224 protein-coding genes, 1 tRNA gene, 1 other RNA gene and 1 riboswitch (2 of these 227 running past the window's edge) are annotated in these 230,686 nt (G+C 42.2%); of the genes, 204 read left to right on the top strand and 22 right to left on the bottom strand.

Annotated elements, in window-relative coordinates; all coding sequences use genetic code 11:
• The 5 genes from dnaG to DW125_RS05355 form a co-directional block, all read left to right on the top strand.
• On the top strand, positions 1-1,262 hold the 3' portion of the coding sequence (gene dnaG / locus DW125_RS05375; protein WP_021860699.1) for a DNA primase. 508 nt of this gene lie to the left of the window's left edge; the window shows 1,262 of its 1,770 coding nt (coding positions 509-1,770); its start codon lies beyond the left edge, outside the window; the stop codon is at positions 1,260-1,262.
• 38 nt (positions 1,263-1,300) lie between these two features.
• The gene (gene rpoD, locus DW125_RS05370; protein ID WP_021860698.1) at positions 1,301-2,413 is read left to right on the top strand and encodes an RNA polymerase sigma factor RpoD; all 1,113 of its coding nucleotides are present in this window, start codon (positions 1,301-1,303) and stop codon (positions 2,411-2,413) included.
• Between the two features lie 13 nt (positions 2,414-2,426).
• The gene (locus tag DW125_RS05365) at positions 2,427-3,140 is read left to right on the top strand and encodes a tRNA (adenine(22)-N(1))-methyltransferase (protein ID WP_021860697.1); all 714 of its coding nucleotides are present in this window, start codon (positions 2,427-2,429) and stop codon (positions 3,138-3,140) included.
• A gap of 102 nt (positions 3,141-3,242) precedes the next feature.
• Positions 3,243-4,043, top strand: coding sequence for a Nif3-like dinuclear metal center hexameric protein (locus tag DW125_RS05360; RefSeq protein WP_021860696.1), 801 nt, complete (start codon positions 3,243-3,245; stop codon positions 4,041-4,043).
• A 57-nt stretch (positions 4,044-4,100) separates the two neighbouring features.
• Positions 4,101-5,756 carry a nucleoside kinase gene (locus tag DW125_RS05355; protein WP_021860695.1) on the top strand — a complete coding sequence of 552 codons (1,656 nt, stop codon included), beginning with the start codon at positions 4,101-4,103 and terminating at the stop codon, positions 5,754-5,756.
• A gap of 38 nt (positions 5,757-5,794) precedes the next feature.
• On the opposite strand, the gene aroC is transcribed toward DW125_RS05355, so the two are convergent.
• A complete protein-coding gene (aroC, locus tag DW125_RS05350) occupies positions 5,795-6,907 on the bottom strand; it encodes a chorismate synthase (protein ID WP_021860694.1) in 1,113 nt (370 codons plus the stop codon).
• Between the two features lie 214 nt (positions 6,908-7,121).
• Between aroC and DW125_RS05345 the strand changes: the two genes are divergently transcribed.
• The 13 genes from DW125_RS05345 to DW125_RS05285 all read left to right on the top strand — a co-directional run bounded on the left by DW125_RS05345 (position 7,122) and on the right by DW125_RS05285 (position 23,758).
• The gene (locus DW125_RS05345) at positions 7,122-8,813 is read left to right on the top strand and encodes a L,D-transpeptidase family protein (RefSeq protein ID WP_021860693.1); all 1,692 of its coding nucleotides are present in this window, start codon (positions 7,122-7,124) and stop codon (positions 8,811-8,813) included.
• 85 nt (positions 8,814-8,898) lie between these two features.
• Positions 8,899-10,032: a tRNA guanosine(34) transglycosylase Tgt gene (tgt, locus tag DW125_RS05340; protein ID WP_117537419.1), complete on the top strand. Its 1,134-nt coding sequence runs from the start codon at positions 8,899-8,901 to the stop codon at positions 10,030-10,032.
• A gap of 91 nt (positions 10,033-10,123) precedes the next feature.
• A complete protein-coding gene (gene yajC / locus DW125_RS05335; protein WP_021860691.1) occupies positions 10,124-10,429 on the top strand; it encodes a preprotein translocase subunit YajC in 306 nt (101 codons plus the stop codon).
• Between the two features lie 297 nt (positions 10,430-10,726).
• On the top strand, positions 10,727-12,979 hold the full coding sequence (gene pflB / locus DW125_RS05330; protein WP_117537326.1) for a formate C-acetyltransferase: 2,253 nt from the start codon (positions 10,727-10,729) through the stop codon (positions 12,977-12,979).
• A 40-nt stretch (positions 12,980-13,019) separates the two neighbouring features.
• On the top strand, positions 13,020-13,757 hold the full coding sequence (gene pflA / locus DW125_RS05325) for a pyruvate formate-lyase-activating protein (RefSeq protein ID WP_021860689.1): 738 nt from the start codon (positions 13,020-13,022) through the stop codon (positions 13,755-13,757).
• 139 nt (positions 13,758-13,896) lie between these two features.
• A complete protein-coding gene (gene udp / locus DW125_RS05320) occupies positions 13,897-14,685 on the top strand; it encodes a uridine phosphorylase (protein ID WP_117537325.1) in 789 nt (262 codons plus the stop codon).
• A 14-nt stretch (positions 14,686-14,699) separates the two neighbouring features.
• The gene (cdd, locus tag DW125_RS05315) at positions 14,700-15,110 is read left to right on the top strand and encodes a cytidine deaminase (RefSeq protein ID WP_117537324.1); all 411 of its coding nucleotides are present in this window, start codon (positions 14,700-14,702) and stop codon (positions 15,108-15,110) included.
• A 184-nt stretch (positions 15,111-15,294) separates the two neighbouring features.
• Positions 15,295-16,380, top strand: coding sequence for a 3-isopropylmalate dehydrogenase (gene leuB, locus DW125_RS05310; protein ID WP_021860686.1), 1,086 nt, complete (start codon positions 15,295-15,297; stop codon positions 16,378-16,380).
• A 33-nt stretch (positions 16,381-16,413) separates the two neighbouring features.
• Entirely contained in the window at positions 16,414-18,087 is a 1,674-nt protein-coding gene (gene ilvD / locus DW125_RS05305) for a dihydroxy-acid dehydratase (protein WP_021860685.1), read from the top strand.
• 46 nt (positions 18,088-18,133) lie between these two features.
• Entirely contained in the window at positions 18,134-19,810 is a 1,677-nt protein-coding gene (gene ilvB, locus DW125_RS05300; protein WP_117537323.1) for a biosynthetic-type acetolactate synthase large subunit, read from the top strand.
• A gap of 30 nt (positions 19,811-19,840) precedes the next feature.
• A complete protein-coding gene (gene serC, locus DW125_RS05295; RefSeq protein ID WP_021860683.1) occupies positions 19,841-20,923 on the top strand; it encodes a 3-phosphoserine/phosphohydroxythreonine transaminase in 1,083 nt (360 codons plus the stop codon).
• Between the two features lies 1 nt (position 20,924).
• Positions 20,925-22,088 carry a phosphoglycerate dehydrogenase gene (locus DW125_RS05290; protein ID WP_117537322.1) on the top strand — a complete coding sequence of 388 codons (1,164 nt, stop codon included), beginning with the start codon at positions 20,925-20,927 and terminating at the stop codon, positions 22,086-22,088.
• Positions 22,089-22,267: 179 nt separating this feature from the next.
• Complete coding sequence (locus DW125_RS05285; protein WP_117537321.1) at positions 22,268-23,758, top strand: polysaccharide deacetylase family protein; 1,491 nt, start codon at positions 22,268-22,270, stop codon at positions 23,756-23,758.
• Positions 23,759-23,916: 158 nt separating this feature from the next.
• On the opposite strand, the gene DW125_RS05280 is transcribed toward DW125_RS05285, so the two are convergent.
• Positions 23,917-25,110, bottom strand: a complete 1,194-nt coding sequence (locus DW125_RS05280; protein WP_117537320.1) for a ribose-phosphate pyrophosphokinase — start codon at positions 25,108-25,110, stop codon at positions 23,917-23,919.
• 166 nt (positions 25,111-25,276) lie between these two features.
• On the opposite strand from DW125_RS05280, the gene DW125_RS05275 reads away from it, so the two are divergent.
• The 11 genes from DW125_RS05275 to rnpB all read left to right on the top strand — a co-directional run bounded on the left by DW125_RS05275 (position 25,277) and on the right by rnpB (position 33,810).
• Positions 25,277-26,596 carry a DUF512 domain-containing protein gene (locus tag DW125_RS05275; RefSeq protein ID WP_117537319.1) on the top strand — a complete coding sequence of 440 codons (1,320 nt, stop codon included), beginning with the start codon at positions 25,277-25,279 and terminating at the stop codon, positions 26,594-26,596.
• Positions 26,597-26,642: 46 nt separating this feature from the next.
• On the top strand, positions 26,643-27,971 hold the full coding sequence (gene der / locus DW125_RS05270; RefSeq protein WP_021860677.1) for a ribosome biogenesis GTPase Der: 1,329 nt from the start codon (positions 26,643-26,645) through the stop codon (positions 27,969-27,971).
• A gap of 2 nt (positions 27,972-27,973) precedes the next feature.
• Complete coding sequence (gene plsY, locus DW125_RS05265) at positions 27,974-28,618, top strand: glycerol-3-phosphate 1-O-acyltransferase PlsY (protein WP_021860676.1); 645 nt, start codon at positions 27,974-27,976, stop codon at positions 28,616-28,618.
• Between the two features lie 19 nt (positions 28,619-28,637).
• On the top strand, positions 28,638-29,645 hold the full coding sequence (locus DW125_RS05260; protein WP_117537318.1) for an NAD(P)H-dependent glycerol-3-phosphate dehydrogenase: 1,008 nt from the start codon (positions 28,638-28,640) through the stop codon (positions 29,643-29,645).
• Between the two features lie 172 nt (positions 29,646-29,817).
• Positions 29,818-30,303 (top strand): sporulation initiation factor Spo0A C-terminal domain-containing protein, encoded by a 486-nt coding sequence (locus DW125_RS05255; protein ID WP_021860674.1) that lies wholly within the window; start codon positions 29,818-29,820, stop codon positions 30,301-30,303.
• 86 nt (positions 30,304-30,389) lie between these two features.
• Entirely contained in the window at positions 30,390-30,563 is a 174-nt protein-coding gene (locus DW125_RS13990) for a hypothetical protein (protein WP_158549888.1), read from the top strand.
• 21 nt (positions 30,564-30,584) lie between these two features.
• Complete coding sequence (locus DW125_RS05250; RefSeq protein WP_117537317.1) at positions 30,585-30,803, top strand: hypothetical protein; 219 nt, start codon at positions 30,585-30,587, stop codon at positions 30,801-30,803.
• Between the two features lie 83 nt (positions 30,804-30,886).
• Positions 30,887-32,359: a stage IV sporulation protein A gene (gene spoIVA / locus DW125_RS05245; RefSeq protein ID WP_021860672.1), complete on the top strand. Its 1,473-nt coding sequence runs from the start codon at positions 30,887-30,889 to the stop codon at positions 32,357-32,359.
• Positions 32,360-32,434: 75 nt separating this feature from the next.
• A complete protein-coding gene (locus tag DW125_RS05240) occupies positions 32,435-32,905 on the top strand; it encodes a MogA/MoaB family molybdenum cofactor biosynthesis protein (RefSeq protein WP_021860671.1) in 471 nt (156 codons plus the stop codon).
• 7 nt (positions 32,906-32,912) lie between these two features.
• Positions 32,913-33,386, top strand: a complete 474-nt coding sequence (gene rnhA, locus DW125_RS05235) for a ribonuclease HI (RefSeq protein ID WP_021860670.1) — start codon at positions 32,913-32,915, stop codon at positions 33,384-33,386.
• Between the two features lie 75 nt (positions 33,387-33,461).
• Positions 33,462-33,810: RNase P RNA component class A (gene rnpB / locus DW125_RS05230), an RNA gene on the top strand.
• Positions 33,811-34,066: 256 nt separating this feature from the next.
• On the opposite strand, the gene DW125_RS05225 is transcribed toward rnpB, so the two are convergent.
• The 3 genes from DW125_RS05225 to DW125_RS14460 form a co-directional block, all read right to left on the bottom strand.
• Positions 34,067-34,510 (bottom strand): aspartate carbamoyltransferase regulatory subunit, encoded by a 444-nt coding sequence (locus tag DW125_RS05225; protein WP_021860669.1) that lies wholly within the window; start codon positions 34,508-34,510, stop codon positions 34,067-34,069.
• Positions 34,511-34,529: 19 nt separating this feature from the next.
• Positions 34,530-35,447, bottom strand: coding sequence for an aspartate carbamoyltransferase (gene pyrB / locus DW125_RS05220; protein WP_117537316.1), 918 nt, complete (start codon positions 35,445-35,447; stop codon positions 34,530-34,532).
• A gap of 70 nt (positions 35,448-35,517) precedes the next feature.
• Positions 35,518-35,874, bottom strand: a complete 357-nt coding sequence (locus tag DW125_RS14460; RefSeq protein WP_334294206.1) for a putative ABC transporter permease — start codon at positions 35,872-35,874, stop codon at positions 35,518-35,520.
• Between the two features lie 118 nt (positions 35,875-35,992).
• On the opposite strand from DW125_RS14460, the gene pheA reads away from it, so the two are divergent.
• The 3 genes from pheA to DW125_RS05200 all read left to right on the top strand — a co-directional run bounded on the left by pheA (position 35,993) and on the right by DW125_RS05200 (position 39,829).
• Positions 35,993-37,123 carry a prephenate dehydratase gene (pheA, locus tag DW125_RS05210; protein WP_021860667.1) on the top strand — a complete coding sequence of 377 codons (1,131 nt, stop codon included), beginning with the start codon at positions 35,993-35,995 and terminating at the stop codon, positions 37,121-37,123.
• A gap of 86 nt (positions 37,124-37,209) precedes the next feature.
• Positions 37,210-38,499, top strand: a complete 1,290-nt coding sequence (locus DW125_RS05205; protein ID WP_117537314.1) for an ATP-binding protein — start codon at positions 37,210-37,212, stop codon at positions 38,497-38,499.
• Between the two features lies 1 nt (position 38,500).
• Complete coding sequence (locus DW125_RS05200; RefSeq protein ID WP_117537313.1) at positions 38,501-39,829, top strand: MATE family efflux transporter; 1,329 nt, start codon at positions 38,501-38,503, stop codon at positions 39,827-39,829.
• A gap of 71 nt (positions 39,830-39,900) precedes the next feature.
• Here DW125_RS05200 and DW125_RS05195 read toward each other — a convergent pair whose 3' ends face one another.
• The gene (locus DW125_RS05195) at positions 39,901-41,640 is read right to left on the bottom strand and encodes an Rqc2 family fibronectin-binding protein (protein ID WP_117537416.1); all 1,740 of its coding nucleotides are present in this window, start codon (positions 41,638-41,640) and stop codon (positions 39,901-39,903) included.
• 144 nt (positions 41,641-41,784) lie between these two features.
• On the opposite strand from DW125_RS05195, the gene DW125_RS05190 reads away from it, so the two are divergent.
• The 22 genes from DW125_RS05190 to DW125_RS05085 all read left to right on the top strand — a co-directional run bounded on the left by DW125_RS05190 (position 41,785) and on the right by DW125_RS05085 (position 64,157).
• Positions 41,785-42,666, top strand: a complete 882-nt coding sequence (locus DW125_RS05190) for a YicC/YloC family endoribonuclease (RefSeq protein WP_021860663.1) — start codon at positions 41,785-41,787, stop codon at positions 42,664-42,666.
• Positions 42,667-42,685: 19 nt separating this feature from the next.
• Positions 42,686-43,306 (top strand): guanylate kinase, encoded by a 621-nt coding sequence (gmk, locus tag DW125_RS05185; protein ID WP_021860662.1) that lies wholly within the window; start codon positions 42,686-42,688, stop codon positions 43,304-43,306.
• Between the two features lie 3 nt (positions 43,307-43,309).
• Positions 43,310-43,552, top strand: a complete 243-nt coding sequence (gene rpoZ, locus DW125_RS05180) for a DNA-directed RNA polymerase subunit omega (protein WP_021860661.1) — start codon at positions 43,310-43,312, stop codon at positions 43,550-43,552.
• A gap of 100 nt (positions 43,553-43,652) precedes the next feature.
• Positions 43,653-44,975 (top strand): 30S ribosomal protein S12 methylthiotransferase RimO, encoded by a 1,323-nt coding sequence (gene rimO, locus DW125_RS05175; RefSeq protein ID WP_117537312.1) that lies wholly within the window; start codon positions 43,653-43,655, stop codon positions 44,973-44,975.
• Positions 44,975-45,517, top strand: coding sequence for a CDP-diacylglycerol--glycerol-3-phosphate 3-phosphatidyltransferase (pgsA, locus tag DW125_RS05170; protein WP_117537311.1), 543 nt, complete (start codon positions 44,975-44,977; stop codon positions 45,515-45,517). Before rimO ends, pgsA begins: the two co-directional genes overlap by 1 nt.
• 1 nt (position 45,518) lies before the next feature.
• The gene (locus tag DW125_RS05165) at positions 45,519-46,766 is read left to right on the top strand and encodes a competence/damage-inducible protein A (protein WP_117537310.1); all 1,248 of its coding nucleotides are present in this window, start codon (positions 45,519-45,521) and stop codon (positions 46,764-46,766) included.
• Positions 46,767-46,773: 7 nt separating this feature from the next.
• The gene (locus DW125_RS05160; protein ID WP_117537309.1) at positions 46,774-48,399 is read left to right on the top strand and encodes a GNAT family N-acetyltransferase; all 1,626 of its coding nucleotides are present in this window, start codon (positions 46,774-46,776) and stop codon (positions 48,397-48,399) included.
• Between the two features lie 154 nt (positions 48,400-48,553).
• The gene (locus DW125_RS05155) at positions 48,554-49,246 is read left to right on the top strand and encodes an iron-sulfur cluster assembly scaffold protein (protein WP_021860656.1); all 693 of its coding nucleotides are present in this window, start codon (positions 48,554-48,556) and stop codon (positions 49,244-49,246) included.
• Between the two features lie 55 nt (positions 49,247-49,301).
• Positions 49,302-50,312, top strand: a complete 1,011-nt coding sequence (locus tag DW125_RS05150) for a GGGtGRT protein (protein ID WP_117537308.1) — start codon at positions 49,302-49,304, stop codon at positions 50,310-50,312.
• Between the two features lie 375 nt (positions 50,313-50,687).
• A complete protein-coding gene (locus tag DW125_RS05140; protein ID WP_117537307.1) occupies positions 50,688-51,527 on the top strand; it encodes an AraC family transcriptional regulator in 840 nt (279 codons plus the stop codon).
• A 112-nt stretch (positions 51,528-51,639) separates the two neighbouring features.
• Positions 51,640-53,007 carry an MFS transporter gene (locus tag DW125_RS05135; protein WP_117537306.1) on the top strand — a complete coding sequence of 456 codons (1,368 nt, stop codon included), beginning with the start codon at positions 51,640-51,642 and terminating at the stop codon, positions 53,005-53,007.
• A complete protein-coding gene (locus tag DW125_RS05130) occupies positions 53,000-54,658 on the top strand; it encodes a glycoside hydrolase family 43 protein (RefSeq protein ID WP_117537305.1) in 1,659 nt (552 codons plus the stop codon). The genes DW125_RS05135 and DW125_RS05130 overlap by 8 nt, the downstream gene beginning before the upstream one ends.
• A gap of 328 nt (positions 54,659-54,986) precedes the next feature.
• Entirely contained in the window at positions 54,987-55,178 is a 192-nt protein-coding gene (locus tag DW125_RS14200) for a hypothetical protein (protein ID WP_021860651.1), read from the top strand.
• Positions 55,179-55,180: 2 nt separating this feature from the next.
• The gene (locus DW125_RS05125) at positions 55,181-55,765 is read left to right on the top strand and encodes a coiled-coil domain-containing protein (RefSeq protein WP_242992895.1); all 585 of its coding nucleotides are present in this window, start codon (positions 55,181-55,183) and stop codon (positions 55,763-55,765) included.
• 4 nt (positions 55,766-55,769) lie between these two features.
• The gene (locus DW125_RS05120; RefSeq protein WP_117537304.1) at positions 55,770-56,543 is read left to right on the top strand and encodes a LytR/AlgR family response regulator transcription factor; all 774 of its coding nucleotides are present in this window, start codon (positions 55,770-55,772) and stop codon (positions 56,541-56,543) included.
• Positions 56,533-57,837: a sensor histidine kinase gene (locus DW125_RS05115; protein ID WP_117537303.1), complete on the top strand. Its 1,305-nt coding sequence runs from the start codon at positions 56,533-56,535 to the stop codon at positions 57,835-57,837. Before DW125_RS05120 ends, DW125_RS05115 begins: the two co-directional genes overlap by 11 nt.
• An 87-nt stretch (positions 57,838-57,924) precedes the next feature.
• On the top strand, positions 57,925-59,937 hold the full coding sequence (locus tag DW125_RS05110; RefSeq protein WP_117537302.1) for an ABC transporter permease: 2,013 nt from the start codon (positions 57,925-57,927) through the stop codon (positions 59,935-59,937).
• Positions 59,934-60,686 carry an ABC transporter ATP-binding protein gene (locus DW125_RS05105; protein WP_021860646.1) on the top strand — a complete coding sequence of 251 codons (753 nt, stop codon included), beginning with the start codon at positions 59,934-59,936 and terminating at the stop codon, positions 60,684-60,686. The genes DW125_RS05110 and DW125_RS05105 overlap by 4 nt, the downstream gene beginning before the upstream one ends.
• 50 nt (positions 60,687-60,736) lie before the next feature.
• Positions 60,737-61,618 (top strand): radical SAM protein, encoded by an 882-nt coding sequence (locus tag DW125_RS05100; RefSeq protein WP_021860645.1) that lies wholly within the window; start codon positions 60,737-60,739, stop codon positions 61,616-61,618.
• 127 nt (positions 61,619-61,745) lie between these two features.
• Positions 61,746-62,276, top strand: coding sequence for an acetolactate synthase small subunit (gene ilvN, locus DW125_RS05095; protein ID WP_021860644.1), 531 nt, complete (start codon positions 61,746-61,748; stop codon positions 62,274-62,276).
• 92 nt (positions 62,277-62,368) lie between these two features.
• Complete coding sequence (gene ilvC / locus DW125_RS05090) at positions 62,369-63,388, top strand: ketol-acid reductoisomerase (RefSeq protein ID WP_117537301.1); 1,020 nt, start codon at positions 62,369-62,371, stop codon at positions 63,386-63,388.
• A 124-nt stretch (positions 63,389-63,512) separates the two neighbouring features.
• Positions 63,513-64,157 (top strand): hypothetical protein, encoded by a 645-nt coding sequence (locus DW125_RS05085; protein ID WP_021860011.1) that lies wholly within the window; start codon positions 63,513-63,515, stop codon positions 64,155-64,157.
• 122 nt (positions 64,158-64,279) lie between these two features.
• On the opposite strand, the gene rpsT is transcribed toward DW125_RS05085, so the two are convergent.
• Entirely contained in the window at positions 64,280-64,543 is a 264-nt protein-coding gene (gene rpsT / locus DW125_RS05080) for a 30S ribosomal protein S20 (RefSeq protein ID WP_021860010.1), read from the bottom strand.
• A 194-nt stretch (positions 64,544-64,737) separates the two neighbouring features.
• Between rpsT and gpr the strand changes: the two genes are divergently transcribed.
• The 56 genes from gpr to DW125_RS04795 all read left to right on the top strand — a co-directional run bounded on the left by gpr (position 64,738) and on the right by DW125_RS04795 (position 125,071).
• Complete coding sequence (gpr, locus tag DW125_RS05075) at positions 64,738-65,658, top strand: GPR endopeptidase (RefSeq protein ID WP_117537414.1); 921 nt, start codon at positions 64,738-64,740, stop codon at positions 65,656-65,658.
• Positions 65,659-65,755: 97 nt separating this feature from the next.
• Entirely contained in the window at positions 65,756-66,910 is a 1,155-nt protein-coding gene (gene spoIIP, locus DW125_RS05070) for a stage II sporulation protein P (RefSeq protein WP_021860008.1), read from the top strand.
• A 102-nt stretch (positions 66,911-67,012) separates the two neighbouring features.
• On the top strand, positions 67,013-68,935 hold the full coding sequence (locus DW125_RS05065) for a DNA gyrase/topoisomerase IV subunit B (RefSeq protein WP_021860007.1): 1,923 nt from the start codon (positions 67,013-67,015) through the stop codon (positions 68,933-68,935).
• 12 nt (positions 68,936-68,947) lie between these two features.
• Entirely contained in the window at positions 68,948-71,188 is a 2,241-nt protein-coding gene (locus DW125_RS05060; protein WP_021860006.1) for a DNA gyrase/topoisomerase IV subunit A, read from the top strand.
• Between the two features lie 16 nt (positions 71,189-71,204).
• The gene (gene nudC / locus DW125_RS05055; protein WP_021860005.1) at positions 71,205-72,086 is read left to right on the top strand and encodes an NAD(+) diphosphatase; all 882 of its coding nucleotides are present in this window, start codon (positions 71,205-71,207) and stop codon (positions 72,084-72,086) included.
• Positions 72,087-72,549: 463 nt separating this feature from the next.
• Positions 72,550-73,017, top strand: coding sequence for a ribosome maturation factor RimP (rimP, locus tag DW125_RS05050; RefSeq protein WP_117537300.1), 468 nt, complete (start codon positions 72,550-72,552; stop codon positions 73,015-73,017).
• Between the two features lie 18 nt (positions 73,018-73,035).
• Positions 73,036-74,229 (top strand): transcription termination factor NusA, encoded by a 1,194-nt coding sequence (gene nusA, locus DW125_RS05045; protein ID WP_117537299.1) that lies wholly within the window; start codon positions 73,036-73,038, stop codon positions 74,227-74,229.
• Between the two features lie 32 nt (positions 74,230-74,261).
• Positions 74,262-74,516 carry an RNase P modulator RnpM gene (gene rnpM / locus DW125_RS05040; protein WP_117537298.1) on the top strand — a complete coding sequence of 85 codons (255 nt, stop codon included), beginning with the start codon at positions 74,262-74,264 and terminating at the stop codon, positions 74,514-74,516.
• Positions 74,517-74,526: 10 nt separating this feature from the next.
• Positions 74,527-74,817 (top strand): L7Ae/L30e/S12e/Gadd45 family ribosomal protein, encoded by a 291-nt coding sequence (locus tag DW125_RS05035; protein ID WP_186855643.1) that lies wholly within the window; start codon positions 74,527-74,529, stop codon positions 74,815-74,817.
• Between the two features lie 24 nt (positions 74,818-74,841).
• Complete coding sequence (infB, locus tag DW125_RS05030; protein ID WP_117537297.1) at positions 74,842-77,598, top strand: translation initiation factor IF-2; 2,757 nt, start codon at positions 74,842-74,844, stop codon at positions 77,596-77,598.
• 20 nt (positions 77,599-77,618) lie between these two features.
• Positions 77,619-78,002 (top strand): 30S ribosome-binding factor RbfA, encoded by a 384-nt coding sequence (gene rbfA / locus DW125_RS05025; RefSeq protein WP_021859999.1) that lies wholly within the window; start codon positions 77,619-77,621, stop codon positions 78,000-78,002.
• Complete coding sequence (locus DW125_RS05020) at positions 77,992-78,939, top strand: DHH family phosphoesterase (RefSeq protein ID WP_117537296.1); 948 nt, start codon at positions 77,992-77,994, stop codon at positions 78,937-78,939. The genes rbfA and DW125_RS05020 overlap by 11 nt, the downstream gene beginning before the upstream one ends.
• 2 nt (positions 78,940-78,941) lie before the next feature.
• Positions 78,942-79,862: a tRNA pseudouridine(55) synthase TruB gene (truB, locus tag DW125_RS05015; protein WP_117537295.1), complete on the top strand. Its 921-nt coding sequence runs from the start codon at positions 78,942-78,944 to the stop codon at positions 79,860-79,862.
• A gap of 18 nt (positions 79,863-79,880) precedes the next feature.
• On the top strand, positions 79,881-80,780 hold the full coding sequence (locus tag DW125_RS05010) for a bifunctional riboflavin kinase/FAD synthetase (protein ID WP_021859996.1): 900 nt from the start codon (positions 79,881-79,883) through the stop codon (positions 80,778-80,780).
• Between the two features lie 12 nt (positions 80,781-80,792).
• Positions 80,793-82,436, top strand: coding sequence for a Na/Pi cotransporter family protein (locus DW125_RS05005; RefSeq protein WP_117537294.1), 1,644 nt, complete (start codon positions 80,793-80,795; stop codon positions 82,434-82,436).
• Positions 82,437-82,568: 132 nt separating this feature from the next.
• Positions 82,569-82,835: a 30S ribosomal protein S15 gene (gene rpsO / locus DW125_RS05000; protein WP_021859994.1), complete on the top strand. Its 267-nt coding sequence runs from the start codon at positions 82,569-82,571 to the stop codon at positions 82,833-82,835.
• 236 nt (positions 82,836-83,071) lie between these two features.
• Positions 83,072-85,159 carry a polyribonucleotide nucleotidyltransferase gene (locus tag DW125_RS04995; protein WP_021859993.1) on the top strand — a complete coding sequence of 696 codons (2,088 nt, stop codon included), beginning with the start codon at positions 83,072-83,074 and terminating at the stop codon, positions 85,157-85,159.
• 139 nt (positions 85,160-85,298) lie between these two features.
• Positions 85,299-86,291 (top strand): stage III sporulation protein AA, encoded by a 993-nt coding sequence (spoIIIAA, locus tag DW125_RS04990; protein WP_021859992.1) that lies wholly within the window; start codon positions 85,299-85,301, stop codon positions 86,289-86,291.
• Complete coding sequence (locus tag DW125_RS04985) at positions 86,276-86,794, top strand: stage III sporulation protein AB (protein ID WP_021859991.1); 519 nt, start codon at positions 86,276-86,278, stop codon at positions 86,792-86,794. The genes spoIIIAA and DW125_RS04985 overlap by 16 nt, the downstream gene beginning before the upstream one ends.
• 11 nt (positions 86,795-86,805) lie before the next feature.
• A complete protein-coding gene (spoIIIAC, locus tag DW125_RS04980) occupies positions 86,806-87,000 on the top strand; it encodes a stage III sporulation protein AC (protein ID WP_021859990.1) in 195 nt (64 codons plus the stop codon).
• A gap of 15 nt (positions 87,001-87,015) precedes the next feature.
• On the top strand, positions 87,016-87,402 hold the full coding sequence (spoIIIAD, locus tag DW125_RS04975; RefSeq protein ID WP_021859989.1) for a stage III sporulation protein AD: 387 nt from the start codon (positions 87,016-87,018) through the stop codon (positions 87,400-87,402).
• Positions 87,399-88,613: a stage III sporulation protein AE gene (locus DW125_RS04970; RefSeq protein ID WP_021859988.1), complete on the top strand. Its 1,215-nt coding sequence runs from the start codon at positions 87,399-87,401 to the stop codon at positions 88,611-88,613. The genes spoIIIAD and DW125_RS04970 overlap by 4 nt, the downstream gene beginning before the upstream one ends.
• A gap of 8 nt (positions 88,614-88,621) precedes the next feature.
• Entirely contained in the window at positions 88,622-88,972 is a 351-nt protein-coding gene (locus tag DW125_RS04965) for a stage III sporulation protein AF (RefSeq protein WP_021859987.1), read from the top strand.
• Entirely contained in the window at positions 88,956-89,549 is a 594-nt protein-coding gene (locus DW125_RS04960) for a hypothetical protein (protein WP_021859986.1), read from the top strand. The genes DW125_RS04965 and DW125_RS04960 overlap by 17 nt, the downstream gene beginning before the upstream one ends.
• Before the next feature lie 18 nt (positions 89,550-89,567).
• Positions 89,568-90,191, top strand: coding sequence for a SpoIIIAH-like family protein (locus tag DW125_RS04955; RefSeq protein ID WP_021859985.1), 624 nt, complete (start codon positions 89,568-89,570; stop codon positions 90,189-90,191).
• A gap of 120 nt (positions 90,192-90,311) precedes the next feature.
• Complete coding sequence (locus DW125_RS04950) at positions 90,312-91,916, top strand: peptide chain release factor 3 (RefSeq protein WP_021859984.1); 1,605 nt, start codon at positions 90,312-90,314, stop codon at positions 91,914-91,916.
• A gap of 120 nt (positions 91,917-92,036) precedes the next feature.
• Positions 92,037-92,420, top strand: coding sequence for an Asp23/Gls24 family envelope stress response protein (locus DW125_RS04945; RefSeq protein ID WP_117537292.1), 384 nt, complete (start codon positions 92,037-92,039; stop codon positions 92,418-92,420).
• Positions 92,421-92,822 (top strand): transcription antitermination factor NusB, encoded by a 402-nt coding sequence (gene nusB, locus DW125_RS04940; RefSeq protein ID WP_021859982.1) that lies wholly within the window; start codon positions 92,421-92,423, stop codon positions 92,820-92,822.
• A gap of 12 nt (positions 92,823-92,834) precedes the next feature.
• Entirely contained in the window at positions 92,835-94,046 is a 1,212-nt protein-coding gene (gene xseA, locus DW125_RS04935) for an exodeoxyribonuclease VII large subunit (RefSeq protein ID WP_117537291.1), read from the top strand.
• Positions 94,039-94,254 (top strand): exodeoxyribonuclease VII small subunit, encoded by a 216-nt coding sequence (gene xseB, locus DW125_RS04930; protein WP_021859980.1) that lies wholly within the window; start codon positions 94,039-94,041, stop codon positions 94,252-94,254. The genes xseA and xseB overlap by 8 nt, the downstream gene beginning before the upstream one ends.
• Positions 94,238-95,140, top strand: coding sequence for a polyprenyl synthetase family protein (locus DW125_RS04925; protein ID WP_021859979.1), 903 nt, complete (start codon positions 94,238-94,240; stop codon positions 95,138-95,140). Before xseB ends, DW125_RS04925 begins: the two co-directional genes overlap by 17 nt.
• A 15-nt stretch (positions 95,141-95,155) precedes the next feature.
• Positions 95,156-97,024 carry a 1-deoxy-D-xylulose-5-phosphate synthase gene (dxs, locus tag DW125_RS04920; RefSeq protein WP_021859978.1) on the top strand — a complete coding sequence of 623 codons (1,869 nt, stop codon included), beginning with the start codon at positions 95,156-95,158 and terminating at the stop codon, positions 97,022-97,024.
• Positions 97,021-97,827 (top strand): TlyA family RNA methyltransferase, encoded by an 807-nt coding sequence (locus DW125_RS04915; RefSeq protein WP_021859977.1) that lies wholly within the window; start codon positions 97,021-97,023, stop codon positions 97,825-97,827. Before dxs ends, DW125_RS04915 begins: the two co-directional genes overlap by 4 nt.
• Positions 97,828-97,841: 14 nt before the next feature.
• On the top strand, positions 97,842-98,675 hold the full coding sequence (locus tag DW125_RS04910; RefSeq protein WP_021859976.1) for an NAD(+)/NADH kinase: 834 nt from the start codon (positions 97,842-97,844) through the stop codon (positions 98,673-98,675).
• A gap of 5 nt (positions 98,676-98,680) precedes the next feature.
• A complete protein-coding gene (argR, locus tag DW125_RS04905; RefSeq protein WP_117537290.1) occupies positions 98,681-99,130 on the top strand; it encodes an arginine repressor in 450 nt (149 codons plus the stop codon).
• An 8-nt stretch (positions 99,131-99,138) separates the two neighbouring features.
• Positions 99,139-100,815, top strand: a complete 1,677-nt coding sequence (gene recN, locus DW125_RS04900) for a DNA repair protein RecN (protein ID WP_021859974.1) — start codon at positions 99,139-99,141, stop codon at positions 100,813-100,815.
• A 149-nt stretch (positions 100,816-100,964) separates the two neighbouring features.
• Positions 100,965-102,023, top strand: a complete 1,059-nt coding sequence (gene spoIVB / locus DW125_RS04895) for a SpoIVB peptidase (RefSeq protein WP_117537289.1) — start codon at positions 100,965-100,967, stop codon at positions 102,021-102,023.
• Positions 102,024-102,168: 145 nt separating this feature from the next.
• On the top strand, positions 102,169-102,960 hold the full coding sequence (spo0A, locus tag DW125_RS04890; protein WP_021859972.1) for a sporulation transcription factor Spo0A: 792 nt from the start codon (positions 102,169-102,171) through the stop codon (positions 102,958-102,960).
• Positions 102,961-103,028: 68 nt separating this feature from the next.
• Positions 103,029-104,465 carry a glycogen synthase GlgA gene (gene glgA / locus DW125_RS04885; protein ID WP_021859971.1) on the top strand — a complete coding sequence of 479 codons (1,437 nt, stop codon included), beginning with the start codon at positions 103,029-103,031 and terminating at the stop codon, positions 104,463-104,465.
• A 232-nt stretch (positions 104,466-104,697) separates the two neighbouring features.
• Complete coding sequence (metF, locus tag DW125_RS04880) at positions 104,698-105,570, top strand: methylenetetrahydrofolate reductase [NAD(P)H] (protein WP_021859970.1); 873 nt, start codon at positions 104,698-104,700, stop codon at positions 105,568-105,570.
• 12 nt (positions 105,571-105,582) lie between these two features.
• Positions 105,583-106,230, top strand: coding sequence for a vitamin B12 dependent-methionine synthase activation domain-containing protein (locus tag DW125_RS04875; RefSeq protein ID WP_021859969.1), 648 nt, complete (start codon positions 105,583-105,585; stop codon positions 106,228-106,230).
• A gap of 26 nt (positions 106,231-106,256) precedes the next feature.
• A complete protein-coding gene (locus DW125_RS04870) occupies positions 106,257-108,656 on the top strand; it encodes a homocysteine S-methyltransferase family protein (RefSeq protein WP_021859968.1) in 2,400 nt (799 codons plus the stop codon).
• Between the two features lie 64 nt (positions 108,657-108,720).
• The gene (gene asnA, locus DW125_RS04865) at positions 108,721-109,728 is read left to right on the top strand and encodes an aspartate--ammonia ligase (RefSeq protein WP_021859967.1); all 1,008 of its coding nucleotides are present in this window, start codon (positions 108,721-108,723) and stop codon (positions 109,726-109,728) included.
• Between the two features lie 114 nt (positions 109,729-109,842).
• Positions 109,843-111,354 (top strand): 4Fe-4S dicluster domain-containing protein, encoded by a 1,512-nt coding sequence (locus tag DW125_RS04860; protein ID WP_021859966.1) that lies wholly within the window; start codon positions 109,843-109,845, stop codon positions 111,352-111,354.
• Positions 111,355-111,443: 89 nt separating this feature from the next.
• Complete coding sequence (alaS, locus tag DW125_RS04855) at positions 111,444-114,083, top strand: alanine--tRNA ligase (protein WP_117537288.1); 2,640 nt, start codon at positions 111,444-111,446, stop codon at positions 114,081-114,083.
• Between the two features lie 237 nt (positions 114,084-114,320).
• A riboswitch (glycine riboswitch) is annotated at positions 114,321-114,416 on the top strand.
• A gap of 141 nt (positions 114,417-114,557) precedes the next feature.
• Complete coding sequence (gene gcvT / locus DW125_RS04850) at positions 114,558-115,646, top strand: glycine cleavage system aminomethyltransferase GcvT (protein ID WP_021859964.1); 1,089 nt, start codon at positions 114,558-114,560, stop codon at positions 115,644-115,646.
• Between the two features lie 87 nt (positions 115,647-115,733).
• Positions 115,734-116,114 carry a glycine cleavage system protein GcvH gene (gene gcvH, locus DW125_RS04845; RefSeq protein ID WP_021859963.1) on the top strand — a complete coding sequence of 127 codons (381 nt, stop codon included), beginning with the start codon at positions 115,734-115,736 and terminating at the stop codon, positions 116,112-116,114.
• 37 nt (positions 116,115-116,151) lie between these two features.
• Positions 116,152-117,462, top strand: coding sequence for an aminomethyl-transferring glycine dehydrogenase subunit GcvPA (gene gcvPA, locus DW125_RS04840; protein ID WP_021859962.1), 1,311 nt, complete (start codon positions 116,152-116,154; stop codon positions 117,460-117,462).
• A gap of 3 nt (positions 117,463-117,465) precedes the next feature.
• Positions 117,466-118,896 (top strand): aminomethyl-transferring glycine dehydrogenase subunit GcvPB, encoded by a 1,431-nt coding sequence (gcvPB, locus tag DW125_RS04835; protein WP_021859961.1) that lies wholly within the window; start codon positions 117,466-117,468, stop codon positions 118,894-118,896.
• A 24-nt stretch (positions 118,897-118,920) separates the two neighbouring features.
• Positions 118,921-119,919: a lipoate--protein ligase gene (locus DW125_RS04830; RefSeq protein WP_021859960.1), complete on the top strand. Its 999-nt coding sequence runs from the start codon at positions 118,921-118,923 to the stop codon at positions 119,917-119,919.
• A 25-nt stretch (positions 119,920-119,944) separates the two neighbouring features.
• Positions 119,945-121,348 (top strand): dihydrolipoyl dehydrogenase, encoded by a 1,404-nt coding sequence (gene lpdA, locus DW125_RS04825; RefSeq protein WP_021859959.1) that lies wholly within the window; start codon positions 119,945-119,947, stop codon positions 121,346-121,348.
• 155 nt (positions 121,349-121,503) lie between these two features.
• Positions 121,504-122,130: a cyclodeaminase/cyclohydrolase family protein gene (locus DW125_RS04820; protein ID WP_117537412.1), complete on the top strand. Its 627-nt coding sequence runs from the start codon at positions 121,504-121,506 to the stop codon at positions 122,128-122,130.
• A 16-nt stretch (positions 122,131-122,146) separates the two neighbouring features.
• Positions 122,147-122,998, top strand: coding sequence for a bifunctional 5,10-methylenetetrahydrofolate dehydrogenase/5,10-methenyltetrahydrofolate cyclohydrolase (locus DW125_RS04815; protein ID WP_117537287.1), 852 nt, complete (start codon positions 122,147-122,149; stop codon positions 122,996-122,998).
• A 7-nt stretch (positions 122,999-123,005) separates the two neighbouring features.
• Positions 123,006-123,245 (top strand): hypothetical protein, encoded by a 240-nt coding sequence (locus DW125_RS04810; RefSeq protein WP_117537286.1) that lies wholly within the window; start codon positions 123,006-123,008, stop codon positions 123,243-123,245.
• Positions 123,246-123,388: 143 nt separating this feature from the next.
• Positions 123,389-123,565, top strand: coding sequence for a 30S ribosomal protein S21 (gene rpsU / locus DW125_RS04805; RefSeq protein ID WP_004054229.1), 177 nt, complete (start codon positions 123,389-123,391; stop codon positions 123,563-123,565).
• 264 nt (positions 123,566-123,829) lie between these two features.
• A complete protein-coding gene (locus DW125_RS04795) occupies positions 123,830-125,071 on the top strand; it encodes an aspartate aminotransferase family protein (protein ID WP_021859955.1) in 1,242 nt (413 codons plus the stop codon).
• Here DW125_RS04795 and DW125_RS04790 read toward each other — a convergent pair.
• Positions 125,068-125,646 (bottom strand): Maf family protein, encoded by a 579-nt coding sequence (locus DW125_RS04790; RefSeq protein WP_021859954.1) that lies wholly within the window; start codon positions 125,644-125,646, stop codon positions 125,068-125,070. The two genes, DW125_RS04795 and DW125_RS04790, sit on opposite strands and share 4 nt — an antisense overlap.
• A gap of 224 nt (positions 125,647-125,870) precedes the next feature.
• On the opposite strand from DW125_RS04790, the gene DW125_RS04785 reads away from it, so the two are divergent.
• The 11 genes from DW125_RS04785 to DW125_RS04735 all read left to right on the top strand — a co-directional run bounded on the left by DW125_RS04785 (position 125,871) and on the right by DW125_RS04735 (position 135,290).
• Positions 125,871-126,413, top strand: coding sequence for a prolyl-tRNA synthetase associated domain-containing protein (locus DW125_RS04785; protein ID WP_021859953.1), 543 nt, complete (start codon positions 125,871-125,873; stop codon positions 126,411-126,413).
• A 14-nt stretch (positions 126,414-126,427) separates the two neighbouring features.
• A complete protein-coding gene (locus DW125_RS04780) occupies positions 126,428-127,141 on the top strand; it encodes a pentapeptide repeat-containing protein (RefSeq protein WP_242992894.1) in 714 nt (237 codons plus the stop codon).
• A gap of 2 nt (positions 127,142-127,143) precedes the next feature.
• Entirely contained in the window at positions 127,144-128,844 is a 1,701-nt protein-coding gene (locus DW125_RS04775) for an ABC-ATPase domain-containing protein (protein ID WP_117537284.1), read from the top strand.
• Positions 128,811-129,551: a tRNA (N6-threonylcarbamoyladenosine(37)-N6)-methyltransferase TrmO gene (gene tsaA, locus DW125_RS04770; protein WP_242992893.1), complete on the top strand. Its 741-nt coding sequence runs from the start codon at positions 128,811-128,813 to the stop codon at positions 129,549-129,551. Before DW125_RS04775 ends, tsaA begins: the two co-directional genes overlap by 34 nt.
• Positions 129,552-129,632: 81 nt before the next feature.
• Positions 129,633-130,145, top strand: a complete 513-nt coding sequence (locus DW125_RS04765) for a GNAT family N-acetyltransferase (RefSeq protein WP_117537282.1) — start codon at positions 129,633-129,635, stop codon at positions 130,143-130,145.
• 108 nt (positions 130,146-130,253) lie between these two features.
• Positions 130,254-130,553 carry a metal-sensing transcriptional repressor gene (locus DW125_RS04760; protein WP_021859948.1) on the top strand — a complete coding sequence of 100 codons (300 nt, stop codon included), beginning with the start codon at positions 130,254-130,256 and terminating at the stop codon, positions 130,551-130,553.
• 19 nt (positions 130,554-130,572) lie between these two features.
• Complete coding sequence (locus DW125_RS04755; protein WP_117537281.1) at positions 130,573-133,149, top strand: heavy metal translocating P-type ATPase; 2,577 nt, start codon at positions 130,573-130,575, stop codon at positions 133,147-133,149.
• Positions 133,150-133,452: 303 nt separating this feature from the next.
• Positions 133,453-133,947, top strand: a complete 495-nt coding sequence (gene infC / locus DW125_RS04750; protein WP_021859946.1) for a translation initiation factor IF-3 — start codon at positions 133,453-133,455, stop codon at positions 133,945-133,947.
• A gap of 34 nt (positions 133,948-133,981) precedes the next feature.
• Positions 133,982-134,179 carry a 50S ribosomal protein L35 gene (gene rpmI / locus DW125_RS04745; RefSeq protein ID WP_021859945.1) on the top strand — a complete coding sequence of 66 codons (198 nt, stop codon included), beginning with the start codon at positions 133,982-133,984 and terminating at the stop codon, positions 134,177-134,179.
• Between the two features lie 33 nt (positions 134,180-134,212).
• Positions 134,213-134,569 (top strand): 50S ribosomal protein L20, encoded by a 357-nt coding sequence (gene rplT, locus DW125_RS04740; protein ID WP_021859944.1) that lies wholly within the window; start codon positions 134,213-134,215, stop codon positions 134,567-134,569.
• A 184-nt stretch (positions 134,570-134,753) separates the two neighbouring features.
• A complete protein-coding gene (locus DW125_RS04735; RefSeq protein WP_117537280.1) occupies positions 134,754-135,290 on the top strand; it encodes a cysteine hydrolase family protein in 537 nt (178 codons plus the stop codon).
• Between the two features lie 18 nt (positions 135,291-135,308).
• On the opposite strand, the gene DW125_RS04730 is transcribed toward DW125_RS04735, so the two are convergent.
• The gene (locus DW125_RS04730; protein WP_117537279.1) at positions 135,309-135,788 is read right to left on the bottom strand and encodes an S-ribosylhomocysteine lyase; all 480 of its coding nucleotides are present in this window, start codon (positions 135,786-135,788) and stop codon (positions 135,309-135,311) included.
• Between the two features lie 177 nt (positions 135,789-135,965).
• Here DW125_RS04730 and DW125_RS04725 point away from each other — a divergent pair, with 177 nt between their 5' ends.
• From DW125_RS04725 to DW125_RS04710, 4 genes are all read left to right on the top strand, one after another.
• A complete protein-coding gene (locus tag DW125_RS04725) occupies positions 135,966-136,595 on the top strand; it encodes a histidine phosphatase family protein (protein ID WP_117537278.1) in 630 nt (209 codons plus the stop codon).
• Positions 136,596-136,946: 351 nt separating this feature from the next.
• The gene (locus tag DW125_RS04720) at positions 136,947-137,465 is read left to right on the top strand and encodes a hypothetical protein (RefSeq protein WP_117537277.1); all 519 of its coding nucleotides are present in this window, start codon (positions 136,947-136,949) and stop codon (positions 137,463-137,465) included.
• A gap of 12 nt (positions 137,466-137,477) precedes the next feature.
• Positions 137,478-137,978, top strand: a complete 501-nt coding sequence (locus DW125_RS04715) for a hypothetical protein (RefSeq protein ID WP_117537276.1) — start codon at positions 137,478-137,480, stop codon at positions 137,976-137,978.
• Between the two features lie 146 nt (positions 137,979-138,124).
• On the top strand, positions 138,125-138,337 hold the full coding sequence (locus DW125_RS04710) for a hypothetical protein (RefSeq protein WP_147323692.1): 213 nt from the start codon (positions 138,125-138,127) through the stop codon (positions 138,335-138,337).
• 212 nt (positions 138,338-138,549) lie between these two features.
• Here the strand turns inward: DW125_RS04710 and DW125_RS04705 are convergent, their stop codons facing one another.
• Positions 138,550-140,181, bottom strand: coding sequence for an ABC-F family ATP-binding cassette domain-containing protein (locus DW125_RS04705; RefSeq protein ID WP_021859937.1), 1,632 nt, complete (start codon positions 140,179-140,181; stop codon positions 138,550-138,552).
• 477 nt (positions 140,182-140,658) lie between these two features.
• On the opposite strand from DW125_RS04705, the gene DW125_RS04700 reads away from it, so the two are divergent.
• Positions 140,659-141,516 (top strand): patatin-like phospholipase family protein, encoded by an 858-nt coding sequence (locus DW125_RS04700; RefSeq protein WP_021859936.1) that lies wholly within the window; start codon positions 140,659-140,661, stop codon positions 141,514-141,516.
• A gap of 1 nt (position 141,517) precedes the next feature.
• On the top strand, positions 141,518-142,132 hold the full coding sequence (locus DW125_RS04695; RefSeq protein ID WP_117537274.1) for an HD domain-containing protein: 615 nt from the start codon (positions 141,518-141,520) through the stop codon (positions 142,130-142,132).
• 161 nt (positions 142,133-142,293) lie between these two features.
• On the opposite strand, the gene truA is transcribed toward DW125_RS04695, so the two are convergent.
• Positions 142,294-143,070, bottom strand: coding sequence for a tRNA pseudouridine(38-40) synthase TruA (gene truA / locus DW125_RS04690; RefSeq protein WP_021859934.1), 777 nt, complete (start codon positions 143,068-143,070; stop codon positions 142,294-142,296).
• A 93-nt stretch (positions 143,071-143,163) separates the two neighbouring features.
• Between truA and DW125_RS04685 the strand changes: the two genes are divergently transcribed.
• Positions 143,164-143,640, top strand: a complete 477-nt coding sequence (locus tag DW125_RS04685; RefSeq protein WP_021859933.1) for an acyl-CoA thioesterase — start codon at positions 143,164-143,166, stop codon at positions 143,638-143,640.
• A 7-nt stretch (positions 143,641-143,647) separates the two neighbouring features.
• Here DW125_RS04685 and DW125_RS04680 read toward each other — a convergent pair whose 3' ends face one another.
• The 4 genes from DW125_RS04680 to DW125_RS04665 form a co-directional block, all read right to left on the bottom strand.
• Complete coding sequence (locus DW125_RS04680; protein ID WP_117537273.1) at positions 143,648-143,923, bottom strand: hypothetical protein; 276 nt, start codon at positions 143,921-143,923, stop codon at positions 143,648-143,650.
• Between the two features lie 15 nt (positions 143,924-143,938).
• Entirely contained in the window at positions 143,939-144,352 is a 414-nt protein-coding gene (locus DW125_RS04675; protein ID WP_117537272.1) for a hypothetical protein, read from the bottom strand.
• A 120-nt stretch (positions 144,353-144,472) separates the two neighbouring features.
• Positions 144,473-144,733 carry a chorion class high-cysteine HCB protein 13 gene (locus tag DW125_RS04670; RefSeq protein ID WP_117537271.1) on the bottom strand — a complete coding sequence of 87 codons (261 nt, stop codon included), beginning with the start codon at positions 144,731-144,733 and terminating at the stop codon, positions 144,473-144,475.
• A gap of 73 nt (positions 144,734-144,806) precedes the next feature.
• Complete coding sequence (locus DW125_RS04665) at positions 144,807-145,439, bottom strand: J domain-containing protein (RefSeq protein WP_021859809.1); 633 nt, start codon at positions 145,437-145,439, stop codon at positions 144,807-144,809.
• 152 nt (positions 145,440-145,591) lie between these two features.
• Between DW125_RS04665 and DW125_RS04660 the strand changes: the two genes are divergently transcribed.
• The 17 genes from DW125_RS04660 (at position 145,592) to DW125_RS04580 (ending at position 156,548) form a co-directional block, all read left to right on the top strand.
• Positions 145,592-146,470 carry a S8 family peptidase gene (locus DW125_RS04660; RefSeq protein WP_117537270.1) on the top strand — a complete coding sequence of 293 codons (879 nt, stop codon included), beginning with the start codon at positions 145,592-145,594 and terminating at the stop codon, positions 146,468-146,470.
• Positions 146,471-146,584: 114 nt separating this feature from the next.
• Positions 146,585-146,929: a YlxM family DNA-binding protein gene (gene ylxM, locus DW125_RS04655; protein WP_021859807.1), complete on the top strand. Its 345-nt coding sequence runs from the start codon at positions 146,585-146,587 to the stop codon at positions 146,927-146,929.
• Positions 146,930-146,933: 4 nt separating this feature from the next.
• The gene (gene ffh / locus DW125_RS04650) at positions 146,934-148,286 is read left to right on the top strand and encodes a signal recognition particle protein (protein ID WP_117537268.1); all 1,353 of its coding nucleotides are present in this window, start codon (positions 146,934-146,936) and stop codon (positions 148,284-148,286) included.
• Between the two features lie 78 nt (positions 148,287-148,364).
• Entirely contained in the window at positions 148,365-148,610 is a 246-nt protein-coding gene (gene rpsP, locus DW125_RS04645; RefSeq protein ID WP_021859805.1) for a 30S ribosomal protein S16, read from the top strand.
• A gap of 24 nt (positions 148,611-148,634) precedes the next feature.
• A complete protein-coding gene (locus DW125_RS04640; RefSeq protein WP_021859804.1) occupies positions 148,635-148,865 on the top strand; it encodes a KH domain-containing protein in 231 nt (76 codons plus the stop codon).
• A 76-nt stretch (positions 148,866-148,941) separates the two neighbouring features.
• Positions 148,942-149,448: a ribosome maturation factor RimM gene (gene rimM / locus DW125_RS04635; RefSeq protein WP_117537267.1), complete on the top strand. Its 507-nt coding sequence runs from the start codon at positions 148,942-148,944 to the stop codon at positions 149,446-149,448.
• 26 nt (positions 149,449-149,474) lie between these two features.
• The gene (trmD, locus tag DW125_RS04630) at positions 149,475-150,221 is read left to right on the top strand and encodes a tRNA (guanosine(37)-N1)-methyltransferase TrmD (RefSeq protein WP_117537266.1); all 747 of its coding nucleotides are present in this window, start codon (positions 149,475-149,477) and stop codon (positions 150,219-150,221) included.
• A gap of 114 nt (positions 150,222-150,335) precedes the next feature.
• The gene (rplS, locus tag DW125_RS04625) at positions 150,336-150,683 is read left to right on the top strand and encodes a 50S ribosomal protein L19 (RefSeq protein WP_021859801.1); all 348 of its coding nucleotides are present in this window, start codon (positions 150,336-150,338) and stop codon (positions 150,681-150,683) included.
• Between the two features lie 65 nt (positions 150,684-150,748).
• Positions 150,749-151,411, top strand: coding sequence for a signal peptidase I (lepB, locus tag DW125_RS04620; RefSeq protein ID WP_117537265.1), 663 nt, complete (start codon positions 150,749-150,751; stop codon positions 151,409-151,411).
• A 6-nt stretch (positions 151,412-151,417) separates the two neighbouring features.
• On the top strand, positions 151,418-152,269 hold the full coding sequence (ylqF, locus tag DW125_RS04615; RefSeq protein WP_117537264.1) for a ribosome biogenesis GTPase YlqF: 852 nt from the start codon (positions 151,418-151,420) through the stop codon (positions 152,267-152,269).
• Positions 152,263-152,823, top strand: a complete 561-nt coding sequence (gene lepB / locus DW125_RS04610) for a signal peptidase I (RefSeq protein WP_117537263.1) — start codon at positions 152,263-152,265, stop codon at positions 152,821-152,823. Before ylqF ends, lepB (DW125_RS04610) begins: the two co-directional genes overlap by 7 nt.
• 93 nt (positions 152,824-152,916) lie before the next feature.
• Positions 152,917-153,483, top strand: coding sequence for a signal peptidase I (gene lepB, locus DW125_RS04605; protein ID WP_117537262.1), 567 nt, complete (start codon positions 152,917-152,919; stop codon positions 153,481-153,483).
• Entirely contained in the window at positions 153,476-154,147 is a 672-nt protein-coding gene (locus DW125_RS04600) for a ribonuclease HII (protein ID WP_117537261.1), read from the top strand. The genes lepB (DW125_RS04605) and DW125_RS04600 overlap by 8 nt, the downstream gene beginning before the upstream one ends.
• Positions 154,148-154,173: 26 nt before the next feature.
• Positions 154,174-154,527, top strand: coding sequence for a YraN family protein (locus DW125_RS04595; protein ID WP_021861164.1), 354 nt, complete (start codon positions 154,174-154,176; stop codon positions 154,525-154,527).
• A 10-nt stretch (positions 154,528-154,537) separates the two neighbouring features.
• Positions 154,538-155,374: a peptidoglycan editing factor PgeF gene (gene pgeF, locus DW125_RS04590; RefSeq protein WP_117537260.1), complete on the top strand. Its 837-nt coding sequence runs from the start codon at positions 154,538-154,540 to the stop codon at positions 155,372-155,374.
• A gap of 58 nt (positions 155,375-155,432) precedes the next feature.
• A complete protein-coding gene (locus DW125_RS04585; protein WP_117537259.1) occupies positions 155,433-156,320 on the top strand; it encodes a mechanosensitive ion channel family protein in 888 nt (295 codons plus the stop codon).
• A gap of 155 nt (positions 156,321-156,475) precedes the next feature.
• A tRNA-Thr gene (locus tag DW125_RS04580) sits at positions 156,476-156,548 on the top strand.
• Between the two features lie 144 nt (positions 156,549-156,692).
• Here DW125_RS04580 and DW125_RS04575 read toward each other — a convergent pair.
• Complete coding sequence (locus tag DW125_RS04575) at positions 156,693-157,490, bottom strand: ABC transporter permease (RefSeq protein WP_442873173.1); 798 nt, start codon at positions 157,488-157,490, stop codon at positions 156,693-156,695.
• The gene (locus DW125_RS04570; RefSeq protein WP_117537257.1) at positions 157,483-158,250 is read right to left on the bottom strand and encodes an ABC transporter ATP-binding protein; all 768 of its coding nucleotides are present in this window, start codon (positions 158,248-158,250) and stop codon (positions 157,483-157,485) included. The genes DW125_RS04575 and DW125_RS04570 overlap by 8 nt, the downstream gene beginning before the upstream one ends.
• Before the next feature lie 136 nt (positions 158,251-158,386).
• On the opposite strand from DW125_RS04570, the gene DW125_RS04565 reads away from it, so the two are divergent.
• From DW125_RS04565 to asd, 3 genes are read left to right on the top strand one after another with little or no spacing between them, the layout of a single operon-like run.
• Positions 158,387-159,001: an epoxyqueuosine reductase QueH gene (locus DW125_RS04565; protein ID WP_117537256.1), complete on the top strand. Its 615-nt coding sequence runs from the start codon at positions 158,387-158,389 to the stop codon at positions 158,999-159,001.
• 41 nt (positions 159,002-159,042) lie between these two features.
• The gene (gene argH / locus DW125_RS04560) at positions 159,043-160,440 is read left to right on the top strand and encodes an argininosuccinate lyase (RefSeq protein ID WP_117537255.1); all 1,398 of its coding nucleotides are present in this window, start codon (positions 159,043-159,045) and stop codon (positions 160,438-160,440) included.
• Positions 160,441-160,465: 25 nt separating this feature from the next.
• Positions 160,466-161,551 (top strand): aspartate-semialdehyde dehydrogenase, encoded by a 1,086-nt coding sequence (asd, locus tag DW125_RS04555; RefSeq protein WP_021861157.1) that lies wholly within the window; start codon positions 160,466-160,468, stop codon positions 161,549-161,551.
• On the opposite strand, the gene DW125_RS14565 is transcribed toward asd, so the two are convergent.
• The gene (locus DW125_RS14565; RefSeq protein ID WP_117537410.1) at positions 161,539-161,721 is read right to left on the bottom strand and encodes a hypothetical protein; all 183 of its coding nucleotides are present in this window, start codon (positions 161,719-161,721) and stop codon (positions 161,539-161,541) included. The two genes, asd and DW125_RS14565, sit on opposite strands and share 13 nt — an antisense overlap.
• A gap of 182 nt (positions 161,722-161,903) precedes the next feature.
• Between DW125_RS14565 and ppk1 (DW125_RS04545) the strand changes: the two genes are divergently transcribed.
• The 14 genes from ppk1 (DW125_RS04545) to DW125_RS04480 all read left to right on the top strand — a co-directional run bounded on the left by ppk1 (DW125_RS04545) (position 161,904) and on the right by DW125_RS04480 (position 177,243).
• On the top strand, positions 161,904-164,021 hold the full coding sequence (ppk1, locus tag DW125_RS04545; RefSeq protein WP_117537254.1) for a polyphosphate kinase 1: 2,118 nt from the start codon (positions 161,904-161,906) through the stop codon (positions 164,019-164,021).
• 16 nt (positions 164,022-164,037) lie between these two features.
• Positions 164,038-166,074 (top strand): DNA topoisomerase, encoded by a 2,037-nt coding sequence (locus DW125_RS04540; protein ID WP_117537253.1) that lies wholly within the window; start codon positions 164,038-164,040, stop codon positions 166,072-166,074.
• A 70-nt stretch (positions 166,075-166,144) separates the two neighbouring features.
• On the top strand, positions 166,145-166,816 hold the full coding sequence (locus tag DW125_RS04535; RefSeq protein WP_021861154.1) for a hypothetical protein: 672 nt from the start codon (positions 166,145-166,147) through the stop codon (positions 166,814-166,816).
• An 18-nt stretch (positions 166,817-166,834) separates the two neighbouring features.
• A complete protein-coding gene (locus DW125_RS04530) occupies positions 166,835-167,308 on the top strand; it encodes a methylglyoxal synthase (protein ID WP_117537252.1) in 474 nt (157 codons plus the stop codon).
• A gap of 452 nt (positions 167,309-167,760) precedes the next feature.
• Positions 167,761-169,290, top strand: a complete 1,530-nt coding sequence (locus DW125_RS04525; RefSeq protein WP_117537251.1) for a sodium:solute symporter family protein — start codon at positions 167,761-167,763, stop codon at positions 169,288-169,290.
• 163 nt (positions 169,291-169,453) lie between these two features.
• Positions 169,454-171,442 carry a 2-isopropylmalate synthase gene (locus DW125_RS04520; RefSeq protein WP_021861151.1) on the top strand — a complete coding sequence of 663 codons (1,989 nt, stop codon included), beginning with the start codon at positions 169,454-169,456 and terminating at the stop codon, positions 171,440-171,442.
• A 352-nt stretch (positions 171,443-171,794) separates the two neighbouring features.
• A complete protein-coding gene (locus DW125_RS04515; protein ID WP_117537250.1) occupies positions 171,795-172,328 on the top strand; it encodes a hypothetical protein in 534 nt (177 codons plus the stop codon).
• A 6-nt stretch (positions 172,329-172,334) separates the two neighbouring features.
• The gene (locus DW125_RS04510; RefSeq protein ID WP_117537249.1) at positions 172,335-172,559 is read left to right on the top strand and encodes a hypothetical protein; all 225 of its coding nucleotides are present in this window, start codon (positions 172,335-172,337) and stop codon (positions 172,557-172,559) included.
• Between the two features lie 358 nt (positions 172,560-172,917).
• A complete protein-coding gene (locus tag DW125_RS04505) occupies positions 172,918-173,424 on the top strand; it encodes a hypothetical protein (RefSeq protein WP_117537248.1) in 507 nt (168 codons plus the stop codon).
• Positions 173,425-173,471: 47 nt separating this feature from the next.
• Positions 173,472-174,401 carry a hypothetical protein gene (locus DW125_RS04500; RefSeq protein ID WP_021861146.1) on the top strand — a complete coding sequence of 310 codons (930 nt, stop codon included), beginning with the start codon at positions 173,472-173,474 and terminating at the stop codon, positions 174,399-174,401.
• Between the two features lie 87 nt (positions 174,402-174,488).
• Complete coding sequence (locus DW125_RS04495; protein WP_021861145.1) at positions 174,489-174,830, top strand: nucleotidyltransferase domain-containing protein; 342 nt, start codon at positions 174,489-174,491, stop codon at positions 174,828-174,830.
• Between the two features lie 208 nt (positions 174,831-175,038).
• Positions 175,039-175,686: a hypothetical protein gene (locus tag DW125_RS04490; RefSeq protein WP_117537247.1), complete on the top strand. Its 648-nt coding sequence runs from the start codon at positions 175,039-175,041 to the stop codon at positions 175,684-175,686.
• Positions 175,687-175,702: 16 nt separating this feature from the next.
• A complete protein-coding gene (locus tag DW125_RS04485; protein ID WP_117537246.1) occupies positions 175,703-176,980 on the top strand; it encodes a M16 family metallopeptidase in 1,278 nt (425 codons plus the stop codon).
• A complete protein-coding gene (locus DW125_RS04480) occupies positions 176,977-177,243 on the top strand; it encodes a hypothetical protein (RefSeq protein WP_117537245.1) in 267 nt (88 codons plus the stop codon). The genes DW125_RS04485 and DW125_RS04480 overlap by 4 nt, the downstream gene beginning before the upstream one ends.
• A 275-nt stretch (positions 177,244-177,518) precedes the next feature.
• Here DW125_RS04480 and DW125_RS04475 read toward each other — a convergent pair whose 3' ends face one another.
• Complete coding sequence (locus DW125_RS04475) at positions 177,519-179,306, bottom strand: aminopeptidase P family N-terminal domain-containing protein (protein ID WP_117537244.1); 1,788 nt, start codon at positions 179,304-179,306, stop codon at positions 177,519-177,521.
• A gap of 249 nt (positions 179,307-179,555) precedes the next feature.
• Here DW125_RS04475 and DW125_RS04470 point away from each other — a divergent pair, with 249 nt between their 5' ends.
• A complete protein-coding gene (locus tag DW125_RS04470; protein ID WP_117537243.1) occupies positions 179,556-179,927 on the top strand; it encodes a hypothetical protein in 372 nt (123 codons plus the stop codon).
• A 122-nt stretch (positions 179,928-180,049) separates the two neighbouring features.
• Here DW125_RS04470 and DW125_RS04465 read toward each other — a convergent pair whose 3' ends face one another.
• Positions 180,050-181,405, bottom strand: a complete 1,356-nt coding sequence (locus DW125_RS04465; protein WP_117537242.1) for a peptide MFS transporter — start codon at positions 181,403-181,405, stop codon at positions 180,050-180,052.
• A gap of 346 nt (positions 181,406-181,751) precedes the next feature.
• Between DW125_RS04465 and DW125_RS04460 the strand changes: the two genes are divergently transcribed.
• The 23 genes from DW125_RS04460 (at position 181,752) to DW125_RS04350 (ending at position 205,047) form a co-directional block, all read left to right on the top strand.
• Positions 181,752-182,351, top strand: a complete 600-nt coding sequence (locus tag DW125_RS04460; protein ID WP_117537241.1) for a hypothetical protein — start codon at positions 181,752-181,754, stop codon at positions 182,349-182,351.
• A gap of 300 nt (positions 182,352-182,651) precedes the next feature.
• On the top strand, positions 182,652-184,091 hold the full coding sequence (locus tag DW125_RS04455; RefSeq protein WP_117537240.1) for an acyl-CoA carboxylase subunit beta: 1,440 nt from the start codon (positions 182,652-182,654) through the stop codon (positions 184,089-184,091).
• A 14-nt stretch (positions 184,092-184,105) separates the two neighbouring features.
• Positions 184,106-184,891: an OadG family transporter subunit gene (locus tag DW125_RS04450; RefSeq protein ID WP_242992892.1), complete on the top strand. Its 786-nt coding sequence runs from the start codon at positions 184,106-184,108 to the stop codon at positions 184,889-184,891.
• A 21-nt stretch (positions 184,892-184,912) separates the two neighbouring features.
• Positions 184,913-185,287 (top strand): biotin/lipoyl-containing protein, encoded by a 375-nt coding sequence (locus DW125_RS04445; RefSeq protein WP_117537238.1) that lies wholly within the window; start codon positions 184,913-184,915, stop codon positions 185,285-185,287.
• 46 nt (positions 185,288-185,333) lie between these two features.
• A complete protein-coding gene (locus DW125_RS04440; protein ID WP_117537237.1) occupies positions 185,334-186,482 on the top strand; it encodes a sodium ion-translocating decarboxylase subunit beta in 1,149 nt (382 codons plus the stop codon).
• Positions 186,483-186,538: 56 nt separating this feature from the next.
• The gene (locus DW125_RS04435) at positions 186,539-187,954 is read left to right on the top strand and encodes an oxaloacetate decarboxylase subunit alpha (RefSeq protein ID WP_021861133.1); all 1,416 of its coding nucleotides are present in this window, start codon (positions 186,539-186,541) and stop codon (positions 187,952-187,954) included.
• Between the two features lie 290 nt (positions 187,955-188,244).
• The gene (locus DW125_RS04430; RefSeq protein WP_158549887.1) at positions 188,245-188,967 is read left to right on the top strand and encodes a LytR/AlgR family response regulator transcription factor; all 723 of its coding nucleotides are present in this window, start codon (positions 188,245-188,247) and stop codon (positions 188,965-188,967) included.
• On the top strand, positions 188,967-190,133 hold the full coding sequence (locus DW125_RS04425) for a sensor histidine kinase (protein ID WP_117537235.1): 1,167 nt from the start codon (positions 188,967-188,969) through the stop codon (positions 190,131-190,133). The genes DW125_RS04430 and DW125_RS04425 overlap by 1 nt, the downstream gene beginning before the upstream one ends.
• 30 nt (positions 190,134-190,163) lie before the next feature.
• Entirely contained in the window at positions 190,164-192,812 is a 2,649-nt protein-coding gene (locus DW125_RS04420; protein ID WP_117537234.1) for an FtsX-like permease family protein, read from the top strand.
• Positions 192,805-193,569, top strand: a complete 765-nt coding sequence (locus DW125_RS04415; RefSeq protein WP_117537233.1) for an ABC transporter ATP-binding protein — start codon at positions 192,805-192,807, stop codon at positions 193,567-193,569. Before DW125_RS04420 ends, DW125_RS04415 begins: the two co-directional genes overlap by 8 nt.
• Positions 193,570-193,580: 11 nt before the next feature.
• Complete coding sequence (locus tag DW125_RS04410; RefSeq protein ID WP_117537232.1) at positions 193,581-194,336, top strand: ABC transporter ATP-binding protein; 756 nt, start codon at positions 193,581-193,583, stop codon at positions 194,334-194,336.
• A 69-nt stretch (positions 194,337-194,405) separates the two neighbouring features.
• A complete protein-coding gene (locus DW125_RS04405) occupies positions 194,406-195,344 on the top strand; it encodes a MurR/RpiR family transcriptional regulator (protein ID WP_021861127.1) in 939 nt (312 codons plus the stop codon).
• Positions 195,337-196,575 (top strand): NAD(P)/FAD-dependent oxidoreductase, encoded by a 1,239-nt coding sequence (locus DW125_RS04400; protein WP_117537231.1) that lies wholly within the window; start codon positions 195,337-195,339, stop codon positions 196,573-196,575. Before DW125_RS04405 ends, DW125_RS04400 begins: the two co-directional genes overlap by 8 nt.
• A gap of 132 nt (positions 196,576-196,707) precedes the next feature.
• Positions 196,708-197,364, top strand: a complete 657-nt coding sequence (cmk, locus tag DW125_RS04395; RefSeq protein WP_117537230.1) for a (d)CMP kinase — start codon at positions 196,708-196,710, stop codon at positions 197,362-197,364.
• Between the two features lie 9 nt (positions 197,365-197,373).
• Positions 197,374-198,231 (top strand): 4-hydroxy-3-methylbut-2-enyl diphosphate reductase, encoded by an 858-nt coding sequence (ispH, locus tag DW125_RS04390; protein WP_117537229.1) that lies wholly within the window; start codon positions 197,374-197,376, stop codon positions 198,229-198,231.
• Positions 198,212-199,303, top strand: a complete 1,092-nt coding sequence (gene rpsA, locus DW125_RS04385; RefSeq protein ID WP_021861123.1) for a 30S ribosomal protein S1 — start codon at positions 198,212-198,214, stop codon at positions 199,301-199,303. Before ispH ends, rpsA begins: the two co-directional genes overlap by 20 nt.
• 208 nt (positions 199,304-199,511) lie before the next feature.
• A complete protein-coding gene (gene rsxC, locus DW125_RS04380) occupies positions 199,512-200,834 on the top strand; it encodes an electron transport complex subunit RsxC (protein ID WP_117537228.1) in 1,323 nt (440 codons plus the stop codon).
• Positions 200,835-200,860: 26 nt separating this feature from the next.
• Positions 200,861-201,811, top strand: a complete 951-nt coding sequence (locus tag DW125_RS04375; RefSeq protein ID WP_021861121.1) for an RnfABCDGE type electron transport complex subunit D — start codon at positions 200,861-200,863, stop codon at positions 201,809-201,811.
• The gene (locus DW125_RS04370; protein WP_021861120.1) at positions 201,811-202,395 is read left to right on the top strand and encodes an RnfABCDGE type electron transport complex subunit G; all 585 of its coding nucleotides are present in this window, start codon (positions 201,811-201,813) and stop codon (positions 202,393-202,395) included. The genes DW125_RS04375 and DW125_RS04370 overlap by 1 nt, the downstream gene beginning before the upstream one ends.
• A gap of 12 nt (positions 202,396-202,407) precedes the next feature.
• Complete coding sequence (gene rsxE, locus DW125_RS04365; RefSeq protein ID WP_021861119.1) at positions 202,408-203,127, top strand: electron transport complex subunit RsxE; 720 nt, start codon at positions 202,408-202,410, stop codon at positions 203,125-203,127.
• A 13-nt stretch (positions 203,128-203,140) separates the two neighbouring features.
• Complete coding sequence (gene rsxA / locus DW125_RS04360; protein WP_021861118.1) at positions 203,141-203,716, top strand: electron transport complex subunit RsxA; 576 nt, start codon at positions 203,141-203,143, stop codon at positions 203,714-203,716.
• Between the two features lie 13 nt (positions 203,717-203,729).
• Positions 203,730-204,521, top strand: a complete 792-nt coding sequence (locus tag DW125_RS04355; RefSeq protein WP_021861117.1) for an RnfABCDGE type electron transport complex subunit B — start codon at positions 203,730-203,732, stop codon at positions 204,519-204,521.
• A gap of 49 nt (positions 204,522-204,570) precedes the next feature.
• Positions 204,571-205,047 carry a DUF2752 domain-containing protein gene (locus DW125_RS04350; protein ID WP_117537227.1) on the top strand — a complete coding sequence of 159 codons (477 nt, stop codon included), beginning with the start codon at positions 204,571-204,573 and terminating at the stop codon, positions 205,045-205,047.
• Between the two features lie 96 nt (positions 205,048-205,143).
• Here the strand turns inward: DW125_RS04350 and DW125_RS04345 are convergent, their stop codons facing one another.
• Complete coding sequence (locus tag DW125_RS04345; protein WP_117537226.1) at positions 205,144-206,436, bottom strand: nucleotidyltransferase; 1,293 nt, start codon at positions 206,434-206,436, stop codon at positions 205,144-205,146.
• Positions 206,437-206,561: 125 nt separating this feature from the next.
• On the opposite strand from DW125_RS04345, the gene mgtE reads away from it, so the two are divergent.
• The 17 genes from mgtE to ppk1 (DW125_RS04260) all read left to right on the top strand — a co-directional run bounded on the left by mgtE (position 206,562) and on the right by ppk1 (DW125_RS04260) (position 228,263).
• The gene (gene mgtE / locus DW125_RS04340; RefSeq protein ID WP_021861115.1) at positions 206,562-207,923 is read left to right on the top strand and encodes a magnesium transporter; all 1,362 of its coding nucleotides are present in this window, start codon (positions 206,562-206,564) and stop codon (positions 207,921-207,923) included.
• Positions 207,924-208,067: 144 nt separating this feature from the next.
• Entirely contained in the window at positions 208,068-209,069 is a 1,002-nt protein-coding gene (pta, locus tag DW125_RS04335) for a phosphate acetyltransferase (protein ID WP_117537225.1), read from the top strand.
• Between the two features lie 20 nt (positions 209,070-209,089).
• Positions 209,090-210,280, top strand: coding sequence for an acetate/propionate family kinase (locus DW125_RS04330; RefSeq protein WP_021861113.1), 1,191 nt, complete (start codon positions 209,090-209,092; stop codon positions 210,278-210,280).
• 262 nt (positions 210,281-210,542) lie between these two features.
• Complete coding sequence (locus DW125_RS04325; RefSeq protein WP_147323691.1) at positions 210,543-211,859, top strand: hypothetical protein; 1,317 nt, start codon at positions 210,543-210,545, stop codon at positions 211,857-211,859.
• A 125-nt stretch (positions 211,860-211,984) separates the two neighbouring features.
• Complete coding sequence (locus tag DW125_RS04320; RefSeq protein ID WP_117537223.1) at positions 211,985-213,271, top strand: hypothetical protein; 1,287 nt, start codon at positions 211,985-211,987, stop codon at positions 213,269-213,271.
• Between the two features lie 572 nt (positions 213,272-213,843).
• Positions 213,844-214,377, top strand: coding sequence for a YceD family protein (locus DW125_RS04315; RefSeq protein ID WP_021861110.1), 534 nt, complete (start codon positions 213,844-213,846; stop codon positions 214,375-214,377).
• 3 nt (positions 214,378-214,380) lie between these two features.
• Positions 214,381-214,560 carry a 50S ribosomal protein L32 gene (gene rpmF, locus DW125_RS04310; protein WP_005332600.1) on the top strand — a complete coding sequence of 60 codons (180 nt, stop codon included), beginning with the start codon at positions 214,381-214,383 and terminating at the stop codon, positions 214,558-214,560.
• A 142-nt stretch (positions 214,561-214,702) separates the two neighbouring features.
• Positions 214,703-215,710: a phosphate acyltransferase PlsX gene (gene plsX, locus DW125_RS04305; protein WP_021861109.1), complete on the top strand. Its 1,008-nt coding sequence runs from the start codon at positions 214,703-214,705 to the stop codon at positions 215,708-215,710.
• Between the two features lie 41 nt (positions 215,711-215,751).
• The gene (gene acpP / locus DW125_RS04300; RefSeq protein ID WP_021861108.1) at positions 215,752-215,985 is read left to right on the top strand and encodes an acyl carrier protein; all 234 of its coding nucleotides are present in this window, start codon (positions 215,752-215,754) and stop codon (positions 215,983-215,985) included.
• Positions 215,986-216,043: 58 nt separating this feature from the next.
• Positions 216,044-216,739, top strand: coding sequence for a ribonuclease III (gene rnc, locus DW125_RS04295; protein WP_117537222.1), 696 nt, complete (start codon positions 216,044-216,046; stop codon positions 216,737-216,739).
• 7 nt (positions 216,740-216,746) lie between these two features.
• Positions 216,747-220,304, top strand: coding sequence for a chromosome segregation protein SMC (smc, locus tag DW125_RS04290; protein ID WP_117537221.1), 3,558 nt, complete (start codon positions 216,747-216,749; stop codon positions 220,302-220,304).
• 23 nt (positions 220,305-220,327) lie between these two features.
• The gene (gene ftsY / locus DW125_RS04285) at positions 220,328-221,269 is read left to right on the top strand and encodes a signal recognition particle-docking protein FtsY (RefSeq protein WP_117537220.1); all 942 of its coding nucleotides are present in this window, start codon (positions 220,328-220,330) and stop codon (positions 221,267-221,269) included.
• A gap of 13 nt (positions 221,270-221,282) precedes the next feature.
• Complete coding sequence (gene ilvA, locus DW125_RS04280; RefSeq protein ID WP_021861104.1) at positions 221,283-222,503, top strand: threonine ammonia-lyase; 1,221 nt, start codon at positions 221,283-221,285, stop codon at positions 222,501-222,503.
• Between the two features lie 263 nt (positions 222,504-222,766).
• A complete protein-coding gene (locus tag DW125_RS04275) occupies positions 222,767-224,158 on the top strand; it encodes a 2-isopropylmalate synthase (RefSeq protein WP_117537219.1) in 1,392 nt (463 codons plus the stop codon).
• Between the two features lie 28 nt (positions 224,159-224,186).
• Entirely contained in the window at positions 224,187-224,840 is a 654-nt protein-coding gene (locus DW125_RS04270; RefSeq protein ID WP_117537218.1) for a GntR family transcriptional regulator, read from the top strand.
• 44 nt (positions 224,841-224,884) lie between these two features.
• Positions 224,885-226,090, top strand: a complete 1,206-nt coding sequence (locus DW125_RS04265) for an NADP-dependent isocitrate dehydrogenase (RefSeq protein ID WP_117537217.1) — start codon at positions 224,885-224,887, stop codon at positions 226,088-226,090.
• Between the two features lie 88 nt (positions 226,091-226,178).
• On the top strand, positions 226,179-228,263 hold the full coding sequence (gene ppk1 / locus DW125_RS04260; protein ID WP_021861100.1) for a polyphosphate kinase 1: 2,085 nt from the start codon (positions 226,179-226,181) through the stop codon (positions 228,261-228,263).
• A gap of 157 nt (positions 228,264-228,420) precedes the next feature.
• Here the strand turns inward: ppk1 (DW125_RS04260) and abc-f are convergent, their stop codons facing one another.
• Positions 228,421-230,346: a ribosomal protection-like ABC-F family protein gene (gene abc-f / locus DW125_RS04255; protein WP_117537215.1), complete on the bottom strand. Its 1,926-nt coding sequence runs from the start codon at positions 230,344-230,346 to the stop codon at positions 228,421-228,423.
• A 134-nt stretch (positions 230,347-230,480) separates the two neighbouring features.
• Between abc-f and DW125_RS04250 the strand changes: the two genes are divergently transcribed.
• A protein-coding gene (locus DW125_RS04250; protein ID WP_021861098.1) for a redox-sensing transcriptional repressor Rex crosses the window boundary here: on the top strand, positions 230,481-230,686 show its 5' portion. The gene runs 451 nt beyond the window's last position; 206 of the gene's 657 nt are visible here — the first part of the coding sequence; its start codon is at positions 230,481-230,483; its stop codon lies off the right edge, out of view.

Here is a 230,686-nt window from a genome sequence, read left to right as displayed (position 1 = left end):
TGAAAGAAAGAGGATATAAGGACGAGATGATTGCGAAGGCTGGTTTGATCAGTATTGATGAGCGGCATGGTGCGCATGACAAGTTCTGGAACCGTGTGATGTTCCCAATCATGGATGTGAACAGCCGTGTGATTGGATTTGGCGGTCGCGTGATGGGAGATGCGAAACCAAAATATCTGAACTCTCCGGAGACACTGATTTTTGACAAGAGCAGGAACTTGTACGGATTGAACCGTGCAAGAAGCACAAGAAAGCCATATTTTCTTCTGTGCGAAGGGTATATGGATGTGATTTCGTTGCATCAGGCAGGATTTACCAATGCGGTCGCATCTTTAGGAACTGCATTGACACCGGGACATGCTTCACTGATCAAGCGTTACGTGAAGGAAGTATATCTGACTTACGACAGTGATGAGGCAGGGACGAAAGCAGCACTGCGTGCAATCCCGATTCTTAAGGATGTAGGGATTACGGCAAAGATTATCCGTATGGAACCTTACAAAGATCCGGATGAATTTATCAAGAATCTCGGAGCGGAAGCTTTTGAAGAACGGATTGGCAGAGCAAGGAATGGATTCATGTTCAGCCTGGAAGTTCTGGAGCGGGATTATGATATGCATTCACCGGAAGGAAAGACTGATTTTATGCGGGAAGTTGCAAGACGGCTTGGAGAGTTTGAAGAAGAGATTGAGCGCAATAATTACATAGAAGCTGTTGCGCAGGCATATCACGTGGGATATGAAGAGCTTCGCAAATTAGTTGTGAAGACTGCCGTACAGCAGGGACTGGCAAAGCCGGTTTCCAGACCGAAACAGACACGAAAAGAGAAGAAAGAAGATGGGAATATTACGTCCCAGAAGGTGCTTCTGACGTGGCTGATCGAAGATGAGAATATATTTTCACAGATCTGTAAATACATTTCACCGGAAGATTTTACCGGCGATATATATCGGACAGTTGCTTCTATATTGTATGAACAATATGAGAAACAGCAGGTGAATCCGGCACAGATCATGAATCATTTTACGGATGAGGAAGAACATCGCGAAGTTGCGAGTCTGTTCCATACGAAAATCAAGGAACTGACAACTCTTGGGGAGCAGGAGAAAGCATTGAAAGAAACAATCATCCGTGTGAAGAACCACAGCATTGAAGAGGCAGCAAGGAATCTTGCGCCGACAGATATTGCAGGACTGCAGCGTCTGATGGAAGCAAAACGTCAGCTGCAGGACCTTGAGAAACTGCATATTTCCATTAATTAGGGATAAAATATAAACAAGCAATGAGAGGATGGCATTACATGGACGAACACATGGCAAAATTTGAAGAGAGATTAAAAGAACTGGTGAAGCTTGGAAAGAAGAAAAAAGGGATTCTTGAGATTCAGGAAATCAATGACTTCTTCCATGATATCGATCTGGATTCTGAACAGATGGAGAAAGTATTTGAATATCTGGAAGGACAGAATATCGATGTGCTTCGTATCAGCTCCGATGATGACGATATTGATGATTCGGATATTGTAATCTCAGACGAGGATGAAGTAGATGTTGAGAAGATTGACCTGTCTGTTCCGGATGGAGTCAGCATTGAAGATCCGGTCAGAATGTATCTGAAAGAGATCGGTAAAGTTCCACTTCTGACAGCGGAAGAAGAAGTAGATCTTGCAAAACGTATGGCAGAAGGCGATGAGAGCGCCAAGAAGAGACTGGCAGAAGCGAACCTTAGACTTGTTGTCAGCATTGCAAAGAGATATGTTGGACGAGGCATGTTGTTTCTTGACCTTATTCAGGAAGGTAACTTAGGTCTGATCAAAGCAGTAGAGAAATTCGATTATCATAAAGGATTTAAGTTTAGTACGTATGCAACATGGTGGATCCGTCAGGCGATTACAAGAGCAATTGCCGATCAGGCAAGAACGATCCGTATTCCAGTGCATATGGTAGAGACGATCAACAAATTGATCCGTGTTTCCAGACAGTTATTGCAGGATTTAGGACGTGAACCTACGCCGGAAGAGATCGCTGCTGAGCTGGACATGCCGGTAGACAGAGTGCGTGAGATCCTTAAGATTTCCCAGGAACCGGTGTCACTGGAAACTCCGATCGGTGAAGAGGAGGACAGTCATCTTGGTGACTTTATTCAGGATGATAATGTACCGGTGCCGGCAGAGGCAGCAGCACAGACTCTTCTGAAAGAACAGCTTGACGAAGTACTGGACACGCTGACAGAGAGAGAACAGAAAGTATTGCGACTGCGTTTTGGTATGAATGACGGACGTGCACGTACACTGGAAGAAGTTGGTAAGGAATTTGACGTTACGCGTGAGCGTATCAGACAGATTGAAGCAAAAGCACTTCGGAAGCTTCGTCATCCGAGCCGCAGCAGAAAATTAAGAGATTATTTAGACTAAGAAAGAGGCGCCTATGGAACTATCAAAAAGACTGTACGCAGTTGCAGCTCTTGTGACAGAGGGCGCCTCTGTTGCAGATGTTGGAACTGACCATGGCTATATCCCGATTTATCTGATACAGGAGAAGATCGCATCACGGGTAATCGCTATGGATATTAATAAAGGACCGCTTGAGCGGGCGAGAATACATATTGAAGAACAGGGACTGTCGGATCGGATTGAGACAAGATTGTCGGATGGTACACAGGCACTTGTTCCGGGAGAAGCAGATACGCTTATCACCGCTGGAATGGGTGGTGGACTTGTGATCCATATTCTGGAAGAGGGTAAAGATGTGATCAATCAGATGAAAACCTGTATTTTACAGCCACAGTCAGAGATTGACAAAGTACGACGGTATCTTACGCAGGAACATTTTTTGATCGTCGATGAGGATATGGTGGAAGAAGATGGCAAATACTATCCGATTCTCAAAGTGGAGCATGGAGAGTCGGAAACCTATGAAGAGTATGAATTCTATTATGGAAAGAAATTACTTGAAAAAAAGCATCCGGTGCTAAGGGATTTTCTGTTGCGGGAATGTGCGATCCAGGAGAAGATTTTGAAGCAGTTAAATAAACAGGCAGACAGTACAAGTATTCGGGTGAGGAAAGCAGAGCTTGCAGAAGAGATGCTAAGAACAAAAGAAGCACTGGAACGAATCACGGATGTGCATAATGCAGAATAATCTGCAAGTATTATAGCCGGAGATATCTGATTAACAGCATATTATAATAGAAAATAAATGAGCAACCCGGAAACGGGAATACAGGAAACAGAGGTGAATAGTATGCTCTGTAAAGAGATCATGGAAAAAATAGAAAATGTATATCCAAAGGATGCGGCGCTCTCCTGGGATAATGTCGGACTTCTTGCCGGAAGAGACGATAAAGAAGTCCGTAAAATCTACGTTGCGCTGGATGCGACAGATGAAGTGGTGGAGGATGTGATCTGTCAGAAAGCAGATATGCTTGTAACACATCATCCGTTGATTTTTGGCGGTATGAAACAGATCAACAACCGGGATTTTATCGGCAGACGTCTGTTACAGCTGCTCGGTAATGATATTTCTTATTATGCAATGCATACAAATTACGATGTATGCAGGATGGCTGAGCTTGCAGGCAATCTTCTGGGGCTCAATGATACAGAAGTACTGGATGTTACCGGAATGCGCATACAGCCGGAAACAGGTGAGGAGTATCCGGAAGGCATTGGTGAGATTGGCAGCTGGCAGAAACCGGTAACTTTAAAAGAATGCTGTGATAAAGTAAAGAAAGCATATGGGGTTCCGCAAGTGAAAGTATTTGGTGATCTTGCTCAACAGGTATCGCGGATCGCTCTCTGTCCGGGTTCCGGAAAAAGCGTGATCACACAGTCGCTGGCAAAAAAAGCGGATGTGTTGATTACCGGAGATATCGGTCATCACGAGGGGATTGATGCAGTTGCACAGGAACTTGCAATCATTGATGCAGGACATTATGGTGTGGAACACATTTTTATAGAAGATATGAAGAATTATCTGCAGGAAGCGTTTCCGCAGACAGCGGTTATAAGTGCTGCCATCCATCATCCGTTTACGGTGGTATAGGAATGGCAGATATTGCACAGACATTTTCGGACAGATGCAAAGAAAGGATGATGTGAAATGTATCAGGTAAAAATCCATGACGAGATCAGACAGTATGAAGCCGGAACAACCTATCTGGAGATCGCAAAAGAATATCAGAAAGAATATTCCCATGATATCGTACTTGTCACGGTTGATGGTAAATTACAGGAACTTCACAAGAAAGTAAACAGAGACTGTACACTTAACTTTGAGACAACAGCATGTGACAGTGGGCACAAAACATACAAAAGAAGCATGAGCCTTTTGCTTGTCAAAGCAATTTATGATGTGGCAGAACACGAGAATGTTGATAAAGTCCGGATCCACTATTCCGTCAGTAAGGGATATTATTGTACAATTGAAGGCAATGTTGTACTGGATCAGCAGTTCCTGGATCAGGTAGAAGCACGGATGCATCAGATGGTAGAGGCAGATCTTCCAATCAATAAGAAATCTGTAAATACCGATGATGCGATTGCGACATTTGCCAGATACGGTATGCATGATAAGGAGAAGTTGTTTGCGTACCGCAGGGTTTCCAAAGTAAATATCTACAGCATTAATGAATTTGAAGACTATTATTATGGATATATGGTTCCGAGCACCGGGTATTTAAAATACTTTAAATTGTATCTTTATGATGACGGATTTGTGCTCCAGATGCCGGAACAGAAGGAACCAGAAATTGTTCCGCCATTTGAGCCGCAGAACAAATTATTCCATGTATTAAAAGAATCCACAAGTTGGGGTGATATGCAGGGGATTGAGACTGTTGGTGCACTGAATGACAGGATTACCAAAGGTGATGTGCGGGAGACAGTACTCGTCCAGGAAGCATTACAGGAGAAAAAAATTGCGGAAATAGCTGCAACGATCGCTGCCAGACCGGAATTAAAATTTATCCTGATCGCCGGTCCGTCATCATCCGGAAAGACAACATTTTCCCATCGACTGTCAGTACAGCTTCGTGCCTGTGGTCTGGTGCCGCATCCGATCGCGGTAGATAATTATTTTGTAGAACGGGAAGAGAATCCGGTGGACGAGAATGGAGATTTTGATTTTGAATGTCTGGAAGCAGTAGATGTGGAGTTATTTAACAGACAACTGGGAGATCTGCTTGCAGGAAAGGAAGTTGTTCTTCCAAGGTTTAATTTTGTGACCGGACATAAGGAATACGGACCGGACGTGAAGAAGCTGGGAAAAAATGATGTTCTCGTCATCGAAGGAATCCACTGCCTGAATCCGAAACTGACGCAGAGTCTTCCGGATGAAAATAAATTCAAGATCTATATCAGTGCACTGACACAGCTGAATATTGATGAGCATAACCGGATTCCGACAACAGACGGACGTCTGCTCCGGAGAATTGTCCGGGATGCAAGAACAAGAGGCGCTTCGGTTGCGCGGACAATCAATATGTGGCCATCTGTAAGAAAAGGGGAAGAGAAGAATATTTTCCCATATCAGGAAGAAGCGGATGTGATGTTCAATTCGGCGTTGATTTATGAACTTGCTGTATTGAAACCATATGTGGAAGCACTTCTGTTCGGAGTGGACAGAAAAGCACCGGAATATGTAGAAGCAAAACGATTGTTAAAATTCCTGGATTATTTTGTGGGAATCGGAAGTGAAAACGTTCCAACGAACTCCCTACTGCGGGAATTCATTGGAGGTGGATGTTTTCAAATTTAATTCTTGACCATATGATTTGAGATAATTGCTGTGATAATTTAAGAACGATAGAATTTGATGAGGCTGTCCAGTCGGGAACTCATGTTGTGCATGAGCAGATCCAGTACTGTGACAGCTGTCATTGCTTCTACGACAACGACAGCGCGGGGAACAATGACAGGATCGTGGCGCCCGGTAATCTCAATTGTAGTATCTGTAAGCTCCTGACAGTCTGTTCTCATGACGGTATCCTGTGGCTGGGAGATAGATGGCGTTGGCTTGACTGCCGCCCGCAGTATGATCGGACTGCCGTCGCTCATACCTCCGAGTGTACCGCCAGAGTGATTTGTTGCTTTGGTAAGCTTACCAGCGTCAAGACGGAAAGAATCGTTGTTGTTACTTCCAAGTGCGGCAGCAGCCTGGAAACCGTCGCCAATCTCCACACCTTTGACTGCACCGATGGACATAACCGCACTGCAAAGTGCAGCGTCCAGTTTATGAAATACGGGCTCTCCGATACCGGCAGGTACACCGGTGATCGCACATTCGATCATGCCGCCTGAGGAGTCCTGCTTTCTGATACATTCAGCAAGGTAGTCAGAAGCCCTGGCTGCGTAATCGTTATTTGGCATATAGAGTGCATTTTCTGTAATCTGATCGTAATGATATTCATTTTCCGGAATGACAATATCTCCGATGGAACGGGTATAAGCTGTAATGGTGATACCGAGTTGTCTTAATATCTTTGCGGCGATTGCTCCGGCTGCAACACGTCCGATCGTTTCGCGACCGGAAGAACGTCCGCCGCCACGGTAGTCGCGAAAACCGTACTTGGCATCAAAAGTGTAATCTGCATGTCCCGGACGATAGCAGTCTTTGATCTTGCCATAATCTCTGGAACGCTGGTCTGTATTCTCGACCATGATGGAAATTGGCGTTCCGGTTGTATGACCTTCAAAAACGCCAGATAAAATACGTGCTTTATCGGACTCTTTTCTTGCAGTTGTAAAGCGGCTCTGTCCCGGTTTTCTGCGGTCGAGATAGATTTGAATATCTTCTTCATCTAAAGAAAGTCCCGCAGGACATCCGTCTATAACAACCCCGATTGCGGCACCGTGTGACTCGCCCCAGGTTGTGATTGTAAATAAATTTCCTAAAGTTGAACCTGCCATAGTTGTTCTCCATTTCTTCTATAATATGTAGTCTTTGAAATTGTTCGGTATGTAAAACGTTACAACTTATTATATAGGAAGCAGGAGAAAAGCGCAACGGATGAATAAGGGCGGATATTCAAAAATTCTTCATATTTTCCTTAAAATTTAGTCTGTACTTTTATGGATATGCATATTATAATGGGACATGTGAATAAAAAAGGAGTAAGCGCTTATGAGTAAGAATGACAAAAGAGCCGATGAGATTATCGAAGAAACAATGCGGGAATTATATGGTGATCTTCATAAGTCTGAGATCCGTGATTCAATAGATGAAGATGATTTCGATGAAGATGGATTCGAAGAATTTGATGAAGATGATTATGAAGAAATCAGCCACAGAAAAGCAAAGAAAACTCATGCGGCAGGTTATGATGAAAAACCGGATTATGAGGACTTTGAGGACTTTGAGGGTGAAGAAGGCGAGGTAGAGTCGGACGCAGTAAAAGAGGCATCAAAAGCATACAAGAAACGCAGACGTAAGAAAAAAGCAGGAAAAGTGATCGGAACTATCGTGGGGATCCTCGCTGTAGTTTATATTGGAATTGCACTTTATTTTGGAAGCCATTTTATGTTCTATACGAAGATCAATGGCAACGATGTTGCGCTTAAGAGTGTAAGCCAGGTGGAGAGCAAGTTAAAGAAAGATGTCGGAGATTATGTACTTACATTGAAAGAATCTGACGGAAGTACAGAAGAGATTGACGGATCTGACATTTCCCTGGAGTATGTGCAGTCTGATGAACTTGCGAAATGTATAAAACAGCAGAACAATTTCCTGTGGATCATATCACTTTGGAATCATCCGCAGATTGAGGCTTCAGTTGGTGTAAAATACGACAAAGAAGCACTGGCAGATGAGGTCAGTGGTCTGAATTGTATGGATAAGAAGAACCAGACTAAATCAAAAAATGCATATCCGAAATTCATGGATACCCGATTTGAGATTGAACCGGAAGTTATCGGCACAGAGATTGATGAAGATGCGTTCAATGAAGCAATTAAGGAAGCATTAGACGGATTCCAGTCAGAACTGGATCTTACAAAAGAGGGATGCTATATTAAGCCGGATTATACAAAAGACTCACAGGAAGTCAAAGATGCGGCTGAGAAGATGAACAGTTATCTCGGAGCAAAGGTTACATATGATTTCAGTCCGAAGACAGAAGTCGTAGATTCTTCTGTTATTTCACAATGGGTGAAAGTAAACAAGAAGATGAAAGTGAAGTTTGACAAAGATGCGGTGAAGAAGTATATTCAGAGTCTTGCGTCCAAATATAATACCAGAGGAAAGACACGCACTTTCAAAACCGCAACCGGAAACACAGTCAAAGTGGATGGCGGAGATTATGGCTGGTGCATAGCGCAGGACAGCGAATACAAAGAGCTGACAAAGAATATCAAAAAAGGTGAGACAGTCACCCGTGAACCGAAATATTTAAGTAAAGCAGCATCCCATGATACGATGGATATGGGAGATACTTATGCAGAGGTAGACTTAACGAATCAGAGAGCATACTTTATTAAGAAGGGTAAAGTTGTGCTCAGCACAGATGTTGTAACCGGTAATCCGAACAAAGGCAATGCAACACCTCCGGGCGTGTATTCTCTGACATATAAAACAAAGAATGCAACACTTCGTGGTGAGAGAAGACCGGATGGTACTTATTCCTATGAGACGCCGGTTAAATATTGGATGCCTTTCAATGGAGGAATTGGATTTCATGATGCTTCATGGCAGCCGACTTTCGGAGGAAGCCGTTATAAATCACACGGTTCCCATGGTTGTGTCAATTTACCGCCATCAGTTGCACCGAAGATGTATGAACTGGTATACAAAGATGTGCCGGTTGTATGTCATAATTAGAAAAGTGCTGCTGGCAGCAATTAAGGAATAAAGAGATAATAAGCAGTAAATGATGAAAATCACAGAAAGCAATGAGGATAAGATCATGTATGAATTAATTAAAAAAGATGGTCTTGCCAAAAGAGGAAGATTGCATACAGTGCATGGTGTTATAGAGACACCTGTATTTATGAATGTGGGAACGGCGGCCGCGATCAAGGGCGCAGTTTCCACAGATGACCTCCAGCAGATCAAGACGCAGGTGGAACTTTCAAATACGTATCATCTCCATGTGCGTCCGGGAGATGAAGTTGTGAAAAAGCTGGGCGGTCTTCATAAATTTATGACCTGGGATAAGCCAATCCTTACAGATTCCGGCGGGTTTCAGGTTTTTTCTCTGGCAGGACTCAGAAGAATCAAAGAAGAAGGAGTTTATTTCAACTCCCATATAGACGGGCACAAGATTTTTATGGGACCGGAGGAAAGTATGCAGATTCAGTCTAATCTTGCGTCTACAATAGCAATGGCATTTGATGAATGTCCGTCGAGTATTGCAAAAAGAGATTATATGGAAAAATCGGTTGACCGGACAACCAGATGGCTGAAACGCTGTAAGGCAGAGATGAACCGTCTGAACAGTCTTCCGGATACGATCAATAAGCAGCAGATGCTTTTTGGAATTAACCAGGGTGGCGTCTATGAAGATATCCGTATCCGCCATGCACAGGAGATTGCACAACTTGATCTGGATGGTTATGCGATCGGCGGACTTGCGGTCGGAGAAACACATGAAGAGATGTACCGGATTCTGGATGCGGTTGTACCGCATCTGCCTGAGAACAAACCGACGTATCTGATGGGAGTCGGCACACCGGCAAACATTCTGGAGGCGGTTGACCGTGGAGTAGACTTCTTTGACTGTGTATATCCAAGCCGTAACGGAAGACATGGACATGTCTATACGAATCATGGAAAACTGAATCTTTTTAATGCCAGATTTGAACTGGATGATAAGCCGATCGAGGAAGGATGCCAGTGTCCGGCATGCCGTTCCTATTCCAGAGCGTATATCAGACATTTGCTGAAAGCAAAAGAGATGCTCGGCATGCGGCTCTGCGTGCTTCACAATCTGTATTTCTATAATACGATGATGGAAGAAATACGGGATGCTATAGAAGCGGGAAGATATAAGGAATATAAGAAATGGAAACTGGACGCAGTTTCGGGGAATAATTCGTAAAATTTCTATGAAATTGTGGGAAATAGCTTGCTAGAGCCTGCATTATTGTGTATGATAGCAATAGTGTTTAAAAATATTAGGAGGAAGAAATATGTTTACATTAGCAGCACAGAGTTCACCGGTAAACGGGATTGTTTTAGTTTTAATATATGCATTGATCTTTGGTGGATTCTGGTTTTTATTCATCAGACCACAGAAGAAAGAACAGAAGAGAGTACAGGCTATGATCGCAGAGATGGAAGTTGGAGATACAGTACTCACATCAAGCGGTTTTTACGGTGTGATCATCGACATCAGTGATGATGATCTGATCGTGGAATTCGGTAACAACAAGAATTGCCGTATCCCGATGCAGAAAGCAGCAATTGCACAGGTCGAGAAGGCATCTGCTGAATAAGAGATATAATTGAAGAAGATATCAGAAAGGGATGTCCGTAGAGGGCGTCCTTTTTTATATATTCTTGATGTTAGCATATTGCATGCACCTATATAGATATAGAAAAACTATATAAAAAAGACCAGTTTTGTACGTGCGAAAATACAATATAAGGCGCAAAAACAGGCAAAATTGCACAAAATCATGTACAAGCGTTGTAATGAGAACGATTATCAAAAATATGCTTGCTATTTTATTCACAAGATGATATACTTTGCAACGAAAAACAGAAAACGAAGGATGAAAGGAGTATGTGCGATGACACAGCGTGAACAGTGGGAAGGCTTCTCCGGAGAGAACTGGAGACATTCCATAGACGTAAGAGATTTTATTCAGGAAAACTACACACCATATGAGGGAGATGAGTCCTTCCTGGAAGGTCCTACAGAAGCAACCAACACATTATGGGAAAAGCTTCAGGAACTGCAGAAAGAAGAACGTGCCAAAGGCGGAGTCCTTGATATGGAGACAGAAGTTGTATCCGGACTTACAGCTTATGGACCGGGATACATCAGTGAGGAAACAAAGGATCTTGAAAAAGTAGTTGGTCTTCAGACAGACAAACCGCTTAAGAGAGCGTTTATGCCATATGGTGGTATTAAGATGGCTGAGCAGGCATGTACAACTTACGGATATCAGCCAAGCGAAAAGCTGCATGAGATTTTCACAAAATATCATAAAACACACAACCAGGGAGTATTTGATATCTATACACCGGAGATGAAAAAAGCAAGACATAACAAGATCATCACAGGTCTTCCGGATACTTACGGAAGAGGACGTATCGTAGGTGATTACCGTCGTGTTGCATTGTATGGTGTCGATTTTCTTATTGAAAAGAAACAGTATGATTTTGAGCGTTATGCAAGACATGGTATGAAAGGAACAGATTTCCGTCTCCGTGAAGAGCTTGCAGATCAGATCAAAGCGTTGAAAGAGATGAAGGAAATGGCTGCTGCTTACGGATTTGATATTTCAGAGCCGGCAAAAGATGCAAAAGAAGCAGCACAGTGGCTGTATTTCGGATACCTTGCAGCAATCAAGACTCAGAACGGAGCTGCAATGAGTGTCGGACGTATTTCTACATTCCTTGATATTTATATTGAAAGAGACTTAAAAGCCGGAAAACTGACGGAGAAAGAAGCTCAGGAACTGATCGACCATATGGTAATGAAGTTCCGTATGGTTAAATTTGCAAGAATCCCATCTTACAACGAGCTGTTCTCAGGAGATCCGACATGGGCAACACTGGAAGTAGCTGGCCTTGGACAGGATGGACGTTCTATGGTAACAAAGAATGATTATCGCTTCCTGCACACATTGAAGAACATGGGACCGTCACCGGAGCCAAACCTTACAGTATTATATTCTTCAAGACTGCCAGAGAACTTTAAGAAGTTTGCAGCTTTGATTTCCGTAGAGACAAGCTCAATCCAGTATGAGAACGATGATGTTATGCGTCCGGTATGGGGCGATGACTATTCAATCTGCTGCTGCGTATCGGCAACAGAGACAGGTAAAGAGATGCAGTTCTTCGGAGCACGTGCAAACCTTGCTAAGTGTCTGTTATACGCAATCAACGGTGGTATTGATGAGAAGAACAAAGTTCAGGTAGGACCTGCTTACCGACCAATCACATCGGAATATCTTGACTTCGATGAGGTGATGGAAAGATATGACGAGATGATGGAGTGGTTAAGCAAGCTGTATGTTGATACACTGAACATGATCCACTATATGCATGACAAATATTACTATGAGTCAGCACAGATGGCACTGATCGATACAGATGTAAAACGTTCTTTCGCAACTGGTATTGCAGGATTCTCTCATGTAGTAGATTCCCTTTGCGCTATCAAATATGCAAAGGTTAAACCAATCCGTGACGAAGACGGAATTACAACTGACTTTGAGATCGAGGGAGACTTCCCAAGATATGGTAACGATGATGACCGTGCAGATGACATGGCAATCTGGCTTCTGAAGACATTTATGCACAAGCTGAACAAATGCCACACTTACAGAAATTCTGTACCGACGACATCTATCCTTACAATTACTTCTAACGTTGTATATGGTAAAGCAACAGGATCTCTTCCGGATGGAAGAAAAGGTGGCGAGCCGTTATCACCAGGTGCTAACCCGTCATACGGCGCAGAGAAGAGCGGTTTGTTAGCTTCACTGAACTCCGTAGCTAAACTTCCATATGAGCTGGCACTGGATGGTATTTCCAATACACAGACAATCAGTCCGAGCGCACTTGGACACAGCGATGATGAAAGAAAAGAAAACCTTGTACATGTTATGGATGGATACTTCGACCGCGGAGCACATCATCTGAATGTCAATGTATTTGGTGTAGACAAACTGCGTGATGCTATGGAACATCCGGAGAAACCGGAATACGCAAACTTTACAATCCGTGTATCCGGATACGCTGTTAAGTTCATTGACCTGACACGTGAGCAGCAGTTAGACGTAATCGCAAGAACATGCCACGAGCAGATGTAGTCTGAACATTTGATTTGAAAAATACTAAAGGAGCAAAACAATGACGAAAGGATATATCCATTCTCTGGAAAGTTTTGGTTCCGTTGACGGACCGGGTGTACGGTATGTGATCTTTTTATCTGGCTGCGCAATGCGCTGTCAGTTCTGTCACAATCCGGACACTTGGAATATGCAGGCAGGAACGCCTTACACAGCAGATGAACTGCTTGAAAAAGCATTGAGATACCGCTCTTACTGGGGAAGTAAGGGCGGTATTACCGTCAGTGGAGGAGAACCACTCCTGCAGATTGATTTTCTGCTGGAGCTGTTTACAAAAGCGAAAGAAAAAGGAGTTCACACAACTCTAGATACCTGTGGTAATCCATTTACAAGAGAAGAACCATTCTTTTCTAAATTTGAAAAGCTGATGGAAGTAACAGATCTTGTAATGTTAGATATTAAGCATATGGATGAGGAGCAGCATGTGCTTCTGACCGGACAGAAGAATGACAACATTCTTGATATGGCAAAATACCTGTCGGATACAGGTAAATCTATGTGGATTCGTCATGTACTGGTGCCGGAAAGAAGTGACAGGGACGACTATTTATGGAAACTGCATGATTTCATAGAGAAACTTGATCACGTAGAACGTGTGGAAGTGCTTCCATATCATACGTTGGGAGTATACAAGTGGAAAGAACTTGGTATCCCTTACGGACTGGAAGGCATCGAACCTCCGACGCAGGAAAGAATTCAGAATGCGAATGAGATTCTGAAGACTGCATCATATTTATAAAAGTATATGAAAATACTGGAATGTGCCAAGGCACATTCTTTTTTTGTGATGAGGAAAATGCTGTGACAAATGGCAGCTATGGAGCTATCCGGGAAAACATGATATAATAAGAAGAAAAATGATAAGGGAGGATTTGGATATGGTGAATTATTCGGAAGATCCAAACAGACAGTATCATATACAGGTCGCACCCGGTGAAGTTGGAAAGTATGTTATTCTTCCGGGAGATCCAAAACGCTGTAAGAAGATTGCAGAACATCTGGATGATGCAAAACTGGTTGCAGACAGCCGGGAGTTTGTAACTTATACCGGAACACTGAACGGAGTAAAGGTCAGTGTCACATCTACCGGAATTGGAGGTCCTTCGGCGGCAATTGCTCTGGAGGAATTAGTAAAGGCAGGAGCAGATACATTCATCCGTGTCGGTACAAGCGGAGGAATTGATCTTTCCGTAAAAAGCGGAGATCTGGTTATTGCAACCGGAGCAGTCCGCATGGAAGGAACAAGTAAAGAATATGCGCCGATAGAATATCCTGCTGTAGCAGATATAGAAGTCGTGAATGCATTAATCGGAGCGGCGAAGGAGATGTGCGTTCCCTATCATGCCGGGGTAGTGGAAAGTAAAGATTCCTTTTACGGACAGCATACACCGGAGAGCAAACCGGTAAGCTATGAGCTGCTGAACAAATGGGAAGCATGGAAGAGAATGGGTTGCCTTGCGTCTGAGATGGAATCTGCTGCATTATATATAGTAGGAAGTTATCTTCGCGTGCGGATAGGAACCGTGCTTTTGGTGATGGCAAACCAGGAACGCGCAAAAGAAGGTCTGGACAATCCGGTAGTTCATGATACGGAACTTCCAATAAAAACTGCGGTTGAGGCAATCCGTAGCCTGATAAGAGAAGATCGGAAAAAACAGAAAATATAAGGAAGGAGCGACAGATGGACAGTATACAACAACTGATCAGAGAAGCTTTTTCTGCGCTTGAATATGCCTATGTACCGTATTCGGGATTTAAAGTCGGTGCGGCGCTTCTTACAGAGAGTGGAAAAATCTACACCGGATGTAATATTGAAAATGCCGCATATACGCCAAGCAACTGTGCGGAGAGAACGGCATTTTTCAAAGCGGTCAGTGAAGGAGAACGACATTTTACAAAGATCTGTATAGTGAATGAAGATACAAAAGGTATGCATACTTATTGCCCGCCATGCGGAGTGTGCAGACAGGTGATGCAGGAGTTCGCAGATCCTGATAAATTAGAGATTATTCTGGCAAAAAGTCAGGATGAATATGTAACTTACAGCCTGAAAGAATTATTACCACTTGGTTTCGGCGCAGACAATTTGTAATTTTAGCGTATTAAAGTCTTGAAAGCTGTAAGAAAATAAGATATTATAGGATGTATATTATTTATATTAACAGAGCACACTCTGTTTTAAGTGATATAACATTCGAAAGATTTTGCCGGTGGCAGGTTCTTATAGATACGTGAGTGCGTTGAAAGATATATTTACACAGGAAGGAAGAGCGATTATGAATTTAAATATTGGTGTGATCAAAGGGGATGGAATCGGACCGGAGATTGTAACAGAAGCAATGAAGGTTCTCGACAAAGTTGCAGATGTTTACGGACATACATGCAATTACACACAGCTTCTGATGGGTGGAGCTTCTATTGATGTACACGGAGTACCGCTTACGAGTGAGACAGTTGCACAAGCAAAAGCAAGTGATGCAGTGCTGATGGGATCCATCGGAGGAGATGCAAAGACTTCACCTTGGTATCAGTTAGAGCCGTCCAAGAGACCGGAAGCAGGACTTTTAAAGATTCGTAAAGAACTGAATTTATTTGCTAACTTAAGACCGGCGATTCTTTATGATGAACTGAAAGGCGCATGCCCATTAAAAGAAGAAATCACAGAAGGCGGATTTGATCTGATGATCATGCGTGAACTGACAGGAGGTCTCTATTTCGGTGAGAGAAAGACCATAGAAGAAGACGGCGTGATAACTGCGCACGATTCACTTACATATAATGAAAATGAGATCCGCAGAATTGCAAAGCGTGGTTTTGACATTGCTATGAAGCGCAGAAAGAAGGTAACAAGTGTAGACAAAGCAAACGTACTTGATTCTTCCAGATTGTGGAGAAAAGTTGTAGAAGAAGTTGCAAAGGATTATCCGGAAGTAACACTGGAACATATGCTCGTTGACAACTGTGCAATGCAGCTTGTCAGAGATCCGAAACAGTTTGATGTAGTTCTTACAGAGAACATGTTTGGAGATATTTTATCTGATGAAGCAAGTATGGTAACCGGTTCCATCGGAATGCTGGCAAGTGCGAGCCTTAATGAAACCAAATTTGGCCTGTACGAGCCAAGCGGCGGTTCTGCGCCGGATATTGCAGGAAAAGGAATCGCAAACCCAATCGCAACAATTTTATCTGCGGCAATGATGTTAAGATTCAGCTTCGATCTGGATAAAGAAGCAGATGCAATTGAGAATGCGGTTGAAAAAGTATTAAAAGAAGGATATCGTACGATTGATATCATGTCAGAAGGAAAGACACAGGTTGGAACTGAGAAAATGGGAGACCTGATCGCAGGATATATCGAATAGGAATGTCAATAAGGTTACAGGAGGGAAAGAAACATGAGAAGTGATACAGTAACAAAAGGAAAACAGCAGGCACCGCATCGTTCATTATTTAATGCACTTGGTCTTACACAGGAAGAGATGGAAAGACCACTGGTCGGAATCGTAAGTTCATATAATGAGATTGTGCCGGGACATATGAATCTGGACAAAATCGTTAATGCGGTAAAACAGGGAGTTTCCATGGCAGGTGGAACACCGATTGTATTTCCGGCAATCGCTGTGTGTGACGGAATTGCAATGGGACATATCGGAATGAAATATTCCCTTGTAACAAGAGATTTGATCGCAGATTCTACGGAAGCAATGGCAATGGCACATCAGTTTGATGCACTGGTTATGGTGCCGAACTGCGATAAGAATGTACCGGGACTTCTGATGGCAGCGGCAAGAATTAATGTGCCGACAGTATTTGTAAGTGGCGGTCCTATGCTTGCAGGTCATGTAAAAGGACAAAAGAGAAGTTTGTCCAGCATGTTTGAGGCGGTTGGAGCCAATGCAGCAGGAACAATGACAGATGAAGATCTGTGTGAATTTGAAAATAAAGTATGTCCGACATGTGGATCCTGTTCCGGAATGTATACAGCGAACAGCATGAATTGTCTGACAGAAGTGCTTGGAATGGGACTCCGCGGTAACGGAACAATCCCGGCCGTATATTCTGAGAGAATCCGCCTTGCAAAACATGCAGGTATGAAAGTTATGGAGATGCTTGAGAAGAATATCCGCCCAAGAGATATTATGACAAAAGAAGCAATCTTAAATGCATTGACTGTAGATATGGCACTGGGATGTTCTACAAACAGTATGCTGCATCTGCCGGCAATCGCTCATGAGATCGGTATGGATTTTGAAATCGATTTTGCAAATGGCATTAGCGAGAAGACACCGAACCTCTGCCATCTGGCACCGGCAGGCCCGACTTACATGGAAGACCTGAATGAAGCCGGCGGTGTATATGCAGTTATGAACGAGCTGAATAAAAAAGGCTTACTGCATACAGAGTGTATGACGGTTACAGGTAAAACCGTCGGAGAAAATATTAAAGAAGCAGTCAACAAAAATCCGGAAGTTATCCGTCCAATCGACAATCCATATACACCAACAGGCGGACTTGCAGTATTGAAAGGTAATCTTGCACCGGACGGAAGTGTTGTAAAACGCTCCGCAGTTGTAGATGAGATGCTGGTACATGAAGGACCGGCAAGAGTATTTGAATGCGAAGAAGACGCAATCGCAGCAATCAAGGGTGGCAAAATTGTAAAAGGTGATGTAGTTGTAATCCGCTATGAAGGACCGAAAGGTGGACCGGGTATGCGTGAGATGCTGAACCCGACTTCTGCAATCGCAGGAATGGGACTTGGTTCCAGTGTTGCCTTAATTACAGACGGACGTTTCAGTGGAGCATCCAGAGGAGCATCCATCGGACATGTTTCACCGGAAGCCGCAGTTGGCGGACCGATTGCGTTAGTTGAAGAAGGAGATATTATTAAGATTGATATTCCGAATCTGAAACTGGAACTGGATGTATCTGATGAAGAACTGGCTAAGAGAAAAGCAGCATGGACACCGAGAGAGCCGAAAGTTACAACCGGTTATCTGGCAAGATATGCTTCTATGGTAACATCCGGAAACAGAGGAGCTATTCTGGAAGTTCCAAAACAGTCATAAGACAAGACATAAGAGAGTAAGGTTACAGAACAGGAGAAAGATAGGTATGCAGTTGACAGGATCAGAGATTGTCATCGAATGTCTGAAAGAGCAGGGCGTAGATACTGTTTTCGGATATCCGGGAGGCGCAATTTTAAATGTCTATGATGAATTATATAAACACAGTGATGAGATTACTCATATCCTGACTTCCCACGAACAGGGCGCAGCACATGCAGCGGATGGATATGCGAGAGCAACCGGTAAAGTTGGTGTATGTTTCGCCACCAGCGGACCGGGTGCTACGAATCTTGTGACAGGAATCGCTACCGCATACATGGATTCTATTCCGGTAGTAGCGATCACCTGTAATGTAGGAGTGTCACTTCTTGGAAAAGACAGTTTTCAGGAAATTGACATTACCGGTATTACAATGCCGATCACAAAGCATAATTATATTGTAAAAGATGTGGCCAATCTGGCTGACACGATCCGTAAAGCGTTTGTGATCGCCAAATCCGGAAGACCGGGACCGGTCCTTATTGATATTCCGAAAGATGTTACAGCAAATAAGACAGAATATATAAAAGAGGAGATCAAACCGGTAGAACCATCTGATAAGATTTCAGAAGAAGAACTCGCGGAAGCATTGGAATTAATTAAAAAATCTAAGAAACCGTACATATTTGTAGGTGGAGGAGCTGTCCTTTCCGAAGCAAGTGAAGAATTATATACATTTGCGAAGAAAGTAGATGCGCCAGTAACGGATTCCCTTATGGGAAAAGGTGCATTTCCAGGAAACGATCCGGCATATACAGGAATGCTTGGAATGCATGGAACAAAAGCATCCAACTACGGAGTCAGCGAGTGTGATCTTTTGATCGTAGTGGGTGCAAGATTCAGTGACCGTGTAACAGGAAATGCAAAGAAATTTGCAAAGAATGCAAAAATCTTACAGTTTGATGTGGACGCAGCAGAGATGAACAAAAACGTGCTGATCACAGAAGGTGTAGTTGGAGATATCAAAGTAATTCTTGAAAAAATAAATGCAAAATTAGAGCAGCAGAGCCATCCGGAATGGATGAAGAAAATTATGGATTACAAAGAAAAATATCCACTGACTTATCATCCGGAAGCGCTTACAGGTCCGTTCATTGTAGAGGAGATTTACCGCCAGACAAATGGTGAAGCAATTATTTCCACAGAAGTTGGACAGCATCAGATGTGGGCAGCACAGTATTACAAATATACGAAGCCAAGAACACTGCTGACATCCGGCGGACTTGGAACGATGGGATATGGACTTGGAGCTGCTCTTGGAGCTAAGACCGGAAGACCGGATAAGACTGTTGTCAACATTGCAGGAGACGGATGTTTCCGTATGAATATGAATGAGATTGCGACAGCAACCCGACATAACATTCCGGTGATTCAGGTTGTTATCAACAACCATGTACTTGGTATGGTACGCCAGTGGCAGAATCTGTTTTATGGACAGCGTTATTCAGCAACTGTACTGAATGATGCAGTAGATTTTGTAAAACTGGCAGAAGCAATGGGTGCCAAAGGTGTTCGCGTAACAACACAGGCGGAATTTAAAGAGGCGTTCAAAGAAGCGTTAGCATCAGGGAAACCTGTTGTGATAGACTGTCAGATCGATCAGGATGATAAAGTATGGCCGATGGTAGCACCTGGAGCTGCGATCAGCGAAGCTTTTGACGAGACCGATCTGGAAACAAAATAACATATAAATTAGCTAGATGGAGGAACGACTATGAAAAGAGTGTACAATTTTTCAGCAGGACCGGCAGTTTTGCCGGAAGAGGTATTAAAAGAAGCAGCAGACGAGATGTTGGATTACAATGGAACCGGCATGTCGGTAATGGAAATGAGTCATCGTTCGCAGTCGTTCCAAGAAATTATTGACACTGCAGAAGCGGATATTAGAGAACTGATGAACATTCCGGATAACTATAAAGTGCTCTTTTTACAGGGTGGTGCATCACAGCAGTTTGCCATGATCCCGATGAACCTGATGAAGAACAGAGTGGCAGATTATATTATTACCGGACAGTGGGCAAAAAAAGCCGCAGCAGAAGCAGAAAAATACGGAAAAGTAAACCGTATCGCATCTTCTGCTGATAAAACATTTTCTTATATCCCAGATTGCAGTGATCTCCCGGTTTCTGAAGATGCAGACTATGTATATATTTGTGAAAATAATACGATTTATGGAACAAAATACAAAACATTACCGAATACAAAGGGCAAGACGCTGATAGCAGATGTATCTTCCTGCTTCCTGTCCGAACCGGTAGATGTAAGCAAATATGGTGTGATCTATGGCGGTGTCCAGAAGAACATCGGACCTGCAGGAGTAGTGATTGTGATCATCCGTGAAGATCTGATCACAGAAGATGTACTGCCGGGTACACCGACAATGCTGACTTACAAGACACAGGCAGATGCAAAATCTCTGTATAACACACCACCGGCTTATGGCATTTATATTTGCGGAAAAGTATTTAAATGGCTGAAAAAACAGGGCGGTCTGGCTGCCATGAAAGAGCGTAATGAAAAGAAAGCAAAGATCCTGTATGATTATCTGGATCAGAGTAAACTGTTCAAAGGAACAGTTGTAAAAGAAGATCGTTCTCTGATGAATGTTCCTTTTGTTACAGGAGATGAAGAACTGGATGCGAAATTTGTAAAAGAAGCAAAAGCTGCAGGACTGGAGAATCTGAAAGGACATCGTACAGTCGGAGGTATGCGTGCAAGTATATACAATGCAATGCCGATTGAAGGCGTAGAAGCATTAGTTGCATTTATGAAGAAATTTGAAGAGGAGAATCTGTAGTATGTATAAATATCATTGCCTGAATCCAATCTCTCAGGTGGGGCTGAATCAGTTGACAGAAGAATATACACCTGTAAACGAGGCGAAAGAAGCAGATGCGATTCTGGTCAGAAGCGCTGTTATGCATGAGATGGAATTTTCAAAAGATCTGAAAGCAGTGGCAAGAGCCGGAGCCGGCGTGAATAACATTCCATTGGAGCGATGCGCAGAAGAAGGTATTGTTGTATTTAATACACCGGGTGCAAACGCAAACGGAGTTAAAGAACTGGTGCTGGCAGGCATGCTGCTCGCATCCAGAGATATCATTGGCGGTATTGGCTGGGTACAGGAAAATGAAGAAGACGGCAATATTGCCAAAGACGCAGAAAAGGCGAAGAAAGCATTTGCAGGCTGTGAGCTGGAAGGAAAGAAACTTGGAGTGATCGGTCTTGGAGCAATCGGAGTTCTGGTTGCCAATGCAGCGACACACCTTGGCATGGATGTGTATGGATATGATCCGTATGTGTCTGTTGATTCTGCATGGAGACTTTCCAGAAGTATCCATCATGCTAAGACAGTGGATGAGTTATACAGTGACTGTGATTATATTACGATTCATGTTCCGGCACTGGACAGCACAAAAGGAATGATCGATAAGCATGCGATTAGTCTGATGAAAGACGGAGTAGTAATACTGAATTTTGCAAGAAATATTCTTGTAGATGAAGAAGCAATGGTAGATGCACTTGTATCCGGACATGTGAAACATTACGTGACAGATTTCCCGACACCTACAGTGACAGGAGTAAAAGGTGCAATTGTTATCCCACATCTGGGAGCATCTACAGAAGAAGCAGAAGACAATTGTGCAGTAATGGCAGCAAAACAGCTGAAAGATTATCTGGAAAATGGAAATATAAAAAATTCTGTCAATTATCCGGACTGTGATATGGGCATTCGTGGAGAGAATACGAGATTATTGCTTCTGCACCACAATGTACCGAATATGATCGGCCAGTTTACAACGATTTTGGCAAAAGATAATATGAATATTGCAGATCTTACAAATAAGAGTAAAGGTAAATATGCATATACAATGATCGACATTGATTCACCGGTGCCGGCAGGTGTTGTAGAAGAATTAAAAGCGGTAGGAGAGGTACTCCGGGTTCGTATTCTGGCTTAAAATTATAGGACAGATGATGCAATCCCCTTGATTTTCAGTAATTGGAATTCAAGGGGATTTTTGTAACAATCTTAAAGGATTCTTAATAAAAAAGTAATATTACTTTCATTGCGAATTATGTCGAAGAAGAGTATACTGAATAAGTGTTGAAAAAGATTATGGAATGAGGGGGAATACGAATGAGTGGCACAAGGCATCAATACGGAATTAAGCAACATGAGCAGAGACGAAAAAGGGATCGGCAGATGCGCTGTCTGATTACAATTGTCGCAGTATGTATCGTATTAATTCTTGCATATATGATAGCCGGAGTTCTTCGTAAAAAAGCTGTACTGACACTGCAATTTGAGAATGTTGCAATATTGCAGGGAGAAGATGTTCCAACATTGAAGGCGAAGGTAAAAGTTGAGAAGGATGATGGACCTACGTTGGACAAGAAAAGCAAATATACATCAAAGGATTTTATCAGAGATCTGAAAAAGGGAAAAGGCTATAAGATTATCTGTAAAGTTGATCCGAAGACAGAGGGAAGTTATAAAGCAACAATTAAGCTGAGTGAGTCCTTACAGAAGAAGCTGGATGATGACTGGAGTAAGAAAATACAGCTTACAGTCAAGGACGGAAAAGTCCGTGTAAAGAATAAAGTCGGACGGTGGGAGAAGAATAAATTTAAACGTTACGATGGTACTTATGTCAAATCTGATTTTGTTGTATCCCGTGGTGATACTTATTATTTTGATGAGAATGGCAAGATGGCGACTGGCTGGCATACAATTAAAAGTACAACATATCATTTCAATAAAAAAGGAATCATGCAGACCGGCTGGCAGAAGAATGGCTCGGATAAGTATTATATGACGAAGTCCGGAGGAGCAGTAACCGGCTGGCAGAAGATTGGAAAGAATACATATTATTTTGAAAATGATGGAAAGATGGTAACCGGCGAAGTGAATATTGGTCTGTCTGTCTGCAAATTTGACAAAAAAGGTAATCTGATTTCTAAAAAAGCGGGAAAAGTTGATCCGAAGAAACCTATGGTAGCGCTTACATTTGATGATGGCCCGGGACCAAGAACGCTGGAGCTGTTGAAGGCATTGGAGAAGTACAACGCACATGCAACATTCTTTATGGTCGGACAGAATGTTTCTATTCATAAAGATGCATTGAAGAAGATGAAAGAGATTGGTTGTGAGTTGGGAAATCATTCTTATAATCATGCGAATCTTTCAAAACAGGATGCCAAGGGCCTGAAGGATCAGGTAGATAAGACCAATGATCTGATAAAAGGAATAGTCGGAAGAGGAGCAACTGTGCTTCGACCTCCATATGGAGCAATCGGTGGTGTTATGCATGAGAAGGTTAAGATGCCGATGATCCTGTGGAATATTGATACTTTAGACTGGAAGACAAGAAATGCGCAGAAGACGATTGAAACGGTTATGAACAATGTAGGGGATGGTGATATCGTCCTGATGCATGATATTCATACAGAAAGTGTGGATGCTGCATTGAAACTGATCCCGAAACTGGAAAAAGAGGGCTATCAACTTGTGACAATTTCTGAGATGGCAGAAGCCAAAGGTCAGAAGCTGGAGAATGGTGAGAAGTATTGTGACTTTACGGCAAAGACACTAAGCAGAGCAAAAGAAAATCAGGAATCAGAAGAATAGAAGTTATAAATAAAAAGGAAAGATGATTCGCAGAGTATGCAAGTCACCTTTCTTTTTTTGCTGTTGTTGTATTAGTATAAATTGCCGATAACAGATTCTCCCAGGTATTATAATAATTTGGAAGAATTGTTATCATCATTTTATAATCTATGTAAGAATTAAATAATATGTCTGGCAGCAAGATCAGTGTTATGTCTGTCGAGCAGTTTGTGAATCTTATCTGTCGGAACGAGTACGGAACTCATTGTGATATCATGATTCAGAGAATCGATGATCAGCGCAATGAATTTACTCATATCGGCAACTACGAAATAAGGCTTCTCAAGTGCAGTCGGTGGAAGATAAGTAAGGTTTGTTGTAATTACGCGGTCGATATACCCTGCTTCATAATATTCATCAAACTTCTCAAAGCCTTCTGTAAATAAGCCGAAAGTTGTGCAGACAAATACACAGCGGGCGCCACGCTCTTTGATCTGTTTTGCAACGTCTAACATACTCTCACCGGAAGAAATCATATCATCAATGATGATAATGTTCTTGCCCTTGATATCTGTACCGAGAAATTCGTGGGCAACGATCGGGTTTTTCCCATTGACGATGGTAGAATAATCACGGCGTTTGTAGAACATTCCCATATCTACACCAAGTACGTTTGAAAAATAAACGGCACGATGCATTGCACCTTCATCCGGGCTTACGATCATCAGATGATCTTTGTCTACAATCAGATCCGGTTCAGCGCGGAGCAGTGCTTTCATAAACTGATACGGTGGGTTGAAACTGTCAAATCCGTGTAATGGAATTGAATTCTGTACACGTGGATCATGAGCATCGAAAGTGATGATATTGCTGACACCCATATCGATCAGTTCCTGAAGTGCGAGTGCACAGTCCAGAGATTCTCGTTTGGTACGTTTATGCTGTCTGCTCTCATACAGAAATGGCATGATTACATTCACACGGTGTGCTTTTCCGTTTGCAGCAGAAATGATTCGTTTCAGATCCTGATAATGATCATCTGGTGACATATGGTTCAAATGACCACTTACAGTATAGGTTAAACTGTAGTTGCAGACGTCAACCATTACAAAAAGATCTTTTCCACGGATGGATTCACCAAGAAGTCCCTTGGATTCACCAGTGCCGAAACGTGGACAGTCACAGTCAATCAGATAGTTGTCGGTACTGTACGCACGGAATAAAGGAGAAGTGTGATTCTCTGTCAGTGTGTTCTGGCGAAAAGAAACAATATAATCATTTACTTTCTTTCCGAGATCAATACAACTTGCATGTGCGGCAATCTTTAACGGTGCTACCGGTAAAGAGGATTCCATTAATTTTATGTTTGGCATAATAATCTCCTTAAGTATATTTTTTCGCTTATAGCTCTTACTTATTTATACCACTATTTATAGGAACAGGTCAATCTTTCCAAATGACTATTTTTCCTCTTCTTGTCAATTCTGTCTATGTAAGTTATAATAATATAGTTAAAGAGAAAGGAAACAGGGCGTATATATGAAACATGTACACATTGTTGATAAAGTTCTTCCGGGAAGTATCGCAGAAGAACTGGAAATTGAAAAAGGAGACAGGCTGATTTCGATCAACGGACAGGAGATCGGGGATGTTTTTGACTATCACTTTCTGGTAAATGATGACTTTCTGACGGTGCTCATTGAAAAGTCGACGGGAGAACAGTGGGAACTGGAGATTGAGAAAGATTACGAGGATGATCTGGGAATTGAATTTGGACAGGGACTGATGGATGAATATCGTTCCTGCAGGAATAAATGTATGTTTTGCTTTATTGATCAGATGCCGAAGGGGATGCGCGAGACATTATATTTTAAAGATGATGATTCTAGACTGTCTTTTTTACAGGGGAATTATATCACCCTGACGAATATGAGTGATGATGATGTGGACCGTATCATACGGTATCATCTGGAGCCGATCAATATATCCTTTCATACGACGAACCCAGAACTTCGCTGTAAGATGCTGCATAACCGGTTTGCAGGTGAAGCACTTAAGAAGATCGACCGGCTGTATGAAGGTGGAATTACGATGAACGGTCAGATCGTATTATGTAAAGGTGTGAACGATGGCGAGGAGCTGGAGAGGAGCATACGTGACATGATGAAGTATCTTCCGTGTCTTCAGAGCGTGTCGGTTGTACCGGTTGGGCTTACGAAATACAGAGAAGGACTGTATCCGCTGGAATCATTCACGAAGGAAGATGCGAAAGAAGTGCTGTCCATTATCCATAAATGGCAGAAAAAGGCATATGATGAATATGGTTATCATTTCATTCATGCCGGAGATGAATGGTATATTCTCGCTGAAGAAGAGATGCCGGAAGAGGAACGCTATGATGGTTATCTGCAACTGGAGAACGGTGTTGGCATGATGCGGCTTTTACAGAATGAATTTGCAGAAGAATATGCCGGGCTGGAGGGGGATGACACAGAACGTGAAGTGTCAATTGCGACAGGAGTGCTGGCGTATCCATTGATTTGTAAGATGGCATCGGCGATTGAAAAGAAATACACAAAGACAAAGATCCATGTCTATGGTATACGCAATGATTTCTTTGGAGAGAAGATCACCGTGTCAGGGTTGATTACCGGAAGAGATCTGATCAGCCAGCTTACGGATCAGCCGCTTGGAACATGTCTGCTTCTTCCATGTAATATGGTGCGTATACAGGAGCAGGATTTTCTGGACGATCTGACAAGAGATCAGGTAGAAGAGGCTTTACAAGTAAAGACAGATATTGTAAAATCAAGCGGGCGAGATTTTATAGAAGCCGTTTTGAAACACGAAAAAGAATAACAGATAACAAAAGATTCATAAAGATATAAAGTATAGGAGATAAAAGATGAGTAAACCAGTAGTGGCTATCGTAGGAAGGCCGAATGTAGGAAAGTCAACGCTTTTCAATGTGCTGGCAGGCGAGAAGATATCGATTGTAAAAGATACTCCGGGAGTAACAAGAGATCGTATTTATGCAGACACCAGCTGGCTTGACAGAGACTTCACATTAATCGATACCGGTGGTATTGAACCAGAGAGCAAGGATATTATTATTTCACAGATGAGAGAACAGGCGCAGATCGCAATTGATACTGCGGATGTGATCATTTTCATTACAGATGTAAGACAGGGACTGGTGGATGCCGATTCGAAAGTAGCAGATATGCTCAGACGTTCCGGTAAACCGGTCGTGCTTGTTGTCAATAAAGTGGACAGTTTTCAGAAATTCATGGCAGATGTATATGAGTTTTATAATCTGGGAATCGGTGATCCACATCCGATTTCTGCATCTTCACGTCTCGGGATCGGCGATATGTTAGATGCTGTGATCAAGTATTTTCCGAAACATACCGGGGAAGAGGAAGAGGATGAACGTCCACGCGTGGCAATCGTCGGCAAGCCGAATGTTGGAAAGTCTTCGATCATCAACAAGCTGGTCGGAGAAGACCGTGTAATCGTATCAGATATTGCCGGTACAACAAGAGATGCAATTGATACGAACATTATTCATAATGGAAAAGAATATGTATTTATCGATACAGCAGGACTCCGCCGCAAGAATAAGATCAAAGAAGAACTGGAACGTTACAGTATTATCCGTACAGTAACTGCGGTGGAACGTGCAGATGTGGTGCTGATCGTGATCGATGCAGAAGAAGGCGTGACAGAACAGGATGCGAAGATTGCCGGGATCGCACATGAGAGAGGAAAAGGCATCATTATTGTTGTGAATAAATGGGATGCAATTGAGAAGAATGATAAGACAATGCGTGAGTATGAGAATGAAGTTCGAAGAATTCTTTCATTTATGCCTTATGCAGAGATTATGTATGTGTCTGCAAAGACGGGGCAGAGACTTCCGAAATTATTCGATATGATCGACATGGTGATCGAGAATCAGACACTTCGTGTTGCTACAGGTGTCCTGAATGAGATCATGTCAGAGGCGGTTGCCATGCAGCAGCCACCGTCAGACAAAGGAAAACGTCTGAAGCTTTACTATATTACGCAGGTTGCGGTTAAGCCGCCGAGTTTTGTCATCTTTGTAAATGACAAAGAGCTAATGCATTTTTCATATACCAGATATCTGGAGAATAAGATCAGGGAAGCTTTTGGTTTTAAGGGAACTTCACTGAAGTTTTTTATTCGTGAGCGAAAGGAGAAAGACCGTTAGTTATGGAACGTATCGTATGTTTGGTGATCGGCTATATATTTGGACTGTTCCAGACCGGTTATCTCTATGGAAAGGCACATCATGTAGATATCCGCAAACAGGGAAGCGGCAACGCAGGAACAACGAATGCACTCCGCACAATGGGCTGGAAAGCAGGAGCGGTGACATTTTTAGGTGATTGCTTCAAATGTGTATTCGCAGTAGTGGTCGTGCATCTTCTGTTTGCGAAAAATTATGGAGACATTCTTCCGCTTCTTTCTATGTATGCAGGAATGGGTGCGGTGCTTGGACACAACTATCCGTTTTACATGCATTTTAAAGGAGGCAAGGGAATTGCGGCTACGGCAGGTCTTCTTGTCAGTACAACAAATGTATGGATGGTACTGATCTGTCTTGTGTCTTTCGTTTTGATCGTAGGAGTGACCAGATATGTATCACTCGGATCACTGGCAGTTGTTATCATTTATCTGATAGAGATTATTGTATATGGGAAGATGGGCGGATTTGGAATGCAGGGTGCGCATTTAATGGAAATGTATATTATCGCTGCACTTCTGATGCTGTCTGCATTTTACAAGCACAAAGAAAATATTAAACGTCTGTTAGCCGGTACAGAGAACAAACTCAGTGTCGGTAAAAATAAATAAAATGTTAGGAGGAGGTATTATGGTAAAAGTAGGTATTATGGGAGCCGGAAGCTGGGGAACTGCACTGGCACTTTTGCTTCATTCCAACGGGCATGAAGTGACAGTATGGTCGATCAGTGAAGAGGAAGTGCAGATGCTTTCGGAAAAAAGAGAACATGAATCAAAACTTCCGGGTGTTAAGATTCCGGAGGATATGCTCTTTACTTCCGATATGGAGTCTGCAATCAAAGGAAAAGATTTTCTTGTTCTTGCGGTTCCGTCTAAATTTACAAGAAGCACGGCACGGAGTATGAAACCGTATGTTGCAGATGGGCAGATTATTGTCGATGTTGCAAAGGGTATTGAGGAAGATACGCTGATGACGCTGTCACAGCAGATCGAGGAAGAAATCCCGCAGGCGGATGTGGCAGTTTTATCCGGACCGAGTCATGCAGAAGAAGTTGGACGCGGACTTCCGACAGCAGTCGTAATCGGGGCAAAGACAGAAGAGACAGCCGCTTATCTGCAGGATAAGTTTATGAATAAAGTATTCCGTGTGTATATCAGTCCGGATATGCTGGGTATGGAGCTGGGAGGTTCTCTGAAAAATGTAATCGCTCTGGCTGCAGGTATTGCAGATGGACTTGGCTATGGCGATAATACAAAAGCTGCGCTTATTACAAGAGGAATTGCTGAGATTGCCCGGCTTGGTGTAAAAATGGGCGGAAGTATCGAGAGTTTTACAGGCCTTACCGGAATCGGTGATTTGATCGTAACCTGTGCCAGTGTACACAGCCGTAACCGTAAGGCGGGCTATCTGATGGGCCAGGGAATGTCCATGCAGGAAGCGATGGATGAAGTGAAGATGGTAGTTGAAGGTGTATACTCAGCGAAAGCTGCTGCAAAGCTTGGAAAGAAATACGATGTGGCACTTCCAATCGTTAATAAAGTGAATGAAGTGCTGTTTGAAGGAAAAGATCCGAGAGAAGCAGTAGATGAACTGATGCTGCGTGACAGCAAAACAGAACATATGACATTAAAATGGTAAAAATATAAATATGACATTTGTTGCGAAGAGCCACTTGATTGTGTGTGTCAAGTGGCTCTTCGCAACAATATATGTAAATACTCTGTAGAAAACAGGGAAAAATACCGATATAATAGAGTTAAGTTAATAGCAGTGGTTGAAAACGGCTGGCTGAAGTATCATAGGGGAACTTATGGACGAGAGTAGAGGAAAAAGTATCAATGTAAACCTGAAACTGGAACTGCAGTACGGAGAAAGAAATTGCTTCCTGGAAGGAAACTTTCAAATAAGAACGGACAAAGAAAATGGCTTTATTATCCGGGAAGATTACAGACAGAGTATCAGAAAAGAATTACAAGGATTAGGATTCCCATCCAGTGCCTGTGGCACGATTTATCTGGAAGAGGGGATCTTTTATTTTATCCAGAAACAAAAACGACAGATCAGCATTACAAAAGAACTGTATCCGGCTGTGGCGGAAAAATACAGCACGAATGCAGCAAATGTAGAGAGGAATATAAGGACAACAATTGAAAAAGTCTGGACGAGAGGAAATTTACAGAGACTGGATGACTTTGGCAGTGGGATGATCGAGTATAAGACAGGACGGCCGACAAACGGAACCGTCATTCATACACTGGCAAGAAAAGTGCAGGAGTCATCCGTGCAAGGTCGATAAAGGTCGATAAACAGGTGGAAAAAACGAATACTTTCAGGAAATGAATGTGCTATGTTTAAAACAAAAACAGATGGGGGAGTAAATTTATGGCTTTAGCACATCAATTTATAGTAAGGGGAATGAAAGAAGAATTATTGATTCCGTCGGAACAAGAGTATATTTTTGTATCGGATCACCTGATGCGGTATATTCAGGATAGTATGAGATGGATTCATACAAGCTGGAATGACCAGATCGAGCTGGAAGGATTCCCGGACTAGGGATTCGCTGTAATCACGGAAATGGAAGTAGAGCGGATACTGGAGATCATACGACCGTGGAAGGCATTGTTTCTTGCGTCGCCGGAAAATTTCTGCCTGACGATACAGGAAGATTCGGATATCTGTTACCGGGAAGTACCGGTGACAAGACGGGAAGTTATAGAAGAGATGGAAGGATGGATCGGGATCTGCGATCTTGCATTAAAACAACACAGCCAGCTTGTTTATCAGGGACTGTGAAAACAAAAAAACAAAGAGAAACGTGTTCTAAACGGATGTGTTGGCGGCATAAACTGTTATCAGCATAACAAGGGGGTATTCATATGGACACGTTTCAGATGTACGAGGATATAAAAGCAAGAACGAACGGAGAAATCTATATAGGTGTGGTCGGACCTGTGCGGACCGGAAAATCTACATTTATCAAGAGATTTATGGATGTGCTGGTGCTGCCTTATATGGAGGATGAGCATGCAAAGGCACGGACAAGAGATGAATTGCCACAGTCCGGTTCCGGAAAAACAATTATGACAACCGAACCGAAATTCGTTCCAAAGGAAGCGGCAGTCATTCATTTGCAGGAAGACCTGAACCTGAAACTCCGGCTGATCGACTGTGTAGGCTATATGGTAAACGGGGCAACGGGGCATCTGGAAGAAAATGCACAACGGATGGTGAAGACTCCCTGGTTTGAAGAAGAGATCCCGTTTACACATGCAGCGGAAGTGGGCACAAGAAAAGTGATCCATGAGCATGCGACGATCGGGATTGTAGTAACAACAGATGGAACAATCACAGAAATAGACAGAGAGGCATATCTGGAAGCAGAACGAAAGACGATCATGGAATTACAGAACATTGGCAAGCCGTTTGTTGTATTGGTAAATTCAAAGAAACCATATGCAAAAGAGGCGCAGGAAACAGCCGAGTGGCTGGAAGAAACTTATGGTGTCCGTGCGCTGACTGTGAACTGTGAAAAGTTAAAACCGGAGGATATTACAAAAATCATGGAGACAGTTCTCTATGAATTTCCAGTTTCAGAAATCGAATTTTTTGTCCCGAAATGGGTGGAGATGTTGCCGGCGGATCATGAGATCCGGAAAGAAGTAATCAGCTATGTCCGAAAAATTCTTGATATGTACGGTCGGATACAGGACGTGGCAGGAAAAGTGCCGGAATGGGACAGCAGTTACATAGATCGTGTACATATACGGAATATTGAGACAGACACAGGCCGCATACAAATACAGATCGACATTGGCGAGAGTTATTATTATGAGTGGATGACGTCTCTTACAGGAACACCGATCCGTGGTCAGTATGAACTGATCGATGCAATGCGAAAGCTTACGAAGCTGAAAGAAGAATATGAAGGAATCCGGGATGCGCTTGCGTCTGTACGGATGCGTGGGTATGGCATGGTGAGTCCAAGGAAAGAAGAAATCGAACTGGATGAGCCGGAACTGATCCGGCAGGGAAATAAATTCGGTGTAAAGATCCACACGCAGGCGCCATCGATCCATCTGATCCGAGCCAATGTGGAGACGGAGATCGCGCCGATCGTTGGAAATGAGCAGCAGGCACAGGATCTTCTGAAATATCTGAAAGAGCAGTCTGAAGAAAAAGAAGGCATCTGGGAGACAAATATTTTCGGAAAATCAGTAGAAGAGCTCGTAATGGACGGCATGCGCGGGAAAATGGCGGCGATCAACGAAAAGAGTCAGGAAAAACTACAGGATACAATGAAGAAGATCGTAAATGACAGCAATGGCGGAATGGTCTGTATTATAATTTAAGGATTGCATTCTTGTATCAAAAGCGTTAAAATTCTACTATATGGACAACAGAAAGAGGTTTTATGGAGGTACGATATGAAAGTAGCAATTTTAACTGCAAATACGCAGGTATATAAAGAACAGGAAGAAGATAAAGGCGGAAAGGTTATCCGCAAGATTGTGGAAGAAGCAGGACAGCATGTGATCTTTGCAAAAGCACTTCCTGTAGATAAGAAGGTATTATCTACAGTTATGCAGAGAATGGCAGATGGTAATATGGCAGACATTATCCTGACAACAGGCGGAGCCGGATGCGCAGCGGGAGATGTTACACCGGAAGCAACAACAGAGATTCTTGACAGACCAGTACCGGGGATTCCGGAAGCAATCCGTATGCACTTGATGCATCTGACAAAACGTTCTATGTTAAACCGTGGTGTTGCCGGATTCAGAGGTAATACACTGATCGTGAACCTTCCGGGAAAAGCAGGTGCAGCCAAAGAGTCTCTGGAATATATTCTTCCAGAAATTGTTCATGCAGCAGAATTAGGCCAGAAAGAGAATTAGGAATCATATGCAGGTAAAGATATATACAGACGGTGCGGCGAGGGGAAACCCGGACGGACCGGGAGGATATGGAGCAGTGCTTGAGTATGTAGATCCGAAAGGAACACTGCATACGAAAGAACTGTCACAGGGATATAAAAAGACAACGAATAACCGGATGGAATTAATGGCAGTGATCGTGGCACTGGAAGCGTTAAACAGACCGTGCGAGGTGGAATTATATTCGGATTCCAAGTATGTTGTAGATGCTTTTAACCAGCATTGGATCGACAGCTGGCTGAAGAAGGGATGGAAGCGCGGCAAGAATGAGCCGGTGAAGAATGCAGATCTCTGGAAACGTCTGTTGAAAGCAAAAGAACCTCACCAGGTTACATTTATCTGGGTGAAGGGACATGACGGACACCCGCAGAATGAACGGTGCGACACACTTGCCACAACTGCGGCAGATGGAAATGACCTGATTGATGATACGATCCAGTAGATATAGAAGTGTAAGTAAAACAAAGAAAAATTGATATTGCAGTTCTGAAAGATATGTGTTATATTTATTAAATTGCAAGTAAGACAGGTAATCGCGGCTGTCAGGACCGAAAGGGGACAGGCGAGGAAAGTCCGGGCTTCACAGGGCAGGATGCCGGATAACGTCCGGTGGAGGTGACTCCAAGGCAAGTGCAACAGAAATATACCGCCTGTGCATGCAGGTAAGGGTGGAATGGCAGTTTAAGAGACTACCGCTTCTCTGGTAACAGCGAAGGCAGATGTAAACCCCATCCGAAGCAAGACCGGATAAAGACGATGTGGCGGCCCGTCACGTCTTAGGTAGGTCGCTTGAACCTGCCGGTAACGGCAGGTCTAGAAAGATGATTACCCAACGACATAACCCGGCTTATCGTTTTGCTTGCATATATTTATGAAACGATTTGAAAAATGTATTATAGATGATGCTATCCGTTCCAAGCTGATTTGGATTTTAGTTTGTCATCATAATAAAAAGCAGCTCGATATGAGCTGCTTTTTATGTTATGGCGACGAGGAAAACGCGTCATGCTTGATGACAGCATTGACAACCGCTAATCAGCGAACAAAACTCGCAAAGCGTGTTTTGTCGCTGTGCCAGAATGATTCAAATAAGCTATTAATGTTAGCTTTACTTGTGTTAAATTAGCCGCGTCCGTGATATTTCTCTTCGCAGTAGAGACAGCGGTATACTTCCTTTTCGGGATCAGTCAGTACGAAGACATGATCCAGTTCCTGCTCGATAGAAGTAATGCAGCGCGGATTTTTGCAACGGATCACATTTGTGATCTTCTTCGGAAGACGAAGTGCTTTCTTGTCTACGATTTGTGAGTCTTTAATAATATTTACTGTAATATTATGATCGATGAATCCGAGAATATCCAGATCCATAAAGTCGATCGGACACTCGATCTTCATAATATCTTTCTTGCCCATCTTACTGCTTTTCGCATTTTTGATAATAGCGACACAACAGTCCAGTTTGTCCAGGTGCAGATATTTATAAATATCCATGCTTCGTCCTGCCTGAATATGATCCAGAACAAAACCTTCTTCGATTTTTCCAACACTTAATGTATTATTTAACATGATTATGTATGCTCCTTTCTTATACTTCAATCTCTAACAATGTAAGGATCAGAGCCATACGGATATAAACACCGTACTGTGCCTGTTTGAAATAAGCGGCTCTCGGATCATCATCTACTTCTACGGAGATTTCATTTACTCTTGGAAGCGGATGAAGGACATACATATCTTCCGGGGCAAGCTTCATCTTAGCGGCATCCAGAATATAAAAGTCTTTCATGCGTACATAATCTTCTTCGTTGAAGAAACGTTCTTTCTGTACACGTGTCATGTAGAGAAGATCCAGTTTTGGAAGTGCATCTTCCAGACGTTCTACTTCCTCGTAAGGGATATTCTTCTTATCCAATACATCGGAACGGATGTAGCCTGGAAGTTTTAATTCTTCCGGGGAAATAAGTACAAAACGGATACCTGGATATCTTACTAATGCATGGATCAGAGAGTGTACAGTACGTCCGAATTTCAGATCGCCGCAGAGACCGATCGTCATATTATCCAGATGTCCTTTTAAAGAACGGATTGTAAGAAGATCAGTTAAAGTTTGTGTCGGATGCTGGTGTCCGCCGTCCCCAGCATTGATAACCGGGATACCGGAATGTTTGCATGCAACAGTTGCGGCACCTTCTTTTGGATGGCGCATTGCACAGATATCTGCATAGCAAGATATCATGCGGAGTGTATCGGAAACGCTTTCGCCTTTTGAGGCAGAGCTTGAACTGGCAGAAGAAAAACCTAGAACATTACCGCCAAGATTATACATCGCTGCTTCATGACTTAAACGGGTACGTGTACTAGGTTCATAAAATAAAGTTGCCAGTGTCTTGCCTGCACAGGCATGTGCGTATTTCTCCGGGGTGGCTTCAATATCGTTCGCCAAATCCATCAGTTTATCAAGTTCTCCCACAGAAAAATCCAGTGGACTAATCAAATGTCTCATAAAAAACCTCCTGTTATTTTCAAATCTATTGAAAATCTTTCATACATCATATAATAAATAAAAAAGTTTTTCAATGTCTGCAGAGAATTTTTTCAAAGAACAATCCGGTGAAAAACCATAACGGTGCATAGTCCAGCCGGATTAGTCCGCGGATCTGGAAGCGTGCATGGCTGTAATTCCACGGACATGCATGGAAGTGCCTGAGGAGGCTTCCGGTCGTATATTCTGTAAAGAAAATACAGACGGTGTAAAAGCACCCACGTACAAAGGCAGGAAAATGCTGGATCCGTCGGCAGATAGGAGAGAACAGGCATGCCATTCCGTAGATGGGGAACATCCAGATGGAAGTGTGTCCGGTTAATGTGTGGTTGTCTTTTTTCAGGGAACGAAGACCGGTATAGAGAATTTCGATACACCAGCCGAACATTCCGCATTGGAGAAATTTTCGCTTCATGGAAGATAGTATAAGAAGGAAATGTAGATTTTATACGTAAAATGTATTATAATAATTGACGGTTTATGCAAAAAAGTGAGGAGAACAGACGATGGCATCATTAGAAGAATTGAGATTGCAGTTAGATGAGATAGATGATCAGATGGTCCGCCTGTACGAAGAACGTATGAAAGTATGTGCACAGGTCGGCGAGTATAAGATCAAGAATGGGAAGAAGGTTCTGGACCGCCAGAGAGAGAAGAATAAATTACAGGCAGTGTCAGAGAAAGCTTCTTCTGAATTTAATAAAAAAGGTGTACGTGAATTGTATGAGCAGTTAATGTCCATGAGCCGTAAATTACAGTACCAGCAGCTTGTAAAGGCAGGAGCACTTGGGAGACTTCCGTTTATTGAGATGGAATCCCTGGATGCGAAAAATGCAAGAATCGTATTTCCGGGAACAGAAGGTGCATACAGTCAGGCAGCTACAAAAGATTATTTTGGTGAAAATTGCAATAGTTTTTATGTGCGGACATTCCGTGAAGCAATGGAAGCGATCGAAGATGGGGCAGCAGATTATGCCGTGCTGCCAATTGAGAATTCAACAGCCGGCTCCGTAGATGAGATGTACGATCTGCTTGTTGAGTTTGAAAATTATATCGTAGGTGAGACAATTATTCCGATCATTCATACACTGTCCGGAGTTCCGGGAGCAAAACTTACAGATATTGAGCGTGTGTATTCCAAAGGCGTTGCGTTGATGCAGGCATCACATTTTCTGGATGACCACAGCGACTGGCAGCAGATCAGTGTGGCAAATACAGCGATTGCGGCGCGTAAGATACGGGATGACAAAGATCAGGCACAGGCGGCTGTATGCAGTGCTTATGCGGCAGAGGTACACGGATTAGAAATATTAGAAGAGAATATCAATGATGATCAGACAAACTGTACACGCTTTATTGTGGTTACAAACCAGAAAGTATTTTTAAAGCACGCACAGAAGATCAGCATCTGCCTGGAACTGCCACATGAGAGCGGTTCGCTGTACAGACTGCTGTCGCATTTCATTTACAATGATCTGAATATGACACGGATTGAATCCCGCCCGATTGAGGGAAAAAACTGGGAGTATCGTTTCTTTATTGATTTTGAAGGAAATATGGCAGATCCGGCTGTGAAAAATGCAATCCGCGGACTGAGAGAGGAAAGCCGTAATATGAGGATACTTGGAAATTATTAGTTTCAGTATATATAATTTCTGCGATGTACAGGATTGTAAGAGCGAATAAAAGTGTAAGTGACAGGAGATAAGCAAGGAGCAAGAAGATGAGAACAAAAGAATTAATGCTTTACAAACATATGGAAGACGGTCAGATTCTGACGGATATGACGTTCCTGATGGAAAACTATGATAACGATTATTATAATACAGAAGATATGAAAGGTCTGCTGTTTGAGCAGATGAATGACATTTTAGAACTGTCAGCGAGTCATGGATTTGAAGGAAATCTGTGGCATACATATCTTACATACCTTCTGGCAAGCCATGAAAATGCATACAGTACTTCCTGTGAGATTACAGGAGCAATCGATGGAAGTCTGAACCAGGTTGCGTTGCATGATTTTGAGATATTCAAAGAATTATTTGATTATGATTTTAGAAAAATGGAAGAGGCATTTGGCGTGGATTGCATATCCATGATCAAAGAATATGCAGGAGACAGCAGTCACGGTAATGTATTTAACAAGCGTATCCGTGACCGTATCTGTGATCTGGCAAAGAGCCTCGCAGAAGCAGAAGACGCACAGGACTTCAAAGAGAAAATAACAGGATTTTATAAGGAATTCGGCGTTGGAAAACTGGGACTTCACAAAGCATTCCGGATTGAGCATACAGATGAGAGTGCACAGATCGTGCCGATCACCAAGATTGCACATGTACACCTGGATGATCTGGTTGGATATGAGATTGCAAAGAAGAAGCTGATTGATAATACGAAGGCATTCGTAGAAGGAAAACGTGCAAATAACTGTTTGTTATTCGGAGATGCAGGAACCGGTAAATCCACATCCATCAAGGCAATCCTGAATCAGTATTATGATCAGGGATTGCGTATGATCGAAGTGTACAAGCATCAGTTCCAGGATCTGAATGACGTGATCGCACAGATCAAAAACCGGAATTATAAATTTATCATTTACATGGATGATCTTTCTTTTGAAGAATTTGAAATTGAGTACAAATATCTGAAAGCGGTCATTGAAGGCGGTCTGGAGAAGAAACCGGATAATATTCTGATCTATGCAACATCGAACCGCAGACATCTGATCCGTGAAACATTCAAGGACAAAGAAGACAGAGACGAAGAGCTTCATACAAATGATACCGTGCAGGAAAAATTATCGCTGGTTGCCCGTTTTGGCGTTACGATTTACTTTGGAAAACCGGCGAAGAAGGAATTTCAGGAGATCGTACTTGCTCTTGCAGAAAAGAATGGCATAGATATGCCGGAAGATGAACTGCTTCTGGAAGCAAATAAGTGGGAATTAAGCCACGGCGGCTTATCCGGACGGACAGCACAGCAGTTTATTGACTATCTCCTGGGGACAAGATAACATGCAAAAAGATCTGACACATGGAAATGTACAAAGAACGATGCTTGTATTTGCAGGACCGATGATTGTCGGAAATCTTCTGCAACAATGTTACAACATTGCGGATACATGGGTAGTCGGACAATTTCTGGGAGCGGGAGCGCTGGCGGCAGTCGGGACGGCATATACGCTTATGACATTTCTGACATCTGTCTTGATCGGACTGTGTATGGGGAGCGGCAGCGTTTTTTCCTTTTACTATGGAAAAGGAGATAAAAGAAAGATGCAGGAATCGATCCTTGCGTCTTTTCTCTTTATCGGAATCATTTCTGTGATTGTAAATATTGCTGTATTTGCAGGAATGGACCTGATTCTTAAGCTGATGCGGATACCGGAAGATATCTATACATATATGAAAAAATATGTATGGGTGATCTTCTGGGGAATCTTCTTTGTATTTTTGTATAATTTTTTTGCGTATTTGCTGAGAGCAGTTGGAAATTCGGTAACGCCGCTTCTCTTTCTGGCAATCGCATCTATGCTGAATATTATTCTTGATCTTTTGCTTGTTGTGAAATGGAAAATGGGAGTTGGAGGAGCTGCGTGGGCGACCGTGATTGCGCAGATCATATCGGGAGTCGGAATCGGCTACTATCTTTGGAAGAAGGAGCCGGAGCTACGCTTCATAGGAAATGGCATTTCATTGAAGGAGGCATGTTCAAAAGAAGTACTGCCGGAAGTGGTACGGTTTTCGCTTGCCGCAAGTGTGCAGCAGTCGGTGATGAATTTCGGTATCCTGATGATCCAGGGACTGATCAACAGTTTTGGAACTGCGGTAATGGCAGCTTATGCAGCAGCAGTGAAGATTGATTCCTTTGCCTACATGCCGGCACAGGAATTCAGCAATTCGTTCTCTATCTTTACATCGCAGAATTATGGCGCAAAAGATGAAAAACGAGTGAAAGAAGGCGTGCGGGCAGCAGTGAAAACATCTCTTATCTTCTGTGGAATTGTATCTGTGCTGATCTTTTTGTTTGCAAGACCGCTGATGCTTATCTTTGTGAAAGCAACCGAAGTGAAAGTATTGCAGATTGGTGTGCAGTATTTGCGGATTGAAGGCGCATTTTACTGTGGAATCGGACTTCTGTTTCTTCTGTATGCTTATTACCGTGGAACTGGGAAACCGGAAATGTCGGTTGTGCTGACTGTGATTTCTCTTGGAACACGGGTGTTGCTTGCGTATACACTGGCACCATTACTGGGAGTGCGGATGATCTGGTGGGCAATTATAATCGGATGGTTTCTTGCTGATATAACGGGAGTTTTATATATGAAGAAAAAGAAGATATGAGTTTTTTTACACAGGACGGGATAATATAGAAAACGTTATGGGAGATATGACAGAAAAAGTCGTGCGGGGAATTAATCCTGCACGGCTTTTATATTGCTGATATCAGAGTCGATCATGAGAGAGTAGTTGGTGTAATAAACTACAAATCCCGGTCTGGCCCCATTTGGTTTTTTTACATGTTTTTTCTCTACATAATCAATCTCAACTTTATCGCTGCCACGGCTCTTGGAATAGTATGCAGCAAGTCTTCCGGCTTCTTCAAAAGTACGATCCGGAAGTTCATCCCCATTCGTTTTGACGATGACATGGGAACCCGGAGCACCTTTTGCGTGGAACCACCAGTCACCGCCATTTGCGAAAGAGAAGGTCAGTTCATCGTTCTGCAGATTGTTTTTGCCGACATAGATGTGATAACCATCGGAAGAGATATAGTGCATTGGTTTGTTTTTTAATTTCACTTTCTTTTTCGTATATTTTCGGCGGACATAACCGCTTTCAATCAGTTCTTCCTTAATTTGTGCCAGATCTGCTTCGCTTCGGGCAATATCCAGAGCGTTGCTAATCGATTCCAGATAGTGGATATCGTCACCAGTTTCTGTGAGAAGTTTTGACAGTGCTTCAAAAGTACGTTTCTGCTTATTATAACGTGCAAAATACTTCTGGGAATTCTCCTGTGGTGTTTTGAGCGGATCAAGCGGAATAGTGATCTCTTTGCCGGTGTAATAGTTAAGTGCTGTCAGTTCTTTTGTACCTGGTGCAAGATTGTATCCATAGGTATTGATCAGTTCTCCGTAAACTTTGTATTTTTCCCGGTTTTCAGTATCCTTTAACTGCTTTTTCTGCAGGTCGTATTTCTTACGTGCACGTTCTAATGCAGTCTGGACAACGTGACGCAGGTCTGCACTTTTCTGTCGGATTCTTGTCAGCGTGTTCTTCGTTGCATAGTAAATATGGAGTACTTCGCTGATCGAATCGTATTCCTGCTTTGTAAAAGTATCAAAATGTGATAACAGAAGTGCAGAAAATTCTTTTGGCGTCTCACCATCTGTGTAGATGACCGGGTGAAAATTCCCTGCTTTTACATCTTCTATATAATAAGAAAACTGACGATATAGATGGAACAGAAGATCGTCTTCGTATTCTTTTGGCGTTATACCGGAATCCATGCCGGCAAGAAAGCAGATGTCTTCTGCGATTACCGGGCTGATACCTGTGAAACTTGTATAGATCGCTTTGCCCAGCGGGCATGGTTTTTCTTTTAATGTGAAAATAAAAGTATCAGCATCTACCGTCAGAGGGTTTTTTTTACCCATTGTATCCGGAATAAAATACGGTCTGCCCGGCAATACTTCACGTACAGAACTCATTTGTGCGGAGATGTGCTTGATACTGTCGATGATCCGTCCGTCTGCATCGCAGAAAATAATATTGCTATGTTTGCCCATAATCTCAACAACCAGTGTCTTCCGGCAGAGATCACCTAAATCGTCCAGATGCTCGATCTGGATCTGTATAATCCGTTCCAGTCCCGGCTGTGTGATCCTGGTAATGCGTCCGTTTCCGATATGTTTGCGCAGAAGCATGCAGAAATTCGGCGCATTCATCGGACTTGGCTTATTCACATTTGTCAGATAAATAAGTGGTAAAGATGCACTGGCTGAGATATATAGGCGCTTTTGCCCTTGTGGTGTCTTTATTGTAAAGAGAAGCTCATCGGTTTCCGGCTGTGCGATCTTGGCAATCCGCCCGCCGGAGAGCTGCTCGGTAAGTTCTTTTGTAACTGCTGCAACAGTTGTTCCGTCAAATGCCATAAAAATAGCTCCTTTCTGTCTGATTTCAGGCTCATTTGTATAGTATATCATAGTTGACTCTGTTTTCCAAATAGCTTATAATGGACGATGGAAAACGGTCTGTAATATGTAGAGCGTTAATAAAACAGGAACGAGGTTTCTATTATGATAAAGAGTATGACGGGATTCGGACGTTGTGAAGTGACCGACGGAGAACGTAAATTTACAGTTGAGATGAAAAGCGTGAACCATCGATATCTGGATGCCAATATCCGTATGCCGAAGAAATTAAATTTTTTCGAGACATCTATCCGTAATCATTTAAAAAAAAGTGTGCACAGAGGAAAAGTCGATATATTTATCACTTATGAGGATTCTTCAGAGGGACAGGTTGTATTGAAATATAATGAGGCACTGGCAACTGAGTATCTGTCTTATTTTAAACAGATGGAAGAGAAATTCTCACTGGAGAATGACATCCGTGTATCTGCGCTTTCACGTTATCCGGAAGTCATTACGATGGAAGAGCAGGCTGTTGACGAAGAGGAACTGTGGAAGGGACTTAAGAAGGCATTGGACGGTGCTGTGAAGCAGTTTGTTGAGACGAGAACGCTGGAGGGAGAGAATCTTAAGAAAGATCTGATCGAAAAACTGGATCATCTGCTGACACTGGTTGAACAGATTGAAGAGCGTTCCCCGAAGATTATTGCGGAGTATCGTGAGAAGTTGGAAAATAAAGTAAAAGAACTTCTCGAAGATACACAGATTGAGGAGAGCAGGATCGCAGCAGAAGTTGTGATCTTCGCAGATAAGATTTGTACCGATGAAGAAGTGGTACGCTTGAGAAGTCATGTTGTACACATGAAAGAGACGCTGGAATCAGAAGACAGTGGAATCGGACGTAAGCTGGATTTCATTGCGCAGGAGATGAACAGGGAAGCGAATACAATCCTGTCAAAGGCGAATGATCTGGAGATTTCCAATATCGGAATCGAATTGAAGACAGAGATTGAAAAAGTCAGAGAACAGATTCAGAATATCGAATAAGAAGTGTGAGGAAGAGCAAATGAAAGAGAGAGGAATACTCATTGTTGTTTCCGGATTTTCCGGCTCCGGTAAAGGAACTTTAATGAAAGAACTGCTGAAGCAGTATGATAATTATGCTTTATCTGTATCAGCAACGACGAGAACTCCGAGACCTGGAGAGGTAGACGGACGGGAATATTTCTTCCATGAGATCGAAGAATTTGAAAAAATGATTGCGAAAGATGAACTGATAGAGTATGCTAAATACGTGGAGAATTACTATGGTACACCGCGTGCATACGTGGAAGAACAGTTAGAAGCAGGGAAAGATGTGATTCTTGAGATAGAAATCCAGGGTGCATTAAAAGTGAAGGAAAAGTTCCCGGAGACATTATTACTGTTCGTAACTCCGCCGAGTGCAGCAGAGCTTCGCAGACGTCTGGAAGGACGTGGCACAGAGACACAGGATGTGATCGAGAGCCGTTTAAGCAGAGCCGCACAGGAAGCGGAAGGCATGGATGCATACGATTATCTGATCATCAATGACGATCTTCAGGAATGCGTGCAGCAGATGCATGAGATCATTCAGGGAGAGCATAGAAGAAGTTTCAGAAATCACACATTTATTGAACATATGAAAGAAGAGTTGAAAGGAGAATAGTGTATGTTACACCCATCTTACACAGATTTAATGAAAGTGGTAAACAAAGACGTCGAGGAAGGCGAGACAAAGGTTGTCAACAGCCGATACTCTATCGTTATGGCAACAGCAAAAAGAGCCAGAGAGATCATCGATGGTTCTATGCCGTTAGTAGATACAAAGCCGGGAGAGAAGCCACTTTCTATCGCAATTGACGAGCTGAATCAGGCGAAGATTACAATTGCAGCAGAAGACGAGGAAGAATAGAGTCTGACAGGTAATGTATGTAAGGCAGATGCCAGATGGTATCTGCCTTTCTTCTGATAGAAGGATAAATTCTGATAAAAGAATAAGAGGAGACGTAAGAATGAATATATTATTTATCTCACTGGGCTGTGATAAGAATCTGGTAGATTCTGAGGTTATGCTGGGCCTCCTGGATGCAAAAGGATATCAGATTGTAGATGATGAGACACAGGCAGATATCATTGTGATCAACACATGCTGTTTTGTGCACGATGCAAAAGAAGAGAGCATACAGACGATTCTGGAGATGGCAGAATATAAGACGGAAGGGCGTCTGAAAGCACTGATCGTAACCGGATGCCTGGCACAGAGATATCGTCAGGAGATCATTGATGAGATTCCGGAAGTTGATGCGGTTCTTGGAACAACAGCCTATGATAAGATTGTAGAAGCAGTGGAAGAAGCACTGGCGGGTGCCGGACATGTAGAACTTGAAAATGTGAATGCACTTCCGCTTGTCGATACAAAGCGTCTGGTGACAACCGGTGGACATTATGCTTATATGAAGATTGCAGAAGGCTGTGATAAGCACTGTACTTACTGTATCATTCCGAAGCTTCGTGGAAATTACCGCAGTGTTCCGATGGAGCGGCTGATACAGGAAGCAAAAGATCTGGCTGAACAGGGCGTAAAAGAACTGATCCTTGTGGCACAGGAGACAACGTTATATGGAAAAGACATTTACGGAGAAAAATCTCTGCATAAGCTTTTACGTGAATTGTGCAAGGTAGATGGAATTCGCTGGATCCGTATTCTGTACTGTTATCCTGAAGAGATTGATGATAATCTCATCCAGGTTATGAAAGAAGAAAAGAAGCTCTGTCATTATCTGGATCTGCCGATTCAGCATGCTAACGATGAAATCTTAAAGCGCATGGGAAGAAGAACTTCCAAAGCACAGTTAGAAGAAATCATTGGAAAATTAAAACGGGAAATTCCGGACATCACACTTCGCACAACACTGATCACTGGCTTCCCGGGAGAAACAGAAGAACAGCACGAAGAGCTGAAAGCGTTTGTAGACGAGATGGAATTTGACCGGCTCGGCGTATTCACATATTCGCCGGAGGAAGACACACCGGCGGCAGAGATGCCGGATCAGATACCGGAAGAAGTCAAAGAAGACAGACAGGCTGAGATCATGGAGTTGCAGCAGGAGATTGCATTTGCACAGGCAGAAGATATGATCGGTGAAGAAGTGCTTGTCATGATCGAGGGAAAAGTTGCAGATGAGAATGCATATGTCGGACGTACTTACAAAGATGCGCCGGGCGTTGACGGATTGATTTTTATTAATACAGATGAAGAACTGATGTCGGGAGATTTCGCAAGAGTGAAAGTGACCGGTGCAGTAGAATATGATTTGATAGGAGAGTTGTTGTAATGAATTTACCAAATAAGCTGACAGTATTACGAATTATCATGGTACCTTTCTTTGTTTTTTTTATGTTGACGGACGCAGGCGGTGCAGCCAATAAATGGATCGCGCTTATTATTTTCTGCGTGGCAAGTCTTACAGATATGCTGGACGGTAAGATTGCTAGAGCAAGAGGTCTGGTTACAAACTTTGGAAAATTCATGGATCCTCTTGCAGATAAGTTGCTTGTATGTTCTGCAATGATCTGTCTCATTCCGCTTGGCAAGCTGACGGCATGGTTTGTGATCGTTATTATCGCAAGAGAATTTATTATCAGCGGATTCCGTCTGGTAGCTTCTGACAATGGCATTGTCATTGCGGCAAGTTACTGGGGAAAGTTTAAGACCGTTTCACAGATGTTTATGGTGATCGTGATGATCATGGATCTGGGCGGGGTATTTGATGTGATCGGAACAGTCCTGATGTGGGCAGCACTGATTCTGACCATTGTTTCTTTAATTGATTATATTGCGAAAAATGTTGAGGTTCTTACGCAGGGAGGAATGTAAAGTGACAGTTGAATTTATCTCTGTCGGAACAGAGATTCTGCTTGGAAATATCGTAAATACAAATGCAGCATATCTGTCTGAAAAGTGTGCAGGTCTGGGACTTTCCTGCTATCACCAGAGTGTTGTCGGGGACAATGAGAAGAGACTGGAAGATGCGCTTCGTCTGGCACTGTCAAGAAGTGATATTGTGATTCTTGGCGGTGGACTTGGCCCTACAAAGGATGACCTGACAAAAGAAGTGACAGCAAAAGTATTTGGAAAAGAACTGTACGAAGATGCACGTACAAGAGCCCGAATCGAAGATTATTTTGCACGGGTACACAACCGCAATATTACAGCAAATAACTGGAAACAGGCAATGGTTCCGGAAGGCGCGGTTGTTGTTGATAATGACAATGGAACGGCTCCCGGACTGATACTGGAAGAAAACGACAAGACAGCGATTTTGCTTCCAGGTCCTCCTAATGAACTGAAACCAATGTTTGAGTCAAAGATTGCTCCATATCTGAATGGCTTACAACCGGAAGGTATTTATTCTAAAATGGTGAAGATCTGCTCTATGGGAGAAAGCAGAGTGGAGACGGTTATTACGGATCTTCTGGAGACACAGACCAATCCGACACTTGCGCCTTATGCAAAGACAGGAGAAGTACATCTCCGTGTGACAGCCAGAGCAAAGAGTGAAGAAGAGGCAGATGCTTTAATGAAGCCGATGATGGATGAGCTGTTCTACAGATTCGGAGATAAAATCTACACAACCGAAGAAGATGTGACGCTGGAAGATGCAGTTGTGGAACTCCTGAAAGGGAAGAAGATGACAGTGACAACCGCAGAGTCCTGTACGGCTGGTCTGCTCGCAGGACGGATCATGAATGTTGCAGGCGCATCGGAAGTGTATGAAGAAGGCTATATTACTTATGCCAATCGTGCAAAGAGCAAACTGCTTGGTGTAAAAGAAGAGACACTGGAAGCATACGGCGCAGTAAGCGAACAGACTGCCAGAGAGATGGCAGAAGGTGCAGCAAAAGCAGCCGGAGCAGATGCCGCATTGGCGGTGACCGGTATTGCAGGGCCTGGGGGCGGAACCAAAGAGAAACCGGTCGGACTGGTTTATATTGGATGCTATGTAAAGGGACATACAGAAGTAAAAGAATTTCATTTTACCGGAAATCGTGCGAAAAACAGAGATTATGCCGTTGTGCGTGCTCTGACATTCCTACGGGAGGAACTGGTAAAAGAAAGGAGTTAAATCCGAAATGAATATCAGAAAAATACAGATACAGGAACTTTTGCCGGCACTGCATCTGGCGGCAGAAGTATTTGCAGAAGATGTTGCACCGGCATATACTGATGAAGGCGTCGGACGTTTCCATGAATTTATCAGCTATGACTCTTTCCGCGAGATGTTTGAACGGCAGGAAGTGACTATATTTGGTGCGTTTGAAGGTGTGCAGATTTGTGGAATGATCGCAGTTACAAACAACGGGCACATCAGTCTGTTCTTTGTACGAAAGGCATTTCAAAGACACGGTATCGGACGTATGCTTTATCTGGCAGCTGTTGCATTTGCGGCAAGAGAAGTGCATGCTTCTAAGATTACAGTAAATGCTGCGCCACAGGCTGTAGAGACATATGAACATCTTGGAATGCACAAGGTGACAGAAGAACAGGAAAAGGATGGAATCCGTTTTGTACCGATGGAAGCGGAGCTGGTGCAGAGTGCATACGGGCAGTATAGTTATCATTACGGCACCGGAAATCCGGGACAGAATACTTATGGTTACGGTGCAGGCAGTTCTTCAAGCGGCTCTTATAGTTATGGCCCGGGACCGGAAGAAAACGGGCAGGGACCAGCAGGAACATACAGTCATCAGGTACAGATGCCACAGCGGAGATCTGCAGTACCGGTCATCGTTGGAGTTGTTGCGGCGATCATACTTTTGATCGTAGCGGTCGGCGGCGCATTTTTATTTGGAAGTTTTATCTATTATAAAGCAAAAGATGACGTAGGAATCACAGAAGATCAGCCGTATGAGGATGACGGTGACAGCTGGGATGATTCGGATGATATATACGATAATGATGAGAATAATGGAAACAGTGGTTCAGACAGCCAGAACAAGACAGACGAAAGCAGTGTGTCAGGCGTTGATAAGATAGAAGCCTATAAGGCAGATAATCTTTCTTACAAGGTGAAAAATGAGACATACAGCTTCCGTGATTCGGAAAAGACTTCTACAATCATTGATTTTAATGTTGCTTATCCACAGATCAGTGGCCTGAAAGGAAAGAATGCAGATAAAATTAATAAAACAATAAAAAACTGTGCAATGTCTACCGTGGATGAGATTTATACACATCCGGATGAGAAGATCAAGCAGAAAGTAATCGAAGCAAACACACCGGCACTGATCAGTTATGTAAAATGCAAAGTGACCTATGCAACGAATGATTTTATCAGTGTTGTATTTGAAGATACAAGTGCCAGAGGTGAATACAGCGAGTATCAGACAGACCTTCGTACTGTAAATATCCGTCTTCGTGACGGGAAAATTTACGAAGTCAGAGATATTGTAAAGCTGGATGACACATTTGTAGAAAACTGGGCAAAGATCATGCAGAAAGAGACCGGTGACAGCAGTTTTCTTACTGACCTTACTACGGCTGAGATGAAAAAGGCACTGGAAGGCAATGACAAAACAGGAGCTTATGTTCCAAATTTTTTTGTGAGCAAAGACGGAATCGAGATCGGATTCAATATGGGAAGCGCTTCATCCGGTAAGCAGAGTACAAAATATGCATGGGTGACAGCACCGTATACATTCGACGAAATTAAGAGTTCCGTTGCAGATACAGCGTTCTGGAAGGGACTTGACAGGTAAAATGCAGAGAAAAGGCGCAGAAAGCGCCGGAATTTGATAAAAAGTGACAATTGACGAGTAAAAGAATTTATGAGAAAATAAAATCAAGTACGGCGTTAAACATATAACAATGCCTACAAGAGAAAACACACACATAGTTGAAAGGAGTTTTATAATGATTTATTCACATGAAGTAGAGATGATGTGTCCGGTAGCTCAGGGTGCAAATCACGGACCAGCTCCGATTCCGGAAGAGGCAAAATGGGTAAAGGCAAAAGAAGTTAAAGATATTTCAGGTCTGACACACGGTATTGGATGGTGTGCTCCACAGCAGGGAACCTGCAAACTGACACTGAATGTTAAAGAAGGAATTATCCAGGAAGCCCTTGTTGAGACAGTTGGATGTTCAGGTATGACACATTCTGCTGCTATGGCATCTGAGATCCTTCCGGGAAAGACTATTTTGGAAGCATTGAATACAGACCTTGTCTGTGATGCGATTAATACAGCAATGAGAGAGTTATTCCTTCAGATCGTATACGGAAGAACACAGAGTGCATTCTCTGAAGACGGACTTCCGATCGGTGCAGGACTGGAAGACCTTGGTAAGGGACTTCGTTCTCAGGTTGGAACTATGTATGGTACATTAGCAAAAGGTCCTCGTTATCTTGAGATGGCTGAAGGATATGTTACAGGTATCGCTTTAGATGACCACGATGAAATCATCGGATATCAGTTTGTAAACCTTGGTAAAATGACAGACTTCATCAAAGCAGGTGACACACCGAATGATGCATGGGAGAAAGCAAAAGGACAGTACGGTCGTGTTGAAGATGCAGTTAAGATCATCGACCCACGTAAAGAATAATCGCGATAGCGTACAGGTATTACATATCAGGTAAAATTTTCAGGAGGACAATTAAATGGCTTTATTTGAATCATATGAGAGAAGAATTGATAAAATCAATGAAGTATTAAACAGCTATGGCATTGCTTCTATCGAAGAAGCAGAGAAAATCACAAAGGATGCCGGACTTGATGTATACAATCAGGTAAAAGGTATTCAGCCAATCTGTTTTGAGAATGCATGCTGGGCATACACAGTAGGTGCAGCAATCGCAATCAAAAAAGGATGTAAGACAGCAGCAGACGCAGCGGCAGCAATCGGAGAAGGCCTTCAGGCATTCTGTATTCCGGGATCTGTAGCTGATCAGCGTAAAGTAGGTCTTGGACACGGTAACTTAGGAAAGATGCTTCTGGAAGAAGATACAGATTGTTTCGCATTCCTGGCAGGTCACGAATCATTCGCAGCTGCTGAAGGAGCAATCGGTATCGCTGAGAAAGCAAACAAAGTTCGTAAGAAACCTCTTCGTGTTATCCTGAACGGACTTGGAAAAGATGCTGCAAAGATCATTTCCAGAATTAACGGATTCACATATGTACAGACAGAGTATGATTACTATACAGGAGAACTGAAAGAAGTACAGAGAATTGCTTACTCTGAGGGACTTCGTTCCAAAGTTAACTGCTATGGTGCCAATGATGTTCGTGAAGGTGTTGCAATCATGCACAAAGAAGGAGTAGATGTATCTATCACAGGTAACTCTACAAACCCGACACGTTTCCAGCACCCGGTTGCAGGTACATACAAAAAAGAATGTATCGAGCAGGGTAAGAAATATTTCTCAGTTGCTTCCGGTGGTGGTACAGGACGTACACTTCACCCGGACAACATGGCAGCAGGACCGGCTTCTTACGGTATGACAGATACACTTGGACGTATGCACTCTGATGCACAGTTCGCTGGATCTTCATCTGTACCGGCTCACGTTGAGATGATGGGACTGATCGGTGCAGGTAACAACCCGATGGTTGGTATGACTGTAGCTGTAGCTGTTTCCATCGAGGAAGCTGCAAAGGCAGGTAAATTCTAAGAAACGCCCAATTTACAAGGGCTTTAGACTTAGTAGAATTGAATAAAAGCTAAGAAAAAGCGGTTGATTAGACACTTATTAGACACTGTCTATTAGTCACTCGAGTCAGCCGCTTTATTTTAATTTCTCTAGGTCATTTCTTAGCCATTCAAGATCTCGGACAGTGTAGACTGATTCGGTGATGTCCTTAATGCTGTGACCAACCATTTCTTTTATAGCATATTCATATATTTTTTCTTGATTTTTCATATTATATTTCATAAAGTATTAAAGCAGCTAATTCATGCGGCTGATGATTCATATAACATAGAATATCTTCTTTTTGTTTTTACGCAGTATGTGTTATACTTTACAAAAATGGAAAGGATTGAAATTATGCGTCACGAAATTGTATCGCGTAACCCGGATGTGGAAGTACGGTTTTATTTATCGGTAGATGAAGGAAGTTATGTCGCACCGCACTGGCATGACAGTCTGGAGTTGGTGTATATGCTGGAAGGAAGTATTATCGTGACGACCGAGAACCAGAAAAATGTGCTGCAGGCAGGAGAATTTAATATTATTAATTCCAGGGTGATGCATTCCGTATTGAGTGAGAAGAACAGGGCTCTTGTATTACAGATCCCGAAAGAGATGCTTACTAAGTACATTCCGGATATTGAATTGTATCAGTTTGAAGTGGATATGCATCCGGAAAATGAGATTGATAAGACAAGACTTCAGAAGATGAAGAAAATCTTTGAAGATATGTATATTGTCTACGATATCCGTCCGGAGGCTTATCTGCTGCGTTTTAACAGTTTGCTGTATGAACTTCTGTACACGCTGGCTCATTCTTACTCTAAAAAAATTGTAAGAAAAGAAGCAGACCGTAATCAGAAAAATCTGGAACGTGTAAATGAGATCATGGTCTACTTAAAAGAGCATCACAGAGAAAAATGTCTTGTCCCGGAGATTGCCGCACATTTTGGATACAGTGAAGATTATCTGGCAAGATTTTTCAAGAAGCAGATTGGTATGACACTGATGGAATATCTGTATGCGATCCGGATTGTCAAGGTGCATGAAGAATTACTTGCAACAGATGCTTCTATCGGAGAGATTTTCGAAGCACACGGATGTACCAATTACCGTGTTGCCATGCGTACATTCAAAGAAAATTATGGATGTACTCCCAAAGAGGCAAGAAAGAAATCGAGAGAGAAAGAAAAATAAAAAGTCGGAATCGTCCTATTTTTAGGTCGCTTTTGTTTGTTCTAAAGATAAAAAATGCCTGTTATGATAAATGCAGATAGAAAGAAAAGCATACATAAGAAGGAGAGAGAAAATGGAACAAAAAACGACGAAAATCAGTTTCTGGGAAAGATTTTCCTATGGATGCGGAGACCTGGGATGTAACATCATTTATTCCGCAATGTCAGCATTTCTGCTGTTTTACTACACAGATTATGTGCATATCAGTGCCGGTATCGTAGGAACGATCATGCTCGTTTCACGTATCTTTGACGGTGTTACGGATCTGATCATGGGAGTGATCGTAGACCGTACCAAATCCAAAATGGGTAAATGCAGACCGTGGATTTTACGGATGGCAATTCCGTTTGCAATTGCCGGAATCCTCTTATTCAGTGTACCGTCAGGACTGGGGCAGACAGCGAAGATCGCATACATTTTCATTACATATAACTTAGTATCGTCTGTGATCTATACAGCGATCAATGTACCATATGCAACCCTGAATGCTCTGATCACACAGGATCAGTACGAGAGATCTGTTTTAAGTATTTTCCGTATGATCCTTGCAACAACCGGAACGCTGATCATCACAAACCTGACACTTCCGCTTGTACAGGCATTTGGAAATAACGCATCTGCATGGACGAAAGCATTTGCAGTGTTCGGAGTACTTGCAGTTATCATATTTTTAATTACATTTACAGGAACGAAAGAGAGAGTAAAACCTTCTGAACATACAAAGCAGGAGAAGATCCCGTTCTTCAAAGGAATTCGCTTACTATTCCAGAATAAATACTGGATCATGATCACACTGACACTGGTATTTATTTTCATCATTTATTCTCTGAACGGCGGAGCTGCTGTTTATTATGCAAAAGTTGTACTGAAAAATCCAAATCTGGTCGGACCGATGAATCTTGTAGCAAGTATCGTACAGATCGTGGCAATGTTCTTTACCGCATTTATCATTAAGAAGATCGGTAAGAGAAATATGCTGATTCTCGGAGCAATCATCTATGGACTCGGATTTGCAATGTTTGCATTTGTCGGAACAAGTTATATCGGAATCATGATCGCATCTGGATTAAAAGGTGTCGGTAATGCCGGAATTTCTTCCTGCATGTTTGCGATTGTATCGGATACGATCGAATATGGAGAGTGGAAGACCGGATATCGTACAGAAGGACTGATCAACAGTGCTTCAAGCTTTGGATTCAAAGTCGGAAATGGTCTTGGATCCGCTATGCTCGGATGGATTTTGGCACTTGGAGGATATGCAGAAAAAGCGGTAGCACAGAGTGCATCTGCACTGACAGCGATCAATGCGTTATTTATCTACATTCCGGTGTTAGCAGCAGTATTGATCGTAGCGATCATGTGCTTCTACAAACTGGATAAAGAATACGATGGAATCGTAACAGACTTAAAAGAAGGAAGAGGTGTCGCGGACAATGATTAAGAATCCGATTTTCAAAGGTTTTAATCCGGATCCTTGTATTTGCAGAAAAGGAGACGATTATTATATTGCGGTATCCACGTTTGAGTGGATGCCGGGAATCCCGATTTATCATTCAAAGGATATGAAAAACTGGGAGCTGTATACACATGTGCTGACAGATGAACAGGTAGATCTGAAAAAACTTCCATCAGCAAAAGGAATCTGGGCGCCGTGCCTTACTTACTGTGAAGAGGAAGATCTGTTCTATGTCGTATATGGTGTGATGAATTCCATGAATGCAAGATATTTTGATGTAGACAATTATCTTGTAACAGCAAAAGACATTCGTGGACCGTGGAGTGAGCCGGTTTATTTACATTCCGCAGGATTTGATGCTTCTATTCTTCACGACGATGACGGAAGAAAATGGATTGTTTCTCTGGAGTGGGAGACAAGAGAAGGATATGAAAAACCGGGTGTGATCTGTCTGGTTGAGTATTCTCCCAAAGAAAAGGCAGTAGTCGGATATCCGAAACGAATCTGGCGCGGCGGTACAGACAGAGGATGTATCGAAGCACCGCATCTTACAAAGAGAAATGGTTATTATTATATTATGTGTGCGGAAGGCGGAACCGGATACAATCACTGTGTGACGATGGGAAGATCCAAAAATGTATGGGGACCATATGAAGGGGATCCGAAGAATCCGATCGTAACAAGTGTTCCGGGCGAGTCGAATGAAAGACATGATCCGGATCATCTGAAACCGAAATATTTCAATCCGGACAGCGTTCTGCAGAAATCCGGTCACGGAAGTTATGTAGAAACTTCTCTTGGCGAGGTTTATCTGGTACATCTCTGTTCCAGACCGTTTGCACCGGAGCTTCGCTGCACGCTTGGAAGAGAGACAGCAATACAGAAAATGGAGTGGACCGAAGACGGATGGCTTCGCATGGCAGATGGAGATAATCTGGCGAAAGAATATGTAGAAGAAAGCAAACTGCCGGAATATCCGGTTCCACAGATTCCGGATTTTGATGATTTTGACGGTGAGGAGCTTGGAAACTGGTATTATGCACCACGTATTATGCCACAGAGTTTTGCTGATGTAAAAGCCCGTCCGGGTTATGTGAGAATCCGCGGACAGGAGTCCAGAACATCGCTGAATAAGGTCAGTATCCTTGCAAGAAAACTGACCAGTGTCTATGCAACGGTTACAACAAAGATGGAATACAAGCCGGAAGTATACCAGCACAGTGCCGGACTGATCATTTATTACGATAATATGAATTATATTAATCTGCGTAAATATTACAGTCAGACACTGGGTGGAAGTGCACTGTCGATCATCCAGCTTGAAAATGGAGAAAAGACAGAATATCTGGATACGAGAATTGCAGTGGAGGATGTTCCGATTTATCTGAGACTTCGGATTGAGGGAAGAGAGCTTTGGTTCGAGTGGAGTTATGACGGTGAGAATTATACAAGAATCGGAAGGACATTTGACACAACGAAGTTCTCTGATGAGTATTGTAAATATGGTGAGTTCACAGGAACATTTGTAGGTCTTACATGTGCAGACCGTGTATTGCATAAACATTATGCCGATTTTGATTTTTTCTCTTACGAGGCAGATGAAGAAAAAGGAATGCCGGCACCGGAAGAAAAATAATTGAAAATAATTTCAGGAGAGAAAGCCTGCAAAATACAACTTGTGTTTTGTGGGCTTTTCTGGTAAAGTAAACACAAGTTGTATCTTATAGTTCTAAAGAGATTCTATTTGTATTAGAAAATACGAATATTCCAATGCTCCGGTTTGGAGCAAAATCCAGAAACTTTAATTTTAGAGGGAAACGATTGCTGAGTGTCATGTGAAGATGTTACGACGTCAGTTTGCCTTTGATATGTAATATTTGTTTAAATACTTAATTTGATTTTTAGTAAAAAATTAGTTCGTAACAAGATGTAAAAAGTAACGATGAAAAATGCAGGAAGGTTTTATGACTGCATCAGGAAGAGGAGCGTTTGCCATGACAAACAAATTACGTCAGTATTTTCCGGTGATCCGTTCACGGGAAGAAGTAATGAAGGATATTGAGAAGGACAAACAGTTGAAGGATATGTTTTATAGCTGGAGAGAAGAAAGAAGGAAGGAATTTCTTGAAGACTTGCAGATGAAAATAGTCTGCTGATCATGGATATGGTAGTGCAGCTGGAAGAATTTAAACACTTTCCAGATACATATATACATCGGTTTGAGCAGGAGTCAGATACTGGTCTGGAAATGAATCTGCTTCAAAAATATTTATTTGTTCCGCTTGACATTTTTCAGAAGATTCAGCACAATAAAAATGGAGAAATAAAGATTGCGAATCGTCTTGAAGCGTGGCTTGCTTTCCTATGTATGGACAGACCGGAAGAGATCATCGCAATCATTGAGAAGTATCCGGATTTTAAAGATCTGTACAGTCAGATCTATGATATGTGCCGGAATATAGAAGAGGTGATGGCTATGTTTTCAAAGGAATTACTGGAGATGGATCGTAATACAGTGCAGTTAATGATTGATGACATGCAGAAGGAATTAGATGAGACGAAGGATGAGCTGGTTGGAACGAAAGGAAAACTGGATGAAGCCCAAGGACAGCTGGATGAAACGAAAGGACAGCTGGATGAAACGAAAGGACGGCTGGATGAAACGAAAGGGCAGCTGGATGAAGCCAGAAATGAGGTGGAATTGCTTCGAAGAAAGCTGGCAGAATTAGAAGGCAACAGATAAATTTATGAGAAAAACAGAAAAGAAAAGTATAGCAGTCATAGATGATGAAGTGCAGATGTTAAAGGTTATCGGAAGATATGTAACAGAGACGCTGAAACAAAAGAATATGACAGATAAGATTAATGTGCGGTTGTTTTGTATGGCAGAAGAATTTCTGGAATCTGTGAAAAAGGATGAAAAATATCTTGCCGTATTTTCTGATATCGAGATGGATACGATGAATGGAATTGAACTCGGAAAGTGGCTGAACAAGAAACGTGCACAGGAAAAGGGGGAAGCAATTCCCCTCATTTTTATTACATCACATGAAGAGTTTGCGATTGAAAGTTACCGTCTGGATGCATATCAGTATATTCTGAAAGAAGAGATGAAAGTTCGGATACCAGAAGTTTTAAGAAATATACTGCAGCAGCGGAGAGAGGAAGAAGACTCATACCGCGTGCTTGAAACGATAGAAGGTATGCAGAAAATCCGATATGGAGATATTCTTTATATTCAGAAAGCAAAAGGAAAGAAATATGTAGAGTATTACACACAGGATAAGGTTTACAGAGAACAGATCAATATGAAAACGTTGTGGGAGGAATTACAGCACAGAGATTTTGTATATGCAGACCGTAGCTGCCTTGTCAATATAGAGAAAGTCATACAGATACACGGAATGGAACTTGAACTTTCCGGCGGTGTGAGAATAAGAATTGCAAGAAGGCATCTGATGGAATTAAAAGAATGTGTCAGACAGTACTGGGAGAGGAAGAAAAGGTATCATGGGATATAGAAGCATTATTATTATACTTGCGGTTCTGGAGGCACTGATGTCTGCATATCTGATGAAACAGGGAATGCCGGCAACGGCAGGAAAAAAAGCAGACAGATTTATATATGCCGGAAGTGTGGGAACTGTGGTTTTACTTGTGGCAGGTAAAGAGTATCCGATTGGAATGTATCTGACAGTGTTCTTACTCACACTGTGCGGCTTTATCTGTGTTGCACTTGGCACAGAGGCGTACGCATTTGCATTTGGAGTACCTGCTGTTTGCTATGGTGGTTTAAGTTTTTTGGAAGTATTTATTGCATCATGGGCAGTTCTGATGCAGGGAACAAGCCAGAATCCATCCAAGATGTGGAAATTGGACATGCTGCCAAAAACAGTAAGCTGCCTGATCGCGGGTGTAATATTTCTTGGTTATGTCTGTTTTATTTGCAAAAAGAAAACCATAAAGAGAATCGCAGAGGAATATAAAGGACTGATTGTAACATTTGGAGCAGGTTTACATATTGTAATTCTGATCTATCAGTTGATGTTGATGGGTGAAGGAACCAAATGGTATTTTCAGAATATTGTGACTGCAAATGTAATAGCGCTCCTGCTGATCTGGCTGTTATGGCAGTTCAGTAAATTTATTTTCCGCTATGAAAGCCTGCAAAGAGAGAATCAGATGATTGAATTTCAAAATACGATGATGGAAAATAATTATGCAAATCTGAAAGAAGCACTGGAAGAGAACCGGAGAATCAATCATGATATGAAAAATCATCTGCTCTTATTAAAAGAATATGAGAAGAGGCAGGACTGGAAAGAACTTCGGAGTTATCTGGATAAGATTACACCGGAGTATGAATCTGTGAAGTTCTATCCATGGACGACTTGTCAGCCACTGGATCTTCTGCTGAATCTGAAGATGCATATGGCAGAAAAAAAGAAAATTGTATGGAAAATAACCGCCTGTTCACTTGAAAAATTCGTATTGGAAGAAAATGAAATCTGTATTTTATTTGGCAATCTGCTGGATAATGCGCTGGAAGCAAGTGAAAAAGTTGAAAAAGGAGAAAAATGGATAAAAACAGAAATACAGAATCCGGGAAATATGCTTTTTATAAACATTGCTAACAGTATGGAAAAACAGCCGGTGAGGGAAGGAAAAAGATGGATTTCCCAGAAAGAGAATCAAAAATTCCATGGCTACGGTCTTATAAGTGTAGAACGCATTGTTGAAAAATATGAAGGAACAATCAGATATCTGGCCACAAAGGACAGATTCGAAGTACAGGTTTCCTTTTTCATGTCCTGAAAAATACCGTTTATGGCGAGGGTATTGCCCACTTCTGTCAGTGTGCTTATTCTTAGAAAAGGATAAGTAACTGATGGAGGTGGTTTTTTGTTATATCAGATTATTTTAAAAAATTTCAAAAGCAGTTGGAAAAATTATTTTGTCTATTTTACAGGGAACATTATAGGAGTCGCAGAATTTTTTGTGTTTTTAGGCTTGTATTCTGTATCGAAAGTAATTATGAAGGATGCATCTGCAGATTTTGGAACGATACAGGATGTTATGTTTGCATGTATTCTGGTCTGCATTTTCAGTGTGGCGATTATGACATATTCTATGCAGAAATTTATGCGGTTAAGACTCAGAGAGTATCAGTTGTTTTATGTACTTGGAATGAAACGGCGTAAAATGTATGGAATGATTCTTTTTGAGTATTTTTCAGGCTGCCTGGGAACTTTATTTGCCGGAATGCTTGCAGGACGGCTTATGCTTGGAGGTGTTTTGAAAGCATGGCATTATTTTTTTCCGGAATATATACGTCGTGTTCCGATTACAGTCTCTGTCTATATGGATACATGTAAATTAAGCGTGGCAGTATTCCTTGCGGTAGCATTTTCCCTGCTTGTGTGGGCAGATAATCATGGACTGCAGGATCTGATGAATGATGGAAAGAAGAAAGAGAAAAAACCACAGAGCAGAAAGTGGCTGGTATTTACAGTAGCAGGAGTTTTGCTTATAGCGGCAGGATATTGGATCTATGCCAGATATTCATTGGATTATGGATATCTGTATTCTCATTTATTTTTGAATTTTGGAACATTTTTTGTAGTTTTATTTGGTGGAGGGATCTTGCTAGAGATACTACATAAAAGAAGAAAATTTTATCTGAAACATCTTCTCGGATTAAATGGATTGTACAGCCGATATCAAAGTAATATGTTGTTTTTCTTAATGATATTTACCGTACAGTTTGCAGCGGTTGGTTATTGCGGTGTACAGATTGCAGAGATTCTTCCAATTTCAGGGCAGGAAAAATATTTTCCGTACGATGCAGTATGGATGGGAAAAGATACAGGAGAAAATCAAAACTTTGTAAATCAGTGTGTAAAGGAATACAAAGGAAGTGTAAAAAAATTTCCAATGATCCGGGTGAGTGGTTATAGTGTTGAATTGGTTGGAATTTCAGAGAAAACATATGAGCAGTTATCCGGAAAACAGGTTCATCTTAAGAATAAAGAGATTGTATATATTCAAAATGAATACAAAACCTACAATGGGAAAAAAGTAACCATGGGAGCGATGGATTATGGACGCAAAGGATACACATGGCTGATGCCTGGGAGCTTTGATAAGGGAAAAGATGAATATGTCAGTCCGGAGTCCAATCATCCGATTGCAAGTAAAGACTGGGATCATCTGTACAGAATGAAAAGAATCGAAGCAGGAAACTGGTTCGGAAAATACAGGATCGGTGTAGAGGCAGAGAATGTTGTAGTATTTTCTGAAAATTATTTTAATAAATGGCATGAGAAATTAAAAAAAGAAAAAGAAGAACCGGATCTGTTGTATTTATTTTCATTTCCGGATCGTACAGAAAAACAGGGAACGAAAGAATTACAGAAATATGTAAATAAATATGGAAATCAGGACTATGGACTGACAGATGAAGTACAGAAAACACTTTATGTAACTGCAACGTTTGTAACAGAGCTGGAAAAAAGCCTGCTCTTTCAATTATCAAATAAAGCGTTCTTTTTTCTTGCATTGCTTGTAAGTGGAAACTTTGCGTTATTTGTAAAGACGGCATCTGAACTGCCGGATTACAGGAAACGTTATGAGTTCCTGTCATGTATGGGGATTACAAAGAAAATGAAGAAAAGAACGCTTGCATGGGAAGTAAAACTGCTGCCGGAAATTACGGCTGTTGCTGTGTTATTGCTCTCTGCCGGTTATGTAGAGATGGAAAAAATACGGGAATCTTACCTTGGCGTTGTACATGGAAAAGAAGTATGGATTTACTGGGGCTGTCTGTCAGCAGGATATATATTGCTTACAGAAGTCATGCTTGAACTATTAAAAAAATGGGTTGCAAAGAGAGTGGAGGAAGGAAATAGAAGATGAGCGTTATAAAAGTAGAAAATCTTATAAAGAATTATAAAAAATCGACATGGAAAGAAAGTGAAGAAGATGTAAAAGTGTTAAAAGGAATTTCGTTTCAGGCAGAGCAGGGTGAATTTGTTGGAATTATGGGAAAATCCGGTTGTGGAAAAACAACACTTTTAAAAAATTTGGGTATGATTGATAAGCCGACAAATGGAAAAATACAGTTTGCGGGAGAAGATACGGATTCTCTATATGGTGATAAACTGGCAGAAATAAGAAATCAGAAGATCGGATTTGTATTTCAGGACTTTTATTTGATGGACAGCCTGTCTGTGGAAGAAAATATTATGCTCCCAATGATTTTGAAGAAAAGTCCGGTGAAAGAGATGCAAAAAAAAGCAAAAAATCTGGCAGAACAATTTGAAATTGGAAAACTGCTTCAGAAAAATCCATATGAATTATCCGGTGGAGAACGTCAGAGAGTGGCAATCTGCAGGGCACTGATCAATGATCCGGAACTGATTCTTGCAGATGAACCGACAGGGAATCTCGATTCCCATTCCGGACAACTTGTTATTGACACATTAAACCGGATTCATATGGAGTATAAAAAAACGATTATTATGGTGACACATGATCCGAAAATGGCAAGCTACTGTGACAGGATTCTTCTGTTGAAAGATGGAAAGATCCTGGAAGAAATGAAAAGAGTTAAAGAACAGGAAAGATTTTATTTCAGGATTCTCGGAAAGATGGCAGATTTATAGGAAAACATGGTATAATAATAGGCATCTGCAAAAGAAAGAGAGGGATGCATATGGAATACGAAGGTCAGATCTGCCGCGCACCGATGGAGCGTTCATCTTATATGCTGCCGGTGATGGTAGGATGCTCTTATAACCGGTGCAGGTTTTGCACATTGTTCAAACATTTAAAATTCCGTAAACTTCCACTTGCCCAGGTAGAACATGATCTGATCCGTGTGAAAGAAGCCGGAGGAAAGCCCAAAGCCGTATTTTTAGGCGATGGCAATGCATTTGATCTCCCGACGGAAGAACTGGCAGAGATCCTTAAGCTTGTCAGAAAATATTTTCCGGAAGGGCCATCTGTACGCATGGATGCAACCGTTACAGGAATCCTTGCAAAGTCACCGGAAGAGTTGGAACAATTACATAGTTTGGGAGTGGAGCATCTGTATCTGGGCATTGAGAGTGGTCTGGAAGAGGTGCTTGCTTTTATGAAAAAAGATCATACGATTTCTCAGGCGGGAAAGGCAATTGCAAGAATACAGGACGTAGGTATTGTATTTGACGCACATATTATGACAGGAGTTGCAGGACATGGAAAAGGCATGGAAAATGCCAGGGCATTAGCGGCATTCTTAAATGAGACAAAGCCGGAAAGAGTGATTAATTTCTCTATGTTTTTACATACAGATGCACCGTTATATCAGGAGATTCGGAACGGCAATTTCAAACCGGCAACAGAATTGGAGAATCTGAAAGAAGAAAAGCTGTTGCTGGAAGAGTTGGAACCAATGGATCTTGCTTATGACGGGTTTCATGATTTTATTGAATTCCGTGTGCGCGGGAACTTAAAAAAAGACAAAGAAAAGATGATAAAAAAGATTGCGGATGAGATTATCAGGCAGGAGAAAAAGGAAGAAGTAATCGCTTATATTTCGGAATCGTGGTCGTAGGAGCAGATAAATAAAAAAGAAAACAAAAAAGATATTCGTATACGCTTGACAAAAGTGACAGGTATTGCTATTATATAAAAACAGAACGCACTCTGTTTTTTAAATATAACGAAAGAGAGGTGCAGTCATGCAGAGAGTTTTTTCATTATTAGTTGACAACAATCCAGGAGTTTTAAGTCGGATTTCAGGATTGTTCAGTAGAAGGGGATACAGTATTGACAGCATTACAGCAGGCGTTACCGCTGATCCAAGGTTTACAAGGATAACAATCGTATCAAGTGGTGATGAACTGATTTTATCCCAGATTGAAAAGCAGGTCAGAAAGCTGGAAGACATTATTGAGATTAAGGTTTTGGAGCCGTCAGATTCCGTTTACCGTGAACTGATTATGGTTAAGGTAAAGGCAAACAAGTCGGAGCGTTCAGAGATCATCTCAGTAGCCGATATTTTCCGTGCGAAGATCGTTGATGTGGAGAAGGATTCCCTGATGGTTGAGCTTACCGGTACACAGTCCAAACTGGATGCTTTCTTAAATCTTCTGGGAGGGTATGATATTCTGGAACTTGCAAGAACCGGAATTACAGGTCTGAACCGTGGCATGAAAGATGTAACACTCATCGATCAGGACGGCAATGTAGAGACACTCACACAGGAGTGATACTTTATGGTATTAAACGAAAGATACTTTCGTTTAATGATATATTTATAACACAATAAAAATTTATTATATTATTTAGGAGGAATGCTAAAATGGCAGCAAGAATTTTTTATCAGGAAGATTGTAATTTATCTGTATTAGACGGACAGAAGATCGCTATCATCGGTTATGGTAGCCAGGGACATGCACATGCACTGAACTTAAAAGAGTCAGGATGTGATGTTATCGTAGGACTTTATGAAGGAAGTAAATCATGGGCAAAAGCTGAAGCTCAGGGATTCAAAGTATACACAGCAGCAGAAGCAGCAAAACAGGCTGATATCATCATGATCCTGATCAACGATGAGTTACAGGCTGATATGTACAAAAAAGACATCGAGCCAAACCTTGAGGAAGGTAACATGTTAATGTTCGCTCATGGTTTCAACATTCACTTTGGATGTATCAAACCACCGAAGAATGTCGATGTAACAATGATCGCACCAAAAGCACCGGGACATACTGTAAGAAGTGAGTATCAGGCTGGTAAAGGAACTCCTTGTCTGATCGCTGTAGAGCAGGATGCTACGGGAAAAGCATGGGATCGTGCACTTGCTTATGGTCTTGCAATTGGTGGGGCAAGAGCTGGTCTTCTTGAGACTACATACAGAACAGAGACAGAGACAGACCTCTTTGGTGAGCAGGCAGTACTTTGCGGTGGTGTTTGTGCACTTATGCAGGCTGGTTTCGAGACACTTTGCGAAGCTGGATATGATCCGAGAAATGCTTACTTCGAGTGTATTCACGAGATGAAACTGATCGTAGACCTGATCTACCAGAGCGGTTTCGCAGGAATGAGATATTCTATCTCTAACACAGCTGAGTATGGTGATTACATTACAGGACCGAAGATCATCACAGAAGATACAAAGAAAGCTATGAAACAGATCCTGACAGACATCCAGGACGGAACATTTGCAAAAGAATTCTTAGTAGATATGTCACCAGCAGGACGTCAGGTACACTTCAAAGCAATGAGAAAACTTGCTTCCGAGCATCCATCAGAGAAAGTCGGAGAAGAGATCAGAAAACTGTACAGCTGGAACGGAGAAGACAAACTGATCAACAATTAATCAGTAAGTCGAAGCGTTTAAAATCTGACTGTAAAAGAAATAACGGACGGTGTAAAGTTCATCTTTACGCCGTCCTTTTTTCGTGGTAATCTGGATATAGATTTAGAAAGGAGTGGTGAGCATCATGGATAGCAGATTAGAAGACTTAAGATCCACCAGAAATCCAAAAGCACGTATTAAAATTATGAAAGGACATTTTGCGACGAGTAACTCGCATCTGAATACATATATCGATATGTCAACAGTCAAGACTCGTCATAACAATGCAAAAGAGACAGCGAAGGAATTAGCCAATGCATATATGACGAATGCAACGATCGATACGATTGTATGTCTGGATGAGACAGAAGTGATCGGAACATTTATGGCAGAGCATCTTGCGAATTCGAGCCAGATGTCTCTGAGTGCGGGGAATAATATTTCTGTGATCACACCGGAGTACAATATGCAGGGACAGATCATGTTCCGTGATAACAAATTACGTATGATTAGGAATCAACAGGTATTGATCCTTGCTGCATCTGTTACAACCGGAAAGACAATCATGCGTGCCATTGAGTCTGTTCTTTATTATGGTGGAAATGTATGTGGAGTATGTTCGATCTTCAGTGCTGTTACAAAAGTTGCTGGAATGGAGATTAAGACAATCTTCACAAGTGCAGACGTACCGGCATATCATGCTTATGATTCGCTGAATTGTCCAATGTGCCAGAAGGGCGAGAGGGTAGAAGCGCTCGTGAACAGCTTTGGATATTCTAAGTTAGAATAGAAGTTATATTCATTAAAAACAACCTCGGCGGAACTGTCGCTGACAGTTCCTGACGGAGAAAACAGCAACAAAAAAACAGCCACATGACGGTATGGCTGTTTTTTTAATATGTCATTCTATAATTAAGCAATTCCGTTAACAGCTTTTGTTAAACGGGAAATCTTTCTGGAGCATGTATTTTTGTGATAAACACCTTTGCTTCCAGCTTTGTTGATTTCAACAATGGCATCTTTTAAAGCAGCTTTAGCTGTTTCAGCATCTTTCTTTGCTACTGCAGTCTCAACTTTCTTTACATAAGTTTTAACTTTAGATTTGATTGCTTTATTTCTAGCAGCCTTTGTTTCGTTTACTAAAATTCTTTTCTTTGCAGATTTGATGTTAGCCAATCTGTCCACCTCCGATTAAATATTTCGATCTGTTGTCGATTTTCCAGTTCGTTAGATCCGGACACGGACGTTCTAACGAAACATACGAACTTATTTTATGTCACGAAAGCTTTTCTGTCAATACATATTTATCAATTATTTGTAAAAACTAGGAAATACAGGTGAAAAAATGTAGAAGAAAGGCGGAAACAAAAATGATGGATCGATATAATGTGCGGACGGATCTTGCGCTGGAGCAGAGAGAACGATTTGTCTCGGATCAGATTGAGATTCCTGGAGTTGCTGTGGAAGAAACCTATGATGACATGTGTGAAGTGCGTGTGACGACAGTACGGATTGAGACAGAAAACGGTGCTGCAGTGATGGGAAAACCAGTAGGAAATTATATCACGCTGGAAGCACCGAAAATGGCAGAAGCAGATGAGAGCTATCACAGAGAGATTTCAGGGAAATTAATGGAAGTACTTGAGGGGTGCCTGCCAGAGAAGGAAGATGGACAGAGTATTCTGATCATTGGACTGGGTAACCGGAATGTCACGCCAGACGCACTGGGACCGCTTGTTGTTGAGCATCTGGATATTACAAGACATCTGGTGAAAGAATATGGAAAATATGCACTTGGCGGGGAGGCGGACCGGCTCGTAAGTGCAGTTGTACCGGGTGTCATGGGACAGACCGGGATGGAGACAGTAGAGATCGTGCGGGGAATTGTGGAAGAGACAGAACCGGATTTTGTAATTGCAATCGATGCTCTTGCTGCAAGAAGTGTGAGAAGGCTGAACCGGACAATCCAGATTGCAAATACCGGAATCGCGCCGGGCTCCGGCGTTGGAAATCACAGAAACGCGATCACAAAGGAGACGGTGGGGGTTCCGGTAATCGCCATTGGTGTCCCGACTGTTGTTGATGCCGCGACGATTGTAGGTGATTCTATCGAAGAATATGTTGCAAAATGCCGTGACGAAGGAATGAGAGAAAATAAAGAACATCTGATTCCGCCGTATCTGTATGGAATGTTTGTCACACCGAAAGATATCGATGAAACAATGGAGCGGACAAGCTATACAATCTCGGAAGCGTTAAATGCTCTTGCTGCCGGACAGGCACATATTTAAAAATTGCACATCATATAGTGTTAAGAAAAGATATGAGAAAAGAGAAGAGATGAAAAATTGGTGCAGAAGAACTTCCGGAAAGAGGCAGCGAAAAAGCATGGCAGTAATGGTTCTGATGGCAGTATGCCTGCTTGCCGCTGCATGGGCAGGAACTATGCTTGCCAGAAAAACAAAGTATCCATATCAAGGAAGAGAATATGTGAACCGGGAAATTTTAAAATGTGCCTGGAAGCTGCATATGCCGGAACTTATGTATATAGAAGAAACAGGAAAAGAATCCTTTGAAAAATGGCTTATCAATCAGATGGAGCTATTATTTCCAATCGGATATATGGCAAATGGGGAAGAAGAAAAGACGCTGGCGGTTGAGGATGAAGATACTTACCGTCTGATTTTAAAGAAACAGGCAGAAGATGAAAATGAAGTGCTGGAGGACGGAACTGTAAAAAACAACAAAGAGAAAACAGAAAAAACACAGACTGCAAAGATATCCGAAAAGAAGCTGAAAAATTATGCATATCTGCGCAGCCATTTTTATACCGTAGATCAGACAACAAAGACGGATGCAAAGGAGCTGGATGCCGGAAAACTTCTGAAAAAGAATATGAAGATCAGAAAAGACGGAAGCAAACCGAAGATTCTAATTTATCATACCCATTCCCAGGAGGCATTTAAAGATTCCAAAGCGGGAGATAAAAAAACATCGATTGTCGGTATGGGAGATATTCTGACGAAAGAGTTAAATGATACTTACCGGATCCCGACAATGCACCACGAAGGAGTGTATGATCTGATTGGCGGGAAAATGGATCGTAGCCGTGCATACCAGCTTGCAGAAGTAAAGGTGAGGAAAATCCTGAAAAAATATCCGTCGATTGAAGTTGTGATCGATCTGCACAGAGACGGTGTCGGAAACAACACACATCTGGTGACATCCATAGATGGAAAGAAAACCGGACAGATCATGTTCTTTAATGGACTAAGCCGGACGAAGAAGAATGGAGATATTGCTTATCTTAAGAATCCATACATACAGGATAATCTTGCATTTTCCATGCAAATGCAGCTTGCTGCCGCAAAAAAATACCCTGGTTTCACAAGAAGGATTTATCTGAAAAGTTATCGCTATAATATGCATCTGATGCCCAAATATCTGCTGATCGAGGCAGGTGCACAGACGAATACGGTAAAAGAAATGCAAAGATCGATGAAAGTCCTCGCAGACCTTTTAGATGCGGTGGTGGATCCATAAAAGTATTTACTTCGTGCCGGATTTTATGCTAATATATACAAAGTATGGAAAAGTATAGAAAAAACGGAAACATGTGGAAAAAAGAGAGAGGATATAGAAGGAATGGCGAAGAAAAACACATATGATGCGGAGAGTATTTCAGTATTAGAAGGTCTGGAAGCGGTAAGAAAAAGACCGGGAATGTATATCGGAAGCGTATCTACAAAAGGTCTGAACCATCTGATCTATGAGATTGTAGATAATGCGGTAGATGAACATCTGGCAGGATACTGCAGCGAGATTCATGTCACACTGGAAAAAGACGGTTCTGCCACGATTGCAGATAATGGACGTGGTGTGCCGGTCGATATGCATGCCAAAGGTGTGCCGGCAGAGCGTCTTGTCTATACAACGCTTCATGCCGGTGGTAAGTTCGATGACTCGGCATATAAGACAAGCGGAGGTCTGCACGGTGTAGGTTCTTCTGTTGTAAATGCACTGTCCGTATATATGGATGTGGAGATCAGCCGTGACGGCTATATCCACCATGACAGATATGAAAAGGGAAATCCGGTCGTAGAGCTGGTAGATGGTCTTCTTCCAAAACTTGGAAAAACAAGAAAAACCGGAACAAAAGTAAATTTCCTGCCGGATGGAACGATTTTTGAGAAAACAAGATTCAAGGCTGAAGATGTAAAAAGCCGTATGCATGAAACGGCATATCTGAATCCAGAGCTGACGATCGTTTTTGAAGACTTAAGAGATGGAAAAAAAGAGAAGATCACCTACCACGAACCGGAAGGAATCATCGGATTTATCCAGGATCTGAATGGAAAGAAAGAGAAGATCCATGAGCCGGTTTATTTTAAAGGAACTGCGGACGGAATTGAAGTGGAAGTGGCATTCCAGTATGTCAATGAGTTCCATGAAAACATTCTTGGCTTCTGTAATAATATTTACAACAGTGAAGGCGGAATGCATCTGACCGGATTTAAAACGACATTTACGACCGTGATCAACCAATATGCAAGAGAACTTGGAATTCTGAAAGATAAAGATGCGAACTTTACCGGAGCAGATATCCGAAATGGAATGACTGCAATCGTATCCATCAAACATCCGGACCCCCGCTTTGAAGGACAGACGAAGACAAAACTGGATAACCCGGATGCGGCAAAAGCGACAAGTAAGGTGACCGGCGATGAAATCGTGCGTTATTTTGATCGTAATCTGGAAACGCTTAAGAAAGTGATCGGCTGTGCAGAGAAAGCGGCAAAGATCCGTAAGACAGAAGAAAAAGCGAAGACCAATCTTCTGACAAAGCAGAAATATTCCTTTGACAGCAACGGAAAGCTTGCAAATTGTGAAAGCCGTGATGCATCAAAATGTGAGATTTTTATTGTCGAGGGAGATTCCGCCGGAGGATCTGCAAAAACAGCGCGTGACCGTATGTATCAGGCAATCCTGCCGATCCGTGGTAAGATCCTGAATGTAGAAAAAGCAACGATCGACAAGGTGCTTGCAAATGCGGAGATCAAGACGATGATCAATGCATTCGGCTGTGGCTTTTCGGAAGGTTATGGAAATGATTTTGATATCAGCAAACTCCGTTATGATAAGATCATTATCATGGCAGATGCGGACGTGGATGGTGCACACATTTCGACACTGCTTCTTACATTGTTCTATCGTTTTATGAAAGAACTGATCGATGAAGGACATGTCTACATTGCGATGCCGCCACTTTATAAAGCGATGCCGAAAAAAGGCGAAGAAGAATATCTGTACGATGACAAAGCGCTGGAGTGTTACCGGAAGACACACGAAGGTCCGTTTACATTGCAGCGGTACAAAGGTCTGGGCGAGATGGATGCAGAGCAGCTCTGGGAGACAACACTGAATCCGGAAACCCGTATTTTAAAAAGAGTTGAGATTGAAGATGCGAGAATGGCTTCTGCAGTGACAGAGATGTTGATGGGAACGGAAGTACCGCCGCGAAGAGAATTTATTTATGAAAATGCTGCAGAGGCAGAACTGGACGTATAAAGGAGAAGAAAGATGCAGGATTCACAGATCATAAGAACCGAGTATTCGGAAGTGATGAAAAAATCATATATTGACTATGCGATGAGTGTTATTGTTGCCAGAGCGCTGCCGGATGCACGTGACGGATTAAAGCCGGTACAGAGACGTACGCTTTACGATATGCACGAACTGGGTATCCGCTATGACAAGCCATACCGGAAATGCGCCCGTATTGTTGGGGATACGATGGGTAAATATCATCCGCACGGTGACAGCTCGATTTATGATGCACTTGTCGTGATGGCACAGGATTTTAAAAAAGGAATGATACTTGTAGACGGACATGGAAATTTTGGCTCCATCGAAGGAGACGGAGCGGCCGCCATGCGTTATACAGAAGCAAGGCTTGCGAAGATTACGCAGGAAGTGTATCTGGCTGACCTGGATAAAGATGTTATTGATTTCGTGCCGAATTTTGATGAGACAGAGAAAGAGCCGGAAGTTTTGCCGGTCCGTATCCCGAACCTTCTTGTAAACGGTGCGGAAGGTATCGCGGTCGGGATGGCAACCAGTATCCCGACACACAATCTTGCCGAGGTTGTAGATGCTGTCAAAGCATATATGAAAAATGATGATATCAGTACGAGACAGCTGATGAAATATATCAAAGGACCGGATTTTCCGACAGGAGGAATCGTTGTAAATAAAGACGATCTTGTGAGTATTTATGAAAGTGGAACCGGTAAGATCAAACTTCGTGGAAAAGTGGATGTCGAAGAGATGAAAGGTGGCAAGAAACGTCTTGTCATTTCCGAGATTCCATATACGATGATCGGAGCCGGAATTGGAAAATTCTTAAACGATGTCTGCAATCTTGTAGAGACAAAGAAGACAAGTGATATTGTAGATATTTCCAATCAGTCATCTAAGGAAGGAATCCGGATTGTTATTGAACTGAAAAAAGGTGCAGATGTAACCAATCTGACAAACATGTTATATAAGAAAACACGTCTGGAAGATACCTTTGGCGTAAATATGCTTGCTGTTGCAAATGGGCGCCCGGAGACGATGGGACTCAAAAGGATCATTGAGCATCATGTGGATTTCCAGTTTGAGCTAACAACGAGAAAATATAAAAATCTGCTTGCGAAAGAGCAGGATAAAAAAGAGATCCAGGAGGGTCTTATCAAGGCATGTGACGTCATTGACCTGATCATTGAGATCCTGCGTGGGAGCCAGTCTGTAAAAGACGCCAGAGCATGTCTGACAAAAGGAATTACGGAAAATATTAAGTTTAAATCTAATATTTCCAGAAAAATGGCGGCAATGCTCCGTTTTACAGAACGTCAGGCAAATGCCATTCTGGAGATGCGGCTCTATAAGCTGATTGGTCTGGAAATCGCAGCGCTTATGAAAGAGCATGAGACGACGCTTGCAAATATTGCAAAATACGAAGATATTCTGAATAATTATGATTCCATGGCAGCAGTGATCATGGAAGATTTAGATCAGATCAAGAAAGAATTCGGCAGAAAGAGACGGACTGTTATTGAAAATGCAGAAGAGGCTGTCTTTGAAGAGAATAAGATCGAAGAACAGGAAGTTGTCTTCCTGATGGATCGTTTCGGTTATGCCAGAACGGTAGATGCCGCAACATATGAGAGAAATAAAGAAGCGGCGGACAGTGAGAATAAATATGTCCTGCATGCGATGAATACCGGAAAACTGTGTGTATTTACAGCGGGAGGTAAGATGCATCAGATCAAAGTGTTAGATCTGCCGCACGGAAAATTCCGTGACAAAGGTCTGCCAATCGACAATGTAAGTAATTATGATAGCACCGCAGAGGAAATTGTTTATATCTGTGATGCAGAACAAACCCGTTATGCAAAATTATTATTTGCAACGAAACAGGGCATGATCAAAAAGGTAGACGGACAGGAATTCCAGGTGGCAAAGCGTACGATCGCAGCTACGAAATTACAGGCAGATGATGCAGTAGTAAGCATTCAGGTGATCACCGATAACCAGCAGGTCGTCTTACAGACAAAAGATGGATATTTTCTGCGTTTTGCGGCAGATGAAGTTTCGGAGAAGAAGAAAGGTGCAATTGGTGTGCGTGGAATCAAACTCCGGAAAGAAGACGAGCTGGAACATGTTTATCTGTTTGAAGAAGGAACCGAGACAAAGGTCATGTACAAAGAAAAAGAAGTGACATTAAATCGACTGAAAATGGCAAAACGTGACGGAACAGGAACAAAGACAAGGGCATAAATAAGGGGATGGACAAATGATACAGGAAATTGCACCACATCAGTATGATAATACATACAGACCACAGAAACCGGAAGCAGAGGATTATGTGCTTTACTATGATGGAAGAGCAGTGCTTGTGACAGAAGGAGAGATTGCATTTCCGAAAGTCGCAGAGATCTGCAAAGCGTCAGAGACTGCCGGGGAGAAACTTATTTATCTGTTCACGATTGATGAAAAAGTGTACTATCTTCTGAATCATAAGACGACAGATAAGATGGAAGTTGTAGATGATGTGAATACATCTGTGAGTGTGGAACGCCTGCAAGTAGCCGGATATGTGTGGAAGGCTGTAGAATATTTCCGCAGTGCAAAGCCAAAATATCAGGCGTTTGCAGCGATTACCGGATGGCAGTTACAGCGCTGGTATGATACGAGACGTTTCTGCGGTTATTGCGGAACGCGTATGAAAGCAGATGGAAAAGAGAGAATGCTAAAATGTCCGAAGTGCGGATTGATGGAATTTCCCAAAATCTGCCCGGCTGTGATCATCGGTGTGACTCATGGAGACAGAATCCTGATGTCCAAATACACAGGCAGAAGTTATAAAAATTATGCACTGCTTGCAGGATTTAATGAAATCGGAGAATCGATAGAGGAAACCGTATCAAGAGAAGTCATGGAAGAAGTAGGCCTGAAGGTTAAAAATATTCGTTATTACAAAAGTCAGCCATGGTCTTTCTCCGATACACTGCTGATGGGATTCTTCTGTGATCTGGATGGAGAGGAAGAAATTAATCTCGACAGAGAAGAACTGGCAATGGCAGAATGGTTTGACCGGGAGAAGATGCCGGTAGAGCGTGAAGATTTAAGCCTTACAAATGACATGATGATGGCATTTAAAGAAGGAAGAGTATAGCAGAATGAAAAAATGAATTGCAGGAACACTTATTATTGCTCTGGCTGTGATGTTATTATCACCGGCGGGACAAATTCCAATTAGATTCGAACAGCGCCTGGGAGAATCTGGAAGAGGATGAAGATTTTATACATTTGGAAGAAGAGATTTCAGAAATTGCACAAAATGCAGTAGATGCCTTCAGTTATGATCATCCTGAAGTTTTCTGGATTTATAATGTGAAGTACAGTTATCGGATTTCCGGACAATCTAAAAACAGTAAAGTCGAGACAGAAAAAACATATGCGTGCAAATTATGTATATAAAATAGGCAAAATATAAATAATTCCTTGATTTTAAAAGGAAACAGTGTTATACTGACACATAGTAACATAAGCAACCCGATGACAGAAGAGTGGACGAAAGTTCACTCTTCTTTGTTGCTACAGTATCTTACTTTAAATCAGAGAAAGGAAGTTTAGCGTTGTCAAAAAGAGAAATTTACGAACAGAAGACAGAAGAATATCTGACACCGATCGTAGAAGAATATGGATTTGAACTGGTCGATGTAGAATACGTGAAAGAAGGAAGCAACTGGTATTTACGTGCTTACATTGACAAACCGGGCGGAATCAGTGTAGATGACTGTGAGAAAGTAAGCCGCAGACTGTCAGACATTCTGGATGAGAAAGATTATATTGAAGACAGCTATATTATGGAGATCAGCTCTCCGGGACTGGGAAGACCGCTTAAGAAGGAGAAGGATTACAAACGTAATCTGAATAAGAAAGTTGAGATCCGTACTTACCGTATGATAGATAAGCGCAAAGAATTTACCGGAATCCTGAAAGCATACGATGCAGACACGGTAACAATTGAGCTTGATGATGAAACAATGAAAACATTTGAAAAAGGCGAGATAGCGCTGATTCGCCAGGCGTTCGATTTTTAGTTTAGGAGGAGGATAATCATGAACACAGAATTATTAGAAGCGTTGAATATTTTAGAGAAAGAAAAGGATATCAGCAAAGAGAGTCTGTTAGATGCAATCGAAAATTCGCTGCTGAATGCCTGCAAGAGTCATTTTGGCAAGGCTGATAACATTAAAGTGATCATGGATCGTGAATCCTGTGATTACCAGCTCTATGCTGAGAAAGAAGTTGTGGAAGATGTAGAAGATACGTTGGAACAGATCAGTCTGGAAGATGCAAGAAAGATGGATGGTAAATATGACATTGGAGATATCGTACATGTACCGATCGAATCCAAATCATTTGGAAGAATTGCAACACAGAATGCCAAGAACCTGATTCTTCAGAAAATTCGTGAAGAAGAGAGGAAAGTTGTATATGATCAGTACTTTGAGAAAGAAAAAGATATCGTAACAGGTATCGTACAGCGTTATGTTGGCAAGAATGTGAGTATTAATCTTGGTAAAGCAGATGCGATGCTGACAGAGAATGAGCAGGTAAAAGGTGAAGTATTCAAACCGACAGAGAGAATCAAATTATATATCGTAGAAGTTAAGAATACAACGAAGGGACCGAAGATCCTTGTATCCCGTACACATCCGGAACTTGTAAAACGTCTCTTTGAATCAGAAGTAACAGAAGTAAAAGATGGTATTGTAGAGATCAAGAGTATTGCAAGAGAAGCCGGAAGCAGAACAAAGATTGCTGTATGGTCCAATGATCCGGATGTTGATCCGGTAGGAGCCTGTGTCGGAATGAACGGTGCAAGAGTTAATGCAATCGTAAATGAACTCCGCGGTGAGAAAATCGATATTATCAACTGGAGTGACAACCCGGCAATCCTGATCGAGAATGCTTTAAGCCCGGCGAAAGTTATTTCCGTAATGGCAGATCCGGATGAGAAGGTCGCAAGCGTGATCGTGCCGGATTACCAGCTCTCACTTGCAATCGGTAAAGAAGGACAGAATGCAAGGCTGGCGGCAAGGCTGACCGGTTATAAAATTGATATTAAGAGTGAAACACAGGCAATTGAATCAGGAGAACTTCCGGAAAACTATATGGAACTGAGCGAAGGTGTCTTTGAAGAAGAAGTGGAAGACGGATACGAAGAAGAGACCGCAGATGTAGATATAGATCTGGATCTTGTAGAAGAAACTGAGAAACCGGAAGAAATCAGTGAAACAGAAGAATAGGTGATTGTTTGAGCGCGAATAAAAAAATACCTATGCGTCAGTGCGTAGGATGCCGGGAAATGAAGAATAAAAAAGAGATGATCCGGGTAATCCGTACTTCTGAACAGGAATTTGTTCTGGATGCAACCGGCAAGAAGAATGGCAGAGGAGCGTATATTTGTCCGAACAGAGAGTGCCTGTCACAGGCAATTAAGAGCAAAGGACTGGAGCGTTCTTTTAAGCAGGCAATTCCGAAAGAAGTGTATGAGTCGCTGGAAAAGGAGATGGAGCATCTTGAGTCACAGTAAAGCATTGTCAATGATTGGGCTTGCTACAAAAGCCGGAAAAGTTGCCAGTGGTGAGTTCAGTACAGAAAAGGAAGTAAAATCCGCAAGAGCATATCTTGTGATCGTAGCAGGAGATGCGTCTGAGAATACAAAGAAGAAATTCCGCAATATGTGTGAATTTTATCAGGTACCGATTTATTTTTACAAAGATAAAGATACCTTAGGGCATGCAATGGGAAAAGAATTTCGTGCATCCCTTGCAATTCTGGATGAAGGTCTTGCAAAGGGAATTCGCAGACATCTGGAAACGGAAGAAGAATAATTGCATAAAGGAGGTAGTTAATATATGGCAAAAATCAAAGTATATGAATTAGCTAAGGAGCTGAATGTACAGAGTAAGGATGTACTGGAGTTCCTGGAGAGCAAAAAAATAGAAGTGAAAAATCACATGAGTGCACTGGAAGAGACTGCTGCCGGTCAGGTAAAAGAACATTTCAGTAAGAACCGGAAATCTGAGGGGGAATCCGGTGAAGCACCGAAAAAGAAAAATATTGTTCATGTATTCCGGCCGCAGAATACACAGAATGGCAATAAGCATGGAAGACGTCAGGGGACGAAGCAGACCATGCCCCAGGGGCGTCCGATGCAAGTGAACAACGGAAGACCGGCAAAAGGATCGGTAAAACCGGAAGCACCGAAGACAGAAGAGAGAGTTAAAACAGCTGAGAAAGCCAAAGCAGCAGAAGTGAAGACAGCAGAGAAACAGGCAGTGAAAACGGAGATAAAGGAAGAGAATAAAGAAAAGAGAGAAGAAAAAGTAGTGAAGAATAACGAGAAACGTGTAAATAACGACAGACCGAATTCTGAGCGTACAACAAGATCAGAGCGCGGTGATAGAAGCGGTCGTAACGATAACAGAAATGACCGCGGCGGAAGAAATGATGACAGAAGAAACGACCGCAACGGAAGAAATGATGACAGAAGAAATGACCGTGGCGGAAGAAATAATGACAGAAGAAACGACGACAGAAGAAATGACCGCAGCGGAAGAAATGATGACAGAAGAAACGACCGCGGCGGAAGAAATGACGACAGAAGAAACGACCGTGGCGGAAGAAATAATGATAGAAGAAACGACCGCAGCGGAAGAAATAATGACAGAAGAAATAACGGACCTTCAATTCCGGCACCTGAGGCACCGACACAGAAGCCGCAGAGAAGTAACAAGGGCAAAGGCAAGGATGAGCATAAGAAAAAAGATTACCGCCGTGATGAAGAAGAAAGAATGCCAAAGAATAACAAGAAGCCAATGCAGAAACCACAGCCGAAGGAGCAGAAACAGGAAGAAGAGATTAAGTCTATCGTAATTCCGGAAGTTCTGACGATCAAAGAGCTTGCTGACAAGATGAAAGTTGTCCCTTCTGTGATTGTTAAAAAGCTGTTTATGCAGGGCAAAGTTGTAACAGTCAACCAGGAGATCGATTATGATACAGCAGAAGAGATCGCGCTGGAATTTGATGTATTATGTGAAAAAGAAGAAGTTGTGGATGTTATCGAAGAACTCTTAAAAGAAGAGGAAGAAGATGAGAAGAAGATGAAAAAACGTCCGCCGGTTGTATGTGTTATGGGACACGTTGACCACGGTAAAACTTCTCTTCTGGATGCAATCCGTCATACGAATGTAATAGGCGGCGAGGCCGGAGGAATCACCCAGCATATCGGTGCTTATGTCGTAGATGTTAAAGGTGAGAAGATCACATTCCTTGACACACCGGGACATGAGGCGTTTACAGCAATGCGTATGCGTGGAGCAAGCTCTACAGATATCGCAATCCTTGTTGTAGCAGCAGATGATGGTGTAATGCCGCAGACAGTAGAAGCAATCAACCATGCGAAAGCAGCCGGTGTTGAGATCATCGTTGCAGTTAATAAGATCGATAAACCAAGCGCTAATATCGAGCGAGTAAAACAGGAAATGACAGAGTATGAACTGATTCCGGAAGACTGGGGCGGAAGCACAATTTTTGTCCCGGTATCTGCAAAGACAGGAGAAGGTCTGGAAGATCTGATGGAAATGATCGTACTGACTGCAGAAGTAATGGAATTAAAGGCAAATCCAAACAGACGTGCAAGAGGACTTGTCCTAGAAGCACAGCTCGACAAAGGAAGAGGTCCGGTTTCAACAGTCCTTGTACAGAAAGGAACACTGCGTGTCGGAGATGCGATCGCAGCAGGATCTTCACATGGTAAAGTCAGAGCAATGATGGACGACAAAGGACGCCGCGTCAAAGAAGCAGGTCCGTCTGTGCCGGTAGAGATTCTCGGACTCAATGATGTACCGAATGCCGGAGAAGTATTTGTCGGATGTGCAAATGATAAAGAAGCAAGAAACTTTGCTGAGACATTTATTTCACAGAGCAAAGTAAAACTTCTGGAAGAAACAAAATCAAAACTGTCTCTGGATGATCTGTTCAACCAGATTCAGGAAGGTAACTTAAAAGAATTAAACATCGTTGTAAAAGCAGACGTACAGGGATCTGTAGAAGCAATCAAACAGAGTCTTCTGAAACTTTCCAATGATGAAGTTGTTGTAAAAATCATCCATGGCGGTGTTGGTGCGGTCAATGAATCTGATGTAAGCCTTGCATCTGCATCTAACGCGATCATCATAGGATTTAATGTACGTCCGGATGCAACAGCAAAAGAAACCGCAGACCGTGAAGGTGTAGATATCCGTCTGTATCGTGTCATCTACAATGCGATCGAAGATGTGGAAGCAGCCATGAAAGGACTTCTGGATCCGGTATTTGAAGAAAAAGTACTTGGCCATGCAGAAGTACGTCAGCTGTTCAAAGCATCCGGTGTTGGTACGATCGCAGGATCTTATGTACTGGATGGAACATTTGAAAGAGACTGTTCTGTGCGTATCACAAGAGATGGCATTGTCGTATTTGAAGGTGCACTTGCTTCCCTTAAACGTTTCAAAGATGACGTGAAAGAAGTCAGAGCAGGCTATGAGTGTGGTTTCGTATTTGCAAACTTCAATGATGTAAAAGAAGGCGATCTTGTAGAAGCATTCAAGATGGTTGAGATTCCTAGATAGGAAGAAAAGAGGAGAGCAATTTGAGAAAACGTAGCATTAAGAATACAAGAGTAAATACAGAAGTACAGCGCGAATTAAGTAGTATTATCCGGGGCGGGCTCAAAGATCCGAGAGTTGCTCCATGGACTTCTGTTGTTGCGGCAGAAGTCGCACCGGATCTTAAGACTTGTAAAGCCTATATCAGTGTGCTCGGTGATGAAAAAGCACAGAAAGATACACTGGAAGGTTTACAGAGTGCAGAAGGTTATATCCGCCGGGAGCTTGCGCATACATTAAATATGCGCAACACACCGGAGATTACATTTGTTCTGGATCAGTCGATCGAATATGGTGTAAATATGTCCAAAAAGATCGATGAAGTGACAAAAGGAATGAAAACAGAAGGTGACGAAGATGCTGAATAAGATACTGAGCGGAGCAAAAGAAATCGCAATCGGTGGTCATGTAAGACCGGACGGAGACTGTGTAGGTTCCTGTATGGGACTGCGTCAGTATATCATTGAGAATTATCCAGATAAAAAAGTGACGGTATATCTGGAAGAAATCCCAGATTCTTTTCAATTCCTGAAAGGAATTGAGGAAATCCGTTCAGAAATCCCGGAGAATAAAGTCTATGATCTCTTTATCTGCCTGGATTGTGGAGATAAGGGAAGACTTGGATTTTCAGCACCGCTTTTTGAACAGGCAGCACACACATTCTGTGTGGATCATCACATCAGCAATGTAAGCTTTGCGATGGATAATGTGATCCGGCCGGATGCAAGTTCTACATCGGAACTGGTGTATGAACTGCTGGATAAGAAGCGTATCAGCAAAGAGACGGCAGAAGCGTTGTATCTTGGAATCGTACACGATACCGGTGTATTCCAGTATTCCTGCACTTCACCGGATACGATGCGGGCGGCGGCAGTACTGATGGAAAAAGGAATCGATGCGCCGGAGATTATTCATGATACATTTTATGAAAAAACATACAACCAGAACCAGATTTTAGGACGTGCACTCTTAGAGAGTATCCTTCTCCTGGATGGACAGTGCATTGCAACTTATGTGCGGCAGAAAGAGATGGAATTCTATGGTGTAAAACCGAAAGATCTGGAAGGAATCGTAAGTCAGTTGCGCAATACAAAAGATACAAAAGTTGCGATTTTCATGTATGAATTAAAGCTGAATGAATTCAAAGTCAGTCTCCGCTCGAATGACGATGTGGATGTCAGCAAGATCGCACAGTATTTTGGCGGCGGCGGACATAAAAAAGCGGCAGGCTTTACAATGACAGGTCAGCCGTTTGATGTGTTGAACAATGTCTCCGCACAGATTGTAGCGCAGCTTGAGGAGTAACTATGATTCATGGCATTATAAATATTTACAAAGAAAAAGGCTATACATCACATGATGTCGTTGCAAAATTACGCAGAATTGTCGGGCAGAAGAAAATCGGACACACAGGAACACTGGATCCGGATGCGACCGGTGTGCTGCCGGTCTGCTTTGGTAAAGCAACAAAATTATGTGATCTTTTAACAGACAAAGATAAAACATACGAAACGGTACTGCTGCTTGGGCGGGAAACAGATACACAGGATATATCCGGAACTGTACTGAGTGAAAAGCAGACCGGTACTGTGACAGAGGCAGATGTAAGAAGTGTGGTGGCTTCTTTTGTCGGTGCTTATGCGCAGACTCCGCCGATGTATTCGGCAATTAAGATTGGTGGAAAGAAGCTCTATGAGCTTGCAAGAGAAGGAAAGACAGTGGAGAGAAAACCGCGGAATGTTGAAATTTTTTCTATTGATATTCTGGAAATGGATCTGCCGCATGTGAAGATGCGGGTGCACTGTTCCAAAGGCACGTATATCCGTACGCTTTGCAATGATATCGGTGCGAAGTTAGGATGCGGCGGCTGTATGGAAGAGCTTGTCCGTACAAAGGTGAGTTCATTTATGCTCACGGAAGCGAAGACGCTTGCAGAAGTGGAAAATTTTGTGGCAGACGGCAGACTTTCTGAAATCATAACACCGGTCGACGCAATGTTTGCACACTATCCGGCATTGTGTGTGACGGAAAAATGGGACAAATTCGCATATAATGGTAACGCACTTCCGAAGGATGCAGTGGGGGATGTGCCAGACGGGCACAGCATTTCGGACGTTCACAGAGTGAGGATCTACAATTCAAAGGAGGAGTTTATCGGTCTGTACGATTATAAGAAAAGCGAAAATAAATACAAACTTGTAAAAATGTTTTATACGCCGGATGTATAGAACATGAGAGGAAAAAATATGCAATATATAGAAGGTCTGAATGAATATACAGAAACCGAAAAGTCAGCAGTGACCTTTGGAAAGTTTGACGGAGTGCATAAGGGCCACCAGAAGTTAGTTGAAGAAGTGCTCAGATGCTGCACAAATGGAAATATAAAAAGTGTTTTGTGTGCATTTGAGATGAATAAAAAAGACATTCTTATGACTCCGGATGAGAGAAGAGAAAGAATGGACGGCAAAATAGACTATCTTGTGGAATGTCCGTTTTCAGATGAACTCCGGCACATGAGTGCGGAAGATTTTATTAAAAAGGTTATAAAGGGTGTTTTTCATGCTGAATATGTGGTTGTAGGGACTGATTTTCATTTTGGATATGGAAAAGAAGGCGATGCGCATATGCTGGAGGCGTATGCCGAAAAATATCATTATAAGGCAATCGTAGTTGAAAAAGCACGGTTTAAGCATCGGGAGATCAGTAGCAGTTTTATTAAGAGTCTGGTCAAAGATGGAAGCATTACAACCGCGAATTACCTTCTGACATATCCATACCCGGTAGAAGGAATTGTAAAACATGGAAAACATCTGGGAAGTGAGTTGGGATTTCCCACATGTAATGTAGAATGGCCGGCGCATAAAGTACTGCCGCCAAAAGGAGTGTATGTAAGCCGTGTTTATATTGATGGGGAAGTTTATGGCGCAATATCCAATATCGGAGTCAAGCCAACCGTATCAGATGAAAACAAAGTGCTGATCGAGAGTTATTTATATGGATATAGCGGAGATGCATACGGAAAAAACGTTAAAATTGAATTACTGGAATTCCGACGCCCGGAACATAAATTTTCTTCCATTAAGGAAATGCAGGTACGAGTCCGTCAGGATATACAGTATGTCAGAGAATACTTTGAAAAAGAGTAAAAGGAGAAACAGATGAATATAATAACTATATTTTCTCTGTTTGGTGGACTTGGACTGTTTTTATATGGTATGAGCCAGATGAGCGAAAGCCTTGAAAAAGCAGCCGGCGCCAAAATGAGAAGTATTCTGGCAGTCTTTACGAAAAACAGATTTATCGGACTGCTGGTAGGTATGATCTTTACAGCGATCATCCAGTCATCCAATGCTACAACAGTTATGGTCGTGAGTTTTGTAAACTCCGGACTGATGAATCTGATGCAGGCAACCGGAATTATTCTGGGAGCCAATATCGGAACTACAATCACCGGACAGTTGATCGCATTTAATCTGTCGGATATAGCGCCACTATTTGTAATCATCGGTGTGATTATGTCCATGTTCTGTAAGAACCAGAAGGTGCAGAGAGCCGGTGATGTGATTCTGGGATTTGGCATTTTGTTTATGGGGCTGAAAGTTATGGGTGAATCCTTGACCATTGTAAAACAGTCACCGGTTGTAAAAGAATTTTTAAGCTCTTTAAGCAGTCCGTTTATTGCGATCCTTGTCGGATTTATTGCGACTTCTGTTTTGCAGAGCTCTTCGGCAACGGTTGGTATTATTATTTTGATGGCATCACAGAATCTGATCCAGTTTATGATCTGTCCGTTTGTAATTCTTGGCTGTAACATCGGTTCTTGCGTGTCTGCACTTCTTGCCAGCCTGAACGGAAGAAAAGATGCAAAGAGAGCAGCGATGATTCATTTCTTATTTAACGTGATCGGATCTGCAATTATGTTTACTGTGATCTTTATATTTACCAAACCGATCACAGGTGCACTGCTTGGAATTTCCGGTGGAAATGTGGCACGTGCGGTTGCCAATACACATTCTCTGATGAAAATCATAGAAGTGGCTATGTTGTTCCCGTTTATGGGCTGGATCGTGAAGCTGACTTACAAAGTAGTTCCGGGAAATGACGATACAGACGAAGATGAGTATGAACTGAATTATATCAAACAGTCTATGATGTCACCTGCAACGGCAGTTATGGATGCAATCCATGAGATCGAGCATATGGGAAAGGTTGCAATGAGCAATCTGGAACTGTCCATGCATGCACTCTGTGAGTTGGACGGAGAAGCAATTGAAAAGGTATACAAAACCGAAAAATATATTGATTTTATGAACAGTAAGATCACGGATTACCTTGTGAGGGCAAATGAGCTGGAACTTCCGACTGCAGATGCAGATAAGCTGGGAGGACTGTTCCATGTAGTAAATGATATTGAAAGAATCGGTGATCATGCAGAAAATATGGCTGAGGCTGCAAGAGAGAGAATTGATTCCGGCGTAAAATTAAGCGACAAGGCGATACGTCAGATGAATGATATGATGAAGTCGGTACAGACACTTCTGGAATATGCATTGGATATGTTTACAAATGGAAATCAAGAACATATGCGTGAGATTCTGGAACTGGAAGATGCCATTGATGAGCTGGAAAAGAAACTGCAAAGATCACATATCAAGCGGCTGACGAAGAACAAATGTACACCGGAAGCAGGAATGATCTTTGCGGATGCAGTATCTGGTCTGGAGCGTGTAGCCGACCATGGAACCAATATCGCATTTGCGATCATGGTACCGGATGAATACAAATCTGATGAAGAAGAGTAAAATAATCCTTTACAGAGGATAAGTGTTGTGTTATACTCATCTGGTATGAACAGCCGGTGTTCGGTAACAGGATACTCCAACCGTTGCTTAATATCAGGCGATAATTAAGAGAATTAAAAGGAGGAAATCACAATGGTTTCAAAAGAACAGAAAGAACAGATCATTAAAGACTTTGGAAGAACAGCAGGAGATACAGGTTCACCGGAAGTACAGGTAGCTATCCTGACAGCAAGAATCAATGACCTGACAGATCATTTCAAAGCTAACCCGAAGGATCATCACTCAAGAAGAGGACTTCTTAAGATGGTAGGACAGAGAAGAGGACTTCTTGCATACCTGAAGAAGACAGATATCAACAGATATCGTGCTCTGATCGAGAAACTTGGACTTAGAAAATAATAATGATTTTAATAAAAATTCCGATTGCGTTATGCAGTCGGAATTTTTTGTAGAAAAAAGATATGGTGTATTTACATAAGATATGCTATAATATATTGGATTGCGGACGAGGGAGATATAATCCGAGACCACTGAAAAGGATATTGTCCGGTGGTAGCGAAAAGAGAGTGTCTTTTTCAGTAGTTTCGGTATCCTTCTTTCGCAGAACAGATGAATGAAGATAAAAGGAGAATACTATGTATAAGAAGTATGAGATGGAATTAGCCGGAAGAACACTTCGCGTAGATGTTGGTAGAGTAGCGAAGCAGGCGAACGGTGCGGTTTTAATGCACTATGGTGATACAACTGTACTTTGTACAGCAACTGCTTCTGAGAAGCCAAGAGAAGGAATCGATTTCTTCCCGTTAAGTGTAGAATATAATGAGAGAATGTATTCCGTAGGTAAGATCCCGGGAGGATTTAACAAAAGAGAAGGAAAAGCATCTGAGAATGCGATCCTGACATGCCGTGTTATCGACCGTCCGATGCGACCACTGTTCCCAAAGGATTACCGTAATGATGTTACATTGGAGAACCTGGTACTTTCTGTAGATCAGGATTGTTCACCGGAGTTGACAGCTATGCTTGGAGCAGCAATTGCGACTACAATTTCTGATATCCCGTTTGACGGACCGATCTCTACAACACAGGTTGGACTGGTTGACGGTGAATTTGTATTTAATCCGACAGCAGAACAGAAAGAAATATCTGATATGGCGCTGACGGTTGCATCTACAAGAGAGAAAGTTATCATGATCGAAGCAGGAGCGAATGAAGTTCCGGAAGCACAGATGGTCGAAGCGATTTACGCAGCTCATGAAGTGAACCAGAAAGTAATCGCATTTATCGATACAATCGTTGCAGAATGCGGAAAAGAAAAACACAGCTATGAGAGTTTTGCGATTCCGGAAGAATTATTTGCAGCAATCAAAGAAATCGTACCGCCGGAGACTATGGAGGAAGCTGTATTTACAGATGATAAACAGGTAAGAGAAGAAAATATCCGTCAGATTACAGATAAGTTAGAGGAAGCGTTTGCTGATAATGAAGAATGGCTTGCTGTTCTTGGAGATGCAATTTACCAGTATCAGAAGAAGACTGTCCGCAAGATGATCCTGAAAGATCACAAGCGTCCGGATGGAAGAGCAATCGACCAGATTCGTCCACTTGCTGCAGAAGTAGATCTGATTCCTAGAGTACATGGTTCTGCTATGTTTACACGTGGACAGACACAGATCTGTAATATCTGCACACTGGCTCCACTGTCAGAGGCACAGAGACTTGACGGACTGGATGAAAAAGAGACAACAAAGCGTTATATGCATCACTATAACTTCCCGTCATACTCTGTTGGAGAGACAAGACCATCCAGAGGACCGGGACGTCGTGAGATCGGACATGGAGCACTTGCAGAGCGTGCATTGGTTCCGGTGCTTCCGAGTGAGACAGAGTTCCCGTATGCAATCCGTACCGTATCCGAGACATTTGAGTCTAACGGATCTACATCAATGGCTTCTACATGTGCATCTTGTATGTCACTTATGGCTGCAGGTGTTCCGATTAAAGCTATGGTTGCAGGTATCTCATGCGGACTTGTAACAGGAGATACAGATGATGATTATCTGGTACTTACAGATATACAGGGACTGGAAGACTTCTTTGGTGATATGGACTTTAAGGTAACTGGTACAAAGAAAGGTATCACAGCAATCCAGATGGATATTAAGATCCACGGACTTACAAGACCGATCGTTGAGGAAGCAATCGCACGTACAAGACAGGCTCGTCTGTTCATCATGGATGAGTGTATGTCAAAAGCAATCGCAGAGCCGAGAACAGAGGTTGGTGAATTTGCACCGAAGATTATCCAGATGCAGATCGATCCTCAGAAGATCGGTGATGTTGTTGGACAGAGAGGCAAGACGATCAATGCGATCATCGAGCAGACTGGTGTGAAGATTGATATTACAGATGACGGAGCAGTATCTATCTGCGGAACAGATGCCAAGAGCATGGAAGAAGCACAGAAGCTGATTCACATCATTGTTACAGATTATGAAGCAGGACAGGTTCTGGAAGGACATGTTATCAGTATCAAAGAATTTGGAGCATTTATTGAGTTTGCACCGGGAAAAGAAGGAATGGTTCACATTTCCAAGATTTCCAAAGAGCGTGTAAACCATGTTGAAGATGTGTTGACACTTGGCGATAAAGTCAAAGTTGTATGCCTTGGAAAAGACAAGATGGGAAGATTTTCATTCAGCATGAAAGATGTTGCAGAATAAATTGCTGCGTGATACGTTGTAAAATAAAAGACAGTATGATAAATAAGGACCGTGCCGGGTTATCCGGTACGGTCCTTTGTGGATTTCAGGAATAAATAACTGTCCCGGGCATATATTGGAGATAAGAGGTGGACAAAACATGAAAGAAGAATGTATCTTATCGTTACTACCGGGGAAATTAAGAATCCAGATGCAGAAGATCGTGAAAGATTATGAAAAACTGCAGGAGATCAAAGTACGCATTGAGAAGCCGGTTTTTTATTTTCAGGATGGCAGGGAATATATGCTGAAAGATGAGTGGGGGAGACCTTATATTGCGACAAAAGAAGAAGTGCGGGAATTGCTGGAATATGTGAGCCATTATTCGCTATATGCATACGAAGAAGAGATGAGGCAGGGATTTCTGACTGTGGAGGGAGGGCACAGGATTGGTTTTGCAGGACAGGCGATTTTAGAAGGAGGGCATGTGAAGAATCTAAAATATATTTCGTCCGTAAATATCCGGATAGCCCATGAAGTGATGGGATGTGCCGATTGGATTTTTCCATATATAACACGAAACCGATCGCTTTTTCACACCCTGATCGTGTCACCGCCGGGACAGGGAAAAACAACACTTCTGCGTGATATTGTAAGGCAGATTTCGGAAGGGAATACATACATCAGCGGGAAAACAGTGGGTATTGTAGATGAACGTTCGGAAATCGGAGGATGTTATCAGGGCGTTGCGCAGAATCATGTCGGGATGCGGACAGACATCCTGGACGCCTGCCCGAAGGCAGAAGGAATGATCATGCTCATCCGTTCCATGACACCGGAAGTCGTAGCAGTTGATGAAATCGGCACGGCGCAGGATGTACATGCCATAGAGTATGCAATGCACTGTGGCTGCAAAATGCTTGCGACCGTACATGGAGAATCCATGCAGGAAGTGAAGAGAAAGCCGGTACTTGGCACATTGATCAAACAGAAGCGTTTTGAAAGATATATTGTCTTATCAGGAGAAGGAAAAGTCGGTGAAGTTGGCGGCATCTATGATGACAGGGGGAATACACTGTATTCTTTTGTCGGACAGTCCAACACAGCGGGCTATACCGGCATGGCAGGTGATGAAAAATGTGGAAAGCCATAGGCGCTTTTCTTATCCTTTTCTCGGCTTCCATGGAAGGGACAAGGCATGCACATAAGATTCGTGAGGAATACGAAGAACTGCAAAAGATACGGTATCTTATTTCTTTATTAAAAAGTGAGATCTGCTATGCCAGGTCCAGCCTGGAAGAAGTGTTTGCATCCGTTGCAGAAAAATGTGAAGATCCGTACCGTAACTGGCTTCTTATGATGAGAAATGAAATGCGATGCAAAAAAGAAAAACGATTCGTAAAAATATGGCAGGAATCGGCAGATGTCTGTCTTGTGGGTCTGATGATTTCAAGAAAAGAAAAAGAGAATCTGAAAGAAGTCGGTGCAAGACTTGGAAATCTGGATCTTAAGATGCAGATCCGTTCTCTGGAGCTGTATGAAGAGAAAGTGGAGGAATCGTTAAGGCAGATACAGAAACAGATGTACACGAAGATGAGACTTTATTATCTTATGGGGATCATGGGCGGGATTCTGACAGTCGTGCTTCTGATCTGAAGGAGGAAGAGATGGATGTAAATCTGATATTTAAGATTGCGGCTGTCGGGATTTTAGTATCGGTACTCAGTCAGGTGCTGAAACATAGTGGCAGGGAAGAACAGGCATTTTTAACAAGCTTTGCAGGACTTCTGCTTGTATTGTTCTGGATCGTGCCATACATTTACCAGTTGTTTCAGAATATCCGGCAGTTATTTTACCTGTAGGAAAGAAGGGGGCATATGAGTATCATACAGATTTGCGCAGCTGCTGTTGCAGGTATGCTTCTTGCTGTGCAGTTTAAAGCGCAGAAACCGGAGTATGGAATCTATATCAGCATAGCGCTGAGTCTTCTTATTTTCTTTTCTGTACTCGAGAAAATAGAAACAATCGCGGAAGTAATACGAAAAATCGGTACATATATATCGGTTGATGATATGTATATGGGAACATTGTTCAAAATGCTTGGAATTACTTATGTGGCAGAATTTGCATCGAATATTTGCAAAGATGCGGGATATCAGACGATTGCAAGACAGATTGAGATTTTCGGGAAACTTGCAATCATGGTGCTTAGTTTTCCGGTGCTTCTTGCGATTCTGGACACGATCCGGAAGGTGTTGTCATGAGAAGAAAGGTTAAACAGAAAAAGATGCGCTGTGGGAAAATAGTACCTGGACTTACAATCCTGTTTATACTGCTGACTGGATTTCCGGCAGGTTTTCAGATGGAATATGTGTATGCAGCAGAACCGGCATATGAAACAGGAATATCAGAAGATGCACAGACAGAGACAGAAAAATGGATACAGCAGTTTTCCTTTGATGAGATGCAGAACTACATAGATCAGATGTTTCCGGAAAAGAATTATAATTTAGAAGAGATGCTCCGGAAAATTACAGAAGGGGATTATGAAGAATTTTTAAGCCAGGCAGGAAAAATGTTAAGAGACAAGCTTTTTCAGGCTGTGGAAAGCGGAAGAAAATATCTGATTCCGATTGTATTTCTGGCATTTCTGGCGGCATTGTTTCATAATTTTTCACAGGTGTTTGAAAGCGGCCAGCTCTCAGAAACCGGCTTCTATGTTCTGTATCTTTTGCTGATCGCATTGTGTCTGAAAGTATTTCTTGCGGTAACGGAATGGGTAAGCACCGGTGTAGAAGGACTGACTGCATTTATGGGTGTATTTTGCCCGCTGTATTTTCTTGCTGTAGCGATTGCGAAAGGCAGTGTAACAGCGATCGCATTTTATCAGCTTGTGCTTTTTATTATTTATCTGGTAGAACTTGTAATTGCCAAGATCCTGCTGCCGATGATCCATATTTACATGATATTGAGACTGCTCAATTATCTTTCGAAAGAAGATTATCTGAGCAAATTTGCCGGCTTTCTGGAAATGCTTGTTTCCTGGACGCTCCGGACAATGTTGGCTGCTGTAGTCGGATGGAATCTGGTGCAGGGACTGATCGGTCCGTCCGTCGATGATGTGAAGCAGAGTCTTGTGACAAGAGGAATGGAAGCCATACCGGGTGTGGGGGATCTTCTGGGCGGCGCTGCGGAAGTGACGATTGGTACACTCGTACTGGTCAAAAATGGAATTGGAGTCGTGGGCGCACTGTTTGCGGTACTCTTATGTTTGGTTCCGCTCGTAGAAGTCGGGCTGGTCGTGCTACTTTATAAATTCACGGCGGCTCTTCTGCAGCCGGTTTCCGATGCGCGTGTGATTGGCTGTATTGAAAGTGTGGGAGACGGACTACGGCTTTTTATGCGTGTGCTGTTTACAACAGGGCTTTTATTTCTTCTGACAATTGTTGTGGTCGCAGCTACAACCGGAGAATAGGAGGGGAAATGATCGACAAAATCTATGAATGGGTGAAGAACTTAAGCTTTTATCTGGTTCTTGTAACGGCTCTTTTACAAATGCTTCCGGACAGCGATTACCGGAAATATATCCGTTTTTTTACAGGACTTGTGTTGATTGCACTGCTTCTTACCCCGGTCCTTAAGACGGTGCACGCAGGCGACTTGAAGACAGAGATTTTGCAGGATGCAGACTGGCAGGAGTTTCAGGATAAGCTTCAGAAGACAGAAACAAAAGTCCGGAAGCAGATGACGGAAACAGCAGATGCAGTAGAAAACGGGAAAGCGCAGGATGAGCAGAAAAAAATAGAGGTGAAAGAGATTGAAGTTCAGCCTTAAGATGTTAAAAGAATTGCTGTGGAAAGGGGAAAAACTGAAGAAGGACCAGCTTCTGATCCTGTTTCTTACCGGAGTACTCTTATTAGTTATTACATTGCCTGCCGGTAAGGAAAAAGAAAATAGGAAAACTGTCGGAAGCAGAACCGGGCAGAGCGTGATAACAGACCGTGAAAGTTATACAAAAGAGATGGAACAGGAACTGGAAGAAATGTTGTCGCAGATGGATGGCGCCGGAGAAGTGAAAGTGATGCTGACACTTGCATCAACAGCGGAAAAAGTGATAGAGAAAGATCGTGACACTCAGAGTGAGCAGGTAAAAGAGTCCGATCATCAGGGCGGAGAGCGTACGACAGATAAAGATTCCCTGTCTGAAGAAACGGTATATAAAAAGCAAAACAGTAATGGAGACAGCCCATATGTAACGAAAGAACTGACACCGCAGGTTGAAGGTGTTGTCGTGCTTGCCACAGGGGGTGATAATCCTGAAGTAGCTAAACATATTACGGAAGCGGTGCAGGCATTATTTGGAATAGACACGCATAAGATTAGAATAATGAAAAAGAATCAGAAACCATAAAAGGCAGGAGGAGAGAACGTGAAACGAGTGTTTAAGAAAAATCAGGTGATCATTGCAGCGTTGGCGGTGATGATAGCGGCAGCAGGATATTTGAATTATTCCGGACGCCTGTTCCCGGATAAGGAAAAATCCAGTGAGACAGGAAGTGAAGTGGCAAGTCAGGAACTTCTGGATATTTCACAGGAGGACAGTCAGAGTGCATCCTCGGATATTAAGAGTCAGGACGGGGATAATGAAGCGCAGACGAGTACGCCGGGCGAGGCGGTACTGACAGGAGGAGATGCCACATCCATCGTATCACAGGCAAAGATCACAAGAGAACAGGTGCGGGCTAAAAATAAAGAGTCCCTGCAGGAAATCATAGACAATAAACAACTGACAGGAGAGCAGAAGAAAAAAGCGGTAAATGAAATGGTTGAGCTTACAAAAATTGCAGAAAAAGAGGCAGCTGCGGAGACGATGCTTTCTGCCAAAGGATTTACAGACAGTGTAGTCAGTCTTTCCGAAGAATCCGCAGATGTTGTGGTAAATGCCAAAGAATTAAGTGAAGCAAACCGGGCACAAATTGAAGACATTGTTATAAGGAAGACCGGAATGGCAGCTGAAAATATTGTGATCACACCGGCAGGCAGTAAAAAATAGAATAAAATATATGGAAAATCCCGCAGCAGCGGGATTTTTGTTTGAGCATTTGCAGAGGATATGTTATACTGACTAACAGTGTCTATAAACGGATATACTAATGTAGGAGTGTTGGAATATATGTCAGAGATAACAAATGAAATAACAAATGAGATTAAAAAACGAAGAACGTTTGCAATTATTTCCCATCCCGATGCAGGTAAGACAACTTTAACAGAGAAGTTCCTGCTTTACGGAGGAGCCATTAACCAGGCAGGAAGTGTCAAGGGAAAGGCAACAGCAAAGCATGCAGTATCAGACTGGATGGAGATTGAGAAGGAAAGAGGTATTTCTGTAACTTCATCGGTATTACAGTTTAATTATGATGGATTCTGTATCAACATCCTGGATACACCGGGACATCAGGATTTCTCGGAGGATACCTACCGTACTCTGATGGCGGCAGACTCAGCTGTAATGGTCATTGATGCATCCAAAGGTGTAGAGGCGCAGACAAGAAAACTGTTCAAAGTATGTACGATGCGTCATATCCCGATTTTTACTTTTATCAATAAGATGGACCGCGAAGCGATGGATACATTTGAATTATTAGATGATATCGAGAACGAGCTGGGAATCGCAACCTGTCCGGTAAACTGGCCAATCGGTTCCGGTAAGGAGTTCCGCGGTGTCTATGACAGAAATACAAAGAAAGTCGAGCTGTTCTCAGATACAAGAAAAGGAACAACACAAGGTGAGGTGCGCAAGATCGACATTGACGATCCAGAGATTGCAGATCTTATTACAGCGGATCAGAAGAGCCAGTTAGAAGAAGAGATTGAACTGCAGGACGGTGCAGGAGCCGAGTTCGATCAAGAGCTGGTCAGCAAGGGAGAACTTTCACCGGTATTTTTCGGATCTGCACTTACGAACTTCGGTGTAGAGACATTCCTTCAGCATTTCCTTGCAATGACAACTTCACCGCTTCCGAGAAAATCAGATGCAGGTCTCATTGATCCGATGGAGGAAGAAGATTTCTCAGCATTTGTATTTAAAATTCAGGCAAATATGAACAAGGCGCACCGAGACCGTATCGCATTTATGCGTATCTGTTCCGGTAAATTCGAGGCAGGAATGGATGTGTTCCATATTCAGGGCGGCAAGAAGGTACGTCTGTCGCAGCCACAGCAGATGATGGCTAGCGAGAGACATCTGGTGCAGGAAGCTTATGGCGGAGACATTATCGGTGTGTTTGATCCGGGCATTTTCTCAATCGGTGATACACTGACGACTTCAGCAAAGAGGTATGCATATGAAGGTATCCCGACATTTGCACCGGAGCATTTTGCAAGAGTCCGTCAGGTAGATACGATGAAGAGAAAACAGTTTATCAAGGGGGTCAACCAGATTGCGCAGGAAGGTGCGATTCAGATCTTCCAGGAATACAATACAGGCATGGAAGAGATTATCGTCGGCGTTGTCGGTGTTCTGCAGTTTGACGTATTAAAATATCGTCTGGAGAATGAATATAACGTAGAGATCCGTATGGACAGTCTTCCATATGAATACATTCGCTGGATCGGCAATGAGGAAGTGGATATGGACAAACTTTCCGGAACATCGGATATGAAGAAGATCAAGGATCTCAAAGGAAGACCGCTGCTTCTGTTTGTAAATGAGTGGAGCATCCGTATGACACAGGAAAGAAACGACGGACTGATACTGGAGGAGTTTGGAAGATCTTAATCCGGGAGATTGTGAGAAAAGGAAGTCGGCAGATGGAAGTTTTTTGTGCTGGCTATTTGCAAAAGAATAGAAATTTGTTATAATGATAAGAACGAATAAACCAGACAGGAGGTTTCTGAAATGGGAAAAGAAGAAAGAAATGCTTATACAATAAAAAATGACGCCAACATCGGAGAAGTGAAGATTGCAGATGAAGTTGTTGCAATCATCGCAGGACTGGCTGCGATGGAAGTAGAGGGTGTTGCTTCTATGGCAGGCAATGCAACAAGAGAACTGATCAGTAAGCTTGGAATGAAGTCTCTTTCCAAAGGTGTGAAAGTAGATGTTCTGGACGGTATTGTTACAGTATCCCTGACACTCAATTTATTATACGGATATGGAGTCAAAGACATTTCTGTAAAAGTACAGGAGAAGGTCAAATCTTCCATCGAGAACATGACAGGACTGGAAGTTGCAGATGTGAATATTCGCGTTGCAGGCGTGAAAGTACCGGAGGAAGACTAAGTGAGAAGATCAGAATTAAGAGAACACATTTTCCGGATGGTTTTCGGACTGGATTTTAATGAAGGCGAAGAGATTCCGGAGCAGATCCAGCTTTATTTTGAACAGCTGGATGATGTAAAAGAAAGAGACATGGAGTACATCCGTGAGAAAGCAGAACATATTGCCGAGAAGAGAGAAGAGATTGATGCGCTGCTCAATACACATACGAAAGGCTGGAAGACAAGTCGTATGAACAAAGTAGACTTAAGCATCCTGCGTGTCGCAGTCTATGAGATGAAATGGGACGATGAGGTTCCGGTTGGTGTTGCGATCGATCAGGCAGTAGAACTTGCTAAAAAATACAGCAGTGACGAAGGTCCGTCTTTCGTAAATGGCGTGCTTGCAAAACTGGCAAAGGCGTAGAAGAGGTGTAGCATGACACAGAACGTATATACGGTCAGACAGGTAAATGCATACATTAAGAATATGTTTACGCAGGATTATATGCTGAACCGTATCTATGTAAAAGGCGAAGTATCCAACTGTAAATACCACACATCGGGACATATATATTTTTCGTTAAAGGACGAGTCCGGAACGATTGCCTGCGTTATGTTTGCCGGGCAGCGAGGCGGGCTCGCTTTTCATATGAGAGAAGGACAGCAGGTTGTTGTATTTGGCGGAATCAGTGTTTATGAAAGAAGTGGTTCTTACCAGCTTTATGCAAGAGAGATTCGTCTGGATGGCGAAGGAGTACTCTATGAACGTTTTCAGGCACTGAAACAGGAGCTTGGTGAGATGGGGATGTTCGCCCCTGAATATAAGAAAACGATTCCGTCTTTTGTGAAAACTGTTGGAATTGTGACAGCACCGACCGGCGCTGCGATCCGGGATATTATGAATATTTCTTCGCGGCGGAATCCATTTGTACAGCTGATCCTGTATCCGGCGCTTGTGCAGGGCGAAGGTGCAGTGCAGAGTATTGTTACAGGAATACAGACACTGGATGCATATGGCGTAGATGTAATGATTGTTGGACGTGGAGGCGGATCGATCGAAGATCTGTGGGCGTTTAACGAAGAAGCAGTTGCAAGAGCGATTTTTGAATGTGAGACACCTGTGATTTCCGCAGTCGGACATGAGACAGACACGACAATCGCTGATTATGTGGCGGATCTTCGGGCACCGACACCGTCTGCGGCTGCAGAACTTGCAGTTTATGACTATCGCTTGACAGAACGGACGATGATTGAATATCGTGAGAAAGCTACAAGACTTCTGGAACAGCAGATTCGTATGCAGCGTCTGCGTCTGCGGGAATATCAGACGAAGCTTATGTATCTCCATCCGGAAAATCAGGTGCGTGATTACAGACAACGCATAGTAGATTACGAAGAGAAACTGCGTCTTCTTATGGAGAACAGTCTGCAGAAGAATAAGATGCGCTTTACGGTTGATCTGGAGAAAATGAAGAAGCTGTCTCCGCTTGAAAAGCTGAATCAAGGATTTTCTTACGTAGAAACAGCAGACAGAAAAGCAGTGAAAAGAATCGGACAGGTAGACGTGGGAGATGAGCTTACAATCTATGTCACGGATGGTACGATCAAAGTATGTGCAGAAGAGACGAAGGAGGAGAGACATGGCTGAGAAAGAACAGACTCTGGAAAAGTTATTTACACAACTGGAAGATGTGATCCGGGAGATGGAGCAGGGTGAGGTCTCTTTGGAAGAAGCTTTTGCACTGTATCATAAAGGCGTGGATACACTTAAGATGTGTAATGAAAAGATAGATAAAGTAGAGAAAAAGATACTGGTGCTGGATAATGAAGGAGAAACGCATGAGTTTGAACAATAATTTTGCACAGTTACAACAGGAAAAGGTAATAGAGATAGAACAATTACTGCGGAAATATCTGCCGGTGCAGAGCGGTTATCAGAAGATTATCACGGAGGCTATGGAATATAGTCTGATGGCAGGTGGCAAGAGGCTTCGTCCGATGATGATGCAGGAAGTATTCCGGCTTTTTGGAGGAACAATGAAAGCGATCGAACCGTTTATGGCAGCAATTGAGATGATTCACACGTATTCCCTTGTGCATGACGATCTGCCGGCGATGGATAATGACGATTACAGAAGAGGTAGAAAGACTACCCATGTTGTGTATGGCGAAGATATAGGAATCCTTGCGGGAGATGCACTTTTAAATTATGCATTTGAGACTGCGTTTCACGCATTTGAGCTTTGTCCTCAGGACAGCCTTAAGATTGGAAAAGCACTTCAGGTGTTGGGGGAAAAAGCCGGCATTCATGGAATGATCGGAGGACAGGTCATTGATGTAAAAGAGACCGGAAAACAGATCGACAGGGAAGTATTGGATACGATCTATGAACTGAAGACGTCTGCACTGATCGAAGCATCTATGATGGTTGGAGCGATCCTTGCAGGTGCTACAGATGAGGAGCTTGAAAAAGTTGAGCAGATGGCATCGAATATCGGTATCGCATTCCAGGTGCAGGATGACATTTTGGATGTGACAAGTACGGAAGAAGTGCTTGGAAAGCCAATCCACAGTGATGAGAAGAATGAGAAGACTACATATGTAACTCTGTATGGTATAGAGAAAGCATCAGCAGTTGTAGAAGAAAGATCAAAAGAAGCAATTGCTCTTTTACATGAACTTCCGGGAGAGAATGATTATCTGGAAGAGTTGATCATCAAACTAATCCATAGAGTGAAATAAGAGAGGACGTTCGTGATGTTGGAACGAATTCAGAAAGCAAATGATATAAAGAATTTAAAAAAAGAGGAACTCCCGATACTGGCAGAGGAGATTCGTGAATTTCTTGTAGAGACGGTCAGCAAGACAGGTGGACATCTCGCATCGAATCTTGGCGTTATAGAGCTTACAATGGCAATGCACCTTGTATTCCAAATGCCGGAAGATAAGATTATCTGGGATGTCGGACACCAGTCTTATACCCATAAGATTCTGACCGGAAGAAAAGATGGTTTTGAAAACCTGCGTAAATACGGCGGCATGAGTGGGTTCCCGAAGCGTAAGGAGAGCGATTGTGATGCATTTGATACCGGACACAGCTCTACGTCCATATCAGCAGGCCTTGGCTATGTAAGAGCGAGAGACCTGAAAGGAGAAGACTATAGTGTGATTTCCGTGATCGGTGACGGTTCGATGACGGGTGGAATGGCGTTTGAGGCGCTTAATAATGCGTCCCAGTTGAACAGTAATTTTATTATTGTGCTGAATGACAATCATATGTCGATCTCTGAAAATGTCGGAGGAATGTCCAGATATCTGGCAAAGATCCGGACAGCAGATTTTTATACCGGGTTGAAGAAAGGCGTGACAACGACGCTTGAGAAGATCCCGAAGGTCGGGGATTCTCTGATCGAGCAGATCCGCCGGACGAAGAGCAGTATCAAACAGCTGATCGTTCCGGGTATGTTTTTTGAAGATATGGGAATTACATATCTCGGACCGGTAAAAGGACATGATCTTCCTACGCTTTGCCGTGTATTTTCCGAAGCACGGAGAATAGAAGGACCGGTTCTTGTCCATGTTCTGACGAAGAAAGGCAAAGGTTATACGCCGGCAGAAGAGCATCCAGGCAAATTCCACGGCATTAGCCCGTTTGACATTGCGACAGGTGAGGTATCAGAGAAGAAGAAAAAGGATACCTATACCGATGTGTTTGGAAAAGTTATGTGTGCAGAAGCAAAAGAGAATCCGGACATTACAGCAATTACAGCTGCAATGGAAGATGGAACCGGGTTGTCCCGTTTCCACAGTATGTTCCCTGATCGCTTTTTTGATGTAGGAATTGCAGAAGAGCATGCTGTGACATTTGCGGCAGGACTTGCAGCGGGAGGCATGCGCCCGGTTGTGGCGGTTTATTCTTCTTTTCTGCAGAGAGCATATGACCAGATTATCCATGACGTGGGACTTCAGAAGCTCCCTGTTGTATTTGCCGTTGACCGAGCAGGACTGGTCGGAAGTGACGGAGAGACACATCAGGGAATTTTTGATCTGTCATTTTTAAGCAGTATTCCGAATATGACAGTGATGTCACCTAAACATAAATGGGAACTGGCAGACATGCTTCGCTTTGCACTGAAATCTGACGGTCCGGTTGCAATCCGTTATCCAAGAGGTGCAGCGTACGATCAGTATGTTGAATATCGTGCACCGATCGAATATGGCAAAAGCGAGATGATCTGCGAGGAGAGTGGGATCGCACTCATCAGTATGGGACATATGTTTGAAGAAGCGGTAAAAGTACGAAAGAATCTCAAAGATGCAGGGTATTCCTGCACGCTCGTAAACGGACGTTTTGTAAAGCCGATAGATGAAGAATGTATTGCAAGGCTTGCAAAAAATCACAAACTGATCGTTGTACTGGAAGAAAATGTTATAACTGGCGGCTATGGAATGCAGGTGCTGGAATGTGCAGCGAGAAAACAGCTTTCCTGCCACGTTCTGCCGATTGCACTTCCGGATAATTATGTAGAACACGGAAGTGTGGAAGTGCTTCGCAAAGAGACTGGTATTGATGCACAGTCAGTGACAGAGAAAATCATGGAAACATATAAGGAGTTACAGATATGAAAGAACGTTTGGATGTCTTGCTTGTAAAGCGTAATCTGGCGGCGTCCAGAGAAAAAGCCAAGGCGATCATCATGTCCGGTAATGTCTATGTGGATGACCAGAAAGAAGACAAACCGGGAACATTATTTAAAGAAGAAAGCAAGATTGAAGTGCGCGGACATACACTGCCATACGTCAGCCGCGGCGGATTGAAACTCGAAAAAGCACTGAAGAATTTTGACGTTAGTGTAAAAGGAAAGACATGCACGGATGTCGGATCTTCAACAGGTGGATTTACAGACTGTATGCTACAGAATGGTGCAGTCAAAGTATTTGCGATTGATGTCGGACGTGGTCAGCTTGACTGGAAATTAAGACAGGATGACCGTGTTGTCTGCATGGAAAAGACAAATATCCGTTACGTGACACCGGAAGATATTGGGGAACCGGTACAGTTTTCGTCCATTGATGTGTCATTTATTTCGCTTACGAAAGTGCTTCTTCCGATCTACAATTACCTGACGGAAGACGGGGAGATTGTTGCGCTTATCAAACCACAGTTCGAGGCAGGAAGAGAGAAAGTCGGAAAAAAAGGTGTCGTAAGAGAACGAAGTACCCATGTAGAAGTCATTGAGATGGTTACGGCATATGCAGTTTCCATCGGTTTTGATGTACTGGAACTAGAATTTTCACCGATCCGCGGACCGGAGGGAAATATTGAGTACCTTGTACACTTGAAAAAAAGTAAAGGACAGGCAGAGATTTCAGAAAATTTCGATATAGAAGCAATAACAAAGCGTGCATTTGAATCCCTGACCAAATAATACAGGTAACAGATATGGAACATATATTCATTGTCACGAATGATGGAAAAGACAAAGATCATTCTGTGACAAGACACATAAAAAAAATAATCGAAGATTACGGCAAAACCTGTTCGGTTTGTCGTAAAGATGAAGAAAAGAAAATAATTGAAGAGAGTATTCCGGAGGGCATTGACTGTGTGATCGTAATTGGAGGCGATGGCAGTTTTATCGAAGCTGCAAGGATTCTGCATGACAGGGATGTTCCGATGCTTGGGGTAAATATGGGAACACTCGGTTATCTGACAGAAGTAGAGCTTGCAGATCTGGACGAATCCATTGAGAAGCTATTGAGAGGAGAATATACGCTGGAATCCAGAATGATGCTGGAAGCAGTATACGGAGCGTCTGTAAAGGACGTTGCACTGAATGATATTGTCGTATCAAGAAACGGTGGAATTCGCATCATTCATTTCCGTATATGGGTAAATGGAGAATTGCTGAACTGCTATGAAGCGGACGGAATCATTATCTCGACACCGACCGGCTCTACCGCATACAATCTCTCTGCGGGCGGACCGATCGTAGAACCGACAGCATCGCTGCTTGTAGTCACACCGATCTGTTCGCATGCACTGAATACGAGCAGTGTGATTTTATCCGGTGAAGATGAGATTGAGATTGAGATCGGAGAAGGCAGAAACGGTACAGAAGAGGAAGTGCTGGTATCCTTTGACGGAACCCAGATGCTTATGATGCATACAGGAGAGCGGATTACCATCCGCAGATCCGCTACCAGAACAGAGATCTTAAGACTGAATAAAGTCAGTTTTCTGGAAACATTGCGTAGAAAAATGAAAGGAAATTAATGGTCATGAAAGTAAACAGACATGCGAAAATTATTGAACTGATTAGTAAATTTCAGATCGAGACGCAGGAAGAACTTGCAGATCATCTGAATAAGGAAGGATTCAAAGTTACGCAGGCAACGGTGTCACGGGATATCCGTGATCTGAAGTTGACAAAAGTTCCGTCTGAAAATGGAAAGCAGTGTTATGCAATCCATCAGGGGACGGAAAATGGCATGAGTGAAAAATATATCCGTATTCTAAGAGACGGATATGTATCTATGGACATGGCACAGAATATTCTTGTGATCAAAACAGTTGCAGGAATGGCAATGGCAGTATGTGCTGCGCTGGATGCAATGAAATGGACAGAGATTGTCGGAAGTATTGCGGGGGATGATACGATCATGTGTGCAGTCAGAAGTGTGGAAGATACTGTGAAAGTGATGGATAAGATTCGAAAAATTGTCTTGTAGGAGGCTGCATGTTACAACGTTTATATGTGAAAAATCTTGCATTGATCGATGAGATCGAAGTAGAGTTAAAAGACGGACTGAATATTCTGACCGGTGAGACAGGAGCAGGTAAATCTATTATTTTAGGATCTGTCAATCTGGCGCTTGGAGCCAGATACAGCAAAGATATGCTCCGCAAAGGAGCAGAATATGGATTTGTTGAATTGAATTTTCAGATTGAAAATGCAAAGCAACTGCACAGGCTGAAAGAACTGGATGTCTACCCGGAAGATGGAATGGTAGTTCTCTCCAGACGTCTGATGGAAGGCAGAAGTGTAAGCCGGATCAATGGAGAGACTGTGACGATGACACTTTTAAAAGAAGTGGCATCGGTGCTGATAGACATTCACGGACAGCACGAGCATCAGTCACTTCTCTACAAGAAGAATCATCTGGCAATTGTGGATGCATTTGCCAAGGATGAAATCAGTGAACTGAAAAAAAAGATAACTGAAAACTACCGGGAGTACCGGAGCTGGATGAAAGAACTGGAAGAGGCAGATCAGGATGAGGCGTCCAGAGCCAAAGAGCTTTCTTTCCTGCAGTTTGAAACGGAAGAGATCGAAAAGGCAGAGCTTCGTGAAGGGGAAGATGTAGAGCTGGAGACGGCTTATCGTTTTATAGTCAACAGTAAGAAGCTCGCAGACGGGGCGGCAGAGGCCTATGCATTTACCAGCCAGGAAGAAGGAAATGCAAGCGAAAGCTTAAGCCGGGCAATCCGTGCACTTGGAGAAATCCGCGATTACGATGATACCGTGCAGGGACTTTTTGACCAGTTGTCGGAGATTGACAGTCTGTTAAATGATTTCAACAGAGATTTGTCTGAATACAGGGATTCCTGTGAATGTTCCGAAGAGGAACTTTATGAGACGGAACAGAGACTCAACGAGATCAATCATCTCAAATTAAAATATGGCAGTCAGATTTCGGATATTCTGTCATATTATGATGAGCAGCAGGAGAAAATAAAGAAGTTGGAAGACTATGAAAATTACATTCGCAGTTTGAATGAAAACTGTCAGAAAGCAAAAGAAAAGATGGAAAAGACAGCTGGAAAATTGTCTGAAATCCGCAGAAAACAGGCAAAAACGCTGGAGAAATCTATTGGGGAGAGCTTAAAAGAGCTGAACTTCGCAGATGTAAAATTTGAGATTCAGTTTCGCACTCTTGATGCATGTACTCCGGCAGGAATGGATGAAGTGGAATTCATGATTTCAATGAATCCGGGACAGCCGGTAAGACCACTTACGAATGTTGCATCTGGTGGCGAATTGTCGCGCATTATGCTGGCGATCAAAACCGTGCTGGCGGACAAAGATGACACAGAGACATTGATCTTTGATGAGATTGATGTAGGAATCAGCGGGCGCACTGCACAGAAAGTTTCCGAGAAAATGGCACTGATCGGAAGGAATCATCAGGTCATTTGTATTACACATCTTGCGCAGATAGCAGCGATGGCAGATCACCATTTCATGATTGAGAAGACAGTCGGCAATCTGGATACGACAACCGGGATCCACGAGCTTACTGAAGAAGAGTCGGTGGAAGAACTGGCAAGAATCTTAGGTGGGGCAAAAATTACAGATGCAGTCAGAGAAAATGCAAAAGAAATGAAGACACTTGCAAGACAGATGAAAGCATAGAATTGAAAAAGAAACATATACTAAGATGGATATTACATTTGTGATATCCATCTTTATTTATGTTATGAATTATGGCGATAAGTGCTGATATACGAATCGGACAGGAGTCAGCCTGCTCGATTTATTATAAATGGGAAAGGGCGAAAACTATGCGGAAATACTGGTGGCGTAAAATGTGGATCATAATACTTGTTTTTGTATTGTCAGTAGGTGGCAGCTATTCTTATATCCGATTAAGACAGAAAGATTTTGAAAAGGAGGTAAATGCCAGTCCGATGGACAAGAAGCTGGTGATACCTGGCGGGATGCCAATCGGTATTTATCTGGAGACAAAAGGTGTTATGGTGCTTGGAACAGATGCAATTGAGCGTGAGGACGGTGTGAAAGAGAATCCCTCCAGTCATCTTGTAAAGGCAGGAGATTATATTCAGAAGGTCAATAATGCAACAGTAAAGACTAAAAATGAACTGATCGAAGAGATGAAAAAACTGAAAGAAGAGGAAGTTGTCCTTACAATCCGGCGGAACCGTGAAAATATCCGGATTAAAACAAAAGCAGTCAGGGATGTAAAAAAAGAATACAAGCTCGGAATCTGGGTGAGAGATAATGCACAGGGACTTGGGACAATCACGTATCTGGATGCGGACAGCCATTTCGGAGCGCTCGGTCATGGTATTCATGATGTAGATACGAATAAGCTTTTAAGTATTTCAGAAGGCAGGGTGTATGCGACGAGTATTCGCGATATCCAGAAAGGAAAATACGGAACACCCGGCGGCATGGAAGGAATCATTGTTTACAATAACTACAATATCCTTGGAAAAATCAGTGAGAATACGGAAAATGGAATTTTTGGAAAAGTCGAACGGATTGATACGCTTTTTACGGAACAGAAGCCGGTAGAAACGGCAAAAAAAGAAGAGATCCGAAAAGGAAAAGCAAAGATCCGCTGTGCTGTAGAAGGAAAAGTCAAAGAGTATGAGGTGCGTATTCTGGAGATCAATACAAAAGCGAAAGAAGCAAATAAAGGAATACTTCTGGAAGTGACAGATCCGGAACTTCTGAAAGTGACAGGTGGCATTGTCCAGGGAATGAGTGGAAGCCCATTACTGCAAAATGGAAAAATTGTGGGTGCGGTGACACATGTACTGGTTAATAATCCGACAAAAGGTTACGCAATTTTCATAGAAAATATGCTCTCCCGGTAGAACATGGAAAATGAATGGAAAATGCAGTCGTAAACCGTCAGATTTTTACGACATTAAATTCTTGATTTACATTTTGGCACTCTTTATAATGACAATTAACAAAAAGAAAGAACCTGTGACAAACGGAAAGGGGGCATTTCGAGCAATGAATGAGATAAACGTAGCAATTGCTGATGATAATGAGAGAATTTTGGATTTACTTGGCGATATGATTGATGCGGATAAGGAATTGAAGCTGGTCGGAAAAGCCAACAATGGAGAAGATGCCTATGAAATGATCAGGCAGAAACAGCCGGATGTAGTATTACTGGATCTGATCCTTCCGAAGATGGATGGATTAAGTGTTATGGATCAGGTAAACAATGATCAGGAATTAAGAAAGCATCCGGATTTTATTGTGATCACGGCAATCGGACAGGAACGGATCACGGAAGATGCTTTCAAGAAAGGGGCAAGTTATTATATCCTGAAACCGTTCCACAACGATACGGTGATAAAAAGGATAAAAAATGCCGGAGAGAATATGACAAAAAATATAAAGCCGGTTGCGAAAGAAGGCGGTGTGCTTCCGGCACAGCCACAGATGCAGCTTGAAAACCGGGTAACAGATATGATCCATGAAATCGGAATCCCGGCGCATATCAAAGGGTATCATTACCTTAGAGATGCGATCATCATGGCAGTGGAAGATATGGATGTGCTAAATGCAATCACAAAAGTGCTGTATCCGACAGTTGCTAAGATGCATCAGACAACAGCAAGCCGCGTAGAGCGTGCAATCAGACATGCGATCGAGGTCGCATGGAGCAGAGGCAAACTGGATACACTGGATCATCTGTTTGGATATACGGTGAGCACTGGAAAGGGGAAACCGACAAATTCAGAGTTCATAGCACTGATTGCAGATACGATTCGATTGGAATATAAGAACAGATAACACTTTTCTTCCTGACAAAAATACGATATAATGATTGTATATCGTGGATCGAGAGGAAGGGAAGCAATATGAAAAAAATACTATTTGTAGCTTCAGAGTCAGTACCATTTATCAAGACAGGTGGATTAGCCGATGTAGTTGGATCACTGCCAAAGTATTTTGATAAAGATAAATATGATGTACGTGTTATGTTACCGAAGTACATGTGTATGAAAGAGACATGGAAAGAGAAGATGGAATACGTCACACATTTTTATATGGATCTGAACTGGAGAAAACAATATGTAGGAATTCTTCAGATGAAATATGAGGGAATCCTTTTTTATTTCATAGATAACGAATATTACTTTAATGGTTTCGCGCCATATGGAGATACCTATACAGATGTTGAGAAGTTCGCATTCTTCTCAAAAGCAGTTTTAAGTGCACTGCCGCTTATTGATTTCAGACCGGATATCATTCACTGTCATGACTGGCAGACAGGACTCGTTCCGGTATACCTTGATAATTTCCGCTATGGTAATGAGTGGTATAGAGGAATCAAGACGATCATGACCATTCACAATCTGAAGTTTCAGGGCACATGGGATACGAAGCGGATTCGTGACATCACGGGACTGCCACAGTATTATTTCGCGCCGGATAAGCTGGAAGCATATGAGGATGCCAATTATCTGAAAGGTGGAATTGTCTATGCAGATCGGATCACAACCGTAAGCAATACTTATGCAGAAGAGATTAAGATGCCATTCTATGGAGAACGCCTGGACGGTCTGATGAATGCAAGAGCGAACTGTCTGTCCGGTATTGTGAACGGAATCGATTATGAGGATTATAATCCGAAGACAGATCCAAGCATTGTGAAGAACTATGATGTATCGAATTTCCGGAGAGAGAAAATCAAGAACAAGACAGCGCTTCAGGAAGAACTGAATCTGGAGAAGAACCATAAGACGATGATGATCGGTATCGTTTCCAGACTGACTGACCAGAAAGGCTTTGACCTGGTAGCATATGTGATGGACGAGCTCTGTCAGGATGCTGTGCAGATCGTGGCACTCGGTACTGGCGAAGAACAGTATGAGAATATGTTCCGTCATTTTGCATGGAAGTATCCGGATAAAGTATCTGCGAATATTTATTATTCCGAAGAGATGTCGCATAAAGTATATGCATCCTGTGATGCATTCCTGATGCCGTCACTCTTTGAACCATGCGGACTGAGTCAGCTTATGAGCTTAAGATACGGAACAGTTCCGATCGTAAGAGAGACCGGAGGACTGAAAGATACTGTAGAAGCATATAATGAATATGAAAAGACAGGAACTGGATTCAGCTTTATGAATTATAATGCACATGAGATGCTTGGAACAATCCGCTATGCAGAACGTATCTATTATGATAAGAAGAGAGACTGGAATAAGATTGTAGAACGTGGCATGAAACGGGACTTTTCATGGAAGAATTCTGCAAAACAGTATGAAGACTTATATGAAAGCATGTAGAAGTTTGCAGGAGCATAGATCATGAAACATTCACAGGTATCATAGTGAATGAGTTCTAACCACAATATTATATAATAATGTATTAAAAAGAGAAAACATCCTTTCTGTTCATATGAATGAATATGAATGAGAAGGATGTTTTTCTTGCATTTTATGCAAATTTGTTTTATCGTATATAATAAAGCCTTTATAGGAATAATTATATATTTACATAGAAGGAAAAGGAGATTATATGAAGATTAAAGACATTTTAAAAGAAAAGACACCACACATATCTTTTGAAGTATTTCCACCGAAGACAGATGCCGGATTTGCAAGTGTATTATCTGCTACGGATCAGATTGGTGCATTAAAACCATCTTACATGAGTGTAACTTATGGAGCAGGTGGAGGAACCAGCAAGAATACGGTAAATATTGCATCACATATCAAGGACGACTTGGGACTTACCAGTCTGGCGCATCTGACATGCGTTTCTTCTACAAAAGAACATGTAGCACGCGTAATTGACGAGTTGAAGAAGAATAATATTGAAAATGTTCTGGCACTCCGTGGGGATATTCCGAAGGAATCTGAATTTCCACTTCCGAATCATTACAGATATGCATATGAGCTGGTTGAAGAGATCAAAAGCAAGGGTGATTTCTGCATCGGAGCTGCATGCTATCCGGAAGGTCATGTGGAAGCAGAACATAAGAAAGATGACATTTATAATCTGAAGAAAAAAGTAGACTGCGGTGTGGATTTCCTTACAACACAAATGTTTTTTGATAATACAATTTTCTACAATTTCTTATATAGAATCCGTGAAATCGGAATTACGGTTCCGGTTGTGCCAGGAATTATGCCGGTAACAAAAGGCAACCAGATGAAGAGAATCAGTGAGATGTCCGGAACAGTGCTGCCACAGAGATTCCGTGATGTACTGGATCGCTTCGGCGAAGATCCGAAAGCAATGCAGCAGGCCGGTATTGCATATGCAACCGATCAGATTATTGATCTGTTTGCAAATGGAATCAATCATGTGCATGTATATTCTATGAATAATCCGGCAGTAGCAACAGCAATTATGCACAATTTATCTGATATCGTAAAAAACGGATAGGTGTGATAGTGAATGAATAACAGAACCAAAGAAGCAATTCGCTATCTTGGATATGGAAGACAGGAAGCGGATGAACAGACGCTTGGATTGGTGGCAGATGCGTTCAGAGAACTGGATGAAACTGCGAAACCGAGAAGCATATATCGTACATTTGAACTTCAGTGGAAGCAGACAGATACGATCCGGATAGAGATGATGGAAATACATAGCAGGAATCTTTCAAAGAATCTGAAAGGCTGCCGTCAGGTCGTTCTGCTGTGCGGGACACTGGGGATTGAAGTGGACTATCTCATTAAGAGATATTCTTATACGGAAATGGCAAAAGCTGTTGTAATGCAGGCGTGTGCAGCAGCACTGTTAGAAGAGTATTTGGATGAGAGGCAGGAAGAGATACGCACAGAGATGGAAAAACAGGACTTGTATCTGCGCCCGCGATTCAGCCCGGGATACGGTGATTTTTCCATTCTTCACCAGCGAGAGATTTTAACATTGATGGAGGCATCGAAGAAGATTGGTCTGACGATGACAGAAAGCAGTATGCTCACACCGACAAAATCAGTAACCGCTTTGATCGGTCTTAGTACGACGCAGGAGAACTGTCATCAGAAAGGTTGCGAGGTCTGTGGAAAGAAGGACTGCATTTATCGCAGAGAATCATAGAAAATCAAAGATAAAGGAGCAAGAATATGCTATTAGACAGGCTGGGGAAAGAGCTTTTGTTTTTTGATGGAGGAACAGGAACTCTTTTGCAGGAAAATGGATTAAAACCGGGAGAACTTCCGGAAACATGGAGCATTGAGCATCCAGATACAATGGTTCAGATTCATAAAAAATATTATGAATCTGGAAGCGATATTGTACTGAGTAATACATTTGGCGCAAATGCATTGAAGTTTCACGATTCGCAGTATTCATTGGAAGCGATTGTGAATGCTTCTGTTGCAAATTTAAAGAAAGCGGCAGAAGAAGGTGTTACGGATGGAAGAGAAGTGTATGCAGCACTTGATATCGGACCGACCGGTAAATTATTAAAACCAATGGGAGATCTGGACTTTGAGGATGCCTATAATGCATTTAAAGAAGTTACCATTTATGGAGAAAAAGCCGGTGCAGACCTGATCCACATTGAGACAATGAGCGATACTTATGAGGTGAAAGCGGCAATACTGGCTGCAAAAGAGAATACATCACTACCTGTATTTGCAACGATGATCTTTGATGAAAAAGGAAAACTTCTCACAGGTGGAGATGTTCCGTCTGTAGTTGCGATGCTGGAAGGGCTCCGCGTAGATGCACTCGGTATTAACTGTGGTATGGGACCGGAACAGATGATGCCGATCCTTGATGAGATTTTAAAATATACTTCCGTTCCGGTCATTGTCAAGCCTAACGCCGGACTTCCGAAACAGAAGGACGGAGAAGTTTATTATGATGTAGATCCGGAAGAATTTTCCGAATATATGATAAAGATTGTTGAGAAAGGCGCTGCTGTAATTGGAGGCTGTTGCGGTACAACACCGGAGCATATCCGCCAGATGATTGCAAGCGTGAAAGCATCCGATGCATGGAGCAGAAGAAAACTGCCGGAAGTTTGTGAGAGAACGATCGTATCTTCCTACGGAAAAGCAGCATTTTTAGGTGAGAAGCCGCTGATCATCGGAGAGCGTATCAATCCAACCGGTAAGAAAAAGTTTAAACAGGCGCTCAAAGATCACGACATGGATTATATTCTGCGTGAAGCGATTTCCCAGCAGGATCATGGAGCACATATCCTGGATGTCAATGTCGGACTTCCGGATATTGATGAAGTAGAGATGATGCGTGAAGTTGTCATGAACCTGCAGAGTATTACAAGCCTGCCACTTCAAATCGATACAGTTGACCAGCAGGCAATGGAAGCCGCTATGCGTATCTATAACGGAAAACCGATGGTAAACTCCGTGAATGGAAAGCAGGAGTCCATGGATCAGGTATTCCCGCTGATCAAAAAGTATGGCGGAGCAGTAGTAGCGCTGACAATTGATGAAGACGGGATTCCACAGACAGTTGAAAAACGTGTGGAGATTGCCGGAAAGATCATTACAGAAGCAGCAAAATATGGCATCCCGAAGAAAGATATTGTTATCGATGTTCTTACAATGACGATCAGTTCAGAACCGGAAGGCGCCCGGATTACATTGGAATCTCTGAGAAAAGTCAGGGAGATATATGGAGTCTGTACGGTGCTTGGAGTATCGAATATTTCATTCGGACTTCCATACCGCCCGGCAGTCAATTCCAATTTCTACACAATGGCAATGCAGAACGGTCTGAGTGCAGGAATTATCAATCCTCTGTCAGAAGATATGATGCGTTCATACTATTCTTATTGTGCATTGATGAACTATGATGAGAACTGTGAAGAATATATCAGACAATACGGAAGCGTAAAGGCAGACAAACCTGTTGCCAAAGATACGCAGATTACGCTCAAGAGTGCAATTGAAAAAGGCTTAAAAGAAGAAGCGCATCATGCAGCCTATGAGCTTGTAAAGACGATGGCGCCGCTTGATATTATCAATGAGGAGATGATTCCGGCTTTAGACGGAGTTGGAAAAGGATTTGAAAAAGGTACGGTATTCCTTCCGCAGCTCTTGATGAGTGCAGATGCCGCTAAGATTGCATTTGCGGTATTGAAGGATGAACTGGCAAAGAGCGGCACAGAAGAAGAGGAAAAAGACAAGATCATTCTTGCAACTGTAAAAGGAGATATTCACGATATAGGCAAGAATATCGTGAAAGTACTTCTTGAAAATTACAGCTTTGATGTTCTGGATCTTGGAAAAGATGTACCGCCGGAATTGATTGTTGAGACAGCAGTAAAAGAAGATATTAAACTGGTTGGATTAAGTGCGCTTATGACGACAACTGTAGTCAGCATGGAAGAAACGATTAGACAGCTCAACAAAGAAAAGCCGGATTGTAAAGTTATGGTAGGCGGTGCAGTCCTAAATCAGGATTATGCAGACCAGATCCATGCAGATTTCTATGGAAAAGATGCAATGCAATCCGTATACTATGCACAGAAAGTATTCGGACGGGAATAGACAGATAAGAAGATTCATAACAATAGAGCAAACATAAAACAAGTCACAGCTAGGAGGAAGAAACATGGCATTAATATTACCTGAAAAATATGACCCTCATCTTTCGGTAAGAGAGACGCAGGAAGCAATCAAGTACATTCGCGACACATTTCAGAAAGAATTTGGAAAAGAGATGAATCTGGAAAGAATTTCAGCGCCTCTTTTCGTTACAAAGAAGAGCGGACTGAATGACAATTTGAATGGCGTGGAGCGTCCGGTACAGTTTGATATTGCAGGGATCAAAGGAGAAGATGTAGAAGTTGTACAGTCTCTTGCAAAATGGAAACGTATGGCCCTTCATGAATATGGCTTCAAACCAGGCGAAGGACTTTATACAAATATGAATGCAATCCGCCGCGATGAAGAACTGGATAATCTTCATTCCTGTTATGTTGACCAGTGGGACTGGGAGAAAGTAATTACAAAAGAAGAGCGTACAGTTGAGACATTAAAAGATACCGTGCGTACAATTTTCAAAGTGATCAAACATATGGAGCATGAAGTATGGTATAAGTATCCACAGGCAGTGAAACATCTGCCGGACGGAGTGACGTTTATCACTTCCCAGGAGCTGGAAGACCGTTATCCGGATAAGACACCAAAAGAACGAGAAAATCTGATTACGAAAGAATACGGTTGTGTATTTGTTATGCAGATCGGTGACAAGCTGGCAAGCGGGGAGCCGCATGATGGTCGTGCACCGGATTATGATGACTGGCAGTTAAATGGAGATATCCTATTCTGGTTTGAAAATCTGAACTGTGCACTGGAGATTTCCAGCATGGGTATCCGTGTAGATGAGAAATCTCTTGCAGAACAACTAAAAAAAGCCGGATGTGAGGAACGCAAAGAACTGCCGTATCATAAGATGCTTTTAAATGGAGAATTGCCGTATACGATCGGTGGAGGTATCGGTCAGTCAAGACTTTGTATGCTGCTTCTGGATCGTGCCCATGTTGGAGAGGTTCAGGCAAGTATCTGGCCGGAAGAAATGAAAAAGACATGCAAAGAGCATAATATCGTATTACTGTAAGTTGTATTTAATTCTGTACATGTGGGAATATTGACACTGTATTAACGATTTTTTATACTTAAAGGAGTTTATGAGAAATTCTATTAGGAAAGAGAATCAGGAGGATGTGTCAATATGATCAGAGGATTAGATACGACAGTCAAACGTTTGAGACGGAAAGTATTCGAAGAAGTTGCAAGACTTGGCTTCGAGGCAAATGATGAGACGCTTTGTGACGACATGGAAGCAATTCCATATGCTATGGTGAATGAAGAAAGCCCTGTTTACAGGGACAGCATTTACAGAGCCAGAGCAGTTGTCAGGGAGCGTCTTCGTCTTGCTATGGGATTGTCACTCCGTCCGGAGAACAAACCGGTTCATCTGACTGCCGGTGTGGAGGCAAGTAATATTTCGGACAAATACTATGAGCCGCCGCTTATGCAAGTCATACCGTCAGCGTGTGCAGCATGTGAGGAACGTGGATATGAAGTGAGCAATATGTGTAAGGGCTGTCTGGCACATCCGTGTATGGAAGTCTGTCCGAAGAGTGCGATTTCCATGGTAAATGGTAAATCTCACATTGACCAGGAAAAATGCATCAAGTGTGGAAAATGCAAATCCGCCTGTCCGTATGACGCAATCTCCTGTAAGGCAAGACCTTGCAAAATGGCATGTGGTGTAGGAGCAATTGAGTCAGATGCTATGGGAAGAGCTTACATTAACAATGATAAATGCGTATCCTGTGGAATGTGTATGGTAAACTGTCCGTTTGGTGCGATTTCTGATAAATCGCAGATTTTCCAGTTAGCGCATGCACTGAAAGATGGTGAAGAGATTGTTGCCGAGATTGCTCCGGCATATGCAGGACAGTTTGGAGATAATATCACGCCGAGAAATCTAAAAGCGGCACTCAAGGAACTTGGTTTCTCGGAATTTTATGAAGTTGCACTTGGGGCAGATATTGGTGCAGTTGCGGAGGCGCATCATTATGTGGAAAAAGTTGTGACAGGAGAACTGCCGTTCCTTCTTACATCTTGCTGTCCGTCATGGGCGATGCTTGCTAAGAAGTATTTTCCGGACCTCATTGATCAGGTATCACAGGAGTTAACGCCGATGGTTGCGACTGCACGTACGATCAAGCAGAAGCATCCGAATGCCAAAGTGGTATTCATCGGACCGTGTGCGGCAAAGAAGCTGGAAGCGATGCGCCGGGATGTGCGAAGTGATGTGGATTTTGTTATTACATTTGAAGAACTGCAGGCAATGTTCGATGCTAAGAATATTGACCTGACACAGTATGAAGCAGAATCGTCTTTCCATGATGCGACCGGAGCAGGAAGAGGGTATGCAGTAGCAGGAGGCGTTGCAGAGGCAATCGAGAAATGTATCCATGAGTATTATCCGGATGTAGAAGTAAATATCGAACATGCGGAAGGACTGGCTGAGTGTAAGAAGATGCTTGCTCTTGCAAAAGCAGGACGCATGAACGGATGCCTGATTGAAGGAATGGGATGCCCAGGAGGATGCGTGGCAGGTGCAGGAACAAATATTCCGGTTCCGAAAGCGCAGAAGAATATCAAAGAATTTGTAAAAGCATCCACGAAAAAACTTCCGCCAAAAGAATTGGCAGAGATTGAATTAAAGTAAAAAAGAAGAAATGTGTAAAGATGCCTGTCGTTGACAAACGGCGGGTATCTTATTATAATTAGGAGATAGTGAGTTTGGAGGAGGAAATTATGCAAAAATACGGAGTAAATGAATTACGTAGAATGTTCCTTGAATTTTTTGAAAGTAAAGGACATTTGGCTATGAAAAGCTTTTCACTGGTGCCGCACAATGACAAGAGTCTGTTGCTTATCAATTCCGGTATGGCGCCGTTAAAACCATATTTTACAGGACAGGAGATTCCACCAAGAAAGAGAGTGACAACCTGTCAGAAGTGTATCCGTACAGGAGATATCGAGAATGTAGGAAAGACTGCAAGACACGGTACGTTCTTCGAGATGCTTGGTAACTTTTCGTTTGGAGATTATTTTAAACACGATGCAATTCACTGGACATGGGAGTTTTTGACAGAAGTTGTAGGTCTTGATCTGGATCGTCTGTATCCATCTGTTTATCTTGAGGACGATGAAGCGTGGAAGATCTGGAATGAAGAGATTGGGATTGCACCGGAGAGAATCTTCAAGTTTGGCAAGGAAGATAACTTCTGGGAGCATGGTTCAGGTCCTTGTGGTCCATGTTCAGAAGTATATTACGACCGCGGTGAGAAATATGGTTGCGGACGTCCGGATTGTACAGTAGGATGTGAATGTGATCGGTACATGGAAATCTGGAATAACGTATTTACACAGTTTGACAATGACGGACACAACAACTACACAGAACTTGAACAGAAGAATATTGATACCGGTATGGGACTGGAGCGTCTTGCATGTATTGTGCAGGATGTAGATTCTATGTTTGATATCGATACAATGAAAGCACTGCGCGACCATGTATGCCGCATTACAGGTGTATCTTATGGAACAAGCGATGAGACAGATGTTTCTCTCCGTGTTATCACGGATCATATCCGTTCTGTCACGTTTATGATCTCTGACGGAATTATGCCGTCCAACAGTGGAAGAGGTTATGTGCTGCGGCGTCTGTTGCGTCGTGCCTGCCGTCATGGACGACTGCTTGGCATTGAGAGAGCATTCCTCGTAGAACTGGCACAGACTGTTATCGATGGTTCCAAGGATGGATATCCGGAACTGGAAGAGAAAAAAGACTTTATTTTCAATGTCATTGCAAAAGAAGAAGCGCAGTTTAACAAGACGATCGATCAGGGACTGTCTATTCTTGCTGACATGGAAGCAGATATGAAAGCAGAAGGTACAACCGTACTTTCCGGAGAGAATGCATTCAAGCTTTATGATACTTATGGATTCCCGGTGGATCTGACAAGTGAGATACTGGAGGAAAAGGGACTGACATATGATAAAGAAGGCTTTGAAAAAGCACAGAAAGAACAGCGCGCGAAGTCCGAAGGAACTTTTGGAACACACAGTTACAGTGGTACAGACGCAAGCGTTTATGATGCGCTTGATCCGGAACTGACAACAGAATTTGTCGGATATGACAATATGGAAGCAGAGTCAGAAGTTACAGCACTTACAAGTGAAGAAGAGATTGTAGATGCACTCTCTGACGGAGAAAAGGGAACGGTCATTGTAGCGAAGACTCCGTTCTACGCAACAAGCGGTGGACAGGAAGCTGATAAAGGTGTGATCCGCAGTGCAGACGGTGAATTTGTAGTAGAAGATGTTGTAAAACTTCTCGGTGGAAAATTCGGACATGTCGGTCATGTGACAAAAGGCATGATCAAAATCGGTGATAAAGTGACACTGGAAGTTGATCGTGAGAACCGTGCACTTGCTGCAAATAACCACAGTGCAACACATCTGTTACAGAAAGCACTCCGCATGGTGCTTGGAACACATGTAGAACAGGCTGGATCTCTGAACAATGCGAACAGACTTCGGTTTGACTTTACGCATTTTTCTGCTATGACAGAAGAACAGCTCAAAGAAGTAGAGGCAATCGTCAACAGAGAAATTCGTAATCATCTTCCGGTTGTTGTGCGCAACATGCCGATCGAGGAAGCAAAAAAGACAGGAGCAGCGGCTCTGTTTGGTGAAAAATACGGAGATATTGTACGTGTTGTCAGCATGGGAGATTTCTCTATTGAGTTCTGTGGTGGTACACATGTGGCAAATACCGGTGATATCATGGCATTTAAGATCCTTTCCGAGTCCGGTGTCGCAGCCGGTGTGCGCCGTATTGAAGCACTGACTTCCAAAGGACTGATGGATTATTACGAGGAACAGGAGCAGAAGCTTCACGAAGCTGCGAAGATGTTGAAGACAACTCCGGATAATATGGAAGAGAAGATCAGTCATCTGCAGGCTGAGAATAAGGCATTAAAGAGCGAAGTGGAGAGCCTGAAGGGCAAGCTTGCCAAAGATGCTATAGGTGATGTGATGAATCAGGTGACAGAGGTTGTCGGTGTGAAACTGCTCGCCGCAAAGGTAGAAGGCGTGGATATGAACGGACTCCGTGATCTTGGTGACCAGTTAAAAGACAAGCTTGGCGAAGGTGTTGTTGTGCTTGTATCGGCTACAGATGGTAAAGTCAGCCTGATGGCTATGGCTACCAAAGGAGCAATTGATAAAGGCGCACATGCAGGTAATCTGATCAAGGCTTGTGCATCATGCGTTGGCGGTGGTGGTGGTGGCCGCCCGAATATGGCCCAAGCTGGGGGCAAGAAGCCGGAAGGCATGAATGATGCACTCACAAAAGCGAAAGAAGTACTGGCTGAACAGCTTGCATAAGTGCACTTTAGAAGTATGAAAATACGCAGATAATAGTACAATAAAATACAATGAAAATAAAGAAAGATACATTTTCTACAAAAAAGTGAAAATGTATCTTTCTTTTTTATAGATAATAACTATAATGACTGTTGCAATTGCCTATAAATAACAGAAAAGTTAAAAAATAAACAATTATTGACAGATAATTTAAGGGCTGTTACAATAAGCCTGTCAAAATAAAAGAAAAGTGATCGGGTGATGAACCTAAGAGAGGTTATTAGCAATAAGCAATAGCGCCGAAGGGGCAAGAAGTAATTCGAAACTCTCAGGCAGAAGAATTGGGTTCGGACGAAGCTCTGAAAGAAAGCAGACAGGGAGGCAGAAAGTCCTGAAATAGGATATGTCTCTTATTTTTTTGCTCCGACAAACTTTTAACGGAACAAGACCCGCTGACAGAGCAGTTCATGATGAGAAAAAAGGAGGATTTTTATCATGGAATTAAAAACGCCACTCTATGATGCACATGTGAAGGCAGGAGGTAAGATCGTACCATTTGGAGGTTACCTTCTTCCGGTACAGTATGAAGCAGGTGTAATCAAAGAACATATGGCTGTTCGTACTCAGGCAGGACTATTTGATGTATCTCATATGGGAGAAGTTTTATGCGAAGGAAAGGATGCACTTGCAAATATCCAGATGATACTGACGAATAACTTTGACAATATGGTGGATGGACAGGCAAGATACAGTCCGATGTGTAATGAACATGGCGGAACAGTAGACGATCTGATTGTTTACAAACATTCCGATGATCATTACTTTATTGTTGTCAATGCAGCAAACAAAGATAAAGATTATCAGTGGATGTTAAATCATCAGTTTGGAGAAGTCAAATTTACAGACGTATCTGCTCAGTATGCACAGCTTGCACTGCAGGGACCAAAAGCAATGGATATCTTAAGAAAGCTGACAGCAGAAGAGAACATTCCTCAGAAATACTACCATGCAGTATTCGACACAGAAGTAGCCGGAATCCCATGTATCATTTCCAAGACAGGATACACAGGTGAGGATGGAGTAGAATTATATCTGCCAAGCGAGTATGCAGAGAAGATGTGGGATACACTTCTTGAAAATGGAAAAGAAGAAGGACTTATCCCGTGTGGTCTTGGAGCAAGAGATACACTTCGTATGGAAGCAGCAATGCCACTTTACGGTCACGAGATGGATGATGATGTTTCACCGCTGGAGACAGGACTTGGATTCGCAGTGAAGATGAAAAAAGATGACTTCATCGGTAAGAAAGCTCTGGAAGAACATGCAGAACTAACGAGAAAGAGAGTAGGCCTGGAAGTTATTGGAAGAGGAATCATCCGTGAACATCAGGATGTATATGCAGACGGCAAAGTGATCGGACATACAACATCCGGTACAAAAGGTCCTTTCATTGACAAGGCTGTCGGAATGGCATTACTGGAAACTGACTATACAGATGTCGGAACAAAATTACAGGTGGATGTCAGAGGACGTATGATTGATGTACAAGTTGTAGCACTTCCGTTCTATAAGAGAGCAAAATAAATATAAGGATGCCAGGGAAAAGGTCTGAAACCGAGGGTATCACAAACAGGGGCATATTATATCATAAAAGAAAAGGAGATTAAAACAATGGAATTAAGAGCAGAATTAAAGTATTCAAAATCACACGAGTGGATAAAAGAGGATGGAGACGTAAGCGTGATCGGATTAACAGATTATGCACAGTCTGAATTAGGAGATCTTGTATTTATAAACCTTCCGGAAGTTGGAGATGAAGTAACAGTCGGAGAAGCATTCGCAGATGTTGAGTCTGTAAAAGCAGTATCTGATGTATTCTCACCGGTTTCAGGTGTTGTAACAGAGATCAACGAAGAACTGTTAGATGCTCCGGAATCTATCAACGAAGCACCTTATGATGCATGGTTTGTAAAAGTTGGTGAAGTAAAAGAGACAGAAGAACTGTTAGATGCTGACGCATACAAAGCATTTGTAGAAAGCGAAGAGGCTTAATACATAAGAATGTGAAGAAAGGCGGTGGATAAAGAACATGGGTAGTTATGTTCCAAACACATTAGATGAGCGAAAAGCGATGCTGAATGAAATCGGATATGAGAGCATCGATGATTTATTCCGCCACATCCCGGAGCAGGTTAAGATCCAGGGCGGCTTAGATATTCCGGAAGGAATGTCAGAGATGGAAGTTCTGAAAAAGATGAAAGAAATCGCAAAGAAAAATAAAGTATTTCCGACAATTTTCCGTGGTGCAGGCGCATACAGACACTATATTCCGGCTATGGTAAACAATGTCATTTCAAAAGAAAATTTACAGACTGCATATACACCGTATCAGGCAGAAATCAGTCAGGGAATTCTGCAATCCATTTTTGAGTATCAGACAATGATGGCAGATCTTACAGGAATGGATGTATCCAATGCATCTGTTTATGACGGAGCTACGGCAGCAGCAGAGGCGGTTGCAATGTGTGCTGACAGAAAACGTAAGAAAGCATTTGTTTCAGCAACAGTAATGCCAAGTGTGTTAGAAGTTATTAAAACATATTGCTTCGGTAACGAATTAGAAATCAAAGTAATTCCGGAAAAAGACGGAGTGACAGATATTGATTATCTGAAAGAACATATTGATAAACAGGTAGCATGTGTGCTGATCCAGCATCCAAATTATTATGGAAGTTTGGAAGATGCACAGACAATCGGCGAAGTGGCACACGAGGCAGGCGCTAAATACGTTATGAGTGTGAATCCGATTTCTCTTGGAGCACTGAAGACACCAAGAGAGTATGGCGCAGATGTTGCAGTTGGCGACGGACAGCCACTCGGACTTCCAATTGCATTTGGCGGACCATATCTCGGCTTCATGACATGCGTGGAAAGTATGATGAGAAAGCTTCCTGGACGAGTTGTCGGAGAGACAGAAGATCACAATGGAAAGAAAGGCTATGTTCTGACATTACAGGCAAGAGAGCAGCATATCCGACGTGAGAAAGCATCCAGCAACATCTGTTCAAACCAGGCACTTTGTGCACTTGCTGTTGGTGTATATCTTTCCTGCATGGGAAATGAAGGTGTGACAAAAGCAGCCGAGCAGAGCATGTCCAAAGCACATTACATGGCAGAGAAACTTGCGGGAGCAGGATTTAAGGTGGAAAACAAACAGAATTTCTTCCATGAATTTGTAACTGTATCAGATACACCTTCTGAAAAAGTACTGAAGGCACTGGAAGACGAAGACATCCTTGGTGGATATCCACTGGATGACAAGCGGATTCTCTGGTGCTGTACAGAGATGAACACAAAAGAAGAGATCGACAAAGCAGTATCGATCTTAAAGGAGGTGTAGTGGATGCTGATTTTTGAAAAAAGCAAAACAGGAAGAAAATGCCAGAACCTTCCGGAGTGCGATGTACCAGTCGTTACTTTAGATGCAAAAGATAAAAGAGAAGTGAAATTACATCTGCCGGAGCTTTCAGAAGGCGAGCTTAGCAGACATTACACAGAACTGGCAAAGAAATCACATGGTGTGAACGATGGATTCTATCCATTGGGATCCTGTACTATGAAATATAATCCGAGAGTTAATGAAGTGGCAGCAGGATTGGAAGGATTTACAGATATTCATCCGTTACAGCCGACAGAGACTGTGCAGGGATGTCTGGAAGTATTTAAAACACTGGAATCCTATCTGTGCGAGATCGCCGGAATGAAGCGTATGACTTTCCAACCGGCAGCAGGTGCGCATGGAGAGTTTACAGGACTTCTTCTGATCAAAGCATATCATAAAAGCCACGGAGATGAAAAACGTAAAAAGATTATCGTTCCTGATTCTGCACACGGAACGAACCCGGCAAGTGCAGCAATGGCAGGATTTTCAGTAGTGAGTGTTCCTTCAGGACCGGATGGATGCGTAGATATTGAAAAATTAAAAGAAATTGCAGGCGATGATGTAGCCGGGCTTATGCTTACAAACCCGAATACAGTAGGTTTGTTTGACAAGAATATTCTTGAGATTACAAAGATTATTCATGACTGTGGCGGACTCTGCTACTATGACGGAGCAAACTTAAATGCAGTTATGGGAACAGTAAGACCAGGAGATATGGGATTTGATGTTATTCATCTGAATCTTCATAAGACATTCTCAACTCCGCACGGTGGAGGCGGCCCGGGAAGTGGACCGGTAGGATGCAAGGAATTCCTTGTTCCATTCCTTCCATCGATTCTTGTAGAAGGTGAAGACAAACTGGTTGCTGTAAAAGAAAAAGACAGTATTGGTGAGATGAAGAACTTTTATGGAAATTTCCTTGTTGTAGTACGTGCCCTGGCTTATGTTATGACACTTGGAAAAGAAGGAATTCCGGAAGCAAGCAAGAATGCAGTTCTGAACGCTAATTATATGATGAATAAATTAAAAGATCTCTATACAATGGCTTATGATGAAGTGTGCATGCATGAATTTGTTATGAGTCTTGCAGATCTGAAAAAACAGACAGGTGTATCAGCAATGGATATTGCAAAAGGACTTCTCGACTTCGAAATCCATCCACCGACAATGTATTTCCCTCTGATCGTGGACGAAGCATTAATGGTTGAGCCTACAGAGACAGAATCTAAAGAGACAATGGATGAGGCGATTGCAGTATTCCGCAAATTGTATGAGACTGCCGGTGAGGATGCAGAGAGTCTTCATAATGCTCCGATGACAACACCAGTAACAAGAATGGATGAAGTAGGAGCAGCAAGACATCCGATTCTTAGATATCAGTTTGAAGACTAATTAGAATGGCAGGAGAATAATAAAGTGGTTAATAAGTTAACATATATTGAGAGCGAGCAGTATAATCCTTATAAAAACCTGGCAGTGGAAGAATATCTTTTCTTCCACTGTCAAAAAGAAGAATGTATCTTATATCTGTGGCAGAATCAGCATACGGTTGTGATCGGCCGGAATCAGAATGCATGGGCAGAATGTCTGACAGAGAAGCTGGAAAATGAAGGTGGATATCTGGCAAGAAGATTATCCGGCGGCGGCGCAGTCTATCATGATCTTGGTAATCTGAATTTTACTTTCCTTGTAAATAAAGAAAATTATAATGTAGACAGACAGCTTGAAGTTATTCAAAAAGCGGTAGCAAAGTTCGGTGTCTGTACTGAAAAATCCGGAAGAAATGATATTCTAATTAATGGAAGAAAATTTTCCGGAAATGCATTTTACAAAGAAGGTTCACGTTGCTATCATCATGGAACAATCATGTTGGATGTAAAGCTGGATGAGATGTCAAAATATTTGACAGTTTCTAAAGAAAAATTACAGTCCAAAGGTGTAAATTCTGTAAAATCCAGGGTAGTGAATATAAAAGAGCTGGTTCCGGATATTACAGTGGACCGCATGAAAGAAGCGCTTAGAGAAGCATTCGAAGAAGTATATGGCGGGCAGGCTGAAGTGCTGTCAATGGAAAAATCAGAACCGGCTGAGGTTAATAATATTACAGAACGTCTGGGTTCATGGAACTGGAAGTTTGGGCGTAAAATTCCGTTTGACGAGACACTTACACATCGGTTTAACTGGGGACAGATATCACTGGATATGTGTGTGCAGGAAGGTAGGATTGCAGATATTATTGTGTATACAGATGCGTTAAAGCCGGCAATAGCAGAAGAAATTCCAAAATATTTAAAGGGAATCAAGTATAAAAAAGATAATATTTGTACAGAACTTGGGCTGTACTGGTCGGAAGATGACGGTGAAAACCAAATGATGAAAGACATTATTGCCTGGTTAAAAACCGTCGAATGGTAATCAGATTGTAGAGGAGATCGAGAACATGAGTGATAAATTTGATGTAATTGTTGTCGGAGGAGGACCGGGTGGCTATGTGGCTGCAATCAAGGCAGCAAAAGAAGGCATGCAGGTTGCGCTGGTAGAGAATGTCCGTGTTGGAGGAACATGCCTGAACCGCGGCTGTATTCCGGCAAAAGCAATGATTCATGCATCCTCTCTGTACAGAGAGATGAAGGAAGCAGAAAAATTTGGTGTGTCGGCATCCGATGTTTCTTTTAATTACAGTAAGATTCTGGAATACAAACAGGGAACAACCGATCAGCTTGTTCAGGGCATCGAGCAGCTCTTAAAAGCGAACGGAGTAACACTTGTATCCGGACATGGAACATTGCTTGGAAGTCATAGAGTACAGGTGGAAGGGAAAGAAATACAGGTACTTGAAGCTAGAAATATTATTCTTGCAGCAGGAAGTAAACCATTTATGCTTCCACTTCCTGGAATGGATCTTAAGGGGGTATTATCCAGTGATGAATTATTCAAGCTGGAAGAAATGCCGGAAAGTCTCGTAATTATTGGCGGCGGAGTTATCAGTGTCGAGTTCGCAACTGCATTTTCAGCACTCGGATGTAAAGTAACGATTCTTGAGGCAATGCCAAGACTTGTACCGAATATGGACAAAGAGATTTCACAGAGCCTTAAGATGCTGCTGAAAAAGAGAGATATTGATGTGCATACATCTGCCGGCGTACAGTCCGTAGAGGAAAGAGACGGCGCATACGTTTGCAAATATACCGAAAAGGAGAAAGAATGCGAAGCATCTGCCCAGTATGTTCTCTGCGCAGTCGGACGTATTCCAAATACAGAAGGATTGTTTGCGGAAGATGCTGTGCCGGAGATGGAAAGAGGTAGAATCGTTGTAGATGAACATTTCAAGACCAGCATCCCGGGAGTGTATGCGATCGGTGATCTGATCAAGGGAATGCAGTTAGCACATACAGCAAGTGCACAGGGGGTGGTTGTAATCGAATATTTGAACGGAAAAGATCCATCCATTGATTTGTCAGTTGTGCCGGGCTGTGTATATACAGAGCCAGAGATTGCTTCGGTAGGTATAACAGAGGATGATGCGAAGGCAGCGGAAATTCCGGTAAAAACAGGTAAGTTCATTATGAGCGCCAACGGAAAATCATTAATCACAAAAGAAGAGAGAAGTTTTATTAAAATTGTTGTAAATGAAGAGACAGATGTTGTTCTCGGAGCACAGATGATGTGTGCACGTGCAACAGATATGATCGGCGAGATCGCAACAGCAGTTGCAAATAAAATGACAGTAGCGCAGCTGTTAAAAGGAATGCGCGCACATCCGACTTACAATGAAGGTATTGGGGAGGCACTGGAAGAGTTGGAAGGTGGAGCAATCCATATTGCACCAAAAAAGAAAAAATAAGATAAAAATTAACAGGAATTCATCCAAATAGAAGAAATTTAGTTGCAACAGACAGCACTTTAAAATATAATGAAAAAAGTGCCGAAAGCTGAATTTCCAATATCATCTTCCGGCTATTGGGGAAATGCATAAAAAGGCAGGAGGAATGAAGGATGATGCTGGAGAAGAAAACAACAGAATTTTTGAATGTTCTTTCTTCTTCTGCACCCGTTCCAGGCGGCGGAGGAGCTTCCGCCGCTGTTGGTGCTTTTGGGGCTGCACTTGGCATGATGGTTGCCAATCTGACAGTCGGAAAGAAAAAGTATGCGGATGTAGAAGCAGAAATGATTGAGATATGTGGAAGATTAGAGAAGATCAGAGATCGTCTTATTGTGCTTACAGATGAGGATGCAAAAGCATTTGAACCATTGTCAAAAGCATATGGACTTCCGAAGAATACGCCGGAGGAGAAGGCGGAGAAAGAGCGGATCCTGGAGCAGGCTTTGTACGAGGCAAGTCTGACTCCGATGGAGATCATGAAAACAGTTCTGGAATCCATGAAACTTCTGGAGATACTGGGAGAGAAGGGCAGCCGCATCGCGATCAGTGATGTCGGTGTTGGAATCCTGTTTGCGCAGGCGGCACTGGAGGGTGCTTCACTGAATGTATTTATCAATACAGGTCTAATGAAGAACGCGGAACGTGCCTGCGAACTGAATGAAACTGCAAACCGGCTTATTGCTGAGGGGCAGGCATACAAAGAAAGAATTTATGCCGGTGTCTGTGTCCAGCTTAAAAGTTAATACGGAGGAGAAGGCTATGAGTACAGTAATGCTTGGAACAGAAGTGGCGAAGACCATGAAGGAAGAGCTGATTCGGGATGTGGAATTGTTAAAAGAAAAAGGAATCCATCCATGCCTTGCAATCATCCGTGTTGGCACCAGAGGAGATGACCTTGCGTATGAAAGAAGCGCAAAAAAACGTATGGAAATGGTAGGAATTGACTGTAAGGTTGTAGAACTTCCGAAGACGATTTCACAGGAGAATTTCGAACGCGCATTTGCAGAAGTAAATGACGATCCGAAAGTAGATGGAATTTTATTATTCCGTCCATTGCCGGAAGGCCTGGATGAAGAACCGGTGAAGCTTATGATACATCCGGAGAAGGATGTGGACTGCATGAGTCCGTTCAACAGTGCGAGAGTATTTTTAGGTGAGACTGAAGGACATGCACCATGCACAGCACAGGCTGTTATGGAGATGCTTCATCATTTTCACATAGATCTGACAGGAAAGAAAGTGACGATCGTGGGGCGCAGTATGGTGGTTGGAAAACCCTTGGCTATGATGATGTTAAAAGATCATGCAACGATCACGGTATGTCATACAAGAACAAAAGATCTGAAAGAAGAATGTAGGAACGCAGATATTGTCGTTGCCTGTGCAGGAAAAGCAAAATTTATTACTGCAGATATGATAAAAGAAGGAGCTGTTGTGGTGGATGTAGGAATTAACATTGACGAAAACGGTAATATGTGCGGTGATGTAGATTATGAGAAGGTAAAGGAGAAGGCTTCTTATATCAGCCCGGTTCCAAAAGGAGTGGGCAGTGTAACAACGTCCGTGCTTGCAAGCCACGTTATAAGAAGTGCAAAAAACAGAACAGAATGAAAAACAGATGGGATGGGAGAAAAAAAGCTGTATGCGTTTTGTTGTTGCAACAGCAGTAAGTAATCTGGTTACAGTGCTCTTTGTCTCAACGTATGCTTTGAGCATGCTGTACGGAACATCATTTACTGCGCTGTTCATAAGTCGGATACCACAATATATTGTGACAACCGGTGTGTGTGCAGTGATTGCATTCAGTTTGTATTACAGTGTAGTAACAATGATGATGAAACAGCACCAGATGGCATAAAAAATTGGAAAGTTTTCCCAAAGTTAAAGAAAAACATTGACGTAAAGAAAATATGTGCTATAATCTTATGTAGTGCAATAAAAATACCCGATCAGTCGTATGATGCACAATATAGGACTGGAGGGGAGGTTAGGTGTGAGACTATGTCAAATGTAATCGTTAAAGAAAACGAAACGTTAGATAGCGCTTTACGCAGATTTAAAAGAAACTGCGCAAAGGCTGGTATTCAGCAGGAGATTCGTAAGAGAGAGCATTACGAAAAACCAAGCGTAAGACGTAAGAAAAAATCAGAAGCTGCAAGAAAGCGCAAATATAACTAATATGTGCAAAGCAAGGATGCTGTATCAGATGATACAGTGTCCTTTTTTGTTATAACGACGAGGAAAATGCGACATGCTTGCATGGCAGCATTTGACGACCGTTAATCAGCGGATAAAACTCGCGAAGCGTGTTTTATCGCTGTACACAGAAAATTCTATTTTCTGTGTAACAAAAATATATCTTGAAAGATATATAAAAATACTCCGCAGGATGCGTACTCGCGCGAAGCGGAAGATAAATTTATTATTAGGAGGAATGAGACAATGAGATTAAAAGATACAGGTTTATCAGCAAAGGAACTGAAAGCAATTGTCAACAAATACATGGTAGAAACTTACGAAAGATATGATTTTATCGCAGAACGTGCTGAAGGAATGTATATATATGACGAAGAGGGAAATGCATACCTTGATTTCTACGGCGGTGTTGCTGTAAACAGTGCAGGTAATAGAAATGCAAAAGTAGAAGCTGCAATCAAAGACCAGTTAGGTGACATTGTACATACATTTAACTATCCATATACAATCCCGCAGGCATTACTTGCAAAGAAAATCTGTGATACGATCGGAATGGATAAGATATTTTATCAAAACTCCGGAACAGAAGCAAATGAATGTATGATCAAGATGGCGAGAAAATATGGAACAGATAATTTCGGACCGGAAAGATATCATATCATCACAGCGAAAAATGGTTTCCACGGAAGAACTTACGGAGCAATGTCTGCAACCGGTCAGACAGACAATGCGATTCAGATGGGATTCAAACCGATGCTTCCAGGATTTTCTTATGCAGAATATAACAATCTGGAAGATTTTGCATCCAAAGTTACAAAAAATACAATCGCGATCATGATCGAACCTGTACAGGGCGAGGGTGGTGTACATCCTGCAACACAGGAATTTATCGAAGGACTCCGCAAATTATGTGATGATAACGATATGTTACTTCTGTTTGATGAAGTACAGACCGGATGGGGACGTACCGGAGCGCCGATGGCATACATGGGATATGGCGTAAAACCGGATGCAGTATCCATGGCAAAAGCAATGGGTGGCGGAATGCCGATCGGAGCATGCTGCGCAACAAAAAAAGTTGCAAAAGCATTTACAGCAGGAACACACGGATCTACTTATGGCGGACACGCACTTGCTTGCGCATCAGCATATGCAGCAGTCAGTGAAATCCTGGACAACGATCTGAGTGGAAATGCAAAAGAAATGGGAGAATATATGAAAGAACAGCTTGCAAAACTTCCACATGTAAAAGAAGCAAGAGGACGAGGACTTCTTGTTGGATGTGAGTATGATATACCGATCGCACTGGAAGTAAAACATGGCTGCCTGGACCGCATGGCACTGATCACAGCGATCGGAGACAGCGTTAACCGTATGATCCCGCCGCTTATTGTTACAAAGAAACAGATTGATGAACTGATGATCATTATGAAAGCTGCCATTGCAGACGCAGCAGAAAAATACGAAGAGCTGAAACTTGCAGGCTAAAATGCAAGTTTCAATTCCTGATACAGATGACCGATTGGAAGACCTACTACATTATTATAATCGCCATTGATAGATTTTACATGGATAGCAAAATCCCCCTGGATGCCGTAGGCACCCGCTTTATCCATTGGATCGCCGGTGGCGATATAAGACAGCAGATCTTCTCTCATAATCGGGTAGAATGTAACTTCTGTTTTTTCATAAAAAGTTCGTATTATTTTTCTGCCATTTTTCCAGATTAGAAGTGAAACACCTGTGTAGACCTGGTGGGTACGGTCGGCGAGCATAGAAAGCATATCCAATGCTTCCTGTTCATCGGCAGGTTTGCCAAGTATTTCATCTTTATAAGAAACAACAGTATCTGCTCCAATGACAGTAAAATCTTCGTCATGAATTTTGTGGTAAAGACTAAAAATATCTGCGGCTTTCTGATAAGCCAGTTCAGTAACAACATCAGCCGGTAATTCCTCGGTAATGACTTCTTCTTTGGAAGATGGCATGATTTCGAATGAAATGCCGGTTTTTCTGAGCAGTTCTTTTCTACGTGGAGAAGCAGAAGCTAAAATATATTTCATAAATAAAATTCCTTTCTTTGAAAATTCTTTCATATTATATCAGTTTTCCCTAAGAAAGTAAAAATCAATATTTTTTCTGTAGTTAATTACAGTACTGTTTGTATTTTCTGAAAAACCGAATGAAAAATGCTATTATATTATAAGAAAAATAGAAAGACCATATTGGAAGAAAAGCGTGTTGTGTTATAATAGCAAAATAGGAAACAGACAGGAGGAACATAGAAATGTATATCAGTGAAATTGTAACAACAGTACCGGAAAATGTCAGCGAGCGTGTGCCGCTGGAGCAGAAAGTGTATAAAGTATTTGACAAGCTTGGAATCCCATTTGAAAGAGTCGATAACGATCCGGCATCTTCCATGGAAGAGTGTAGGGATATCGGTAAAGTTCTTGGCGCGCCGGTGCGGAAAGATGTGTTTTTGTGCAACCGGAAGAAGACTACATTTTTCCTTCTTGTAATGCCGGAGGAGAAAGACTTTGACGCGTCCTCATTCAGTAAAAAACTAGGCGTATCACATATGTCATTTGCTTCACCGGAGCATATGTGGGAGCATTTGGGAACAAAACCGGGATCTGCAAGTGTTGTCGGACTTTTGAATGATGAAGATGATTATGTACAGCTTATTCTTGATAAAGAGGTGGCTGAGGGCGAGTATTTTGTATGCAATACAGGAATCAATACGACGCATTTGAAGATTAAGACAGAAGATCTGTTGAAGAAATTTTTGCCGCATATTCATCATAGAGCTAAAATTGTTGATTTGTAAAAGGATGTGAGTATATGAATGACAGGATGCAGGAATTGAAATTATCCGACCTGAAAGAGAAGCTTGAAAACAGGAAATCGGGAGAACGGCTTGTATTTCGTGAAGTACAGCTGGAAAAAGGAGATTTAAGCGGAACGGATTTAAGTAATACGGATTTTACACTGTGTTCCTTTGATGGCGTGATGTTAAATAATGTAGATTTCCACTACAGCAGTGTGGAGAATGCGCTGTTTGACGGATGTTCCATGCACGGTGCAAATTTTGAAAATGCAAATATGAGGACCGCATCTTTCAGGTTCTGCGATATGAGTGACTGCAATATAAAAGGCGCAAACCTCTATGGGGCTGTGCTGGAAAATGCAGATCTTACAAATATACAGTCGGACGAAGCGACACAGTGGTTCCGTCTGCGCTGCCCGGAGACGGGAGCATTTTTAGGATATAAGAAATGCATTAATGACCGGATGGTACAGCTTCTGATTCCGGCAGATGCACTTCGCACGTCAGCAACATTGCCGTCCTGCCGGTGCAACAAAGCCAAGGTCCTGACGATCAAGAGTTTCGATTTCAAAAAAAATTATGATGAGGCATGGTCTCTCGTAGATGAAAACTTTGAATATAAAAGAGGTGAGTGGGTGGAAGTAAAAGATTTTAACGAAGACCGGTGGATGGATTCCACAACCGGTATCCATTTCTGGATGACAAGAGAAGAAGCAGAGGCATATTAGAGATGAAAACAGCAGAAGAATTAAGAAATTTATTAGGACAGATCGATCGTAAGAGCTATCCGGCATACAAAAATCTGAAAGGCAGTTACCGGTTTTCAGGATATGTGCTTGGAATTGACCATGTGCAGGGTGATCCGTTTGCGGCACCGTCCAGAGTACATATAGAAGTTGAGGAGAAAACAGCAGGATTGCCAGAAAGACTGTATGATAAACAGTGGAAGAAGATGGCGCTTGAAGATGCGCTTATCCGTATATTTGCATCCGGGATCAGAAAATATTCGTTTCAGGCAAAAGGTTCCGGTAAAAGTGGTCTGATCCGTGTGACAAACTGCGGACAGGAAGTACTGGAGCGGACAGCCGCAGATATAAGGGAAGACGGAACCGTTATTCTACGGTTTGAAGTGGGCTTCCCGGCAAATGGAAGAACGGTAAATGCGAGAGAACTGGAGAAGATTTTTTTTCAATATCTGCCGTCTTGCGTGCAGGAGACACTTTATTATAAAAATTTGGATATAAGGAAACTTGAAAATGTTATGGAACTTTCGGAGGATCAGGAAGCAATCCGCAGACAGCTTAAGGAATATGGTCTGGTGGCTTTTGTGGCAGATGGCTCTGTACTGCCGAGAATGTCAGGTGTATCCCAAAAGCCGATGAAAGATGCAGTACCGTTTGTATCACCGGAATCTGTGAGAGTGACTTTAAAGCTTCCGTATTATGGTGAGATAAGCGGAATGGGAATCAGGCGCGGGATTACGTTGATCGTCGGCGGAGGCTATCATGGAAAATCTACGCTTCTGAAAGCACTGGAGATGGGGATTTATCCTCATATAGCCGGAGACGGAAGAGAATATGTGATCACAGATCCGGATGCTGTGAAGATTCGGGCAGAAGATGGAAGAAGTATTAAACATACAGATATTTCTATGTTTATAAGTGATCTTCCAAATCAGAAAGATACCGTCAGTTTTGATACGGAAGATGCCAGCGGCAGTACGTCGCAGGCGGCAAATGTGATTGAAGCGATGGAAGCCGGAGCGAGTACATTTTTAATTGATGAAGATACCAGTGCAACAAATTTTATGGTGAGAGACGAGCTGATGCAGAAAGTGATTCACAAAGATATGGAACCAATCACACCATTTATAGAACGGATGCAGTATTTTTATAAGAAATTTGGTATCTCAACAGTACTTGTAGCAGGAAGTTCCGGGGCTTATTTTCAGGTGGCAGATGTGATCGTGCAGATGGACCGCTACCAGCCACGTGAGATCACGTCCAGAGCAAAAGAGGCAACAGCCGGATATCAGGGACTTCAGTTTTTAGAAAAAGAAATTCAGAAACCGATCATGAAAAGATGTCCAAAGAAAAATACAGGACTGGAACACAGAGGAAGAATCAAATTAAAAACACTGGGAAAAGATGGTATTATGCTGGGATCAGAAACAATTGATCTGCGTTATGTAGAACAAGTGGCAGATGAAGAACAGCTTAACTGCTTGGGGTATCTTATGAGAGAACTGGAAACACATCGGATGAATGGGAAGACTTCCATTTGTGAACTGGTTGAATCCTTGTACAGAGATATAGAAAGACAGGGGTTAAAGGATGTTCTTGGAGAGCATGAGCTTCCAGGCAATCTGGCACTTCCGCGAAAAGAGGAACTCTGCGCATGTCTGAACCGTTACCGGGGGCTTCAGTTATGATGACAGAAAAGAGTATTCGGCCAATTGCATATATAGAAGGGGATTTCCCAGAAAAATTCGGAATCCCAAGGCAGAGTGGCCTTGTAAATACACAGGCAGAGATTCATTTCCTGCCGGAATACCGCAAGCCGGAAGCGTTCCGTGGACTGGAAGAGTATTCACATCTGTGGCTGATCTGGGATTTTTCAGAGGCAGAGGGTACAAACTGGCGTCCGACTGTCCGCCCGCCAAGGCTTGGAGGAAATCAGAGAGTCGGTGTATTTGCAACTAGATCCCCATTTCGTCCAAATGGAATGGGGTTATCCTGTGTAAAACTGACAACCATTGACTGGGAACATGAGGATGGACCGGTGCTAATCGTAAGCGGAGCAGATCTGATGAACGGGACACCAATTTATGATGTGAAACCATATTTACCACATATCGATGCGTATCCGGAAGCAGAAGCTGGATTTGCAGGACGAGTAAAAGAATACGGTCTGGGAGTATCAATCCCTCCTGAAATTGAAGAGTCACTATCTGAAGAAAAACGTGAAAAGATTCCGGCTTTAAAGGAAATACTTGCAGAAGATCCAAGACCGGCGTATCAGGAAAACCCGGAGAGGGTATATGGAATGAGCTTTGCAGGAATGGAAGTGCGTTTCCGGGTAGTGGATGGTGTTGCTGAAATATGTGAAATTGAAGAGGATAGAAATGAAATGCAATGATTGCAAATAATAGCGGCAAATATTATTTCAAAGAATAAAAAATGAAAAGCAAAGAAAAATAAACAGAAATGGAGAAACAAAATGGAATTTAGAATTGCAAGAGAGAAAGATCTGGAACGTATGTGTGAGATTACCGCACAGGCAAAGGCTGGACTTAAAAATCTTGGACTGGATCAGTGGCAGAAAGGATATCCATCGAGAAAAATCTGGGAGAATGATATTAAGAATCAATGTACTTACGTAGCAGAAGAAGATGGAATCATTCTTGGAATCTTTGCATTTCAGACAACACCGGACATATCTTATTATGAAATAGAAGGCGAGTGGATTAGTGCGGGACCGTATGCAGCAATGCACCGCGTATGTGTAGCAGAGGAAGCAAAAGGAAAAGGAGTGGCAGGAAAGATGTTTGCGCATGGGTTCCGTATGGCAGAAACACTTGGATTTTCAAGTGTGCGTATTGATACCCATCCGGGGAATATTCCGATGCAGAGAGCGCTTGGAAAAGCCGGATTTGAAAGATGCGGAGAGATCCATCTGGCAGGTGGACCGGAGAAAGGTGCACTCCGCATAGGTTTCGAAAAGATATTATAAAAAAATTCTGACATCCGTATCGAAAAAAAGATTCAGTAAGAATGAAAAACAATGGTTGAAATATACCTATGTGGGGTATATAATATAGACCGGAAAGAGGTGAAGAATATGGAAGAAAAAACATGCTGTCACAAAACGAAAGAACGTTCGGAAAAAGAATACAAAGATTTGATCCACAGACTGAACCGTATTGAAGGGCAGGTAAGGGGAATCAAAAAGATGGTGGAGAACGATGTTTACTGTACCGATATTCTTGTGCAGGTCTCAGCTGTGAATGCAGCACTTAATAGTTTCAACAAAGTGTTGCTTGCAAACCATATCCGAACCTGTGTAGCAGAAGATATCCGCAAAGGAAAAGAAGAGACAGTGGATGAACTGGTAGCTACACTTCAAAAACTGATGAAATAGTAAGAAAAGGATGATCAGAATGGAACAGTATAACGTTACGGGTATGAGCTGTGCAGCCTGCAGTACCCGTGTAGAAAAGGCTGTGTTGAAAGTAGACGGAGTGACATCCTGTTCTGTAAGTCTTTTGACAAACTCAATGGGAGTTGATGGAACAGCTACACCAGAGCAGATTATAGAGGCGGTAGAAAAGGCAGGATACGGAGCTTCTATGAAAGGAACGGAGAAATTAAAAGAAGCCCGGGATGAAGATTTCCTGAAGGATAAGATAACACCGGTTCTTAAGAAGAGACTGATTGCGTCATTATGCTTCCTTGTGCCATTGTTGTATTTATCTATGGGCCATATGATGTGGAACTGGCCACTGCCGGGGTTCCTTAGCGGCAATCATGTAGCAATGGGACTTATCCAGATGTTATTTACAATCGTGATCATGGTGATCAATCAGAAGTTCTTTATCAGCGGCTTCAAAGGATTGATTCATCGTGCACCGAATATGGACACGTTGGTTGCACTTGGATCCGGCGCATCATTTGTATATAGTACGTATGCATTATTTGCGATGACAGATGCGCAGATGAAGGGCAATGCAGAACTTGTTATATCCTATATGCATGAATTTTATTTTGAGTCAGCGGCAATGATCCTGACGCTTATTACAGTCGGCAAGATGCTTGAAGCAAGATCGAAAGGTAAAACAACCGATGCGCTGAAAGGACTTATGAAGCTTGCGCCGAAGAAGGCAGTCGTTCTTTGTCAGGGAAAAGAGGCAGAAGTAACAATTGATCAGGTGAAGATTGGTGATATCTTTGTTGTAAGACCGGGTGAGAATATTCCGGTAGATGGGACGGTTATAGAAGGAAGCAGTGCAGTGGATGAAGCGGCACTTACCGGAGAGAGTATTCCGGTGGACAAAACAGTTGGAGACAGTGTGTCGGCAGCTACCATGAACCAGTCCGGATTTTTAAAATGTGAAGCGACAAGAGTCGGAGAAGATACGACCTTATCACAGATTATTCAGATGGCCAGTGACGCAGCGGCTACAAAGGCGCCGATCGCCAAAGTCGCAGACCGGGTATCCGGCGTATTTGTGCCGGCAGTTATCGGGATTGCGACTGTAACAACTCTGATCTGGCTGATCGCCGGACAGACGATTGGTTTTGCACTGGCAAGAGGAATTGCAGTTCTTGTAATCAGCTGTCCGTGTGCGCTTGGACTGGCAACACCTGTTGCGATCATGGTTGGTAACGGAATGGGTGCAAAGCATGGAATAATGTTTAAGACAGCCGTTTCCCTGGAAGAGACAGGAAAGACAGAGATTGTCGCATTAGATAAGACAGGAACAATTACAAAGGGAGAACCGAAAGTAACGGATCTTGTTGCGGAAGATAATGTCAGTGAGGAAGAATTGCTCTTCACAGCGTATGTGCTGGAGCGAAAGAGTGAACATCCACTGGCGAGAGCAATCACATCGGCTGTAGAAAGTCTTGGCACAGAAGGTCTTGAGGATCTTGCAGAAGTGGAAGATTTCCAGATCGCAGCTGGAAATGGTCTCTCCGGTATGTTAAACGGACAGAAGCTGGTTGGAGGCAGTTACCAGTATATCAGCGGTCTGGTTGAAATAAGTGAGGAAATGAAAGAACAGGCGCAGGAGCTTGCCGAAGATGGGAAGACGCCTTTGTTCTTCGCAAGAGAAGACAAATTGATGGGAATCATTGCCGTAGCGGATGTTATGAAAGAGGACAGTCCGCGTGCGATCCGCGAACTACAGAATATGGGTATCCATGTTGTCATGCTGACCGGTGATAATGAGCGGACAGCGAAAGCAATCGGAAAGCAGGCAGGCGTAGATGAAGTAATCGCAGGTGTGCTTCCGGACGGAAAAGAAGCAGTGGTCCGTGATTTAAAGAAGCAGGGCAAGACAGCGATGGTCGGCGATGGTATCAATGACGCACCGGCACTGACAAGAGCAGATGTTGGTATTGCCATAGGCGCAGGTACAGATATTGCCATTGATGCAGCGGATGTTGTATTGATGAAGAGCCGCTTAAGCGATGTTCCGGCGGCGATTCGGTTAAGTCGCGCAACACTTCGGAATATTCATGAGAATCTGTTCTGGGCATTTTTCTACAATGTGATCGGAATCCCGCTGGCAGCAGGACTGTGGTATCCGATCTTTGGGTGGAAATTAAATCCAATGTTCGGCGCAGCAGCGATGAGTCTTTCAAGTTTCTGTGTTGTAAGCAATGCATTGCGTCTGAACTGGTTTAACATGTTGGATGCAAGCAAAGATAAAAAATTAAAAAAAGCTGCAAAAACCGGAACTGTAGAAATGGCAGATGAAGGATTAACAATTAAAAATAATGAAAAGAAAAAGGAGGAAACAACAATGGAGAAAACAATGAAGATTGAAGGAATGATGTGTGGACACTGTGAGGCAGCAGTAAAAAAAGCGCTGGAAGCATTAGACGGCGTAGAAGAGGCAATTGTCAGCCACGAAGCAGGAACAGCAGTTGTAAAGATGAGCCACGAAGTTGCAGATGATGTACTTACAAAAGCAGTAGAAGACAAAGATTACAAAGTAGTCTCAGTCGGCTAATTAACAATTGCATTTGAGAAAAAAGAAGCTTATAATGTGGAAGAGGAACAGAAGATAAGAAAAATGATAAGAAAATTCAAGTTAACAGTTGACAGTAATATGAATTTATGGTAAATTATCTTTTGTGTGAAACAACAAAGAAGAGTATCCACTCTCACCATAGCACAATCGGGTGACTATTGGTTGATATTGAACATGAATCATTTTTAGATAGATTTGATTTTATTGTGACAGGAAAGTGGATAGTCTGAAAACTATTCACTTTTTATTTTATAATGGGGGTGCAGGAACATTAGCGATTTAATGATTAACGGACAGATTAGAGATAAGGAAGTTCGTGTGATAAGCGAAAGTGGAGAACAGCTTGGTATCATGTCATCCAAAGATGCCATGAAACTTGCGAGAGAGGCAGATCTTGATCTTGTAAAGATTGCTCCGAAGGCACAGCCGCCGGTATGTAAGATCATCGACTACGGTAAGTATAAGTATGAGCTGGCGAGAAAAGAAAAAGAAGCAAAGAAGAAGCAAAAAACTGTAGAGGTTAAGGAAGTACGTCTTTCACCGAATATTGATACGAATGACCTGAATACGAAGATGAACAATGCAAAGAAGTTCATCGGTAAAGGAAATAAAGTAAAAGTCACTTTACGTTTCCGTGGCCGTGAGATGGCGCATATGCAACAGAGTAAACACATTCTGGATGATTTTGCGCAGGCACTTGCTGATGTTGCTGTGATCGAGAAACCGGCAAAGCAGGAAGGCAGAAGTATGAGCATGGTTTTAACTGAAAAACGTTAAAAATACATTTATAAATCTAAGGAGGAATATTACAATGCCAAAAATTAAAACAAATAGAGCAGCTGCAAAGCGCTTCAAAAAAACAGGTACAGGAAAATTAAAAAGAAATAAAGCTTACAAGAGCCATATCTTAACTAAGAAATCTACAAAGAGAAAAAGAAATCTTAGAAAATCAATCATTACAGATGCAACTAATGTAAAGAACATGAAGAAAGTATTACCATATCTGTAAGATAGTGTAGAGAATAGAAGGAGGAGATAAGACATGGCAAGAATCAAAGGCGGATTAAACGCTAAAAAAAGACACAATAGAACTTTAAAATTAGCAAAAGGATACAGAGGAGCACGCTCTAAACAGTATAGAGTAGCAAAACAGTCTGTTATGAGAGCTCTTACATCTGCATACGCAGGAAGAAAACAGCGCAAACGTCAGATGCGTCAGTTATGGATCGCTCGTATCAACGCTGCAGCAAGAATGAATGGTCTTTCTTACAGCAAACTGATGCACGGTCTGAAACTTGCAAACATCGACATCAATAGAAAGATGCTTGCAGAGATGGCTGTTAATGACGCTGAAGGATTTACAGCACTTGCAGAAGCTGCAAAAGCAAAACTTGCTTAATTTTAGCAGAATATAGATAGAATATACAAAGCAGTTATTGGAAATTCCGGTAACTGCTTTTTGTAAATGCGATGAGGAAAATACATTCATGGGAGCATGATGTATTTGATAACCGCCCACAATATCAGAATAAGGCGGAAGGTGTTTCTGATAATTTGTATGGGAAACATTAAGGAGGCAGATCATGGATATATTAATTATTGTGGATATGCAGAATGACTTTATTGACGGCGCACTTGGAACGAAAGAAGCAAAAGCGATTGTACCGGATGTTGCAAAAAAAATTAAAGACTTTGACGGTGAAATTATTTATACGAGAGACACCCATGAAGAGAATTATCTGGATACACAGGAAGGCAGGAATCTTCCGGTAGCACATTGTATCCGTGGTACAAAAGGCTGGGAGATTTGCCCGCAGTTAGAGGCGCTTCGCAGTGAAAATGACATTGTGATCGATAAGCCGACATTTGGAAGCATGGAGCTGGGAGAACTGTTAAAGAAAAAAGATGAAGAGCTGCGTGGAAATGGCATGGATGGGATTACATCGATTACGCTTGTCGGACTTTGCACAGATATCTGTGTGATTTCAAATGCAATGATCAGCAAAGCCGCATTGCCGGAAGTGCCGGTATATGTTGACAAAGACTGTTGTGCCGGAGTGACAACAGACAGTCATGAGACAGCGCTGGCAGCTATGCGGATGTGCCAGATCAAATGCTAGAAGAATTATCTGTAAGAATTATTCCGGATAAACGAGACGATCATCGGTAATGTGATCCAGAACTTCTGTCAGATATTTCTTTGCGAGGTAATTTGCCATTGGAAGGTTCATATCCAGATAATTGCCGCAGTCTCTTGCCGCCGCACCAGGAACTTCATCGTTAAAATCTGCGATAAACCGGAACATTTCGCAGATGAGTGGAACGATTTCCTTAGAAGTAAGCTCTCCGGCAAGGATCAGATAGAATCCGGTACGGCATCCCATTGGTCCGAAATAAATAGTCTGATCTTTGTAAGTTGGATGATTGCGAAGAAATGTCGCACCGAGATGCTCGATCGTGTGAACTTCCGCTGTGTTCATAACTGGTTCTTTGTTCGGTGTTGTCATGCGAAGATCAAAAGTTGTGAGTGGGTTACCGTTTACATGATCGATACGCGATACATAGATACCCGGTTTTAATTTCAGATGATTAATTGTAAAACTTGTTACTTTTTCCATAATGTGAATATCCTCCTGTTTCAATGATTCTGTAAGAGTATAGCATTTTTATGGAAGAGTAGCAAATATTTTAAGACTGTTGCTTTTGACAGGATACAGACATGTGCAACAGCACATGAGTGAGAAGATGTCGCTGTCAAGTGCAGTGGACATGAGATATATAAGGAGTTTTAGAGGATGGAATTATATTTGGTGAGACACGGAGAGACAGAATGGAATAAAGAGCGTAGGCTGCAGGGACAGGCGGATGTCGCTTTAGATGATTTTGGCAGACAACTGGCAGTGGAAACAGGAGAAGCGCTTCAGGACATACCATTTGATGTATGTTTTACAAGCCCATTAAAAAGAGCGAAAGAGACGGCTGAGCTTATCCTTGCGGGGAAAGATGTGCCGATCATAGAAGATAAACGGATCATAGAGATGGGATTCGCAGAGTACGAAGGAAAATGCTGCGCAGAAGAAGGATGGGATCTTCCGGAATCTTTCAGAGCATTTTTTAATGATCCGGTTGGTTTCAAGCCTGCACAGGGCGGCGAAGATTTTCTGGCAGTGAAAAAACGTACCGGCGCATTTCTGGACTGGCTGATACATGCACCGGAATATGCGTATAAATGTGTACTGATTACCACCCATGGTGTAGCGCTTGCAGGGCTTATGAATAATATTAAGAATCAGTCGCTGAAAGCATACTGGGATATTGGTGTACATAAAAACTGTGCAGTAACAAAAGTAGAAGTGCAGGATGGCGTTGCCCGGATTATTTATGAGAACCGGACATTTTACAAAGAAGAGGTGAAGAATTGGTAGATGAAGAGTATAATAATAACATCATGGGTGACATTCGCATGTCTATGCTATATGGCAGTAACAGAAGGATTAAACTTGATTCTGGGAATAGCATTGCTGACTAATATTATAAGCAATATAATCAACATAATATACTTGAAAAAGGAGTAGGAGAGGACGATTAGGGTTCTCTCTTTTTTATTACAGTTTGTATTAATAAAATCGCAATAAATACGCATCTGGAAGAGTTTTTGAAGAAATATTCAAATGATTAAAGAGAAAAATTAAGGGAATCTTAAAGGAATTTTCAGAAAATATGTCATAAAATTGAAGCCCTGATTTGTTATAATGAGAAAAAGGAGGAAAAAGCCTATGAAAAAATCAGATAAAATTTTTGCAAGAACAAAAGAGAGCATACTGCTTATTGTTTTACTGGTGCTTTGTATTCCGAAAGTTGTGTATGCTGATTCTTCCTGGATATGGTTTACAACGACGGCACCATATCAGCTATTGCCATTTGTAGCTGTGCTGACAATTGTGATCGAATATTTGATGATTAAAAATATTTTACATATTCAGAATAAAAAAAGAGTGCTGATCGCTGTCTGTATATCAAATCTCGTATCTTTTATGGTGCCGTATTTTGCCACTTATTATCAAGATGGAGTATATGAAACGATAAAACAGACATTTGAATCGATGGATTTTTATACCATTAACAGTGCATACCTGTTCCTGACGCTGATCATAGAATGTCCGATTGTTTATGTAATTGTGCAGGATGAAATTCATGATAAAAAGAAAAGTCTCGGTGTGATTGCGGCTGCGAATGTTGTAACTACTGTAATGGTCGCTGCAATCGAGCGAATCGCGTGCAGAGGAAGCTGGTAAGGAGGAAAAAAGATGAAGAAAAGTAGAATTTCACAGTGTGTAGTAGTTGTTGTATGTCTGGCAATTGTAATGTATGCAGGAATTGGATGGAATCATTTTACAACATGTAAGATTCATATTACATATAATGGAAAAGAGATTAAGGATGTAAATGTTGTGAAAGTTAAGGTTTCCGGAGATTCAGAGAAGCCGGTTAAGCATACATGGCTGAAGAGAAGTCATGATAAAATTAAGCTGTTTAACTGGGACAAAGACGCAACAGAATATCAATATTATATCAGCATACCGAAGAATGCTCTTGGAAAAGGTGTTCCGGAACAAGTATATGAGATGAGTTATTATATAGCAGATGAAATACAGTGTGCAGCGATTACCTGGAATGCTGATATTGTAAATGAGAATGGTGTCTGGAAAGCAAATTATAATGTAAAATATAGAGAACCGAAATGGGGCGACACCTATAAGAAGAAAGTAAAGAACGGAACGGATTCAGGGTTCGTGATTGGAATTTAGAGCAATATGCGGAAGCAAATTTTAAAAATAATGCCTATAGAACCTGCCACTGGCAGATTCCTACGGATGCTATGGCAACTAAAATACAGCTGCTGACTGGCTGGATCTGCAGTACAACAGACTTTTATTTCTGGGGAAAAGGTGCTGTGGTTGAAGAATTACAGAAGAACAATGAATGTATGATTGAGGAATTGTACAGGAAGATGCCTGAGAAAGAGGAAGTACTTTATTTTTATTATGCTATACATAAGCCGGGAAAATGTGAGAGGCAGATAAAAGAAAAATTAAAACAAATAGGTGCACAGATGTTTCCTACAGAATTAGAAGCAGATCGCTATTTTAGATTTTCAGATAGATAATTGTAAATTAGATACAGACTGGCGGGTTGCCGTATCCCCAACAAGCTAATGAGATGTGATATCCCTATATAAACAATAGAACTGTAAGGGGTATGTTTGACGTATCTCAAACAAGCTGATATAAACTAAAAGGAATCTCTAACAAGTTAAAAGAAAACGCTAACAAGACATAACAAAAGAGGATCGCAAAAATGCGATCCTCACGGAGCTGTTTAGTTGTCTTCTTCCTGAACAGTGTAAGTCTGTCTCTTTCTTGCCATTTCGTCATTTTCAAGGTACTCATCGTAAGTAGTAATCTTGTCGATGAGCTTTCCACCCGGAACAATCTCCATGATACGGTTGGCAGTTGTCTGGACAATCTGGTGGTCACGGCAAGAGAACAGGATAACGCCAGAAAACTTGGTCATACCTGTATTCAGTGCAGTGATCGATTCCATATCCAAGTGGTTAGTCGGCTCGTCAAACATCAGCACATTTGCACCGGAAATCATCATCTTGGAAAGCAGACAGCGCACCTTCTCACCACCGGATAATACTTTTACACGTTTCACACCGTCATCACCGGCGAACAACATGCGTCCGAGAAAACCACGTACATAAGTAGCATCTTTCTCTTCAGAATACTGAGTCAGCCATTCAACGATCGTATAATCGTTGTCAAATTCTTCTCCGCTGTCTAATGGGAAATATGCCTGTGTGGTAGTGATTCCCCATTTATAAGTTCCCTCATCCGGTTCCATGTTACCGGCGAGAATTTCAAACAAAGTGGTTTTGGCAAGCTCATTACCGCCAACGAAAGCAACTTTGTCATCACGGTTCAGTGTAAAGGAAATGTTATCCAGAACTTTTTCACCGTCGATGGTCTTGCTTAAGCCTTCTACAGACAGAACTTCATTACCAATCTCGCGGTTTGGACGGAAATCAATGTAAGGATATTTTCTGCTGGACGGCTGGATATCGTCAAGCTGGATTTTCTCCAGTGCACGTTTTCTGGATGTCGCCTGCTTGGATTTGGAAGCGTTAGCGCTGAATCGGGAAATAAATTCCTGCAATTCTTTGATTTTCTCTTCCTTCTTCTTGTTGGCTTCTTTCATCTGACGGATCAGAAGCTGGCTGGATTCATACCAGAAATCATAGTTACCGGCATACAGTTTGATTTTTCCATAGTCGATATCTGCGATCTGTGTGCAGACTTTATTCAGAAAATAACGGTCATGGGATACAACGATGACTGTATTGTCGAATCCGATCAGAAATTCTTCCAGCCATGCAATCGCATCCAGGTCTAGGTGGTTGGTCGGCTCGTCGAGGAGCAGGATATCCGGGTTGCCGAATAATGCCTGTGCGAGAAGCACTTTGACTTTCTCAGGACCTGCAAGATTTTTCATTGTCTCATAGTGAAGTTCTGTCCCGATTCCAAGACCATTTAATAAAGTAGAAGCGTCAGACTCAGCTTCCCATCCGTTCATGGAAGCAAATTCAGCTTCTAATTCACTTGCCTTGATACCATCTTCATCAGTGAAATCTTCTTTCGCGTAGATGGCTTCCTTTTCTTTCATGATTTCGTACAATCGAGCATTTCCCATCATGACCGTATCCAGTACCGGAAATTCATCGTATTTGAAATGATCCTGCTGCAGGAAAGAAAGACGCTCACCCGGAGTGATGATGACTTCTCCCTTGCTTGGTTCAAGCTGTCCGGATAAAATCTTAAGAAAAGTAGATTTACCGGCTCCATTTGCACCAATCAGACCATAACAGTTGCCTTCTGTAAATTTGATATTTACGTCTTCAAATAATGCTTTTTTACCCACACGCAGTGTAATATTGCTTGTGCTGATCATATTTTACATTCTCCTTGTTATTTTGATTATCTTCTTATTATTAATTTCATTGCATACAAAGCCTATCTTATCAGAGTTGGTGGAAAATGGCAAGGGAATTTAAGCTGGACGCAGAGGTTGTTTTTCGGGTTTGTTGTCGCATAGGGGTTACGTTTCCTGAAAAATCATGTTATGATAAGCAGTAACCGAAATATCATAGAACATACAGGTTGATGATATTGAGACAGGATAGTAACTGGAAATGCTATAGATATACTGGTTTACAGAAGTGGTGATATTAAAACAGACTGCAACTGGAAGTGCTATAGAATATACAGATTTACAGAAGTAACGATATTAAGACAGACCGCAACTGGAAATGTTATAGAATATACAGGGCAAGAGAAGTCTGCTATTAAGACAGGCTGTAATCAGAAATACTATAGAGCATAGAAGGTGACAGAATCGAGCTATATAAAGAAAAGGAGCGTGGAATTTATGATAAATGGAACACTTGTATTAGAAGGCGGAGCTACGAGAGGTGTATTTACATCAGGAGCACTGGATTATCTTATGGAGAAAGATCAGTATTTTTCTCATGTGATCGGTGTATCGGCAGGCTCCTGCAATGCGGTGGACTATGTGTCGAAACAGCCGGGACGCACAAGAGACTGCATGATTCATAAAGATAAAGAGTATAGCTATTATTATGGCTTCCGTGAGTTTATCAAAGAGAAGAGTATTCTGGATATGGACATGGTATTTGACAAATATCCGAAGGAAATCTTCCCGTTTGATTATGAGACATATTTCGCATCAGATATGACATGCGAAATCGTGACAGTAAACTGTGAGACAGGAAAAGCAGAATACATGACGGAAGATCATGATTTTGACAGACTGATGAAGATTTGCCGTGCATCCAGCAGTATGCCGCTCGTATCTCCGATTGTAAATATTGACGAAGTTCCGTATCTGGACGGTGGAATTGCGGATTCCATTCCGCTACGCCGTGCGATGGAGCTTGGCAATAAGAAGATTGTTCTGATACTGACAAGGAATCCAGGCTACCGAAAGAAACCAATTTCCAAAGGAATGGCAGGAATTTACCGGAAAGCATATAAGAAATATCCAAATCTGGTGCGAGCAGCGATCCGCAGAAATCATGTATATAATCAGACAATGGAGCATGTAGAGAAACTGGAAGAAGAAGGAAAGATTTTCGTGCTTCGCCCACTGATCCCGACAGTTTCCCGTCTGGAGAAAGACTATGATACATTGATGAATTTCTATAATCATGGCTATAAGCTGATGGAAAAACAGTACGATGCAATGATGAAATATCTGGAGGAATAAAATGGATCAGAGAAGTCTGTTAGAATTTATGACGATTGCGGAGAAATTAAAATGTAATCTCCGCCATTCTTGTACGAGCAGCGGACGTCCGGAGAGTGTGGCTGAGCATACGTTTCGGCTGATAATGTTTGCGTGGCTTGTGGAGGATGCATTTCCAGAGTGTGACAGTGACCGCATTATGAAAATGTGTCTGTTGCATGATATGGGAGAAGCAGTGACAGGAGATGTTCCGGCATTTGAGAAGAAAGAAGAAGACCGGAGGACAGAGAAGGATGCGATTTATCAGATTGCAGAAGTGCTGCCGGATAAAAAGCGAAAAGAATTTCTTATGCTTCTTGAAGAACTGGAAGCAAGTGAGACGATGGAAGCGAAGATTGTGCATGCTTTGGATAAGATGGAAGCTATAATCCAGCACAATGAAGCGTCGATTGATACGTGGCTGCCACTGGAGTATGATCTGCAGCTGACTTATGGGCAGGAGCAGGCAAAAGCACATCCTTATCTGGAACGGCTGCGGGAACTGATACGTCAGGATACGTTGGATAAGATTGACGCTGCTGTAGATGAAGCTCTGGATGAACAGATGGGGCTACAGGATAAAAAAGGGTTTCTATAAAATGTAATGTGAAAATAATCTCGCAGAAGAGAAAAATGTAACGTGAAAGTAACTATGTAAGAGATACACTATAAAGTAATAAGGATATAAGATAAGAAAAGAGTACTGCAAAATAGAGATGTTCTAATTGCAATACTCTTTTGTTGTTTAAGTCTCCAGAACTATATCTCGCCCATTGTTGGTGCATTGCCGACCGGTGCAGCATATTCAATATCCTGCAGATATAATCCTTTCGGATCGCACGGGGCACTTGCATCGGCAGTGCCGTCAAAGATTGCATCGATATCATCAAGACTTCGTGTGCCAAAACCGATATCCAGAAGTGTGCCGATAATGATACGTGCCATGTTATGAAGAAAATCATCGGCGCGGAGTGTGATCTGCATTTCTTCGATATCGTCATAAATCTCAATGTTTGTAACTTCACGGATAGTAGATTTGGTCTTCTTGACGGTTGAAAAATTCTTGAAATCATGTTTGCCGATCAAGTGCAGGGCAGCCTGCTGCATGCGTTTCTTGTCCGGAATCTTATAGCAGTGGTAAGTTGTCTTGCGGTCGAATACACTCGGCACATCGGAAATCGTCATGCGGTATACATAAGTCTTGTATCTGGCATTCAGCTGTGCATGAAAACGGTCATCGACTTCCTCTACATCTGTAATCGCGATATCCATTGGAAGATAGCGGTTCAGATAATGTTTGATATCCTGTACATCCATCGTGCTCTCAGTCTTGAAGTTGACAATCTGTGCATAGGCGTGCACACCAACTTCTGTACGGCATCCACAGTAGAGATCCACAACAAATTCACCGGTCATCTTCCGCAGAACTTCCTGAATCTTATTGAAAATTGTATTGCTCGATTCATTCTTACCAAGTCTTGTCCAACCCTGATAACGGCTGCCATCGTATTCTATCGTAAGTTTTATATTTCTCATGTTTAAATGCTCCTTTTGTATGCTTGTAGTGTTAGTATAACAAATCTTGTGGTATAATAAAAGACACGAAAATAAGAAAGAGAAGATTATTTTATGAAGGCAGAAGAAAGAAAAGTATCTGAATCAGTCGTTGAGACAATCCATATTGTGCGTCCAAACCATCTAAACGGTGCAGATCGTCTGTTTGGTGGAATCCTGATGCAGTGGATCGATGAAGTGGCTGTAGTCGCGGCAAAGAGACATGCAAGAATGAATGTGATCACAGCATCCGTAGACAATCTGAAGTTCCTCCACGGTGCGTATCAGAAGGATGTCGTGATTATTATAGGAAGCGTAACGTATGTCGGAACTACTTCCATGGAAGTAAAGGTAGACACCTATGTAGAGCATATGGACAGTGAACGTACACTCATCAATCGTGCATATTTTACAATGGTTGGTCTTGATGAGAATGACAGACCGGCGCATGTTCCGGGACTCGTTCTTGAGACAGAAGAAGAGAGAGCGGAATGGGAAAAGGCAAAGAAGCGTCGGGAGATCCGTATGCTCCGCAAGGAAGAAGGGTTTTAGAATGTTATTACTTTATATAACCTTTTATCATCTGTACCATCTGATCAATATTCTGTTTCGCCTGATCCGATTTCCCGTCTTTCAAGATCTCAAGGATCAGGGAAAATTCATCCGGAGTGAAGCGGATTCCTTTCTTTCCGGCACTGGATATAAGAGCCATCATAACCGGAGCAAGATCCTTTCCGGTTTTATTCCCTGCATTGGCGGCAGCAGTGCGGATCAGCTGTAATTTGATCGGATCGAGATTTTTAAGATCCGGGTGATTCATCCATTCATTTGCCATAGATAAACACTCCTTTCATTTTCCAAAATCTTTGTTTAACGCATCATCAAACATCTGACTGTATGCAGCAAATTCTTCCTGCTGTGTATCTGTAAACATTCCATTTAAAATATCAGAAGGATTAAAGTCTGTGTCATTTTCTGACATGGAAAACATCTGCATCATCATTTCCAACTGGCGGAATTTGTCTGAGCTGTCCGGATCCATGTATGGAAGAAGTTCGGAGACAGACTGCAGGGAAAATTCTTTCCGGGCAAATCCCTGAAACGTACGCAAGGTATAGGAAAGTTCCAGATATTTAATAAAAATGGCAAGTAATTTCTGCATATGTGCGGGGATGAACGGCAAAAGAAGTTTCAGAAGATATAAGTCCCCGGGCATGGTCAGTTCATCGAACGGCAGCAATGATCTGGGTGTTTTCTTTTCCATGGCAGTTCCTTCCTTTTACGTTGTAAATATATATGAGGAATAACGTGGAAATATACATAAAAAAGGAGATGGAGTATAAACTCCATCCCGAATCATATCGGAAACAGTGTGAAGGATGAATTAGCAGCATCCGTTTCCACATCCGCAGTTGCCGAAACCACCGCAGCAGCATAAGAGAAGGATGATCCACAGGCAGCTGTCATTGCCACAGCCACATCCGTTGTTGTTGCCGCATCCGCCACAGCAGCATAAGAGAAGGATGATCCACAGGCAGCTGTTATTGCCGAAACCACATCCGCAGTTGTTATTGTTGCCGCATCCGCCTCCGAATCTGTCAGCGTCACATCCGCAGCCACAGTTTGTAGCACTTAAATCACTCATATTAAAATCCTCCGATGAAATATTTACAGTAATAACATATGCGAATCCGGAGGATGTGTGAGTAAAGCACCGGCTAATATTTTAATAATTTCCTGACAGTATGTTCATATCTGGCAGCAGCGTTCTGGGCTTTTAGCTTTTCAACCATGCTGCGGCTTGATCTGATATGGGTGTCATAGAGTGCAAGCAGATAAGTAACAGTATAGTTTGGATTCTGGTAAGACGTAAAAAGTAGCCAGTTCATAATATCCGGATGCCAGTAGCGCTCCGGGATCTGCGCTTCCCGCAGCGTGATGATCGGGCGCAGGGCTCGGATGGCAAGTGCAGTCAGTCTGCCTTTAGCCTCCCGTTTGTGAAATAACGGTTCACTCTCCAGAACGATATCATATAATGTATTTGCTGCTTTCCAGTAAACGACAAATCCGGTGTCGCCGTTCGATTCTTCTTCTATATCGAACAGATCAAAAGTACGCATAACGGCTTTCCGCCCGGTTAAGGAGCGGTCGTATGCCTTGCGGCGTGCCGGATCTGAAAGTACTTTATATGCTTCGAGAATTTCCTGCATCCGGCTGGTTGTATCAACGCCGTTCTTCATATTTGCATCGGGATGGTATCTTTTTGCCAGTTCATTCTTCGCCGATGTGATTTCTTCCGCAGACGCTTTCACAGAAACACCCAGAATGTCATAATAATTTTTTGATTTCATAGATTCTCCCCTTATATGTCTATGTAAATAGAACATATTTATATTACGACAGTTTTTATAGGAAATCAATTTGAAATTCTGGAAAATTTTAGCGGATAATATCTGCCGGAAAGCATACCAGTGAATATGCTGATAAAAAAGGTGATAATCATATGGACAACGTAAAGCGCCAGATCGGATATGCATGTCCGGATACAATAAATGGAAGGATTACAGGAAGAGGTGTGAGAGCTGCTATCCTGGATACAGGTGCATATCCACATCCGGATTTTAAAGGAAGAGTCATTGGATTTGCAGATATGCAGCATGGACGATGCGGACTTTATGATGACAGCGGGCACGGAACACATGTGGCAGGAATTCTTGCCGGAGACGGGAAAATGTCCGGTGGAAGGTATGCAGGGATGGCACCGGGAGTGGAACTTCTGATCGTGAAAATACTGGATGAAAAAGGGGAAGGAAATGCCATGCATATTTTACGGGGAATGGAACATGTAAGAAAAGTGAATAAGAAAAATAAAATTGCACTTGTGAATCTGTCACTTGGTGCAGGCGTGGGACTTGATCCGGTCAAGGAGAACCGCATTACAGAAGCTGTGGAGGAACTGTGTAACTGTGGAATCACGGTCGTTGTGTCTGCTGGAAATTATGGACTGCAAAGCCGGAAAGTAAGTGTTCCGGGTACAAATGAAAAAGTACTCACTGTCGGAGCTTACAGGCGCAGTGGCATGGGCAGATACTGCAGCGGAACAGGACGGGAAAGAATCTGTGTGTGGAAACCGGATATTTTTGCACCGGGAGAGGGAATTGTATCCTGCGGATATGAAGCGGTAAACGGGGAAAGCTGTTTTCAAAGAAAAGAGTTTTTTCCTTATATAAGAAAGAGCGGTGCGTCAATGGCGACACCTGTCGTAACAGGTGCGCTTGCACTTGCAAAAAGCAAATATCCGGAACTGGAAGGTGAGGAGCTGAAGAGATATTTGCTGAAGCGGTGTGGCAGATCACTGCGTGTGGAACAGTTGCTTGCATAAAAATGAGACACGAAAGAAGTAGGAAAAATAAGAAAAAAGGAAGAAAACCAGGGTGTCAAGAAAAAATACTTGACACCTGCGCAGCTATCGTGTATGATAACACAGGTGATAAACATGAATGAAATTCTTGAACAGGCTTTATTGTTTGACTTCTATGGAGAATTGCTGACAGATCATCAGAAAGAGATTTACGGACAGTTCATTCAGGAAGATCTGTCTCTTGGTGAGATTGCAAGAGAGGCAGGCATCAGCCGGCAGGGAGTACACGATCTGATCCGACGATGTAATCAGACATTGAGCGGATATGAAGAGAAACTTCATCTGGTAGAGAAGTTCATGGCAATAAAAGAGAAGACAGGAACGATCAAGGAATTGCTGGATGGCTATGAGAAAGAGCGTGCAGAAGAGATCGTGAAAGAGATCCGTAAGATATCGGATGAGATTATAGAGGAGTTATAGATATATGGCATTTGACAGTCTGACAGAAAAACTTCAGAATGTGTTTAAGAATCTGCGGAGCAAGGGTAGACTTACAGAGGCAGATGTAAAAGAAGCATTAAAAGAGATCAAACGTGCATTGTTAGCTGCGGATGTAAACTTCAAGGTTGTAAAGGAGTTTATCAAGAATGTCCAGGAGAGAGCCATTGGACAGGATGTCATGAATGGATTGAATCCGGGGCAGATGGTGATCAAGATCGTTAATGAAGAGCTGGTTAAGCTGATGGGCTCTGAGACAACGGAGATCAAGTTACAGCCGGGAAGTGCAATCACTGTCATTATGATGGCAGGACTTCAGGGAGCAGGTAAGACAACAACGACCGCGAAACTGGCGGGCAAATATAAATTAAAAGGCAAGAAGCCATTACTGGTAGCGTGTGATGTGTACCGTCCTGCTGCAATCAAGCAGTTACAGGTCAACGGTGAGAAACAGGGAGTGGAAGTCTTCGCAATGGGAGAAAACCACAAGCCGGCAGATATCGCAAAAGCTGCGATCGAGCATGCGAAGAAGAATGGCAACACGCCGGTGATCCTCGATACTGCAGGACGTCTTCATATTGATGAAGATATGATGGCAGAACTTCAGGAGATCAAAAAAACCGTAGAAGTACATCAGACGATTCTTGTAATTGATGCGATGACCGGTCAGGATGCCGTGAATGTGGCGAAGAATTTCAATGATAAGATCGGCATTGACGGTGTGATTGTTACCAAATTAGATGGTGACACAAGAGGTGGTGCTGCACTTTCTGTTAAGGCAGTTACCGGAAAGCCGATTTTGTACGCAGGTATGGGAGAGAAACTTTCAGATTTGGAGCAGTTTTACCCGGAACGTATGGCATCCAGAATCCTTGGTATGGGTGATGTGCTGACACTGATCGAAAAGGCAGAGTCACAGATTGATGAAGAGAAAGCCAAAGAGATGTCCAAGAAGCTTAAGAAAGCACAGTTTGACTTCGAGGATTATCTGGAAAGCATGAAGCAGATGAAAAATATGGGTGGACTTTCCAGCATCATGAGCATGCTGCCGGGACTTGGCGGTATGGGAATGGGCAAGATGAAAGGTCTTGATGATGAGCAGACAGCGCAGGCTGAGAAGAACATGGCGCGCATGGAAGCAATCATTTATTCCATGACTGTGGAAGAGAGAAGAAATCCGGATGTTCTGAATCCTTCAAGAAAGCATCGTATCGCAAGAGGCGCAGGTGTGGACATCAGTGAAGTGAACCGTATGGTCAAGCAGTTCGGTGAGATGAAGAAGATGATGAAGATGATGGGAAAAGGCGGAAAACGCGGCAAGTTCCGCATGCCGTTCTAACATTGATATAAGGCGTGATTACGCATTATATATAGAAATCAAAAAATATTTATAAAATTTTATTTGGAGGTAAACAAAATGGCAGTAAAAATCAGATTAAGAAGAATGGGACAGAAGAAAGCTCCTTTTTATAGAATCGTAGTAGCAGATTCTAGATCACCAAGAGATGGTAAATTCATCGACGAGATCGGAACATATGATCCGAACTGTGAGCCAAGCGCAATCTCAGTTGACGAAGAAGCAGCTAAGAAATGGTTAGGAACAGGTGCACAGCCGACAGAAACAGTAAGCAAGATTTTCAAAGCAGCAGGCATCGAGAAATAATTAATACCCTGGAGGTGCACAGCTATGAAAGAGCTGGTAGAAGTTATCGCAAAAGCTTTAGTAGATGATCCTGACAGTGTTGTTGTAACAGAACGTGAAGATAAGAAAGCTACCGTTCTGGAAGTGAAGGTTGCAGATTCCGACATGGGAAAAGTAATCGGAAAACAGGGACGTATTGCAAAAGCAATTCGTTCTGTGGTAAAAGCAGCAGCTGCAAAGGAAGATAAGAAAGTAATCGTTGATATTTTAGATTAATTACCAACGGATGCTTACAGGACAGGTCTGTAGTAGTACCTGTCCTTTTTTAAAGCAGTCAGAAGGAGATTTGTAAATGGAAGATATGCTTCAGGTAGGCGTGATCACACAGACACACGGCGTGCGGGGAGAAGTCAAAGTTTTTCCGACTACGGATGATGTGAACCGCTTCAAAAAGTTAAAACAGGTCATTCTTGATACAGGAAAAGAGACAATGCCGTTAGAAATTCAGAGTGTAAAATTTTTTAAACAGTTTGTAATCTTAAAATTTAAAGGCATTGATAATATAAATGATATTGAAAAGTATAAAAGATGTTCGCTTTATGTAACAAGAGAACATGCAGTACCGCTGGAAGAAGACGAATATTTCATTGCGGATATGATCGGCATGGAAGTATGCACAGAAGATGGCAATATATTCGGTACATTAAAAGATGTGATCGAGACAGGCGCCAACGATGTTTATGTGATTGAAAATGCGGAGCACGGCGAAGTGCTTGTTCCTGCGATCAAAGAATGTATCCGCAGTGTAGATATAGAAAAAGGGCAGATGATGATCCATCTGATGGATGGACTGATCTGATTGCTTACAGGAAGGAATCATAACAAATGCAGTTTTATATTATGACATTATTTCCGGAGATGGTGATGGGCGGTCTTAAGACAAGTATTATCGGACGTGCGATAAAGAATGAACTGCTTTCCATCGAAGCAATTAATATCCGGGATTATGCATTTAACAAGCATAACAGCGTGGATGATTATCCATATGGCGGCGGTGCAGGAATGCTCATGCAGGCAGAGCCTGTATACCAGTGTTACAAAGCACTGGAAGACAGAATCGGAAAGCGTCCGCGTGTAGTCTATCTGTCGCCGCAGGGACAGACATTTAACCAGAAGATGGCAGAAGAATTTGCGGAAGAAGAAGAACTCGTATTCTTGTGCGGTCATTATGAAGGTATTGACGAGCGCGTGCTGGAAGAGATTGTTACGGATTATGTATCGATTGGAGATTATGTGCTGACCGGAGGAGAACTTCCGTCAATGATCATGGTAGATGCGATTTCCAGACTTGTTCCGGGAGTGCTCCACAATGATGTTTCCGCAGAGTTTGAAAGTTTTCAGGATAATCTTCTGGAATATCCGCAGTATTCAAGACCGGAGACATGGCATGATAAAAAAGTTCCGGAAGTTCTGATGTCCGGTCACCATGCCAATATTGAAAAATGGCGCAGAGAGCAGTCTGTCATCCGTACAGCGAAGAACCGTCCGGATCTGCTGGAAAAAGCAGAGCTTACAGACAAGGAGAGAATCCTCGCAGCGCAGATACAGAAAGAAATTACAAAAAGCGAATAAACTTCTTGCTTTTGGGTTAGGATTATGGTAAAATGCTATATGTTGTGAAGAAAATAGATGGTCCTCTGGTACGAAGCGTATTAAGAACATCCAAGTAAACAAGGAGGTCACACAATGAACGATATTATTAAGAATATTGAAGCAGAGCAGTTAAAAGAGAATGCACCGGAGTTCCACGTTGGTGATACTGTAAAAGTTTACGGTAAGATCAAAGAGGGAAACCGTGAAAGAATTCAGGTTTTCGAAGGTACAGTTCTTAAGAAACAGGGCGGAAGTACAAGAGCAACATTTACAGTTAGAAAGACTTCTAATGGAGTAGGTGTTGAGAAGACTTGGCCGCTTCATTCTCCAAACGTAGAGAAGGTTGAAGTAGTAAGAAGAGGTAAAGTAAGAAGAGCTAAACTGAACTACTTAAGAGACCGCGTTGGTAAGAGAGCGAAAGTTAAAGAATTAGTAAAATAAGAAACAGGTTTAAAAAGGACAAGTACATATTTGTAGTTGTCCTTTTTCTGATATAAGGGGATCTTATGAAAAGAAAGAGAAGGGCGCTTTTTAAAGGAAGACATTTGCGGAGAAAAGATTTTAAAAGCAAAAAATATCGAAGCAGAAGGTACAGGAGAAAACAATTCGGACAGAAGAAGTTTTCTTTCAAACCGGACCGTTACATCGTTGCAGGCGTTTTCAAATGGATCTTTCAGATTGCAGTAGTCTGTTTGCTGGCATTTGTATCGGTATGGTATTTTGGACAGCGTGTCAGTGTAGTTGGCGATTCCATGAATCCGATTCTGAAGAACGGAGATGTTGTACTGGTAAATCGGATTGTGTATAATGCTACGACACCGAAGCGGGGAGATATTATTGTCTTTAAACCAAAAGGAAATGAGAACGATCATTATTATACGAAGCGTATTGTCGGATTGCCGGGTGAGACGATCCAGATTATCGAGAATAATGTTTATATAGATGGAAAGAAACTGGAAGAAGATTACAAGACATCGAAGATCAGTGATGTCGGTATCGTAGGTGAGCAGATGAAACTTGCTTCCGATGAATATTTTGTCCTCGGAGATGACAGAGAGAACAGCGATGACAGCCGTGATGCAGATATCGGTAATGTGAAGCGCAGTTATATTTACGGAAAAGCGTGGTTTGTTGCGTTACCGAGAAAACATTTTGGATTTGTGAGGTAAAGATATATGCATTTTCAGTGGTACCCTGGTCATATGACGAAAGCAAAGCGTATGATGCAGGAAAATATTAAATTAATTGACCTTGTGATTGAGCTGGTAGATGCCAGAATCCCGATTTCCAGCCGGAATCCGGATATCGATGAACTAGGAAAGAACAAAGCAAGACTGGTTTTACTGAATAAAGCTGATCTTGCAGAAGATAAATGGAATGATGCGTGGGCAGAATATTTTAAAGCCAAAGGATACTCTGTTGTGAAGGTTAATTCCAAAAAAGGCGGCGGAATCAAGTCCATCCAGGGTGTGATCCGTGAAGCCTGCAAAGAAAAGATCGAACGCGACAGAAAGCGAGGAATCTTAAACCGTCCGGTACGTGCGATGGTTGTCGGCATCCCGAATGTCGGTAAATCTACATTTATCAATGCACTGGCAGGAAAAGCCTGTGCAAAGACAGGAAATAAACCGGGTGTCACAAAAGGCAAGCAGTGGATCCGCCTGAACAAGCAGGTGGAGCTTCTGGATACTCCGGGAATCCTCTGGCCAAAATTCGAAGACCAGGCAGTCGGACTCCGGCTTGCATTTATCGGCTCTATGAAGGATGAGATTTTAAACACAGAAGAACTGGCGGCAGAGCTTATTAAATTCCTCGGAACATATTATCCGGATGTTTTACCGGAAAAATATGCCGTAGAACCGGATGAAGATCCTTATGTAGTACTGCATCAGATTGCGAAGAACCGTAACTGTGTTGTCAAAGGAAATGAATTAAATACAGAGAAGGCAGCCATGCTGTTGTTAGATGATTTCCGTAACGGACGTCTTGGCAGACTGACACTGGAATATCCGGAGGGCGTATGTTAGATAATAAAGAAGAGAAGAAAAGCACAGGACGTTCATTAATTGGATGGCTTTTATATCTGTTAGTGATTATCGGGCTTGCATATCTCATCGTAACATTTGTAGGACAGCGTACAAAAGTCAGCGGACCTTCCATGCAGAATACACTCCATAATGGAGATAACCTGATCGTAGATAAGTTATCGTACCGTTTCCATGATCCGGAGAGGTATGATATTATTGTATTTCCGATCAAGTTTGAAGAAAATACATTTTATATCAAACGTATCATCGGACTGCCGGGCGAGACAGTGCAGGTAAAGGATGGTTACACATATATTAATGGAAAGAAACTGACCAGTGATATATACGGCAAAGAAGTGATGGATGAACCGGGAATTGCCGAAGAACCGGTAAAACTTGGAAAAGACGAGTATTTCGTGCTGGGAGATAACCGCAATGACAGTACGGACAGCCGTGATCCGGATGTCGGCGTGCTGAAGAAAAGGGATCTGATGGGAAAAGCGTGGCTTCGGATCTATCCGTTTAACAAGTTCGGACTGCTCCGGCACAAGTAGCATATCTGCTGAAAACTGCCGACAGAAGGTTTCGCGGACAGATAACGGATGGAAGTTTTTTAGAAAGAGAGCATCCGGAAAGGGGTTTAAAGAATGGCAAAAGGAAAAGAAAAGGAGCGTTCAAAGAGCATGTTAAGAACGATTCTTGGGTATATTTTATACATATTAGTGATCATCGGACTGACTTGGATGATCGTAACATTTGTAGGACAGAGAACAAGAGTCAGCGGACAGTCGATGGAGACGACACTGCAGGATGGAGACAATCTGATCGTAGATAAGATATCTTATCGTTTCCATGACCCGTCGCGCTATGATATTATCGTATTTCCATACAAATATGAAGAAAATACATTCTATATCAAACGAATTATCGGACTGCCGGGTGAGATTGTCCAGGTAAAGGATGGCTATACTTATATTAATGGAAAGAAATTAACCAGTGACATTTACGGAAGAGAAGTGATGGATGAACCGGGAATTGCCGAAGAACCAATTAAGCTTGGCTCCGATGAGTATTTTGTGCTGGGAGATAACCGGAATCATAGCCAGGACAGCCGTGATCCGTATGTTGGAGTATTGAAGCGGAGTGATCTGCTTGGAAGAGCATTTATCAGAATTTATCCGCTGAATAAGTTCGGAGTGATCAAACATGAATAAAAGAGAAGAAGAGAGACTGCGCAAGAAAGAAGAGAAGCTTAGAAAAGAGCTGGAGAGACTGGAAGTCATGTCCGCGTACGAGAAAGAATATGCGCAGTATACGCATATCTGCGGGATTGATGAAGTCGGACGCGGACCGCTTGCGGGTCCGGTAGTGGCGTGTGCAGTTGTGCTGCCAAAAGACGTTACGATATTATATCTCAATGATTCTAAGAAATTATCTGAGAAAAAAAGAGAATTACTCTATGATGAAATTATGGAAAAAGCTGTTGCGGTCGGGATCGGCGCGGTTGGTCCGGCAAGGATCGATGAGATTAATATTTTGCAGGCAACTTATGAAGCAATGCGGATGGCAATTGAGGATCTGACAGGAAAACTCGGAAAAGAGCCGGATCTGTTGCTCAATGATGCGGTGACGATTCCGGAAGTGGATATTCCACAGGTGCCGATCATCAAGGGAGATGCGAAGAGTATTTCCATTGCAGCGGCAAGTATCGTAGCAAAAGTCACAAGGGATCATCTGATGATCGAGTACGACCAGATTCTGCCGGGGTATGATTTTGCAAAAAATAAAGGCTATGGAACAAAAGCGCATATTGCAGGCTTAAAAGAACTTGGAGCGACACCGATACACAGGAAAACATTTATTACACATTTTGTATAGGACAAAGATGAGGACAAGATCTGTTTATGAGAGAGAATAACAGAGCAATCGGAAGCAAATTTGAGAAAGAAGCCGGTGCATATCTTAAGAAGCACGGATATGAGATACTGGAATACAATTACAGATGCCGTGCAGGCGAGATTGATATTATCGCAAGAGACGGTGAATATCTTGTCTTCTGTGAAGTAAAGTACCGGAATGGTTCATCCGGCGGACATCCGCTGGAGGCTGTTGATGTGAAGAAGCAGAGGACGATCGCACGATGTGCAGGAATTTATCTTATAAACCACGGATTATCTGAAGTACCATGTCGGTTTGATGTGATTGGAATTATGAATGACGAGATCTGTCTTGTAAAAAATGCATTTGAGGCGTATTAGGAGGAGCGATATGCTGGGATTCAAATATAAAAATGACGAACATATTTTTAATGAAAAGATAGTAAATGATGTGCCGTTTCTTTCGTACCCGCTGTTCGAAAATACTGGGATTGTAAATCATGGATTTTCTACAAGACTGGGTGGTGTCAGCAAAGGATGCTGGACATCTATGAATATCAGTATCACAAGAGGCGATGATCCGGAGGATGTGGAAATCAACAAGGAACGTATCGCAGGTGCAATCGGTGTACATAAGGAAGACTTTACCTACACACACCAGACACATACGACGAATGTTGCACGTGTCATGCCGGAGGATAAAGGCAGACATTTTATGGAGACAGACGGACTGGTTACAAATGTGCCGGGGATCTGCCTTGTAACATTTTACGCAGACTGTGTACCGCTTTTCTTTGTAGATCCGGTGAAGAAAGCGATTGGACTCAGCCATTCCGGATGGCGTGGTACAGTCGGCAAGATGGGAAAAGTAACAGTAGAGAAGCTTGTGAAAGAATTCGGCAGTGACCCGAAAGATATTCTCGCTGCGATCGGACCTTCGATCTGCCAGGACTGCTATGAAGTGAGCGAAGATGTAATTGAAAAATTTAAAGAAGCTTTTGATGCGTCACTCTGGGAAGAATTATTTTATAAAAAAGAAAATGCAAAATACCAGTTAAATCTGTGGCGTGCCAATGAGGCAGTCTTTGAAGAAGCCGGTATTTTAAAAGAACATATAGCGGTGACAAATCTCTGCACACACTGTAACCCGGATCTGCTGTTTTCACATAGAACAACAGGCAATGCGAGAGGCAATTTAAGTGCGTTCCTGGCATTACAAGAAGTGTAAGAGAAAGCGTATGTAAGAAAAAGCATATATAATAATATGCAGGAGGATAATAAAATCTATGGATGACACAACAAAAACGGTAGAAGCCGCAACAAAGACGACACAGGATACGGTTAAAGAAGTCAGTCAGTTTACGACATATCTGCAAAATCATATTCCCGATTTTATCTCTTTTGGAATAAAAGTAGTATTTGCACTTGTGTTTTTCTTTATTGGAAGAATTGTAATCCGCTGGATTCGCAAACTCGTACGCAAATCCATGCAGCGCTCAAGTGCTGACAAAGGTGTAGAACAATTCGTTGATTCACTTTTAAAGTTTTCATTATATTTTCTTCTGTTGTTTATGATCGGAACGAAATTTGGAATCGATGCTTCTTCTGTAGCGGCATTGATCGCATCCGGTGGTGTGGCAATCGGCCTTGCCATGCAAGGAAGTCTTTCCAACTTTGCGGGTGGTGTATTGATCCTTCTCCTGAAGCCATTTGAAGTCGGGGATTACATTATTGAAGATACGAACAAAAATGAAGGAACTGTAAAAGAGATACAGATTTTTTACACGAAACTGACAACGATTGATAACAAGACAATTGTCATACCGAACGGGATACTGACGAATAACAGTCTGACCAATGCGACAGCGAAGGATGAGAGACGTCTGGATCTCAAGGTAGATATTTCCTATGATGCGGATCTTAAAAAGGCGAAAGCAATGATCATGGATGTGTTAAATAATGATCCGGCAGTGCTCCGAGAAGATGAGATTGTCGTATTTGTAGATGAACTGGGTGAAAGTTCTGTTGTTCTGGGTGCCCGTGCCTGGACGAAGAGTGCGGACTTCTGGCAGGCAAAATGGCGTATACTGGAGAACATCAAAGAGAAGATGGATGAGAACCAGATTGAGATTCCGTATCGCCAGCTGACCGTTCATATGAACAAAAACGCATAAGGACGAAGTCTGGAACAGATTTAAAAATTAGACTGGTTTGAAAATGGAAAAGCCGATTTGAAAATCAGTTTGAAATCGGTTTCGTAAAAAAGTTCTTGCAAAAGTAAAAAAATCAGGTATAATATAATTTGTGACTGCGAGTTGATGCAGTCCATGCTGGAATAGCTCAGTCGGTAGAGCACTTCACTCGTAATGAAGGGGTCGTCGGTTCAAGTCCGATTTCCAGCTTTTTTTATTATTTATTTTCAGAAGACTTTTAGAGAATATATTTCAAAAACCAGAATATGCGATTCAGGATGAATTTGCGTGTTTGTAGAATAAGATATGTAGACAGGACCGTCACGTAGCAGTGAATGGTCCTTTTTGGTTGTTCTAATAACGGCGCCTGCACCGCCTCTCCAGAAGATTGATGAGCGAATAGAGGATAGTGGCAAGGATGCAGAGCAAAAGAATAGACATTAGAAGCCAATCCATTTTAAATACCTGACTTGCGTAGATGATCAGGTAACCAAGCCCTTCTTTGGCGGCAAGAAATTCGCCGATGATAACGCCGACCAGACAGAGCCCGATGTTGACTTTCATATTACTGATGATGGCAGGCAGTGAGCAGGGGAGAACGACTTTATACAGCGCATGGAAGCGGCTGCCGCCAAGTGTGTAGACCAGCATCAGTTTCCCGGCATCTACGGTGTGGAAACTTGTATAAAGATTTAAAATACTCCCGAAGATGGCAACAGACATTCCTGCAACAATGATCGTCGTTTTATTTGCACCGAGCCAGACAATCAGAAGCGGTGCAAGAGCAGATTTTGGAAGGCTGTTCAGCACGACCAAATAAGGATCTGCAATTTCTGAAAGCTTTGGGCTGAACCAGAGAAGAACTGCCATCAGGATACTGATGGCAATGACGAGCAGGAAGCTTAAAAGTGTTTCGTAAATCGTGACACCGATGTGCAGGAAAATGCTCTGGTCAGCAGCCATGCCGGCAAAGCACTGTACAATCTTTGACGGACTGCTGAAAATAAAAGAATCGATGATGCCGACATTTGCAGTAAATTCCCAGATAAAAAGAAAACTTAGAAGAATCAGTATTCGGGAAATGTGTACAATGTGTTTATGCCTTCGTATTGTCCTCAGATAGTCTGCATGTGTTCTGGATATTTCATACATTTGCATTCAGCTCCTCCCAGATCAGATTAAAATATGTTTTAAATTCGGGAGCATTGCGTCTTGCAAGCGGTGTATCCCGATCAAGGTCAAAGATAAGTGGAATCGTCTGCTGTATCGTTGACGGTCTTCCGGATAAGACGATCACCCGGTCAGCAAGGGAAATTGCTTCTGAGAGATCATGGGTGACCAGAATGGCAGAATTGCCTTCTTTCCGTATGATCTGTCCGATATCATCCCCGACCTGGAGTCTGGTCTGGTAATCCAGCGCGGAGAATGGTTCATCCAGAAGCAGAAGATCCGGATCCAGTACGAGTGTGCGGATAAGAGCGGCACGTTGCCGCATGCCGCCGGACAGCTCAGAAGGTCGGGAATTTTTGAAATTTCCAAGACCGTAAAGATCCAGAAGTTCTCCGGCTTTCTCTTTTGTCTTTGCAGTCAGCATATGCTGTACTTCCAGTCCGAGGATGACATTATTGAAAATTGTCCGCCACTCGAACAGCTCATCATGCTGTAACATATATCCGATATTTGTCGTACTTTCCCGCATGTATTTGCCATTGATACGGATCAGCCCCTTTTCCGGAGACAGAAGACCGCAGATCACGGATAACAGGGTAGATTTGCCGCAGCCAGACGGTCCGACGATGGCGATAAATTCTCCTTTGGAAAGAGAAAAAGAAATATCGGCAAGCGCCGGTGTCTCTCCTTCCGGCGTGTGATAGGAATAATAAATGTGTCGAAGTTCAAGCACTTGTTCCATATTTTACAGACTCCGCACAGGAATTTAATATTAGTTTATGTAAATATAAGAAATAAGTGCAAGTATTTACTTGTCATAGGATTTCAGAAAAGCTATAATTTTGTAGTATGTTAAAACAACAGAGAGAAGGTAACTTATGAATTATCAGAAAGAACTGGACAAGACACTTGAAAAACTGACGAAGGAGGAGAGAGTTCCAAAACTTCTTCTGCACAGCTGTTGTGCACCATGCAGCAGCTATGTGCTGGAATATCTGAGCCAGTATTTTGAGATCACGGTTTTTTATTATAATCCGAATATTTATCCGGAGAGCGAATATACAAAAAGAATCTGGGAGCAGCAGAAGCTTATTGATGAGCTGCCTGCGAAGCATCCGATATCCTTTATGGCAGGTCCGTATGATAAGGAACGCTTTTATGAGATGGCAAGTGGTCTGGAGCATGTAAAAGAAGGAGGCGCACGTTGCATGAAGTGCTATGAGCTGCGCTTAAGGGAAGCGGCAAAGATCGCTAAAAATGCCGGGTTTGATTATTTTACAACGACACTCAGTATCAGCCCGCTTAAGAAAGCAGAGCGTTTAAATGAGATTGGACAGCGGTTGGGTGAAGAATACGAGGTGGAATATCTGTTATCTGATTTTAAGAAGAAAAATGGATACAAACGTTCCATCGAATTATCGAAAATATATGGACTATATCGACAAGATTATTGTGGATGTGAATTTTCCATGGAAAACCGTGACAAAATGTGATAAAATTATTTACAATATTTTTGCGAAAGGAAGTAGAGCTGATGGCACAATTATGGGGCGGGCGTTTCACCAAAGAAACAGACCAGCTTGTATATAACTTTAACGCATCGATTTCTTTTGATAAGAGATTCTATGCGCAGGATATGAAGGGCAGCATGGCACATGTCAGAATGCTGGCAAAACAGGGAATCCTGACCGAAGAAGAGAGAGACCAGATCCTTGATGGACTGAATGGAATTTTAAAAGATGTAGAAGAAGGAAGGCTTGAGATCACCTCTGAGTATGAAGATATTCACAGCTTCGTAGAGGCGGTACTGATCGACCGGATCGGTGATGCAGGAAAGAAGATGCATACCGGACGCAGCCGTAATGATCAGGTCGCATTAGATATGAAACTTTACACGAGAGATGAGATCAAAGAGCTTAATCATCTGGTGAAAGAGATGATGGAAGTACTTCTTGAGATGATGGAAGCACACCTTGACACTTATATGCCGGGCTTTACGCATTTACAGAAAGCACAGCCGATCACACTGGCACATCATATGGGCGCATATTTTGAGATGTTTAAGAGAGATCATGAGCGACTTATCGATATTGCGAAGAGAATGAATACCTGCCCGCTTGGTTCAGGAGCACTTGCAGGTACTACATACCCGCTGGATCGTGAGTATACAGCAGAATTGCTTGGCTTTGACGGACCGACACTTAATAGTATGGACGGTGTTTCCGACAGAGATTATCTGATCGAACTGTTATCTGCATTGTCTACGATCATGATGCATTTATCCAGATTTTCAGAGGAAGTGATCATCTGGAATACCAATGAATATAAGTTTGTGGAGATTGATGATGCATACAGCACCGGAAGCAGTATTATGCCACAGAAAAAGAATCCGGATATTGCAGAACTTGTAAGAGGTAAGACCGGAAGAGTGTATGGAGCACTTAATTCGTTCCTTACAACGATGAAGGGAATCCCGCTTGCATATAATAAGGACATGCAGGAAGACAAGGAATGGGTATTTGATGCAATCGATACAACAAAGGGCTGTCTTGCTTTATTTACAGGAATGTTAAAGACCATGCAGTTTAATAAAGAGCGCATGGCAGAGAGTGCAAGACATGGATTTACCAATGCGACGGATGCGGCAGATTATCTGGTAAATCACGGAGTTCCGTTCAGAGATGCACACGGTATTGTCGGAAGACTGGTACTTCTGTGTATCGAGAAAAAGATCGCACTGGATGATCTTCCGTTAGATGAGTACAAGGAGATATGCCCGGTATTTGAAGAAGATATTTATGAAGCTATCAGCTTAAAGACTTGTGTAAATAAGCGTCTGACGATCGGTGCGCCGGGACACGATGCGATGGCACAGGTAATAAAGATCTGTCAGGATTATCTGTCAGCATATGAAGATGGTGTAAGTGAATAGAGAGAATTAAAGAAGGAGAGAAAAGATGGAACAGAAGTTAAAAGTAGGAATCTTAGGAGCAACAGGTATGGTAGGACAGCGCTTTATTTCTCTGCTGGAAAATCACCCTTGGTTTGAAGTAGTAAAAGTGGCAGCAAGCCCGAGATCTGCAGGAAAGACATACGAAGAGGCAGTTGGTGGACGCTGGAAGATGGACACACCGATGCCGGAAGCAGTGAAGAAACTGGTTGTTGCCAATGTTAATGAAGTGGAGAAAGTAGCTGCTGATGTAGATTTTGTATTTAGCGCTGTAGATATGACAAAAGACGAGATCCGTGCGATCGAGGAAGCATATGCGAAGACAGAGACACCGGTTGTTTCCAACAATAGTGCACATCGCTGGACAAAGGACGTACCGATGGTAGTACCGGAGATCAATGCAGCTCATTTTGAACTGATCAACGACCAGAAGAAACGTCTTGGGACAACAAGAGGATTCATCGCAGTAAAACCAAACTGTTCTATCCAGAGTTATACACCTTGCCTTGCAGCATGGAAAGAATTCGGACCGAAGGAAGTTGTTGCAACAACATACCAGGCAATTTCCGGAGCAGGTAAGACATTCAAAGACTGGCCGGAGATGGTGGAGAACATTATCCCTTATATCGGCGGAGAAGAAGAGAAGAGTGAGCAGGAGCCGCTTCGTGTTCTCGGAACATATGAGAATGGACAGATCACACTTGCCGAGTCACCGAAGATTACATGCCAGTGCTTACGTGTACCGGTTCTTAACGGACATACAGCAGCAGTGTTTATCAATTTTGAGAAGAAGCCTACAAAGGAACAGCTTATCGAGAAGCTTGTAAACTTCAAAGGATTCCCACAGGAAGCAGAACTTCCGAGTGCTCCGAAGCAGTTCATCCAGTATCTGGAAGAGGACAACCGTCCGCAGGTAAAAATGGACGTAGATTACGAGAATGGAATGGGCGTATCCATCGGGCGTCTCAGAGAAGACAGCATGTTTGATTATAAGTTTGTTGGTCTGTCTCACAACACAGTCAGAGGAGCAGCAGGTGGAGCTGTGCTCTGCGCAGAAGCACTTACAGCCAAGGGATACATTCAGGCGAAATAATGATACCAGAGCCAAAAAGTCTGAAGCCACAGGAGCTTGCTCATAAGTGGCTGTAAGACTTTGGGGCTCGCCCCAATATGAGCATAAAAGTGGGATTTTAATCCCGCGATATGCGAATAGTGGGTAGGATTACGGGAGTGCGTTAGCACATAGTAATCCGTTGGTATCATAAGATATACCAGAGATGCATAAAAGGAAGGCGAGCCGGGACACAATCGGGCTTACGCCTTCCTTTCTTGTCCGTCCGGGCAGAATGTGGTATGATAGAAAACATACGAAAGTAGGATGTAATCTTGTGGGAGCATGCAGAATACAGAAATAATCACGCACAGACAGGAAGGGACGAGAGGACATGAAAAAAGAAATTTTGAATTATACACAGAACCGGGAGCTTTCCTGGCTGGAATTTAATAAACGGGTACTGGAAGAAGCAAGAGATATTACCGTTCCGCTTCTGGAGCGAATGAAATTCGTAGCGATTTTCACAAGCAATCTGGATGAATTTTTCATGATCCGGGTCGGAAGTCTGTTTGACATGGCACATACAGATGCGCAGGCAACGGACAGCCGGTCCGGCATGACACCGATGGAACAGCTTGAGAAGATTTACGCTGCGGTGGCACCGCTTTACAAAGAGCGTGATAAGACCTATGCTGACATCAAGAGTCAGTTGAGTCCTTACGGTGTGTGCGGGCTGGATTTTAAAGAGTTAGACCAGCAGGAAAGAAAATATGTGAAGAAATATTTCAAAGAACAGGTTCTTCCGGTATTGTCTCCGCAGATTGTGGATGCGAATCATCCGTTCCCACATCTTCTGAATAAAGAAATCTATGTAACGGCAAGTCTTACACAGAAAGACAAAAAGAATAAAGTGCATATGGGTATCGTTCCGATTCCGCAGTTTATTTCCGATATTTTATATTTACCAGGCAAGGATATCCGTTATATCCGCATGGAAAAAGTGATCATGGAATATCTGGATCTTGTCTTTACCCGGTATGACATTTCCGATGCAAACTACATTTGCGTGACAAGAAATGCAGACGTTGCGCCGGATGATGAGGCACTGGAAGTAACGGACGATTTCCGCAAACTTATGAAGAGCACCCTGCATAAGAGAAGAAAAATGGCAGTGGTACGCCTGGAAGTAGCTGAGAAATTAAGCGAAGATATGCAGGCATTTTTCTGCGTGAAATTCCAGATCACTCCGGATCAGATTTTCCGGACAAAGATGCCGATGAAGCTGTCATATATTTTTGCAATTAGCGGAAAATTGCCGGAGCCATTGAAGAAAGCGTTGATCTATCCGCCGTTTTCACCACAGCCGTCTGCGGCAGTAGAAGATGGCAGTATCATGCGTCAGATCCGGAAGAAAGACCTGTTATTATTCTATCCATATGAAAGTATGCAACCGTTCCTGAATCTCATCAAAGAAGCATCGACAGATCCGAATGTGCTGACGATCAAGATTACGATCTACCGTCTGGCAAGTAAGGCGAGACTGGTAGAATATTTGTGTGCTGCAGCAGAGAATGGCAAAGAAGTTACCGTTCTCATTGAGCTGAGGGCAAGATTTGACGAGCAGAATAATATTGACTGGTCTGAGCGTCTCGAAGAAGCCGGATGCCGTGTAATCTATGGATTTGAAAATTACAAAGTTCATTCCAAAATCTGCCTGATCACTTACCGGAACCGTGGAGATATCCAGTATATTACCCAGGTAGGAACCGGTAATTATAACGAGAAGACAGCAACAATGTACACCGATCTGTCTCTGATAACAGCAGATCCGGCTATTGGAAAAGATGCGTCTGCATTTTTCAATAATATGGCGACGGGCAATCTGGATGGTCATTATACGTATCTGATCGTCTCACCGACCAGCCTGAAGCAGAAAATTCTTGTAATGATGGATGAGGAGATTAAAAAAGGCGTAAAAGGACGCATCGTGATGAAGATGAATTCCGTCACAGATGTTGATTTTATTAAGAAAGTATCTAAGGCTTCCTGTGCCGGTGTAAAAGTAGATCTCCTCGTGCGCGGTATCTGCTGTATTCTTCCGGGTGTACCGGGATATACAGAAAATGTGCGCGTGATGAGCGTTGTCGGACGCTTTCTGGAACATCCGCGTATTTTCAGCTTTGGAACCGGAAAAGAACAGAAGATCTATATCGGTTCGGCAGATATGATGACGAGAAACACAGAAAAACGTGTGGAAGTTGCGTGTCCGGTGCTGGATGAAGAGATTAAGAAAATTATTAATCATGATTTGAAAGTGATGTTAAGTGATAATATCAAAGCGCGTATTTTGCAGAAAGATGGCACTTACAGAAAGAGAGAACTGACAGAACCATATATTGATTCACAGGCAGTTTTCATGGACGAGATGATTCGGGCGGCAGAGAAAACAAAAGAACGACCGAAGAAGAAAAAAGGTCTTTTATCAAAGATAAAAAATATATTTCACTAGGAGTTAGATAAGATATATGGGGAAATCATTATATATCGCGGAGAAACCAAGTGTGGCGCAGGAATTTGCCAAAGCACTGAATATTTTTGCAAAGAGAAAAGACGGATATCTGGAATCGGAAGAAGCCGTTGTAACGTGGTGCGTTGGGCATCTTGTTACAATGAGTTATCCCGAAGAGTATGATCCGTCGCTGAAAAGGTGGAGCCTTGAGACTCTGCCTTTTATTCCGCAGGAATTCAAATACGAAGTAATCCCAGGTGTTGCAAAACAGTACCGGATCGTGGCAGGGTTATTAAACAGAGCGGATGTGGATACAATCTATGTCTGTACCGACTCCGGGCGAGAAGGAGAATATATTTACCGCCTGGTGGAGCAGCAGGCACAGGTGACCGGCAAGAAAAGGCTTCGTGTGTGGATTGATTCGCAGACAGAGGAAGAGATATTAAGAGGGATCAGAGAAGCAAAAGACCTCTCCGAGTATGATAATCTGTCGGCGTCCGCTTATCTTCGCGCGAAGGAAGACTATCTGATGGGAATTAATTTTTCCAGACTGCTGACACTGAAATACGGGAACAGTATTTCCAGTTACCTGAATACAAAATATTCCGTGATATCGGTAGGGCGTGTCATGACGTGCGTCCTCGGAATGGTCGTGCGCAGAGAGCGGGAGATCCGTGAGTTTGTGGAGACGCCATTTTACCGTGTGCTCAGTGCGATCGGGGAGAGCGGACAGACATTCGAGGGAGAATGGCGCGCCGTGAAGGGCTCCCGCTATTTTGAATCCTTTGATCTTTATAAGGAAAATGGTTTCAAAGAAAAAGACAAAGCAGAGGCGCTCATTCAGTATTTAAAAGAAAATAATGAACCACTGACCTGTCAGATCACTTCCATTGAGAAGAAAAAGGAAAAGAAGAATCCGCCGCTTCTCTATAACCTGGCGGAGCTCCAGAATGAATGTTCCAAAAGATTCAAGATCAGCCCGGATGAGACACTCAGAATCGTGCAGGAATTATACGAGAAGAAGTTGGTTACATATCCGAGAACGGATGCCCGTGTCCTCTCAACAGCAGTGGCAAAAGAGATCCACAAGAACTTAAACGGGCTGATGAAATATGACGTTGCCGTTCCATATCTGAAAGAAATCGTATCCTTCGGTTCCCATAAAGGACTGGAGAAGACAAGGTATGTAAATGACAAACAGATCACAGATCACTATGCAATTATTCCGACCGGACAGGGTATGGGGGCGTTGAATGGTTTATCCCATCTATCCAAACAGGTGTATGAAGTGATCGTGCGACGTTTCTTGAGTATTTTCTATCCACCGGCTGTATACCAGAAAGTTGCGATTGTGACAAAAATCAAGGAAGAGTCCTTTTTCTCCAGTTTCAAAGTACTGGCAGAAGAAGGATATCTGAAAGTCGCAGGCAATCCGGCGAAGAAAAAAGCAAAGACAAATAACGCTGACAGTCCGGATGACGGACAAAACGATGGACAGATGGAGGCGGATGTAAACTTTTTTGAGAAGATCAAGACGTTAAAAAAGGGTATGTCTCTCCCGGTACAGGCGTTAGACATCAAAGAGGGAAAGACATCACCGCCGAAGCGTTACAATTCCGGTTCACTGATTCTTGCAATGGAAAATGCGGGGCAGTTGATCGAAGATGAGGAACTGCGTGCACAGATTAAAGGAAGCGGAATCGGAACAAGTGCAACAAGGGGAGAGATTTTAAAAAAATTATTTAACATCAAATATTTATCTCTTAATAAAAAGACGCAGATCGTAACTCCGTCCATGCTCGGAGAGATGGTATATGACGTTGTGCAGAATTCCATCCGTTCACTCCTTAACCCGGAACTGACCGCAAGCTGGGAAAAAGGACTCAACTATGTTGCGGAAGGTGACATTACTTCCGAAGAATATATGCAGAAGCTGGATCATTTTATCGTCAGTCGCACCGAGGGTGTGCGTGGACTCAGAAATCAGAGCCAGCTCAGAAACTGCTATGATAAGATCGCGCAGTTTTATAAGAAGACGAATAAAGGTAAATGATTTGCCAGCTACTTAAGAACGTGGTATGCTGATACAAAAGAGAGATTACTGTAAAGGAGAAAAGAAACAAATGAAAGAAATAACAGTGAAGGAGTTATACACACTGGATGAGACAATCGCAAAAAATCTTTTTGAAGGTGTGACATATCCATGGGAAGTGCTGCCGAAGATCAGTGCTTTCATTCTGGAACTGGGAAAAACATTACCGGAAGAGGAATATGACAAAGTAGGAGAGGACGTATGGATCGCCAAATCAGCGAATGTATTTCCATCTGCTTATGTACACGGACCTGCGATCATCGGAAAGAACGCAGAAGTCAGACACTGTGCATTTATTCGTGGAAATGCGATTGTAGGTGAAGGTGCGGTTGTCGGAAACTCTACAGAGCTTAAAAACGTTATCCTGTTCAATAAAGTACAGGTACCGCATTACAATTATGTCGGTGATTCGATTCTTGGCTACAAGTCCCACATGGGAGCCGGTTCTATTACATCCAATGTAAAATCAGACAAGAAACTGGTTGTTGTGAAGACACCGAAAGAAAATATCGAGACTGGAATCAAGAAATTTGGCGCTATGGTCGGAGACGAAGTAGAAGTCGGATGTGGATCCATCCTGAATCCGGGAAGTGTGATCGGAAGCCACACCAATATTTACCCGCTTTCCAGCGTGCGCGGTTATGTGCCGGCAAACAGCATTTACAAAAAGCAGGGTGAAGTGGTTGAGAAATACGAAGATTAATGATAAGGAGGACCAGATATGGACGACAGATATGTATCATTTGAAATTGCGAAAACAAAACACATTGCACTGGTAGCACACGACGGAAAGAAAAAAGAAATTGTAGATTGGTGTGACAGAAATAAAGACATCCTGAAAAATCATTTCTTATGCGGAACAGGAACAACAGCCAGACTGATCGCAGAGAAGACCGGGCTTCCGGTGAAAGCTTACAACAGTGGTCCGTTAGGCGGAGACCAGCAGATCGGTGCTAAGATCGTAGAAGGACAGATTGACTTCATGGTATTCCTCTGGGATCCGTTAGAGGCACAGCCGCACGATCCGGATGTAAAGGCATTGCTTAGAATTGCTGTTGTTTATGACATCCCGGTTGCAAATAACCTTGCAACAGCAGATTTCATGCTGCAGTCCAAATATATGTCTGAAAGCTACAGCCGTACGGTTGAGAACTTCAACAAGACGATCCAGGACCGCGTGAATCAGATGAAGTAATGATATGAGCATGAAAGTGGGATTTTAAGACCACGATATGCGAATAGAGAGAGGGATTGTGAGAGTGCGAAGCATGGAACAATCTACAGGTATTATAGCGTAAAGATTATATAGAATAAAAAACAGCCATCATGCAGGAAAACATTGTTATAAATACAATATTACTTGCAAGGTGGTTGTTTTTTACTGCCATAGTATCTGAGAAATCTGCCAGTGTCAGGTTTTACAGATATTGATAAGGTGAAAGAGAGAAAATTTATTGACAAGTACACAGTTGCTGTGATATCCTATGAAAAGAAATTAAAGCTTTAATGCTTTAAAGCGTTACGCTTTAAAGCGACAATAGAAACGGAGTTAGTAAAGAAACAGGTGAAAGATAGGAATTGAGAAGCTAACCTCTGCTTAAAAAGGAACGAGAGAAACAAAAGTAAAAAGAAAGATGAGGGTTTATTATGGGAATCAAGATTGTACTTCTTGTATTATTCTTCGCTGTGATGGTGGCGGTAGGTGTATACTCAAGAAAGCATGCAACCAGTGTTGACGGATTTGTTCTTGGAGGAAGGTCAGTAGGACCGTGGCTGACTGCTTTCGCATATGGAACATCCTACTTCTCGGCAGTTGTATTTGTCGGCTATGCAGGACAGTTCGGATGGAAATACGGACTTGCAAGTACATGGATCGGACTTGGCAATGCGATTATTGGAAGTTTGCTGGCATGGGTTGTATTGGGAAGACGAACCAAAGTTATGACGCAGCATCTGAATGTCAAGACAATGCCGGATTTCTTCGGAGAGAGATACGGAAGTAAGGCACTGAAAATTACTGCATCAGCAATCGTATTTATTTTCCTTGTACCGTATACAGCGTCCGTATACAACGGATTATCCAGACTGTTCGGAATGGCATTTAACATTCCATATACATACTGCGTTCTCGGAATGGCAGCATTTACAGCAGTGTATGTTATCCTCGGAGGCTATATGGCGACAGCGATTAACGATTTCATCCAGGGAATCATCATGTTAGGCGGAATTATCGGAGTTATCGGAGCTGTTCTTAGCGGACAGGGAGGGTTTATCCAGGCCATTCGCAAGATGGCAGAGATTCCAAGTGATGTACCTGTGACGATGGGACAGCCGGGCGCATTTACATCCTTTTTCGGACCGGATCCGCTGAACCTGTTAGGCGTTGTAATCCTGACATCCCTCGGAACATGGGGACTGCCGCAGATGATCGGTAAATTTTACGCGATCAAAGACGAGAAAGCAATCAATACAGGAACTGTGATATCCACATTATTTGCAGTTGTGATCTCCGGAGGATGTTATTTTCTCGGAGGATTCGGACGATTATTTGACAATGCATCTATTTACGATGAGACAGGAAATGTCGTCTTTGACAGTATCGTTCCGTATATGCTGTCTACGTTACCGGACATCCTGATCGGAATTGTGATCGTACTTGTCTTATCCGCATCCATGTCCACGCTGGCATCACTCGTACTGACATCCAGTTCTACACTGACACTGGACTTCTTAAAAGACAATGTTATGAAAAATATGAGCGAGAAGAAGCAGGTGCGGACGATGCAGGTACTGATCGTATTCTTCATCGTGCTTTCCGTAGCAATCGCATTAGATCCGCCGACCTTTATCGCACAGCTTATGGGAATTTCCTGGGGCGCACTAGCCGGAGCATTTCTGGCACCGTTCTTATATGGATTGTATTGGAAACGAGTTTCCAAAGCGGCTGTATGGGCAAGCTTCGCAGCAGGTGTCGGTATTACCGTATCGAACATGTTTATCGGCTACATTGCTTCACCAATCAATGCAGGAGCGATCGCGATGATCGCAGGACTTATCATTGTGCCGATAGTGAGCGCATTATCACCGAAACCGGATACCGGAAAGGTGGATCAGATTTTTGAATGTTACGATGAAAAAGTCGTGATAACGAAAAAACGCTCTTTGGAGGCAAAATAAGACACAATCTAATACAATAAATTAAAAAACATCAAGGGAAGTGATTAAATTTACCACTTCCCTTTTTAATGTAGCTGTGTTAGTATAAGTGAGTGTTAAAAATAAACAACTAAATTGATGATTATTATTCAATGAGTTTTGTATAGAAGGAGAGGTAATACACATGAAAAATTATGAAAAATATCAGCGGTCTTATTTTATGCCGCCGGAGGTCACATACGATTGGGCAAAGAAAGATCATATTGAAAAACCACCGATCTGGTGTAGCGTTGACTTACGTGACGGTAACCAGGCGCTGATCGAGCCAATGAGTCTGGAAGAGAAGTTAGAGTTCTTCCAGATGCTTGTAGATATCGGATTCAAAGAGATTGAGGTCGGATTCCCGGCAGCATCTGAGACAGAGTACCAGTTCATGCGCACATTGATCGAGAGAAATATGATTCCGGATGATGTTACCGTACAGGTACTGACACAGGCAAGAGAACATATTATCAAGAGAACATTTGAAGCAGTTAAAGGTGCTCCACATGCAGTTGTACATCTTTATAATTCTACATCTGTTGCACAGAGAGAACAGGTATTTAAGAAAAGCAAAGAAGAAATTAAGAAGATTGCAGTAGATGGTGCAGAGTTATTGTTAAAACTGGCAAACGAGACAGATGGTAACTTCACATTCCAGTATAGCCCGGAGAGTTTCCATGGAACAGAAGTAGATTATGCAGTAGAAGTTTGTAATGCAGTATTGGATGTATGGAAACCTACAGCTGACAACAAAGCGATCATCAATATTCCGACAACCGTAGAGAATGCGATGCCACATACATTTGCATGTCAGTTAGAGTATGTAAATAAACATTTGAAATACAGAGATGATGTTATTCTTTGCTTACATCCACATAACGACCGTGGATGCGGTGTTGCAACAGCAGAGCTTGGAATGTTGGCAGGAGCAGACAGAATCGAGGGAACTTTATTTGGAAATGGAGAGCGTACCGGTAACGTAGATATTGTAACTATGGGTATGAACATGTACTCACAGGGTGTGGATCCGGGACTGGATTTCTCTAATATGAAAGAGATCCGCGAGACATACGAGAGACTGACAAGAATGCACGTTTACGAGCGTCAGCCATATGCCGGAGATCTTGTATTTACGGCATTTTCAGGATCTCACCAGGATGCGATCGCCAAAGGAATGCAGTGCAGAGAAGAGAGCAAGAGCAATCTGTGGACAGTTCCGTATCTGCCGATCGATCCGAGGGATGTCGGAAGAGAGTACGATTCCGATGTTATCCGTATCAACAGCCAGTCCGGTAAGGGTGGAGTCAACTACATCCTGAAACAGAGCCACGGCATCAACCTGCCACAGCAGATGCGTGCAGAGGTAGGATACCTTGTAAAAGACGTATCCGACAAGGCGCACAAAGAGTTGAGTCCGGAATGGGTATATCAGATCTTCTCTGATAACTACATTAATACAAAACCAGTATTCCATGTAGACGAGTGCCATTTCAAACAGACGGATGGAATTACTGCAGAAGTAACAATCAATCACCAGAATGAGAACCGCACGATCACAGCAATGGGTAACGGACGTTTGGACGCTGTCAGCAACGCACTGAAACAGTATTTCAACGTTAGCTATGAACTGAGCTTCTATGAAGAACATTCTCTGACAAAGGGATCTTCTTCCAAAGCTGTTGCTTATGTCGGAATCCTCTGCAACGGCAAGCCATTCTGGGGCGTTGGTATCGATGCAGATATCATCAAAGCATCTATCGAAGCGCTGACAGTTGCAGTCAACAAGCTGGAAGATATTGGGAGCGCCGATACATGCAAAGATGCAAGAATGATCGAGATTATGAATTATATTCAGGCAAATTATATTGATGTGACACTGGATGATCTGGCAGAGAAATTCTACCTGTCCAAGCCATATATTTCCAAATATATTAAGGAAAAATCCGGCATGACATTTGGCGAACTGGTAAAGAAAATCCGCATGAAAAAAGCAAAAGCATTACTCAAGAGCAGCAATATGACCGTTGAAAATATTGCACTCACAGTCGGCTATCAGAACGTGGAGCATTTCAATCGTATGTTCAAGAAAGCTTACAACATGACACCGATTCAGTTCCGCAATCAGAAATAATTAAGAAGAGAATAAAATGAGAAAATAAGATGAAGCACCGCTTTCAGTTGTTCCGTAAAAGGACATGGGAGAGGTGCTTTTTAATTGTTATAGTATCCGGAGGAAGCTTCCAGTGGCAGATTCCGTAAGTAAAACTTCCAAATGCAACAAAACTTTGCTATACTTACAGTAATGATAAGCTTTAATCAAAGAAAGATAATAATATAAACAGCACGACAGCAGGGCAATTTCTGAATACATGAAACAGAATTTCCCTGCTGTTTTTAAAAACTTTGAAATTATATGTCACAAAGTGGAGCTGTGGATTGTTACTATATATGTAAGATAAATTATCTGAGAAAGAGGTGAATCTATGTTATATGAATTATCATTTAACTACTGGGACGATGATCCGGCGAATGATGACGAGATAATCCTGGCAGTGTACTCATCCGAAGAGCAGTTAAAGAAAGGGCTGGAGAAATTCAAAAAGCAACCAAGATTTGCAGGGAAAGAAGACAGCTTTGGGGTTAGCGAAAGAAAGATCAATGAAGAAAATGATTTCTGGGAAGAAGGTTTTATAATTGAGTATTATGAACCTTATGAAATAACTGTAGAAAAGGGGTTTGTGTTGCAACAGATAGATATAAAGTATGATTTTGCTATGTATGATACAAATGTCTGGGGAGATCCATTATTTATGGATGAAGTACATGATTATGAAGATCATGCACAATGTTTTGTGTATCAAAATCGGAAGAAGAACCAGTTCTATTGTTTTGATAAAAAGCAGAAGAAGATTATCTTTGAAACAAAGTTAGAAGCAGAAATGAAGAAACATTTACAGGAAACTTATGGTATTTCTGATATGAAATTAAAAGCGATAAGACTTAATGAGATGGAGTGATGATTTATGTATGTATATCAGTTGACACATGTGAATGGTATAAGCATTAAAGTGATAGGTTATTTCGGGAGCTGGAAAAAAGCGCGCCAGGTGATGAAGAAATATCGTTCGCAGGTACAAGGATTTAAAGAGTTTCCAAGGTGTTTTCGGATTAAGAAACTGCTAGTCAATCAGGATGATTTTTATTATGGGTATTCTAAGGGGAAGAGTGTAAATGAGAAAACTTTGTAAAAATACACTGAACAGATTTCTAATAAGAAGCATTAAATTCGTTTTTCGGTCAATAAAAATAAGTGGGGAAATAAGCCTAAAATGACGAAATATTGAATGAACCTGATAGGATCAATTGCAAGAGTAAGTCTGAGTTGAGATAATTCGAAATAAAGTCAAAGAAACTGGTTAAGAGTTAAGCTTTAATCCAGAATATTCAAAATAAAGCCAAAGAAATTAGGAAGTATTCTAAGCTCAAATTAAAAAAGATAGAAATAGAGCTAAGAAACTGAACAAGAAAACAAGCTTTAAACAAAAAAAAACAGACATTGAGTCAAAAAGTAGGTAATAGAATAAGTTTTTGATAAGGAGATAATAGTTGGAATCACTGAAAAAGCTACTTATAAATATTTTTGGACCGAAGTCAGATCCATGGACACATGCGAGAGCACTTCGGATAGGTAAGAAAATTTTAAAAGGAATATTTATATTAAATATTGTGTTTTTTGTTTTGGCTGTAAAGTACGGAGGAGATGCGACTTTTGCACTGTGCGGCTGGTTTATAGTCGCAAATTTGATGATTGTAATAATAATAAAGTTCAAAGATTACAATTTCATTGCCGAAGTAATCATAAATGGAAATGATATTTGTTTTGAATTGCCGGAAGAAGTAATTGTTGTATCAAAAGATGATATAAAAGAAATGATTTATATATTGTATGAAGTGCGTGTTTATCTGAAAAATGGGAAAAGGCTCTATGCCGACCGAAAATTTTGCCCGCCATATGTTGTTGCAGATGGCAGAAAACATCAGGGAATCAGAGCAGAAGACTTTGTGGGTGTAAAATTTATCATGAGGGAAGAAGATACAACGTTTAGAAGATAGTAGAGGTTAGAGAGACAGTTTCCGACTGAAAGCAGAGGAGAAAGCCAATGAGTTTTGTATATAATGATAAAGCATGGCAGATTGTTGAATATAAGAATTTGTATTATATTGAACTGTATACGCGTTCAATCCGTGTTTATAACCAATCATTTGATCAGATATTGAAAAGAGATAATCCGCAGTATTATTATGCGCAGATTTTAGTTGTAGAAGATACATTGTTCGCGATGGGGAAAGATACAACATTTATTGATGTGCTGAAAATACCATCCTTAGAATTAGTGAAAAGGATCAAATGGAATGAGGAACGATATTTTGTACGAAGTGAATCGACAAATATGATATACAATAAGCAGGAACAACTTGTATATTCAGGCTTGTATTCTGATAAAAAAGACACTGCTGTTTTAACGATAATTCATATAAATGAAGATTACAGGGAAGAGGTTGTCTGGCAATCAGAGCATACATATTTATTGCAGATTCTTTATAACAAGAGAAAAAAAGATTACTTGCTGTGTTATAGAAAGATATACGAAGAAAATAGGAGAGAAGTATTCTGGGAGGAGCTGGCATGGCTTAGAAGCGGGAAAATGTTCATGCGCTATGAAATGGAGCAAGATCAGGATTTTTGGGATTATGCATTTGACAGAAAAGAAAAAATTTGGTTTCGTGGATGTTTTGCGCCGGCTTGGAAATCATATCTGGTAAAATTAGAAGATAGCAGAAAAATGGATAGCTTTAGAAAACTGACTGAAATAAATGATTTGCTTGCATTTTCCGAGGATGGAAAGCGATGCGCTTATGTGATACCGGGGAAGACCTCAAAAGTATACATTTATTCTCTCGAAAAAGAAGCATGTGAGCGGGAAATTACTTTGAAAGATTCAGAGCTTAGCTGGTGTGAAATTCAATTTGTTGGGAATCGGTATATAGCAGTCAGAGGCTGTGATTATATGTTCTGGTATGAGATATGATTCTCCGGTTGTACAACCTGTATATTCCAGCTATAATAAAATTATAGGGAATCCTTTTAATTATGAATTTGAGAACGGAGCACCAGTATGTTCACAAATACAAAAATCTTGTTGGAACAATATACAGAGATATTGCAAAAAATATATGGAAATCATTTAAGAAGAGTGATTTTGTATGGCTCTTATGCAAGAGGTGATTATACGAAAGATTCTGACATAGATATTATGATTTTGCTGGATATGTCGGATATGGATATTAAGCAGTATCGGCATGACTTGTCTGGGGAGACATTTGAGTTCAATATGGATCATGATCTTGATATTAAGCCGATAGCGAAAAGTGAAATACATTTTCAAAAGTGGGTTGATGTATATCCGTTTTGTACAAATGTAATGAAAGAGGGAGTGAAATTGTTTGAAGCAGCCTAATTTTTACATTGTAACAAAAGACGAAGCGGAAGAACAAATTCAAACAGCAAAAGAATTAATAACATATGTGGAGCAATATGTTTCAACAAAATATAAGAAATAACCAATCTAAAATTAAAGAAAAGGTTGGTTATTTCGTCAAATGAAGAGTTAAAAAAATGACGGAAGAGATATTTACGCCGGGATAGAAATAACCTGCGAGGTACATATGGAGATTACAATCAAATCATACATTAAAGAGAAAGTCAAAATTGAATTATGGCAGTGCAGCCAGAATATTCTGAGTATCGATTTATCGGAAGGCGAAGACTGTGTGACTGACATAGATTTGCCAGAGTATGGCAAGACAGAAATTCTGGTTGCTGTTTCTTACGAAGAGCCAGAAGAAGCAGGCAATTTTCTGGATCATTTTCTGTGGGGATTATACTATCTGCTGGATGGTGATATAGGAAGCCCTCTGGATGGAGAATCTGGTTTGATCGGTACGAAAATATCTGGTGAATTTCGGGAAGATACTGCATTAAAGTTATCATGCGTTGGGAGCAGTCCATCAAAAGGTTATGTCGTTACGATTGAATGTAAAGAAAATTTAGAAAAGTTATATTATCTAAGAGTTGGAAAAGAAGAGCTGGAAAAGAAAGTAAAAGAATGGAAAAAACGAGTATTTTCTGCGTGGCTAATTGTAGCGTTTGTCTTTATATGCGGGATGCTATATGGAATCTTAAGAGTAATTCCGGTTATGAGTATATTCTGCGGTGTTGTGATTTTATTGTTTCTCGTATTATTATGTGTTCGGTTCAGAGATGCTGATAAACAGGTGGAACATTTATACGAGAAGGCAACTGATGAGATATGATTTATAGGAGAAGAACATGAAAAAATATTTTATTCCAATGCAGCACACGCATTCCTGCGTGGCAGGTCTGTATTTTCACGGTGGGAATATAGTTGAGAACAGAGAAAACAGAGGTATTTCACATCTACTGGAACATATGATCTTCCGGCGGTTGGATACGCTGAAGATGAAGGAGCTTTACCGGAATCTGAACAGGCAGGGATTTGATCTGCGTGGTTTTACAAATGAGAAAATGATCGGTTTCTATATTCAGACACCGCTGAAAAAAATTAACGATGCGGCAGATCTTTTGTTAAAAATTCTGCAAAAATATGACTACACGGAAGAGGAAGTAGAAGCAGAAAAGCGTGTTGTATTGCGTCAGATAGATGAGAAATCCGTGTATTTTTTTGATAAGAAGACGCACCGGAAATACTATCGGAACACGCCATTTGCCAAATTAATCATGGGGCGGCAAAAGGATGTTGAGAAGATAGATGCCACTATGGTAAATGAATACAAAAACAAACTGTTCTGCAGTGAAAATGCTGTATTTATCATGACGGGGAATTTCACAAATGAAGTACAGGAGGAAATCAGTCATAAAATCGAGCAAATAGAAGCAGTTGACAATCGACAGGGCATTTATACTTCGGAGATGGAAGATGTGCTCCCGAAACATTTCGGCAAGCGGACGGAGAAAGATGATTTGCTTGTAGATTGCGGCTACAGTCTGTGTGATATGAGTGTTTCTTTTGATATTTTACGGGAATGTAATCCGTTTGCTGTGGATATGCTGATGAACATATTCGTAAATGGAGATGGAGCAAAGTTACAATGGAAATTAAAGGATAAAAAGGGCTGGACAGGAGATGTCTTTGGCAGCATAGAAAATTTTGCAAATTTTGCCAGATTTAAAATTGATTATGCAGTCAAAGAAGAAGATCTGCCAGATTCCATGATCTGTTTTGCTAAGACACTTCAGAAAGCAAAAGAAAATTTATCCGAAAAAGACAGAGAAGAAGTGATTGGATTTCATACATTCCAGCCGGGACTATGGGATGACTCTTGCGAATATAATCAGTATATTGCGGAAAGTGTGTTTACACAGGGTAGTTCTGCATATGAAGTGAAAGAGATTATCCGCCAATATGAAAATGTTACAGTTGAAGAATTAAAACAACTGGCAAATGAGATATTTACGCCGGAAAATATGAGCATTAGCGTTGGCTATGACAGTTGGTACACGAAGAAATCAACTTTGGAAAAGAAATGCCGGAAGATGCGAAAAATACTGGGAGGACAATACTTATGATGAATAAAATATCAATTATCACATTTGTAGGAATGATCATTACCGGACTCATATCAGTCACGGTGTTTCTCGCGCCGGTAAGTGGTTTCCTTATGTATCCGTTTTTTGCGGGCTTCGCAGCACTGCTTGGGATTGTGAGCGCACTGCTTGCAAGAGAACATAAGATTTTGCGCGTATTTGCTATTCTTATAGTGGTAATCATGGTCGGAACAATATTATGCGATGTAATATTTGTGATTCGCTTTATGACTGGGATGTTTTAGAAAATAGAAAGCTTAAATTGAAAAAATTTTATATTAGGTCTATAAATAAAATGGATTTGATAAGCTTGAATCAAGACAATTCGGAACAGAGATAAGAAATTAACTAAGAAATAAGCTCCAATTAAAAAAATTCGAAATTAAGCCGAAAATTTTCAAAAAACAGGCTCCGGCGGATTCCCGCCGGAGCCTGCAATCAATATATGCAATTTTACTATGCAAATAGCTTAGCTGGCAGCCAGAAAATCGTGTAGCCAGAGAAGCCTCGTAGTCAAAGCCTAGATTGCTCTTGTGTATTCTTTGAGCCATTCTCTTTCCTCATCTGTAAGGTGCGGTCCGATCTTCTCATATACGTCTTTGTGGTAGTTGTTGAGCCATTCTCTCTCAGATTTGGTCATCTCTTCCGGATCAATTCCGTCAAGGTCGATCGGAGCGAAAGTGATCGTCTCGAAGTGCATGAACTGACCATATTTGTTCAGTTCACCTTTTCTTACGATAAATTCATTTTCGATACGGATACCGAATTTACCATCTTCGTAAATACCAGGCTCGTCTGTGATAACCATACCTTCTTCTAACTGATGATGCTCGTTCTTGCTTGGAACAACATACCAGCGGAAGCCTGTCGGTGGCTCGTGAACATTTCCAAGGTATCCGACGCCATGTCCGGAACCGCACTGGAAGTCAATGTTCAGATCCCAGATCGGCTGTCTTACGAGGACATCCAGGTTGTAACCGTGGCATCCATAGAGGAAGTTCGCACGGGACAGGTTCATCATAGCACGTACAACGGCTGTAAAATATTTCTTCATATCCTGATCGATAGAACCAAGGATGAAAGTACGTGTAATATCTGTAGATCCTTCATAGTATCCGCCGCCTGTATCATTCAGGAACATTGCGCCTTCTTTTAATACAACGTCTGTCTCTTTACTCGGAGAATAATGCATCATAGCTGCATGATCTGCAAATGCGCACAGAGGTTCAAAACTGTCGCGGATATATCCTTCCTGAGCCGCTCTTAAGCTTGTCAGCTTGTCAGCAGAGCTTAACTCTGTAATATCTTCTTTGTCGTAACGAGTCTTGATCCAGTACATGAATTTTGTAATCGCAATACCATCTTTGATATGCGCTTCTTTGATGTTCTCCAGCTCAACATCATTCTTCATAGCTTTCATAAGAATTGTCGGGTTGGCAGCTTCTACGATCTTGCAAGGAATGTTCTTGTAAAGTGCGTAGTTCATCTTCATCGGATCGATGAGGGCAGTCTCGGAAGCATCCAGTTTTTTAATGTCTTCGTAAATGTCATTGTACGGATGAAGTGTAACATTTACTTTCTTGAACTCTTCCAGAATACGGTCATTTAACTTCGTCTCGTCAACATAGAGATCTACACCGTCCATTCTTACGATAGAGTAAGAGAGCAGTAATGGGAAGAAATCAATATCATCACCACGGACATTTAACAGCCAGCCCGTATCATCCAGAGATGCGATAATATGTACTGTTGCACCATTGTCTTTCATGACTTTGCGGACACGCTCCAGTTTGTGTGCTGAGCTTTCGCCGGAATATTTCTCCTCAAGGAAGAATGCTGGTTTGTCAGAAAGCGGCGGTCTGTCTTCCCAGATCTGGTCGATCAGATCTTCTTCGTAATCAATAGAAATATTCTTCGGTGAAAGAGCATCTTCATATTCTTTTCCTTCATCCATGGAAAGAACACGTCCGTCAAATCCAACCTTTCCGCCTTCCGGAATCTTGTCTGCCAGATATTCTGTAACAGATGGAGTATCCCCAACGAACATTTTCATAAGGCGGACTCCACTGCCTTCCAGTTCGTTTGTAGCCTGGAAGAAATAACGTCCGTCTGTCCAAAGACCTGCATCATCCTGGCATATAACAGCAGTTCCGTAAGAACCACTAAAGCCGGTGATGTATTTTCTGGCTTTGAAATGTTCTCCTACATATTCACTCTGGTGGAAATCGGCTGTTGGAACGACATAGGCATCAATTCCTTTTTCAGCCATCAGAGCACGCAGTTTTGCGATTCTTTCTGATACTTTCATTTGAAAATCCTCCTTAGTATTTAAATCTGTCTATATTTTAACACTTATTAGACTAAAGTACAAACCTGTTCCTGAAATTTTATAGATCATTTTATAGATCTTTTATTATCATTGATTGAAAGCCGGGATGTTTTAGCGTATAATAGACAAAGCGGTATACGAAGAAATATAGACTTATAAATTTGTAAGATGTCAGAGCGGTATACGCAGGAATCAATAGAAGAAAGGGTACAAGACGGAGGAGAGAACATGGTAAAGTATTTATTAGTAGTTGCCGGTGGCCTGATTTTCCTTGCTGGATATTCTTTTATGAAGAAGAATGAAGGCTCCGGTAAGACAATGCGTATCTATGCATTGTTTGCATATGCGGGATTAAGTCTTATCATTCTGGCAGGTGCGAGGGTATTGGATCCAGTATTTGCACAGATGGGAAGCTGGGCCGATAACATACAGCTTGCAGTGCAGGCAGCATGTTTTGTAATCGGAGCAGAAGTTTTATTAAAACCTGCTTTTGAAGACCAGAAAGAGAAACGGACTTCCAAGAAGATCACATCCAGAGGAAGTGTCAGCCAGACGAAGATGACTTATACGCAGTCAAAAAAGAATCATAAGAAGAAGTAAGTTATAAATGGGAATCAGACAAGTGCTGGTTCCCATTTATTGTGTATTGCTATAACAAAAAGAGTTGTCGTACTAACCGAAGTTAGTAGACAACTCTTTTTATGTACGATATTCAGTTTGAATTATTCGCCTTCAACCATTCTGTCGAACTTCTTAGTAAATGCTAACATGATAACTCCGCAAGCGATGATGATAGCTGTTACTGTACCATAAGCTTTAACGAAGTCGAAGTTTCCGAGCCAGTTATAAAGTGGTCCGTAAGCTTTACCAGAGAAGAAGATGATCAGTGGCCATACACCAAGCATTGTTCCGAGAAGTTTCTTCGGAGAATACTTGCTGATGAAAGCGTTTCCAAGTGGTGAGAAAATAACTTCACCAACAGTCATACAAACGGCTGTCAGAATGATTACCCAGATACCAACCGGATGCTCAGAGCTCTGTCCTGAAAGAACTGCTGCAAGTACCATGGATGCTGTACAAAGACCAAGTACGATGATTCCTAAAGCTGTCTTTGTGAACATTCCCCAGTCTCCCTGTGGACGCTGTCTCATCTTAGCCCAGATTCCTGCAAATACAGGGCAAAGGATGATACAAAGCAGACCGTTCATAGAGTCGAACCATGCAGTAGGCATCTCGAAGGAACCGATGTTCCAGTTAGCCCATCCTTGTCCTCCCTGAGAAGCTGGACCGAATTCATAGTAAACTGGCATGTATGCCATGTACCAGATCAGCCAGAAGACTCCAGAGAATAATGTTACGATCAGAATAGCGATAACACGGTTTCTCTCAAGTTTGGTAAGTGGAGCGTTGTCTTTCTCTTTGTCAGCTTTCTCAACATTTTCTGTACGGTTGTCAACCAGGAATGGTTTCTTACCAGCATCGCCGAAGAATCTCATTCCGAATAACCACCATGCACAGTCGATGAACATGAAGATTCCGCAAACGAGGAACATCTCACGATATCCAACGTTAGTACCGACCAGTGACAGGAAAGTTGTTCCGATGAATGATCCGATGTTAACGAATGAGTACTGAAGACTGAATGCAGTATCCAGTTCATCCTCATCAGATGATGGGAACAGACGTCCGTTGATACCAGAAACGTTTCCTTTGAAGAATCCAGTTCCGATAGCAATCAGGACGATCATTACCCAAAGCATTCCAACTCCGTTAGCTTTCCATGCACACAGGTATCCGAGTCCCATAAGAATCTCTCCAACTGGTACAAGAAGACGAGGACTAATCCAGCGGTCAGCGATATATCCACCAATAACTGGTGTGATATAAGTAAACGCTACCAGGTTAGAACTCATTGCAGCACCTACGGATTTGTCTAATCCAAGACCACCCTTTGCTGCAGCGACTACGATAAAGATCGACAGTCCCCACTTAGCAGCATAGTATGCAAGTCTTTCGAATGTGAAAGAGAGGCAGCATACATAGAAGCCAAATGGAAATTTTTTCTTAGTGTTTTCCATGAGTTTCACCCTCCAATATGAAATTTTTCATGATGTACAAAATGTAGAGACATAAGTTCTAAATTTTGCGCTCTCAATGTCCTATATGATAGCATAACTTAGACTAAAGTACAACCAATTAATTTAAGAAAATGTTAAGTTTTTCATTTTTTGTCGTTTTTTTGACATAAATATGCCATAAAAAGGATAAAAAAACACCCATTTGGTAATGCAAAATGCATAATTGTCAGAAAATTAACGGGGAATATAAAAAAAACGTAAAATGCTTGAATGTTAGTATCTGAACATATATAATGAAACGGATATGTTTTACAAAATGATAATAGAAGAAAGATGGGGAAGATTTATGGCAGGACGTTATTGTGTGAAGTATAAGGAATCTCAGAATACATTGCAGAAGATCTGTAAGCTGTTCCGAATGGATGAGAGTGATATTACGCTTAAATTTGTAGTATTTTTCCTTGGAATCCTGATTTTTTATTTTGTTATGAAATTTGGAAATCCTGGCAATGATATGACAAAGTTTGTTGTACGGTATATAATCTGGTGGATTGCAGCTTTTGTAGTTGGTATTACATTTAACCGTACAATCTGGAGAAAGGCTCTGGATGCTACAGCAATCGGAGATGCGGAAGACCAGTTCCTTAGAAGAAATAAACTGAACGGTGGAACTGTATCGACTGAGCTGGATTTTTACGACGATCATTTTGACAGTGTAATGGAAATGAAGACAAGATCCTTTCAGTATGCGAATGTCGTTAAATTACTGGAATCGGAAGATGCATTTGCGGTTGTTGTGAAGACAGAACCGGACAGCAAAGGATCACCGAGAGCAATGTGCGGCTTCCCGAAGGATGCGCTGGAACAAGGAAGTATTGATGAGCTGAGAGCATTTTTATTGGAACGCTGTACGAATATGAGGCGCAAGAAAGTAAAGAAATTTTAAGATATTATTAAAGAACAGGACATGGAGAAGCAATGCAATTGCTTTCCGTGTCCTGTTTATTTATTATGGCGACGAGGAAAAATGCAATATAAAAGTTTATAATTATGCATATTATTAATAGGAAACAACATGTTTGTGCATAAAAACCTATAACTATAAAAAGTTGATAAGATTTTAACAAAAATAAAGGAAAATACTTGCAGATTGATGTCGGAAAAGATATAATATAATTGGCTAAAATTTGGTTTTACTTTTCCAAGAAGTATAAACCTTAAAATAAGGAAAATGGAGGGCTGGACTATGGGCAACATGGCAACAGAAAATGCAGCAGGTAATCGTATTTTATCGATTCTTGATGCAGGAAGCTTTGTTGAGATCGGTGGCGCTGTAACAGCAAGAACAACAGATTTCAACATGCAGGACAAAGAAACTCCGGCAGACGGTGTGGTGACCGGATATGGAGTAGTAGACGGTAATTTAGTGTATGTGTACAGCCAGGATGCATCCGTATTAAACGGTGCGATCGGCGAGATGCATGCGAAGAAAATTGCAAACATCTATGATATGGCAATGAAGATGGGAGCGCCGGTGATCGGAATGATCGACTGTGCGGGACTGAGACTTCAAGAGGCAACCGATGCACTGGATGCTTTTGGTAAGTTATATACAAAACAGGCACTTGCATCCGGCGTGATTCCGCAGATTACAGCAATCTTTGGAACATGCGGAGGAGGACTTTCCGTAGTTCCGGCTCTTTCTGATTTTACATTTATGGAAGCAGAGAAAGGAAAGCTTTTCGTAAACTCTCCGAACGCAGTTGCAGGAAATGAGATTTCCAGATGTGATACATCATCTGCAAAATTCCAGAGCGAGAAAGCCGGTCTGGTAGATGTTGCAGAAACAGAAGAAGAGATTCTTGCAGATATCCGTTCTCTCGTATGCATGTTACCTTCTAACAACGAAGATGATGCTTCCTATGAGGCATGCGAGGATGATCTGAACCGTGTATGTGCAGATCTGGCGAATGCAGCAGAAGATACTGCAATCGCACTTGCAGAGATTTCTGATGACCATATTTTCTTTGAGACAAAACGTGATTTTGCGAAAGATATGGTAACAGGATTCATCAAATTAAACGGACTGACTGTTGGCGCCGTTGCCAATCGTTCAAAAGTATATAATGAAGAAGCAGAAGTTGTAGCAGAATTTGACGGATCTTTAACTGCTGACGGAGCAGATAAAGCAGCAGATTTTGTACGTTTCTGTGATGCATTTGGAATTCCGGTGCTGACTCTTACGAATGTATCCGGATTTGCAGCAAGTGCATACGATGAGACACATCTTGCAAAAGCGGCAGCACGACTGACTTATGCATTTACAGAGGCAACTGTAGCAAAAGTAAATGTCGTGATCGGCAAAGCTTTTGGAAGTGCTTATGTAGCAATGAACAGCAAATCTGTCGGAGCAGATATGGTATATGCGTGGCCACAGGCAGAGATCGGTATGATGGATGCGAAGCTGGCTGCCAAAATCATGTATGCAGATACAGATGCTGAGACAATTAATGAGAAAGCAGCTGCTTATGCAAAGCTTCAGACAAGCCCGGATGCAGCAGCAAGAAGAGGATATGTGGATACGATCATCAATCCGGAAGATACAAGAAAATACATCATTGGCGCATTTGAGATGTTATTTACCAAGAGAGAGGATCGTCCGATGAAAAAACACGGAACAATTTAGAGAGGTGAGGCAAAGTGAAGAAAAAAATTAGCTTAATAATTTGTATGCTTGTAGCTGTATTATGCTTTACCGGTTGTTCCAATTCAGGCAATGAATTGAAGTATGACAAATCTTCTATTAAAGAATCAACAGAGTTTCTGATCAACTATTGCCAGAGTGCAGATGATGCGACGATTCAGCAGTGGGAAGATATGGACGACTTTAATCTGGAATATCAGCTGATGCAGTCAGGACTTCCGTATACAGCAGACGGATTTACCAGTGCACTGGAAAGCTGGCAGTCTGGAATCAAAGAGTGTGGAGCATATGTAAGTCATGGAGATTTCAAATATGAAGCTTCCAAAGACGAACTTAAGGTTACAACGGCGGCAAAATTCAAAGACAGAGATGCCACATTGACATTTGTATATAACCAGAAATTAAAACTGGAGAGTATGACAGTTGACGGAAAATATTCCATGGGTGAAGTCCTGGAAAAAGCCGGACTGAATACCGTACTTGGAATGGGAACGGTATTCGTTGTGCTGATCTTTATCTCCCTGATCATTTCTCTTTTCAGATTCATCCCTGCGCTGGAAGAAGCATGGAAGAACAGAGGAAAGAAATCGGCAAAAGAAGCTGAGGCTGTTGTAGTAGAAGAGGCAACACAGAGCGCATCTGCTGAGGCAGAAGATGTTACGGATGATACAGAGCTGGTAGCGGTTATTGCAGCGGCTATTGCAGAATATGAAGGAACAGGCACAGATGGATTTGTAGTAAGAAGCATCAGACGCCGTCCGTCTAATAAATGGAACGCATAGAGAATTTAGGAGGATTGAATCATGAAAAATTATACAATTACAGTAAACGGAAATGTATATGATGTAACTGTTGAAGAGAACGGCGCAGGCACAGCACCTGCAGCAGCACCAAGAGCAGCAGCACCTAAGGCAGCTCCTAAGGCAACGCCGAAAGCAGCAGCACCTGCGGCTGGAAATGCCGGAAGCATTGAAGTAAAAGCAGGAGCAGCCGGAAAAGTATTTAAGCTGGAAGCAAGTGTCGGACAGAGCGTGAAGAAAGGTGATGCAGTTATCATCATTGAAGCAATGAAGATGGAGATTCCAGTAGTAGCTCCGGAAGACGGAACAGTTGCAAGCATTAACGTAGCAGTTGGAGACGCAATCGAATCCGGTGCAGTTTTAGCTACATTAAACTAATGTGAAACTGATTCCTTATGGAATGAATACGACTGGAGGTTAAGAAATGGAATATATAACATCAACATTGGGAAACCTCGTGCATCAGACAGCTTTTTTCAGTCTCACATGGGGCAATTTGATCATGATTGCTGTAGCATGTTTTTTCCTGTATCTGGCAATCGCGCGGGGGTTTGAACCTTTGCTCCTTGTGCCGATCGCATTCGGTATGCTGCTTGTTAATATCTATCCGGATATTATGCTGCATGCAGAAGATTCGGCAAATGGAACGGGCGGACTTCTGTATTATTTCTTTAAATTAGATGAATGGGCAATCCTGCCGTCTCTGATTTTCCTTGGAGTTGGAGCAATGACAGACTTTGGACCATTGATCGCGAATCCGAAGAGTTTCCTCTTAGGTGCTGCAGCACAGTTTGGTATTTTCGCAGCTTACCTTGGAGCGATGGCATTTGGATTCTCTGATAAAGCGGCCGCGGCTGTATCCATTATCGGTGGGGCGGATGGACCGACTTCCATCTTCCTTGCCGGAAAGTTACAGCAGACAGCAATTATGGGACCGATCGCAGTGGCGGCGTACTCGTACATGGCGCTTGTCCCGATCATTCAGCCGCCGATCATGAAGCTTTTAACAACAGAAGAAGAACGTAAGATCAAGATGGAGCAGTTAAGACCGGTATCCAAACTGGAGAGAATCCTGTTCCCGGTCATCGTTACAATCGTTGTTTGTGTGATCCTTCCTACAACAGCACCGCTGGTAGGTATGCTGATGCTCGGAAACCTCTTCCGTGAATCAGGTGTTGTAAGACAGTTGACAGAGACCGCTTCCAATGCACTGATGTATATCGTAGTTATCTTACTTGGTACATCTGTCGGAGCGACAACAAGTGCGGAAGCATTTTTGAACAAACAGACTATTTTCATCGTTATCCTTGGACTGATTGCATTTATGTTTGGTACAGCAGCCGGAGTATTATTCGGTAAGATCATGTGCAAAGTTACCAGGGGAAAAGTTAATCCGCTGATCGGATCAGCCGGAGTATCCGCCGTTCCAATGGCAGCCAGAGTATCCCAGAAGGTTGGAGCAGAGGCAGATCCTACGAACTTCCTTCTGATGCATGCAATGGGACCGAACGTTGCCGGAGTTATCGGTACAGCAGTTGCGGCCGGAACATTTATGGCGATCTTCGGAGTTTAAGAACCGGATATTTCGTATGATAACGATTGAATACTGATTATATGGAGGAAGAAATAATGGCAGAAATTGAAAAAAAACCAATTAAAATAACAGAGACAATTCTGCGTGACGCACACCAGTCTCTGATTGCCACTCGTATGACAACAGAACAGATGCTTCCGATCATCGACAAGATGGACAAGGTTGGCTATCATTCTGTAGAGTGCTGGGGTGGTGCAACATTTGACGCATCTTTACGTTTCCTGAAAGAAGATCCATGGGAGAGACTTCGTAAATTCCGTGACGGATTTAAGAATACAAAATTACAGATGCTGTTCCGTGGACAGAATATCTTAGGATATCGTCCGTATGCAGATGATGTAGTAGAGTATTTCGTACAGAAATCAGTTGCAAATGGTATTGATGTGATCCGTATTTTTGACTGTTTGAATGACCTTAGAAACTTGCAGACGGCCGTTACAGCAGCAAACAAAGAAAAAGCAGAAGCACAGGTAGCGCTTTCCTATACACTGGGAGATGCTTATACACTGGATTACTGGGTAGATATCGCCAAGAGAATCGAAGATATGGGTGCAAATTCTATCTGTATTAAAGATATGGCGGGTCTGCTCCTTCCGTACAAGGCAACAGAGCTGATCGGTGCATTAAAAGAAGCCACAGACCTTCCGATCCAGCTTCATACACATTATACATCCGGTGTTGCTTCTATGACTTACTTAAAAGCAGTAGAGGCAGGTGTAGATGTCATTGATACTGCAATGTCACCATTTGCAATGGGAACATCACAGCCGGCAACAGAAGTTATGGTTGAGACGTTCAAAGGAACACCTTATGATACAGGTCTGGATCAGAAATTACTTGCGGAGATCGCTGATTACTTCCGCCCGATCCGTGACGATGCATTAGACAGCGGACTGCTGAATCCGAAGAACCTTGGTGTAAATATCAAGACTCTTCTGTATCAGGTACCGGGTGGTATGCTTTCAAACCTGACATCTCAGTTAAAAGAGCAGAATGCAGAAGACAGATACTATGAAGTACTGGAAGAAGTGCCGAGAGTAAGAAAAGACTTAGGTGAACCGCCGCTTGTAACACCGTCTTCACAGATCGTAGGTACACAGGCTGTATTTAATGTACTGATGGGCGAACGTTATAAGATGGCTACAAAAGAGACAAAAGACGTATTAAGTGGTAAATACGGTGCAACTGTAAAACCATTTAACGAAGAAGTGAAGAAGAAAGTATTAGGAGACGATGCTGAGATCATCACATGCCGTCCGGCAGATCTGATTCCGGCAGAATTAGATACACTCCGCAAAGAGTGTGCACAGTGGATCCAGCAGGATGAAGATGTATTAACTTATGCATTATTCCCGCAGGTAGCTGTTGACTTCTTCAAATACAGAGAAGCACAGCAGACAAAGATCGATCCGAATGCTGCTGATACAGAGAACGGAAGTTATCCGGTATAATAACTTCTTTTAATTAAAAATTGTATATTTTATATGCGATGCAGAAGTTCTGTCAGACAATGAAAGTTGTCCGGCAGGACTTTTTCATGTCCTGAAATACCTGGATTCATGTCCAAATGTATAAGAAAATTTTGTGATGTGCTATAATGTGTGATATCGGCAGGTGAATATGGTACATCTACATAGGTTTCACATACAAAGAGAATAATCATTCAGTGCCTGCCCTGCTACAAGCATAAAAGTAAGACGAAAGTCTTCGGATATGTGTACAGAGGGAGATGGGGGAATATATGCATTTAACAATAGCAATTATAGAAGACGAACAGCCGGCGCGTGAGCGAATCGGCGAGCTTGTCATACAGGAACTGTCCGGTGAGACGGAAGTTTATATAGAAAAATACGAGGACGCAGAGAGGTTCCTTAAAGCACTTGAAGTGAAGAAAGAAACAGCGTATCCGGACGTTGTAATCTCTGACATTGACCTTCCGGGAATGAATGGAATTGAACTGGGAGCGGAGTTAAAAGGAAACGGCATAGAAACATATCTCGTATTTCTGACGTCTTTTGCAGAATTTGCGGCAGACAGTTATATACTGGAGGCTTATCAGTATATTCTGAAGCGGGATATGAAAGAGCGACTCGGAGATGTGCTCCGGGGGATTGCGAAGGAAAAGCAAACGAGCGAACAGGATTTCCTGTGGGTTGGAGATCATGAGAAGAAGTTGTTTTATAAAGACATCATCTGTGTGAGTAAGGTAAAAGGGCAGAAATACTCGGAGTACAGAACGAAGAAAGAAGTGTACCGGGAGCGGATGCCTTTATTTCATATACAGGAACAACTGGGGACAGATGCATTTATCATGGTCGGACGAAGTTGTCTTGTAAATATTGAACACATTGCGGGTATTTCAGCAGAGTCGGTGCAATTAGATAATGGGGATGTAATCGGAGCCGGAAGAGAACTGATTTGGGAAGTGAAACAAAAAGTAACTGCGTACTGGAGAAAAAACTAATGGGAAGAGAAAGAAAATGGACAAGTGTCCAACTGATAAATATTATATTCTGCGGACTGATGCAGATTTTTTATTTCTTCCCGTGGCTTAAGTATGGCAACCAGCATTGTTCTCTGCACCGGTATATTTTTCGGGCGCTTACAAGAAACGACTATATAGAAGCGTTTAACAAGACATATTATCCGGGGAAAAATCTGGGGATTTATGAACAGAAGATGGCAATCCTGGTCCTTGTTTATCTGATGAGTTTTTTTGTGGCGCAGGTAGTGGATCTGCTTCTTTTATACCGGAATATGAACCAGATTCCGTACCGAGATCATCAGGGACTGTTTTGGGTTATCGCGATGACGTGGGTGTTCTTCCTTGAATATGCAGATTATCAGGGAGCAGATGAGCAGTTTTATATTCCGATGTCCATGTTCATTTACCTGAATACGTGGCTTGTGGTCAAAGGTGTCCAGTATTTTGCATGTAGGATGACAGAAAGTTTGGAGTATATGAATCTTTCCAGCCAGAAAAAGCTGGAGCAGAAAGAACAGGAAGTACTGGAACTTAAGGTAAATGTGTTGGAAGAGCGGTTCAAAGGAATGTTAAAGAGCCGGCAGGTTGTCCATGACATGAAGAATCATCTGTTGGCGCTAAGGCGTTATGAACAGGAAAGAGACTGGGATGGGATTCACGAATATCTGGAAAAATTAAGTGATGCGATACTGGTGCATAATTATCAGGTGTGGACAGGAAACCAGATGCTGGATATGATTCTGAACCAGAAGATGCAGGATGCGAAAGACTCCGGTGTACAGATGACGATCCAGACGGAAGTATTTACAAAATTGCCGTTTACGGACTGGGAGATCATCACGCTATTTGGGAATCTTCTGGATAATGCACTGGAGGCAACGCAGAAAGTGACTTCGGAAAATCCATGGATCCATGTGAAATTTATAAGACGGAACCGGCTTTTTTACGTGGAGATTGAGAACAGTGCAGAGGAAGCAGTGAAAGTGGAAAATGGACAGCTCCGGTCGCAGAAAGAAGAAAACGGACTGCATGGATACGGTATGAAAAATGTTCGGGAAATCGTAGAAAAACATGAAGGTGATCTACAATATATAACTACAGATACCAGTTTTCTTGTCAGTGTATCCATATATGACATGAAATAGAGAAAATCTTAGGATTGAGAGGAAAAAGAAATGCAGAAGAAAAAGAGCAGAAGAAAAGAAAAAATATGTGTCGGAGTCATCGGATATGCGATATTTCTGATCTATTCCATGTGGCCGGTTTACCGGCTCCGGGATGGGTATCATTCCTTTTATGGTGTTTTCCGATTATTGTCGCAGAAAGGAGCTGCCGCACTGACAGACAGTTGCCGGGATGTGTGGGACGGCAATATGGGAGCCATAAAGATTCAGGTTGGCCTGTTTGTAATTATGCAGATCGTGGCAGTATTGTATCTGATACTGCTGATTTTAAACAAATACCGGTATATCCAGCCGGTTGTGATCGGTATTGCGATCACAGAGATGTTTCTGAGTGATTATGCAGCTTACGGTACAGTTGCAGATAATGTGATGGCATTTATGTTTTTTATGCCTATGGTAGTAATGAGTCTTCTTGAGCTTGCCCTGCAGAAGATGATCGATGTCTATGATGAAGCACTGGCAAGATCTAGAAATTATGAAGTGCAGGAACAGGAAAAGAAAGAAGAAGCGCACAGAAGACTGGATTTTCCGGGCAAATACACGAAACTTTTCTATCATATGATCTGGAAGAATTTCCGCTCTGACTGGAAAGATTACCGGCTTTTCCTATTCTGCGGAATCATGGTCGGAACACTGGCATTTTCCGGACTGGGAGCTTATGAGATGCTGTCTTCTTCCCACCGGGCTGATCTGTCTATGTATGGTGGCGAAGGACTTGGACGAATCCTGATCAATGCGATGATCCCGCTTGCGGCATGCTGCCTTTTCCTGATGGTATTTGTGCTGATCTTTTATCTCAGAAAATGGATTCAGAACTATAGTATCTTTGTAACACTCGGAATCAGAAGAAAGGCGCTCTGGACGATCGCCGGACTGGAAATCGGACTGGGATTTGTATTTTCCTATATAGGCGGAGTAATTGTCGGAAATGGAGTCCTTCTGCTTTTCCGTAAAATTGTCGGAAACATGGTGGGCGATCAGATCAATCTGTCATATGCAAGTAAAACAACGTATCTGGTATCACTTGCCGTTCTGTTCCTTGTCTATCTTGTTTCACTGATGGCAACAAGAGACATTGTGTCGGATTTTAACCTGATCTCAGCGGCAACACGTAATGTTGCAAAAGAGAAGATGCCGCGGAGGTTTTTGAAGATCATTACTGTGATCGGAGCTGCTATCTGCGGATACAGTGCTATTTCTTACAGCAAGATTTACAATTACGAGAAGATTACACTGATGCTGGCATTGTTTGTCGGACTGTTTCTTCTCTACCGCTTTGGCGGGACATTGTTGCTGCGAAAAGACAAGGCATCAAAAGGGTATCTGGGTACGCTTCTGAAACGCAATGACCGCTATCACCGTTCAAAGACAACTGCGTGGTATCTGGCAGCGCTTACAGCTTTGCATATCTGCGGAATGTTTTATTTTGCATTCCAGTCAGTATCTGTAACGGTTGCAGAACAACCGGAAAGCCTGTTCCCATATGATTTCATGTGCATTTCTTACGATGAAGACCAGAAGACATTTGAAAATCTGGAGAAACAGTACGGAGCAAAGGTTACGACTTATCCGATGGTAAGAATCTCGAATTCGGATAAAACGGAGAAGAATGAGGGCTATTATGAAAAACGAATACAGGGACAACAGATCGGTATTTCAGAATCTACTTATCATGCACTGAAAAAAGCAATTGATCCGGATTATAAACCACACTTTCTCCATCTGGATGCAAAGGGAGAGAAAGTCTATCTTGTGCACCAGCAGGACCGCTCTGTGAAAGCACAGCCGATAGACTGGACGTTTAGTAAGAAGAAACCCAATATCCATGTTGGCATTGTATGTGAAGGATATACCCCATATGAGCATTTTTCCGAGGAGACGACATATCAGCAACGTACAATCGCAGGCGAGGAGATTGGAAGCCTGACCGGATGTTTCCGCGATGGAAAACTGGAAAATCTCGTTGTGTTTTCGGATGCATTCTTCACAAAAGCACAGAATCTCTGGAAGACAACGAATGTGCTGAATGGTTCGTTTATTAAAAAGAAAACGGATGCGATTGAAGGGCTGACTGTGAAGCAGGGACCGACAAAACTGGTGTTGATAAACAGTAAAGCGAAAGATCACAAAGCAATCAAGAGAGAACTGGAAAAATTCCAGGAAAAACATAAAGAAGATCAGGCTTACGATGCGGAAATCGCAAATTATTATGCAAAGGATGAAAGTGTAAAAGACCTGCGTACGGAACGCATGATGAAGCTGATCGTGAACCTGTTTGTCACGGCAACAATGCTTTTTATAAGCATGTTCCTTGTCTATATTAAAGTGCTTTCTGAACTGGATGAGAAGAACAAAAGAGCCGAATTTTTCACTTGTATGGGTATGAGAAAGAAAGAGAGAATCCGCATTCTTCTCGGTGAATTACATCTGATGTTCTGGCTTCCGGGAGCGTTTACCGCGCTTGTGACAGCTGTATTTACCGGAATTACATTCTATGTGCGGATGTATACAAATGCAGTTAAGCTACAGTTTATAACTCACGCAGTATGGCTCTGGGGCGGCTATATTCTTGTAGAACTTCTGTTTATGTGGCTGCTTGGAAAGTTTATGGTTCGAAAGGTGGAAAAAGACGATGAATAATCAGGAAATCATAAAAGTAGAAGATCTGACACGGAATTATCGGATGATCTACGCAGAGAATCCGGAAGACCGGGAGATCAAGGTGTTAAAAGGACTGAATTTCGCTGTGAAGACAGAAGAATTTGTCGGGATCATGGGAAAATCCGGCTGTGGAAAGACAACGCTTCTGAAAGTGCTTGGTCTGATCGATAAACCAACCGATGGTACATTGTATTTCAATGGCGTGGATTCGAGAAAACTGTGGAGCGACGAGCTTGCTGATATCCGCAGAAGAAAAATGGGATTTATATTTCAGGATTTTTATCTGCTTGACAGTCTTTCGGTAGAAGATAATATCATGGTTCCGATGGTGCTTGATAAAGCGCCGGTGAAGGACTGTCTGGAAAAAGTAGCTTATTATATGGAGAAATTTGGTCTGATGCATCTGACAAAGAAGAAACCGAATGAATTGTCCGGCGGGGAGCGTCAGCGGGTAGCAATCTGCCGCGCGCTCATTAATGATCCCGAACTCATCCTTGCAGATGAACCGACAGGCAATCTCGATACCCAGTCAGGACAGATCGTTATTGACGCACTGACCGAGATTAACGAGAAAATGAAGAAAACAATCCTTATGGTTACGCATGATCCGAAAATGGCAAGCTATTGCAGCCGGATTATTTTGCTGAAAGACGGACAGATTCTGGAAGAACTGAAAAGAGAAAAAGACCAGGATGCGTTTTACCACAGAATTGTGGACAAGATGCAGGAACTGTAGGAGGAGTGGATATGCATATACTGGAAGTGAAAGAACTGGTGCGTGATTACAGCATTATCAGTGAAGATAAAAAAGAAAGGACGCAGATCCATGTATTGAAGGGACTGGATTTTTCCGTGGAGGCAGGAGAATTCGTCGGAGTCATGGGTAAATCCGGCTGTGGAAAGACGACGCTCTTAAAGACTCTCGGTCTGATCCACCGTCCTACGTCCGGAAGTGTCTGGCTTGAAGGAGAAGATACCGGAAAACTGCCGGAAGAAAAGAGGGCAGACATCCGCAACCGGAAGATCGGATTTATTTTTCAGGATTTTTACCTGATGAACAGTCTGTCTGTTGAAGAAAATATTATGCTTCCGATGATGATCGCAAAGAGCGAGCCGGAAGAAATGAGGAAAAGAGCTGCCGCCTATGCCACGCAGTTTGAGATTACACATCTGCTTAAGAAATATCCATACGAGCTGTCCGGCGGAGAGCGTCAGAGAGTGGCGATCTGCCGTGCACTCATGAATGAACCGGAACTGATTCTTGCAGATGAACCGACAGGAAATCTGGATTCCCAATCCGGGCAGATCGTGATTAATGCGCTTGGAAAAATCTCGAAAGAACTTGGAAAAACGATTCTTATGGTGACGCATGATCCAAAGATGGCGAGCTGTTGCGGGCGGATTCTGCTTCTGAAAGATGGAGTTATTCTCAAAGAATTGAAGGCAGGGGAAGACAAAGATGCATTTTACAGGGAAATAACCGGGCAGATGGAATGTTTATAGTCCTTGAATATTTTCTCAAATTTATATATAATGGATACGGTAAATTGAGAAGAAAAGGACAAAAACGATATGGGAAATAAAAATGAATTACTTCAGAAGATAGATGAAGGTTATTCAAAATTCAGCAAAGGTCAGAAAAAACTGGCGGATTTTATCAAAGAAGATTATGATAAAGCGGCATTTCTGACTGCTGCGAAGATGGGGGAAGAAGTCGGCGTCAGTGAGTCTACGGTTGTAAGATTTGCGATGGCGCTTGGATATGACGGCTATCCGGGATTCCAGAAAGCGCTGGGCGAGATGGTCCGTACCAAATTAAATTCCATCCAGAGAATGGAAGTCACATATGGACGCATCAGTCAGGGCGAGATACTGACATCTGTATTACAGTCAGATATTGATAAGATCAAGCTGACGATGCAGTCCATTGACCATGAATCATTTGAACTTGCAGTGGAGACGATTCTGAATGCGAAGAAGATCTATGTGATCGGTATCAGAAGCTGTGCACCGCTTGCAAGTTTTCTTGGGTTTTATCTGAACCTGATCTGTGATAATGTAGTTGCTGTGCACACAAACAGTTCAAGTGAGATTTTTGAACAGCTTATCCGGATCGATGAAGACGATGTGATTATCGGAATCAGCTTCCCGCGGTATTCCATGCGTACTTTAAAAGCGCTGGAATTTGCAAGTAACCGCAAGGCAAAAGTAATCACGCTGACAGACAGCGTCCATTCGCCGATGACGTTATATTCTTCCTGCAATCTGATCGCGCGAAGTGACATGGCGTCTATCGTAGATTCACTTGTAGCACCTCTGAGCGTGGTAAATGCGCTTGTGGTAGCACTCTGTATGAAGAAGCAGGATGAAGTCATCACAACACTGGAGACGCTGGAACGGATCTGGGATGAGTATCAGGTATACAGCAAAGATGAACTGAACATGGTAGATGATAAAGTAGAACTGTCTTCGTCCAAAGCACAGATAGATGGAGAAGAGACTTATGAATAAAGTATTAATCGCAGGTGGTGGCGCTGCGGGCATGATGGCGGCAGTTATGGCGGCAAGAGAAGGTTGCGCGGTTACACTGTTTGAAAAAAATGAAAAACTGGGCAAGAAGGTATTTATCACAGGAAAAGGTCGTTGCAATCTGACAAATGCCTGTGATGTAGAAGATCTGTTTCCGGCAGTGAAAACGAATGCGAAGTTTCTGTATAGTAGTTTTTACGGATTTACAAACCAGGATGTCATGGATTTCTTTGAAGAGCTTGGCATGCGGACGAAGATTGAACGAGGGGAACGGGTATTCCCGTTATCTGATCATTCTTCCGATGTGATCCGTACTTTGGAAGAAGAGATGAAGAGACTTGGTGTGAAGATCTGCCTGAATACATCTGTGAAGAAGATTGAAGCGAAGGACGGGCATTTTACAGGCGTCGTATTATCTGATGGAAAGAAAGTGTCCGGAGATGCGTGTGTCGTTGCAACCGGAGGCATCTCTTATCCGTCTACAGGTTCTACTGGGGACGGCTACCGGTTTGCAAAAGAACTGGGACTTGAAGTGACAGACTGTCTGCCGTCGCTTGTACCGATGGAGACTCAGGAAGACTGGGTGCCGGAGCTTCAGGGACTGTCTCTTCGAAATGTAAATGCGGTTATCAAAGACGGTAAGAAGAAGCTGTATGAAGACTTTGGAGAGATGCTTTTCACGCACTACGGCGTCAGCGGTCCGCTTATGTTAAGTGCCAGCAGTGTAATTGGCAAGAAACTAAAAGCTCATCCACTGACATTGGAAATCGACTTGAAACCGGCATTGTCTATAGAGCAGCTCGATCAGAGAGTCCTGCGTGATTTTGAAGAAAACCATAACCGACAGTTCAAGAATGCGATCCACAAGCTGTTTCCGGCGAAACTCATTCCGGTGATGATCAAACTTAGCGGAATCGATCCGGAGAAAAAGGTCAATGTAATTTCCAGAGAGGAAAGACAGCATTTTGTTTCCCTGATCAAAAAAATTCCAGTGACATTAACCGGACTGCGCGGATATAATGAGGCAATCATCACAAAAGGTGGTGTCAGCGTGAAAGAGATCGATCCGGGCACGATGGAGGCAAAGACAGTATCTGGCTTGTATTTTGCAGGAGAAGTACTGGATCTGGATGCAGTGACCGGAGGATTTAATTTACAGATTGCATGGTCTACTGCATGTGCGGCTGCAAGAGCCTGTGCATGGCAGAAATAAATGGATATGTGTATGCTTACGTGCTGTTTTGGAAAACAGACAAAGATTGTAACGGGAAGGCACGTGAGTTTGAAAAGCAAGCTATATATTATTAATTATTAAATAAAACAGATAGAGAAAGAGGGCAGAAGAATGGGATATAATATCGCAATTGACGGACCGGCAGGAGCCGGAAAAAGCACCATTGCGAAACTGGTGGCAAAAGAAAAAGGATACATTTATGTAGATACAGGAGCGATGTACCGTGGAATGGCAATTTATTTTCTGGAAAAGAATATTTCGCCGGAAGATACAGAAGTGATCGCAGCAGACTGCAAGAATGTAAAAGTAACGATCGGCTATGAAGAAGGCGGACAGCAGGTCTACTTAAACGGTGAGAATATCACAGGGAAATTAAGAGAAGAAGCAGTAGGAAATATGGCGTCTAAGATCTCTGCGATCCCGGCAGTCAGAGAAGCACTTTTAGGACTGCAGAGAGATCTTGCAAAAACAAAAGATGTTGTCATGGACGGACGTGACATCGGTACCTGTGTATTACCAGATGCAGATGTGAAAGTATTTTTAACTGCAAGTGTACAGACAAGAGCAAAACGTCGTTTTGATGAACTGACAGAAAAGGGTGAAACTTGTGATCTTGCCGAGATTGAAAAAGACATTGAAGAGCGCGACAGAAGAGATATGACGAGAGAGATCGCACCGCTTAGACAGGCAGAAGATGCGACACTCGTAGACAGCTCAGATATGACAATCCCGGAAGTAGTCGCCGCAATTACGGCGCTCTGCCATTAGGAGGCATATATGAAAGTTGAACTTGCGAAGACAGCGGGATTTTGCTTCGGAGTAAAGCGGGCAGTGGATACTGTATACAGACAGATAGAAGCACACCCAGACAGTCCGATTTACACATACGGACCGATCATCCATAATGAAGAAGTCATCAAAGATATGAAAAAACACGGCGTGAAGGTGATTGGAAGTGCAGAAGAGCTGGAGAATTTGGACAGCGGAATCGTAATCATCCGGTCTCACGGAGTAGCAAAAGAAGTCTACGATTTGTTGACTGAAAAAGGACTGACCTGTGTGGATGCAACCTGCCCATTTGTCAAGAAAATCCATAAAATTGCCCAAGAGCAGAGCGCACAGGGTGCACACATTGTTGTGATCGGAAATTCGGAACATCCTGAAGTGCAGGGCATTAAAGGATGGAGTGGAAATGATGTGACAGTCATCCAGACTGTAGAAGAAGCGAAAAGTTTTCAATTAAAAAATAAAAAGCAAAAACTGTGTGTCGTATCTCAGACGACATTTAATTACAATAAATTCAAAGATATAGTTGAAATTATTGAGAAAAAGAGGTATGATATACTTGTTTTAAATACGATTTGCAGTGCAACAAAAGAGCGCCAGGAAGAGGCTCGCGACATTGCAAAGAGGGTGGACGCTATGATTGTTATAGGAGACAAGAGAAGCTCTAATACCCGCAAACTATTTGAGATATGCAGTAATGCATGTGCGGATACGTACTATATACAGACACTTGACGATTTTGATATGAATCAATTAAGGTCCGTGGAAACAGTAGGTATTACAGCAGGGGCATCCACGCCCAAGAAAATAATTGAGGAGGTTCAAAATAATGTCAGAATTAACTTTTGAACAAATGTTGGAAGAATCATTTAAGACAATCAGAAATGGAGAAGTCGTAGATGGTACAGTCATTGATGTAAAACCGGATGAGATCATCTTGAATATCGGCTACAAAGCAGACGGTATCATTATGAGAAATGAGTATACGAACGAACCTAACGTAGATCTGACAACAGTCGTATCTGTTGGAGATCCAATGACAGTAAAAGTACTGAAAGTAAACGACGGAGAAGGTCAGGTGCTGTTGACATACAAGAGACTGGCTGCCGAGAAAGGAAATGAGAGACTGAAAGAAGCTTATGAGAACCATGAAGTTCTGAAAGCTCCGGTTGCACAGATCCTTGGCGGTGGATTGAGCGTAGTTGTTGATGAGGCAAGAGTCTTTATCCCTGCAAGTCTTGTATCTGATACCTACGAGAAAGATCTGAGCAAATATCAGGATCAGGAGATCGAATTCGTTATCAGCGAGTTTAATCCTAGAAGAAACCGCGTGATCGGTGACAGAAGACAGCTTCTTGTTGCAGAGAAAGCAGAAAAACAGAAAGAACTGTTTGCTAAATTACAGGTTGGAGATACTGTAGAAGGAACTGTTAAGAATGTTACAGACTTCGGAGCGTTTATCGACCTTGGCGGAGTAGACGGACTCCTTCACATCTCAGAGATGTCTTGGGGACGCGTTGAGAATCCGAAGAAAGTATTCAAAGTTGGCGATGAACTGAAAGTCCTGATCAAAGACATTCACGATACAAAGATCGCACTCAGCTTAAAATTCCCGGAGACTAATCCATGGGCAGATGCAGCTGAGAAGTATGCAGTAGGAACTGTAATCGAAGGAAAAGTTGCAAGAATGACAGACTTCGGAGCATTTGTTGAATTAGCTCCTGGAGTAGATGCACTTCTTCATGTATCACAGATTTCCAGAACACATGTTGACAAACCGTCTGATGTACTGTCTGTAGGACAGACAGTAACAGCTAAGATTGTTGATCTTAATGAAGCTGACAAGAAGATCAGCCTGAGCATGAAAGCTTTAGAGCCGGCTGAGTCAGAGGCTTCACAGAACGAAAGCTCTGAAGAGTAATCGTACTGTAAGAATTCAAGCGTATATATAAAAGCGAAAGAGAAAAGATAGAGGTTTCATACCTCTATCTTTTGTGTGTCTGAACATCTGTTAAAAAATGAACAAGATGTTCATTAAAATGTACAAAAAAATCACTTGACACACTGGTAAGTCTGGTGCTTTTTGGGTATAGTTAATATGAAAATTAAAAGGAAGGAAGGAAAAGGGAATGGCATTGTTAACTTTTAAGGGTGGTATTCATCCGGATGACGGTAAGCGTCTTGCAAAAGACAAGGCAATCGTTGATGTTAAACCCACAGGAGATCTGGTATATCCGGTTTCCCAGCACATCGGGGCGCCTGCCAATCCGATCGTAGCAGTTGGCGATCATGTTTTAAAAGGACAGATGATAGCAGAAGCCGGAGGATTTGTTTCTGCACCAATCTATGCTTCAGTATCAGGAACAGTTAAGGCGATCGCTCCACATTTGAACCCGACTGTAGGTACTGTCAACAGCATTGTCATTGAAAATGATGGTGAATATAAAGAAGTAGAATATCCTGCGATAAAACCGGTTGATGAGATGACAAAGGAAGAGATCCTTAACGCAATTGGCAACGCAGGTGTTGTTGGTATGGGAGGAGCAGGTTTCCCGACCAGAGTTAAGCTTTCTCCAAAAGAGCCTGACAAGATTGATTATATTATTGCAAACTGTGCAGAATGTGAGCCATATATTACAGCAGACTACAGAACGATGATCGAGACACCGGAGAAACTGGTGGAAGGCATGAAGATCGTTCTGAGACTTTTCGATAACGCGAAAGGTATATTCGGTGTTGAAGATAACAAACCAGATTGTATCGCAAAATTAAAAGAACTCACAGCAGATGACCCACGTCTGGAGGTTCTGGCGCTTAAGACAAAATACCCACAGGGTGGTGAGCGTCAGCTTATTTATGCGACGACAGGTCGTGCGATTAACTCTGCTATGCTTCCGGCAGATGCAGGATGCGTTGTAGACAACGTTGCAACACTTGTAAGCATTTATCAGGCTGTGGCAGAAGGAAAACCTTCTATGGAACGTGTCGTAACAGTCAGCGGAGATGCAGTGAATGAACCGGGGAACTTCCGTGTTCCGTTTGGTATGAACCAGGCTGAGCTGGTAGATGCTGCCGGTGGATTCAAGACAGAACCGGAGAAACTGATTTCCGGTGGTCCGATGATGGGATTTGCAATGTTTTCACTAGATGTTCCGGTTACAAAGACATCATCATCCATTCTTGGATTTACAAAAGACGAAGTAGCAAAATTCGAGCCAACCGCATGTATTAACTGCGGACGATGCGTAGATGCCTGTCCAAGCCGTCTGATTCCATCTCGACTTGCAGATTATGCAGAGCATCATGACGAAGAGACCTTTACAAAACATAATGGTCTGGAATGTATGGAATGTGGATCATGCAGTTTCGTCTGTCCGGCAAAACGTCAGTTGAAACAGGCAATCGGTTCTATGAGAAAAATTGCACTTGCTAATCGTAAGAAGAAAAAATAAGAGAAGAGAGGAAGAGGTGAACAAACGTGAGTGAGAACAATTATAAACTGTCATCTTCACCACATATTCGTGACAAAGTTACCTCCAGCAATATCATGCTTATGGTTGTTATTGCACTTTTGCCGGCTTCGGCATTCGGAGTTTATAACTTTGGAATACCAGCACTGATCGTACTGATCAGCACAACCGTATCAGCGGTTCTTACAGAGTACATATATGAGAAACTGATGCACAAGAAGATTACCATCAACGACTGGAGTGCAGTTGTTACCGGCCTGTTGCTTGGCCTTAACATGCCGGCTTCAGCACCATGGTGGATGGGCGCTCTTGGTAGTGTATTTGCAATTCTCGTTGTAAAACAGTTATTCGGAGGACTGGGACAGAACTTCATGAACCCGGCGCTCGGTGCAAGATGTTTCCTGCTGATTTCTTTCGCAGGACCGATGACAAAGTTTGTTTACGATGGAGTATCCGGACCGACACCGCTTGCTACTTTAAAAGACGGTGGCTCTGTTGATTCCATGAAGATGCTTATCGGAACAATTCCGGGAACAATCGGTGAGACATCTGTGATCGCAATCATTATCGGAGCAGTATTCCTTATTATGCTTGGTATTATTGATTTGCGTATTCCGGGAACATACATTGTATCCTTTGTTATTTTCGTCGGAATTTTCGGACCATTTACAAAAGCACATGTAGGATTCTTTGATCCACAGTACATCACAGCACACCTTTGCGGTGGTGGTCTGATGCTCGGAGCATGGTTCATGGCAACCGATTATGTAACATCTCCGATTACGAAAAAAGGACAGTATGTATATGGTATCCTTCTTGGAGTACTGACCGGACTGTTCCGTCTGTTCGGTGGTTCCGCAGAGGGGGTATCTTATGCGATCATCATCAGTAACCTTTTAGTCCCACTGATTGAAAGAGTTACTCTTCCAAAACCATTTGGTAAAGGAGGAGAAAAATAATGAAGAAAAATCCAATTATTAAGAATGCACTTATTCTTACAATTATTACATTAATCGCAGGATTAGGTCTTGGCTTTGTATATGAGATCACCAAAAACCCGATCGCACAGGCGCAGGAAAAAGCTAAGAAAGAAGCATGGCAGGCGGTATTTACAGATGTAGATGCGAATGCTTTTGAAGCACAGGACGTAGATGCGAAGATTGCAGATAAAGCAATCAAATCAGTCGGTGCAAAAGCAACTGTCGATGAAGTTTGTAAAGCAGGTGACAAAGGATATGTAATCACAACCACAGACAAGGAAGGTTATGGTGGAGATATCCAGATTACAGTAGGTATTACTTCTGATGGTACAGTAAACGGAATTTCTATCTTATCGATCAGCGAGACAGCCGGTCTTGGTATGAAAGCAAAAGAGCCGAAGTTCTACAATCAGTACAAGGGCAAGAAAGCTGAGAAATTCGTTGTATCAAAAGATGGTGGAGACGGTGAACAGATCGATGCAATCAGTGGTGCAACAATTACATCACGTGCAGTTACAGGAGCTGTCAACGTAGCACTGGCTTATTATCAGAATGCATTTTAGGAGGTAGCAGACATGAACAGATGTACTGAAAGACTATATAATGGTTTAGTTAAAGAGAATCCTACCTTCGTGCTGATGCTTGGTATGTGTCCTACACTTGCCGTAACTACATCCGCAACCAATGGTGTTGGTATGGGTTTGTCAACAACAGTAGTATTGGTATTATCCAATATGCTGATTTCCATGTTACGTAAGATCATCCCGGATTCAGTCAGAATGCCGGCATTCATCGTAGTCGTAGCATCATTCGTAACAATTGTACAGTTTCTTCTGGAAGGTTTTGTACCGAGTCTTTATGACGCACTTGGTCTTTACATTCCACTGATCGTAGTAAACTGTATTATCTTAGGACGTGCAGAAAGCTATGCTTCCAAGAACCCGGTTCTTCCGTCAATCTTTGATGGTATCGGTATGGGACTTGGATTTACTGTAGGTCTTACATGTATTGGTATTGTACGTGAGCTGATCGGAGCAGGACAGATCTTCGGTAAACAGATTATTCCGATCGCTGACGAAGCAGCAGGAAAAGCCGGATATGTACCGGTTACAATCTTTATTCTTGCACCGGGAGCATTCCTGGTACTTGCAGGACTGGTTGCTCTTCAGAACAAGATCAAAGCCAATGCTGCCAAGAGGGGTAAAGAAGTTGTAGAAGCTAAGGGATGCGGCGAAGGCTGTGCATCATGTAATGGATGCGGCGGAAAAGTATTCCCTACAGGAAACGAAGAATAGGAGGAGTACATAGATGAAAGAATTATTACTTATCGCAATTGGATCTGCGATTGTCAACAACGTTGTACTCAGCCAGTTCCTGGGAATCTGTCCATTCCTTGGAGTATCCAAAAAGGTTGAGACTGCTTCCGGTATGGGAGGAGCTGTAATCTTCGTTATTACAATCGCATCATTCTTTACAAGTTTGATTTATAAGTTTATTTTGTTACCATTGAATATTTCTTACCTGCAGACGATCGTATTCATTCTCGTAATCGCTGCACTGGTACAGTTTGTAGAGATGTTTCTGAAGAAGAGCATGCCGTCTCTGTATAATGCACTTGGTGTGTATCTTCCTCTGATCACAACAAACTGTGCAGTACTTGGTGTAGCACTTACAAACGTTCAGAATGAGTATTCTATTCTGGAAGGTGTGATCAATGGTATCGGTACTTCTGTCGGATTCGCAATCGCAATTGTGATCATGGCAGGTATCCGTGAGAAAATCGAATACAATGATGTATCTGAGTCATTCCAGGGAACTCCTATCGTACTGCTTACAGCAGCACTGATGTCAATTGCGTTCTTTGGATTCTCAGGATTAATATAGGAGGAAACAGACTATGAGTATAACAGGTATTATTTTAGCTGCTGCAATCGTAGGCGGCACCGGATTATTCATTGGTGTGTTCCTTGGTATTGCAGGAAAGAAATTTGCAGTAGAAGTAGATGAGAGAGAAGAAGCAATCCTTGAAGTATTGCCTGGAAACAACTGTGGTGGTTGTGGATATGCAGGATGTTCCGGACTTGCAGCTGCTATTGTAAAAGGCGAAGCTGAAGTTGGAGGATGTCCGGTCGGTGGAGCTCCGGTTGCAGCAAAGATTGGTGCGATCATGGGACAGGAAGCCGGTGCACAGGTACACGAAGTAGCATTTGTAAAATGTGCAGGAACCTGTGACAAAGCAAAACAGGAATATGAATATCACGGACTGAACGACTGTGTTATGATGAACATGATGCAGGCGGGAGGACCGAAAGGATGTAATTATGGATGTCTTGGAGAGGGAACATGTGTGAAAGCCTGTCCGTTTGATGCCATCCATATTGTAAACGGAGTTGCTGTTGTAGACAAAGAAGCATGTAAAGCATGTGGTAAATGTGTGGCAGCTTGTCCGAAACACCTGATCGAGATTGTACCGTATGACCAGAAACACCTCGTACAGTGCAGCTCTAAGGACAAAGGTAAAGATGTTATGTCTGTATGTTCCGTTGGATGTATCGGATGTAAGATGTGTGAGAAGATCTGTAAATTCGACGCTGTTAAGGTTGAGAATAACATTGCACACATTGATCCGGAAAAATGTATCGGATGCGGTGCATGTGCAGCAAAATGTCCGAAGAAGATCATTCTGTAGAAGAACGTCTTTTTCAGAGATTTATGAAATTGGTATACAGGAGAATCGTATGAAAAGATCTTTCAAAACGATAATATCCGAAGGATATGAACAATTCATAAAAGATATAAAGCAAACAAAATGGGCGATTATTGTTATAATCGCCTATTTTGTGTTTGGTAGAAAATTTATTTATAGTATTTGTCCGCTCATTATGCTTACCGGATATCCATGTCCGTCCTGCGGACTTACAAGAGCCGGTATCCGGCTATTGCATTTTGATTTTGCAGGAGCATGGCATATGCATCCATTTATCTATGTGGTTGCAATTCTTGTATTTCGCTATTGCTGGAACCGTTATATCAGGCTTCAGTTAAGGCAGCCAAAGAGTATGAAGATACTTGCAGGAATCGCACTTGTGGCACTTGTGATTTTTTATATTTACCGCATGGTGTGTTATTTTCCGGGGGAACCACCGATGAGCTATTACTCTGGGAATCTGCTGCATACTTGCAAAAATTTCCTTGCAAATTTATTTGTCCAATGATTTTATATAATAAATTTTTAAATTGGATATCATTCCGAAACCTGTGTCAACAGAATGGATCTGTATCAAATCTGTTAATCATTCTGAATAACAGGATTATTCGGTGTCAACTCTTATGATCTGCTGTCTGTATTCATTAAAGAATGGAATCTTAAACTTATCAGTTAAAACACTCTCATATAAATTAGCAGCCTGGATATCTGTGCGGAGCATGGAAAGCCCTGTCTCTGATAAGCTGTCTGTCTGTGTTAGTTTCGTAATCAATGGGATGCGAGAAGTCTGCTTAAGTATTGTAAGGACAGAAGACTGATCCATTCGGAAACCGAGAAGGCGTGCATACTGACAATTTCCACGAGCCTGATAATCCAGCATATCTGCGGTTTTAATCTGCAAAAGAATATGAAGCAGTGACCGACTGATTCTTGTATAGGTAAGATCTCTTGATTTCAGAAGATCACAAAACTGTTCGTAAGAGATCAGGTCATCAATGTGATTCATGATCCGGTTTGCAAGATCCTCTGTGATATCAAGATATTTCATAAGAGAATCTGAAGTTTCGTTCATAAGCCGGTATTTCAGAAGAAGTGAAAAATCATTTGCATATACCGGATACCGAATCAGGTGTGTATCCCGAAGAAGATCAATGCAAGCAGAAGGTACCTGGTCTTCCAGTCTTGTCAGTACATCAGAGAGCGGTGGTTCGTCGTAAATGCTGTCACTTCTTAAATGAATCGAACTTCCGGCCTGCGCAAGGAGTCTGCGGATCGCAGAGGCAGAACTGTAATTTCCGGACAGATCCCGATCATGATAACCGGACTCTTTACGCTGGATTGTATAGCCTTTGATCAGGCTTCCGGTCTGATATAATGCTTTGATATATTCGATGCCGAGAATGTTGTTCGGTTCATCCAGCACCTGATCCACATTTTCATCTTTTAAATAGGAGGATAATGCCTGCTGCCTTGCACGCGGAAAAGAAAGCCCCTTGCGCAGTGCTTCTTTCAGATAGAAGGTATAATCCTCCGGTTCCTCTGTAAGAATCCCGGCGATACGTTCCAGTAGTGCATAGTCTCCACATTCACTTCCGAAACAGAGTGCATCTACACAGCCAAGATGGTTAAGCAAAGAAACAGCACCTGTGGCGAAATATTCGGCGCTTCCAGTTGCGTAGCAGACCGGAAGTTCAAAGACGGCGGCAACACCACTTTCCAGAGCTACCTGGGCGCGCAGATGCTTTGGCATGATCGCGGGTGTTCCACGCTGTACATAATTTCCACTCATAATAACAAGAACAGCGTCTGCTCCGGTGATTTCTTTTGCTTTTCTTATATGGTATAAATGCCCGTTATGAAAGGGATTGTATTCAGCAATCAGTCCGACAATTTTCATAAAAAATCTCCTTGTATATCTATTTGAAATTGATTATACTATAAAAAGGGACTTTAGGTCAAAAAAGTCATTATTTTCACGTTTAGTTTATTACAATTGTTTTCAGGAGAGAAAGGAGGATATATATGAGCCAGGAAATCGAAGATATACTGACAGAAGATGAGATTAAAGAGATGTTGGAAAATCGGCAGTACAAAGAATTAAAAGAACAACTGGAAAGTAATATGTATCCTGTTGACCTCGCTGAGATTTTAGAGGATTTTGACCAGAAGCAGCTTGTTATGATCTTCCGGCTTCTTGCTAAAGAAGAAGCGGCTGAAACGTTTACTTATATGAACAGTGACATGCGTGAGATTCTGATTAATGCACTGACTGATTCCGAGCTGGAAGAAGTCATGGAAGAGATGTATCTGGATGATACGGTTGATGTGCTGGAGGAGATGCCGGCGAATGTTGTTGACCGTCTCCTGATGGTGACAGATGAAGAGACAAGAGTGCAGATCAATCAGCTCCTGCAATATCCGGAGGACAGTGCGGGCAGCATTATGAATGTGGAGTATATTGCACTCCGTAAAGAGATGACGGTTGCAGAATCTATTTTGAAGATTCGTCAGGTCGGTTTGAACCGGGAGACAATTTATACCTGTTATGTCACGGAAAAGCGTAAGCTTATCGGTCTTGTAGATGTCAAAGAATTACTGACGACCAGTGAATCGAAGACAGTGGAAGAGATCATGGAGACAAACATGCTCTATGCACATACAACAGATGACCAGGAGGAAGTTGCACTGACGATCCGCAAATATGGTCTGATCGCACTTCCAATCGTAGACCATGAGATGTGTATGGTCGGTATTGTAACAGTAGATGACGCAATGGATGTATTGCAGGAAGAGACGACGGAAGATATCAGTATCATGGCGGGTGTCAATCCGAATGAAGAATCTTATTTTGGGACAACGGTTATGGAACATGTGAAGAGCCGAATCCCATGGCTTCTGTTTCTGATGCTATCGGCAACCGTGACACAGATGATCATGAACAGTTATGAATCAGCGCTTGCCATTATGCCGCAGCTCGCAGGATTTGTCCCGATGTTGACAGGTACCGGAGGAAACTGCGGTTCCCAGAGCTCAACACTGGTGATCCGGGGACTGGCAGTCGGCGAGATTGAATTCCGGGATCTCCTGAAAGTAATATGGAAAGAAATCCGTATCGCAGTATGTATCAGTATTGTGCTTGCTGTGGTAAATGGACTGCGAATTATGCTGATGGGGCAGGGCGATGCGCTGATGGCATTTACGATCGGTCTGACGATGGCTTGTACCGTTGTGATCGCCAAAGTTGTTGGATGTACACTTCCGCTTATCGCAAAGCGGGTAGGTCTGGACCCGGCGATTATGGCAACACCTCTGATTTCAACACTGGTAGATATCAGCACGATCAGCGTATACTTTGCAATTGTCAGTGCAGTATTTCAGTTATAGATGCGTGATATATGCATATAGACAGAAAAAATGAGATAAAGTGACAGAATGTATGAAAAAATACACATAAGAGACCTTGTTTGCAAGGTCTCTTTGTATTATAATAGTCCTATCTGAGAAAATATGGAAAGGAGTCTATTTATCATGGGATTCATAGATGAGATTAAAGCAAAAGCAAAAACAAGCAAAAAGACAATCGTTCTTCCAGAAACAGAAGACGGCAGAACTTATGAAGCAGCAGAAGCTGTATTAAAAGAAGGAACAGCTAATCTGATCCTGATCGGAAGCGAAGAAGAGATCGCAAAGAACAAAGGATCTTTTGATATCAGCGGAGCTACTATTGTAGATCCTGCAACGTCTGAAAAGACAGACGCATACATTGCCAAACTTGTTGAATTAAGACAGAAAAAAGGAATGACAGAAGAACAGGCAAGAGAGCTTCTTCTGACAAATTACTTATATTATGGTGTTATGATGGTTAAGATGAAGGATGCTGACGGTATGGTATCCGGAGCATGCCATTCTACAGCAGATACATTAAGACCATGCCTTCAGATCCTGAAGACAAAACCAGGTACAAAACTCGTATCCGCTTTCTTCGTAATCGTAGTACCGGATTGCGATATGGGAGCTGACGGAACATTTGTATTTGCAGATTCCGGTCTGGAGCAGAATCCGGATCCAGAGAAACTTGCAGCAATCGCACTTTCTTCTGCAGATTCTTTCGAACTGCTGACAGGAAAAGAGCCAATCGTTGCAATGCTTTCACACTCTACTAAGGGAAGTGCAAAACATCCTGACGTAGACAAAGTTGTAGAAGCTACACGTATTGCAAAAGAAAATGCAAAAGAAGGTTTATTATTAGATGGAGAGTTCCAGCTTGACGCAGCAATCGTTCCGGAAGTTGGAGCATCCAAAGCACCGGGCAGCCCGGTTGCAGGTAAAGCAAATGTACTCGTATTTCCAGACCTGGATGCTGGTAATATCGGATACAAACTTGCACAGAGACTTGGTAAAGCAGAAGCTTACGGTCCTTTAACACAGGGAATTGCAGCGCCGGTTAATGATCTTTCAAGAGGATGCAGCGCAAAAGACATTGAAGGTGTTGTTGCCATTACAGCTGTACAGTGTATGGCTGAAGAATAAAAAAGAGAGGAAAAAAGATTATGAACGTATTAGTAATCAACTGTGGAAGTTCTTCATTGAAGTTCCAGCTGATCAATTCTGATTCAGAGCAGGTTCTTGCAAAAGGACTTTGTGAGAGAATTGGAATTGATGGAAGCCTTACTTATCAGCCGGCAGGCGGAGAGAAAGTCAAATCTGACAAAGCTATGCCGACTCATACAGAGGCTATTCAGTTCGTTATTGACGCACTGACAGATGACAAGACAGGTGTCGTAAAAGACTTAAAGGAAATTGGGGCAGTCGGACACCGTGTTGTACATGGCGGAGAGAAGTTCGCCAAATCTGTAGTAATTACAGATGAAGTTATGAAAGCAATCGAAGAGTGTAATGACCTTGCACCTCTTCACAACCCAGCTAACCTGATTGGTATCAATGCATGCCAGGAATTAATGCCGGGTACGCCGATGGTAGCTGTATTTGATACTGCTTTCCATCAGACAATGCCAGCAAAGGCGTATATGTATGGTCTGCCATATGAGTATTATGACAAATACAAAGTAAGACGTTATGGATTCCACGGAACAAGCCACAGTTTCGTATCCAAGAGAGCTGCTGAACTTGTTGGAAAACCATATGATGCAGTGAAGACAATCGTTTGTCATCTTGGTAACGGTGCAAGTATCTGTGCTGTAGAGAATGGTGAATCCGTAGATACATCTATGGGACTGACTCCACTGGAGGGTCTTGTAATGGGAACACGTTCCGGAGATATCGATCCGGCTATCTTAGAGTTCATCGCTAAGAAAGAAGACCTTGATATTGCAGGGCTTATGACAATGTTAAATAAAAAATCTGGTGTGTTTGGTCTTTCTAATAACTTATCCAGTGATTTCCGTGATCTTACAAGCGCTGCTGAGAGCGGAAATGAGATTGCTGCTACAACAGTTGATGTATTCTGCTACCGTGTAGCTAAGTACGTTGGAAGTTATGTAGCTGCCATGAATGGTGTGGATGTAATTGCATTTACAGCAGGAATTGGTGAGAATGCAAGTCTTGTACGTGAGAAAGTTATGGAATACCTTGGATACCTTGGAGTTGCAATCGATAAAGAAGCAAATGATTCACATGGTGAAGAAGTGAAGATCTCAACTCCGGATTCTAAAGTTGATGTATTTGTAATTCCTACAAATGAGGAACTTGCAATTGCAAGAGAGACTGTTGCATTAGTTTAATCAGCATAGTTGAACGATCATAGAATTGAGAGGTGTATCGAAGGCTGTCGCGGGAGCGGCAGCCTTCTTTATATATAAAGCTTTCGGCAGATATAAAGCCGTCGGCAGGAAGCGCACTCGCGCGAAGAGGCAGAACAGTATTTCTAATATTTTTCTTAAGATTCCGGGAATGAGCGGAAAGAGAATTGAATTTGAGAGAAATATCAAGTATAATGTGCTTGTTCTTAAGATAGGAGATAAAATAAAAAGGGGTAGATATAGAATGAAAAAAAGGAACATGTATGCAGCAGTTTTACTTACAGCAATTCTCAGTGTTACATCTCTGGGAAGTGCAGGTCATGTACAGGCGGCAGGAGATACATCCAGTGTCAGACTTCGGACAGTTAGTGCAGAAAAAGGAAATGCGCTGACAACAGACGTGTTGACAAAGGATACCGGGAAGAGCCAGAAGAAACTTGCAATCCAGACAGGCGCCGCAAAGCAAAAAGCAGCACTTACTGGCAAGAATGTCAGAGCCAAAGCAACAACAAAGAAGAATATGAGTTATATTCCGGTAGTCAAAGGTGTAACAGGTTCAGAAGAAGGCAAGCAGGGCAATGTTGCACTTGGTAATTCTGTCGGAACTACAGATGGCACGATGGGAAAGAGATACCTCTATTCACAGAAAGTTGAATTTCAGGGCAAGGGTTCTTTTTCATTTTCTGTTAAATGTACAGAAGCAAAGACGGCGGGACGTAATGTTGTCTACGGAGTATTCAAGCAGGCATCCCTGGAAGATCCGATTGATAAGTCAAGCGTTGATGTTGTAACGAAAAAAGGCGATCACAAGACAGTCGTTGTAAAGATCCCGAAAGCAGGAACCTATTATATCGGCATCTATACAATGGTCAATGCAAAAGATAAGAGCGAATCCTGGAAGTTTACGACAGGAGCGATCTACTGGAATGGCAATAATCGTACGATTACCAGTGATAAGAAGATTGCAGTCGGTCACAAAACAACGCAGACGAATTATTTTAAAATGAAAACCACAGAAAGCGGTTATATCACAGTGATCACAAGTGATCCGAAGAATAAGATCGTTCTTTATGACAGTAAGAAGAATCGTCTTACAGAGAGTACAATTGCAAAATATGGTGTCACATATGGTGTACCAAAGGGAAGAACTTACTATATTAAAGTATGGTCTCCGGCGAGTGAAGATGGCGGTTATACGCTGGTGGCAAAAAATCGTAAGATTTCCGAAAAAAGCGGAAGCAGTAAATCTAATGCTGTGGAGATTAAGAAAAATACCACAATCAAAGGAACAATGGAAACAGGAGTGAAGAGAGCGGACTGGTATAAGATCCGCCTTACATCCAAACGGAGTGTGGAACTTTCCTGGAAAGCAAGAACGAATGAAAAGATGAAACTTGCTATTTATCAGGGAAGCAGAAAGATTGATACAAAGACGTTGACTTATGCAGATGCTTCCTACAAACTTAAGTCCGTTGGAAAATGGCCAAAAGATACATATTATCTGAAAGTATATACAGATACAGAAAAATCTTCCGGTTGGTATATTTTAAGATGGAAATAATCAGATATTTATATTATAATGAATAAAAAGAGGGACAGTTTTTCTCAATACCATTTTAAATAGAATGATATTACGATGATTGCCCCTGATTTTATATCACAATAAAGGAAAAGGAGAAAGAGGTTATGATGAAGAGAAAAGGCAAAGTATTGTCACTTGTATTAGCGGCTATCCTTACTGTTTCTTCAGGAAGTGTAGTACAGGCGGCAGATACATCGACAAAAGTACAGAATACACAGGCAGTGAAGGCAGAGGCGCAGAGTCTGGAAGCACAGAGCAGTATTGTAAAGGCAGTGAAGGCTGCAAAAGTGAGTCCGGTAAGCGCACAGAGCGCAACTGTGAAAGCAACGAAAACAACAGTTGTAGATGGAAGTATTCCGGTTATCATGATGAATACAGGAAACGAGAGTGTCAACAAAGTAGGTCAGATTATACTTGCGGCCCGGAATGGAACAGTAGGCAATCACTATCAGTACAGTCAGGCTGTAACATTCAAAACGAAAGGTACATTGGATTTCGCAATGAATTATTCGGCAAAATCAGACGGTGCAAAGCAGAAATCAGCTACTTACGGATTGTTTTATGATTCCGCTTTAACAAAGCCGGTAGATTCTTATCAGTTTTGTGATGAGCTGGGAGAGACAACTTCCCGCATGTTCAAAGTCCCGAAACCGGGAAAATATTATCTTGGAATCTATGTTTATGCAAACACTTATTCAGATGGAGTCTATGATGCTTGGGGATTTGTGGCTGCAGCAGGTTTCTATAACGGTGCAGACCGTACGATTTTGCATAATAAGCAGATTGCGATTGGACAAAAAGAGCCACAGACAAATTATTTTAAATTCAAAGCAACACAGACGGGATATGTCTCTGCATTTGCCAGCAAAGACAGCAAATATTCAGTAAAGGTTGCACTTTGTAACAGCAAGAAAAAAGCTTATTCCGATTATACAGCGGTTGGATACAATCCTTCTTATGGAGTAACAAAAGGAAAGACATATTATTTTAAAGTAGCGTCATCCTATAACAGCAATGGTGGATATTTCTTTAAAGTTAAGAATTACAAAGTTTCTGAAAAGAGTGGCAAGAGCAAGGGAAAAGCTGTAACAATAAAGAAAGGCAAGACTGTAAGCGGAACACTGCAGGCAGGAAGCTCACAGGCAGACTGGTACAAATTCAAACTGACCAGCAAGAAGAGTGTGAAGATTTTATGGAAAGCAAAGACCAATGATACAATGAAGATTACCGTATATCAGGGAGGAAGAACGATCGGAACTCGATCATTGATTTATTCAAATTCTTCTTATACTTTACAGTCATTAGGCAAATGGTCAAAAGGAACTTATTATATTAAAGTATACCGTGGTAATTCCAAATCTTCAGGATGGTATTCTCTGAAATGGAAATAAATTGTAATTGCGCATCGCATACAGAATGTAATAGTGCAGGCTGTAAATACAGAGATAACAAAACAGAATCATAGAGTAAGCGGACAGCTACCGTGAATATTGTGGCTGTTCGCTTATTTTTTATTGTTGCGTGATAGGAAATTTCATTCATTTCATATAAATAAAAATCCTTCGGCAGTATGCACATATTTTTTTTATGTAGACGGAAAAATGGATCAAACGTGTTGTTGCTGAGATGGGTGAAAGAATGCGATCATCGTTGATTCTTCAGCAAATATTAAAAAGGCAGCCCAAGGTGTTGCAAGTTCAACCGTAAATTTACAGCAGCTGTTGTATTGCAGCATCCGTTTGGAGGATTTAATATGTCCGGAACAGATGCGAAGACAGGAACAGCAGATTATCTGATAAACTTCCAGAACCTTAAATCTGTAACAGTAGACTTGACAGATTAAGTGTTTTAGAGCAGCTTTTGAAAAAATGTGGACAAACATAAGAAAAATATCTCAAATACCAGTTGACAAAACAATTTTCCATGATATAATAATTTAGGTATGAATAGGGGTGATAGTATTATGTTATTAGACCTATCCAATGTTTTGTCTGAACAGCACAAATCTGTGGATAAGAATGTTTCGATTTCGATGGATGAATTCAGACTCAGAGGAAAGACTTATCCGGTTCTTTCAAAAGATGAGTTGCATATTCAGGTTGAATATGCAGGTGATCAGAAGCTGAGAGTATCCGGTCTGACAAATCTGACGATTGGAATTCCGTGTGATCGATGTCTTGAAGAGGTCCCGGTTGATTTCAAACTGGATTTTACAAGAGAAGTTGAGACAAAAGAAGCAGAAGTCGCTTCGGATGAAGCGGATCAATTAGACGAAAATAATTATATTGACGGATATCATCTTGACGTAGAAAAATTACTCTATAATGAGATATTGGTAGGATGGCCGATGAAAGTTCTGTGTAGCGAAGACTGTAAAGGAATTTGCAGCGTATGTGGTCAAAACCTAAATGAGGGTACCTGCAGCTGTGAAGATACAGGCCTCGATCCGAGAATGTCAGTTATCCGCGATGTTTTTAAGAATTTTAAGGAGGTGTAACCTATGTCAATTTGTCCAAAGAATAAATCTTCAAAAGCAAGAAGAGACAAAAGAAGAGCGAACTGGAAAATGAGCGCACCAAACCTGGTAAAATGCAGCAAATGCGGCGAATTAATGATGCCTCACAGAGTATGCAAAGCTTGTGGTTCGTACAACAAAAAAGAAATCATTGCTCAGGACTAATTTTGAGAATGAAGTTAAAATCAAGAGCGGCGTTTGTCGCTCTTGATTTTTTTTGACACAATCTTTTTATATCATTATAAAATGATTGATTTTTACAATGATGTCTAGTAGAATTATTCTAGTAGTTCTGGGAGGAATTAAGATGACAGATAGAACAATAGTAGCCCTGGATGCTATGGGCGGGGACAATGCCCCAAAAGAAATGATCAAGGGAGCTGTGCAGGCACTTGAGAAAACAGATGCCGTGCAGGTACTCCTTGTAGGTAAAGAAGATGTGATCCGTGCAGAACTTGCACAGTATACGTATGATAAAGCACGTATCGAGGTTGTAAATGCAACGGAAGTGATCGAGACAGCAGAACCGCCGGTGAATGCGATCCGTCGTAAGAAGGATTCTTCTATTGTGGTCGGTATGAAGCTCGTGAAGGAAGGACAGGCAGATGCCTTTGTTTCTGCCGGAAGTTCCGGGGCTGTACTAGTTGGAGGTCAGGTAATCGTTGGCAGGATCAAAGGCGTGGAGAGGCCTCCTCTTGCACCGCTGATCCCGACGGAGAAAGGCGTCAGCCTTCTGGTTGACTGTGGAGCCAATGTAGATGCAAGACCGTCTCATCTTGTACAGTTTGCGAAGATGGGTTCCATTTATATGGAGCATGTTGTCGGCATTAAGAATCCGAAAGTCGGCATCGTGAATATCGGAGCAGAAGAAGAGAAAGGCAATGCGCTTGTAAAAGAAACTTTCCCATTATTAAAAGGAGAGAAGAATATCAATTTTATTGGAAGTGTGGAGGCAAGAGAGATTCCGCATGGACAGGCTGATGTCATTGTCTGTGAAGCATTTGCCGGTAATATTATTCTTAAATTATTCGAAGGTGTCGGAAGTGTGCTTATTTCCGAGATCAAGAAAGGCATGATGGGAAGCTTAAGAAGCAAGATCGGTGCGCTTCTTGTAAAACCGGCACTGAAGAAGGCGTTGAAGAGTTTTGACTCGTCCGAGTACGGAGGAGCGCCACTTCTGGGACTCAACGGTCTCGTTGTCAAGACACACGGCAGCTCTACTGCGAAGGAAATCTGCAATACGATTATACAGTGTGTTACATTTAAAGAACAGAAGATTAATGAGAAGATCAAAGAAAGTATTCAGCCGGAGTAATTTCCGTTGGATAGATAGAAGAGCAGAAAGGATGAACAGATATGGAATTTGAAAAATTGAAAGCAATTATCGCAGATGTATTAAATCTTGATGAGAATGATATTCACATGGATTCTACATTTGTAGATGATCTCGGAGCAGATTCACTGGATATTTTCCAGATTATTATGGGAATCGAAGAAACTTTTGATATCGAGATCGATAATGAAGATGCGGAGAAGATTGTTACAGTCGGAGATGCTGTAGAACAGATAAAAAACGCAACAAATGACTAGGCATGAACAAGACGAGAAAGCCCAAGCGGGCTTTTTCGTTTTATGAGGTAGATAATTTATGGATAATATGTTAAAAGAGTTACAGGATCGGATCGGTTATCATTTTCAGGATGATAAACTTCTGAAAAAAGCGATGGTACACAGTTCTTATGCAAATGAGAAGCATCTTCCAAAATACGAGTGCAATGAACGTCTGGAATTTTTAGGAGATGCGGTGCTGGAGCTTATTTCCAGTGAATTTTTATTTTCCCTGCACAAGACGATGCCGGAAGGGCAGCTTACAAAGACGCGCGCAAGTATGGTGTGCGAACCTGCGCTTGCTTTCTGTGCAAGAGATATTGAGCTGGGTAAATATCTGCTGCTCGGAAAAGGTGAGGATGCAACCGGCGGAAGAAAGAGAGAATCTGTCACATCAGATGCGATGGAGGCACTGATCGGTGCAATTTATTTGGACGGTGGTTTTGCTAATGCAAAAGAGTTTATTGAGAGATTTATTTTAAAAGATCTGGAAAATAAGAAGCTCTTTTATGATAGCAAGACTATCCTGCAGGAGATTGTACAGTCAAACTTTAAGGAACCTGTGTCCTATGAGCTGCTTGGAGAAAAAGGACCGGATCATAATAAAGTGTTTGAAGTGGCTGTCCGGATCGGTGACGACAGATATGGAGTCGGCTCCGGGCGCACAAAGAAAGCAGCGGAGCAGGAGGCTGCTTACCAGAGTATACTGGCACTTCGGAAAAAGAACTTTGAGTAGGTGAGGTATGTATTTAAAAAGTATTGAAGTGCATGGATTTAAATCCTTTGCGCACAAATTAAAGTTTGACTTTCATAACGGAATTACCGGAATTGTCGGACCGAACGGAAGCGGTAAGAGTAATGTTGCAGATGCCGTCCGGTGGGTACTTGGTGAACAACGAATCAAGCAACTGCGTGGAGGCACGATGCAGGATGTTATTTTCTCCGGGACAGAGAACCGTAAGCCTTTAAGTTATGCATCGGTTGCGATTACGTTGGATAATTCTGATCATCAGCTTCCGATTGATTATGAGGAAGTGACGGTAACAAGAAAGTTATACCGTTCCGGCGAAAGTGAATATCTGATCAACGGCAGTACATGCAGGCTGAAAGATGTCAATGAACTCTTTTATGATACCGGAATAGGTAAAGAAGGGTATTCGATCATCGGACAGGGCCAGATTGATAAGATCTTAAGCGGAAAGCCGGAGGAACGAAGAGAGCTTTTTGATGAAGCGGCAGGTATCGTTAAGTTTAAGAGACGGAAGAATACTTCTGTTAAGAAGTTGGAAGAAGAGCGTCAGAACCTTCTGCGAGTCAATGATATTCTTGCTGAGTTGGAGAAACAGATCGGTCCACTGGAACGACAATCGGAAAAGGCAAGAGAATATTTGAAGAAGAAAGAAGCGCTCAAGACATACGATATTAATATGTTTCTTCTGGAGACAGAGAGACTTAAGAATCTTTCCAGTCAGGTGGAAGACAAGCTTAAGCTTACTAAAGAAGAGCTGGAGCAAGCTTCTGCAGATTATGATGGAATGAAGCAGGAATATGAAGCTGTAGAAGAGCAGATGGAGACGATTGATGAATCCATTGAACACTCCAAGAATCAGTTGAATGAGACTTCCATGCTTAAGCAGCAGCTGGAGAACCAGATTGCACTTTTAAAAGAACAGATCCACAGTGCACGTATGAACGATGAGCATTATGCCCAGCGTGCACAGAGCATTGAGATGGAACTGAGTGAACGTGAAAGCCAGCTTACTGAACTTAAGAAAGAACAGACGGTAATTCTTGCGGAACATAAGGAAAGCCGGGACAAGGAAGATAAGGCGAAACTGACACTTGTTGAAGTACAGAGTAAGATTGCAGAACTGACAGATGCGATTGACCGCGGTAACAGCAATATAATGGATGTGCTGAATAACCGTGCATCTACGAAAGCAAAGATCCAGAAATATGACACGATGCGGGAGCAGATCCAGGTGCGTCGTTCCGAGCTTACAAAACGGATTTTAGAGGAACAGACATCCGGAAACAAACAGCAGAAAGAGAAAGAAAAATATGCTGCGGAATTAGAAGATATTTCCGCACAGATCATTGAACTTAATGAGAAGCAGAATACATATGAAGAACAGATTAAAAGTATTCAGGCAGAGATGAACCGGCTGTCGGAACAGTTCCGTATCAGCCAGACTTCTTATCACCGGGAGCAGTCCAGACTGGAGTCTCTGAAAAATATTACAGAGCGTTATGATGGATATGGAAACAGCATTCGGCGTGTCATGGACAACAAGAATCAGGAACCGGGACTTCTCGGTGTTGTTGCAGATCTCATCAAAGTAGAAAAGCAGTATGAGATTGCGATTGAGACTGCACTTGGCGGAAGTATCCAGAATATTGTTACCCGTGATGAAGATACTGCTAAGCGGATGATTCAGTTTCTTAAGAAGAATAAGTTTGGACGTGCAACATTTCTTCCGCTTACAAGTATTCGTCCGGGAAATGGAATCGGCAGACCGGAAGCGCTGAAAGAGCCGGGAGTGATCGGACCTGCGAATGCACTTGTTACAGTCGATCCGAAATACAACGGTCTTGCATCGAATCTTCTGGGACGTACGCTTGTTGTTGACCACATTGATCATGGAATCCAGATTGCGGGAAAATACAAACAGTCAATCCGCATTGTTACGTTAGAAGGAGAACTGATCAATCCAGGTGGTTCTATGACTGGTGGTGCATTTAAGAATACGAGTAATCTGTTAAGCCGCAGGAGAGAGATCGAAGAATTGGAAAAAGCGGTACAGAAGTTAAAAGCACAGATGAATGATCTGGAGCAGTCTCTGAATGAAAAGAGAACGAAGCGTACCGGATATTATGAGAAGATAGAGCTGTTAAAAGAAGAATTGCAGAAGGCATATGTCGTTCAGAATACAGCGAAGATGAACCTTGATCAGGCGGAGGCGAAGATCCATACGTCAGAGAACATGATTTCAGATATTAACAGAGAATCAGAAGAGCTGGAACATGAGATGTCAAATATTTCTGATAATCAGGAATCTATACAGGTAGAGCTAGATACATCAGAGAAGATGGAGCAGGAGTTAAATGCCAGAATTGAAGCGGATCAGACTGTATTAGATCAGATCCGAGAGGAAGAAACTTTATGTCAGAAAGAGGTGGAGACTCTGCATCTTGCTAATGCAAGTCAGGAGCAGAAGATAACATTTATTACAGAAAATGTTACACGTATCCAGGAAGAAATTGATAAATTCACACAGGAAATGGAAGAACTTACAGCAAGCCAGGGCGGTAATTCCAAAGAAATCGAAGATAAGGAATTACAGATCCGTGAGCTGAAAGAGACGATTGCAAATTCTGGAGATTTATTTACAGAGATCCGGCAGGAGATTGAGAAATCAAGGAAAGAGCGTGAAGAACTGAACCAGAGACACAAAAGTTTCTTAGAGAAACGGGAAGAACTTTCGAGACATATGTCTAATCTGGATAAGGAAGTATTCCGTCTGGAAAGCCAGAAAGAAGGCTACGAGGAATCCACAGAAAAACAGATTAATTATATGTGGGATGAATATGAGATCACATATGGTCATGCACAGGAATTAAGGGATGCGAACCTTACAGATCTCTCCAGAATGAAAAAGCGTATCCAGGAGTTAAAAGGCGAAATCCGGCAGTTAGGTTCCGTAAACGTAAACGCAATCGAGGATTACAAGAATGTTTCCGAGCGCTATACGTTCTTAAAGAACCAGCACGATGACCTTGTGGAAGCGGAAGCGACATTGGAACAGATCATTGCGGAGCTGGATACAGCGATGCGTAAGCAGTTCAGGGAGCAGTTTGAACGGATCTGCAAGGAATTTGACACCGTATTCAAAGAACTGTTCGGTGGTGGTAAAGGAACGCTTGAGCTTATGGAAGATGAAGATATTCTGGAAGCAGGAATCCGCATTATCGCACAGCCACCGGGAAAGAAACTGCAAAATATGATGCAGTTATCCGGAGGGGAGAAAGCATTGACGGCGATTTCCCTGTTGTTTGCAATACAGAATCTCAAGCCTTCACCGTTCTGTCTCTTAGATGAGATCGAGGCGGCGCTGGACGATAATAATGTAGACCGTTTTGCAAAATATTTACACAAGCTGACAGAGAATACACAGTTTATTGTAATTACACATCGTAGAGGAACGATGATCGCTGCGGATAGATTATATGGAATCACAATGCAGGAAAAAGGTGTTTCAACCCTTGTTTCGGTAGATTTACTGGAAAATGAATTAAAATAATAGTATGATAAGAGGAGGCTGTTATGGCAGAGGAGAAAAAGGGCGGCTTTTTCAGCCGGCTCGTTTCAGGGCTTACGAAAACAAGAGATAATATTGTATCCGGAATGGACAGCATTTTTCACGGATTTATACATATTGATGATGATTTTTATGAAGAACTGGAAGAAGTTATGATCATGGGAGATCTTGGCGTTCAGGCAACCTACGATATTCTGGATGACCTGAAGGAAAAGGTAAAAGAGCGTCACATCAAGGAACCGGCAGACTGCAGAGAAATTCTTATTGAGAGTATCAAAGAACAGATGGATGTTGGTGAGACTGCTTATGAATTTGAAGACAAGACTTCTGTTGTAATGATGATCGGTGTCAATGGTGTCGGAAAGACAACGACAATCGGCAAGCTCGCAGGAAAACTGCGTGCCCAGAATAAGAAAGTCGTACTGGCTGCTGCGGACACATTTCGTGCTGCTGCCGGTGAACAGTTAAAAGAATGGGCAAACAGATCGCAGGCAGAGCTGATCGGCGGTCAGGAAGGTTCCGATCCGGCATCCGTTGTATTTGATGCAGTTGCAGCCGCAAAGGCAAGACATGCAGACGTACTTTTATGCGACACGGCAGGAAGACTGCACAACAAGAAGAACCTGATGGAAGAGCTCAGAAAGATGAATCGTATCATTGACCGGGAATTTCCGGAAGCATACAGAGAGACGCTGGTCGTGCTGGATGCGACAACGGGACAGAATGCATTGCAGCAGGCAAAGGATTTTAATGATGTTGCGGATATTACCGGAATCGTACTGACGAAGATGGATGGAACAGCCAAGGGTGGTATTGCAGTTGCAATCCAGGCAGAACTTGGTATACCGGTGAAGTACATCGGTGTCGGAGAAACAATAGATGATTTGCAGAAATTTGATGCGGATGCATTTGTAAATGCGTTATTTGCGAAGGAAGACGAGAATTAGGAGGGCAACAAAGATGGAAAGTTTAACACTGGAAAGTTTTGAACAGGCGAGTGAGATCGTGAAAAAAGTCACACTGCCTACCAAGCTGGTTTACAGCGAGTATTTAAGCAAAGAGACAGGTGGTAAGATTTATCTGAAACCGGAAAATATGCAGTATACAGGCGCTTACAAAGTACGTGGATCTTATTATAAGATCAGCAGAATGTCAGAAGAAGAGAGAGAACGTGGACTCATCACTGCTTCTGCCGGAAACCATGCACAGGGTGTTGCCTATGCAGCACAGCAGTTTGGCTGTAAAGCAACAATCGTTATGCCGACAGTTACACCACTTATCAAAGTCAACCGTACAAAGAGCTATGGAGCGGAAGTTATCCTTCATGGTGATGTTTATGACGATGCATGTGCGTATGCGCTGAAGCTTGCCGAAGAGAAAGGATACACATTTGTACATCCGTTTGATGATCTGGAAGTTGCAACCGGACAGGGAAGTATCGCAATGGAGATTGTACAGGAACTTCCTACAGTTGATTATATTCTTGCTCCGATCGGTGGTGGCGGACTGATTACAGGTGTATCAACACTTGCGAAGATGCTGAACCCAAAGATCAAAGTCATCGGTGTAGAGCCGAAAGCAGCAGCAAGTATGACTGCAGCATTTAATGCGGGTGAGCCGGTTACACTGGACAGCGCAGATACGATTGCTGATGGTACAGCTGTAAAACGTGTCGGAGAAAATATTTTCCCATATGCGAAAGAGAATATCGATGAGATTCTGCTCGTAGAGGACGATGAGTTGATCGGCGCTTTCCTTGATATGGTAGAGAACCATAAGATGGTTGTCGAAAATTCCGGACTTCTGACAGTTGCAGCGCTGAAACAGATGAACTTAAAAGGTAAGAAAGCAGTTGCAATCTTAAGCGGTGGTAATATGGACGTTATTACGATGTCATCTATCGTACAGCATGGTCTGATCCAGAGAGACCGTATCTTCTCTGTATCTGTACTCCTTCCGGATAAAGCCGGTGAGCTAGTGCGTGTTGCGAAGACGATTGCGGATGCCAAAGGTAACGTTATCAAACTGGAACACAACCAGTTTGTAAGCACGAACCGTAATGCGGCTGTGGAGCTTCGTATCACAATGGAAGCATTTGGAACAGAGCATAAGAATGAGATTCTCCAGGCACTGGAAGATGAAGGACTTCGCCCGAGAGAGATCAGTGCAAAACTGTACTAATGAAAAGAAATGCTGAAAGTATGATATAGCAAAACATGACTTTCTGCCAGGTCATCTGGTGGAAGTAATAATTGAATACAGAGATGCTACAGACATAAAAGCAGTATGGGTATAATAGGAGAGAACCTAAGATATTCATATTGCTTTTCTATTTTCCTCATAAAAATTGTAAGTTTTTCTTGACATACAATGTATGATTGTATACAATCATACATAAAGATTGAAAAAGAATAGTATTTGTTACGGAAAGAGAGATGACAGCAATGGAAGATAGAAAAGTATACCTTGATAAACACAGCAATCTGTTGCAGCTGGAAGAGCATATGTATCCGCTCGTAGATGTCGATAAACCGAATGTATTCCGGAATCTGTTCCACTATGATGAGATCCCGAAGATTGCATTCAATGACCGTATTGTACCGCACAGTATGCCGGATGAAATCTGGATCACAGATACAACCTTCCGCGATGGACAGCAGTCCAGAACTCCGTACACGACAGATCAGATCGTAACGCTTTATGATTATTTTCACAGATTGGGCGGACCGAATGGAAAGATCAGACAGTGTGAATTTTTCCTCTACAGTAAAAAAGACAGAGATGCCGTTTATAAATGTATGGAGCGAGGATATAAGTTTCCGGAGATCACAAGTTGGATCCGTGCAAGCAAGAAAGACTTTGAACTTGTGAAAGAGATCGGTATGAAAGAGACCGGTATTCTTGTAAGCTGTTCTGATTATCATATTTTTTATAAACTGAAAATGACAAGAAGAGAGGCAATGAACCATTATCTTTCTGTCGTTCGTGAATGTCTGGAGACAGGAATTTCACCTAGATGTCATCTGGAAGATATTACACGATCTGATATTTACGGATTCGTGATTCCGTTCTGTCTGGAACTTATGCATCTGATGGAAGAATATAAGATTCCGGTGAAGATCCGAGTCTGTGATACGATGGGATATGGTATCAACTATCCGGGTGCCGTGATCCCAAGATCCATTCCGGGTATTATCTATGGCCTTCGTGTACATGCCGGAGTTCCGAGCGAACTGATCGAGTTCCATGGACATAACGATTTCTACAAAGCAGTCAGCAATTCTACAACCGCATGGCTGTACGGTGCAAGCAGTGTAAACTGTTCGCTGTTTGGAATCGGTGAACGTACCGGTAATACACCGTTGGAAGCTATGGTATTTGAATATGCACAGCTTCGAGGAACACTGGATGGCATGGACACAAGAGTGATCACAGAGATTGCAGAGTATTACGAGAAAGAGATCGGCTACAGAGTCCCGTCGAGGACACCGTTTGTCGGAAAGAATTTCAATGTTACCCGTGCAGGAATCCATGCGGATGGTCTGCTGAAAAATGAAGAGATTTATAATATTTTCGATACAGATAAATTCCTGAATCGCCCGCCGCTTGTTGCAATTTCAAATACATCCGGTCTTGCGGGAATCGCACACTGGATCAATACTTACTTCGGACTGAAAGAAGAGAAGCAGGTTGACAAGAACAGCAAGCTTGTTGACAAAGTAAAAGAGTGGGTAGATAAGGAATATGAAAGCGGTCGTGTCACCGTCCTGACAGATGAAGAACTGTTAGGTGTTATTGATGAGGCGTGCAAAGAGCTTGGCATCCGTCTCAGATAACAACGAACAAATTGAGAGAGGTATAAAAATGATGGAATATCAGGATCAGTCTCTGAGAGGAAGAGTTTTTCAGAGACTGCGTGAAGATATATTAAATGGTAAATACAAAGAAAATGATGAGCTTAGGGAGATTTCCATCGGGGATGAACTGGGAGTCAGCCGTACACCGGTAAGGGAAGCTCTCCGTCAGCTTGAACTGGAAGGACTGGTACGGATCGTACCGAATAAAGGCGCTTATGTGACCGGAATTACAAGAAAAGATGTAGCAGACATCTTTAAGATCCGCTCGATGTTAGAAGGTCTGTGCGCCAGATGGGCAACTGAGCATATTACGGATGAACAGATTGAAGAGCTGGAAGAGATGCTTCTTCTGTCAGAATTTCGTCTGAAAAAGGAGCAGAGTTCTATCGCAGAACAAGTATCCGAACTTGACGGAAGATTTCACAGAGTTCTTTACGAAGCATCGGACAGCCGTATATTAGAACATGTCCTGACAGATTTTCATAAGTATGTGAAGCTGGCAAGAAAGACTTCTGTTGGCGAAGAACACCGGGCCGAAAAATCCATTCAGGAACATCGGGCGATTCTGGAAGCAATCAAACAGAAAGACGCAGACAAGGCAGAAGAACTTGCGAATCAGCATATCAAAAATGTAATGCAGAACCTGCATCTGGAAGAATAATAATCAGATAGAATATAGAAAATAACGTAGAAAGGGAGAAGAACATGGCTAAGATTAAAATGACAGTACCAATTGTGGAAATGGACGGAGACGAGATGACAAGAATCCTTTGGAAGATGATTAAGGAAAATCTTTTGGAACCTTTCATAGAGTTAAATACTGAATATTATGATCTCGGACTGGAACACAGAAACGAGACAGATGATCAGGTGACGATTGATTCGGCAAATGCGACGAAAAAATACAAAGTCGCTGTAAAATGTGCAACAATTACACCGAATGCCGCCCGCGTAAAAGAATATAACTTAAAAGAAATGTGGAAGAGCCCGAATGGAACAATCCGTGCTATCTTAGATGGAACGGTATTCCGTGCACCGATCGTTGTAAAGGGCATTGAACCTTGTGTAAAAAACTGGAAGAAGCCGATCACCATCGCAAGACATGCATATGGAGATGTGTATAAAGGTTCTGAGATGAAGATTCCGGGAGCAGGAAAGGTAGAGCTTGTTTATACTGCAGAAGATGGCAGTGAGACAAGAGAACTCGTACATAATTTTGACAGTGCCGGAGTTGTACAAGGAATGCATAATATCAATCATTCGATTGAGAGCTTTGCAAGAAGCTGTTTCAATTATGCACTGGATACAAAACAGGATCTCTGGTTTGCTACGAAAGATACAATTTCCAAAAAATATGACCATACATTCAAAGATATTTTCCAGGATATCTACGATGCAGATTATAAAGACAAATTTGAAGAAGCAGGAATCACTTATTTCTACACACTGATCGACGATGCGGTTGCCCGTGTTATGAAATCCGAGGGTGGTTATATCTGGGCATGCAAGAATTATGACGGAGATGTTATGAGTGACATGGTATCATCTGCATTTGGTTCACTTGCAATGATGACATCTGTGCTTGTGTCTCCGGAAGGATATTATGAGTACGAGGCAGCACACGGAACCGTACAGCGCCACTATTACAAACATCTGAAAGGTGAAGAGACATCCACAAACTCTGTGGCAACAATTTTTGCATGGACAGGAGCACTACGTAAACGTGGTGAGATGGATGGAAACAAAGAGCTGATGGCATTTGCAGACAAGCTGGAAAAAGCAACGATTGATACAATTGAAAGCGGCAAAATGACAAAAGACCTGGCACTTATTACAACACTTGAGAATCCGACTGTGCTGAACAGCGAAGACTTTATTAAAGCAATTGCAGAAAAATTAAAAGAGGACTAAACTTTACATAGATTTTACGGAAAATAGATATACTTCAAACAGAACTATGGTATTTTGTAAAAGGCAAAAAAGTAAAAGGAGTACTGTTATGAAGAATATATATTGTAATCGGGAATTATCGTGGTTAAAGTTTAATGAACGTGTATTAGAAGAGGCAGAGAGTAAAGACGTTCCATTATGTGAACGTCTTACCTTTGCCTCTATTTTTCAGACAAATCTGGATGAATTTTTTATGGTCAGAGTCGGATCGCTGCAGGATCAGATGTTACTGCACAAAGAAATCCGTGACAACAAAACAAAGAAGACAGCCAAAGAACAGATCGAGGCAATTCTGGAAGAAGTAAAGCGGCTTGGCAAAAGACACGGGAAAGCTTTCGAAAATCTTTTGCAGGAACTGGAAGCGTATGGCGTACGTTTTGTAGATTTCCGGCATATCGACGAGGGAGTCAGTCAGAGACTGGAACGATATTTTAAGACAGAGATTGCACCTCTCATTTCGCCTACGATCATCAGCAAGAGACAGCCGTTCCCATTTCTTAGGAACAAAGATATATATATTGTTGCAGTACTGGAAACGAAGAGTAAAAAAGAGCGTCTCGGTATCATTCCGTGCTCAAACAATGTGTTTAAACGTCTGATCGAACTGCCGGATCATCCGGGCACTTTTATGTTGTCAGAAGAATTTATCCTGCATTATGTGCCGGAAGTATTTAAAGGATACCGTATCAAGGCAAAATCTGTGATCCGTATTACAAGAAATGCGGATATCGATGCGGATGCATTGTATGATGAAGATCTGGATTATCGTGATTTTATGGCAGATCTTATCAAAAAGCGTAAAAAACTGACTCCGGTTCGCATAGAATTTTCAAGAGAAATGAATAAAAATGTTGTTGCAACATTGTGTAAATATCTGGAAATGGACAAGACGCATGTGTTTTTGTCGGATGCACCGCTGGATCTCTCATTTGTATTTGAAATCCAGGACCGTCTGAGAAAAAATCCGGAACTGTTTTATGAGAAAAAGGTGCCGCAGAAATCACCGATGTTTCAGGATGGTGAGAGTATTCTTGCGCAGATACGCAGGGAAGATAAGTTACTTTCCTATCCATATGAGTCTATCCGCCCATTTCTTCATATGTTAAATGAGGCGGCAGAAGATCCGGATGTTATTTCAATAAAAATGACTCTGTACCGCCTTGCAAAGCAGAGCAAAGTCGTGGAAGCACTGGTAGAGGCGGCAGAGAATGGAAAAGAGGTTATTGTTCTTGTAGAGCTGCGTGCAAGATTTGATGAAGAAAATAATATTGAATGGTCCAGAAGACTGGAAGATGCCGGATGTCAGGTAATCTATGGGCTGGATGGATATAAAGTGCATTCCAAGCTGTGTTTGATTACAAGAAAAAATGATAATCATGTGGAATATTTTACACAGATCGGAACGGGAAATTATAATGAAAAAACATCCAGACTGTATACAGATTTATCCCTGATGACATCAGATCCTGCAATTGGTCTGGAAGCATCCAATGTATTCCAGGCGCTTCTGAAAGGTGAAGTTGTTGAACAGTCAGAGAAACTTCTTGTCGCACCAAAATGCCTGCAGAACCGTGTGCTGGAAATGATTGATGAGGAAATTGAACACGCCAGACATGAAGAACCGGCATATGTCGGTGTGAAATTAAATTCGCTGACAGATAAGAAAATCATTGATAAACTGGCGGAAGCGTCAAAAGCAGGTGTAAAAATTGATCTTGTAATACGTGGAATCTGTTGTCTGCTGCCGGGAATTCCGGAAAAGACAGAAAATATCCGTGTGATCAGTATCGTAGGACGTTTTCTGGAACATTCCCGTATTTATATTTTCGGAACAGAAGAGCGCAGTAAAGTTTATATCGCATCGGCGGATTTTATGACAAGAAATACGGTACGCCGCGTGGAGGTAGCTGCGCCGGTGGAGGATGTAAGATTGAAGGAATGTCTGCTTAAAGATTTCCGGATTATGTTAAATGACAATGTCCAGGCGCGGAAAATGAACCCGGATGGAAATTATACAAGAATAAGGAATGACAAAGAGCCACTTTCTGCCCAGGAATATTTTTATGAGGAGGCTTATAAAAAAGCCGGAAAAAAAGAGCAGCCACAGGTGAAAACGGAAACGGCAGAATCATAATGAGATGGACAATCGAATAAAGATGAAGTGATGATTCGGTATGATTATATAATTGGAATTGCACCGTTAAGTAAAAAAGGCTTTAACTTCTCGCAGTCAAAGCCTTTTTGTATTATTTATCTTATGCGATAAGAACAGTAGTTTTGACTAAGATAATTTAGTCTTCAGCAAGAATTTCCCAGTTTTTATAAAGAGTTTCCAACTCTTCCGCAATCTGTACTTTCTCTTTGGCGAGTTCCTGGCATTTGACAGAGTTTGTGAAAATCTCTTCTTGTACCATAAGTTCATCAATTTCCCGGTCGCGGTCTTCGAGTACGCTGATGCGTTCTTCCGTCTTTTTTAATTCATTCTGGCGTTTGCGTTCCTTAGCCTGCAGTTCTTTTTGTTCCTGCCAGCTTAATTTGGAAGCGGAGACTTCACCGGAATCGGTGGAAGAATCAGAAGTCATATCGATATTTTCTGTATATGCAGCTGTGAGTTCTTCCTTTTTCTCCAGGTAATAATCGTAATTTCCAATGTAATTGACAAACGTATGATGCGTAAGATCCAGGATTCTTGTGGCAGTCTGATTGATGAAATAACGGTCATGCGAAACATAGAGCAGTGTTCCGGTATAATTATTCAGCGCTTTTTCCAGAATTTCTTTTGAGGTAATGTCTAAATGGTTGGTCGGCTCATCGAGGATCAGGAAGTTTGCTTCAGAGAGCATAAGCTTTGCAAGAGAAACACGTCCTCTTTCACCACCGCTTAAATCGGAAATCCGTTTAAAGACATCGTCTCCGGTAAATAAGAATGCTGCAAGCATGTTCCGGATCTGCGTATTTGTAAGAGTCGGGTAATCATCCGAAATCTCTTCAAAGATTGTCTTTTCCATATGGAGCACATGGTGTTCCTGATCGTAGTAGCCAATCTGGACATTCGTACCAAGGGTGAAAGTTCCGTTGTCTGCAGGGAGAACCTGATTTAAAATCTTAAGCAGAGTCGTCTTGCCGGTTCCATTATCGCCGATGATCGCAACGTGTTCGCCACGCTTGATCTCAAAACTGATATCTGAAAATAACGTCTGTGGTGGAAAGGCTTTACTTAAATGTTCTACCGTCAGTACATCATTACCGCTGATGGTTGCAGGTTCAAGCTTTAACTGAAAGTCTTTGTTTGTTTCTATCGGTTTTTCTACCGGCTTGATCTTCTCAAGCATTTTCTCACGGCTTTCCGCCCGTTTGATTGATTTCTCGCGGTTGAAAGAGCGGAGCTTTTCAATAACAGCTTCCTGATGCTTGATCTCTTGCTGTTGGTTGAGATATTCTTTGATACGCGCTTCGCGGATCTGCTGTTTTTTCTGAGAGTAATCAGTATAATTACCAGAATAAGTCATCAGTTCACCGTTTTCTATTTCGATGACTTTCGTAACAATCCGGTTCAGAAAATAACGGTCGTGTGAGACGATCAGTACTGCACCCGGATAATTTAATATGTAAGTTTCCAGCCACGTGATTGAATTCAAATCCAGGTGGTTGGTCGGCTCGTCCAGAAGCAGGATATCCGGTTTAGTAAGCAGAAGTTTGCCGAGAGAAACACGGGTTTTCTGTCCTCCGGAGAGCGTATTCACCGGCTTGGTAAATTCTTCTTCCTGAAAACCTAGTCCCTTTAAGACGCCAGTCAGTTCGCTTTCATAAGCATATCCATTTTCGCGTTCAAATGCTGCGGTCAGCCGGTTGTAGGAGTCCATGTGGTTTTCCAGAGAGTCTCCACTTAAGTCCTTCATCTCCAGTTCCAACTGACGGATCTTCTGTTCCATGGCAATGATATCTGCTTTTGCCGTGCGCACTTCTTCGTAGATCGAACGATCTGTATTCATGTCCTGATGCTGGGCGAGATATCCCATAGTCTTTCCTTTGGTCAGGATGACGGAACCACCATCTGACGGCAGTTCTCCGGCAATTATCTTGAAAATAGTAGATTTGCCGGCTCCGTTCGGGCCTACAAGGGCAGCTTTCTCATGATCTTCTATATGAAAAGAACCATCTTTCACAATGATTTCTTCACCAAATGCTTTGTTAATTCCATGACAGGCGAGTATCATAAAAAATTCCTCCTTATCTGTTCACATACGTTCTTATTATAGCGAAAACGTAATAAAAAAACTACTAAAAAATTGACTTTATTCATACAATTTTATATAATAACAGTTAGAATACATATGGGAAGGTGAAAAAATTGGATAATCGAGGAATATCACAGGCAGTCATCCGACGTTTGCCGCGATATTATAGATATTTAGGTGAACTCCTTGAAAATGGGGTAGAACGTATTTCTTCTAACGATCTGAGCAAAAGGATGAAGGTTACTGCGTCTCAGATTCGTCAGGATCTTAACAATTTCGGAGGATTCGGACAGCAGGGATACGGCTATAATGTCAAATA

Origin of the sequence: Dorea sp. AM10-31 (assembly GCF_003435815.1) — a bacterium.
Lineage (GTDB): Bacteria > Bacillota > Clostridia > Lachnospirales > Lachnospiraceae > Dorea_D > Dorea_D hominis.
This window is presented reverse-complemented; position numbering and strand designations above follow the sequence as displayed.

Coding starts and splice junctions, on each gene's coding strand:
- rsxE (WP_021861119.1), top strand. CDS start 202,408: ATGAACAGATGTACTGAAAGACTATATAATGGTTTAGTTAAAGAGAAT.
- DW125_RS05345 (WP_021860693.1), top strand. CDS start 7,122: ATGAGTAAGAATGACAAAAGAGCCGATGAGATTATCGAAGAAACAATG.
- DW125_RS05280 (WP_117537320.1), bottom strand. CDS start 25,110: ATGCCAAACATAAAATTAATGGAATCCTCTTTACCGGTAGCACCGTTA.
- DW125_RS04410 (WP_117537232.1), top strand. CDS start 193,581: ATGCATATACTGGAAGTGAAAGAACTGGTGCGTGATTACAGCATTATC.
- gcvPA (WP_021859962.1), top strand. CDS start 116,152: ATGGGTAGTTATGTTCCAAACACATTAGATGAGCGAAAAGCGATGCTG.
- DW125_RS04405 (WP_021861127.1), top strand. CDS start 194,406: ATGGGAAATAAAAATGAATTACTTCAGAAGATAGATGAAGGTTATTCA.
- gcvT (WP_021859964.1), top strand. CDS start 114,558: ATGGAATTAAAAACGCCACTCTATGATGCACATGTGAAGGCAGGAGGT.
- DW125_RS05085 (WP_021860011.1), top strand. CDS start 63,513: ATGGATAGCAGATTAGAAGACTTAAGATCCACCAGAAATCCAAAAGCA.
- DW125_RS04705 (WP_021859937.1), bottom strand. CDS start 140,181: ATGATCAGCACAAGCAATATTACACTGCGTGTGGGTAAAAAAGCATTA.
- argR (WP_117537290.1), top strand. CDS start 98,681: ATGAAAGTAAACAGACATGCGAAAATTATTGAACTGATTAGTAAATTT.
- DW125_RS04320 (WP_117537223.1), top strand. CDS start 211,985: ATGATGAAGAGAAAAGGCAAAGTATTGTCACTTGTATTAGCGGCTATC.
- infB (WP_117537297.1), top strand. CDS start 74,842: ATGGCAAAAATCAAAGTATATGAATTAGCTAAGGAGCTGAATGTACAG.
- DW125_RS05225 (WP_021860669.1), bottom strand. CDS start 34,510: ATGTTAAATAATACATTAAGTGTTGGAAAAATCGAAGAAGGTTTTGTT.
- cmk (WP_117537230.1), top strand. CDS start 196,708: ATGGGATATAATATCGCAATTGACGGACCGGCAGGAGCCGGAAAAAGC.
- lepB (WP_117537262.1), top strand. CDS start 152,917: ATGGCAAAAGGAAAAGAAAAGGAGCGTTCAAAGAGCATGTTAAGAACG.
- pheA (WP_021860667.1), top strand. CDS start 35,993: ATGGCATCATTAGAAGAATTGAGATTGCAGTTAGATGAGATAGATGAT.
- spoIIIAD (WP_021859989.1), top strand. CDS start 87,016: ATGAGTATCATACAGATTTGCGCAGCTGCTGTTGCAGGTATGCTTCTT.
- DW125_RS05065 (WP_021860007.1), top strand. CDS start 67,013: ATGGCGAAGAAAAACACATATGATGCGGAGAGTATTTCAGTATTAGAA.
- DW125_RS04760 (WP_021859948.1), top strand. CDS start 130,254: ATGGAAGAAAAAACATGCTGTCACAAAACGAAAGAACGTTCGGAAAAA.
- DW125_RS04965 (WP_021859987.1), top strand. CDS start 88,622: ATGATCGACAAAATCTATGAATGGGTGAAGAACTTAAGCTTTTATCTG.
- rpsA (WP_021861123.1), top strand. CDS start 198,212: ATGTCAGAATTAACTTTTGAACAAATGTTGGAAGAATCATTTAAGACA.
- spo0A (WP_021859972.1), top strand. CDS start 102,169: ATGAATGAGATAAACGTAGCAATTGCTGATGATAATGAGAGAATTTTG.
- DW125_RS04780 (WP_242992894.1), top strand. CDS start 126,428: ATGAATGACAGGATGCAGGAATTGAAATTATCCGACCTGAAAGAGAAG.
- tgt (WP_117537419.1), top strand. CDS start 8,899: ATGTATGAATTAATTAAAAAAGATGGTCTTGCCAAAAGAGGAAGATTG.
- alaS (WP_117537288.1), top strand. CDS start 111,444: ATGCAAAAATACGGAGTAAATGAATTACGTAGAATGTTCCTTGAATTT.
- trmD (WP_117537266.1), top strand. CDS start 149,475: ATGCAGTTTTATATTATGACATTATTTCCGGAGATGGTGATGGGCGGT.
- DW125_RS04570 (WP_117537257.1), bottom strand. CDS start 158,250: ATGGAACAAGTGCTTGAACTTCGACACATTTATTATTCCTATCACACG.
- DW125_RS04600 (WP_117537261.1), top strand. CDS start 153,476: ATGAATAAAAGAGAAGAAGAGAGACTGCGCAAGAAAGAAGAGAAGCTT.
- glgA (WP_021859971.1), top strand. CDS start 103,029: ATGAAAAAAATACTATTTGTAGCTTCAGAGTCAGTACCATTTATCAAG.
- DW125_RS04875 (WP_021859969.1), top strand. CDS start 105,583: ATGAATAACAGAACCAAAGAAGCAATTCGCTATCTTGGATATGGAAGA.
- DW125_RS04535 (WP_021861154.1), top strand. CDS start 166,145: ATGAAAGAAATAACAGTGAAGGAGTTATACACACTGGATGAGACAATC.
- DW125_RS05125 (WP_242992895.1), top strand. CDS start 55,181: ATGGATATGGTAGTGCAGCTGGAAGAATTTAAACACTTTCCAGATACA.
- DW125_RS04490 (WP_117537247.1), top strand. CDS start 175,039: ATGGAGATTACAATCAAATCATACATTAAAGAGAAAGTCAAAATTGAA.
- DW125_RS05010 (WP_021859996.1), top strand. CDS start 79,881: ATGCAATATATAGAAGGTCTGAATGAATATACAGAAACCGAAAAGTCA.
- spoIIIAC (WP_021859990.1), top strand. CDS start 86,806: ATGGATGTAAATCTGATATTTAAGATTGCGGCTGTCGGGATTTTAGTA.
- DW125_RS04485 (WP_117537246.1), top strand. CDS start 175,703: ATGAAAAAATATTTTATTCCAATGCAGCACACGCATTCCTGCGTGGCA.
- DW125_RS04265 (WP_117537217.1), top strand. CDS start 224,885: ATGGCTAAGATTAAAATGACAGTACCAATTGTGGAAATGGACGGAGAC.
- pflA (WP_021860689.1), top strand. CDS start 13,020: ATGACGAAAGGATATATCCATTCTCTGGAAAGTTTTGGTTCCGTTGAC.
- DW125_RS05150 (WP_117537308.1), top strand. CDS start 49,302: ATGGCTTTATTTGAATCATATGAGAGAAGAATTGATAAAATCAATGAA.
- DW125_RS04670 (WP_117537271.1), bottom strand. CDS start 144,733: ATGAGTGATTTAAGTGCTACAAACTGTGGCTGCGGATGTGACGCTGAC.
- DW125_RS13990 (WP_158549888.1), top strand. CDS start 30,390: ATGGCTTTAGCACATCAATTTATAGTAAGGGGAATGAAAGAAGAATTA.
- DW125_RS04480 (WP_117537245.1), top strand. CDS start 176,977: ATGATGAATAAAATATCAATTATCACATTTGTAGGAATGATCATTACC.
- DW125_RS05160 (WP_117537309.1), top strand. CDS start 46,774: ATGAATATCAGAAAAATACAGATACAGGAACTTTTGCCGGCACTGCAT.
- DW125_RS04455 (WP_117537240.1), top strand. CDS start 182,652: ATGGGCAACATGGCAACAGAAAATGCAGCAGGTAATCGTATTTTATCG.
- DW125_RS05155 (WP_021860656.1), top strand. CDS start 48,554: ATGATTTATTCACATGAAGTAGAGATGATGTGTCCGGTAGCTCAGGGT.
- DW125_RS04465 (WP_117537242.1), bottom strand. CDS start 181,405: ATGGAAAACACTAAGAAAAAATTTCCATTTGGCTTCTATGTATGCTGC.
- DW125_RS05060 (WP_021860006.1), top strand. CDS start 68,948: ATGCAGGATTCACAGATCATAAGAACCGAGTATTCGGAAGTGATGAAA.
- der (WP_021860677.1), top strand. CDS start 26,643: ATGAGTAAACCAGTAGTGGCTATCGTAGGAAGGCCGAATGTAGGAAAG.
- lepB (WP_117537265.1), top strand. CDS start 150,749: ATGAAAAGAAAGAGAAGGGCGCTTTTTAAAGGAAGACATTTGCGGAGA.
- xseB (WP_021859980.1), top strand. CDS start 94,039: ATGGCTGAGAAAGAACAGACTCTGGAAAAGTTATTTACACAACTGGAA.
- DW125_RS04440 (WP_117537237.1), top strand. CDS start 185,334: ATGGAATATATAACATCAACATTGGGAAACCTCGTGCATCAGACAGCT.
- ppk1 (WP_021861100.1), top strand. CDS start 226,179: ATGAAGAATATATATTGTAATCGGGAATTATCGTGGTTAAAGTTTAAT.
- ylqF (WP_117537264.1), top strand. CDS start 151,418: ATGCATTTTCAGTGGTACCCTGGTCATATGACGAAAGCAAAGCGTATG.
- ppk1 (WP_117537254.1), top strand. CDS start 161,904: ATGAAAAAAGAAATTTTGAATTATACACAGAACCGGGAGCTTTCCTGG.
- rplT (WP_021859944.1), top strand. CDS start 134,213: ATGGCAAGAATCAAAGGCGGATTAAACGCTAAAAAAAGACACAATAGA.
- DW125_RS05130 (WP_117537305.1), top strand. CDS start 53,000: ATGATTAAGAATCCGATTTTCAAAGGTTTTAATCCGGATCCTTGTATT.
- DW125_RS04725 (WP_117537278.1), top strand. CDS start 135,966: ATGGAATTATATTTGGTGAGACACGGAGAGACAGAATGGAATAAAGAG.
- ilvN (WP_021860644.1), top strand. CDS start 61,746: ATGCAGAGAGTTTTTTCATTATTAGTTGACAACAATCCAGGAGTTTTA.
- pflB (WP_117537326.1), top strand. CDS start 10,727: ATGACACAGCGTGAACAGTGGGAAGGCTTCTCCGGAGAGAACTGGAGA.
- nusA (WP_117537299.1), top strand. CDS start 73,036: ATGAACACAGAATTATTAGAAGCGTTGAATATTTTAGAGAAAGAAAAG.
- DW125_RS04925 (WP_021859979.1), top strand. CDS start 94,238: ATGAGTTTGAACAATAATTTTGCACAGTTACAACAGGAAAAGGTAATA.
- DW125_RS14200 (WP_021860651.1), top strand. CDS start 54,987: ATGACTGCATCAGGAAGAGGAGCGTTTGCCATGACAAACAAATTACGT.
- pta (WP_117537225.1), top strand. CDS start 208,068: ATGGGATTCATAGATGAGATTAAAGCAAAAGCAAAAACAAGCAAAAAG.
- DW125_RS04910 (WP_021859976.1), top strand. CDS start 97,842: ATGGAACATATATTCATTGTCACGAATGATGGAAAAGACAAAGATCAT.
- DW125_RS04475 (WP_117537244.1), bottom strand. CDS start 179,306: ATGAAAGTATCAGAAAGAATCGCAAAACTGCGTGCTCTGATGGCTGAA.
- DW125_RS04735 (WP_117537280.1), top strand. CDS start 134,754: ATGGATATATTAATTATTGTGGATATGCAGAATGACTTTATTGACGGC.
- gcvH (WP_021859963.1), top strand. CDS start 115,734: ATGGAATTAAGAGCAGAATTAAAGTATTCAAAATCACACGAGTGGATA.
- DW125_RS14565 (WP_117537410.1), bottom strand. CDS start 161,721: ATGATACCAACGGATTACTATGTGCTAACGCACTCCCGTAATCCTACC.
- DW125_RS05365 (WP_021860697.1), top strand. CDS start 2,427: ATGGAACTATCAAAAAGACTGTACGCAGTTGCAGCTCTTGTGACAGAG.
- DW125_RS05135 (WP_117537306.1), top strand. CDS start 51,640: ATGGAACAAAAAACGACGAAAATCAGTTTCTGGGAAAGATTTTCCTAT.
- gpr (WP_117537414.1), top strand. CDS start 64,738: ATGATGGATCGATATAATGTGCGGACGGATCTTGCGCTGGAGCAGAGA.
- DW125_RS04530 (WP_117537252.1), top strand. CDS start 166,835: ATGGACGACAGATATGTATCATTTGAAATTGCGAAAACAAAACACATT.
- DW125_RS04640 (WP_021859804.1), top strand. CDS start 148,635: ATGAAAGAGCTGGTAGAAGTTATCGCAAAAGCTTTAGTAGATGATCCT.
- rpsP (WP_021859805.1), top strand. CDS start 148,365: ATGGCAGTAAAAATCAGATTAAGAAGAATGGGACAGAAGAAAGCTCCT.
- DW125_RS04720 (WP_117537277.1), top strand. CDS start 136,947: ATGAAAAAATCAGATAAAATTTTTGCAAGAACAAAAGAGAGCATACTG.
- plsX (WP_021861109.1), top strand. CDS start 214,703: ATGACAGATAGAACAATAGTAGCCCTGGATGCTATGGGCGGGGACAAT.
- DW125_RS05105 (WP_021860646.1), top strand. CDS start 59,934: ATGAGCGTTATAAAAGTAGAAAATCTTATAAAGAATTATAAAAAATCG.
- DW125_RS04370 (WP_021861120.1), top strand. CDS start 201,811: ATGAAGAAAAATCCAATTATTAAGAATGCACTTATTCTTACAATTATT.
- DW125_RS05205 (WP_117537314.1), top strand. CDS start 37,210: ATGAGAACAAAAGAATTAATGCTTTACAAACATATGGAAGACGGTCAG.
- DW125_RS05275 (WP_117537319.1), top strand. CDS start 25,277: ATGAAACATGTACACATTGTTGATAAAGTTCTTCCGGGAAGTATCGCA.
- rimO (WP_117537312.1), top strand. CDS start 43,653: ATGAATATATTATTTATCTCACTGGGCTGTGATAAGAATCTGGTAGAT.
- rpoD (WP_021860698.1), top strand. CDS start 1,301: ATGGACGAACACATGGCAAAATTTGAAGAGAGATTAAAAGAACTGGTG.
- DW125_RS04995 (WP_021859993.1), top strand. CDS start 83,072: ATGTATAAGAAGTATGAGATGGAATTAGCCGGAAGAACACTTCGCGTA.
- xseA (WP_117537291.1), top strand. CDS start 92,835: ATGACACAGAACGTATATACGGTCAGACAGGTAAATGCATACATTAAG.
- abc-f (WP_117537215.1), bottom strand. CDS start 230,346: ATGATACTCGCCTGTCATGGAATTAACAAAGCATTTGGTGAAGAAATC.
- DW125_RS05200 (WP_117537313.1), top strand. CDS start 38,501: ATGCAAAAAGATCTGACACATGGAAATGTACAAAGAACGATGCTTGTA.
- DW125_RS04595 (WP_021861164.1), top strand. CDS start 154,174: ATGAGAGAGAATAACAGAGCAATCGGAAGCAAATTTGAGAAAGAAGCC.
- serC (WP_021860683.1), top strand. CDS start 19,841: ATGAAAAGAGTGTACAATTTTTCAGCAGGACCGGCAGTTTTGCCGGAA.
- spoIIIAA (WP_021859992.1), top strand. CDS start 85,299: ATGAAAGAAGAATGTATCTTATCGTTACTACCGGGGAAATTAAGAATC.
- DW125_RS04575 (WP_442873173.1), bottom strand. CDS start 157,490: ATGTATGAAATATCCAGAACACATGCAGACTATCTGAGGACAATACGA.
- pgeF (WP_117537260.1), top strand. CDS start 154,538: ATGCTGGGATTCAAATATAAAAATGACGAACATATTTTTAATGAAAAG.
- DW125_RS05020 (WP_117537296.1), top strand. CDS start 77,992: ATGCTGAATAAGATACTGAGCGGAGCAAAAGAAATCGCAATCGGTGGT.
- DW125_RS04520 (WP_021861151.1), top strand. CDS start 169,454: ATGAAAAATTATGAAAAATATCAGCGGTCTTATTTTATGCCGCCGGAG.
- DW125_RS04715 (WP_117537276.1), top strand. CDS start 137,478: ATGAAGAAAAGTAGAATTTCACAGTGTGTAGTAGTTGTTGTATGTCTG.
- ilvD (WP_021860685.1), top strand. CDS start 16,414: ATGAGAAGTGATACAGTAACAAAAGGAAAACAGCAGGCACCGCATCGT.
- asd (WP_021861157.1), top strand. CDS start 160,466: ATGGAACAGAAGTTAAAAGTAGGAATCTTAGGAGCAACAGGTATGGTA.
- rsxA (WP_021861118.1), top strand. CDS start 203,141: ATGAAAGAATTATTACTTATCGCAATTGGATCTGCGATTGTCAACAAC.
- cdd (WP_117537324.1), top strand. CDS start 14,700: ATGGACAGTATACAACAACTGATCAGAGAAGCTTTTTCTGCGCTTGAA.
- ilvC (WP_117537301.1), top strand. CDS start 62,369: ATGGCAGCAAGAATTTTTTATCAGGAAGATTGTAATTTATCTGTATTA.
- rpmF (WP_005332600.1), top strand. CDS start 214,381: ATGTCAATTTGTCCAAAGAATAAATCTTCAAAAGCAAGAAGAGACAAA.
- DW125_RS05035 (WP_186855643.1), top strand. CDS start 74,527: ATGATTGGGCTTGCTACAAAAGCCGGAAAAGTTGCCAGTGGTGAGTTC.
- DW125_RS04460 (WP_117537241.1), top strand. CDS start 181,752: ATGGCAGGACGTTATTGTGTGAAGTATAAGGAATCTCAGAATACATTG.
- DW125_RS04270 (WP_117537218.1), top strand. CDS start 224,187: ATGATGGAATATCAGGATCAGTCTCTGAGAGGAAGAGTTTTTCAGAGA.
- mgtE (WP_021861115.1), top strand. CDS start 206,562: ATGAGCCAGGAAATCGAAGATATACTGACAGAAGATGAGATTAAAGAG.
- DW125_RS04730 (WP_117537279.1), bottom strand. CDS start 135,788: ATGGAAAAAGTAACAAGTTTTACAATTAATCATCTGAAATTAAAACCG.
- dxs (WP_021859978.1), top strand. CDS start 95,156: ATGTTGGAACGAATTCAGAAAGCAAATGATATAAAGAATTTAAAAAAA.
- DW125_RS04765 (WP_117537282.1), top strand. CDS start 129,633: ATGGAATTTAGAATTGCAAGAGAGAAAGATCTGGAACGTATGTGTGAG.
- DW125_RS04785 (WP_021859953.1), top strand. CDS start 125,871: ATGTATATCAGTGAAATTGTAACAACAGTACCGGAAAATGTCAGCGAG.
- DW125_RS04660 (WP_117537270.1), top strand. CDS start 145,592: ATGGACAACGTAAAGCGCCAGATCGGATATGCATGTCCGGATACAATA.
- DW125_RS04985 (WP_021859991.1), top strand. CDS start 86,276: ATGTGGAAAGCCATAGGCGCTTTTCTTATCCTTTTCTCGGCTTCCATG.
- smc (WP_117537221.1), top strand. CDS start 216,747: ATGTATTTAAAAAGTATTGAAGTGCATGGATTTAAATCCTTTGCGCAC.
- infC (WP_021859946.1), top strand. CDS start 133,453: ATGATTAACGGACAGATTAGAGATAAGGAAGTTCGTGTGATAAGCGAA.
- DW125_RS04665 (WP_021859809.1), bottom strand. CDS start 145,439: ATGAAATCAAAAAATTATTATGACATTCTGGGTGTTTCTGTGAAAGCG.
- DW125_RS04510 (WP_117537249.1), top strand. CDS start 172,335: ATGTATGTATATCAGTTGACACATGTGAATGGTATAAGCATTAAAGTG.
- DW125_RS04435 (WP_021861133.1), top strand. CDS start 186,539: ATGGCAGAAATTGAAAAAAAACCAATTAAAATAACAGAGACAATTCTG.
- DW125_RS04275 (WP_117537219.1), top strand. CDS start 222,767: ATGGAAGATAGAAAAGTATACCTTGATAAACACAGCAATCTGTTGCAG.
- DW125_RS05140 (WP_117537307.1), top strand. CDS start 50,688: ATGCGTCACGAAATTGTATCGCGTAACCCGGATGTGGAAGTACGGTTT.
- lpdA (WP_021859959.1), top strand. CDS start 119,945: ATGAGTGATAAATTTGATGTAATTGTTGTCGGAGGAGGACCGGGTGGC.
- metF (WP_021859970.1), top strand. CDS start 104,698: ATGAAGATTAAAGACATTTTAAAAGAAAAGACACCACACATATCTTTT.
- ilvA (WP_021861104.1), top strand. CDS start 221,283: ATGGAAAGTTTAACACTGGAAAGTTTTGAACAGGCGAGTGAGATCGTG.
- DW125_RS04495 (WP_021861145.1), top strand. CDS start 174,489: ATGTTCACAAATACAAAAATCTTGTTGGAACAATATACAGAGATATTG.
- DW125_RS04585 (WP_117537259.1), top strand. CDS start 155,433: ATGGATGACACAACAAAAACGGTAGAAGCCGCAACAAAGACGACACAG.
- DW125_RS04675 (WP_117537272.1), bottom strand. CDS start 144,352: ATGGAAAAGAAAACACCCAGATCATTGCTGCCGTTCGATGAACTGACC.
- gcvPB (WP_021859961.1), top strand. CDS start 117,466: ATGCTGATTTTTGAAAAAAGCAAAACAGGAAGAAAATGCCAGAACCTT.
- DW125_RS04915 (WP_021859977.1), top strand. CDS start 97,021: ATGAAAGAACGTTTGGATGTCTTGCTTGTAAAGCGTAATCTGGCGGCG.
- gmk (WP_021860662.1), top strand. CDS start 42,686: ATGAAAGAGAGAGGAATACTCATTGTTGTTTCCGGATTTTCCGGCTCC.
- DW125_RS04970 (WP_021859988.1), top strand. CDS start 87,399: ATGAGAAGAAAGGTTAAACAGAAAAAGATGCGCTGTGGGAAAATAGTA.
- DW125_RS04325 (WP_147323691.1), top strand. CDS start 210,543: ATGAAAAAAAGGAACATGTATGCAGCAGTTTTACTTACAGCAATTCTC.
- DW125_RS05240 (WP_021860671.1), top strand. CDS start 32,435: ATGAAAGTAGCAATTTTAACTGCAAATACGCAGGTATATAAAGAACAG.
- DW125_RS04790 (WP_021859954.1), bottom strand. CDS start 125,646: ATGAAATATATTTTAGCTTCTGCTTCTCCACGTAGAAAAGAACTGCTC.
- rpsO (WP_021859994.1), top strand. CDS start 82,569: ATGGTTTCAAAAGAACAGAAAGAACAGATCATTAAAGACTTTGGAAGA.
- asnA (WP_021859967.1), top strand. CDS start 108,721: ATGGCATTAATATTACCTGAAAAATATGACCCTCATCTTTCGGTAAGA.
- leuB (WP_021860686.1), top strand. CDS start 15,295: ATGAATTTAAATATTGGTGTGATCAAAGGGGATGGAATCGGACCGGAG.
- DW125_RS05120 (WP_117537304.1), top strand. CDS start 55,770: ATGAGAAAAACAGAAAAGAAAAGTATAGCAGTCATAGATGATGAAGTG.
- ylxM (WP_021859807.1), top strand. CDS start 146,585: ATGAATGAAATTCTTGAACAGGCTTTATTGTTTGACTTCTATGGAGAA.
- rimM (WP_117537267.1), top strand. CDS start 148,942: ATGGAAGATATGCTTCAGGTAGGCGTGATCACACAGACACACGGCGTG.
- DW125_RS04815 (WP_117537287.1), top strand. CDS start 122,147: ATGAGTACAGTAATGCTTGGAACAGAAGTGGCGAAGACCATGAAGGAA.
- DW125_RS05100 (WP_021860645.1), top strand. CDS start 60,737: ATGGAATACGAAGGTCAGATCTGCCGCGCACCGATGGAGCGTTCATCT.
- pgsA (WP_117537311.1), top strand. CDS start 44,975: ATGAATTTACCAAATAAGCTGACAGTATTACGAATTATCATGGTACCT.
- DW125_RS04860 (WP_021859966.1), top strand. CDS start 109,843: ATGATCAGAGGATTAGATACGACAGTCAAACGTTTGAGACGGAAAGTA.
- ffh (WP_117537268.1), top strand. CDS start 146,934: ATGGCATTTGACAGTCTGACAGAAAAACTTCAGAATGTGTTTAAGAAT.
- DW125_RS04315 (WP_021861110.1), top strand. CDS start 213,844: ATGTTATTAGACCTATCCAATGTTTTGTCTGAACAGCACAAATCTGTG.
- DW125_RS04540 (WP_117537253.1), top strand. CDS start 164,038: ATGGGGAAATCATTATATATCGCGGAGAAACCAAGTGTGGCGCAGGAA.
- DW125_RS04755 (WP_117537281.1), top strand. CDS start 130,573: ATGGAACAGTATAACGTTACGGGTATGAGCTGTGCAGCCTGCAGTACC.
- nudC (WP_021860005.1), top strand. CDS start 71,205: ATGATACAGGAAATTGCACCACATCAGTATGATAATACATACAGACCA.
- DW125_RS04795 (WP_021859955.1), top strand. CDS start 123,830: ATGAGATTAAAAGATACAGGTTTATCAGCAAAGGAACTGAAAGCAATT.
- DW125_RS04515 (WP_117537250.1), top strand. CDS start 171,795: ATGTTATATGAATTATCATTTAACTACTGGGACGATGATCCGGCGAAT.
- DW125_RS04330 (WP_021861113.1), top strand. CDS start 209,090: ATGAACGTATTAGTAATCAACTGTGGAAGTTCTTCATTGAAGTTCCAG.
- DW125_RS04445 (WP_117537238.1), top strand. CDS start 184,913: ATGAAAAATTATACAATTACAGTAAACGGAAATGTATATGATGTAACT.
- DW125_RS04400 (WP_117537231.1), top strand. CDS start 195,337: ATGAATAAAGTATTAATCGCAGGTGGTGGCGCTGCGGGCATGATGGCG.
- DW125_RS05190 (WP_021860663.1), top strand. CDS start 41,785: ATGATAAAGAGTATGACGGGATTCGGACGTTGTGAAGTGACCGACGGA.
- DW125_RS05115 (WP_117537303.1), top strand. CDS start 56,533: ATGGGATATAGAAGCATTATTATTATACTTGCGGTTCTGGAGGCACTG.
- rnpM (WP_117537298.1), top strand. CDS start 74,262: ATGCGTCAGTGCGTAGGATGCCGGGAAATGAAGAATAAAAAAGAGATG.
- truA (WP_021859934.1), bottom strand. CDS start 143,070: ATGAGAAATATAAAACTTACGATAGAATACGATGGCAGCCGTTATCAG.
- DW125_RS04695 (WP_117537274.1), top strand. CDS start 141,518: ATGGATCAGAGAAGTCTGTTAGAATTTATGACGATTGCGGAGAAATTA.
- rplS (WP_021859801.1), top strand. CDS start 150,336: ATGAACGATATTATTAAGAATATTGAAGCAGAGCAGTTAAAAGAGAAT.
- DW125_RS05195 (WP_117537416.1), bottom strand. CDS start 41,640: ATGGCATTTGACGGAACAACTGTTGCAGCAGTTACAAAAGAACTTACC.
- yajC (WP_021860691.1), top strand. CDS start 10,124: ATGTTTACATTAGCAGCACAGAGTTCACCGGTAAACGGGATTGTTTTA.
- rpoZ (WP_021860661.1), top strand. CDS start 43,310: ATGTTACACCCATCTTACACAGATTTAATGAAAGTGGTAAACAAAGAC.
- argH (WP_117537255.1), top strand. CDS start 159,043: ATGGCACAATTATGGGGCGGGCGTTTCACCAAAGAAACAGACCAGCTT.
- DW125_RS04430 (WP_158549887.1), top strand. CDS start 188,245: ATGCATTTAACAATAGCAATTATAGAAGACGAACAGCCGGCGCGTGAG.
- lepB (WP_117537263.1), top strand. CDS start 152,263: ATGTTAGATAATAAAGAAGAGAAGAAAAGCACAGGACGTTCATTAATT.
- tsaA (WP_242992893.1), top strand. CDS start 128,811: ATGTCTGAACCGTTACCGGGGGCTTCAGTTATGATGACAGAAAAGAGT.
- DW125_RS04470 (WP_117537243.1), top strand. CDS start 179,556: ATGGTAAAGTATTTATTAGTAGTTGCCGGTGGCCTGATTTTCCTTGCT.
- acpP (WP_021861108.1), top strand. CDS start 215,752: ATGGAATTTGAAAAATTGAAAGCAATTATCGCAGATGTATTAAATCTT.
- DW125_RS04870 (WP_021859968.1), top strand. CDS start 106,257: ATGCTATTAGACAGGCTGGGGAAAGAGCTTTTGTTTTTTGATGGAGGA.
- DW125_RS05250 (WP_117537317.1), top strand. CDS start 30,585: ATGGAAGTAGAGCGGATACTGGAGATCATACGACCGTGGAAGGCATTG.
- ispH (WP_117537229.1), top strand. CDS start 197,374: ATGAAAGTTGAACTTGCGAAGACAGCGGGATTTTGCTTCGGAGTAAAG.
- DW125_RS04685 (WP_021859933.1), top strand. CDS start 143,164: ATGAAGGCAGAAGAAAGAAAAGTATCTGAATCAGTCGTTGAGACAATC.
- DW125_RS04680 (WP_117537273.1), bottom strand. CDS start 143,923: ATGGCAAATGAATGGATGAATCACCCGGATCTTAAAAATCTCGATCCG.
- spoIIP (WP_021860008.1), top strand. CDS start 65,756: ATGGCAGTAATGGTTCTGATGGCAGTATGCCTGCTTGCCGCTGCATGG.
- DW125_RS04945 (WP_117537292.1), top strand. CDS start 92,037: ATGGGAAAAGAAGAAAGAAATGCTTATACAATAAAAAATGACGCCAAC.
- DW125_RS05355 (WP_021860695.1), top strand. CDS start 4,101: ATGTATCAGGTAAAAATCCATGACGAGATCAGACAGTATGAAGCCGGA.
- ilvB (WP_117537323.1), top strand. CDS start 18,134: ATGCAGTTGACAGGATCAGAGATTGTCATCGAATGTCTGAAAGAGCAG.
- DW125_RS04420 (WP_117537234.1), top strand. CDS start 190,164: ATGCAGAAGAAAAAGAGCAGAAGAAAAGAAAAAATATGTGTCGGAGTC.
- DW125_RS05005 (WP_117537294.1), top strand. CDS start 80,793: ATGAATATAATAACTATATTTTCTCTGTTTGGTGGACTTGGACTGTTT.
- recN (WP_021859974.1), top strand. CDS start 99,139: ATGTTACAACGTTTATATGTGAAAAATCTTGCATTGATCGATGAGATC.
- DW125_RS05360 (WP_021860696.1), top strand. CDS start 3,243: ATGCTCTGTAAAGAGATCATGGAAAAAATAGAAAATGTATATCCAAAG.
- rnc (WP_117537222.1), top strand. CDS start 216,044: ATGGATAATATGTTAAAAGAGTTACAGGATCGGATCGGTTATCATTTT.
- DW125_RS05290 (WP_117537322.1), top strand. CDS start 20,925: ATGTATAAATATCATTGCCTGAATCCAATCTCTCAGGTGGGGCTGAAT.
- DW125_RS04345 (WP_117537226.1), bottom strand. CDS start 206,436: ATGAAAATTGTCGGACTGATTGCTGAATACAATCCCTTTCATAACGGG.
- DW125_RS04350 (WP_117537227.1), top strand. CDS start 204,571: ATGAAAAGATCTTTCAAAACGATAATATCCGAAGGATATGAACAATTC.
- DW125_RS14460 (WP_334294206.1), bottom strand. CDS start 35,874: ATGTTCGGCTGGTGTATCGAAATTCTCTATACCGGTCTTCGTTCCCTG.
- spoIVA (WP_021860672.1), top strand. CDS start 30,887: ATGGACACGTTTCAGATGTACGAGGATATAAAAGCAAGAACGAACGGA.
- aroC (WP_021860694.1), bottom strand. CDS start 6,907: ATGGCAGGTTCAACTTTAGGAAATTTATTTACAATCACAACCTGGGGC.
- udp (WP_117537325.1), top strand. CDS start 13,897: ATGGTGAATTATTCGGAAGATCCAAACAGACAGTATCATATACAGGTC.
- rpmI (WP_021859945.1), top strand. CDS start 133,982: ATGCCAAAAATTAAAACAAATAGAGCAGCTGCAAAGCGCTTCAAAAAA.
- DW125_RS04355 (WP_021861117.1), top strand. CDS start 203,730: ATGAGTATAACAGGTATTATTTTAGCTGCTGCAATCGTAGGCGGCACC.
- ftsY (WP_117537220.1), top strand. CDS start 220,328: ATGGCAGAGGAGAAAAAGGGCGGCTTTTTCAGCCGGCTCGTTTCAGGG.
- DW125_RS05255 (WP_021860674.1), top strand. CDS start 29,818: ATGGACGAGAGTAGAGGAAAAAGTATCAATGTAAACCTGAAACTGGAA.
- pyrB (WP_117537316.1), bottom strand. CDS start 35,447: ATGAGACATTTGATTAGTCCACTGGATTTTTCTGTGGGAGAACTTGAT.
- DW125_RS04425 (WP_117537235.1), top strand. CDS start 188,967: ATGGGAAGAGAAAGAAAATGGACAAGTGTCCAACTGATAAATATTATA.
- spoIVB (WP_117537289.1), top strand. CDS start 100,965: ATGCGGAAATACTGGTGGCGTAAAATGTGGATCATAATACTTGTTTTT.
- DW125_RS04565 (WP_117537256.1), top strand. CDS start 158,387: ATGAATTATCAGAAAGAACTGGACAAGACACTTGAAAAACTGACGAAG.
- DW125_RS04500 (WP_021861146.1), top strand. CDS start 173,472: ATGAGTTTTGTATATAATGATAAAGCATGGCAGATTGTTGAATATAAG.
- DW125_RS04950 (WP_021859984.1), top strand. CDS start 90,312: ATGTCAGAGATAACAAATGAAATAACAAATGAGATTAAAAAACGAAGA.
- truB (WP_117537295.1), top strand. CDS start 78,942: ATGATTCATGGCATTATAAATATTTACAAAGAAAAAGGCTATACATCA.
- rpsU (WP_004054229.1), top strand. CDS start 123,389: ATGTCAAATGTAATCGTTAAAGAAAACGAAACGTTAGATAGCGCTTTA.
- DW125_RS04775 (WP_117537284.1), top strand. CDS start 127,144: ATGAAAACAGCAGAAGAATTAAGAAATTTATTAGGACAGATCGATCGT.
- DW125_RS04525 (WP_117537251.1), top strand. CDS start 167,761: ATGGGAATCAAGATTGTACTTCTTGTATTATTCTTCGCTGTGATGGTG.
- rsxC (WP_117537228.1), top strand. CDS start 199,512: ATGGCATTGTTAACTTTTAAGGGTGGTATTCATCCGGATGACGGTAAG.
- DW125_RS04820 (WP_117537412.1), top strand. CDS start 121,504: ATGCTGGAGAAGAAAACAACAGAATTTTTGAATGTTCTTTCTTCTTCT.
- DW125_RS05285 (WP_117537321.1), top strand. CDS start 22,268: ATGAGTGGCACAAGGCATCAATACGGAATTAAGCAACATGAGCAGAGA.
- DW125_RS04700 (WP_021859936.1), top strand. CDS start 140,659: ATGATAAATGGAACACTTGTATTAGAAGGCGGAGCTACGAGAGGTGTA.
- rnhA (WP_021860670.1), top strand. CDS start 32,913: ATGCAGGTAAAGATATATACAGACGGTGCGGCGAGGGGAAACCCGGAC.
- DW125_RS04810 (WP_117537286.1), top strand. CDS start 123,006: ATGGGATGGGAGAAAAAAAGCTGTATGCGTTTTGTTGTTGCAACAGCA.
- DW125_RS05260 (WP_117537318.1), top strand. CDS start 28,638: ATGGTAAAAGTAGGTATTATGGGAGCCGGAAGCTGGGGAACTGCACTG.
- DW125_RS04415 (WP_117537233.1), top strand. CDS start 192,805: ATGAATAATCAGGAAATCATAAAAGTAGAAGATCTGACACGGAATTAT.
- plsY (WP_021860676.1), top strand. CDS start 27,974: ATGGAACGTATCGTATGTTTGGTGATCGGCTATATATTTGGACTGTTC.